This is a genomic window from Psychrobacter pacificensis (assembly GCF_900101915.1).
GTDB classification, from domain to species: domain Bacteria; phylum Pseudomonadota; class Gammaproteobacteria; order Pseudomonadales; family Moraxellaceae; genus Psychrobacter; species Psychrobacter pacificensis.
Genome location: NZ_FNAL01000004.1, coordinates 1 through 185,910 on the forward strand (window position 1 = coordinate 1; position 185,910 = coordinate 185,910).

Consider the following 185,910-nt stretch of genomic DNA (forward strand, 5'->3'; position numbering starts at 1 on the left):
TCACTATCCGAAAATGGTGGGGCTGGAGAGACTCGAACTCTCACACCTTGCGGCGCCAGAACCTAAATCTGGTGCGTCTACCAATTCCGCCACAGCCCCATTTTCGTTACTCTATCATCAAAAGCGATTAAGTTCAAACGCTATCTAGACAGTTAACTGATTCGGTAGTGCGTCTCAGTGGTTGGCTATTATATAGAGTTTGAATTTTTGGTCAACCCCTATTTGCGATTATTTTTAGTTATTTTGCATTTATTTTCACGTATTTTTATAAATAATTGATATTAATGGCTTTTTAATATTGCGTTTTAAGCCTTTATTTACTCTTTGGATGGCACTCTGGGTGCAGAGATGTCTAACTGCTGTAATTTACGGGTCAGGGTATTGCGACCCCAACCAAGTAAACTTGCTGCCTCTATCTTTTTGCCACCACTATGGTTGAGTGCTGCTGTTAGCAAGACCCGCTCAAACTCAGGCGTGGCCGTTTGTAGAATATCAGTTTCGCCAGTATTGAGAGATTGTTCAGCCCAGATAGCGAGCGCTTTTTGCCAACTAAGGCTGGCAGGAGCTTGAGTGACTTGATTATTTTGGCTGTAATTATTTAAGTCATCTTTATTTTGCAGTTGAGGGTTTTCTGTATTTGCTTGTGGTGACGAGTCGTGTTCTTGGTCTAGCTCTGAGTCTAGAGGCGTGTTTTCTAATAGCTCTGGTGGCAAGTCTGTCGCCATCACGGTGTCGCCCGTGGCCATCACTGTCAGCCATAGGCAGACATTCTCAAGTTGACGCACATTGCCGCGCCAGTCAAAGGTCTGCATCATCTGTAAGGCCGCAGGATGCAAATGTTTCGGTGTTGTGTTCATTTGCTCAGCTGCCGACTGCATAAAGTAGGTCGCTAATGCAGGAATGTCTTCGGGGCGTTTACGCAGTGGTGGCAGCGGTAGACGAATGACATTGAGACGATAAAACAAATCTTCACGGAAACGATTTTGTTTGACCAATTCTTCTAAGTTTTGATGAGTGGCGGCGATGATACGGACATCTACTTGGATCGGCTGCTGTCCACCAACGCGATAAAACTCGCCATTGGCCAGTACGCGTAACAGACGTGTTTGGGTACTAAAGGGCATGTCGCCAATTTCGTCCAAAAATAACGTACCGCCATTAGCCTGCTCAAAACGTCCTTGACGAGTTGTCGTTGCACCAGTGAACGCGCCTTTTTCGTGACCAAATAATTCAGACTCAATCAAATCATGTGGTATGGCTGCCATATTAAGGGCGATAAATGGTTGCTGTTTGCGCGGTGAGTGCTGGTGCAAGGCACTGGCAACCAACTCTTTACCTGTTCCTGACTCTCCGGTGATTAAGACTGAGATGGGGGACTGCGCCAATCTACCAATGGCACGAAACACGGTTTGCATGGCTTGTGACTGACCGATGATACCGCTCGGATTGCTATTAGCTTTAGAGGCAGTTGTCACCTCAGCTTTATTTTTGCTGCGTTTAGAGTGTGTACTGGCAGGTGCTTCAGGTGTTATATCACTGTCGGCGCGCGCGTCAGTCGCGATATGGGTATCAGATTCGTTCGAATAATGAGCTATCGCCATATTTGGCTGGTAGTTGATCGCTTTATAGATAGTGGCAACAGCATCATCTAGGTCAAAGGGCTTTGGCAAGTATTCAAACGCACCAGTCTGATAGCTATTAATCGCAGAGGTGAGGTCTGAGTGCGCTGTCATAATGACAATCGGCATGTCCGGAAAGTGCTGGTGTACCCAGTCACTAAATGACAATCCATCCATCATTGGCATACGAATATCAGTCAATATTACATCGGGTAACTGCGCGGCTGATTCTTGCTGTTTTAGCGCATCATTGAGCCGAGTCCATGCTGCCTGCGCTTGGGTAAAACTGATAACGGTCAATCCAGCATCTTCAAACGTATCTGCCAATACCATACGCAGCGCTGCATCATCGTCGATTAACCAGAGCGTTGCAGGCTGATCGCTGGGGGCATTATTGACGGTGACTATTGGAGAGTGTGCATCGCTTTTAGGGTTTTGGTTGTCACTGTATTGGGTCATGTATCGGGCCTAATGAGCAATTGTTATTGTCGGTTTGGGATTGGATGTCTTACAATTTAGCAGTTTTATGCCGCCATGTGTTCTATGATTCAGTGACGGGCTGGGTAAAAGGCAGATATAGTGTAAAGCGTGTTTGCTTGCCGTTCGCCTCCTCTGTAGAGCTCACATCAATCATACCATGATGATGGCTGATAATATCTTGTACGATAGATAAGCCAAGGCCAGTACCTGCTGCACGGCTGGTCACCATCGGAAAAAATATTTGTCCGATAAGTGCCGGATCAATGCCCGAACCATTGTCAGTGATAGTGATTTGCAGCACTTGCTTGTGCTGCTGCCCGACAATCGTATGCTGAAAGGCAACGCGCGTTTGAATGTGCAAGGTTGGCTGATAAGCAGTCTCTCTATCGGTCTGCACATCGGTTAATGGTAACTCCTTAGACGCAGAGAGCTTGTTCTGCTGTAGCGTTTGCTCAAACTCAGTCATAGACTCACACGCATTATTCATAATATTCAAAAATACCTGAATCAATTGGTCTTTGTCAGCACACAACTCAGGCAATGACAAATCATAATCCCTCTGTATCGTCACTTGTGGGTATTGACTGACTACCAAGGTCAAAACATGCTCTAGTGGTTCATGGACATTCAGCGTTTGCCAGTTTGGCAGCTGATTTGAGCCAAGCAGTTGAGCAATCAGATGTGTCAAACGGTCAGTTTCTGAGATGATAATATCGGTATAGTTACGCAGCTTTTGATTCATTTTTTGCAAATCATCGTTTGTGCCAGCGCTAGTGTCCTGTGAGATACTGAACGCGTTAGAGTGACTGTTAGCCGTCGTCGTATTCGCATCACTGAATTTAATAAACTGTCGCTGCAATAACTGCGCTGCACCCCGAATGCCCGCAAGTGGGTTTTTGATTTCATGCGCGACCGACCGTAGCATGTGACGAGCAACCGCATATTGCTGCTGCTGGCGCTGCTCCTCTGATATGCGACTTTGGCGGTCTTTGCCCCACATCTCGATAATAAAATACGACTGCTGCTCGTAGATAACAGGCGTCACGCTATAATCGACCGAAAGTAGTAGATTGCCATTCAAAGGCGTCTGGATGACGTGATCATGGTCAATGAAAGGCTGTTGGTAGTTTTGTGCTTGATTGAACCGCTCTGTCAAAGAATAGAGGGGTTCATCCAGAGGTTTGTTTTCACTATCATCACTGACATTGTCGATAGAAGCATTTTCTTTTAGTTTTAATTCATCGGGTGCCAATAGCGTCAAGATAGACTGGTTGATTAACCTCCCACTACTAATAGCCAGTAATTGCTCCGCTTGAGCATTTAAACGGGTTATCGATAACTGATCATTGACCCACAAAATAGCGGTGAATAGATGCTGTGATACGAATGCTAAATCAGGGGTGGTTTTGGTGGTGATAAAATCAGCAGTCATGGATAGTGCCCAGAAAAATAGGATGTTTGAATCAATATTTAACCATAAATCAAGACTATAGAGAGGCAAAACTGGTGATTTTTGCAAAAAAAACGTACAATGCGCTCAGCCAATTTATCTCTAGCAAGGTCAGCCATGTCCAAAACTTCTACCGAGTCAGTGAACACGACAACGACAGCCCCTACGTCAGCCGTAAAAGACACTGCCACTATCTTTAATCCTGCAAAGCCATCAATACCGCAAGAGCAGAGTCAGACAGATGTCAGTCAAACACATACTGACCAGCCTTATCATCATAAAGCCAACCACAATCAAAACCGCAGCATTACTCAAAGCAGTCACGCTACTTCAGCCTCGACGGCTAATGCAACTGCCACGATGCCAGTAGTGAGTGCAGCGCCAAAAATTGGGTTTGTGTCACTAGGTTGCCCCAAGGCCTTGGTGGATAGTGAGCGTATTATCACTGAGCTGAGCCGTGATGGCTATCAAGTTGCAAGCGACTATGACGGTGCAGATTTGGTCGTGGTCAACACCTGCGGTTTTATTGAGTCAGCGGTGCAAGAGTCGCTTGATGCGATTGGCGAGGCCATTAGCAAAAACGGTAAAGTGATTGTCACCGGTTGCCTAGGCAAAGAAGCGGAAAAAATCCGTGAGATGCATCCCGCTGTACTCGCAGTGACGGGCGCGCATGCCTATGATGAGGTGATTACAGCCGTTGCACAGCACGTGCCAAAGCCAAATCGCAGCTTGGATGCCAATTACGACCCAAAAATAGACTTGATCAATGAAGCGGGGGTCAAACTGACGCCCAGTCATTATGCGTATCTAAAAATCTCAGAAGGCTGTAACCACCGCTGTACGTTCTGTATTATCCCAAGTTTGCGCGGTGATCTCGTGTCACGTCCGATTGATAATGTCATGAACGAAGCCATGGCGCTCAAAAAAGCGGGCGTGAAAGAGTTGCTTATCATCTCGCAAGACACCTCAGCGTATGGGCTGGACCTCAAATATAAGACCAGCTTTTGGAATGGCATGCCGCTCAAGTCTAAGTTTTATGATTTATGCCAAGCCTTGAATGATCTAGGTATTTGGGTGCGTCTGCATTATGTTTATCCATACCCACATGTAGACAAAGTCGTTGAGCTAATGGGCGAAAAGAAACTGCTGCCTTATCTCGATATTCCGTTTCAGCATGCCAGTCATCGTATTCTAAAAGCAATGAAACGCCCTGCGCACAGCGAAAACACCTTGGCTCGTATCAAAGCATGGCGTGATATCTGCCCTGATATTGTGATTCGCTCGACTTTCGTAGTTGGCTTCCCAGGCGAGACTGAAGAAGATTTTCAGTGCTTGCTTGATTGGCTGGTCGAGGCGCGACTTGACCGCGTGGGTGCATTTACGTATTCAGAAGTAGAAGGTGCTGTCGCCAATGATTTGCCAAACCATGTGCCTGAAGACGTCAAGCAATCTCGCTACGAGCGTTTGATGGCGCTGCAACAAGAGATCTCAGCGCAAAAACTACAAGAAAAAGTCGGCAAAACCTTAACCGTACTGGTTGATGAGATTGATAGTGATGAGAATATCGCTATTTGCCGTAGTTATGCTGATGCGCCTGAGATTGACGGGCATGTCTATGTTGATGAGATTACCGCTCAAGTCAAAGTTGGGCAGTTCTTGACCGTGACGATTGATGATGCCAGTGAATACGACCTGTTTGCCAGTTATCAAGGTTAAGTGTTCGACAAGATATACGAGTGAAAATTGCCCAATAGCGGGCAGTTTTTGCTACAATTAGCGCAATTTAGCCTGTTTAATACGCTTGTCTTTAAGTGCAGCGTTACGGGCAAACTTGATTTGTGTTTTACCCATAATTTTCTTTATAATTTCATGATAATAAGGTGACCTCATGTCTGACAAAAACCCGCGTTACGCCCGTATCTTGCTAAAACTCTCTGGTGAAGCCTTGGCTGGTAGCAAAGACATGGGTATTGATACCGAAGTGCTCGATAAAATGAGCCTGTCTATCGCTCATTTGCGTGGACTAGGTGTTCAGGTTGGTATCGTGGTTGGCGGTGGTAACTTATATCGCGGCGCACAATTACAAAAAGAAGGTTTGGTTGGCCGTGTGACGGGTGATCAGATGGGTATGCTAGCCACTGTCATGAATGGTCTGGCGATGCGTGATGCGCTTGAGCGTCGCAACATAAAAACGCGTTTGATGTCTGCATTGCCAATTGGTGAGGTCACCGAAAGCTATAGCAGTCGTAATGCGATTCGCTATCTCAAAAATGGTGAAGTGTGTATTTTTGTTGCTGGAACAGGCAACCCATTCTTCACCACTGATACGGCTGCTTGTTTGCGTGGTATCGAGATTGAAGCCGGCTTGATTTTGAAAGCGACTAAGGTTGATGGCGTTTATGACAAAGACCCAAGCTTACATTCTGATGCCAAAAAATACGACGGGCTCACCTTTGATGAAGTGTTAGAGCAGAAACTTGGCGTGATGGATTTGACGGCTATCGCGCTATGCCGCGAGCATAACGTGCCTTTACAAGTATTTGATATGACCAAACCTAATGCATTGCTAAATGTCATCATGGGTGAAAACGAAGGCACACGCGTTTTTCATTAATTAATTCCCTGAATTGATGTAGCGTTGATCGGTCACTTCAGAGAGTGGCTAATAACAAAAAGTAGCTAATAACAAATATCCCAATAGCAAATAAAAAATTTGTCGATAGCGATAAATAAGGACACACAATGATTAAAGAGATTAAGCAAGACGGCGAAGCACGCATGCAAAAAACGTTGGAAGCGCTTGAAAGCACTTTCAGTAAAGTTCGCACTGGACGTGCACACCCAGGTATGTTGTCAGGCGTGATGGTCAGCTACTACGGTGCACCAACCCCCCTAAACCAAGTCGCCAGCGTCAACGTTGAAGACTCACGTACGTTATTGGTTCAACCGTTTGACCGTACGATGGTACAAGCAGTAGACAAAGCCATTCGCGAAGCAGATTTGGGCCTAAACCCAATGACAGCGGATGTGATTCGTGTGCCCATGCCAGCGTTGACCGAAGACACCCGCCGCGATATGCAAAAACTTGCACGCGGAGAAGCGGAGAGCAGCCGTGTGTCTATCCGTAATATTCGCCGTGATATGATGAATGACATCAAAGATCTAGCAAAAGAGAAAGAAATTTCAGAAGATGATGAGCGCCGTGCTAACGATGACATCCAAAAAATCACTGACAAGTACATTGAAACTATCGATAGCCGCCTCAGCAAAAAAGAAAGCGATTTGATGGAAGTTTAATACTGATCCATTTGGTATTTATAGCAAGAATCAATTCGGTAGATTATCTGTAATTTAGCAGCCAATACCTTGTAGTTATTGGCTGTTTATTATGATATGGATAATATGATTCATTAATGTGAGTGCAGTTTACTGATATTTCTCAAATATATTGTAAGCTATAAAAATTTTGATCGCTAAATTATGATAAATTTGTGAATTATTTACATGGCGCTTTTAATCGCCACTGCACACGTTATTATTATTTTACCTTAACAACAAGCAAGTTTGCCTATGTCCACTTCAGCCGTTACGGCTCCTAACATTCTTCCTCGTCATATCGCTATTATCATGGATGGTAATAACAGATATGGCAAAGCCAATAACCTGGGTAAAGGTCAAGGTCACATAGCTGGTAAAACTGCTTTAGACCCTATCGTAGAATATTGTGTCGAGACCGGTATTGAAGTACTGACTGTTTTTGCTTTCTCTAGCGAAAATTGGCAGCGACCACCTAGTGAAGTTGCACTATTAATGCAGTTGTTGGCATCGACCATTGATGAGCAAATGCCGCGTATGAAAAAATACTGTATTCGCTTACGTTTTATCGGTGATCGCAGTCAGCTTAGTGAAGAATTACAAGCGTTAATGGCGGATGCCGAAGCAGAAACTGCAAGCTTTGATGCCATGACATTAGTCATTGCGATTAGCTATGGTGGACAGTGGGATATTGCTCATGCAGCAAAACAGCTGGCACAACAAGTGCAGGTAGGTGAGTTGAGGGCTGAAGATATTAGTGCAGAAATGCTCGGTGAGCAAGTACAACTGGCAGACGCTCCAGCAGTAGACATGCTGGTTCGTACTGGTGGTGATTATCGAATATCGAATTTTTTATTATGGCAAGCGGCCTATGCAGAGTTGTTTTTCACGCCAACTTTATGGCCAGATTTTGTTCCAGAAGAGCTGGCTTCGATGATGGCTGAGTTTGCACAGCGTCAACGCCGTTTTGGTAAAACCAGCGAGCAGGTAGGGATAGAGCAGCATAGTCGCTGATGCAATAGTAGCCATAAAAATTCAGACAGTATTCTCTAGGTCGCTAATACCGCTTGCTTACGAGATGATAAACCGTTTTAATGAGGGTCAATGCTATTAATGGGCACAGGTCTATCAACTGTTATAATGCATTTTTTTGACTGTACCTTCTTCATTATTATAAGGCTCGATAAGTATGTGGCAACGAATTAGAACGGCAATAGTTCTCGTTATTATCGTTGGTATTGCAATGTTTGCGAGCCAAACCCCTATTTTATTCGCACCGCTTTTAGCCGTTGGCGTCATTATCGCAGCTCATGAGTGGGCGAAGTTGATGCCGAAGTGGCGTCAACCTATTGTCTTTGTGCTATTAGTTTTAGTGATAACTGTCGTATCGCTTATGTTGAAGGTGACTTGGTTATTCTGGTGGACGGCCTCGCTTGTCATATGGATGATGGCACTGTCTTGGGTACGTGCATTCCCAACACAGACAAAATGGTACGGAAAACATCTAGCGTTGTTGGGTGTGGTTATTTTGACAGCCTCTATTACTGCGATTTTTTACCTCTGGCAGCTATCAGCATGGTGGCTACTTTATGTGTTTTTATTGGTCTGGTGTGCTGATAGCGGTGCTTATTTTGTTGGTCGCAAGCTTGGCCGCCGAAAAATGGCACCCAATGTCTCACCCAATAAGAGTATGGAAGGATTGGCCGGTGGTTTGATTACAGGTCTACTGGTAGTCGTTGCGATCAGTGTGTTTAAGCTACAACTGACGGGCGCATCGCTAGTCGCCTTTGTGGCACTATCGGCACTAACGATTCTGGCTTCTGTGCTTGGTGATCTTTTTGAATCAATGCTCAAGCGCCGTGCTGATGTCAAAGACTCTGGTACCATCTTACCAGGGCATGGTGGTGTACTTGATCGTATTGATTCATTGCTATCTGCAACTCCAATATTCGCGCTTGGCTTTTGGGCGATACAGCAGCTAGGTTTGATTGTGGTATAAGACTTTGATTGTGGTATAAGACTTTGATTGTGGTATAAGACAAAGTCACTTAGCTGACTTTATGGTGTGATAGGTAAGCGAAGTGACCGTTTTGGCTAGTCTTTTACAACGGTCTTATTTATTGCTATATAGCCTCATTATCCTTTATATTTTTTAAACCTCATTTACTCTTTTCTCATTTTTTAAATATTAAATATCATAGGCATTAATGGTTATGACGCAACGCATCGCCGTACTAGGCGCGACAGGCTCGATTGGCGATAGCACGTTAGCAATATTAGCGGCGCAACCGCAATATTATGAAGTTTACGCATTGTCAGGCTACCACCGTTTAGATAAGCTGTTTGCGCTTTGTCAGCAGTTTTTGCCTAAGCGCGTCAGCGTGCCAACAGCCGCTGTGGATGATTTTGCCAAAAAGCTTAAAGCAGCAGGAATTGATAGTGAGGTAGTAGGGGGCGAGGAAGGTCTAGTAGATATAGCCACTGACTCACAAACTGATACTATCGTTGCTGCCATCGTAGGCGCGGCAGGACTGCCTTCTACCTTAGCAGCAGCACGCGCAGGTAAGCGTATTTTGCTCGCCAATAAAGAAGCGCTGGTGATGGCAGGGCAGGTCATGATCAATGCGGTCAAAACACATAACGCCACGTTGTTACCCCTCGACTCTGAGCACAATGCTATTTTCCAGTGCTTACCACTCGCTATTCAGCAAGACAACACCCAAATTCATCAGCCAAATCATGGTATACGCAAACTGTGGTTGACGGCTTCAGGTGGCCCATTTTTGCAGCAGTCTTTTGAGCAGATGCAGCAAGCAACTGTCGCAGAGGCAGTCAAGCACCCTAACTGGTCAATGGGCCAGAAGATATCTGTCGACTCAGCCACAATGATGAATAAAGGGCTTGAGTTGATCGAGGCTTGTCATTTGTTTGATTTGCCTGAAAATAAGATAAATGTGGTCATTCATCCACAAAGTATCATTCACTCAATGGTAGAATATAGCGATGGCAGCTTTTTGGCACAGCTTGGCAGTCCAGATATGAAAACCCCAATTGCCCATGCGCTGAGCTACCCTGATCGGATTGATAGCGGTTCGCAGCCATTAGATTTATATGCACTTAGTGGTTTGGAGTTCATTGAGCCTGATCTGCAAAAATTTGCCTGTCTACGCCTTGCTCGTCAAGCAATGCAAGCAGGTACGCAGGCGACTATTGTACTAAATGCAGCCAACGAAATTGCAGTGGCGGCGTTTTTGGATGGACAAATTCGTTTAACTGACATTGCTGATATCAATGAGCGTGCCTTAAACGATATACAGCTGCCGCCATTAACTGAAACGGCTGACATAGAAGATATATTAGCCATTGATAAGATAGCGCGTCACCTTACGGATAAGCTTGTGGCAAAATTGGCATAATCGTAGCCATCATTAGCAATAAACAGCCTCTTGGTTAAAAAATGGTACTAATAAACGATATCAGTGAAGATGTTGATAAAAGATGCTAAGCAACAATACTGAGAAAAGATCATGACGTTTTTATTAACGCTTCTTGCGGCAATATTTGTCTTAGGTCCACTCATTGCCTTACATGAGTGGGGGCACTATATCGTGGCACGAATGTGCGGCGTCAAAGTATTAACATACTCTATTGGCTTCGGTCCTAAATTATTTGGTTGGACCAGCAAAAAAAGTGGCATCGATTATCGTATCTCAGCATTGCCACTGGGCGGCTATGTCAAAATGCTTGATGAGCGTGAAGGCAATGTCGCAAAAGATGAACAGCATCTTGCGTTTAATTATCAGCATCCGCTCAAGAAGATTGCGATTGTCGCCGCTGGGCCTATCATGAATTTCATCATTGCTATTGCGCTCTTTTGGGTGTTGTTTATGACGCCGTCTGAGCAATTGGCTACCAAAATTGGGCAAGTACTGCCAGATACTCCAGCTGCGATGGCGCAGTTACCTGTCGGTGATAAGATTGTTGCGATTGATGGGCACGATGTACAGACGTGGGAAGGTATCAATTATCGCCTTGCAGGACGGATGGGTGAGACAGACAATGTGAGTATTACACTACAGTCAGATGCTCAAACCAATCAGTCGATCAAAACCTATCAAGCACCAGTCACACAATTTATGCAGGGTGATGCACAAGGTAAAGATGCATTGACCAGCTTTGGTATGTTACCGTGGCAGCCACAGATTGCCCCGATTGTCGGTGAATTGGCGCCTGATGGTGCGGCTAGCCGTCAAGGTCTACAGGTGGGCGATCGTATTACTGCCATCAATAATCAAAACATTGACGATTGGATTAGCGCCACGCGTATTATTCGTGATAATCCCGAGGTGTTACTTGATTTTACCGTATTGCGTGATGACAAAACGGTGCAATTGCAAATTATGCCGCAAGGTAAAAAAGACAACTTGGGTAATAATTACGGTCAAATTGGCGCCATGGTTGATCAGACTGAGATTGTTATTCCTGATGCTTACAAAACCACCGTGGTTTATGGCCCTGGCGAGTCATTGGTCAAGTCGTTCGAGAAGACTGAGCAACTCGCCGTGATGACGGTAAGCTCGATGGGAAAAATGCTCTCAGGTATGATTGGTCTGGATAACTTGTCAGGTCCGATTACCATTGCCAAAGTCGCCAAGCAAAGCTTTGATATCAGTTGGCAGATGGTATTATCGACGGCTGCATTGATTAGCCTGAGTCTTGCTGTGTTGAATCTTTTACCGATTCCAGTATTGGATGGTGGTCATATCGTTTATCATTTCATCGAACTGATTCGCGGTAAGCCGCTCTCTGAAGGGGTGCAAATGGTGGGGTTAAATATCGGTTTACTCTTACTGGCAGGTTTCATGGTGTTAGCAATTGGTAATGACATCAGTAGGCTGTTTTGATCGGTTAATGAGTAATATAATCAATAAAGCACGATATACTAATGGTTTAATGGCTCTTACGCTTTAATTGTTGCTATTATACGCAAGATACTTTGTGTCATAGCCTCTGTACTAATCGTAATTTTTAGTTTATTTTGTGATGCTTTTTATATAAAGTGTTCTGAGTTAGCCATGCATGGAGTTGCGACTTTGTGCAAATGGGCTGGACAACATATGCTTTTTACCTTAACTTTAGCAAGTTTTTTATTGACGGATAGTGTTTATGCGTACGCCTTTATTTATGAGCGCGGCTGGGTTGCCGTTAGTTGTAGCGATGATGAGTATGCCGGTACAGGCTGCAGAATTTGTAGTCACTGATATTGGTTTCAATGGCTTGCAACGCCTAACCCCTGATAGCCTCTATCCGGTTCTACCCATCACGGTAGGAGACACGGTCAATGACAGTAGCTTGGCGGCCAGTATCAAGGCACTATACGCCACTGAAAACTTTGCTGATATTCAAAGCCGTGTCGAAGGTGGTAACCTCAGATTTGATGTTATTGAACGTCCAACCATTGCCGAAGTGAATTTTGAAGGTAATAAGCTCATTCCCAAAGAAGGTCTAGAGCAAGGACTTGGGAATGCTGGACTGTCTGTCGGTAATGTACTGAAGCAATCGACCCTGCAAGGCGTTGCTAATGAGCTGCAACAGCAGTATATCAGCCAAGGTTACTACAACAGTAATATTGAAGTAGATCAGACGGTACTTGATGGTAACCGCGTCAAACTTGATGTGCGCTTCATCGAAGGTAAGCCTGCCAAAGTTGTTGATATTAATGTCATTGGTAATAAGCACTTTAGCGATGAAGAGATCAAAGATGTCTTTGCGGTAAAAGAGTCTTCATGGACACGCTTGCTATCAAAATCTGATCGATATGCACAAGAAAAACTGGCCGCCAGTTTAGATAATTTAAAAGCATTGTATCAAAACGATGGTTATGTGCGTTTCGCAGTAGATAACGCGGTACTCAATATTAGTGAAGATAAACGTAGTGTGTTCATCGAAGTCAGTTTGAGTGAAGGTGAGCAGTATCAGTTTGGTGACGTCAATTTCTTAGGTAAGCCTACTTTTGATAACGACGAACTAAAAGAGTTGGTGACTTTTGCGCCTAATGAAAAATATTCACAGGCCAAACTGGATGACACCACAGCTGCGCTCAAAAGACGCTATGGTAACGAAGGGTATTATCTAGCTCAAGTTAGACCCGTACCACGCATTAATGACGACACCAAAATGGTTGACGTGGATTATTATATCGATCCTGCACGTCCTATTTATGTTCGCCGTATCAACTTCACAGGCAATCTCAAAACTCAAGATGAAGTATTGCGCCGTGAGATGCGTCAGTTAGAAGGCTCTCTTGCCTCTAGCGAAAAAATCCAGCTTTCACGTACACGTCTTATGCGTACCGGTTTCTTTAAAGCTGTTAACGTTGATGTAAAACCAGTACCCAATCAGCCAGATCAAGTAGATGTCAACTATACAGTAGAAGAGCAACCTTCTGGTAGTTCAACGATTGCAGCAGGTTACTCGCAGAGCGGCGGTGTTACTTTTCAGTTGGATTTGACCCAAAATAACTTTATGGGCACTGGTAACCGCGTTAAAGCCGCACTATCACGTTCAGAGACACGTGATTCGTATAGCTTAGGATATACCGATCCATACTTTACAGAAAATGGCGTCTCACAAGGGGTGAGTGCTTATTATCGCGAAACCAAATACGACGACAGAAACGTTAGTAAATATGTCACCGACGCTTATGGTGCCACGCTGAACTACAGCTATCCTGTTGATGAAACCAAGCGTGTCAGTGCTGGTCTAAATGTCGACAACACGACAGTACGTGGTGGTCGTTTCCTCGGCATATCAAACGCACAAGAAATCATCGATGATGGCGGTACTGTTGAAGACTTCACTGGAGATTTCGAAGGTCGTACTGGCTTTAAAAATGATTATCAGACCTACAACTTATTACTGGGCTGGGATTATAGCACCTTAGATCGCCCTGTATTTCCAAATAAAGGCATGAGCCATACGGTCGATGCGACCATTGGTCTTGGTGATGCCAGTTATCAGAAACTGGTTTATCGCGGCAATATCTACTATCCGATTTATAAAGATTGGGTGGCGCGTGGTTATACCAAGCTTGGCTATGGTAATGATTTGCCATTCTATGAAAACTTCTATGCTGGTGGTTATGGTTCGGTTCGTGGTTATAAATCATCAAGATTGGGTCCTAAGTCGCAAAGCTATAATGATGCCATCAATGATAGTGTTCGTTATAAGGACGAAAAAGTAGGTGGTAATGCGTTAGTTACTTTTGGTACCGAATTGATTTTACCGATGCCGTTTAAAGGCGATTGGGCAGACCAAGTACGTCCAGTACTATTTGCTGAAGGTGGTCAGGTATTCGATACAAGTGACAAAGAAGACCGTACCTTCGTTAATCCTGGCACTGGTGAGGATACAGGTGTACCACTATTGACCCAAGACAACGAATTCCGCTTTAGTGCAGGTGCAGGTGTGACATGGTATACACCAATTGGTCCAATTTCACTCAGTTATGCCGTACCTTTTGGTGATAAAGAAGGCGACGAAACTGAAAAGGTCCAGTTCCAGATTGGTAATACATTCTAGATCGCTAATATTATCTAAATATATCTAATCGTTCTCAAATATTTGTCTAAGTAAGTTAGAATGTCATTAGTTTCCAGTAGGTCGTCAAAACACATTGTTATTTTGACGACCGTTTTATATATAACAATAGTCTATTAATAGTCATTATGATAACGATTGAGCAACTTATCACTCGGATTGAGCAGCGTCAGCCCATTATCAATAAGGCTGATATTAGTGCTGAGCAGTTACGTCACCCATTCAACAGTGTTGGAAGTTTAACTACTGCTGACCAAAAGCAGCTAAGCTTTTTGGCAGACCCTCACTATATCTCTAGTTTGTCCGGTAGCCAAGCAGGTGCAGTATTGGTCACCCAAGCGTATCGTGACCAAGTACCTGAGTCGGCCTTAGCGTTGGTTGTCTCTGACCCATACCTAGCTTATGCCAGCGCCAGCCAACTATTTGCCCGTCAGTCACTATCTGCTGGAATCCATCCTAGTGCTGTGATCTCTGATAGCGCTGTGATTGGTGATGAGGTTAATATTGGTCCTTTTTGTGTCATTGGCGACTATGTGCAGATAGGAGCGCGTAGCTCACTTGATGCCCATGTAGTGATTGAGGCGCATTCTGAGATCGGTACTGACAGTGTTATCAAGTCGCAAGTGGTTATTGGCCATGATTGTGTCATTGGCAATTATGCAAGATTGCATGTGGGTGCGAGCATTGGTGCCGAAGGGTTTGGCTTTGCTCCTACCAACAACCCTAGTGTTTCAGGCTGGGAGCGGATCGCTCAGCTAGGCCGTGTGATTATTGGTGATCATGTACGCATTGGTAGTCACACCTGTGTCGATCGCGGCGCCATTGATGATACGGTTATTGGCAATCATGTTATCATTGATAATTTGGTTCAAGTTGCTCATAACGTACGTATTGGTGACGGTACTGCCATTGCCTCCCAAACGGGTATTGCCGGTAGTACGACGATAGGTAAACGCTGCATTATTGGCGGTGCTGTTGGTATCACAGGGCATATCGAAATTACAGATGATGTGGTTTTATCAGGTATGACCATGGTTACCAAATCTATAAAAACTGCTGGTTCTTACTCTTCTGGAACTGCTGCTATGCCAACTGCTAATTGGCGCCGTGCAGCGGTACGCTTTCGTCAGCTTGGTCGTGATTAATGCGAACACATACAAACAATAAACATCCAAAACATAGCAAGGAAGCCTCATTATGAGCAATGACCATATAGATATCCCAACTGATGAAGACATCAAAAGCTTGGCTGAGCAAGGTCTTACCCTGCCACTAACGTATCATACGATTAAGCATTATTTACCACATCGTTATCCTTTTATGTTGGTCGATAGAGTGGTCGCTTGTACACCAGGAGAGTGCATTACGGGTATCAAAAATGTGACCATTAATGAAGAGTTTTTTAATGGGCATTTTCCTGACGAGCCAATCATGCCAGGGGTATTGATGGTAGAGGCAATGGCACAGGTTTCAGGCATACTTGGGTTCATTACCGCAGGTCTGACTTCAGAAGATGGCTATCTGTATTTGTTTGCTGGTGTGGATAAAGTGCGTTTTAAGCGCCGAGTCATTCCTGGTGATCAACTCACCATTCGTGCCAAGACAGTGATGCAGCGCCATGGTATTTATAAGTTTGATTGTACGGTGCATGTCGAAGACGAACTTGCTGCGAGTGCTCAAATCATGATTGCGCGTCAAGAGCAGCAAAAAATCAAAGACAGTAAAAGTGCCTAAGTTTGTAATAAGTTAGCATTCATAAAGCGCTATATCGAATCGATCTTCACAATTATAATGAGCTATTATATTGATATTTAACAAAGCAGCGGATATTGGCCTCATTCATGAAGCCAAACTGGCTGTATTTGGCTGACTATTTATTTGCATTAAATGATACAAGGGCCCACATCATGAGTCAGATTCACCCTACAGCACTCATCTCACCATCTGCACAGATTGATGAGACTGCCATCATTGGTCCCTACTGTATCATTGGTGATGAAGTGTCAATTGGACCACATACTGTGTTGCATAGGCATGTCGTTGTCACAAAGTTAACGCGTATCGGTGCACACAATCAATTCTATCAGTTTGCGAGTGTTGGAGAGGATCCTCAGGATCTAAAGTATGCAGGTGAGCGTACTTGGCTTGAGATTGGCGATCACAATACGATTCGCGAAGCTTGTAGCCTACATCGCGGTACTGCACAAGATAGTGAGCTAACCAAGATAGGTAGTCATAACTTGTTGATGGTCAATACTCATGTGGCGCATGATTGCGTGATTGGCGATCATAATGTGCTGGCAAATAATGTTGGTGTTGCAGGTCACGTGACTATCGGCAGCCATACAATCATCGGTGGTAACTCAGGCATTCATCAGTTTTGTACAGTAGATGACTATAGTCTGGTTGGCGGCGCCAGCTTGATTTTAAAAGACGTCGCAGCGTTTACGATGGTGTCTGGTAATCCAGCAAAAGCTCATGGTCTAAATATCGAAGGCATGCGCCGAAAAGATTGGTCGAAAGAAACCATTGATGTCCTACGCCAAGCGTATCGTACTATTTTTAGATCGGGTCTGACGACAGTGCAAGCTTTAGAGGTTCTGCAAGGTGAGCTACTATCTCAAGAGCCAAAAGTTCAATTGTTGATTGATTCACTACAAAAAAGTCGTCGCGGGGTGGTGCGTTAAACGCATATTGAGCTACGATAGAAGCTAGGCTAGATAGTCGTTTTTTACAGTTTTAATCTGCCTAAATTTTATTAATAAAAGATAATATTGCTAAAAGCCATAACCAATTGTTATGGCTTTTTATATTTATGAATGCTTGACTTTTTTGGTCGCTTAGCAGAAACTGAGCGTTTATGATATTGTAAACAATTCTTTCTTAATGTTACGGGGCACTCCATATTGAAGTGTTTACTAAATAGTTTGATAGTAGTAGTGACTATTTATGATGATCAAGGAGGATTGTCAGTAGCGTTATTTGAAGTACGAGGACGCAAAAAATGGCTATCAATAAACAAGAACATGCGCAATGGAGCTCAAGTTTTGGCTTCGTGTTAGCGGCAGTAGGTTCAGCAGTAGGTTTGGGAAATATATGGAAGTTTCCATATATGGTGGGTGAGAGCGGTGGTTCAGCTTTCGTTATCGCTTATTTATTCTGTATCGCGCTAGTCGGTTTTCCAATATTAGTTGCTGAATGGCTCATTGGTCGCCGTGGACAAAAAAACCCAGTCAACACGTTTGCGGATGTGGCTGCTAGCGAAGGTAAATCTCGTAGCTGGACCATCGTTGGTGCTACTGGTATTTTGGGTGGCTTTTTAATTCTATCCTTCTATAGTGTGATCGGTGGTTGGGCACTTAACTATATCACCAAAGTGGCGTCAGGGAGCTTTACAGGTCAAGATAGTGATTCTGTGGCTGCGACCTTTGATGCGATGCTAGCATCAGCCGGTACATTGACGATTTGGCACACTGTATTCATGATTTTAACGGCCGTTATCGTTGGTATTGGTGTAACGAGTGGTATCGAAAAAGCAGCCAAGATTTTGATGCCACTATTGGGTGTGATCCTTTTCGTTATCGTTGGTTATAACATAATGAATGGCGGTTTTGGTGAGGCAGTTGCTTATTTGTTCACGCCAGACATGAGCAAGCTGACGGCTGACGTTATGCTTGCAGCATTAGGTCATGCCTTCTTCACGCTATCGATTGGTATGGGCATCATGGTTGCTTATGGTTCGTATTTGGGCCGCGAAGTGAACTTGCTAAAAACTGCACGTACCGTTGTTATTTTGGATACGGTTATCGCGTTGGCGGCTGGTTTAGCCATTTTCCCAATTATCTTTAGTAACGGTCTAGATCCTGCGTCAGGTCCTGGTCTGATCTTCGTCAGCTTACCGATTGCTTTTGGTAGCATGAGTGCGGGTATTATCATTGGTGCATTGTTCTTTTTGCTTATTACCTTTGCAGCTGTCACCTCATCTATCTCATTACTAGAGCCAACGGTTGAGCTGCTAGAAGAGCGTACGTCGATGAGCCGTACTGTATCGACTATCGTTGCCAGTACTGTGATTTGGCTATTAGGCATTGCCGCATTGCTATCGTTTAACCTATGGTCTGAATTTACTATTATGGGTAACGGTATCTTTGATGCCCTAGATAAGATTACCAGTAAGTTCCTGTTACCTCTAACAGGTCTTGCGGCTATCGTATTTGTTGGTTGGAAAATGGATCAGCGTAGTATTCAGCAAGAGCTTGGTTTATCTAATGCGACATGGCAGCTTTGGCAAATTGTTGCAAAATTCATCGCGCCAATCGCTGTGATCGTGGTATTTGTTACCTCACTGATGGGCTAATAGTTATACCAAACCCAAAATATATAGTATAATCCACTTATGACTATACCAATACATAACCTAGAAGACCATGACTTTGGCAAACACTCAAAGACTGAGAGTAACCCCAGAGCCCGCCTACGCCTGCTCATCTTATACCAATATAGTATAGGCAAAGCCACTAACGATATTGCTAAAGACCTCTGCATACATCCTGAAACTGCCAGACGGACATTGAAGCGATATTATGAACGAGGACTTGAGAGTCTCTACGATCGTCATCGTCGAGGTCGTCACAGCAAATTGGCAGAAGCAGACACAGCCGCTTTTAAAGCCATGATAGTCTCTGAACAAGAAAAGCGCGCTGGCGGTCGTCTAACCGGCAAAGACATTCAGCAATTGGCTAAAGAACACTACAACGCTCACTACACCGTTAACGGTATCTACGAGCTACTCAAGCGTATTGATATGAGTTGGATAAGTGCTCGTAGTCAGCATCCAAAAGCCGACATACAAGCTCAAGACGCTTTTAAAAAAACTTTATAGCACAGGTTAAGGCGTCACTGCCTACTGATGTGAGCTTAGATCAAGTGGACATCTGGTTTCAAGATGAAACTCGAATAGGACAACAAGGCTCATTGACCAGAGTTTGGCATTACCGCGGTGGGCGACCTCGACTGATCAAACAGCAACAGTTTCATTCCGCTTATCTGTTTGGTGCCTTTTGTCCAGCGACAAAGAAGGCTGTCGGCTTAGTACTGCCTTTCGTTAATAAACACACCATGTTATTGCATATGCAAGAGATTAGTAAAGCCGTACCAAAAGGACGTCATGCGGTGGTGGTGATGGACGGCGCATTATGGCATCAACCAAGCTTGAATCAGTGTAATGTCACTATGCTTAAACTACCGCCTTATTCACCTGAGCTGAATCCTTCTGAGAGAGTATGGCAGTACCTTAAGCAAAATGAGCTATCTAATCGTTGTTATGACAGTTATGAGGCTATTGTCGATGCCGCTTGCTTGGCTTGGAATAATTTGCTTAAACAGCCACAAAGAATTCGGTCGTTAACTGCTCGTGCTTGGGCGCAACTTTAATTGTTGGGTTTGGTATTATTTACAATGATTTAGACAAGTAAATCATTGAGTAATAAAAGCAGCACACATAAAAAGGGCTTAAGAATTATCTTAAGCCCTTTTTATGTCTAATAATATCAATAAATACTAAAATGGATTAACGCAAGTTTAACTCAGGAATGGTTTGTCCACGCTTATTATAAAATTCGCTAACGAATTCATCAAACTGATCTTGCTCAATGGCGTCTCTGATACCTTGCATCAAACGTTGGTAATAGCGTAAGTTGTGAATGGTGGCTAGCTGAGCACCCAGCATCTCTTTACATTTATTAAGATGATACAAATAAGCACGGCTAAAGTTTTGGCAAGTGTAGCAGTCACATTCAGGATCTAATGGGCCTTCGTCGTTACGATACTGGCTATTGCGGATACGTACCACACCAGCATTGTCTGCATCGCCCGTCACAAAGTAATGGCCATTACGCGCGTTACGCGTTGGCATCACACAATCGAACATGTCCACACCGCGGCGTACGCCTTCAACTAAATCCTCAGGCTTACCAACGCCCATCAGATAGCGCGGCTTATCTGCTGGCATATCATCAGGCAGGTAGTCTAGGACGTCTATCATCTCTTCTTTTGGCTCACCAACTGAAAGACCGCCGATAGCATAACCATCAAAGCCGATATCAAGCAAACCTTCGAGTGATTGCTGGCGCAAATCGGGATACATACTGCCTTGTACGATACCGAATAATGCGTTGGTGCTACCCAGTCTATTGTGCTCATCAACGCAGCGTTGTCCCCAGCGTAGTGATAGCTCTAGAGATTTCTTTGCTTCATCATGAGTCGCTGGATAAGGGGTGCATTCATCGAACTGCATGACGATGTCTGAGTTCAAGCTGTATTGAATCTGCATCGATTTTTCAGGAGAAAGAAATACTTTGGCACCATCAATAGGCGATTTGAAGTTAACACCTTCTTCAGTGATTTTGCGCATTGCACCCAAGCTAAAGACTTGGAAGCCGCCTGAATCCGTCAAAATAGGCTTGTCCCAATGCATGAACTTATGCAAGCCGCCAAATTTATCAATCACTTCCGTACCTGGGCGTAACCAGAGGTGAAAAGTGTTGCCTAAAATGATATCAGCACCAATGGCTTCGATATCACGTGGCAGCATACCTTTGACCGTACCGTAAGTCCCAACAGGCATAAAGGCAGGCGTTTGTACATCGCCATGATTGAGATGAACGGTGCCGCGGCGTGCACGCGTTGCACCGCTGGCTGTTTTATGTAAGACAAATTGCATATGTTAACCGATATATGAGCTATGAAAATGGCGCTAATTATAGCATTGTTAGGGATTTTTTGGATATTGATATTCATTCTGTCAATATAGTCAGTCAGTATGCAGCAAGATGACGGAAAGTGGCGCGTACAATTCGCGATGCTCAGTAAATATACGATGGAGACGTCACCAGAACCAAATAACCCAGAAGTCGAAATCGTCGAAGTACGAGCTCAAAATTATGACATTATCAAATTCTCAGGATTTACTGGAAGTGATAAAGTAGATAAAAGGACATAAGAACTGCGAAATTGGATGCAAAGCAAACATTTAACGCCTACAGGTTAGCCAGAATTGGCACGTTACGATGAGCCATGGGCATTGCCATTTTTACGTCGTAACGAGGTAATGATTGCGTATGAGCAAAAGTAATACAAGGATACTAGGGCATATAGTCATTGTTCTTAGCCATTTAGGTTCTTGACCGCACAAAAAAGACAGCACTTGCTGTCTTTTTTATCTGATATTTTGGTTATTCGATTTAGTTGTTTTGCTCACGAATGATATTCAGCATACGGCGCAATGGTTCTGCTGCGCCCCACAGTAGCTGATCACCAACGGTAAAGGCACCTAAATACTCAGGGCCCATTTTAAGCTTACGTAAGCGGCCTAATGCAACTGTTAATGTACCAGTCACTGCGACTGGCGTTAAGCGATTCATAGTGGCTTCTTTGTCGTCTTCAACCAAGTCTAACCACTCGTTGCCGCTATTTTTTAGGGCGGCTTCAATCTCTTCTAGAGGGATATCTTTTTTGAGCTTGATGGTTAGACCTTGCGCATGGCAACGCATTGCCCCGACACGTACACACATACCATCGATAGGAATCGTGCTAGCTTCGTCATTACCAAGAATTTTGTTAGTCTCAACGCCGCCTTTCCATTCCTCTTTTGACTGCTTATTTTCTAACTGTACATCGATATAAGGAATCAAGCTACCGGCAAGCGGCACACCAAAGTACTGTGTAGGGAAGTCTGCTGAACGCTGTGTCTGAGCGATTTTCTTATCAATATCAAGAATGGCGCTAGCAGGGTTGGCCAGCTCATCTTGTACAGCGTCATGCAAAACACCCATACCTGAGATAAGCTCACGCATGTTATTGGCACCAGAGCCACTAGCCGCCTGATAGGTCATCGCGCTGACCCATTCGACCCAGCCCTTATTGAACAGCTCGCCGATAGCCATCAGCATCAAAGATACGGTACAGTTACCACCGATAAAGTCTTTTTTGCCACTGGCTAAGGCGTCATCAATGACGCTGCGATTGACTGGATCAAGAATGATGATGCTATCGTCTCGCATGCGTAGCGTACTTGCCGCATCAACCCAATAGCCAGTCCAGCCGCTATCACGTAGTGGTTGGTGAACTTTTGACGTATAATCACCACCTTGGCAAGTAATAATCACATCACAGGCAGCGAGTGCTTCAATATCATGAGCGTCTTTTAGTTGGCCAGTTTTAATACCGTCGAATTTTGGCGCATCACCACCAGCATTACTGGTTGAAAAAAAGACAGGCGTAATACCGTTAAAGTCATTTTCTTCTTGCATACGTTGAATCAATACTGATCCTACCATGCCGCGCCAGCCTACCAAGCCTACTGTTAAATTACTCATGAAATTCAGTCCTATTTACAATTATTTGTTGCATCACCAACCGATAACAATGCCGTGAATGGTACAAAAAAGCAAGGCGTTTTGGCTATTATTTACTCGTTTTCCATACACTATTAACTATGTGTACTATAACTTTACGTTATTATTAGAGTCGCGCTTAGGTATTGGCAAAATATATTTGGTTGCCTATAAAGAATAAGGCTTTCGATAAAATACTTATTATTTTGATTGGGTAGGTATTGTAAATTTTTATGGCAGTTGTTGCAGAATCACGACTCATATATAGGCGAAAATCTTATGAAATGCTAAAGTAAGCTTCTAGCATTCATACTTGACGTCAGTTCAGTTAGAACTCAGTTCATTTAAAACTCAGTTCAGTTAAGATAATGATGTGCGTTGTCATGGAGTGAATGGCACAGCATATGTCATTATTGGCCCCATTATCATCTCAATAAACGGTTATCACATACACGGTTATCACATACTATGGATCTCTCACTATTATATTACAGCTTACAATGGCTCGCAGGATTCATCGCATTTGTAACGATCTGGGGTTGGGTGCCACTGGATAATTGGTGGGTACGTGGCGTCGAATTCCCACGCATTCAGATAATGGTACTGGGCATTATTGCTTGGATTGGCATGATCATGTTTTTCTCAGAGTGGCAACTGGGACAATGGTTGTTATTTATAGTGCTTAGCATCACACTAGCGTTTCAACTCAGAATGGTATTGCCCTATACAAGGTTGTGGAAAAAAGAAGTTCAAAAAGCGAAAAATAAGCCAGAAGGGGAAGCACATCAATTAAAAATCATGGTGTCAAATGTATTAACACCCAATAATGAAACACAAAAATTGGTTGATTTGGTCAAGCATAGACAGCCCGACATTTTAATTACGCTTGAAACTGATAAAAAATGGGAGAAAGCCTTACAGCAAATTGAGTCTGATTATCCATATACAGTGAAGGTTCCGCTGGATAATCTATACGGTATGCACCTGTACTCTAAGCTTGAGCTCATAGATCCTGAAGTGAAGTACCTAATGATTGATGACATACCTTCTATTCATACGCAGTTACGCTTGCAAGGTGGTCGAGTGATTTGGCTATACTGCTTGCATCCTATGCCTCCAAGTCCAACTGAGGCTGATAAATCTACCACGCGTGATGCTGAGCTGTTGATGGTTGGCAAACACATCAAAGAAAATAAGCAAACCGCGATATTGGCTGGTGATCTCAACGATGTGGCATGGTCAAAAACCACGCGCCGCTTTCAGCGTATTTCTGGGCTGCTAGATCCTCGTATTGGTCGACACTTTATCAACACCTTTCATGTCAAATATCCGTTTCTGCGTTGGGCATTGGATCACATTTTCCATAGTGCTTGCTTTACAGTAGTTGATATCAAACGTATGCCGTCTATAGGATCTGATCATTTTCCTGTCATGACGACTTTACAATATGAGCCAGAAGAAACGAGTAAGCAAGAAGGTAACGCGCCTACTGCAGAAGCAGAAGATGTAGCAGAAGCAGATAGCAAGATTGAAGAAGGTAAAAAAGAAGGCAAGAAAATGTCAGATGAACGCAAACAAGCGCAAGGCAGTTTTAGTTGATAAGAAGTGCGACGTATAGGTTAAAGTTTACTCTTATAACGTAAGCATATGCTTACGTCAAATAAGGTCTTTAGCTTCTATTCGTACCAAATTGATTGTCCTATAATACATTCATCAACACAAGGATACGCAAGGATGCAGTGTTGAGACGGTATCAATAAAAGAACAGGTCAGCCCGCTGTCTTATACGTTACTGTTTATGACTTAGGATGAGTCAACATGGAAGAGAGATAATAACAATAACATGAAGCACTGAAGCCCCGAACCAATCGCCCTAGGTTCGGGGCTTTTCTTTGTGCATCCTTTATCGGTTTGTAATATTCTTGCTATAAACAGCTAAATAGATTGGTTTAACCGTCTGTTAAGTTAATTGTACTTAGGCGGTTTGCTATCCATTATTCTAATTAACTGGCAGTCAATTTCTAAATAAAAAAAAGGGTATATGCCAATGCATATACCCTTTTTCTGTGCAAGCTAATTAGTATTATTAGCGTTCAGTGTATTAACTTATGACCAAGCAGTTGAACGTAAGTCTTTAACCGAGTACTTGGATGTAAGCACCTGCACGCAATTCTTGCAACCAGTCTTCTTGTGCTTGAGGCGCTAGGCGTTGATACAAAGCTTGGCGTGCCATATTGCGACGATATTGCTCGCTCACATCCTGCTGACGCTTACCGTCAACCTTTAAAATATGCCAGCCGAATTGAGTTTTGAATGGAGCAGAATAGTCACCAACGGCTGTGTTTTTCATTGTGGCTTCAAATGGAGCCACCATATCTTCTTCACTGACCCAATCAAGATCACCACCGCGTCCAGCCGATCCTGGATCGTCTGAATAGGTTGATGCTAAGGCAGCAAAATCAGCGCCATTACGCAGTTGCTCATACAAATCATTAATTTTCTGTTCAGCCAGTGCATCTGTCTGTAACTCATCGAATTTTACTAAGATATGACGAGTGTGCCACTGCGGAATCAGCATGGTATCACTGGCTTTTTTATCAGCCAGCTTAACGATATCGATACCTTCAGGCGTTAGTAACGGCTCACTAACTGCACCAATATCGAGGTTGGTAATTTTGCTTGATAGCTCTGTCGGTAGGGAGGCCGCTTTGTGAAAGCCCATATCGCCACCTTGAATAGGGATAGGATAGCTACCTTGGCTTGCAGCAACAGCTTCAGAGACATTGACATTTGGTTCAAGTAAACGAGTACGCAAATCCTGTGCAACTTTTAGCGCTTCCTCACGTTGAGCTGCTGATAGACGGCTGTAGTCATCTATATAAGGAACGCGTACATGCACAGTTTGGTATTCACTTTGGTTCAAACGTTTTGCTTCAGGCGACGCCAAAAATGCATCAATATCTTGCTCGCTAATGCGTACTCGGCGACTGATTTGACGCTGCTGCAGCTCTTGAATAGCAGCATCTTCGATCAGTTGAGCACGTAATGCGGCATAACTACCAGGACGCGCGGCATCTAAGCGTTGCTGCAATGCTGAGATGCTATTAAGCCCTTGAGATTGAGCAATTTGAGCAAGGCGTTGATTGATCTCGGTCTCATCAGGAGATAGGCCGACACGTTTTACCATTGATAGTTGCAATTCACGCAAGATAAGCGCGTTTAGTACCTCAGACTGTAGTTGTGCTGAGTTTGCAATTGGCTCGCCTGCTGCTCGTGCGCGGGCTTGGGTTTGTGTAATGGCATCAACCAATTCGCTCTTCAAGATAGCGTTTTCATTGACCAAAGCCACGATGCCATCAGTACTATTGGCAGGTGTCAAACGATCGACGGTGTTTTGTCCAGCCGGATTCGACGTTTGTGCTACTGCAGGTGCCACCGTGGCTGCTTGAGCGCTCAAAGTGAGCGTAAGGCTGGCCCCTATAGACAGTAGTACAGCTCGGCTGGTTTGACGTAAAGAAAAAAATCTCATGATGCTCCTCATCAATGTCATCGCATCGGATGGTAGTTGGTCAACACGATCCAATACTTTTAATCATTAAATACCCGACAGTGTTGTCCATAATTGGATTGTAGATAGTGCTTTATACATTTTTATATAAATAATATTTTACTTCAAAAAATCTCGTTAGTCTTTCCATGCAGTTTGGACAGGTTCAAAGCCTAATATCTTATCAGAGAGCAATCGTGTTAAGCGGCTACTGCCACTACCAAGCCCATTCAACCGTATCTCTGCCATAACCGCTTGTGTTGGCTCGTCTTTGACATTTAAGTCATTATAGTAACGACGACCATAAACTGCAAAACCAAAGCAGCAATCTTCATAATCAACGCCGATAAGTGAATCGAGCATCTTATTACTATTATAGTCATATTGACCTTGAGCCAATATCCGCCAGCTATTATTGATAGGGAAAACAGCAGAGGCGGTAAATGCGGACAATGGCAACTGATCCGTATTTTCATCACGCTGGCGCTTGACATAGCCCACATTGAACAAGCTATTGTCTGATGGCTGATAACGTAGCTCAGTCGTGATATAGTTCAAATCATAGTCGTTAGTCAGCGCACCGCTCACATCAACCCAAAAATTGTTATAAGGTTGGGTGCTGGTATCCCATACCATGCCTGAGGAAGAAGAGTTGAAAACTCGTTGCTCATCATCAAGCGTGACACGTCCATCGTCTATATAGAACTGTTCTGCAATGCTACCATCAAAACGTGTCACACCCGTTGCATCGATGTAACGATAATTGACACCAGGCGTGATAGAGTGCAGATCTTGCAAGCGGTCATGGCCTAAAAACCAACTGTCTGAAAATAGCTGCTCATAGTTAATAGACGCAATACGAGTATTGAAGTTAGGAATATCATTTTGGTTTTTGTACGGTGAATACGTGTATTTCACCCGCGGGCTAAGCAGACGATAGCCACCCATGGTGTCATCAAAAGCGCCAAAGGGTGAGCCTGCTTGGTAGAAATTCAGACCTGCATCAATACTGGCTTGCGGCACAAATACGGATTGGCTACCATCTTCTTCACTGATGTTATTGTCTGCCAAGCTGTCTTCATCATAGGAAGTATAAAGGTGCTGTAGGCTTAGCTTCGGTCTAATATAGCCCCAAGACTTCTCTATCGGATAGACGGCACTGATTTTGTTATAAATACGTGCGCCGCTCTTTTCATCCTCAGAGCCATCATCAATAGACTTCTTAAAATAGGCAGAATCATGTACACCAGTGATGTCAAAATTCTTCGCCCACGGCAGTCGATAGTTGAGCTTTAGTTGTGGTAGGCGTGAATAGGGTTTGTCTTTATCCTCTAGAGCCTCACCATTATCAGTAAACGCATCTAACGTTTGAAAGGTTTCTACTTTTAACTCACCATCGACGTAATCATTATAATAATTAACTCGAGCACGCCTTGGTAGGTTGATGGTGTTATCTGATAAACCTAAGGTATCAAAATCATCAAGATAATCTGCATCTGATACATAGCTATATTTGGCATCACCACTTAACCGCGGAATACTTTTCGATGACCAATAATGATCATAAAAAAAGCTTTTACGATCTTCGTCATTATATTCTTTGTCATTAGGCAAGTATGAACCGTTAAAAATGCCTTCTCCATAGTTTTCGGTCAAATAACGGAACTCACCTGAGAGCATAGGATTACGATCAGTATATACATGCGTATTGAGCGTGGCATCGTAGTTGGGCGCTAGGTTGAAGTAATAAGGAACATCAATCTCAACACCGCTCTTGCTACTCACGCTCGCACTTGGTAACAAAAATCCGCTGCTACGACGACTGTCTATTGGGAAGTTAAAGTAGGGGAGATAAAACACCGGTACGTCAGCAATGCGAAAAGTCGTATTGTAGGCTTCACCGCGCCCTGTATCAGTATTCAAATCGATACTTTTGGCATCAAATTGCCATTTACGGTTGGTGGGTGGACAGGTGCTAAACATCACCTCGTCCAACTCGTACTCACTATCATTGGGCTTATTCAAGCGTTTAGCGTAGCCGTGTGCTTGTAGCCCAACACTAGCAAAGGCCACATCGTTGGCTGTTGATTGTCCAGTTTCAGTATTATAATTTAAGCTGTCTGCAACCCCAATCAAACCACCTTTTTTTGCTCTTTCATTAAAGCTGGCTTGAGCGTTGCTTGGTGCATTGCTACGTTGCAGTGATTGTCCTGTCGCCTGATCGGTAAACATGACTCTACCTTGTGCAGCAGCCACGCCATTGCTTAGATCAATCACAACTTTCTCTGCTTCGATATGCTGGGTGCCCTGATCGACTTTCACATTACCTGATAGCTCAGCATAGTTGATATTATTGTAATAACCGTAGTCTGACTCTGTGAATAAAGGTGCTTGATTGTTGGGAATACTGTCGACATCAGGTACAGGTTGTCCATTTGCACCGCCAGCCTCATTCACAGCACGCTGATAATTAGGGTTGCTCTTTGGATAGACCCATTGACCTTCACAGCGTTGTGCACTATCTATAGCGTTTGGCAATAATCGTAAGTTTTTACCGACTTTTGGAATGGTCTGCGCTGTAGGCGCTAAGGTGCTCTGTGTATCATCAGATTCAATATTTGCTACTGTATCGATATCATTGGCGGTAGTGGGCTGTGTTTCTGGGGTGAGCTCGTAGAATTCTGCCAAACGCACTAGACTGTCTTGAATGCTCTCATCACTGATATCTAGCTGACGGTTATCCGCTACGGTTTCAGGTGTAGCTATAGCATTAGCGCGTGTGTCGCGGCTTACCTGATCGCTATCTGGCATATTTGATGGTTGTGTCGAGGCGATATCAGAAGACTCATTAATCTCTGTGATATTCAAAACATCATCGGAGGCGCTGTCTTCTAACTTAGCATCGCTTGCGAAACGGGTGTCATCAAAATCAGAGGCAGGAGTCGCTCTTTGAGAATTATCGAGCTGTGAGCGCGCGTCTTTATAACGGATATCGTTGTAATCACTGCTTTGAGTGACATTACTGTTATTGGTATCAGGAAGGTAGCTGCTCGTACTACCAGCACTTGATGGCTCAGTTGTCTGTGTGTCAGCATCGTTGATGGCAGCATTAACCGTTAGGCTAGATAAGCCTAAGGCACCAAATAAGATCAAACGAATGCTTTGGTAAAGCGGAGAATATAACAAGGGCACACCTATGATTGCAGAGCCTATTGGATTGCGATACTGAATTGCATAGTCGTATTATTCAACAAGACCAAGTTGTTAATGAACGGCTAAAAAATCACTCATCGATAGCGTCATCTCAAGAACTTGGCTGTTTTACATATAATGACGACTAATCATAGTCAAAAAAAACCAAATCAGCTACACTATTTACCAAAATTTATAATATAGCCAAGCTGCTTTTAAATGAGCTAAAAATTTCAGCTTATCGTTAAATTACTGAATGATATCTTGATATGTCTACTAACGCAGTTGTTGCGGCTTAAGATATGACCATTTTAGCAAGTATTTGCCTGACTTATCACTACTTTAATTATTTATGATTTATATTTAACCTGTGATGCCCATTATGACTGATAAAACCACTATAGAGCCTGACATGACCGATAACAATAACGACAATCGCCAACAACAACTCGAGCATTGGTTGCAGCAAGTATTTGTAGATAAGCCCTTTGATCTAGATAGTTTACCGGGTGACGCGAGTGCGCGCCGCTATCATCGCATTCAACTGCTAGAGGCTGGCGGATCAGGAGATACGCGTTATATCGTCATGGATTCTGCTGATGAGCAAGATGCCATGCGGCAGTTCATCAATGTTGCCAAGCTCATGTCGCCTGCAATCAATGTGCCGACGCTCATCGCAAAAAATTTAGAAAAAGGTTTTTTGGTGCTACAAGACTTTGGTGCAGTAGAGTTTGCTCATTTGCTGAATGATGCAACACCAGAGCAAATCAATGACTATTATCAGCTCGCCATGCAGACGTTAGTAGCGCTGCAAACGGTACCAGTCGAGACTGCAAAATCTCAGTATCAGCTCCCAGATTACGATACGGCGTTATTAGATCGCGAAATGAATCTGTTTAGTGAGTGGTTTATCCCTTATATCGGCGTAGAGCTGAATGAGGAGGTGTGGGAAAACTTAAAATCGGCACTCATCAATGAAATCCTGCTACAGCCACAAGTCATTGTGCATCGCGACTATCATAGTCGTAACCTCATGCAAGACCAAGCGGACACATCGCGCTTAGGTGTGATTGATTTTCAGGATGCCGTCATCGGCTCTTATGCTTATGATTTAGTATCATTGGTACGCGATGCTTATGTTGAATGGCCAGAGCACCAAGTATCTGCATGGATTAACGACTTTTGGCAGCTACAAAAGCAACAATTGCTAACCACAGCCGATAATGTGGTTCAGCTTGAAAACGACGTTAATGTAATGGGCGTGCAGCGTCATTTAAAAGTACTAGGGATTTTTATTCGATTATCTGAACGCGATGGCAAAGATCGCTATTTGGGTGATATTCCCAAAGTCATGCGTGATTTAATTATTGAATTAAACTGGCTGGCTGAACAAGGTAATGATGCGATCAAGCATGCCGTCCTACCTTTTAATCAATGGCTAAAAGATGCTGTTCTACCTGCATACAAAGGTAAGTTTGCTTCAGCCTAGATGATGCTTAATCAAATTGATAAACTAAATAATAAAAATAGGAGTAAGCATGTCTAGCTCGACGATTACACAAGCCATGATTTTGGCTGCTGGCAAGGGCACACGTCTGCGACCATTGACACTAGATACGCCCAAGCCTTTGGTCGAAGTGGGCGGTCAGCCACTTATTGTCTGGCATATTAAAGCACTACAAGCCGCAGGTATTACCGATATCACGATCAATGCGTCATGGCTGGCAGATAAGCTGATGGATACCTTGGGCGACGGTGCGCAATATGGAGTCAAACTACATTGGTCAGTAGAAGGTGATGAGCCGTTAGAGACGGCAGGTGGTATTTTTCAGGCATTACAGTCAGGCAAGCTGCGAGACGAGCCATTTATTCTCGTCAACTCTGATGTTTGGACGACCTATGATTTTGCTCAGTTGCGAGACTATACATTAGGCGCGGATCAGCGCGCGCACCTGTTGTTGATTGACAATCCAGAGCACAATGATGGTGGTGATTTCGCTATTAATAATGGTCTTGCCAGCGAGCAGCCAGTTGGCGATGCGGACAAGTTTACTTTCGCTGGTATTAGCGTGATGTCTCCTACGTTGGTAGAGGGATTGGTATCAGGACAGCCTGCCGCATTGGCGCCACTACTTAAGCAAGCAATGATCAAATTCCAGATTACTGCTGAAGTGATTACTGATAACTGGATCGACGTCGGTACAGCCGAGCGCTTGGCACAAGTGAATGAATTTATTGAAAAAAACGATATCGATAATCATCAAGGTCGAATAAATTCATAAGATAAGCAAAAATACACTGGTAAACACAAAAAAGCAGCGTTGATCGTTCAACGCTGCTTTTTTACACAGATGATTTCTATATCTTGTTCAATCTTTACCAATAGAAATGAAGAGTGAATACAAGGGCTGGTAAATTGAGCGCGTAGCACATAGGTAACGACACTGTCTGATAACCGTATTGTCTGATAACCGTGTTAAACGCCCATTGCCAGCTTAATCAATTGGGCAATCGTAAAGATCGTCAAAAATCCTGCGGCATATAAGCCCAAAAACCAAGCCCATTGTCTTTGCTTTTTACTCAGTCTTTGCTTTTTACTCAAATGTTTTTTACTGAGATTTTTCATAAAGACCTCTTATCTGACAAATTGAGCACAGGTGCCACAAAAATGTGTAGCACCTGCTTATCTCACTACTAGCTGCTTGTCATTTACAATGACTAGTACATATGTTCGTGATCAGTTTTGCCCTTGAACACATAGTACGCATAAGCAGTATAACTTAAGATGATAGGTAACATGATTACCGCACCCACCAGCATAAATGATAGCGATGTATCGGCAGCCGCCGCTTCATGTAGCGTCATCTGATAGGGCACAATATAAGGGAAAATCGCCACACACACCCCAATATAACCCAATAAAAAGAGCAATACCGTCAATAAGAAAGGACGATATTCACGCTCAGTGGTCAAGTCTTTACGCATAATAAAGAACACAATCAGCGCAATAATTGGCATCGGCGCCAGATAAGGCAAGCGTCCGAGTGTAAACCAATCTTCTAGCGCATCGATGTCTGAAAAATACATAAAGATGGTCACAACAATCATCGCAGCAACCAACGCCATCAACAGCCAGCCTGAAACCTTACGCGCCCACACTTGCAAATCGTGCTCGGTCTTTAAAATGAGCCACGTTGAGCCAAGCAGTGAGTAGCCGATAATCAAAGCCACCCCGCTGACCATAGAAAATGGGGTCAACCAATCAAATGGGCCGCCAGTATACAAGCGATTGCTCGCCTCAAGACCATGTACTAAAGAGCCGAGCATCACGCCTTGGAAGAAAGCGGCCAGCAATGAGCCAAAGAAAAAGAAGCCGTCCCAAATGTAGCGATGGGTGCTCGATTTAAAGCGAAACTCAAACGCCACGCCACGCAAGATCAGGCCAAACAGCATAAAGATGACCGGCAGATACAAGCCTGTCATGATAATGCCATAAGCGACTGGGAAAGCTGCGAATAGACCGCCGCCACCCAATACCAGCCACGTCTCGTTACCATCCCAGAATGGGGCGATAGAGTTCATCATGCGACTACGGTTTTTGTCTGAGCCTGCAAACGGAAATAAAATACCACAGCCTAAATCAAAGCCATCAAGCAGGACATAAATGAAGACTGCAAGCGCAATCAATCCACCCCAAATTAAGGGTAAGTCTAATACATCACCGAAATTAAACATTAGCGTAACCCTCCATCATCGATGTCATCTGCTGGTGTGTCGATATCTTGCTTGGTCGTGTGACCAGCAGGATCATTATCTCCGCTCAGCGTACGACCTTGACCTTCGGTTACTGAATGCTCGTAGAAATTGTCTTCGGCAGGATCGGTATAAGGTTTTGGCCCTTGACCAATCAAGCGCAAGATATAAAAGCTACCTGCACCAAAAACAAAGGTATAGACGATAATAAAGCCGATCAATGTAGTGGCAACCTGTTGGGCTGCTAAGGGTGACATACTTTCAGCTGTACGGATTACACCATAGACTGTCCATGGCTGACGCCCTGTTTCGGTGACAAACCAACCGGCAAGTAGCGCGATAAAGCCAAGCGGCGTCATCATCATCCATGCACGGTGGAACAGCTTGCTGTCAGGACTGAACTGCTGTTTTTTGAAGTATTTATAGACACTAAATAGACCCACAAGCACCATTAACATACCAATGGCAACCATAATACGGAAGGCCCAAAATACAATAATAACGTGTGGTTGGTCTTCTGTTGCCCAGTTTTTAAGACCCTTCACTTCACCATCTAAAGAGTGAGTGAGAATCAAACCTGTGACATAAGGGATTTTTACTTCGTATTTATTGGTTTGATTTTCTTGATCAGGAATCGCAAAGAGACGTAATGCTGCCCCGCGCTCATCTTCCCAGATACCTTCCATGGCTGCGACTTTGGCAGGCTGATGCTCAAGCGTATTTAGCCCGTGCTCATCACCGATTAATACCTGCGCAGGTGCCACAAAAATCGCCATAATCATCGCCATGCCCAACATCACGCGGCCATGTTTTCGGTGTTCGATGTGCTTTTTGGATTGTAGATAATAAGCACCAATACCACCAACCACAAAAGCAGTCGTCAAGAAAGCAGCGGTCATCATGTGTGCGTAGCGGTAGGGAAATGAGGGATTAAAAATAATCTCAAGCCAGTTGGTTGGATAAAGCAGACCATCAGCACCGACCATGAATCCTTGCGGCGTCTGCATAAAGCTGTTGGCGGCCAAGATCCAAAACCCTGAGATCAACGTACCGATAGCGACGGTTGCAGTGGCGACAAAGTGCATGCGCTTACTAACGCGGCCCCAACCGAAGAGCATGATACCCAAAAAGGAGGCTTCTAAGAAAAATGCAGTCAGTACTTCATAAGCGAGGAGTGGGCCTAAGACGTTACCCGCCTTATCTGAAAAGACTGCCCAGTTGGTCCCAAACTGGTAAGACATTACTACCCCTGAAACCACACCCATACCAAACACCACGGCAAATATTTTTACCCAGTGTTTGTAGACTTCCGCAAAAACAGGATTGCCTGTTCTTAACCAGCGAAACTCAAGTACGGTCAGCCAGCTGGCAAGTCCAATAGAAAAAGCGGGAAAGACAATATGAAAGGAGACAACAAAAGCAAACTGGATACGCGCGAGTGTCAGCGCATCGAGCTGGTCAATCATAAACGTAGCAAACATAAATGGTTACTCTTATCTGTTAGCTTCATAGCGCTGTCTTCCGTACAACGCTCAAGTAACTGTCCGTAACGGTACATAAATCAAGGTGACAATGATTACGGGCAATGGCTCTTAGTGGCGTAAAACTTTAACGACATCAGGCATAAATTGTGGCTAAGGTTACGATTCACTGTTTAGCTGAATTGAATAATTTATGTCCCTATAAACTCATATACTACAGGTATGTGCTATGCATATATTATGCGCTTCCCTAGATAGTGACGCAACCCGTGCGGTTAGACAGCTGCATACCTAGGAGTCAGAAAAACAAACATAAAACACCCTTGAAAATAAAATTAATTTTATGAATAACAATGACTTGGGAATAGCGAGTATTTTTTTATAAAACATCTGTTTTGTTTATTACTTGCTTTCCCATGCATTAAAATGTTCCCCAATAACAAAAACATACATCATTCTTGTAACTGTTTATGCAAAATCCGTCGCAGTGTCAAAATCGTTTGTGGATTGGTTTGAATACTATGACCGCCATTGATAATGGTCTCAGACGCCGCGCCATCTAAGTGCGCACTGGTATAAGGCACAATACCGTCTGATAAACGTTGGGTTAGGGCTTGACTGATATTTTTATCAACAGTGACGGCAGCGACCAGTGGCTCAGGAGGCAGCTCTGATGTGTCATCTGACACGCGGGCACTTGCGCGTTCGTCTTTAGCGTCTTCTTCTAGCGCTTGCGATAAATCAATTTTGGCACCGTCAGGCTGTGCTTGGGCCAGTCCTTTGGTGATATCAGCATCATTATTGGCAATAATCGAATGATAAGTGACACGACTATTGATCGTCAGATCTTTGGTCAGCTCAATAAAAGAAGAGTCATCGCTTAGCTGGCTGGCACCGTTTTGCAAATACAAAGCGCCCAACGGGTTTTGTGCCAGATCGCCTTGCGTGGCAATCGTTGCCAAGTTGTCAGTCACTGTTTTTACCAAACCGACTGGCAGATAGACAATGCGGCGCAGCGCCCGCGTAAACCAGCGGTCTGCATAGTCAGTGCCGCGAAAAGGTGCAGATAAAAAGACAGCGGTGTCTACTTGTGGCAAGGATTGTAGCTCAAACCGTTTTTTTAATTCCTTTTCACCAAACGATTCTTTTAGTGCATCGCGGATTTGCCGTTTTTCACTACTAGAGAGAATGTCTTGATCATCAAGTCTGTCCAAATCATCGACCAAATTATCATCGGACAGCATCATGCGCGCGATAAGGGCACCCATGCTGTGGCTAATGATCACGCTGTTTTTACTGGCGCGATTTTGTCCTGTTGGGTCCGTCTGCTCGTAAGTCGTGTTGATTAATTGCTGAATCTGATAGCGGTTTTCTAAAATAGGCAAATTGGTTGGATAAAATATTTGCCAAACCTGGTAATTGTCGCGCAGTTTGTCATCATTGAGAATATCGTTGGTGAGATTGACCCACGTGGCTGGGCTAGAGGCCAAACCATGTAGCATAATGATGACACGCTTGTCAGGGTCATAAGGTTCGAGCATAAACAGTTTGGGCAGACGAGCATCTGGCTGGCGTGTGATGAGGTTCAAATAACCCACACTATCCAACTGGTTTTCTGCCAGCCACATTCCATAACCTGCTGAGAAATTGGCTGCTAATGGATAGTTATCGTTAAGAATATTGACGGTTTCAGTTTGATATGGATTGTATAGATGGATATCGAGCTGGCGACTGCTCAGCACATCCAGCACGCTATCACCACTTGGTTTGATCAAACCAGTTAGCAGGAGATGACCAGTAGGATAAATGCGTGAGCTTGGCTCGCTATCTTTTGTATTGTCACTCTCATTGGTTAATCGACCCGATAGTGATGATGATAATAATTGGCGAATCGTGATGGTGTAACGATCATCGAGAGAAGCGACTAAGCTGATACCTAAACCGGGACGTTTGCTAACAGAATTCAGCCCAGAGAGACGTAGCTCGTAAGTAGAAACTAAGTCAGCAAGCGCAGAGTCTTGCTTATGAGCATTTTGCAAATAGTTGTTTTCATTGGGCAAATAGATGCCGAGGTCATAATCATCTACTTGTACTTTCATGACTTTGACTTGGTCGATCGCTTTACCTTTTAGCGGGGCTCGGTTGGCAATCGCTGCTTGATCGCTACTATCGCGCCTAGCAGAAGGGATGGTTAAGTATTCTACTTTTTTGCCATTCATCAATTTATCTGAGTTTTCGGTCGATCGATAAAGCTGCGTGATGACATCATTGCTGGCAGCGTTATAGATATCTTGGGTCTGAATATCGTTGTCAGTTGGGATGCGGGTTTGCGTGTGAGCACTACGATAGCTTTCATCAGCACCCTCAAAATCATGAGTCAGACTGTCATAAAACAAATAGGTATAGCTATATTTAATCGCATCAAACAGTCTGTCCTGATAATTGTTTAAGCAAAGGTCGGTCTCTTCTTGCTGCGTTTTGGCATCGTCGTCGCTCAAAGGCGCATTGGCATAGTATGGGTCAAGTGGTGGACGGGCAAGTGCATTGCGGCAGTTTTGTGAGTCAGCAAGCTGGCGCGCTTTTGCGTAGTGCAGTTCTGCAAAAATTGCCAGTGCAGGTCGATAGTGTTTATTTAAAATACTGTCCGTGAGCTGAGTCAAGCACAAGTCGAATTGCTGCATACAAGCTTGCTCATCAAGACCTGCTGATAGCAAGGCAGATGCCGTATCGCTGCTTAGTTGATTATCAGTGACGATATTACCGCGCTGCGCTGAGATGGTCTTGGCCGATGCTTGTTTTTCCACTGAGACGACACTACAGGCTGGTAACAGCATTGCCGCTGTCAATAATGCGACTGAGGCGAGAGGCCGCATTTTTTTATTGGCTTGCGTTACCATGTTTTTGCTAGGGCTAGCAGAAGTCATAAGTCAGTCCGGTAAAAAAAGTAGTTATGAGAAAATCAGCAATGGAAGTACTTTTGGTTATAGTAGAGTTTAGCGTAACTTTTGATATTAGACTATTTTATTTGAAAGGTTATAACCAAGCGCTATATATCGAATGACTTCTTCAAGTGATGGTTATAGTGAATTCAGTATAAAAACGATACAGTGGGACTGGGATAAATTTTTCGCAGTCTCTGTCTGCGTAGGCACAGCACGCAAGGAAAATTTAGACCAGTTCCACCTTGATATATAATGTATCTGTTTTATTTAGGATTGACTATATTGTTTTGAGATACACTTAAACTTTTGGTTAAAAAGGGCATTTATTTAGACAAAGAAAAAGAGGTAAAGTAGAAAAAGATGAGGCTCTGGGCAGGCAGGTTTCTATTAGGCACAAAAAAGCCAGACACAAAAAAGCGCCTTTGCTTTATATTCATAAAAACAAAGGCGCTAGGTATTCTAAGGCTACAAAATTATTTGTTTATCTTTAGCATAGACAAACAGTGCCAATTTAGGCACCTGGTTTGACATTGATATCTGGTGCAGGGATGTCCCAAATGTAGAATTTGCCATCTTCCACCAGTTTGATTTGTTGAGGAATCACGGTGTTGTTAGGGTATTTTTCTTCAAGACGACGTAGGCGCTCTAGGGCGCTGGCACGGCGATCACTGAGTAGATCTGCCTGTGCCAAGCTTTGTTCTGCTTCGGTGTAGCCAAGAGAGACCGCTCGATCTAGATATTTTTGACCTTCTTTAAACCCACCGCCCTCTGATAGCATCATGCCATACAAAAAGTTGGCTTCACCGCTATCTGGCTGAATTTTGAGCGCACGATCAACATACTGCCCGCCGCGTACTGTATAGTCTGATCCCAAGTCCAGATTACGACCCATACCATTGAGCTTGGCTGCGCGAATCAATACATCGTAAGACGCATTTGGTGATTTGGCATAAGGCTCAATCCAGTCCGCCAATACTTTGATTTTTTCGCGAGTGTAATGGCGCTGAGTGCGGTTAGGGAAGTTTGGTGGATAGTGACGAGCATTCGGTGAGACGTCTGCGATAAAATCATCAAGCAAGCTGACGTCAAGCTTATCAGTACCTAGGCCTTTTTGTTGTGGAATCAAGACGGTTTTGATAAAGCTCACATCTGAGAGCTGTACTTGTGGCGTTGGAATATTTGAGAGCTGACCACTGCGCAGATCAATACCAGTCGCGGTCATCGGACCTGGCTCATAGATGCGAGTAGTACCGCTCATCACAGGGGCGTTAGCTGGATTCATCATTTGCGATGCTGGTGGCTGAGCGGGGCTGATAGGTACACGATTTGGTTGAGCATTGCTTGATTGCATCATCTGTGCTGCCTGTGCCGTGCTCAAAGGGGTACGGTTAGACTGAGTGTTGCTTGACGGCATCATTGGCTGAGTATTAACTGACTGAGCGCTATTAGCAGGCGTAGCATCTGTTGTGCTTTGAGCTGTGCTGGTCGTTGCACCTGGCCTTGCTAGACGAATCACGCGTTTACTGGAATCTACAGCGCTCGGTACAGCAGGTGCTGATGTAGCAGCAGTGTCAGCTTCTGCAGCATTCACAGGCGCAGAAAGCATCATTGCACAGGCGGCCGCGAGCGCAGTCAAGGTTGCAAGCTTTGGCGACTTGGAAGACGCGCTATTAGAGAGAGTTGCTTTCATAAAAATCATTACCTTATTTAATTTATTTAGTCGTTATTCATTTATCGGTTGATAATCAGGATATATGTTTGCTGCAAAATCGTACAAATTTTTAATACCCTAGCAAATTAAGCTTTGCGCTATCTGTGGTAGGATTGTTACTCGCTTGGGCTGAGCAAATCGAGTATTGCTCGTCATCTCAGACATCAAATTGCTATTTGCCTTTATAAATGATAAGCGGTCGCCTTCATACGGTTGGCCATCCAGCGCATTGTCTGACGTACAGGTGGTGACAACGCAGCGCCGCCACTTGCCAGTGCTAGCTCGCGATGATGTTGCTCTTCGATATCCATTTGTGCCAGTATTTCTCTTGAGCGTTGATCATGTTCGGGTAGTTGATTGATATGATCTTGCAGGTGCTCGCTAACTTGTGCTTCTGTCTCCGCGACAAACCCCAAACTAAACTCATTTGAGATGGCGCCTGCGACTGCACCTAGGCCAAAAGACATCCCATACCAAAGCGGGGTAAACACACTCGCATGGCTACCCAGCTCATTTAAGCGCGTCTCGCACCAGACCAGATGATCGACTTCTTCTTCAGCAGAGTTCTGCATAGCTTGCTTGACGCCACTGTCTTTGGCAGCAAATGCTTGTCCATGGTAGAGACCTTGCGCGCACACTTCACCGGTATGATTGATACGCATCAGCCCTGCGACATGGCGTGCCTCTGTGATGGTCAGTTCAGGAATCTCGTCACTACTCACTGGCAATGGGCGCGTACTGGGGTTTGAGTTTGGCACGACAGCTTGTAATGCTTTGTCGACCCCAAGCAATAGCTGATCGATTTTGGATAAAGGACGCAGGGCCATGGTTCACTCCTGATGGCGTTAAATTCTATCAATAAAATAAGACTAGTGACTGCTCTAGGGCAATAATCCTGTGCACAGCTCTTATATACATTACTATAGCAAACAATCCAAATTATCGGCATCAATATTATTGCCTTGATAACCTATCGATTGCTATCGTTATTTAAGCTCAATATGGCTTATTTATATAACCACATCATCATTGGTTTGGATAACCGCCTGTTTGATATGCCTATTTAGCTTAAGGTATAAGAAGATACCAAAAACAATATTGAGCACACCTGTTACCAAAAATAGCTGCGGTAGACTTAGCCCTAATGCATTTAAGATGACAATCGCAAAAATCGCTGATGTGACCATAAATATCGCATTGAATATATTGTTGGCACCCACGATACGCGCGCGATGGCTCTTTGGCGCATAGGCCTGCATTGAGGCATATAAAGGCACAATATATAAACCGCCACTGAATCCCAATAAGAACAAATCAGCAAAAACGCGCCAGCTACCGCTCGTACCAAATAAATCACTGATACCAAGCAATGTGTCATTATTCACATTTATGTTTAGGCTTGAAAGTGAAAAGTACAAATCAATAGCAAAGATACTCAATCCAGCAATACCAAAAGGCAATAGGCGCAGGCTGACTTGGTTTTTGGTCAATGATTTGCATAGGAGCGAACCTATCGATACCCCTACTGAAAATAGCGTCAATAGAAAAATCACCACCGACTCATCACCGTGCAAAATGACTTTGCTGAACTCTGGCACTTGAGTCAAAAACGTCGCCCCATAAAACCAAAACCAGCTGTTGCCAAGAATGACAAAAAACAAGAATGGCAGAGAGTAGAGATAGCGTACCGTAGACAAGCTGATGGTGATAATATTCCAGTTAATCTTAAGATCAGGCTGCATGGCTGGCATGTTAGGGATATAGCGCGCTGCCAGATAACCCAGCACAGCAACGACCAATACGGTAGCGCTAATCCAATATAAGGAGTGTGACAGCTGAGTTAAGATACCAGCGACAATCATACCAACAAGAATGGCTAGAGAAGTGCCCATTTGAAACAGACCGTTGGCACCGACCAGCTCATCTTCTTTCATCGCCTGTGGTAGATAAGCGTACTTAATCGGTCCAAAAAAGGTCGAATGCGTGCCCATCAAAAACAACGCGACAAATAAAAGGGTGTACCATTCAAAAACAAAACCAACCGCAGCGATTGCCATGATGACTAGCTCAAGTACTTTGATAAACTGCGTGAGCTTGGATTTTTCATACTTATCAGCGATTTGTCCTGCCAATGCCGAAAACAAAAAGTAGGGCAGTATGAATAACATCGCGGCCAAATTATTTAAAATACTGACTTCCACACCCAATTGACTGGCAGCGGTATAAGTCAGAACCAGTATAAGTGCTTGTTTAAAGATATTGTCATTAAACGCACCCAAAAACTGAGTGAAAAACATGGCGCTAAAACGGCGGCGCTTAAATAGCTGAAACTGATTGGACATGAATGTTCCTACAGATGAGAAGCGGCTGATAAAGTAAGAAGAGGCGCTGAACGCAGCTTATAATGCGATAGCAATTATCAATATTATCAAAAACTTATCGAAATACAGCATAGGTTTTATCAATATTAAGCCGTATAATAGCAAGGCTTAGGTAAAAATACATGAAACCTGCGCTATGATTTCATAATTAACTAAGTTATGATTTGTAAATTTTATATGGTTGCATTAAAAGGTGCGAGCGACGGTAAAGGTGAAGGCTTGCTATCAATCAAGACTGTTTGTATGGTGTCACCCATCGAGTGCTGAATAATATGCACCAGAGACTTCCATCATGACAAGCAACGTAGTAAACCATTAATTTCAGCCCACTGCTATAAGTTTATTCACCGGTCAGACTTGGCGATAATCAATCGTTAATAATAGTATGCCGCGTGAAGGGATAGGACGTAAACATGACCCAGCCGCCTTCAACTCGAGCACGCAACATATTAATGAGGCAGCGTGACAGCGTGAGTATTCAGAACGATATCAGCATCCAAAGCACTCATGTCGGTACTCCCCGTATTCATTTTAAGCGCTCAGCGCTCTGTACCGCGCTAGCTACTAGTCTAGTTAGTGTCGCACCTGCGGCATTGGCTGAGACAATCAACACAAATATCACCAATGCATCGACCAGTAATCAAGTCGCTAAGACTCAATCAGCTAACAATCAAACAGCCAATAATACATCAGGCGCACTATCAGACGATGATACCCAGCTCGATGCTGCCCTAGATGCACTACGTCTAAAAAAAGCAGTGGAGCAAGGCATTATTGATCAGTCGGTCTTGGACGACTATAGCGAACAAACACTAGGTATCAAAAAATCAGGCGCTAACTCGTCATCTTCTCAGAATGACAGTGCCCGAAATAATAATCACAATAGTGGCCTGCAAGATTCAAATCGTTTCGACGAGGATATGTACGTAGAAGGCATGCAGGCAGATCTATCTAATGATGATTTGTTGCAGCAAGCAACAGCGATACAGCAGCAAGGCTATCAGATGATGACGCCTGAGCAGATTGATCGTGAGCTGGCGGCGCTCGATTTACAAAACACCCAAGATATCGACAGCATTAACAACGACAGTGCCTTTGATGCGCCAATTGCCACATTGAACGACACAGCGCCGCCCATCGGCTTAGATGTTGACTTAGATGCGACCAACTTGCCTATGCCTAGCAATCTTGACACACTGGGTAGAAGTGAGGCCGCAGCAGAACAGGCAGCCACAGCTGAAATTATGTCACGTCCCATTAACGTGAGTGACTCTGTCAGCAGTGGCAATGTCAATGCGGCAAATGGCATTAATGATGAGATAATAGCAGGTAATAGCGATATAACTGATGGCGGTAACATGCCCTCAGATGTGATTGATCCTGAAGACTACCTACCGGATTATCAGAATGATACTCAGGCCGTCAATCAAAGCATCGAGCAAGCTGACCAGTCAAAACCACTTGCACGTAATAAAAGCAACATTGTCAAGCGTCTCTATAATCGCTTTTTCAATGGTGGTGTGATGGCGTTACCAAGTGTGGAGACCACAGTTTATATACAACAAGCTGGCGCCGAAGATACGGCAAATGGTCAACCAAAACTCATCAAAGCTGACGACGATATTCAGCCAATGAAGAATATTAAAGCGGCCCTTGATGATACGACAGTACAGTCGGTCATTGATTTTACCGCAGCGCTACCACGTTTGCGTCAAACGGCATTGGATGCTGCCAAAGCAGTGGGTTACTATGATGTGACTCTCAGCCTGCGTCAGCCTACGCGTGATACGATCAATGTGGTGATCGAAGAGCTGGGCGAGCCTGTTATTGTAGACAGCCGTATCGTTGATATCCGCGGTGAGGGCGGTGAGCAAGCAGAGTTTGTCGCGCTTGAAAAAGAATTACCGCCGCAAGAAGGGGATATTTTTAACCACCGTGTCTACAAGAGTAGTAAAGCGGCGCTTGAGTCTTTGAGTAATACCTATGGGTATTTTGATCAGTATTGGTTAAACAAATCTGTCGATATTATCTTACCAGACAACAAAGCGGACATGTCTTTGGTCTACAACACAGGCGACCGCTACGAGTTTGATGATGTTGTTTTCTTTACCTATGACAAAGAAACCAACACGCTGACACAAGACCCTGACAAACTCCCAGTAGAATTGTCGTTATTGCAGCAGTTGTATGAGTTTGCGCCGGGTGACCCATTCTATCGTCCATCAGTGACAAAGTTTAGTAATGACTTATCAGCGACTCGCTATTTCAACGCTGTCAACGTTGAATCGATATTACCGCCAGATGACCGGAGTGAGGCCAGTACATTGGCATTTGATAATGCACCTACCAATAGCAATGCTATATTGGATGAGGATGTTGATAAGGATGGCATCTCAGATATGACTGGAGATAATGCTACTCTAGCAGCATCCAATAATCGTTTGGCTAGTACAGAAGATACGGGTAGTAGTACTGGCGTAGAGCGTGAAAGTGCGCTTAGCAATGGTAGTGGCGAGACGGTCAATGAAGCTGATATTGCTGCTATCGAGTTTGAGGTTGATGAAGAAACGCTTGATAAGCTACAAGCGGTTAAGCAAAAAGCAGAGCGTCTAAGCCGCCTGCCGGATGACCGCGTGCTGGATGAAAAAGACCAAGAAGCGGATAACTTATTAGGCAAAATCAGTGACTCTATCAGTAATGTGGCCCAAAAAATATTCCCTGATGATGCAGACTTCACCGTTGATGAGGATTTCGTACCGCCAACGCTCGCAGGACGTAAAACACCGCAAGACGTTGCCACAAGCAAAAAAGTACCGTTGTATGTCTTTGTATACGCTGATAAGCCGCGTGATGCTCAGGTTGGTTTGGGTTACGGTACTGACACAGGCGTGCGAGCAACCGCCAAGATCGATTATAATTTGCTTAACCGTCAGGGCTATCAAGCAGGCGCAGAAACCGAAGTGTCCAGAATCAGCAAAAACGTCGCTGTCTATGCGAGCCGCCCTTGGAATCATCCACTCAATGATAAATTAGATGGGCGTCTTACTTATGAAGAAGAAGTCATTGACCAAGGCAAAGGTAACTTTGATTTATCTACCACCACTTTAAAAGCGGCTTTGGCACGTAATATTCGCCGTGATAGTGGTTGGAATCGTAGCTACTCTATGCGTTATCGTTTAGATGAGCTAGAGACTGGCGTTGACGGCGCTGCGCGGGATGATTTACCTATCCGCTTTACCTCGTCAAACCCCAAGCAGCAAGCATTGCTGTTTGGCTATGGTATGAATAAAACCGACACGGATAGTGCGACCAATCCAACGCGTGGTATGCGTCAGTATTATTCGATTGAAGCAGGTGCTGACAAAGCGCTGAGTGATACTGATTTGGCCATCGTGCGTGCTGGTGTTAGCGGTATTTATAGCTTTGGCGATGACAAAAAACATCAAGTGCTTGGTAGTTTGAATGGTGGTTATATTTGGGCAGATGATTTTTATGATGTGCCTTATAAATTGCGCTTTTTCGCAGGTGGTGACCAAAGCATCCGTGGCTATGACTACGAGAGCTTATCGCCACTAAACGATAAAGGCTATCTGACAGGCGGGCAAGTACTAGCGGTTGGTAGTGCAGAGTATAACTATGAGTTCAAACCGGGCTTTCGTGGCGCATTCTTTACCGATGTTGGTAATGCGTACGACAAAGACTTTGATGCTGAAACCAAAGTTGGCGTCGGCGTCGGTGTGCGCTGGGCCTCTCCTGTTGGGATGGTGCGTGTCGATGTCGCCGCAGGGGTGACAGAAGACAATATTCCTGTGCGATTACATTTCTTTATTGGCTCGCCATTGTAAAAGCTTACTTCCTACATATGAACACAGATCGCTTGAACCGTTTTATTCATTACTTATCGTACCGATTGCTGGTCATCACTTTTTAACGTAGTTGAGTGTCATGCAGACAAAAAATACCCCGCCTAACAATGCACCAGATGAAGACCCAGCACAGCGCGATGCTCGTGCCGTTAGGCGCTGGTATCCGCTATCATTTTTACTCAAGCTGCTGGTGCTGGTCATTATCGTACTAGCGATTATGTTTGCGATATTTTTTTATGCTGCAGGCACGGACTCTGGCACCAAGTTTATTTTAGAAAAAATCAGTGCTGAGACGGGTATCGGTTTCAAATATGGGCGCGGTAATTTGCGTGATGGTATTTGGGTGACAGATATCGATATTGAAGCCACTGAAGATCTTGAGATTTTGGTGGACAAAGCCTATGTCAAAATAGGTTGGCGTGCGGTATTTGCAAAAGAAGTACATCTAAGCGATGCTGACATTCAAACCATCGAGATCCTCAATAAAAAACCACCGACTGGTGAACCGTTTGATTATAAGACGCTAAAGCTACCAGTCAATCTACGTTTTGATCACGCAAAAATCAATAAAATTATTTATAAGCAAGTGACCAAAGAGCCTATTGTTATCAACAATACTACGGCTCGCGATCTGACATGGGTTGGCAGCACTGTGACGGTCGGTCGCGGCAGCTTGCAATATGCTGATATTGTAAAAGTCAGTGCCTTACAAGGTGAGGCAGATTTACAAGGCGACTACCCACTGGATCTGAGCGCGATTGTAGAGGTGAGTGCACTTGAAAAAGCTTATATCGATCCATTGAATATTACGGCAACTGGTACGCTAAAACGTACGGTTGGGCAGGTGCGTAGTCGCTATAACGACAGCGACGTTAGCGGCGATTTTGTGGTTCAAGGCCTAGATGCAGGCGCACCGTTTCAGGCAAAACTGAAGTGGGATGATATTTTGGTGCCTTATGCAGATGACCAAAATATTCATCTAAAAAGCGGTATGGCGACTGCATCAGGGGTTATCTCTGAGATACAACTGCGCATCAACACAGAATTGACTGCCAAAGACATTCCATCCGGTCATTATCAAGGGCGCGGCGTCATTGCAGACAGTCAATTGCGTATTGATCGCTTAGAAGCCGACGTTCCCTCTGGACGTTTGCTGCTTCAGGGCATCTTAGGCTGGAAAGAGAGCTTTAATGCGACAGTGCGTGCAGCTGGTAGTAACTTTGACATTCGACGTGCGATTCCTGATGAGTATGCTGATTTTAAAGCGTATGCTCCGCAAACGCTCAATGGTAGATTATCGTTACGCTATCAGCAGCAAAACAGTACAGGTAATACAGAGATTGATGTAGACCTACGTCAGCGTGACGGCGAATATGTCAATGCCAACCTAGTGCGCGGCAAGACGTCTGCTAAATCTCAACACACAGCGCCTTGGTATATTGATGCAAGATGGCAAAACTTGACCCGCCGTGATGTGCCTAACATAGGCAATATTGATAGTCCTCGCGGTCAAGCAGATGTCATCGTTCGTGGTTCAAACCTATCCGTCGATGCCAATGCCATTATCAATGAACTCAATGCTGCACCTAAAGGCAACTATGACGTGCGCTTGCGTAAAGCAGGTGACGTTATTGATATCAATCGACTCAATTATGATGGCATCGTAGGCGACCTATCAGGAACTGGGCAGATTCGGCTAGCAAATAAAAACCGCCCACTGACGTGGAAAATCGATGCAGTGACCAAAGGTTTATTGCCTAAAGAGTACCGTAGTGACTTACCACTTGAGCGTCTAAGAGGGCGTGTGAGTGCTCGTGGTCGCCTGTTAAATATCACCAAAAACGGCGTTAGTGGTCAGCGCCATGTGATTACTGTCAATAATACCGACTTACAGGCACAGCTTGATGCCACGCAAAACGGTCGCGCAATCGGTATAACAGGTAGCGGTGATGCCAGTGTCGATATCGTGGGTGGTGAGTTGTCCGTATTTGATGCACGTTTTGATGGTCAGATCGATACAGCGGATGTACCAAAAGGTCGTCTATCAATCGACGCAGCGGGTACGCCAAAATTAATTAGTATCCGTAAATTGAATTATGATGGTGAAGCTGGTGCGGTGAATGCCAAAGGTGTCATTGACTTGCGTCGTAATATTGGCTGGACGGTCGATGGACGTTTCGATCAGTTTAATTTAGGGTATTTTTTGCCAAATAATTCAGCAATCATCACAGGTGACTTAAAAACCAGTGGCGAGTGGCAGGCTGCGCCTAAAAACAGCCCAAATACCGCAGGTAAATTACAGCGTTTTGCTGTGAATTTCGATGGGGTTTTGGATGCCGAGCAGTTACCAGCAGGTAAGCTGAATATTAACGCGAGCGGCGATAGTCAGCTGATCCGTATCAACCGTCTGCGGCATGTGGGCGCGGCAGGTAGTATTGATGCCAAAGGAGAGGTTGATGTGCGTCAAGGCATTGCATGGGACATTAGTGCCGTGATGGATCGCTTCAATATCGGATATTTCTTAAAGGATACACCAAGCCGTATCACGGGTAACATCGATACGGATGGACGTTGGGGCGATACGCAGCAGACCGTCAATATCAGACAAATCAATCTGAGTGGTATGCTAAAAGGCCAGCCGCTCAGTGCCAAAGGCAGCTTGGCTGCAAAACTGCGCTTGCCAAAAGACTTAGCCAGCTATTTTAAGCGTCTACAAACACAAGATGCCCAAGCACAGTATAAGCAAGTGAATGCCTTGGTAGACAGTTTGAATGCTGACAACTTGATACTACGCTGGGGTGACAACTATGTGACTGCTAATGGCAATGCCAAACAGCTACAGACCAAAATCAATATCACAAGCCTAGATCAACTGTCAGATAAGCTTGCTGGCAAAGTCACTGGTGGAGCGACTTTGTCTCAACCCACTGGTCAGGCTTTACCGACGATCTATATCGACTTGGTCGGTGAACGGATTGCACTACCGGGCTTTATTTTGCGTCAAGGTCGTATACGTGGCAAGCTGGTTAATCTAGCCAATAGTCCAAGCCAGCTTATCGTCAGCGCTGAAGGTCTGGATGCTGCGGGACAAAGCTTCGATAGTGTAAAAGCCTCCTTTAATGGGACTGAGCAATCTCATATCGTTGATCTAAATGTAGCCAATCAGCAGCTTGATGTTGGCGCTAGGCTTAAAGGTGGGTTTGATCGCGACAAGCTTCGTTGGTCAGGAGTCATCGGTAAAGGCCGCGTTAAATCCAGATACGCTACCTTAAATCAATTACAGCCAGCACAGCTGATTGTGAATTTGCCCAATAATCAAAATGGCAATAATACAGATCTCAAAGTACAGTTGGCTGCACATTGTTGGCAAGCCACGGACCAAACGGGCAAGCTATGCTTACGCAAGAACTTAGTGGCTTCTCCAGCCAGTGGTGAAGTCGATGTGGCATTGCAGAATTTAGATACGTCATTATTTTCAGTATTTTTACCAAAGGATATTGATTGGCACGGCAAGATTAATGGTAAAGCCATTGTCGGTTGGCAACGTGGTCGTCCGCCAACTATTAACACGACACTCTATTCAGACAATGGCAAAATCGGCTTGATTCAAGACGGGGATAGCACGCCTGTGACACTGCCTTATAAGCGTGTTTCACTAATCGCCTTGTCGGTGCCAGAAGGTATCAAGCTGCGTACCGACATCAATACGGGTCGCGGTGCTCGCGGTTATGCTGAAGTCGTTGTTGATCCTTACAAAACACCGAAACCCATCTCTGGTGCACTCGTGTTAAATGAGCTTGATTTGGCGATATTTAAGCCTTTCTTCCCAGGTATGAGAGTACTAAAAGGCAACGTTACAATGGCAGGAGGACTGGGCGGTACGCTAGATAAGCCGCAGTTCTATGGTGATGTGAAACTCTCTGATGGTCGCATCGCCATGTTAGACTTGCCAGTGAACCTGACCAATGTCAACACACAGGCCAAAATTCGCGGTACGCAGGCGACCATTGATGGTACGTTCAAAAGCGGTACAGGAACAGGCACACTGACAGGCACGGTCAATTGGCAGCAAAAGCTACAAGCCAAATTGAGTATTGTTGGTGAAAGGCTCGTGATTACGCAGCCGCCACTGCTCGTGGCCGAGATCAATCCTGATATCGACATCATCGTACGCCCAACGGATCGCTATGTGGATATTAAAGGCGCTATCAGCGTGCCAACCGCTACCATTCGTCCACCAGAGGCCAGCGAAGACATTGTGACTCAATCAGAAGATGTGGTAGTGCTGGATCGGCGTTTGATCGGCAACATCGATGAGGTATTGGCAATATCAAAACCTTGGTCTATCAATGCTGATATCGGTGTTGATTTGGGTGATGACATCAATTTCCGTGGTTTTGGTGCCGTTATTCCATTGGCTGGTGCGATTAACATCAACCAAAATGGCACGGGCATCATGCGTGCCAAAGGCGTGGTTCAAGTATCACGTCGTACCAATATCAATGCTTTTGGTCAAAGCCTAGAGCTAAATTATGGTCAAGTACGCTTTAATGGCGATGTCATGAAGCCCAACTTGAGTATTGAAGCGGCAAAAACCATTGATGGTAAAACAGTGGGTCTGCGTGTGAAAGGTACGACTGAAAGTCCAAATATCATCGTCTTTAATAATGCAGGATTGACCCAGCAGCAAGCGATGAATGCGCTGGTGACAGGACGAATCAATAATAAGAGCGCCACTCAAATCAGTGAGCAAGGGTTTAAATCACAAGTGACCAATAACCTAGCCGCTGCTGGATTAAGCTTTGGTCTGAGTGGTACGCGCAGTCTGACCAATCAAATCGGACAGGCCTTTGGTTTACAGAGCTTGACGGTGGATGCCTCAGGTAGTAGTGAAGATACCAATGTCAATGTCACCGGTTACGTGACCCCTGACTTGTATATCCGCTACGGCGTAGGTGTTTTCAATGCGCAAAACAGTCTGTCTGTTCGCTATCAATTGACTCGTCGTATTTACGTAGAAGCCAGCTCGGCTGCTGAAAATGCGGTAGACGTGGTCTATAGTTGGCAATTCTAACGCTCTTACTTGACCGAGTGGGTATCTGATCAGTGGTATGGATTGAGACGGATTCTTATAATTATTGCTTTACAAAAAAAACGCCTCGTAATGAAGGCGTTTTTTTTGTAAAAAATGTAGTCTACTCATACAGTTATTTGGTCAGAATCAACCGATTGTTACGAGTCAAACGTAGTCGATACTCTTCGCCTTGATGCTCGATACGTACTTCTTTGGTCAGGGCAAATAGATGCTGCGACTGTAGCGTTGGCAGACGGTTTTCACGGCAGTTTAGATAACGAGAGATAACCATACTCATGGTAAATTCCTTTTGATAAGAAGTGGCTTAATAAATTAGCTATGTTCTAATGAACCTTAACGATAATCATTATCATTTAGATTGAATGAATTTGCAAGGTAATTGATAAAATAAAATGCAGTTATTGTGTAAATTTATCTAAGGCTACTGTCCCAAAGTGAGAATAGGGGGCTTTCTCCTTGTAGAAACACAGAATTTATAAGATGTATAAAAACGATAGGGACCATAAAGACAGTCGCCACGTTGTTACAGCTGCCAAGTTATATACGCAGAATCAGGCGATTAAAAAGTCATAATGAAGAGAGAAGTGAAAGGTAGAGTTATGCCAAATGAGATGAGTGGCCAATCAAAAACGAAAAACATCACCATCGTCAATGTTGCAGTTGCCGTTATTTATTATAAAACCAAGTTTTTGCTTGGATTCCGAGATGCAGCTCAGCATCAAGGCAATCGCTATGAATTTGTAGGCGGCAAAATAGAGGCTGATGAGTCAGCAGAGCAGGCATTGATTCGGGAGGTTGCTGAAGAAACAGGGATCGATATTCATCAAAATATGATGGTGAAGCTTGGGCGTTTGCATCACGACTATGGTGACAAGCAGGTGAGCTTGCAGGTTTATCAGGTTGAACTGACCGCACAGCAGTATGAACAGCACAAGCATTGTGAGTATGGATTAGAAGGCCAAGCAATGACGTGGGTTGAAAAATCTAAGCTACTAGCAGGAGCGTATCATTTGCCCGCTGCCAATAGCACTATTTTAGAATGGCTAAAGCTTCCTACAAAAATAGCGATTACGTATCCACTTGCGCATTTTTCTGCCCAGCCAAATTCAGCAGCAGCATGGGTGCACTATCATCAAGACAATCTGCCACCAGCCGCTTGGGTGTACATCCGCTTAAAAGAGACGGAGGCGGCATACATTGCTGAGCAGCTACTGGATGTGCGTCTAGATATTCTAGCGATTTTGCCATACGACAATGACTGTCAGCGCTCCAAGACGACAATTACAGAGGCAATGATAGAGGCAAAAACGACTGGTTCGATTGTCGCTAGACACCTGACGCATTCGGTATTAATGGCATGGTTCAATGGTACTCAAGATATTACAGAGTCTGAGCAATTGGCCGACATCTCGAGTGAGCATCCACTAATAGTCAGCTGTCATGATATTGCCAGCATTCGTGCCGCTAATAAACTTGCGAGTATGCGCATACAGCAGCAGTTGTCGCCAGTGATTGGCGCTTTTTTGTCTCCTGTACTTACAACTCAGACGCATCCTGAGACGGTGCCACTTGGCTGGGAGGCGTGGTCGGCTTTGGCACAGTTAGCTGACATGCCAGTCATTGGTCTGGGCGGCTTGGTACCTAGTATGATAGATCAAGCATTGGCGCACGGCGGTGTCAGTGTCGCAGGCATTCGTCAGTTCCACGAATAAAAAACTAGAAAATGAGTGCTCATTAAGCAGTAATATCATTCACTTGACTATGTTTGCTTATTAAGATAGGTAAGTATAAATAACTGATTTTTAAGTTATTTATCTAGTCGGTAACTATGTGATTATGATGTGTGTGTACTAACGCATAAACCCATCGTTACTTACAAACCGTTGCGTTTTCATACATTGCACTACTGTTTTAATAGTCCAGCTGCCCTTAATATATATTCCATATCTACAACGCATTAATTCTAATTTTTATCAGTGAACTAACTATTAACGCATTTACCAAAATTTATAATAAAAAAGAGCGTTTGTAGCAGTAGAGTTTGGGTCGATAATTAACTCTGAAACTCAGGATCATTATAAAATCAACTCAAATAAATGATGCAGATAAAGTATTTTAACAGTCACTATTAATAACGGTATCCCTATGAAAACCAATAAGTTATCTGAGTCAGCATGGACTGACTCACAGGCAGCTGGTTCTCAATCTCAGGAGACTATACAGTCAAACAGCTATAACAATAGTCGTCATGCGCAACAAACAATAAATGCCAGTAATGATGCAAACTATAGCCATAAAAAACTGAGCAATGAAAACCTGAACAGCGAATATTCGCACCATCTGGCAGAAGCTATGCCTTCACAAGACAGCTATTTTGGATACAAAAGCGCCGACAAAAGCCTTACTAAGGTCAAAGAGTCCGCTATGAGTAACAGTCAACATCTGAAAAATAGTGATAAAGAACAATTCAACATTGCTAATGGATATAAGCGATCAGCAACATTGAATAAAGACGAGCCGCTAATCTCTGAGCTTGCAGATGACCAAGCAAGTAATTTGCAAGACAGCACCAAGCAAATCCTTGATACTTCATCAACCGCTATCAACTCGTCATACAAAGACATACCGGAGCGTATATTTATGAATGGACTTATCAAGCATACAGGCATTGCGTTAGCGATCATCATACCGCTAGCGGCATTTTCAGCCTATGCTGCAACGCCGCCCATTAATATGGCTACTACCAGTAATATGCAAGATAATGTGATGAGCGAGAAGATTACGACCGATATGCTATCAGTTAAGCCAAGCGATATTATCTATAAGCCTGCAAGCATACCAACGACAGTGGATAGTGTCGATCTCAATGAATACGCTGGGACATGGTATGAGATTGGACGTCTACCGATGTATTTCCAGCGTAAATGTGCAGGCGATGTCACGGCAAACTATACGCAAAAGACCGATGGGTCAGGCATCATCGTCACTAACAAATGCGTGAGCGAGGATGGTTCAGGTATTACGGCCGAAGGTTTGGCTAAGCCAGTCGATGAAAATGGTAGCAAACTAAAAGTGACGTTTTTACCGAAGTGGATTCGCTGGATCCCAGTCGGCCGTGCTGATTATTGGGTACTAGCACGTGATGCAGATTATAAAACTGCGCTAGTAGGGACACCTGATAAAAAATACTTATGGCTCCTAGCACGGTCGCCGAATATCAGTCAAGAAACGTATACTAAATATCGTCAGGTTGCTCAGCAGCAAGGATATGATTTGAAAGAGTTTACATTGACGTCGCAGAGCAATCAAACAGTGAATCTAGCACCATAATAGATATAATGAAAATTATTGGTTCAATTAATTAAGTGCTATGGCAATTATCATGTAAATGACGTCCTAATAAGGCAGCATATATGGCTGCCTTTATTTTTATCCTTATTTATATATGAGTCTGTATATGACGATAAAACCTATTATGCACACTAGCTAATCGGTTATTACTGGCAAAATGAGGCATTTTAGGCTAAAATCTAGGCGATTTGAATACTCTGACGTCAAGAACTGATATTGATAGTGGTCGATTATCCTATTACAGTCACCACCTAGAGCATACGCGACCTATCTTATTTATATCTCTTCATATTTTATCGATCATACATTACTGACCATAAGGATGTTTCTCGTGAGCAACGCTGATACCTTACGCCAATTACATCAAGACCACTTAAAAAACTACAACAATCAAGAGCAACAAGCCATTGAGCTGATGGGGCTATTGAGCAAGCTCTATAATGAGCAAGACGTACAAGTGACTTTGTTTGGCGAAACGCTAGACGCTACTTCAGTTGGTCAAATAATTGCGCTACATCAAAAAGCAGCATTACGTGATAACGGTGCTAAAGCCATTGATATCGCTGACACGTTGGCAATGGTAAAAGTCATCGCCGAAAACAAAGAGATTCAAGCGACTCGTATCGACGTTGGCCAATTGATTGCTAATGGTACTGATGTACAAGTCGCTCTACAGTCTATCAACAACGCTGGTGCCGTGAATGGCGCAACGGACGTTGTACTGTATGGTTTTGGTCGTATCGGTCGTATTTTGACTCGTCTGTTATTGTCACAAGCATCAAGCGCAAAAGGTTTGCAGCTAAAGGCAATCGTGGTACGTCCAGCCGCTGCTGGTGACTTGGCTAAGCGTATCTCATTGCTTGAGCGCGACTCAATCCATGGTAGATTCTTAGGTGGCATCAGTATCGATGAAGACAATAACGGCATGATCGTTAATGGTCGTTTCGTACAAGTCATCTATGCCAAAGACCCAAGCGAAATCGATTATACTGCTTATGGTATTGACAATGCGCTAGTTATCGATAATACCGGTATTTGGAAAGACGAAGCGGGCCTTGGTAAGCACCTACAGTCTACTGGCGTGAAAAAAGTACTCCTAACAGCACCTGCTAGTGGCGATATCAAAAACGTCGTTTATGGTGTGAATAACGACACCGTTGGTGATGACACAATCGTGAGTGCTGCGAGCTGTACGACCAATGCCATTACCCCGACCTTAAACGTACTAAACGACGAATACGGTATCATAAACGGTCATGTAGAGACTATTCACTCATTTACCAATGATCAGAACTTGGTTGATAACTATCACAAAGCAGACCGCCGTGGTCGTAGTGCGGTGATGAACATGGTTATCACCAGTACTGGTGCGGCAAAAGCAGTGGGCAAAGCATTACCAGAATTGAACGGTAAGCTAACGGGTAATGCTATCCGTGTACCGACACCAAATGTCAGCCTAGCAATCTTGAACTTGAATCTAAAGACCGCACCAGCAAGCGCTGATGCGCTGAATGAGTTCTTGCGTAAGATTGCTAACAGCAGCACGTGGCAGTCGCAAATTGCTTATACCGATTCTACAGAAGCGGTATCTACTGACTTTGTAGGTACCACCCATGTTGGTATCGTTGATGCCCAAGCGACTATTTTGACTGACAACCAAGCTATTGTTTATGTTTGGTATGATAATGAAGTCGGTTATAGTACTCAGGTATTGCGTTTGGCGACGCAGATGGCAGGAATCAGCTACGCTCAGATTCCAGCATAGATTACTAAATACAGTAGCGCAATAACGTTATACTAAGCCTCTCAAAGCATGGTCACTTTAAAGATTATGCTGCAATAGACTCTACTTTGCATAGCTTGGTATCACTTTAACTGTCATACTTAAACACCCGATAGTCCGATTGATTATCGGGTGTTATTGTCATAATGGGCATGACGTAACATAGCTTCTATAGATTGCTCATTTTGTCAGAACGATATAGCAAAACCTCAAAATACAACCGCTGGTTGTCACCAGTTTATCGACTGGATTGTGAATTAAGGAACGTAAGATGCGATTTATTGATGAAGCCGTCGTAACGGTAAAAGCAGGTGACGGTGGTAACGGAATCGCCAGTTTTCGCCGAGAAAAATATGTGCCACGTGGTGGACCGGATGGTGGCGATGGCGGTAAGGGCGGTGACGTCTATGTCATTGCAGAGGACAACACCAACACCCTAGTGGACTATCGCTATACGCGCCGCTATGATGCAAAACGCGGTGAAAATGGACAAAGTAAAAACTGTTCAGGTAAAGGCTCAGAGGATATTTATCTGCCTGTGCCGGTCGGTACGACGGTCGTGGATACCGAGACTGATGAAGTACTCGGTGATTTGATTGAGATTGGCCAGACGCTATTGGTCGCTAAGGGCGGCGATGGTGGTCTGGGCAATACCCATTTCAAAAGCTCGACCAACCAAGCACCGCGTAAAGCCACGTCTGGTTTTGAGGGTGAGTTAAAAGTTCTTAAGTTTGAGCTAAAAGTTGTGGCTGATGTTGGCTTGATTGGTTTGCCTAATGCTGGTAAATCGACCTTTATCCGTCAAGTCTCTGCTGCTAGACCAAAAGTGGCGGATTATCCCTTTACCACGCTAGTACCAAACTTGGGTGTGGTCGATATTGGTCGTCATCGTTCGTTCGTGATGGCAGATATCCCTGGTCTTATTGAAGGCGCATCAGAAGGCGCAGGACTTGGTATTCGCTTTTTAAAGCACGTGGCTCGTACCCGTCGTCTGTTACACTTAGTTGATGTCAAGCCTGTTGATGGTAGCGACCCGGTCGAGAACGCCCGCGTTATCCTAAATGAGCTTGAGCGTTTTTCACCTGAATTGGCCAACTTACCGCAAATTTTGGTATTGAACAAAATCGATCAGGTCAATGATGAAGACTTGAACGCGCTTTGTACACACATCGTGGCAGAGCTTGGTTGGACAGGTATGGTTTTCCGTACAGCAACGCTGACTGGTGAAGGTGTTGATGCAGTAAAATATCATTTAATGAATGATATTGAACTTGAGCGCGAGCGTGAAATAGAAGATCCTATATTCGCTGAAGCACAAAAAGAACGTTTTGAGCGTTTAGAAGCCGAAGTGCGTCTAAACACTGAAGCACAGCGTGAAGCATATCGTGCAGCTCGTAAAGCCGCGCGTGAAGGCTTAGATTTGTCCGATTTGGATGATGACGACGATGGTGTTGAGGTAATGTACGTTCCTTAAGCGGTTATACTTGAATTGTGAATTTAATCCCTACAATCAATTGATATGAAAAAAAGGAGTTTATATGGCAGATGACATAGCAAACACGACCGAAGAAGCAAGATTTGTTAAACAATCTCGCAACTTTGATATTCAGCGCGTTATTGTCAAGATTGGCTCATCATTATTGACAAATAATGGTCGAGGGTTGGATCGTACTGCCATATATGAGTGGGCAAAGCAGATTGCTAAGCTGCACAAAAAAGGTGTTGAAGTGCTGCTGGTATCGTCAGGTGCCGTTGCTGAAGGTGTGGTACGTATGGACCTTGAGGAACGCCCTAAAAAACTGGCAGCATTACAAGCCTGCGCTTCTATTGGCCAAATGGGACTGATTGAAACATGGTGGTCAGCACTGATTCAGCATGGAATTCAAAGCTCACAGCTCTTATTGACTCATGATGACTTGTCCAATCGTAGCCGTTATCTCAATACTACAGGCGCGCTCACGCAACTATTAGAATGGCGCGTGCTACCGGTCATTAACGAAAATGACACCATTACTATTGATGAGATTAAATTTGGCGATAATGACACGTTGGGTGCGATGGCAGCCGCGATGGTTAATGCAGATTTGTACATCATCTTAACCGATCAAGAAGGCGTGTTCACTGATAACCCACGTGACAATCCTGATGCCAAGATGATTCGTCAAGAACGTGCCATGGCTGATTATTTATTTGATATTGCAGGTGACGGAGGCAAGCTTGGGCGCGGTGGTATGTTAACTAAAATTCGTGCTGGTCGTCTTGCAGCAATGGGTGGTTGCCCAACCGTTATTGTGAGCGGTGCTATCGATGATGTGATCACTCGTGTTGTCTCAGGTGAGGCAGTCGGTACATTATTGACCACCAACGAAGAAGATAAAATCATCGCTCGGAAACAATGGCTTGCTGCGCATTTGCGTATGTCAGGTAGCTTGGTCGTTGATGCAGGTGCCGCAAAAGCATTGACTGAACATAACAGAAGCTTACTGCCAGTAGGCGTTGTAGAAGTTCGTGGCGGCTTTGATGAAGGTGATGTGGTAGAAATTGTTCATCAAGACACTGGTGAGCGCATAGCCGTTGGTCAGGTAAACTTCTCATCGCATGAGGCGCACCGTGTTGCCCGTGAGCGTACAGAGAAGTTTGACAAAATCTTTGGTGGTAACGAAGACCGTGTGGTGATGGTGCATCGTGACAATCTTGCGATAACTGTATAACGTATTCATGATATAGCACGGCTGTTTTTTATAGCTTATAAATATTTATTGTTATTTTATTCAACCTATTTTATTCAGCACAGTATCTATTTATAAATATGGATACTATGTTGTTTTGGAGATTTGTACATGAGTGCTTCAGACAAGAGTGACTCGATTCAGCAGCAATTTGCACCACTAAAAAATGACAGGCTGCTACGTGCATTACGCTTTGAGCCCATCGATACCACGCCAGTTTGGATGATGCGCCAAGCTGGTCGTTACTTACCAGAGTACAAAGCCACTCGTGCTGAAGCCGGCGACTTTATGAGCCTGTGCAAAGATACAGAACGTGCTACTGAAGTGACGCTCCAACCGTTACGTCGTTATGACTTAGATGCCGCGATCTTATTTAGTGACATTTTGACCATTCCTGATGCCATGGGATTGGGTTTGTATTTTGAGACTGGCGAAGGTCCTAAGTTTAAGCATCCAATTCGCAAGCAGGCTGATCTTGATAGATTGCCATTACTTGAGCCTAATGATTCTCTTGACTATGTAATGCGCGCCGTGACCAGCATTCGCAAAGCGCTAAATGGTCAAGTGCCTTTATTTGGGTTTTCTGGTAGTCCATGGACGCTCGCGACGTATATGATAGAAGGGGGTAGTTCAAAGGATTATCGTTATACCAAAGGCTTTTTGTATAGCGATCCCAGCTTTTTACATCAGTTATTAGATAAGCTTGTGACTTCGGTCATTGACTATCTCGATGCACAAATTGTGGCCGGAGCTCAGATCGTACAAATATTTGACAGTTGGGGCGGGGCGCTTGGTCATCGTCAATTTATCGAGTTTTCGCACAATTACAACAAGCGTATCGTGGCTGAACTAAAGCAACGCCATCCACAAGTACCAGTGGTATTATTTACCAAAGGTGGCGGATTATGGCTTGATATTCAGGCTGATAGCGAAGCTGACGCTTTAGGTCTAGACTGGACGATGCCGCTTGACCGCGCGCGTCAAGTACTGACTGAGAGTCAGCGCGAGTTAACCAAAAAGCATAAGAAGCTACAAAGCAGTAAAGCCATTCAAGGCAATTTAGATCCGGCAACGTTATACGGATCACCCGCCACTATCCGCTCTGAAGTGAATGCGATGCTTGATCGCGCCTATGCTAATGGCGAAAAAACTGGCTACATTGCAAACTTAGGTCATGGTATTACCCAGTGGGTGAATCCTGACAATGCCAAAGTGTTTGTTGATGCGGTACATGACTACAAGATCTAAAAGCCACGGTATTCAAAGCTATGGTATTCAAAGCCATAATATTCAGAGACGTTAGGATTGACAGACTGGTTTTATGTCTATATGGCTTTGTAAGCTAGATAAAAATATAGAATTTATTAGATATAATGAGTGCTTACTAAGAATAAGGATAATTTATGATTTCAGCAGCGATTGTCGGTGGTACAGGTTACACAGGTATTGAGCTTATTCGCTTACTATCTGCTCACCCTGAAGTGTCTATTGATTTGCTAACCTCGCGTAGCGAAGCTGGCACTCGCGCTGATGAAATCTTCCCAAGCTTACGCGGTATCTCAGATATTGTTTTCAGTGACTTAGGTGACAATACGCTTGGGGCATTGCAAAAATGTGATGTTGTATTTTTTGCGACGCCGCATGGTGTTGCGATGAAGCAAGCAGAAGCGCTGACCCAAGCTGGCGTAAAAGTCATCGATTTGGCAGCTGATTTTCGCCTGCAATCATTGACGGAGTTTGAGCACTGGTACAAACAATCTCATGCTTGCCCTGAGCTGTTGAAGACAGCAGTTTACGGTTTGCCTGAAATCAATCGTGATAAGCTTGCCAGCGCTTTATTGGTCGGTAACCCTGGCTGCTATCCGACTACTGCGATTTTGGGTTTAAAACCTGTTATCGAAGCACAAAATGAGCAAGCAGAAAGACTGGTTGAATCTCGCATTGTCATCGATGCCAAATCTGGTGTATCAGGTGCTGGTCGTCAAGCGTCACTGGCACTTAATTATGCGGAAACAACGGATAATTTTAAAGCCTATAGCGTTGAAGGTCATCGCCACTTGCCAGAGATTGAGCAGGGTGTGGCGCAGTTACTAGACAGTCAGTTTACACATCGCATTCGCTTTTTACCGCACTTAGTGCCTATGATACGCGGTATGCTGAGCTCAATTCACATGGAGCTGACTGACGCAGGTGCGGCTATCGATTGGCAGCAAGTGTTTGAGGACAGCTATGCATCAGAAGGTTTTGTTGATGTCATGCCAAAAGGTGTTTATCCAGACACGCGCAGTGTGCGTGCTAGTAATCGTCTACGTATCGCAGTACATCAAGACAACGAGCGTGCTGAGCTGACGGTCATTGTGGTGCAAGACAATTTGGTAAAAGGTGCCGCAGGGCAAGCTGTCCAGAATATGAATGTGATGTTCGGCTTTGATGAGTCGATGGGACTCAATTTTGCACCTATCGTACCTTAATGCTGGCTTTTTTGTCGCTAAGTCATTCATATTTATGGTACTAGGTATTGATTATAAATTCCGCTATAATAACTTGCCTTTACTCTTAAGAGATACCATCTAAATGCGTGTTAAACTTGAACGACGCTTTTTTTTAAAGTCATCACGTCTATCGTGTCAAGATTCTGTTCTATATGGCTTGGCGTGCAAGACGCATTCCGATAAAAATAGTAATGGCTTTATGAGTGATATCGGTAGCACTCAACGAGGCGCGTCTACATTAGTATTGGCTTTATTTGTAGTAGTGATATTAGTGACTGCCGTGGCTGGATTGCTATTCGGACATAAGCTGGGCTATCAGCGTGGTTTTCATTCGATGGAAACGCAAGCTCAGCAAGCGATTATCGATGGTACAGAAGCGACAAAAGCGCTAGAAGATTTGCGTCTTAGTAATAAAATCGCGACCAATCAAGCCGCGACAGCCAAGCAAGAGCTGGCCATAAGTCTCGCAAATCTAAAAGAGTTGCGTGAAAATCAACAAGCTCTGACGGTAGAAAACAGGCAGGTCTCACAGCTTAATGAGATATATGCTGATGTGATTGCTGAGAAAGGTGGCATGCCGCTACAAATATTGGGCGCTAAGATTGAGCCGTTGCCCGAAAATGCTTTTGAGTATGGTTTTGATATTGGTATGCTCAGTAGCGACGGTCAAGCCAAACGACTCCAGCCAACCTTGACGTTACTCAATAATGATGACCTTGTAGAAGTGCCCTTAGATCCTGCAAGCTATGCGATCGAAGGTATTGTTCGTATACGCGGTCGTTTTATGATGCCCTCAGGTTTTAAACCTTTACAAGCAAAACTAAGCTTGCAAGCAGGTGGCCAAACAGTAGAGCAATTGTACGATTGGAAGCTCGGTGATAAGGTTGATAACATGCTACCATCACTTTTAGACTTGCCAGAAGTTGATGAAAGCCCGATTGTTCCCTAGATACAAGTCTTAATAAATACCAAACAGCGATGATATAGTTGAAAACAAAGCACCATGTCTATATATAGTCATAGTGCTTGATGTTTCATCGCCTGCCTAGCTAACCTCTCTTATTCCAAACTTACCTTATAATTATACTTTGATTATGATGAAAAAAATGATATTACAAGCTACGCCAACGGTTGCTGATTGGCATTTTCCAAATATGCCTGCCCATCGCGCACAGGACGGTGACACAGAAGGTGAAACGTCACCGCAAGCAGATGTGCTGGTTGCTGAGCCAGAAATTGCTAAACCGCCTATGTATGCGGTGGTTATGTATAATGACAATTACACGCCAATGGAGTTTGTCGTCTATATTTTGCAGTCAGAGTTCCGCCATAGTATGGACTCTGCGGTTGAAATTATGCTAACGATTCACAATAGTAGCAAAGGTATTGCGGGCATCTATCCTAAAGACATCGCTGAGACGAAGGCCAAAAAAGTAAATAGTCTGGCACATCGTGAGGGCTATCCACTATTAACCCAAATTGAGCCACATCAAGGCGAGTAAAAGGATAGCAAGACACTATATCTTATTCTTACATCAGCTCTCATTGCCATAACTAATCGTTTTTTGTTCTCATCCAGTTGTTATAGCAGCTCACTTTTAAAGTGAGCTAAGCCATCTATTTTTACAGCCTCGCTTTAGATACCCATATTTGATTAAGCATGTCAGTGATTATATCGCTCTTATAGTCTTGATTTTATTGTAATATATCCTTATATACTAACTAGGCTTCTTAATAATTTTTACAACCTTTCGATCACTCGTTATTAATATCCTCGTTCATCTACTTATTTTTTATCCACATTAGCTCTTTAAGCTTCTCGTCGCTCTCACATTCTTCGTTATGTACTCGTAGTATGCTTTGATACACTTTAGTCTGCGTTAATAGATTGACTCTGTCGAAGTATCGTGTTGATATAAAGAAAAGCGACTATGAATTATCACAATCACTGCTAACTGATAGATAGATTACAGCATTCGTCACACAGTCTATGGTCCAAATGATATATCCATGATTTTTTAATTATACGAATCTTACCCTTGAACAATCGATCTATCGCCCTGATTTACTTACTAACTCATTCATAAAACTATCAATTATAAAGATAGATATAACCGTAGGAAGTTGTTATGTTAAGTCGTCATCTTGAAGTTTCTCTACGTTTAGCAATGACGCTTGCGCGCCAAAAATCGCATGAGTATCTTACTGTTGAACATTTATTATTGGCACTATTAGAAAATACTCACGCTGCCAATACCCTGACTGCCTGTAATGCCAATATATCGGCATTGCGTACTGAGCTTGAAGCTTATATTAATAAGCACACGCCAACTGTTGATGCAGATACAGATCAGTCACCGCAGCCAACGCAAAGCTTTGATCGCATCTTGCAACGCGCTATTTTTCATGTGCAGTCTATAGGCGGTGGTCGATTGGTAGAAGGCTCTGATATTTTGGTTTCTATGTTCTCAGAGCATGATACTTATGCCGTTTATCTGCTCAAAAAACAAGGTATTAGCCGTCTTGAGCTGACCCAATATTTATCACATGGTCAAGACAAAGAAGAGCCATCTGAGCAACGTGCTTCTATGACTGGTGAGCGCCGCAGTGCGTCTGAAAAAACCAGCAAAGATCCACTGGTTGAGTTTGCAACCAATTTAAATCAGCGTGCTGCTGAAGGCGAAACAGACCCATTGATTGGCCGCGCTTCTGAAATTGAACGTGCCGCTCAAGTTTTATGCCGCCGCCGCAAAAATAATCCGTTATTGGTCGGTGAACCAGGCGTTGGTAAAACCTCTATCGCCGAAGGTTTGGCATGGTTGATTATCAACGACAAAGCACCCAAGCCACTTAATGGTTGCGTGATTTATAGCCTTGATATCGGCTCGCTTATTGCTGGGACGAAATATCGTGGTGATTTTGAAAAGCGTATGAAATCGCTTCTTGATGCGCTGAAGAAAAAGCCCAATGCTATTTTATTTATTGATGAGATTCATATGATCATTGGTGCAGGCTCGTCAATGAGCAGCAATATGGACGTATCTAACCTTATCAAACCTGCCTTGGCTAATGGTGAGCTGCGCTGCATTGGTTCAACGACCTTTACTGAGTACCGTCAAGTGTTTGAAAAAGACCATGCACTATCACGTCGCTTCCAAAAAATCGATGTGAAAGAACCAAGTGTAGATGATGCCGTCGATATCTTGCGTGGCCTCAAGCCTCGCTACGAAGAGTTTCATAATGTGGAATACACGGATGAGGCATTAGTGACCGCTGTACAGTTATCAGCCAAGCACATTCATGAGCGTTTTTTACCCGATAAAGCCATTGATGTGATCGATGAGGCAGGTGCGTACAAACGTCTGGGTGTGGTACCTGATGTAGAGGATATTGAAGCTGAAGAGAGCTTTATTGCAGATTTAGAGCAAGACTTTGATGCACAGATTGATGCTGATGTCGAAGGTATCGATAGCGATGCAGACAGCGATAATGAGATGCAAGACGAAGCAGAGACGGCAAAGGCAAACGACCGTGCTCAGTCTGCCGATGGCCTAAAATCTGCTAAAGCGCAAAAGCCACCGATGAAAATCGATGTCGCTGATATCGAAGCCATTATCGCTAAACTGGCACGCATTCCGCCCAAGTCGGTATCGAGTGATGACAAGAGCATTCTTGAGCACTTGGATCGTGATCTTAAGCACTTAGTGTTTGGTCAAGATGAAGCGATTGCCACGCTTGCTGATGCAATTAAGCTGTCTCGTGCAGGACTAAAAGCACCAGATAAACCGATTGGCTCGTTTATGTTTGCAGGGCCGACAGGGGTGGGTAAAACGGAGGTCTCTCGTCAGCTGGCTAATCTATTAGGCGTAGAGCTGGTACGTTTTGATATGTCAGAGTACATGGAAGCCCATACCGCATCACGTCTGATCGGTGCGCCTCCGGGCTACGTTGGTTACGATCAAGGTGGATTGTTGACTGAAAAGATCAATCAACATCCGCATTGCGTACTGCTACTTGATGAGATTGAAAAAGCGCATCCTGATGTCTTCAACTTGCTATTGCAGGTGATGGATCATGGTACATTGACTGATAACAATGGCCGTGTTGCTATCTTTAAGCAAGTCATCATTATTATGACAACCAACGTTGGTGCTGATAGTATCAGTCGCTCTTCTATGGGCTTTACTCAGCAAGATCATAGCCGCGACAACACTGAGGCGCTCAAGCGCGTCTTTACGCCAGAATTCCGAAATCGTCTAGACGCGATTATTCAGTTCAATCCGCTAGATACGTCAGTGGTTGTGTCAGTTGTTGACAAGTTCTTGGTTGAGCTACAAGTACAGCTTGATGATAAGCAAGTGACGTTAGAGATTGATGATGATGTGCGTGATTATCTGGCTGATAAAGGATACGATCGCCTTATGGGTGCACGTCCAATGCAGCGCCTGATTCAGGATGAGATCAAAAAGCCACTGGCAAGTATGATTTTATTCGGTGACTTGGTAAATGGGGGCGTTGTTCATTTGACTTTAGCCCCTAAAGCCGACAATACGCAAGACGATGATACAGTGAAGTTAGATAAATCTTCGCAAAAAGGTTCACCGGATAGTCGGATTGTTTTGACTGTGGTCGAAACTCATGAGCCACGTTCAGACTCTGAGTCAGTGGCTAGCTGAAGCATTTAGTTTGAATATAAGAGTAACGGCTATCGTAACATTACGGTAGCCGTTTTTTTGTTGCTATAATTCATCAACAAAGCTCATAAGGTTTTTTGTTACTATTAGTCTTTAAAATAAGCCAATCACTAAGCATTCATTTCATAATAAATATAAAAGGATATACCATGGAGCTGTTTGACGAGCAGACAACCAAAACACCAGAGCAAAAACAAGCCATTTTAGACAATGTCCGTCTGCCAGAGGACTGGAAGGCGGCATTAGCAGATGAGTTAACATCCGAAAATATGGACAACCTGCGTGCATTTTTAAAAGAAGCCTATCAGTCAGGGGATAGCATTTATCCGCCCGCGCCGTTGATGTTTAATGCGCTTAATCTCACGCCTTTATCGCAAGTTAAAGTGGTGATTTTAGGTCAGGACCCTTATCATGGGCCAGGGCAGGCCATGGGATTGTCATTCTCTGTTCCTAAAGCGATTCCTAAGCCGCCATCATTAAACAACTTGCTTAAGGAGATGGCAGATGACATCGGTATCGCACCTTCAAAACATGGTGACCTAACTTACTGGGCGCAGCAAGGTGTTTTGCTACTAAACAGCTCACTAACTGTGCGAGAAGGCGAGCCAAACAGTCATCAAAATAAAGGCTGGGAGCAGTTTACCGATGCAGTCATTGACGCGGTCAACGAGCAGACAGAACATACCGTATTTATTTTGTGGGGCAGTAAAGCACAAAAAAAAGGTAAGTATATCGATACCGACAAACATCTTATTTTGACCGCCGTGCATCCTTCGCCGTTGGCTGCGAACCGCGGTGGATTTTTTGGGACAAAGCCATTTTCTAAAACCAATGACTACTTGGTGCAGTATGGTCAAACGCCCATTGACTGGCAGCTACCGCAATAAATGCTAAATACTATGAATACAGGTTTAGCATCTTATTTTTTAGCGCTGAGCGAACTTGAGGGTATATCATTTGCATCCCTTATGTTTTGGACACTGCAAGATGGTAAATGGATGCAAAAGGCTCTTAGACTAGCAAGCCAAGGCGCTAAACTGGGTGAAGTGCCGGTAGGCGCTATATTGGTGCACGATCAGCAGATCATTGGTCAAGGGTTCAATCAACCGATTGGCTGCCATGATGCGACGGCACATGCTGAGATAGTTGCGTTAAGAGAGGCCTGTCAGCGTCTACAAAATTATCGTCTGCCACTACAGACAACTTTGTACGTGACACTAGAGCCTTGTACGATGTGTATTGGCGCGCTCATTCATGCACGTGTTGATAGGCTAGTATATGCGGCGAGTGAGCCACGTGCTGGCATGGTAGGCAGCCAGATGGACTTATCAATGCAGCCTTTTTATAATCATAATATCCAAGTTCATAGAGGATTGTGCAGTGAGCATAGTAGTCAATTGCTAAAGACGTTTTTTCGTGAGCGTAGGCGATTAGCGAAACAGAATAAAAACAGCGTTTAATCCAAAATGATTAATAAATAAGATATCAGTTTGGGCGCTAGTGGTAGCGATGATTTTTTGCTATAATATCGCCCTATTTGTTAGCGAATTTTTTAGCCTGCTATCAAACATTTGATATACCAGTAAATATTGCTTCATTGCTATTGCATGACAGCTATAGGGTAACAACTATTATTGAGTAAGTATTATGACCGTCTCCGTATCTGATAACGATCTACTCAATAAAAACGATAGTGTAAACCATTCAGCACGCTATCCGGTTATCTGTATCGATGGGCCTAGTGGCGCTGGTAAAGGTACGGTCACATGGCGTTTAGCTCAAGTGTTGGGCTATCAGCTATTAGACTCTGGGGCGCTATATAGAATCGTAGGACTCAAAGCATTCGAAGCTGGATTGATCACAGCAGATGCCAGCCATCTAATCGATGAGTCGGCAGTGCTAGCGCTCACGAAAAGTTTGGAGATAGCGTTTTTACCAAATAATGATTCTGGACGTGTAGACATCATTGTGAATGGACAAGCGGTAGGTGATCAGGTACGTAACGAGACCGTAGGTGGCTATGCTTCACAAATCGCGGTGTTTCCAACAGTCCGTCAAGCGCTGCTTACGTTGCAACAAGATATGGCGACACGCTCAGGGCTTGTCGCTGATGGTCGTGACATGGGAACCGTTGTATTCCCAGATGCCGATGTGAAAGTATATTTGACGGCGAGCGCGGAAGCGCGTGCTGAGCGCCGCGTGACCCAGCTAGTTAACGCTGGGCAAGCAGCAGATTTTGACTCGATTTTGGCGACGATTAAAGAACGTGATGATCGTGATGAGAACCGTAGCACCGCACCATCGAAACCTGCAGCAGATGCTTTGTTACTTGATAGCTCAATGCTCGATGCTGATGCGGTTTACGAGCAAGTAAAAAGACATTGTCAAGATAAAGGGCTGTTTTTTAATAGTTAATAAAAACAACATATTAAGTACTAAAAAATTTCCTATAGTCCCTGTTTTTAATGTAGAATTGTACAGTTGGAAGTTAGTGTTTTTTAACGATTAATTATTTATTAGGCTAGGTTGATAAAATTTTGTTTGGTAGAATAAAGTAAGACAGTTGTTGTTAGTAAGTTTAAATATGCGCTTATTAACAACAAACGTTTTTATATATGATTGCATAAGATATAAAACCAGTATTCTCGTTTTATGCAATCATAAATTTGATCCGTACTGTGCTGGACAGGATACGGCTATACAAAGGTAGACATAATGGAATCATTTGCTGAACTATTTGAAGCGAGCATCGAAGAAACAGGCCTAGATATCGAGCGTGGCTCGGTGATTAATGGTACTGTTGTGGCCATCGATAGCGATTGGATCACAGTAGATACTGGTCTAAAATCTGAAGGTATCGTCGCTCGTGAAGAGTTTTTAAGCGAAGAAGGCGAACTTGAAGTTGAAGTTGGCGATAGTGTTGATGTCGTAGTTGAAGCGGTTGATAACGGCATGGGTCAAACCTTGCTGTCACGTGAAAAAGCTAAGCGTGTTGAAACTTGGAACTTCCTTGAAAAAATCGCTGACAATGATGAGATCGTAAAAGGTATCATCTCAAGCAAAGTTAAAGGCGGTTTCACTGTAGATATCGGTTCAGTACGCGCGTTCTTACCAGGTTCATTGGTAGATGTACGTCCTATCCGTGATACAACGCATCTTGAAGGCAAAGAGCTAGAATTCAAAGTCATCAAACTTGATCAAAAGCGTAATAACGTTGTCGTTAGTCGCCGTGCAGTTATGGAAGCTGAAAACTCAGCTGAGCGCGAAGAGCTATTGAACAAGCTTGAAGAAGGCATCGAGATCGAAGGTATCGTTAAGAACCTTACTGATTACGGCGCGTTCGTTGATCTAGGTGGTATCGATGGTCTATTGCACATCACTGACATGGCATGGCGCCGTATCAAGCATCCATCTGAAGTTGTTGAAGTTGGTCAAGACCTAAAAGTTAAAGTATTGAAGTTTGACCGTGAACGCAATCGCGTAAGCCTAGGTCTAAAACAACTTGGTACTGATCCTTGGGACAACGTTAGCGGTACTTACCCAGTGGGTAGTGTTGTTAAAGCTCGCGTAACCAACTTGACTGATTATGGTTGTTTCGCTGAGATTTCTGAAGGTATCGAAGGTCTAGTACACGTATCAGAAATGGATCACACCAACAAAAACATCCACCCATCTAAAGTAGTTCAAGTGGGCGATGAAGTTGAAGTAATGATCCTTGATATCGATGAAGAACGTCGTCGTATTAGCCTAGGTATCAAACAGACTCTAGCTAACCCATGGGATGAGTTTGATAAGAAACATGAGCGCGGTGATAAAATCACTGGTACGATCAAATCAATCACTGATTTTGGTATCTTTATTGGTCTAGACGGTGGTATCGATGGTCTGGTTCATTTATCTGATATCTCTTGGAACGAAACTGGCGAAGATGCTATCCGTAATTACAACAAAGGCGACACCGTTGAAGCAATGGTATTGTCTGTAGATGCAGAAGCTAACCGTATCAGCCTAGGCATTAAGCAGTTGAGCTCTGATCCATTTAACGAATACCTAGTCGCTAATGACCGCGGTGCTATCGTTAATGGTAAAGTGAAAGAAGTAGACGCTAAAGGCGCTACTATTGAGCTTGCTGACGAAGTTGAAGCTTATCTACGCGCTTCTGAAATTCAACGTGACCGCGTTGAAGATGCAACTAAGCATCTGTCTGTTGGTGATGACGTTGAAGCAAAAATCATCAGCGTTGATCGTAAAACACGCAACATCAACTTGTCTATCAAAGCGAAAGACGAAGCTGAAGAGCGTCAAGCGATTAAAGATCTTGGTAGCACGAACACAACTGCCGCTGCAGGTTCTGATGCACAGCCAAAAACGATTGGTGATTTGATCAAAGAGCAAATGCAGTAAGTTGTAAGTTATTGATATAAAAGTAATATAAAAAAAGCGACTTCGGTCGCTTTTTTTATGATTAAGTTTTGATATTTGTATTAATAGGTAAGGTTTTTAGCTAAATAAGGAAACTCTTATTCCTATTTTCCTCAATATCCGCTATCATTTGCAACATTGAGTAACGAGATGTGAGCGACAGTGTATTTAGAGTTGCGATATGACTCGTGCAAATAGACTATTCTGATATGAGCTATTAGTGTTTCTGTTGATAATACTGTTTTGACTTATTATCAGTTTATCCATCAATCAACAAGGCAAGCGTAATAATGCAGCAAGCGATTAACAAATCCGAATTTATCAGTAATTTGAGTGCGAATTGTGACAACATGGCAGATACCATCGTTGATGATGCCGTTCGCGAAATATTAAATTTGATGACCCATACTTTAGCCAATGATGGCCGAGTCGAGGTTCGTGGGTTTGGCAGTTTTTGTCTACATCATCGCCGCGCTCGTGTCGGACGCAATCCTAAAACGGGGGAGAGCGTACCAGTTCCTGCTAAAGCGATTCCACACTTTAAGCCAGGTAAAGCATTACGTGAAGCAGTCAATGATAAAGTAGCACACAGCTAATATTCATTAATGATTGACTGACCAAAAACTATCATTCCAACCTGAGGTAACTGTCTCATGCGCTTTTTATTATTCGTATTGCTGTTTTTGAGCTTTGCTTACTCGCTTGGTCTGGTATTGGCAAATAATACCGAGGTCGGGGTCAATTTACTGTTTTCGCAAGCGCCTACAATGAATTTGGGACTACTGCTCATTCTATGTTTAATACTCGGCATCATTATTGGTATTCTATTATCATTGCTTATATTCCGCGTACTACAGAATAAGTGGGAAATCTCACGTTTGCAAAAGGCAAATGCAAATCTACAAGAGCAATTGAATCAAGCCAATGTGGTGATTGACCGTCAGGCCAATGCGCCAACCGTAGATGAGGCTGTCTATGGTGCCAGATCGATTGATATACAAGACAATACAGACACACATCTAAATGAAGGTGGTACGTTGTCTAAGCGCAAGCGAGATTAAATTGCTCGGCCATAGAAATGGTTGTTGATTTTGAAAATACAGTGCTCGAATAATTCTGATATGCGGCAAAACCATGAATAATATGATTAACTCTCCCGTCATTGTTGCTTTAGACAATATGACTCTGCAAGCATCGTTGGCATTAGCTGATCAATTGGATCCAGCGTTATGCCGGCTCAAAGTAGGTAAAGAGCTATTTACACGCTGTGGTCCCGATATTGTAAAGGCACTGCATCAGCGTAACTTTGAGGTATTCTTAGACCTGAAGTTTCACGATATTCCTAACACTACTGCTCAAGCGGTACTAGTTGCTGCCGAGCTTGGTGTATGGATGGTCAATGTTCATGCTAGTGCAGGTCTAGAGGCTATGTCTTTGGCAAAACAGCGTTTAATAGATAATAACCTTGATACATTACTCATCGCGGTGACTGTATTGACCTCTATGGACAGTGACGCATTGATGCAAACGGGTATCACTGATAGCTTAGACGTACAGGTGAGCCGATTGGCACAATTGACCAAGCAAGCTGGGTTAGATGGGGTAGTATGCTCTGCTCAAGAAGCGAAAACGCTTAAAGCGTTATGCGGTCAAGATTTTAAATTGGTCACACCAGGCATTCGACTAGCAGACGACAATGCTGATGATCAAAAGCGTATCTGTACGCCAAGTCAAGCATTGTTAGATGGTTCTGATTATTTGGTGATTGGACGCTCAATCACTCAAGCCAAAAACCCTGCCGAGAAGCTAAATAGAATATTACAAAGCATTTAAGTTTTAATAGCAATACAATAAAAAAGACAGCCTAAATCGCTGTCTTTTTTTACTTTTTTCAGACAGAAAAAAGCTGTTACACTACCTGAGAGGTTTTATAAGTAGGCTGATCTGCAACCAATTATGCAGCCTATTAAAAGGAGTGCTGGCCTATTAAAATACGCTAACGTTACCGATTGGCTGATAATGATACTATTGGACGATATTGAATTATATGAAATTACAAATACTAAGTGACTTACATATTGATAGTTATGCACGCCAGTCACGCCCTATTGGGCATATTCCTAAAACTGACGCAGATATCGTGTTAGTAGCGGGAGACACTGCCAACAGCGATAGAGGGATGCCGTGGTTACAAGAGCAGGCAGCACGCTTACAAGTTCCTCTGATCACGATCTCAGGTAATCACGAATATTTTGACGAAGATGTGCTAAGTTTTGACCAAAAGTTGGCGACTTGGGACAATTATGATGCTGCCTCTAACAAAGGGGTTTGTGTCTTACAGTGCCAGCATATTGATATTGGTGATATACGAATCTTAGGTTGCACACTGTGGACGGATTATCAGTATCATGCCAATGAAGATACTATGGCTGCTGCTAGGCATTTTATGCGTGATTATAAGCAGATATATGCAGGCAAGGAGATGTTCTCACCTGAAGTTTCCATGCAAATTCACTCAGAGCATCGTCAGTGGTTGCAGCAAGCACTAATCACTGCCAAAGCACTGGGCAAAAAAACGGTCGTCATGAGTCATCATAGTATCAGTGCATTATCGGTGTCTGAAAAATATGCTAATTTACCAAGCAATGCTGCCTTTGTTAGTGATTTATCTGGGTGGATGCATGAGGACTGGGCACCGTCTTTGTGGGTGCATGGTCATACCCATGAAGCATTCGATTATCGAATAGGTAATACGCGAGTGATTGTCAATCCTAGGGCTTATCCTAATGAGATTAGCAGTACGGCGTTAGCATTTGCGTGGGATAAAGTTATTGATATCGGTTAGTTGAGGATCTATGTAGATAAGCCATGTTACTTATCTTCGCTTAGTTCTCTTAAAAACAAGCTCACTCCTTGTATGACAAGATATTTACAAGATATTTACAAGATATAGTGCAACTAGACTTGTCAGTTGTTCATTCCTATCAAAAAATCTGCTACGCTTGCTACTATGAGTAAATATCTTAATAGCACCTTATCAAAAGTCTCTGCTGACAAGCTTGCGAGTCACACACCAAGTGCGCCTGCGCCTTCACATCTGCCAGATAGTATGATTTCTTCGGTCAGACTATTACCTGAAAATGAGCGGCTGATTTTATTTACCAGACACTCTTTGCGTGAGCGTTCTGACGGCAATGGTTTTGCCAGCTATCAGTTGCCGCTGACGCCTAAAGGCCGCGTACTAGCTAAGTCTTGGGGTCGTTGGTTAGCAGGTCACCTCTCATACTCACTCGATGTTGATAGCATCTCAAGCCCCATTAAACGCTGTATTGATACGGCGCAGCTCATGCAGGAAGGAGCAGGTCTAAAGCGTGATATTACGCATCAGTCACTGCTGGTTGAGCCTGGTAGCCTCGTTACTGAACCTGAAATAGCGAACCCAATATTTAAAGAGATTGGTGTACTCAATTTTATCAATCGCTTTTTGCAAGGCAATCTTGAAGGCACCAAAAATGCTTATCAAGGTGGCCTTGATATTCTCTCGCTCTTTTATCAAAACCAGCCGCAGCATGGGCATCTGATGCTGGCTGTCAGTCATGATACTTTGTTGTCTGCATTCTTAGCCGTGATGTTCGATGTGGAAGAGATCGATTGGAATGATTGGCCAAAAATGATGGAAGGGGTGTTTTTGTGGTTTGATGATAAACCTTTTGATCAGGCAAATGCGCATTTTATCTGGCGTGGTCAAGTATATACACGTCCGATTAGTTCATTGTTGAATGGATATCGTGCAGCAGGGTATCACCCAAGTAAACTGCTATTACCACCAGGGGTGCAATGGACATAAGATTTCATCAAAAAATGGTAATGACGCTCCACTAGATATATATCGAGTAGGCATAAAAAAACCTTGCCCCAGTATGAGAACCAGTAGCAAGGTTTTAGTCATGACGCTATAAAAGCGTCATGTGGTCTAGACAAGACAAATCTTAAGCTTGTAGGCCTTTGATTGTTTTGTTTAGGCGGCTCTTACGACGAGCAGCTTTATTCTTATGAATAATACCTTTGTCAGCCATACGATCAATAACTGGTACCGCTCTGTTGTAAGCTTCGGTAGCCGCGTCATAATCTTTAGCTTCGATAGCCGCATCAACACGTTTTAAGTAAGTACGAACCATAGAGCGTTGTGACGCAGAGTTCTGACGACGTTTGGTGTTTTGACGGGCGCGTTTACGAGCTTGTGCAGTATTAGCCACGCGTATCTCCTTGATAAAGACAGATAAAAATATGAATGTTGATTGCAATAATGGGTTTAACAATCATCGGTGACGAGCAGCCGTCTCGTCAAACATGATGTCGATGTCTAATATTAAAGTATCTAATACAAATAGATCATCGCAAGCGCCAGAACTGTTTGGAATAATTAAACAGCGTTGACGTGTAAAGCCGGTTATCTTAGCAAATTATTGCGCTAAGGACAATATATTTGATGATTAATGCGTAAAGAAGTACTGTAAACTCATGAATTTTGGTTTATTAAGGTATCTAAATCAATAGCAGACATCAATAGGCGCAACTGATTGATAAAATCTCTTACAATATATCATACATAATAGCGTCAGTTATTCATGAACTTAGGTATGATATCCTAATGGTAGGCCTTGATATAGGTTACTTTTCATCAATATAGAACCTCTAACGTTATATAAGTGGATAGGGTATGCAGCGAAAAGCAATTGTGATTGGCGCAACAGGATTGGTAGGGCAGCATTTGGTAAAACAGCTGAGTGAGCTCTATGATACATTGATTGTGATCGCTCGGCGCCCGCCACGCTATATTAATGCCAGCATGCGTTTTTATCAGGTTAATGACTTTGATAATCTCTCTGAAGTGTTTGCGAGCGTTGGTGCGGATCGAACGACAGATGCCTTTAGTTGTCTTGGCACCACTAAAAAACAAGCGGGCAGTGATGAGGCTTTTCGAAAGATAGACCATGATTACAATGTTAACTTTGCTAAGCTATGCCGTGACAAAGGGGTAGAAAACTTTTTTCTACTTTCATCCATGAATGCCGATATTGACAGCCGCTTTTTGTACAATCGAGTCAAGGCAGAGACGGAGCAATCTATTACGGCATTAGGGTTTGGACAACTGGTGATATTTCGACCGTCGTTATTACTAGGCAAGCATAAAGGGCGTCCACTCGAGAGCATTGGTCAAAAAGCTTTTAAGCTTATCTCGCCTTTAGTCTCAGAGTCACTCTCATTACATCCTATCTCGGCTAAGCGCGTCGCTAGTGCAATGGCGATGAGTGCTCATGACATTTATCATCGTCGTAAATACCGTACAGAACCCCAGATTGAACATACAGAGATCATTGAAAATAAGAAGATGCTTGCAATGACTCGCGTGAAAAAATAAAGTATTATTTTTGAGTCAAGACTACAGCCAAGTATGACCATGTATTACAAGATCAAGCAGCTTAATCACTCATAATAAGGAGTAAAAACGATGGAGATGAATAAAAAGAACTTTGTCACATGTGATTTACTGGACGCCAATCCTGAGTCGCAAGTATGTCTACCAAATATTGAAGGTAAGGCATTTCGTCGTTTTGGTGCAAAAGATAAATTCTGCGGTGAAATCGTGACGGTGAAGTGCTTTGAAGACAATAGCCGCGTCAAATCACTATTGAATAGTGATGGCAAAGACAAAGCTGGCGATGGTAAGGTGTTGGTCGTCGATGGTGGCGGCTCTATGCGCTGTGCTTTGCTCGGCGATATGATTGCACAGTCGGCCATCGACAATGGCTGGGCGGGTGTTATCGTATATGGCTGTGTCCGAGATGTTGATGACATGGCAGCGATGGATCTTGGTGTGATGGCACTTGGTTGCATCCCGCGCAAATCAACTCGCCGTGATGAAGGTCAAACGGATATCGAAATCCGCTTTGGTGATTTGACATTGAACTCGGGAATGTTTGTCTATGCTGACAACAATGGCATTATCGCTAGTGATAAACCGTTAATTTGAACTTGGTTTAACCAGTGTGAATGAGAACCTCAGCCTATCAGTTGGGGTTTTTTATGTAATGATAGTTAAAGCTTAATAACCGTTATCAATTCTCGATCATGAATGAGTGAGCTTTTACGTGACAAACCGTTACGGCATAAGTTTTGGTAATTGCTCAAATATTCGTATAATAGCTTTCTGACTCCTTAACTGTGATCCTATTCTTTATGCCTATCACTGCTTTGACTGACGCGTTTGATCCCATTAACCAGCAGTTGTTCCCTATACAAAATGCCGAGCGGCGTTGGCTTGCGCCTGTCCATGGTGCGGTCAGTAGCTTATGGCTGGCAAGCTTGTTTCAAACGCCTATGTGGAATGTTGCCAAGCGCCTAAAGGTCGTGGTGGCACGCGACCAAAATCAGCTCAATCAGATAGAAACTGAGCTGGCATTTTGCGGCGTCGATGCTTACGTATTCCCTGACTGGGAGACACTGACATATGATGAGCTGTCTCCGCACCAAGACATCGTTAGTGAACGCATCAACCTATTGACGGATATGCCGAGATCAGGCGTGCTACTCATCTCAATACAGACATTGATGCAACGCGTCGCACCGCCCAGTTGGTTGATCGGACAGCATTTTGATTTGAGCGTTGGTGATCGTTTTGATATCAATACGCAACGTGGGCTTTTGGCAAAGGCGGGTTATAGAGCGGTTGATAATGTCTTTGAGCCTGGTGAGTTCGCTGTACGTGGCAGCATTATCGATATCTTTGCTATGGGTCAGCCTTTTCCGCTGCGTTTAGACTTATTTGACGATGAAATTGAGACAATTCGTTTTTTTCATCCGCAAACCCAGCGCACGTTGACCGCTGATGACCTCAAAGCGATGTTGACAGGCAATGATACCAGCATGGGCAAAGAGTCACTGTCGCTGCTGCACAAATTGCCAGATATCTCTAAACCTATCGAACAGTTCCAAATATTACCAGCAAAGGAGTTTCCGCTGGATGAAGGGCGAGAGACATTTCGCACGAATTTTGCGGCGATGTTCCCTAATGCCAGTAGCCGCAAGTCTGAGTTGCATAAAGATGTAATGGCAGGTATCGCGAGTAGCGGACTGGAGTATTATCAGCCACTATTTTTTGACTTAAAAGATTGGCAAGAAGAAAGTACATTGTTTTCTTATTTGCCAAGCGATGCGTTGTTTATCACGGATGAGCTGATCCACGAAAAGCAGGCGGACTATTGGTCACAAATCCAGCGCCGCTATGAAGAGCGTCGCCATGATATTGACAAGCCTATCGTCGAACCTGCGCTCTTATACTTATTATCCAACGCTCTTAACGAGCAGCTCAATCAATATCCACGAGTGATATTAAGCGCACGCGATGAGCTGGCTACGACAAATGACGTAGCAGCGCTAGAAGGTAACGACCCATCTCAGCCGCAACTGCCATTAACGCCTACTAAGCAGCAAGGCTTGGTGACATTAAGCGCCGAAGAACCGCCAGAGCTGGCAGTCAATCATCAGAAATCTGAGCCATTAACTGAATTGCTCGACTTTTTACACGTTCAACAACAAACAGCAACGCCAGTATTAGTTGTGGCAGAGACTGCTGGTCGCCGTGAGATTCTTATTGAGCTGTTTAAGGGAAAAATCGATATCAAAGCATATGATAGCTTTGAAGCATTTTTAGCAGCAGATAAGACGAGCGCTATGAATAATGCTCGACTACCACATGTCGGTCTGACTGTGGCACCGATTGAGCGCGGCGTATACGTGCCTGAACGTTTGGTGTTGATTAGTGAAACGCAGCTGTTTGGTCGTCAAGTCTTACAGACGCGTCGTCGTCGCCAAAGCGGTGTATCAGAGGAGTTCTTGGTTAAGAGCGTCACTGAGATAACAGATGGCAGCCCAGTCGTTCATATCGAGCATGGTATTGGTCGTTATAACGGCCTAATCACGCTAGATGTGGGCGATGGTGAGCAAGAGTTCATTCATTTAAAATATGACGATGATGCCAGTATCTATGTGCCAGTCGCCAATCTACAAATGATCAGTCGCTATAGTGGCGGCGATCCAGCGTTAGCGCCATTACATAAGATCGGCAGTGGCAAATGGGATAGAGCCAAGCAAAAGGCCTTGGAGCAAATTCACGATGTCGCCGCAGAGCTGCTCAATATGCAAGCGCGTCGTGAGGCCAAAGTTGGTATTCATTTTAAAATAGATCCGTCGCAATACGAGCTGTTTGCCAGTCAGTTTGCGTTTGAAGAGACCGCTGACCAAGCCAATGCCATTCATGCGGTTATGGAAGACATGAGACAAAACCAGCCAATGGATCGCCTCATCTGCGGTGATGTTGGCTTTGGTAAAACAGAAGTAGCGATGCGAGCGGCCTTTATTGCCGTCAGTGCTGGCTATCAAGTTGCTGTATTAGTGCCCACCACATTGCTCGCAGGACAGCACGAAGACAATTTCCGCGATCGATTTGCTGATTGGCCAGTGCGTATTGAGAGCCTGTCACGCTTTGGCGGCAAAAAACATCAAGACATGGTCTTGACGGACTTGGCTGATGGCAAAGTCGATATTGTGATCGGTACTCATAAACTATTGCAGCCTGACGTGAAGTTTGCCAATCTTGGGCTAATGATTGTCGATGAGGAGCACCGTTTTGGGGTGCGTCATAAAGAGCGTATCAAGGCGATTCAGACAGATGTAGACAGTATGTCTATGACCGCGACGCCCATCCCTAGAACGCTTAATATGGCGCTCTCAGGCATGCGTGATATGTCAATCATTGCCACACCGCCTGCACGCCGGTTGGCTATTAAAACCTTTGTCATGCAAAAGACAGATGCCTTGATGAAAGAAGCTATCTTGCGCGAGCTGTTACGTGGTGGGCAGGTTTATCTGCTCCACAATGATGTGGCTAGTATTGAGCGTATGGCAGAAACTATTCGTGATCTGGTACCTGAAGCGCGAGTAGGGGTCGCCCATGGGCAGATGCAAGAACGCCAGCTTGAGCAAATCATGCAGCAGTTTTATCATAAAAAATTCAACGTGTTGGTGTGCTCTACTATTATTGAGACAGGTATCGACGTACCAAATGCCAATACTATTATCATTGAGCGTGCGGATAAGTTTGGTCTGGCGCAACTGCATCAGCTACGAGGCCGCGTAGGTCGCAGTCATCATCAGGCATATTGTTACCTATTGGTGCCTTCTCTCAAAGGTCTCAAAGGCGATGCCAAGCGTCGTCTACATGCAATTGAACGCGCCAATACACTCGGCGCAGGTTTTATGCTGGCGAGTGAAGATCTAGAGATTCGCGGGGCAGGTGAGATACTGGGTAAGCAGCAAAGCGGTAATATGCAGGCGATTGGCTTTAGCTTATATATGGATATGCTGGAGCGTGCAACTAAGGCGATCAAGGCTGGTAAAGAGCCTGACTTGAATACGCCACTATCGCTGACCAGTGAGATTAACTTGCATAGCTCTGCTCTTATTCCAGAAGACTATCTACATGACGTACATCAGCGCCTATTGTTTTACAAACGTATAAGCAATACAGATGATAAAGAAGCGTTGACGGATATTCGTACCGAAATGATAGACCGTTTCGGTGCATTGCCAGACCAGACCAAGCAGCTATTTGCCATTCATGGACTGCGCTTGCAAGCAGAACCGCTGAAGATTAACAAAATTGATGCCAATAGTAATAGTATGACGCTGGAGTTTGCACCTGATACCCCTGTTGATGCTTTGGCTATTATCAAACTGATCCAGTCAGATGGACAGCACTACCGCATGAATGGAGCATCTGGTATTCGTTATCAACATAGCGAGAAGTTGGCGACACCGCAACAGCGAGTCTCTGTTATCCAAGATCTTCTACGTTATTTTAGTGAGCATATGGTGACAGAAGCGGCCTAGAGTCGATCAGTGAGAGCCATCATCGGGGTTTCTAAGACAATCAACACAAATGCAATAGTGTATGGTGCTATTTTATCGCAGGGATAACTGATAAAATAACCGGATTGCTTCTTCTTCGATATTTTTTACGTACTTTTATTTGCATTAAACAACAAGAGAACCGTCATTATGTTCCAACTTCATCATAAACTTGCTGCTGATAGTTTCTTAGTGGGTGATTTTCCATTATCTACTTGTCGTTTGATCAATGACTGTCAATTCCCTTGGCTGATATTAGTACCGCGCGTATCGGGTATCAAAGAGCTTTACGAGTTGTCTGAGGCAGACCAAACGCAGTTCTTGCGTGAGTCAAGCTGGTTATCGAGTCAGCTAGCCAAAACCTTTCAAGCAGATAAAATGAATGTGGCCGCGCTTGGTAATCAAGTCCCGCAGCTTCATTTTCATCATATTGTTCGTTATCAAAATGATATGCAATGGCCAAATCCAGTATGGGGAGTTCCTGCGGTTCCTTATACCAAAGAAGTCTTGGCACAAATGCAGCAGACGTTAATGATGGCGCTACGTGGTCATCATCAAATGCCTTTTGATTGGCAGATGTAATCCGTTTTTAACTTTGGATTGCTTTACCTCATCTATAAAGCATTATTTATGAAGCCTCTCTCATAAACTATTGCGACAGAAAAAAGCCAGATATTCGTCATATCTGGCTTTTTTTGTAATAATCAAACATTATCAGTTGTTTATCCAGAAGATTTGTTATCTTGATAAATGATAGATGGTATTTTTTTAGCTACCACTGACCTAGGTTTCATTTAATTTAGAAAGTATAATATATTTTTGTAATTATTTATCATTAAGATAGGTAATTTGCGTGTGTTGTTCTTATATATCTTTATCTCTCTGATAGCTTATCTCATTTAAGTGAAATTCAATATGCCTTTTATAGGGATGTTAAAGCCAAAACTATTGTCAAAAGGTAGTGGAATCTATCAATTCGACTATCCAGAAGTTTTTGTTTTAATTCTTACTGTCATATTACTCGCCCCGCATTACAATTTTCGTCCTACCTCAATGGCATTATTGGTTGTCGTTCTACTACCTAGCCTGATGATTCTGATTTATAACTATCGACGCCAAACCAGTCTTTGGACGTCTAATATGGTCGTTATTTTATTTGCGGTCGTTATTGGGTCAATACAGTTTTGTACGGTGATATCGCTCAGTTTGGTAGCCTTAATCGGCGTACGTATGATCGTCAGTGGTGTCGATAACGGTCTAAGATTATTTACTGTAGCATTGGTGACATCTATTGTATTTTATTATGTCAGTACAATACTAGACAACGAAGGATTGAACTGTAATGAAGGTTGGGTGCCTCCCACCGTATTGCTAGCAAGCATAATGGTTATTTTGTATCAGTTTCGCAGTACGTATCAAGAGTATATTGGTTATAAAGAAAGTGCCTCTAAAGCCGGAGGACGTTTGAGTACCATGGTGTCGGTCATCAATAAGTTGACTCGCTTTGTACCGCCGCAAATCTGGGAGCCAATTGTTAGATCTGATAGCCCTGTTAGTGTGTCGAATAAACGTGTCAAGCTGACTATTATGTTTTCAGATATTGTGGGCTTTACCGATCTGTCTGATAGTCTGAGTGCTGACAACGTGGCTGATATTTTGAACACTTATATGCATTGCATGACGTTAATTGCTGACAGACATGGTGCCGTACTTGATAAATTTATTGGTGATGGCATGGTGTGCTTCTTCGGTGAGCCTAATAGCCGTGGCTCACGTCAAGATGCTCTGGATTGTGTGGCAATGGCGATAGATATGCGCCGCGAGATGCGTACATTGCGTCAAAAATGGCGGCTGATGGGGTTTGAGGGGTTATATATACGTATTGGTATCACAACTGGTTATTGCCACGTGGGCAATTTTGGTAGCAACAATCGTCTTAGTTACACACTGATTGGTAAAGAGGCTAATCTGGCGTCAAGACTCGAATCGAATGCTGGCAAAGATGAGATATTGGTCAGTGAAAGCACTTATGATTATGTTTGCCATAACTATGAGTGTCAACATGTTGGAGCGCTTCAGCTAAAAGGCTTTGATGACAAGGTAAATGCATGGCAAGTACTTGACCCTGATGCTAATAAAGGTCATTTGTCTAAATGGGTAGATCACACCTTGCCAGGGTTTAACTTGCATCTAAATTTTAAAGACATGAAAGACAATGACTATCAAGATATCAGGAGTCGTCTAAACTTTGCGCTTGAGCGTATCGAACAAGAAGAAGAAAAATTGGCACAGAGCATCGCTGAAGAAAGCAAACGTCATAGTGCTAACAAAAAGTCATGATTTGGGAAGTCATATCGTGAAATATTGAGTATAAAAAAAGCCAGCTATTATATTTTAATAGCTGGCTTTTTTGTAACTTATAAGTAGTTTGTACTGATCATATTAATGATTTTCTTTTGCATGATTCAATGTGTATTTTGGAACCTCGATGGTTAGATCTTCATCATCAAGCATGACCTGACAAGACAGACGTGAGTCAGGCTCTAAGCCCCAAGCACGATCAAGTAGATCAGCTTCTACATCATCCATCTCATCTAGACTATTGAACCCTTTGCGTACGACAACGTGACAAGTAGTACAAGCTTTTGACATCTCACAGGCATGCTCGATTTTGATGCCTTTTTCTAATAACGCTTTGCACAAATTCTGACCAGCTTGTAGCTCAACTTCTGCGCCCTCTGGGCAGATTTCGTGATGGGGTAGTACGGTAACTTTTGGCATAAATTATTTGTCCAATGCTAATCAATCTAAAAAATAAGAGAAAGTAGCTTAGTATCATAACTAAGCTATCATTTTGAGTATGGATTTTACCAATCTTGTGCGCTGGTACCTGCCATGCTGGTTTGAACGCTTTGGTTCATAATGCGAGCAGCAAAGGCATCACTATGCGGCTTAAGCTGTGCTTGCTGTGCTTCGATAAGTGCCAAGTCATTAGTGCTAAGAGCAGAACGCAGGGCTTGTATATGCTCCGCTAAAGTGTGCTGCTCATCAGAAGAAAGCAGTGCTGCAAACTCATTGAGTGCAGATTCTAGAGCCAACACTTCACGCTCGGCTTCTACTTTTGTTTCGATTAAAGAGCGTGCGTTTTTATCTTCCTCTGCATGTTTAAATCCGGCAACAAGCAACTGCTCTTTTTGCTCATCAGACAAACCATAAGAAGGCACGATCTCGATCTTGCTTTCTGTTTTGGTCGTGGTTTCTTGTGCACTAACAGTCAGCTGACCATTGGCATCGATGCTAAAGGTGACCTCGATACGAGCAAACCCAGCTTTCATTGGCGGAATACCGTACAGCTCAAAGCGGCCAAGCGAGCGACAGTTTTCTACTGTTTCGCGCTCACCTTGCACGACGTGTATCACCATGCCTGTTTGACCATCTTGATAGGTGGTAAACACTTGACGTTTTTTGACAGGGATAGGCGTGTTGCGTGGGATGAGTACTTCAACCAAACCACCCATGGTCTCAAGACCTAATGATAATGGCGTTACGTCCAATAACAACAAATTGTTGTTACTATCACCATTCACCAGTTGGTGAGCAGTTTGAGCAGCGCCTAAGGCAACAACCTCATCTGGATTCAGACGGCAAAGAGGCTGCTTGGCAAAAAATTCAGTCACGACTTGTTGTATGGCAGGCATACGCGTTGAGCCGCCTACTAAGATCACTTCGTCTAAATCTGTGGCAGTCAGCTTGGCATCACGCAGGACTTGTTCACATACGCTTAACGTGCGACGACTAACAGGCTCTACGATATTAAGGATGTCTTCACGGCGCAATACACCTTGATAGGTTTGTCCGTTGACAGTGACATTGATATCCAATTGCTCAGCATCAGTCAGCGCTTGCTTGTAAGCTTTAGCTTCTTGTGCGAGTACTGATTTGTTATGCAGGCTTACGTCTTTTGGATCTATATTTAACTGTTTAATAATCCAGTTGGTAATCAGACGATCAATATCATCGCCGCCCAGTGCGCTATTACCGCCAGTTGCCAATACTTCAAAGACACCATCATTCAACTTCAGAATAGATACATCAAAAGTACCGCCGCCCAAATCATAAATAAGATAGTAATTTTCTTTATTGTTGTCTTCTGATGATTGGTCAAGACCATAAGCGACCGCCGCCGCCGTTGGTTCATTCAATAGACGAAGTACGTTGATACCAGCCGCTTGCGCAGCATCTTTAGTGGCTTGGCGCTGTGCCTCATCAAAATAAGCTGGCACAGTAATGACGGCACCCTCAATGCTGTCTGCAGGCAGTGCGCTCGCTGCACGTTGCTCAAGCGCGGCTAATATACGCGCTGATACTTCGACAGGTGACACTTCACCTTGAGCCGTGACAAATGCTGGCATATCATCTGTACTACCAGACAACTCATAAGGATGCGAGAATTTGATATCTGCTTGACTGCGACCCATAAAACGCTTAGCCGAGACGATCGTATTTTTGGGATCGTCTGCTAAATGCGCTAGGGCATCATAGCCGACCGATGGATTACCTGTCGCTGGATAATAAACCACAGAAGGCAGCAAGGTATCTGATGCTGCGCCTGCTTCTAAGACTTGCGCCTTGCCTGAACGTACTACAGCGACCAGTGAGCGTGTCGTACCAAGGTCAATACCTAGGCCAAAACGATGTTGATGAGGTTGAGCGCTTTGATTGGGTTCGGCAATTTGCATTAAAGACATAAGAATAACTCAGAGATAAAATGAATAAGTGTAATGAGGCAAATATGGCATGTTCAGTATGACTGCTTAACCGCTATCTATTTATTCTCAAAATAGAGGAATTTGGCAGTTAAGCATGCTCAAAATCAGAGATTATACGGTATAGTTGATACTAATTTAACCAAATATTTAGAATCTAGCTTTCAAGTAAGATACATCATGCACAGCTATCTAGACGTATAGGTCATCGTCATCTGAATGTGCAGCAGTGGCGACGTCATCAAGCCCCGTTGTAACATCAGCATTCAATTTGACCAAAAACTTCAATTTCTGTGTCGCATCAATCGCCGTTGGCCAATCTTGCTCTTGGTAAGCAGTCTCAAAACGCTGAGACTGGTTTGCCAAGCGCGATGTAATCTGAGGATGTAGCTGCTGCAAGGCTAAAAGGTCTTTGCCTACAATAGCGTCATCTAAATCCATACGCATTTCCATCGCATCTTCTAAAAAATCCAAGTCTGCGATGGAGTGTTCTAGATTTTGCGCTTGATCAGCCATACCTAGTAGGTAACCAGCACGGCTATCAGGTGCACTCAATGTTTGGTAGGCTTGATTGATGACGGCAGAATACTGCTCTGATTGCTGCTTGGCTTGCTTAGTATCTGCTAGATTCTTTGCAACATTATCAGGATGATAGCGTTTTTGTAGCAGACGTAGATGCTGATCGAGACTGTCTTGATTGACTTCAAATTGTACAGGTTGCTCAAATAGGGCAAAGAAGTTATCAAATTGTGTTTCTGGAATCGTATCTGTCATATCTTACGCCTTGCTTTTTTATTTGTTTTTAAAGTCTTAATCTGGTGCTTCTACCAAATATATTAGTGCATTTATATCTTTTGTATTGATTCATCACAACGGGTGCATCAATCACTGAATAATCAGTTGATTGAACCATTAAACAGTAAAAGACTCACCGCAGCCACATTCACCTTTTTGGTTAGGGTTAGTGAACTTGAAACCTTCGTTTAGACCTTCTTTTTCATAATCCATCAACAGGCCATCTAAATAGACCAAGCTTTTAGGATCAATAAAAATGCTAACGCCGCGGCTTTCATAGCGCGTGTCATTTTCATCAGGTATATCTACAAACTCTAAAACATAAGCAAGGCCTGAGCAACCCGCTGTACGGATACCCACTCGAATACCTTCACCTTTGCCGCGATTGTCCAAAAAGTCTTGAACATGCTGAGCGGCGCGTTCTGTCATTTCAATCATGCCAACTCCCATTGACTATTAATCGTAAATATCAATAAATAAACTATGTAAACTGGCAAGCGAAGTTACGAGTTTGCCAAAATAATATGCTAATAGTTTTTAGAAAATAAAAGGTGACAATTACATAAGTGTCATTGTCACCTTTTTAGCGTTAGTAACCATCTGATGTATTACTACTTTAGCATTGCTAACAAAACACAGCGCAGACGCTAGTAGGTTTGGCTTAGATAGTGGCTTCTTCTGCCGCTGCTGCTACGCCATGCTTACCTTTATAGTCGCTAATAGCGGCTTTAATGGCATCTTCTGCAAGTACAGAGCAATGCACTTTTACTGGTGGTAACGCTAGTTCTTTAGCGATATCGTTGTTTTTGATTTCGCCAGCTTGATCCAAGCTTTTGCCTTTTAGCCACTCAGTAACGAGCGAGCTTGAAGCAATTGCTGAACCGCAGCCATAAGTTTTAAAGCGTGCATCTTCGATAATACCGTTATCATCGACTTGGATTTGTAGACGCATTACATCGCCACAGGCTGGGGCACCGACCATACCGGTACCAACGTTTTTGGCGTTTTTGTCAAGATTACCAACGTTGCGTGGGTTTTCGTAATGATCAATAACTTGGTCACTATAGGCCATGGGGTTTTCTCCTAGTTAGATGATGAGTAGTCGCATATTAACTTTAAATATCTAACTACTCATCGATAATTGGGGTCAAACATTTAGTTAATAAAAACTGGATTTTTAATTGTCTGATCAATCGTTTAATAAATATATAAAATGTATTACTAGCTAACGGCGCTTAATATTAATGCTCAGCCCATTCGACTGAATTCAAATCAACACCTTCTTGGTACATATCCCAAAGTGGCGATAGGGCACGTAGTTTATCAACAGCTTCATGCAGTTGCTTGATAACAGTGTCGATGTCTTCTTCAGTCGTATAACGACCAAAGCTGAAGCGGATTGAGCTATGCGCCAATTCGTCTGGGCGACCGATAGCACGTAGTACATATGATGGCTCAAGCGTCGCTGATGTACAGGCTGACCCTGATGATACCGCTAAGTCTTTTAGCGACATCATCAATGACTCGCCTTCAACAAAGTTAAAGCTGATGTTCACAATGTTTGGTACGCTGTTCTCAAGATCGCCGTTCAGATAGATCTCTTCGATATCTTGTAGGCCATCCCAGAGTTTTTGACGCAATTTTGCAACATGGGCATGATCTGCTTCAAAGCTCTCATTGGCTAGAGCAAATGCTGCGCCAAGACCAACGATCTGATGCGTAGGTAATGTACCTGAACGCATACCGCGCTCATGACCACCGCCGTGTTGCTCAGCTTTTAGGCGAATACGTGGCTTACGGCGAACAAATAAGGCACCGATACCTTTAGGACCATAGGCTTTATGGCCTGAAAAGCTCATCAAATCGATCTTCATCTCTTCAAGATTGATTTTTACTTTACCAACAGACTGTGCGCCATCAACATGGAAAACCACACCGGCTTCACGAGTGATTTCACCAATCGCTGTAACATCAGTAATCGTACCAAGCTCATTATTTACCATCATCAGTGATACCAAAATTGTATCCTCACGTAGCGCTTCTTTCACTTGCTCTGGCAAGATAAGCCCTGTGCTTGGTTGCGGCTCAAGATACGTAATTTCAAAACCTTCTTGCTCAAGCTCACGGCACGTATCTAGCACGGCTTTGTGCTCAATTTTGCTGGTGATGATGTGTTTACCACGAGACTGATAAAAGTGAGCTGCGCCTTTAATGGCTAGGTTGTCAGATTCAGTTGCACCAGAAGTAAAGACGATTTCGCGTGGATCAGCGTTGATGACTTCAGCCACTTGTCCGCGAGCAGTTTCTACGGCTTCTTCTGCTTGCCAGCCATAGCCGTGAGAGCGCGAGGCTGGATTACCAAAGATGCCATCTACTGTCAGATATTCGCTCATCTTAGCCGCTACTGATTTTGCAACTGGTGTGGTGGCGGCATAATCTAAGTATATAAGGTTGTTATGTTGGCTCATGCTGGGTTTGCCTCGCTGTTCGATAGAGTAATAGTATTGATGTCTTTTATGGAAATATCTTTTGTAGAGGTGTGCTGACGTTCTGATACTGACTGCACATTTTCCATATCTAATAATTGCGCTAATGTTATATTTTTCAAGTACTGTTCAATATGATTTGATAGTGCACACCACAGGTCATGGGTCAGGCACATTGTACCACCTTGACAGTCGCCGCGTCCTTCACACTGCATCGCATTAACGGATTCATCGACAGCAGATATGATGCTCATCACATCTATCTCGTTCAATGGCTTGGCTAGGTTATAACCACCAGCTGCACCGCGAATACTGGTCACAAGGCCACGTTTGCGTAGCTTGGAGAATAACTGTTCAAGGTAGGAGATAGAAATTGACTGCCGTTTAGCGATATCAGATAGAGATACTGCGCTCTCTTGTTGACTGGTCTGTAATGCCAAGTCTAGTAAAGCAGTAACGGCATATCTGCCTCGAGTAGTTAAACGCATGTGTTATCTCCAAACTTTTAGGTCATTTTTATTTAATAACGATCTTGGAAAGGGATAGATACAGTCAATAATAGATCAATATAAAAGCTGTCAATCATATCCGTTCAAGTTGTGTCTTATCGTTATTAAACAACAGATGGTTAACCCGATGTGTGCAACGATTAAGTCAATTATACTTAATCCTGAGTAATTTGGTCAAGATTAAAGTGTGATTAAATGGTTAATCGAGCTTATCGCTATGATTGATAAAAACAATGGTGGTTAAAAAGGGGGGATAAATGGGAAAACAGGTGGGATGTGATATATAAACGACAGATGTAGGGGCGCTGAATACAAATTATAGTTATATGGTGTGACTCATATACTGTGATCCATATGAATAGTCACTAAGCGTGCAACACCTATGGTAAATGTCACACACTTATCTATGACTGGTAGCACCGTTAAATAAAACCAAATCTAGCACCAATTAATTCATTAAGAGGGCTATGATCGAGACTACCGCGACGACCAATGCCACTACGGTCACAATCATAAAGGTCTTTTGCTTACTCTGTAGCTCTTTAACTGTGGTTTCAAGTTCGCGGTTCTTGATGGTTAATGTGTTGATTTGGGCCTGCTGTTCTTTGATACGCTCTTTATAATGGTCTTTCTTTTCCGCCATTTCAGCATCAGATGGCTTGGTTTTACCTTTACCACCTTTGATTTTTCTGATCAGACCCTGAATCAGGCTACCAAGACCAAGCTGCATGATAAATTGTTTGACCAGCTGTACTTGAACAGATTCACCGCGCATCTGTAATTTTTCGGTCGTCTCTCTATCGTGAGTGGTGATGGCATTAATCACTTGAATGCTATAAGCATTGATAACGACATCAGGTTCGCTACGACCAACAGGCAACTCGGCATCCAAGAGTACACCTTTGGTACTAAAGGTGGCAAAAACCTCAACATGAGGCAAATATAAGCGCAACGCTACGACCGTACCTTGCTTGGCAAGTGGATAAGCGGCTTTACGTAGTTCAGGATCCAAACGTAACAATAGTGTCAGCGCCGACTCGATGAACACCAGAATAATATTAAGAAGAGAGTGAGACAACGTAGAACGCTTCATGTAAATAATCCATTTTTTTTATTTAGCAAATCAAAGTTATGTAATAAACTTAAGTTTATTTTTACCCGAAATTTGCAGTGGTATTTTGTTTATAGTAACGCCTTTATAATAAAAAGTAACGCTAGTTTCTGTCAGTGGTAAAATTATTACAGTACAATCTAGCAGTTGATAAAGACATTAAAATTTATGACTGGTAATGCACAGACACCAACTCACAACTGTTTTAAAGAGTAAACAAATAAGCTGATTCATTGTTTGAATGAGGACAGTTTGCCTGTATATAGGTTGCAGATGTTTTGCGTAACATTGGGTGTCAAATAAGTAGTTGATGGCACAAAAAGATGTAAAATCGCTTGCACTCCTTATGCTGCCTTGATATAAAGACGATAACAAAGCGAAACCTGTTAATACGCCAGTCAGGTAGTTTTTATTGCGTAAGTACCACGAGAGCGTTACAATGCTTGGCGTGAGCGTTTATTACCCCCTTAAACTTGAAGGAAATTTTATGAATAAGTCAGAATTAATTGATAGCATCGCAGACAAAAGTGGTCTAAATAAGACTCAAGCTGGTGATGCTTTGAATGCTGTTATGGAAAGTGTTGGCGAAGCTTTAGAAGCTGGCGATAGCATCTCTTTGGTTGGTTTCGGTACTTTTAGCGTAAAAGACCGCAAAGCACGTACTGGCCGTAACCCTAAGACTGGTGAAGAGCTAAGCATCCCTGCAAGCAAAGTACCAAGCTTCAAAGCTGGTAAAAACCTAAAAGAGCGTTTGAACTAACCGCTCTATGGTAGATGGTCGCTTTGGCTGATGTCATAAGCTAAGCACCGAAAAAGCACCTAAATATTAGGTGCTTTTTTTGTCGCTATAGTTTATCTCATACAACGTGAATATTTTGAGTATATACGAAAAATCACGTATCATAGGGCGCGCGATAGATGCGTTGTTTAAATAAGGTATTGTCACTGAACCTTGTTTTCCCTAATAAAATGTACACGTTCTTCCTCTTACCATTGCCGGCTTAAATAGCATTGATATTAGCAGGTCGCACTCGACAGCTCCTAACAGTATTACAATGGTTTTTCATCAATATAGGTTAATAAAGCAGAGATAACTATGGATAAATTGCGCGATTTCTTAAAAAGCTGGCCAGGTCGCATTTTATTGATTTTATGCCTATCGCCACTGGCTCTATTGGGTGTCGAAAGCTATTTTGGCGGCGGGGTTGATCCCAACCAAATCGCTCAGGTGGGTGAGGCAAGCGTAGGGTTGTCCGAGTATCAGAATGCCGTCAATAACCGTCGTAGCGAAATACTAGAGCAAGTTGATGATGCCAGTTTATTGAATGAAGACGTACTGCACGAGCAGGTACTAAAAGGTCTGATTGATCGTACATTACTAGAGCAGCAAGCAGGTAAGCTTGGTATGACAGTCTCTGATGACACGATCAATCGTTTGCTGCGTGAAGAAGAAATATTCAAAGATGCCGATGGAAACTTTTCTAACGATCAGTTTGCAAACTTTTTGCGTCAGCGTGGCATGACCAAAAATCAGTTGTTTGCAGAGTTTCGCAATCAGTTAAGCTTGGATCAGTTGAATGCGAGCATCGTTGGTACAGCCGTCTATCCAATGCAGGCAGTTAGCCAATTGATCGACTTGCAACTAGAATCACGTAACGTCTGGGTACATCGTTTTGATTGGCAGGACTATGCTGATCAGGTCAAACTAAGCAAAAATGATATTCAAGCATATTATGATGCCAATAAAGACACGCTAAAAAGCGCGGCAATGGTCAACTTGGCTTATATTCAGCTTAGCCCGCAGACCATCAAAGTCGATGATGTGACAACAGAAGAGTTGCAGCAGCAGTACGAAGCGTATAAGCAAAGTCTGGCTGCTGATGATGAGCGTAGAGTGAGTCAAATACTGTTAACAGGTGATGATGCTAAGGCAAGAGCAGATAAAGTTAAAGCTCGCTTGGCTAAAGGCGAGTCTTTTGCTGCTGTGGCCAAAGCAGAATCGGATGATCCTTCAGGAGAAGCAGGCGGTGACATTGGTCGCTTTAATCCGTCAGTATTTGGTGGTGACGCCGATGCTGTTGAAAAAGCACTAGAAGGCTTGAGCGTTGGAGATGTGACAGCCCCTATCAAGACCAGCTTTGGCTATCAGATATTCACAGTCACCGAAGATAATGGCAAAAAGATTCCAAGTCTCGAGAGTATGCGTGCAGAGCTGACTGCTAAGGCAAAAGAGTACAAGCGTCAAGAAGTCTACGCGGATAAAGTAACCTCGATTAATGATTTGGCAGCAGATGGCTTTAGTATCGAAGATATTGCGCAGCAAGAGAATGTCACGCTAAAACGTATCAAAGATTATCGTAAAGAAAATAACAAATCAGTATTATCGCAACCAGCAGTGATCAAACAGGCCTTTGACGAATTTACGATTCAAGATCAGGCCGTGACGGCAGGTATAGAAGTTGGTAACGGTACGGTATGGGTACAACCAAGCAACTATCGTCCTACGACCACACTGAGCTTATCTAGAGCAACGCCAAGAATCACTCAGATATTGCGTCAGCAAAAAGCCACAGCCTTGGCGCTAAAAGAAGCGAAAGCTGTCGCTGCTGGTATCAAAACGCCAGCTGATATTGCTAAGCAGTCAGTAAGTTTGCAATCTTTGGGTGAGATTAATCGTCAAACAACGTTGCTAACTGATAAAGAGCGTGGATTGGCCTTTAGCAAGCAAGCTGCCAATGATGGCGTAGTCGCGCTCGCTAGTGAGACTGAAGCAGGTGCAACGCTATTGGTTGGTGATCGCATCAAGACTGAGCAGCAGTCACCACTATCTGATATGCAAAGAGCGCAAACGGCCAGCATCATTCGTGACAATTTAGGTCAAGATCAGCTGCAAGACTACTTAGATTATCTACGTATGGTCTATCAAGTTGAGATTAACGAAGCCAACATGGCAAATGCACAAGGGCGCTAAGCGTTCGCTGTATGGTTACTCTTAATTATTAAACGCAAAAAAGCCACTGTAGCGATGCAGTGGCTTTTTTTATTTGGTAATACTTTAACTGTAGTGACCACGAATATTATAAGAGACTGGAAATTAGGAGCAGTAACAAATACAATTGCTGCGACTAGGGCGTGTTGAACATTCGCAAATAGGCACTGCTGATCGCTAAAATGGTTCCAGACAAGGCACAAAGCGACGATAATGCAGATGCCTTAGCGAGATTTGTAACGCAGTATGGGGCAATTTTAGCATCAGCCCCAACGATAAAAGCAGGGGACAGGACTCTTTTTTGCCGCTTCATCGTTAAAAATAAGCGCTTAGAATGACTAAACTTATTATTTTTAACATCGAATCGCCTAAAAAATAGTCGCTGTCAGTGCCATGGTCGAATGTTCAACACGCCCTAATTCCAGTCTTAAACTAATAGATGATTGTTTAGTGGCGGAAATGACGCATGCCAGTGAATACCATCGCAATACCGTGCTCATTAGCGGCTGCAATGGTCTCATCATCACGCATAGAGCCACCTGGCTGAATGATGGCTGAGATACCTACTTCAGCAGCATTATCGATGCCATCACGGAATGGGAAGAAGGCATCTGAGGCCATAACGGCACCTTCAGTGGCCAGTCCAGCATGCTCGGCTTTGATAGCAGCGATACGTGCTGAGTTAACGCGGCTCATTTGACCTGCACCAACACCGATAGTACGTTGACCTTTCGCATAAACAATGGCATTCGATTTGACATATTTTGCCACGTTCCAGCTGAACAACAGATCTGCCACTTGCGCTTCAGTTGGTTGTACGTCAGTGACGATTTTTAGATCGTTTGCCGTAATCAAACCAAGGTCTTGCTCTTGTACGAGTAGGCCGCCATTGACGCGTTTGTAATCAAGCTGACTATCACGCTGATCTGGTGCTGGTAGTTCACCACATACTAATACGCGTACGTTTTTCTTAGTAGCAGTCGCTTCAAGTACACCGTCTTCAATGCTGGGTGCAATGATGACTTCTACAAATTGATTATCGATAATGGCTTTTGCAGCAGCAAGCGTCAGTGGACGGTTGAAGGCGATAATGCCGCCAAAAGATGACTCAGGATCGGTGCTAAAAGCAGTGCGATAAGCAGCTACTTGGTCATTATCTACCGCGACACCGCAAGGATTGGCGTGCTTAACGATAACGCAAGCTGGTGCACTAAAGGCTTTAACACACTCAAGGGCTGCGTCAGTATCAGCGATATTATTGTATGATAGCGCCTTACCTTGCAGTTGCTTAGCCGTTGCAATAGAAGCTTGCTGGCTTTTTAAAGGATGATTTTCAGTGTAGAAAGCAGCGTTTTGATGTGGGTTTTCGCCATAGCGCAGATCTTGCGCTTTTTCTAGTTGTACATTAAATGTGCGTGGGAAGTTTTCTGGTTCCTGCGTCTCATTGACACGGCTGCCTAAGAAGTTGGCAATCATACCATCGTACTGCGCAGTATGCTCAAAGGCTTTAACCGCTAAATCATAACGTAGAGCCGTTGTCAATTCAGTGCCACCATTTAAAGCAGTCAGTACGCGATCATAATCAGCAGGATCGGTCACGATGCCTACATGGGCATGATTTTTTGCTGCTGATCGTACCATGGTAGGGCCACCAATATCGATATTTTCGATAGCATCGTTCATCGTCACGTCAGCACGTGCAATCGTTTCAGCAAATGGATATAAATTCACAACAACCAAGTCAATACGTTCGATTGCGTGCTCATTCATGACAGCATCGTCTGTACCACGACGTCCCAAGATACCACCATGAATTTTAGGATGCAGGGTCTTAACACGGCCATCCATCATCTCAGGAAAGCCCGTATAGTCAGACACTTCCGTCACAGCGACATTATTTTCTGTAAGTAATCGATAGGTACCGCCAGTAGAGAGTAAGCCAAAACCTGCTTTAATAAGGCCTTGAGCAAACTCAACGATATTGGATTTATCAGAGACCGAGAGTAGGGCAAGTGGGGTTGTACTCATAAAAAATCTTCCATAAAAAAAGCCTGACGTAAACGTCTGGCAAGGTGATGATGGCAACAACGGTAGACTATATCGCGATAGATAAAGCCATGCACATTGAATTGCCATGCATGATGATTAGCAATAATGGGTGAGCACATATAGCAGTGCTACATTAAGTCGTAAGTTTTGAGTTTTTTGCGTAAAGTGCCACGATTGAGGCCTAAGATTTGTGCACACTTGGTTTGATTGCCGCGAGTTTTCTCTAGAACCACTGACAATAGAGGCTCTTCGACTTGCTTTAAGATAAGCTCGTACAAGTCGGTAGGCATCTCATCACCTAGCATAGCGAAATACTGGCGAACGACGCGCTCAACATGTACACGCAAAGGCTGCTGTGCGCTACTCGCAGCACTTTCTAACGGGAACTCAATATCGTGAGCGACAAGGTGATGATCTTCTTTATTATAGTCGGCAGGATGCTCAGAGCTCTTAGCAAAATGATGGGCATGATGCTGTGCATGAGGTGCCATAAGATAATATCCTTGAAATGAAAAAAGAGTCAAACCATAAGATGTCAGAATAATAGTATATCAAATTAATATCGTCTAGCGCTGACAGATTGACGGCTATCTTAAAGTCAGCGATATGTCAGGCTCATTCTATTACTAAAAATAACATTCAATAAAGTGGTGTCATCGTAATTTCGCGAATTTGTGCATTGTCAACGGGTATGGTAAATAGTAGTTGTCTGTTATTACTAGCAGCTAGCTGGCTTGGCTTACCCAATAAATAGTCGTTAGGCGCTGCTATAAACTCTCCAATGAGATTGTCTGTCCCATAAACGCTGACTTTTATATTTGGATAGAGCTGTGCTTTTGTGCTTTGGTTGTTCAATATCGCGCTGATATCGCTAAATGTACCTGTGGTTTTAATTTGACTTGATCGATGACTTGGATTGGTAATAGTCAAAGCTGTCAGATCAGCGCTTGGTAAGCTACATGCCGCAATAGAGCATACCGTTTGGAGGCGCTGCGCATTGGCAGGGTTTTTGACTAACGTCTCTAGGTTAAACATAACATACTGCGCGGCAAGTAATAGTGCTAATACTAAGCATCCCAGTATCCAGAGGATAGATGCAATTGAATGGGTTGTGGCTGTTGGCGCAAACTGTGCTTGCGCCTTGTTTGCACGTTCTGTAACAGAATTTTCTTCTTCCCTAAGAGGTACACCCATATCTATCAGTAGTTGTGATAAATCTGTGCTATCTACTGATTTGGCTTCGCGTTTATTTTGTTCCTCAAGAAGTGTTTCTAGCCATGAGTCATCAGCTGTGTCGTTGATACTCGCATGAATATCATTGGCAGCAGTTGAGCTCAGTACTTCTTGAGTCATTGAGGAATGTTCTGTTGCAATACGATCGGTATTGGTTTTAGAAAGTGTGTTTGTCGCGTTGTCAGTTGTCGTCGCAGCATTGGTATCGCTCACTTGCGTCAACCAAGCATCCATGCTGTCTAGTGAGTCGTATTCTACAATGCTGTCTTCTGGCTCATCGATATCCATATCATCATAGATTAAGTCATCATGAATCAATATATCAGCTGAACGTTTTTTATGGAGTGAGGACTTTGCAGTATTTGATATATTAGATGCTTGATTACGACTATTGGTGGAGCTTTCAGGTCTATTACTCAGCTTGGATTGAGTCTCGTGATGTGCTGTAGCAGTATTATGTTGAGAGGAGAAGCTGTTGGAGGTATCAGGGGTTACAATAAGGTGTTGATTGACCGAAAAACTTTTTTGGCACTGAGTACAGTTAATAGTAGCATTGGCTTTATTTAGTTGATTCTGTTGCACTTTAAAGCAAGCTTGGCAATGAGGGCACTGGGTTTTCATTGGGGTGGTCATAGGGTCGAATCCAAAAAAGTATGGTTATCTATACCGCTTAGCCACTCACCAACAGCTACCATGCTTTTTGAAATTCTATAAATCATGAGCAACGACAGAGTGGCGCCAAACCTGTGACGTTTGACTGCCCTCTATCGTAACAGATGTAATTAAATGTTGCTAGCTAGTAAATGTACCAGATAAACGCTGCCAATGCTGGTCCTCTTGCGCGGTAAAGGCATGCTTTGGATCGAGTGCAAAATAGGGTTGATAAGCTTCCATGACTTGTTCAGTCTGTGACTCGATTAAACCTGCCAATACGATGCGACCTTTCGATGCAATCAATGTCGAAAAGTAAGGTGCTAAGCCAATTAAGGGTTTGGCCAAAATATTGGCGACAATCACTTCTACAGGCAAAACATCATGTTGTGAGCAGTAATCTGTGAACTCTTCGGGCAAGAACGCTTGCAGACGGTCACCGACATGATTACGCACTGCATTTTGATTGGTTGCGAGTACAGCTTGTGGATCGATATCGACTGCATACACTTGGCGTGCACCTAATAATAGAGCGGCGATACCCAAGATGCCTGAGCCGCAGCCATAGTCGATGACCACTTTATCTGTCAGGTCTTGCTCTGTTAACCAGTCAAGACAAAGACGAGTCGTGGCATGATAGCCAGTACCGAAAGCTAAGCCTGGATCCATAATGATATTGGTCGCCTCTGGGTTGGGCGGTGTGAGCCAGTCTGGCACAATCCACAAGTCATTAGCGCATTCGATAGGATGGTAGTTACTCATCCATTCGCGCTCCCAATCCTTGTCATCAACAGCCGTTAGCCAGATACGAGTAGCCTGTACTTGTGCGGCAATTTCATGACTCAGCTGCTCAACTGCTTGACGGCTACCATCATCAGTGGTGGCATCAAATAGCCCTGTCAGTATGACTTCATCCCATAGCGGTGACTCACCGGGAAGTGGTTCAAACAAAGGCTGATCACCTGCATCATCTAAGGCAATAGCTAGTGCGCCAGCTTCTAATAAAAGCGCTTCAGCCAAATCGACGTTTGATTTTTCACATTGTAAATGCAGTTGTTGCCATGCCATAACGATAACCCTAAGCTAAAAAAAATAAATGTATGTTTTGGATAAATGATAACTGTAGTGAGCGGTTATTAGCGTAAAGCTCGTCTTGCTTCACTAACGACGCGTGAGTTACCTTGAGCTTGCCCTGATTGTAAAATGATTTGCCACAGCGCTCGTCTGCGACTGGCATTTTTAGAAACACTAAGGCCACGACGTGCCATCGCTTCTGCCTTACGAGGTTGGTTCTTTTTCAATGCCACTTGCGCCAGATAAAAATATACGGCAGACGACTTGGGGGCCAAGCGCTGTGCACGGGTAAAGCTGTTTTCAGCATTCGTTAATTGTCCTGATTTCAGTTGATTAACGCCTACCTGCATCAAGTTACGAAATGCAGGCAAGTTACTGTTATTACTTGCTGATTGTTGAGAGCGTTGCTGTGAGTTTTTTCTTGCCTGCTCTAGTAGATCATTGTGTGACGGTGCTGAGGGCTCAGAGATGATATAGTCATTGCGCGATGGTATGGCAATACCCAGATTAGGCTCTGTCACCACTGGAGTAGGCGGCTCAAATACAGGCGTTTCTTGGGTCAATGGGTTCGGCGACTCGAGCTTTTCGGGTGGAGTATAAGGCTCAATAGGGTATTCGTTCTCATCATCTGCTTCAACGATGGGTGCCTGAGTCACAGTGGTGGTCGATGTCACTGGCGGCTGTGATGATGGGGTTGTTTGAATAGGTGTTGTTTTCATCGCAGCTGAGCTATCTGGCGCAGTCTGGCATGCGCTGAGGCTTAGCATGCTACAAACAATGCCACCTACAACTAGAGTATTCACTGACGCAAATTTTTTCTGCCACCAAGACATTGTTTGTGTCACAGAGGCAGACTGCTGTAGAAATGAGACCATATTGAGACCTTTTTTAAATATCAGACGCTACATTTTAAAAATAATGTTAAAACCATTCAATAGCACGGTCATACCATGTGTCAGCGCGGTCTTGACCTTCATTATTTTGTCCATTACTGTCCTCTGAATCACCAGCATCAACCGCTTCACCGTTTGGGATATCTAAACCTTCGCGACGACGTTGCTCATTGATCGCGCTCTGCTGATTTTGGAATTGAGATTGCTCGCGAGCACGGTCTTGTTGATACAAGCTAAGCGCGCAGCTACTGGCTTCCTCTGGTAAATGTGCTGACATGACAGGTAAGTAGCGAGCATTGGCACAACGTTCGTTAGACAGCTTGCCTGAGTTGTTCTCGAGCCACAACCATTCGATACCTTCTGGCTCTGGTAGCGCCACTGGAGTGAGTTTGAGGCGTTTCATATAATCGACCCAAACCGGTAGAGCACCAGTACCACCGCTCAAGCCAATGGGCTTGTTGTCATCACGACCAATCCAAACAACACTGACGTAGTTGCCACTGTAGCCTGCAAACCAAGCATCACGGTAGTCGTTTGTCGTGCCCGTTTTGCCGGCGAGATTCAGATTGCTGCCAAGTGATTGAGCCCGTCTGGCGCTACCGTTTGACACCACTTGTTGTAGCGCATAGTTGGTCAAAAAGTTGGTCTCAGGTGGAATACTGCGCTGAGTATTGAGTCCGGTACGCTGCAAAATACGACCGCGATCATCAATAACCGTGCGAATACTATGAATAGGTGTGCGGAAACCGCCAGTCGCAAAGACTTGGTAAATACCTAACATGTCCATCGGGCTCAGATTGACAGACCCTAATAGCGCCGATGGGTATGCTGGTATTTCTTCTTTAACCCCCATGCGTTTTAGCTGTTTGGCAAAAGTATCAACCCCAAATTCCATACCTAAGCGTACCGCCGCTTGGTTATAAGATTGCGAAAGTCCTGTGGTCAGTGGTACATAGCCATGATCACGGTTGTCATAATTCTTAGGACTCCAATCGGTACCATCATTCAGATTGACTGTGATAGGTGAGTCATCCACCGAGCTTGCTAAGTTATAACGACCACTCTCAAGCGCGGTCATATAAATGATTGGCTTCAATAAAGAGCCGACTTGACGCTTGGCATCGACGGCGCGGTTAAAGCCCGTGAACTCACTGCCACTACCAACGACAGAGACCAATTCGCCAGTCTCAGGATTGGCACTGACGAGCGCGCCTTGTAAGTCTTTAGTCTTGCTACCTCTACGGCGCAGCTCGCCCAGTTTTCTATCAACTGCCTTATCTGCTGCCAACTGAGCAATAGGGTCTAGGGTACTAATGATGATTAGACCTTCATTTTTGAGATCATCAGAGTAATAGACATCATTGAGCTCACGTTTGACGATGTCCAAGAAATCAGGGAACTGGCTCTTGCCCTCAGCAGGCTTGTCCACGATACCGAGCGGCTGTTTTAAGGCTTTGTCATAGTCCTCTTGACTTAGCGTGCCCATTGCGAACATGTTACCAAGCACCACGTCACGACGAGCTTTTGAATCATTTGGATTACGACGTGGGTTGTAAATACTTGGGCCTTTTGCCATACCAACTAGCATGGCTTGCTGATCTATACGCAGCTCGTTAAGTGGTTTATCAAAATAGAACTGTGAGGCCAAACCAAAACCATTGATAGAGCGATTGCCGTTTTGACCCAGATAAATTTCGTTCAAATAAGTCTGTAAAATTTCATCTTTACTATAATGCAGCTCAAGCAGTACCGCCATCAACGCCTCATTGGCTTTGCGTTTTAGGGTGCGATCAGAGTTGAGGTAAAAGTTTTTGATCAGCTGCTGGGTGATGGTCGAGCCACCTTGCCTAGCACCACCAGTAAAGTTATTGATTACGGCACGGGCGATACCGCGTATCGAGACGCCTTTATGCTCATAAAACGCGCGATCCTCGGTGGCAATCAATGCATCAATCAGTGGCTGAGGCACGTCATCTAAAGAGACAACCATTCGATCTTCGTTACTGTCTGGATAGATACCACCGATACTCACTGGCTCTAGACGAATGATGCCACTTTTGGCAGGTAAGGTGCTTTGAATAGAGTCAACTTTATTGCCAGCAAGGGTCATTTTGATGACTTGCTCAGCATCTATATCGCTTGAGCTATAGGTAAAGCCGCGCGTATGGATAAAATAAGTATTACCCGATCTATGATAAGTGCCAGTACGATCATAAGACTTGTTGCTTTGATAATTAAGCAACTCTAGCCACGTTTTCATCGTATCTCTATCGATATTGGCACCCTGATATAGCTCAAGTGGCTGTGAGTACACTTTAGCTGGAATGTCCCAGCGCTTGCCTTCAAACTTATGGGTAATGGTGCGATCAAGCTTGACCAAATACAGTGCAAATAGCACCATGCCAGCGATGATAGTAATTAAGAGAAGACTACTAAATACCAAGCCGCGCTGCTGTGAAGGTAAGGTATTCATAGCAGGCTTAGATGATGGTGATAGCTTGGTATTTGGTAACTTAAAATTGGATTTTTGCACGGATGTCGCACCATTTTTGGATAAAAAACTGCCTCATAATGACGCAAATTGACAAATTTTTCAATCTATCATCGTCAACACAGACATTCATTAGTATTAGACCATAAGCATTGGTACTGCCTAGGGTGATTGCTTGTAGTATAATCTCTACTAAAATACTGATACTTGTAATCAAGTATCAGCATCTTTCAATTGGGCTAATAAACGCCATGTAAGATAACAATCTATGATAAGTACCATGATGTATTTTGTATGAATCCGCCGTTGCTAGTTATTTGCTATTAGTCATTTGTTATTAATATTGTGCTACTAACAATAGTGATATTCATGTGATGAAAAGTGGCTCTGTTGCACGACGTACAGTACAGTCAATCAGAGCAAGTTTGCCTTAAATGAATGCATTTTGAGCAAGCCTGTCAAAGGAAGTAAGCGCGACTATGTCTAGTATCCCATCATCAGTATCATCTGCTACCAATCATCCTTATAAAGACAACTCCATCACTGATGGCTTGGTGCTACCCCTTGCTGATCACTGCTTCCATTGCGGTGATCCAGTGCCCAAGCCGCCGTTTCATACTGAGATTCTAGGCAAGTCGCGTGAGATGTGTTGTATGGGCTGTCAGTTAGCAGCTCAGAGCATCGTAGAGGCTGGTCTTGAGCAATATTATCTTGACCGTTCGGAGATTAACCGTACAGCAAGCTTACCGACCCAGCTGACGCGTCTTGAGATATATGATCATGACGAGATAAAGTCGCAGTTCGTATATGCGCAAGATGGGCTGTCGGTGGCGGAGCTGTCTGTTAATAATTTGCGCTGTGCGGCCTGTACATGGTTGATTGAGTCGCGTCTCGATGAGCTAGAAGGCATTAGTAAGTGTCAGGTGAATTTGACCAACCAGCGTATGCGGGTCATTTGGAATGAAGACAAGTTACCGATTAGCCGCATTTTAGCGGTCATCAATGAGATTGGCTATGATGCCAAGCCTTATCGGCAAGATACCCATGAAGCCATGCTGGCGCGTCATAACAACCAAATGCTATTGCGTCTTGGTATCGCGGCACTCGGTTCAATGCAGGCAATGATGTATGCCGTTGCGCTTTATTTTGGTGAATATAGCGACATGTTGATATTTCAGCGTGACTTTTTGCGTTGGGTGTCTTTATTTGTTAGTACGCCTGTTTTCTTTTATGCCGGTATTCCTTTCTTTACCTCCGCATGGTCAGCGATTCGTGCGCGCCAGGTCAATATGGATGTGCCTGTTAGCCTTGCTTTGATTATCACCTTCTTTGCCAGTTTATATGCCACCATTACTGGGCAAGGGGAGACATACTATGACTCCGTCAGTATGTTTATTTTCTTTTTGCTGGCAGGACGCTATATCGAACATAATGCCCGTCTAAAAGCTGCGACCATGGCCAATGATCTGGTCGTAGTAGAGCCAGTATTGGTACAAAAAGTGGCTGAAGACAAATCAGCAGCAGAGCGTATTTTACAACTGCTGAAAGAAAGTGACTCTCAACAAGGTGACGCCATCGAAAATGAGGCAAAAAAGGCATCAGATGCGACGACAGAAATGATGCCTAACTTTATGAAGGGTGTTGATGCCAATGTTCATCAGCTCACATCGGGTATTGCTCAAGATTGGCAGCAGTCACGTAATCAACAAAATGCGTTATCACAGGTAGAGGAAAATATAGCATCAAAGCAGATGGTGACGGCTCATAGCTTGCAAGTGGGTGACATTATTTTGGTTGAAGCGGGTTCTGAGATTATCAGTGACGGTATTTTGTTAAGTCCTACTGCAACAGTCTCGCAAAGCCTACTGACAGGCGAAGGTGATTTAATCATTAAGTCCCAAGGCGATTATATTGTTGGCGGTGCGCAAAACGATAGCCAGCCGTTTGAGATGTTAGTGACGGCATTACCAAAAGACAGTCAAATAGGGCTGATTGATAGACTGATGAACCGCGCCATGAGCGAAAAGCCTAAACTTGCACAGCAAGCAGATAAACTGGCACGTTGGTTTGTGGCGCGTATCTTAGTGCTATCAGTTTTAGTGTTTGTTGGCTGGTACATTGTCGATCCAAGCCAAGCTATTTGGGCAACGGTGGCAGTATTGGTTGCCACTTGTCCTTGCGCCTTGTCATTGGCGACGCCAATTGCCTTGACTGTTTCAACCAATCGTTTAGCCAGCTATGGTTTTTTGACGACGCGCGGGCATACGCTGCAAACATTGGCTGAAATTACACATGTTGCTTTTGATAAAACAGGTACGCTTACTTATGGGAAGCCAAATTTATTAAATATTGAGGTAATCGAGCCAGTAAACCAGACTGATTCTGATAACACAGCATCAACAGCACAAAAAGATAAACTATTGGCAATCGCAGCTGCCCTAGAAGTAGGGAGTCGTCATCCGATTGCACACGCGCTACTTACCGCTGCCTATCAGTTACATCTGCCACCGACGAGGGCCATGCAGCATTATCCCGCAGGCGGGGTAGAAGCTATGATTGATGACATGGTATATCGCATTGGTCATGTGAGTTTTGCGTTAGATAAAACCAGTGGCAGTGCCAATGAGGTCAATACGAACAATGATTTGAACATTGACTTGGCGGCGCAGCGTGCCAGCTCCGCCGTTGTCTTGTCGAGCCAGAAACCTGATACAAAGGAATGGCAAGCGCTGGCGTGCTTTTATTTTAATGACAAGGTACGTGATAGTACCCAATCGATGCTCGATACGCTCAAAGGTCTAGGGATTGAGTCTGTGATGTTGACGGGTGATCCAAGCCCGCAAGCGCTCGTGATGGCTGAGAGTTTAGGCATGCAGACCGCTTATAATGGCTTATCACCGACTGACAAGGTCAACCATATCCAGCAGTTGCAATCTAAAGGCGCTGTCGTACTGATGGTGGGTGATGGCATCAATGATGCGCCAGTATTGGCAGCGGCAGATGTATCCACCTCAATTGCCGGTGCTGCAGATTTGGCACAAGTATCTAGCGACAGTATTATCTTAAATGGGAAAATTGAGGCCATCACTGCGGCCAAACGTATCTCTGATAAAACCGAACGTATTATTAAGCAAAACTTCCGCTGGGCCTTGGCTTATAATAGTATCGTGCTGATACCAGCGGCTTTAGGGTATGTACCACCATGGCTTGCTGCTATCGGCATGTCACTTAGCTCATTGTTTGTGGTGTTAAACGCGCTACGCCTAAAGCGGGCTTAGTTGAACTATAGCTCTCAAAGTTTGCCCATAAAAAAACCGCCTGCAACTATCAATAGCTAAGGCGATTTTTTTTATACAGATTTACTATCGAATTATTTGATTAGTCTTGTAGATAGCTGAGCAGACGCATAAATTCGATATACATCCAAACTAGCGTGGCAAGAATACCAATGCTGAACAACCATTCGTAGTCTTCTGAGATACCCATAGCAACACCGCGATCGATATTGTCAAAATCTAATAATAGCGTAAAAGAGGCAATAACAATCACAAACAAGCTAAAGCCGATAGCGATAGCACCACCTTCAAACAAGAATGGCAAGGTTGAGCCAAATACTAGAGACAGTACCCACTGTGCTACATAAACTAGCATGATAGCGATAACGGCTGAGGTCACGATAGAACGGAACTTTTCAGTAACTTTTACCAAACCTGAGCGATACAGTCCTAGCATGACTGCTGCTGTGACGAAGGTCGCACACATTGCCGTGACTGGGACGGTTGGATACATTCTCATGAAAAATAATGAGATACCGCCCAAAAAGATACCTTCTAGCAAGGCATAAGGCACCGCCAACGTCTTTGCTTTTTGTGGTTTAAAGGTAATAAAAAGAGCAAGAACAAACGCAGCAATCATGCTACCAAAGGCTGCCATGGTAATAAAACCTTGCGATAAACCTGCCATAAGCGCATAAAAGAAAAAGCCCACACCAGTAATAGCTGATAACCCAAGTAACAGGCTGGTCTTTTGAATAACGCCTTTGACCGTCATTGGATTACCGCCGATCGCAAGTTCTGCGCGACTGACAATAGGATTGGCCATACATAAGTCCTTAATAATAAAATATAAAAATAGAGATGCTGCTACTTTAGCAAAACCGCCGTTATTGTCAACTGTGTTTGCGTGACAGCCGTTACAGCTCAACCTAGTAGTCTCAAAACCCAAGCAGACAAGCAAGCATGAGTAAGGCATCTGATATATTTTATATGGGGCCAGTTACGACAGTTAACAACGATAATTCATAAACATGCTAGTCTAAGCGCGCATTTATCGCTATTATTACCCTGTACTTCACCGTTATACCGAGTCGTTTTATGGAAAACTCAGCGCAGTCAGCAAGATTGCCACACTTACACGAGTCAGAGCTGTTCCACGCTATCAAAAATCCTGCTTTTAGGCGTATTGGCTTGATGGGCCGTGCTGGTAAACGCAGCGTCACGCGAAGTCTGGTACAGATTGCGCAAACCATCAATGAGATGAACTTGACGTTGATCATGGATGTACAAACAGCCAACTTACCAACGCTTAACCTCACAGAAGTAGAAAGAGTCAAAATCGTTAAGCGTGGCTTGATTGGTGAGATTTGCGATTTGGTCATCGTTGTTGGTGGTGATGGGTCGATATTGCATGCTGCTGAAGCATTGGCACGCTACCGTGTCCCAGTATTAGGGGTTAACCGTGGTCGTTTGGGGTTTTTGGCAGATGTAAAGCCCAACGAAGCGGCTTTTAAATTACGCCAAGTATTGATGGGCGATTATCAGCTGGATCATCGGTTTTTATTGACGATGGAGATACGAGAAGGGCGTAAAATCATTCATGAAGACATGGCGCTGAACGACATCGTACTGCATGCTGGTAAATCGGTACATATGATCGATTTTCAGATGAAGATTGATGGACATGATGTTTATAGGCAGCATAGTGATGGCCTGATAGCAGCGACACCGACTGGTTCAACCGCTTATGCTCTATCTGGTGGTGGCCCCATCATTCATCCAAGTATGGATGCCATCTGTCTGGTGCCCATGCATCCGCATACGTTATCTAGTCGCCCGATTGTTGTCAGTGGTAATAGTGAGGTCTGTATTCGTATTCATGAAGACAATCGTACGCAGCCGATGGTCAGCGCAGATGGCAAACCAAGCGTACCGCTTGAGCAAGAACAGCGCTTATATATTCGTAAGCATCCTGATAAGCTCACTTTACTGCATCCGCCTGGATTTGACTTTTATGAAGCCTGTCGTACCAAGCTGCACTGGAACGTACATGCCGAAGAATTCAGTCTGGATGTCGATGATGATATTATAGATGATGAATGAGCGTATCTATTAGAGCATGTTTTCAAATCGTCCAATAGCCATCAAAAAATATGATGAAAAAATAGTAGTGGAGAGTAGGCAAGATGGATAAACAAACAATATTAGCCAGTCTAACACCGGAAGTGGTTGATAAATTCCGCATGGCGATTGAGTTAGGTAAGTGGCCTGATGGTCGTAAAATTACCGCTGAGCAGCGAGAAACTTGCATGCAAGCGGTGATGATATGGGAGCACGAGCACCTACCACTTGCCGAGCGTACGGGTTATATCCACAAACCAGTAAAAGAGGACGGTTCTATCGTGGGCGCTGAGTGTGATGTCGAGCATGAGCATCACTATCCTAATATGCCGAACCCGAAAGGGGCGGTACAACCTGTGAAGTTTCGTAATAAATAGGACTATAAACAGTCAATAAAAAAGCCACGCTCATGAGCGTGGCTTTTTTTACTTTATTAATTATTCAATCACGACACATATTTAAATTGCAGTTGTGTCGACACTAGGACGAATGGTTAATGGATTTTTTTGCATTAAAAATCCTTGCCAGCCCCAATGCAAAAAGTTGCGAATATTAGCATGGTCAGTACCGTTAGGCGTTGCTTGCACTTTGGCATAATGTTCGCCGAATAGTTTTAGCGTGTCCAGTTGATTCAAACCGTGATGCTTAGCGAATCCAAAAATCTTTGCACTGCCTTCGTTTTCGCCCGCTGCATTATGGACCATACCGTTGACAAACGGGGCAGGCGAATAGCGATAAAAATCATCGATAAAGCTGATAACATCATTGAATCCAATGGCTTTTTTATTCAAACCATTAAGTAGAGCCGATACATCTGATTGGCGGATACTCATAAATAAATGACCTCAGAGCAGTTTAAAAAATAAAAAATATAATGCTTATGTATGCTCATTAGTCGTTGAGCATTAAGTATTATAAATTAGCGATTGAAGTAGTCTTCGTCATCGAACGACGGCGAAAAATTGCCTTGCTCAAGATGTTGCATGTGCGACTGTACAGAGCGCTCATGCTGGATACGTTGATAAATCTCTTCGCGATGTACGGCAATATCTTTAGGTGCATTCACACCGATACGTACTTGATTGCCCTTGACGCCCAATACCGTCACACTGACTTCATCGCCGATCATTAGCGTTTCGCCCACACGGCGTGTCAAAATTAACATGCGTCACACTCCTTATGTCGCATCAACAGATTATTACTCATCAGATTACTTCTCAATTGCAGAACATCACCGCAGCACTCAGTAAGTAATATATCAATAATTACCATACTCGACATTGTGCAAACCACGGCAATGATAGGTAGATTCATTTAGCCCAAATGAAAGCCCATTATAGGTGGCATAACAGATACTGTCACGGTTTTTCACAAAACTATTAGGTAAATGCTCATTTCAACTATGCTAAAAAATAAAATAGGATCTAAAAAGATCCTATTTTATTTAAGTACTGTTTTTATTTGGAGGCTATTTGTTTAAACGAAACGCTATTTATTTACATACGATGCGAAGTTTTCAATAGCGGTTAATAGATAACCATCAATGCTAAAGCTGTATTTTAACAGTTTTTTGGCATTATAGCCCAGCGATTTTGCTCTCGCCGTCTTCACGGTCAAGACCAAAGGCAGTGTGCAGTGATTTGACCGCTTTTTCTAAGTGTTGGTCTTGAATCAAAACAGATACTTTGATCTCGCTGGTCGATATCATTTGGATATTGATATTGTTCTCAGCCAATGTTTGGAACATGAGGCTGGCAACTCCTGCGTGTGAGCGCATACCAACACCAACTAGTGAGACTTTGACCACTTCGCTGTTGCCTGATATTTCTTTGGCACCAATCTCGTCTTTGACTTCTTCATTAAGCACTTTTAGCGTCTTGTCCAAGTCAGTACGATTGACCGTGAATGTAAAGTCAGTGGTACCATTATCCGAGAGGTTTTGGACAATCATATCGATTTCGATATTGGCACGACCAATTGGGCTTAAGATAGCAGAGGCGATACCAGGATGATCGGGTACACCGCGTACTAAGATTTTTGCTTCGTCTCGGTTGAATGCGATACCTGAGATGATTGCCTGTTCCATATTGTCTCCTTCGTCTATCGTAATTAGGGTGCCCACGTTGTTTTGAAACTCTTGGTCAAAGCTACCGTCAGTGTTTTCATCAAAGCTAGATAGGACGCGCAGTGGTACGCCGTATTTGCCAGCGAATTCTACTGAGCGAATCTGTAGGATTTTGGAGCCAAGACTTGCCATCTCAAGCATTTCTTCAAAGGTGATTTTTTCAAGCTTTTTGGCTTTTGAGGTTACGCGAGGGTCAGTGGTATAAACGCCATCGACATCAGTATAAATTTGACATTCATCAGCACCCAAAGCCGCTGCAATCGCAACGCCTGTCGTATCAGAACCGCCGCGACCCAATGTGGTTGCATTGCCTTCTTCATCAATACCTTGAAAGCCTGCCACAATGACGATATTGCCGGCATCTAGCTGCTCGCGTATGTTTTTATCATCGATGCTTTCGATACGGGCTTTATTATGGGCGTTATCGGTTTTGATCGCGACTTGACGACCAGTCATTGAACGCGCACCAATACCAAGCTCTTTTATCGCCATCGCGAGTAGCGAGATAGAAACCTGCTCACCGGTTGAGACCATCTGGTCGTATTCACGTGGGTCAGGGTTGTTACTGATTTGGCGTGCTAGATCAATCAAACGGTTGGTTTCGCCGCTCATGGCTGAGACCACGACCACGACTTGATGACCATTGTCATGCCAGCGTTTGACGCGTTTGGCGACGTTTTTGATGCGGTCGATACTGCCCATCGAGGTGCCGCCGTATTTCTGTACTATTAACGCCATAAAAATCTACCTATTATTCATTAATGACCTTTTATTCTCATGGATCAGTCTCAATGCGACACGTGTCCATGCGTGTATAGATAAAGCCAGATTGTAAGAGTTATGCCCTATATGTGTCATTCGTTTATTGGTACTGCATCAACTGTCATGAATGAGCAATATTGTCAAACGTTGACCTTTATACCATATCTACTGCATAACTTTAAGTATCAGTACCGCTTAGATGTATGGCGATTGGTTATAGTTGCTATAACCAATCACGTATCTTATACCCAGTAAACCAGAGTAAGGCGCTGAGTTACTGGGCTTTTTATGATTAGCTAAGCTGGGTTTCAATCCAAGCAGGTAGGGCATTGATGACCGCAGTACTGTTGTCGGACTTCGGCGCGCCGCCCTGTGCGTAGTCAGGCTTGCCGCCACCTTTACCACCAAGCTCACTGGCTAAATGACGAATGATATCACCCGCTTTGATTGTAGCAGTAACAGATTTTGCGACACTCGCGGCTAGTGCTAATTGGTCATCTTTATCACCAATCAATACAATCACACTATCAGGCAGTTTTGATTTGATATCATCCATCAGCGTACGGATGGATTTACCATCGATACCGCTTAAGGTGCTGAGAAGTACGGGCGTATCTGCAATAGTCTGCACATTATCGAGTAAGTTGGCAGCTTGAGCGCTGGCGATTTTTTGCTCTAAGCGCTCTAGTTGTTTTTCAAGCTCGCGTTGCTTATCTGCCATGGTACGCACACGCTGGGCAACTTCAGGACGTTTGACCTTTAGCTGGCTTGCCAACTCGCTTAGTTGCTGCTCGCTTTGCTGAATGTTTTTGACCGCGTTCATGCCCGTGACGGCTTCAATACGGCGAATCCCCGCAGCGATACCTGACTCGCTGGTGATTTTTAGCATACCGATATCACCAGTGCGCTGTACATGTAAACCGCCGCAAAGCTCGATAGAAAATGGCTTGCGCTGACCATCGACGATACGATCTGTACCCATGGTTAGTACGCGAACGTCAGTGCCGTACTTTTCGCCAAATAATGCCATCGCGCCTTGATTCATGGCTTCATCAATCGACATGTGTTCAATACGAGCAGGAGTGTTGGCTTGGATTTGCTCATTGACGAGACGCTCTACTCGCATGATTTCAGCAGCACTGACAGGCTTATCATAAGCAAAGTCAAAACGTAAGACGTCGCTTGAGACTAATGAGCCTTTCTGCGTGACTTCATCACCCAAGACTTCTCTTAGTGCTGCATGTAATAGATGAGTAGCAGAGTGGTTTTTGGCACTGGCTGCACGAATGCTTGAAAGCACGTGGGCATCCGCCGTTTGCTTGGGTTTGATATCACCCATGGTCACCACACCATAATGAATGATGGCTTGACCAGATTTTTTGGTATCTTGTACTTCAAAGACACCTGATTCGGTACGGATTTCACCAAGCTCACCCACTTGACCACCGCCTTCGGCGTAAAATGGCGTACGATCAAGTACCACAACGCCTTCTGTGCCTTCCGTTAAGCTATCTGCTGGGTTGCCATCTTGATAAAGCGCGTCGATGGTCACGCCTTCTTCTTCAAGTTGCTCATAACCAACAAAGACGGTTGGCGTCTCGACTTGGATGACGCTGCTGTAATCGACATCGAACTTACCTGCATCACGAGCACGTTCGCGCTGTGCTTGCATGTGCTCATCGAACTCCGCTTCATCAATAGCAATACCGCGCTCACGCGTGATATCCGCGGTCAAATCGATCGGGAAGCCATAGGTGTCGTAGAGTTTAAAGGCCGCTTCGCCAGATAGCGTATCGCCATCTTTTAGACCTTCAAGCTCGCTGGCAAGCAAACGCAGACCTTGTGCCAATGTTTTGGCAAACTGCGCTTCTTCTTTTTGAATCGCATTTTCGATCACGTTTTGTTTTTCTACTAGCTCTGGATAAGCACTGCCCATTTCAGCCACGAGCGGTGCGACCATTTTATAGAAAAACTCACTATCAGCGCCAAGCTTGTTGCCATGACGTACCGCACGGCGAATGATACGGCGCAATACATAGCCACGACCTTCGTTGCTCGGTGTGACGCCATCAGCAATCAAAAAGGCCACAGCACGGATATGGTCAGCAATGACTTTTAGTGAAGACTGCTGTTCATTGTCAATCTCTAAGATCTCAGCTGCCGCATCCATCAAATGGGTAAACAGATCGATCTCATAGTTACCATGGACGCCTTGCATGATAGCACTAATACGCTCAAGCCCCATGCCAGTATCGACACTGGGCGCAGGTAGCGGCAATAGCGTGCCGTCTTTTTGGCGATTGAACTGCATAAAGACGCAGTTCCAAATCTCGATGTAGCGATCGCCATCTTCTTCTGGCGTACCGGGCAAGCCGCCTTCTATCTCAGCGCCATGGTCATAAAACACTTCGGTGCAAGGGCCACAAGGACCGGTGTCGCCCATGGTCCAAAAATTGTCTGAGGCGTACGGTGCCCCTTTGTTATCACCGATACGAATGATGCGCTCACTTGGCAGACCAATGGTTTTGTGCCAAATATCAAAGGCTTCGTCATCAGTCTCATAAATGGTGACATACAGACGATCTTTATCAATCGCGAGCCACTGATCTGAGGTCAAAAACTCCCAGATATACTCGATACCTGCTTGCTTGAAGTAATCGCCAAACGAGAAGTTACCAAGCATCTCAAAAAACGTATGATGGCGGGCAGTGTAGCCAACATTGTCCAAGTCATTGTGCTTACCGCCAGCACGGACACATTTCTGCGAGGTCACAGCACGTGTGTAGTCGCGCGGCTCCATGCCCAAAAAGGTTTCTTTAAACTGATTCATGCCGGCATTGGTGAATAACAATGTCGGATCATTATGCGGAATCAAGCTAGACGATGAAACTTGGGTGTGCTGCTTGCTTATAAAAAAATCGATAAAGGCTTGGCGAATATCGGCTGAGCGAAATGGCTGGCTCACAGCGGCTCCTTACTGACGGATAGAATTGAGTAAATGACATAAAATAATTTTGCAAGCGATTTTAGCACAAACGCCTAAGCTCTTGGTACAAGAGTTACAACTGCTCGTTATAGTCCATTCATGATTTGCCGCTCATATAGGGTGCATCATGGTGAATTGGTCAAAATTACCGCATCAGTCTCATCAAGCTTGTCTTTGATTAATGGATCAGACTCAATGACCTGCACTGGCAAGTAGCGCAATTGCAATTTAATAGGCAAGTATTTGGGGAAGTTTTCTGCCATGTCTTTGGTAATCACATCCTCTATCTGCTGCACATCTTGTGAATTTGGACTGGTCTCACCGCGTACCACGGCACGAATGATTTGAAACGCATTATTCTTATCAAATTGTATGTTGGTCAGTACGTTACCTTGATCGATAAAATGTTCATTAATTGCTTCTTTGACATTGTTTTCAAAGGTCTGCTGCTTGGCATTGCTATTGAGGTTTAGAGTAAGATAAATGCCCAAGCCGACCAGTAACAATAGGGTGACGGCATTTCGACGGAAAAATATCAAATAGGTGCCCGATTCATAATCATCATCGACCAAGCGCCTGAAGCCTAAAAACCACAGTACCATGGCATTAGTAAACTGAATGGCAATGATGTTGGTCAGGGCCAATAAGGCAGCACCTAGCCCCATCTGTATCTCGCCATTGGCAAATAAAATGCCACTGGCCGCGAGTGGTGGCACCAAGGCGGTGGCTACAGCAACCCCAACAACGGCGACGGACAGGTGCGGAGACACCATCGCATATGCACCAGCCGTACCGCCAGCCAGTGCAATCATCAAGTCCATAGACGTGGGCTGGGTACGAGACAAAATCTCATTGGTCAGCGGTTGACCTTGATGCAATAGACCCACCACAAAGCCGACCAATATCACCAAAAACACCCCCGCTAACACGGTGAGCAACGACTTACGCAACAGTGGCATACGGTAGTCAATAATCGCTAGGGCGACACCTGTAATCGGACCGAGCATCATGGCGACCAACATCGCGCCAATAACCACTGCGGCTGAATTGGTCACCAAGCCATAACTGGCAATAATGGCTGATAGCGTGTTCATTACAAAGTACATTTTACTTGGTAGGGCGTTGGCCTCGATCGTGACACGGACTTCAGGATAGTCTATCTTTTGATCGCTAAACTGCTCGGCCACGAATTGCTTGTAGGATTCTAGCTTGGCCTCTCTTTCATCTTTGATCTTTTCTTCTGACTGTTGCTCGTCGTCATCACTCTCCACATTTTCACCACTAGTGTTTGTCGTTGCAGACTCTGTGGTTAGATGATCATCGACGTCAGCAACGGCAGGATCATTTTCATGGATACTATGATCGATCGAAATGGGTTCGACAGGTTGGCTAACATGATTGTTGGGCGCTTCGGAAGTGTCTGAATCTTCTTGTGTTTGAAGAAAAGCCTCAGACGCTGTCTCTGATGCGTGAGCGGCTGTGTCTGCGTTTGGGCTGGATAATTCAGATTGATCTGAGTCATCATCAGGCGCGTCTAGCGTGGCAATGACGACATCAGGCTCTGGTGAGGTCATGACGATTTTTGTTTCAGAGAGCGACTCCTCTTCACTGTTTTCGGTTGCATACTCCTGTTCAGTGGTCTGTTCTGGTTCATGAGCATCATCGATCTTTCTCTTAGATGTCTCTTTTGTCATATCAGATGAAATCTGAGAAGCGGTGTCTGGTTTTTTCTGTTGTGACGTATTATCAGAAGCGGTCATAGCGATTGGGCTTTATTAGTCAGATGAAATAAAACCATTATTGTAATGAAAAATAAGGGATAAGCTGTCTTTTTTTTGTGCAAAAGCAAAGTGCTAGACATGACATTGGGCAAAATAGAAAGAGGTATCGTAGTAAGGGTATGAACGAGGGGCTGAATGTAAAGTGGAATCGGAGTAAAAATTTATAGGAAATGAGTATTAATGAAGATAGCGAAATATAAGTGAGAAATACCCTTATATTAACATGGGTTTTAGAATAAGTCAGCCAAAATGTATGAGGCTGGCGTCTATATTAAATACTTACCTTTAGTAGGGATATGGCGTATAAAGTAACTATACCCACACATAAAGTAAGGATTAAGTCATGAACTGGCCATTATTTGCTGTCATTTACATCATAGCAGGCACTGTCACCACAGGGATTGTCATCATCGGTACGCTCATTATGGGTTTCGATGAGATCGCGCATATGCAAATAGCGGTCGCAGTGGGTGCAGCGGCGTCTATTCCCATCACCATGTTCTTTGCCAAAAAAATCGGTAGCATCACTGGTAACGAAGATGGTCATAAAGCATGACGGATGATCAGATTTTGGCTTGATGCTCAGATGATGTTGGTTCTAGTAGTAAAAACGCTAAAGCGTCGCCAAACGTAAAAAAGACCTCAATAGTGAGGTCTTTTTTGGTAGTAAGTGCTGATAGCGATTTAGGTTAAAGCGTTATTTAAGCTCAACGGTTGCGCCATTTTCGATATTGGCATAAACCTCAAGCACATCCCAGTTGGTCAAGCGGATACAGCCATGTGAGGCTTGGCGACTGATACCTTCAGGTTTTGGTGAGCCATGTAGGCCATATGACGGTTTAGATAAGCCCATCCATACCACACCGACTGGATTGTTTGGTCCTGGTGGCAACATATGCACTTTTTTCTGAGCGCCTTCACCGACTGTGGCTTTATACCACGGCATTTTGACTTTATTGACAATCTTATAAGTACCATGTGGTGACGGCGTGTCATCACTACCAACGGTCGTTGGGTAAGTCGCTACCAGTTGGTTGCCATCATAAGCATATAACGTTTTATCAGCTTTGTTAGCGACCACGCGGTTGATTCGCTTGTTTAACGCACCACGGGTATTCAGTACAGTGATGGTCTCACCAGCTTTGTATTCTTTGTTCTTATTGAGTTTATCCAAGTAGCGTACGTCCATATGGAAGCGTTCACCAAGCATCTCTTTGATATCTTGATAATACAGCCCTTTCATTTTTGACTTGGCTTCTGCACTAGCAGGCGTGGTGGCAAAGTTGGTATTAATATCATCATCAGTCAAGGTATAAGTCACAAGCACAGGTTTGGTTGCAGGAATGTTCTTAACCAAGGCATCCCACGTTTTTTGATCCATTCTACCTGTGGTTGGCAAGCCTTTCATCGCTTGGAAGTTAGTAAGGGCTTTTTTGCTGTTCATACCCCAGCCACCGTCGATAGGACCAGGAGAGGCATGGTTCCAATCGAGCAACGCTTGCATTTTGATCGTCATGGCTGAGTTGACTTTCATGTTAGGCGACCAGACAGCGTTATTGACTTGTTGTGCGTAATTTGACAAGTTTAATGTGGTATATCTCTTACCATCTTTGTCTTCGATATTTTTGATGGTTGGATCATCACTGAAGTCTTGACGCTTTTCACTCTCCGGTAACTCAAAGGCGAGTGGATCAGATGAGTCGATAGAGGAGACATCGCTGGGTGCAGCGACCGCTTGGCCTTCGCTGATATCATCAGTGCTATCTGACTGCTCATCTTTACGCGTCAACTCAGCAGCGCTCATATTGTCAGCAGCGGGTGCTGGCGTGCTATTTTGAGCATCTTGCTTAGTGTTGATCAGCTGGTTCATGCTATCAACGGGTTTTGCGTTCTCTGTATTTAACTGTACAGTAGCAGCACCATCTGAGCGACTACGATTTTCTTGCACATTGAGGCTCACCTTTTGAGCAAGGCCTGGCATGGCGTTTGCTGTTCGTACTGGCAATGTGCGAGTATTATCGGCAGTGGCGGCAAGTGCGCCAACGCTGGCACTCATGGCAGCGATAGATATAGCAGTAATAATAGGCTTTATTTTCATCATATTGAATCACTTGTGGTTGCTACTAATGCGGCTATTATGCGCATAATTTGGTTGCTTCGCAAACTTTTGGTCTATCTTTTTGCATTTAGAGTGGGTTAAACGTCAACTGCTGACGTATTCGCTACAGTTGAGTAATATTTTAGCCAAAATGTGTACGGCGACAGGCAGGCTGCTTACGCAAACTCCTCATTATTTTCACTATTTTTTGTTTTAGTAAAAATGACAGTGATTGGCGCTATTTGGCGTTTACGTCTATAATGTATGATTAATTTTTTTATTAATAGATCGATTTTTAGCAACAAGCCATTTAACCTGCTAATAGTTAATCCATAAGGTGCGATATGTCAGAAGACCAAACAATGAGTGCAGAAGAGTTTCAAAACCAATACTTCAGTGATGATGAGTCTAAGGGCTTAGAAGGTGAGATGGAGTATGATCTAGAAACTGGACTTCTTGGTGAGGATGGCGAACTTGCTAACTTACATGCCGAGTTAGAAGAAGCACGCGAGCAGCTAGTGAGTATTCGCGACTTTATTCGTTTTTCCGTCACACAATTGCGTAACTATGATGTGGTTGTCGCGCAAGGCACGACCGATGAGTTTGCAGAAGCCTCAGCCATTGTGCTTCATTCGTTGTCTTTAGATTGGTCAGCCAATGAGCAGATTTTAGACTGTCGTTTGACCACGTCAGAGAAGCAGGCAGTGCTAGGACTATTAGAAGAGCGCATCGCTGAACGTAAGCCGCTGAGCTATCTGATTAACTTGTCGTATTTCTGTGATTTGCCTTTTTATGTGGATGAGCGCGTGCTTATCCCGCGCTCGCCAATCGCAGAGTTGATTCGTCAGCAGTTCCATCCGTATTTTGAAGTTACTGAACTCGCCAAACCACTGGGTGTTAGCCCGAATGAAAAGTCAGCAGTATTTTATGATCATGGCTTGGATGTGAAGCAGTTGTCGCAGCCTGAGCGTATCTTAGACTTGTGTACTGGCTCTGGTTGTATCGCAATCGCGCTTGCTACCCGTTTCGTTGATGCGTTGGTTGATGCTATCGATATCGATAAAGGCGCGCTGGACGTGGCAATGGTCAATGTCGATCATCATGACCTTGGCCATCAAGTGAACGTAATCGAGTCTGATTTGTTTGCCAAGATACCTGCTGAGAACCAGTATGAGCTTATCGTCACCAATCCACCGTATGTCGATGCGGCTATCATGGCAGATTTGCCGCCTGAGTTTTTATATGAGCCTGAGCATGCATTAGCCGCGGGTCAAGACGGCTTGGATTTGGTACATCGTATTTTATTTGAAGCGTCAGATTACCTTAGCCCAGATGGTTTGCTGGTCTGTGAAGTGGGTGACAGCGAATGGGCATTAAAGCAAGCCTATCCTGAGATTCAGTTTGATTGGTTGAAGTTTGCACATGGCGGACATGGGGTTTTTGCGATTACTTATGATGAATTGGTAGCCAATCGTCAACTGTTTGCCGCTTATGTGCAACTATTAGATAGCATGCAATAGTTGAGTGTGGGTCACAAAATCGAGCATATAAAAACTGATCAGCGATAATCATAAAAGGTTGGTCGAACAACCATCAGTCGCGTTTACTTGTTTAAGGACAATTATGGCAGGCAATAGTATTGGGCAGGTTTTTACGGTCACCACGTGCGGTGAGTCACATGGCGCAGGACTGATGGCCATCGTTGATGGCGTACCACCAGGTTTAGCATTATCTGCAGACGATTTACAAGTAGATCTGGATCGTCGCAAACCGGGTACGTCTAAGTATTCAACCCAGCGCCGTGAGTCTGATGAAGTTGAGATTATCTCTGGCGTATTTGAAGGCAAAACCACAGGGACATCCATCGGTCTATTGATTCGCAATACCAATCAAAAATCAAAAGACTATAGCGATATCAAAGATACCTTCCGTCCTGGACATGCCGATTATACTTACAGTATGAAATACGGCTTTCGTGATTATCGCGGTGGTGGTCGCTCGTCAGCGCGTGAGACGGCTATGCGAGTGGCTGCTGGTGCTATTGCTAAGAAGTACTTACAAGAACGGCTGGGCGTACAGATTCGTGGTCATGTGACCCAAATCGGCAATGAGCATAGCAATGTACTAGACCCGAGTCAGATCGATTGGGAATTTGTCAATAGCAATCCGTTCTTCTGCGCAGACAAAGAAGCGATTGGCCGTTTTGAGACCTTGATTGACAACTTGCGCCGCGAAGGCACCAGTTGCGGTGCACGCCTTGATATTATCGCGAGCGGTGTACCCGTAGGTCTGGGCGAGCCAGTATTTGATCGTTTAGATGCCGATATCGCTCATGCGATGATGAGTATCAATGCGGTCAAAGGGGTTGAGATTGGCGATGGTATGGCAGTGGCAGGTCAATTTGGACATAGCGCTCGTGATGAGCTGACGCCAGATGGGTTTGCAGCCAATCATGCGGGCGGTGTCTTGGGCGGTATCTCATCAGGCCAAGATATCCGTGTCAGTATCGCGCTAAAACCAACATCTAGCATCACAACTGCAGGCAAGAGCATCAACACCCAAGGTGAAGCAGTCGATATGCTCACCAAAGGCCGTCATGATCCTTGCGTCGGTGTGCGTGCCACGCCTATTGCCGAAGCGATGCTAGCGATTGTAGTGCTCGATCACTATCTGCGTCACCGTGGTCAGAACGCGGATGTGAAGCCGCCAGTACAATCGATTACTTAGTATTTTTGCCTTAGAGAAGTCAGCCCTTTATTGTTTCCAGTAGTTTAATACTAGAAATGATAAAGGGCTTTTTTATGTCCCAATAAAATACAGGGGTTACCTAAAAACAATCAACGTGCTGAGCGAGCAAGATATCAGGCTGCCAATCGATATTCATCAATAGCTATACATTGCTGATGCCGAAAGACCAGTAATAATTGCTGACTAGGAATCGCTAGCCAATGTCCAAACTCAATACTACCGACACCTTGGCTGGATAGTATCTGCGCGCAGTGATGACGGCTGAGGCCGATTAGGTGCTTGATGATAGGGTTATCAGTTAATTGACGTGACATAAATGTTCTCCTTCTAATCTGCTTTACGGATTTGATGGTTCAATAGATCTTAGTGCTATCGTAAAATAAAGAAGTAGAAATCCTGTGCAGTCATGATGGAAAATTGATGAACTGTTATCAATGCCTATTCTTAAGCCAGGGGCAGGGTAATACTAACCATCACACCAGAACGCTGATTTTTACCAGTATCAGTTTTATCAGTGCCAATTTCATTATCATTAGCATGGATATTATCAATAGTTACCTGACCGCCATGATGCTCAATGACTTGCTTCACTAAAGTGAGTCCAAGACCGGTGCCTTTTTTGAGAATACTATCGGACTGTTTTGAGCCAGCTTTGTGATGTGCTGAACCTGTATCTAGCGTATAGGTTGTATTCTGATTTTTCACTTGCTGAACAGAATGGCTTTGATGAGATAGGCTAAAATAACGCTCAAAAGCTTTTTCAATAGCATAATCAGGCAATAGCTTTCCATCATTAAATATATCGATGATTACCGTTCGCGCTGTGCTGTGCAACGAGATATCAACCGTGTTATCAGCAAAATGAATGGCATTATCCAGCACATTTTGTAAGACTTGTACCAACCAAAATTGGTCAGCAAACACACTGGTAGAGGCCAATAATTCTGCTGGTAAGTTTGTAGTGTTTGTCATGTGCTGATCATCGATGTATATATCGATAGGTTGTAGATTCTGCTGTTGCTGCTTAGCGGTATTGTCTTTTATTAGAGTCTGTAATAATGGCAGTAGCGGCGTTAGCTGACGACTGAGCTTAAAAGTAGGCTGTTCAACTTTTGCAAGCAACAGTAGTCGGTCGATGAGCTGCTGCATTTTTACGCTTTGCTCACCAACCGTCTCAATGAGCATCTGCCGATCATCCTGATCAAGCATATGACCATCTAGTCCATCATCTTCTAACAGCTCACTACTGGCGCGAATGGCGGTTAAAGGGCTTTTTAACTCGTGAGTGAGTGTATGCACATAATCAGTGACATAAGCACGATTCTCTAGTCGATGCTTCATAGTCTCAATGGTATCTGTCAGGCTGTTTAGCTCATGACCCAGATAAAAATAGGGTTTTTTGGTGTCTTCTGCCAGCGAACTGGTATATTGAGTCACCAAGGTAATACTTTGCTTGAGCCACCATGCGATGAGACCTGCTAAAATGAGGGCAGCCGTGCTGATAAATAGCACTGTGATCAGCATGCGGTTACGTGTGTCGTCCAAATAAGGTAGCACGCTGGCGACAGGTTTGCCGACGCTGACCACGCCGATAATCTCGCCAGACATATTCTTTATTGGCTGTGCGACATACATGACCGAGCCATCACGCTGCTGGTTATCCCGCAGCGTACTTCTTGCACCGTACTGACCTCTTAATGTGAGATAGACATCATTCCAGCGCCCATAGTTTTGTCCCTCATTATTATCAGGTTGGGGTAGCGAATCATAAATGACCCTGCCGCTGCTGTCTGTTACATATACCCGAAAGCTACTATAGCTTTTGGTTTGATTGACAGCGCCTAAGTGCTCGTTAGTCGCCGGTATGCCCACAAATGCAGTATCGAGCTGTGCTTGATACGCTTCATCGTATAGCTCGCCCGTAGCCAATGGCACTTGCAGGCTAGCGGCTAGTAATTTACTGGTGTCTAATAGCGTGTCTTCGATGACCTGCTGGGCGGTTGGCTTAACGTAGCCAAATAATTGAGTAAAAACAACAATGCCACAAATGATGAGTACCAAAGCGACCGCCAGCCAAATCCTAAAAAATATACTTAAATTGAGCAGTCGTTTACGCTTAGGAGTTTGCTGCACAGTACCAATGGGATGCAATTTGGCATACCAATTGTTTTGGTCGTTATGAGTATCGCTCTCAGCATTATTGGCATTATGATTCATAAATTAGCAGCTATTATTAAGCTGGACATAATGCGTAACCCAGTCCACGATGTGTATGAATGACTTCAATACTCGTATCAATAGTCGCAAGTTGCTTACGAATCGACTTGATATGGCTGTCTATCGTGCGTGCTAGGCGATGATCAGGATAATCACTAACTGCGTTAAGCAGCTGCTCACGGCTAAAGACTTGATTCGGTGCTTGTAATAAGGTGAGTAAAACTTTGCGCTCGGTGTTACTAAGTTCCAGCTTTTGCTCTTGCCACGTTAATGAATAATTAAGCGGCTGATAGTGCCAAACGCCGGATTGGTTTTCAAACGTTAATGCTTGTCCTGATAGATTATTCGAGGAGGTGCTGTCAGTGCTGTCATTTGAGCTTACGGTATGAGAGCCTGACTGTTGAATCAGCTGTTCACGTCGCCAAATGGCTTTTAGGCGTGCGACCAATTCACGTGGACTAAAGGGTTTGGCACAGTAATCATCGCCACCCATCTCCAACCCTAAAATACGATCGACCTCATCGCTACGTGCAGTCAAAAATACAATAGGCAAGTCTTTTAAGGCGTCGATATCAGGTGTATGACGTATTTGTTGGCACAGACTCAGACCATCGCCATCTGGCAGACCGACATCCATAATGATCGCCGATAGATCTTGTGCTTCATGACTATGCAGCATGGGTAACACACTACTGGCATTATCCAGCCAAGTCATCTGCCAGCCTTCGCGCTTGCAGGTAACCTTAAGCGACATCGCGATCGCAGGATCATCTTCTACCAGTAAAATATGGGTCATAGTCTCTACATCATCTTATAATCTTAGTAAATTATCGTAGCACAAAACAGCAGGATGCTCCTGCTACTAGGAACCGAATGGTGTGAAAAGTTAATGGAAAAGTAGGGTGCTCAGTAGATGGTTTTCGGTGTAATCATTTTAATGCATTTAACAAAAAGGCCAGCTCAATGGATAAGCTAGCCTCGGTAATACAAACTAAGCGTGATTATCTATTAATAGACTAAATCTATTTAAGACCTTTGCAATTGGCGTAATAGCTTACCGTAGCGGGCCAGTCTGAAAAAATGCCTTGGACACCGACATCCTGCGCTAGTACGTCAATATAATTCATCATATCACCATCATTGTTGATAGCATCTCCAAGACCGCTATAGTACCAATCGCCACCGTCGGTTAATGGTCCTGAACGCTCTATCGACCACGTAATGATTTTTAGACCATTGGCTTTGGCTTGTTTTGCGTATTCTGATGGTTGCATATTGCCTTTACCGTCAGTAGTGACTAATAACCAAAGCGCCGGTGCAATGGTATTGATGCCGCGTGCTTTGATATCAGCCAATGAATGTCTCCAAGTGCTTGCGTCGTTTTTATTAAAAGTTTTATCGTCAGCGGTCTCATTGCTGTCATCAATCAGATAGACGGCATTAGCCCCATAAGCTGGCTCGTTTTTGATCCAGTAATCCAGATCTTCTATATTGAATGACTGGGCAAATACATCACTTGCAGGCACGCCCGCTGCCTTATAAGTATCTATCAGCTGTTGGCGATAATCGTCTAAACGATAGCCATTAAACGGCATGGTCACGGCTGGTGCTTTTAGCTCAGGCGTGTGCTTCATGCCTAGCTGGCGTGCCAATGCGATATGCTCTTTTAACGTCAATACCTGACCATTTTGTGAATACAAGTCCGTTCGCCACGGTGCGGTTGCATTCATATACTCGCTAATACTGGTTGCTTTTTTATTGGCAGCATCCATCTTACCCGTCAAGGTTTTAAATTGAGCGGCACTGATATCTGAGGTGCGACATTCGATACTATCGGCATTGGTAAGTTTACCCTGAGCATCCAATACAGGCGGTACGGTACATTGCTTGGCCAGCGGCGTGGTCAAAATATTAGTCGTGGTGTGCAAATCGTTTTGGGCATGACGACAGACAAGCTCACCGTCATTGGTAAATGCAACATCACATTCTAAGATGCCAGCACCCATTTGTGCTGACGCCACGTAACTATCATAAGTATGTTCAGGTAGCTGTAATGGCGCACCTCGATGCGCAATAGAGAAGTCCGTCTTACTTGGTAGTTGCCCCCTGCACGCCTGTAGCTCTTGTTTTAGTGGTCCCTCATCCATATCATTTATCAGATAAAACGGACGCACGCCATAGGTATATGCGACAGGTGAGGACGGTTGCGGCTGTGATTGCAGTTGCGCTATTGATGAAGAGGCTTTTGATGTGAGTGTTGAGCGGCTATCAGTAGTGCAGCCTACTATTAGTAATGAGGTGACAAGCGTTAAAGGTAAGGCGAGATGAATCTTATTGACTTTAGCCAGCGTGTGCTTACTCAGCTCAAGCGCTGATTTATTAGAAATTGTCATGTAAAATGTTCCTGCAAAATTATAAAAAATCCCATCGGACGTAGGGATAGGAATTAAAAGATTAGCGTTTGACTATTGGTTGCTACTTGCTGTTTGCTAAAAGAAACTAAAGGCCTTGCATTCTTGTATGAGCTTAGTTTTGTAAGAACTTAACATTAATGCAGATACAATTGTAGGAAAATGTACTAAAGAGTAGACAGTTGACAGTATATAAGCTTGATAGTACTGGGCTTATCGGTCATAAAATCATACGTGTCTTCTTATACTGTTCTCATTTTCGCTATTGTCCATTTAGTACCTCACTATTGACATATTCTCAAACTAACAGATGATATTGACCATATAATGACACATACATTATTTTGACAAAAAACATAGAAATGCTTAGGGCATATCTCACTACATTATTAAGGATAACTATGAGTAACTATTTAGACGCCGTCGTCGTTGAGCACAATCCCTCTCAAAAAAAGATAGATCGCGCGGTGATTTGGCTACACGGCTTAGGTGCTAGCGGTCATGATTTTGAGCCAGTTGTGCCGCAGCTTGGCTTGGCTGATGATATGGCAGTACGTTTTATCTTTCCACATGCACCAAAACGCCCAGTAACCGTAAATGGCGGCATGGTGATGCCAGCATGGTACGACATCATAGAGATGAGTCTGGAGCGCAAAGTAGATGTGGCTCAGATTGAAGAGTCTGCTCAGCAGATACAAGATTTGATTAGCCGTGAGATTGAGCGCGGCGTATCACCAGAGCACATCGTTATTGCCGGATTTTCGCAGGGCGGGGCGGTGGCGTATCACGTGGCACTTGGCTACCCAGAGCGCTTAGCTGGCTTGATGACGCTCTCCACCTACTTAGCGACCAATGACAATATTGAGTATAGTGCTGCCAATAAAGACATGCCGATTCTGATTGAGCATGGTACGCATGATCCAGTCGTGCCTGTCATCCTAGGCGAGCATGCGCAGCAGTTATTGACGAGCAAAGGCTACAACGTTGAATACCATACTTACTCGATGGCACATCAAGTCTGTATGCCGCAGATTCAAAATATCGGCAAATGGCTAAACACCGTCTTGGCTTAAGATGATTCGCTGTAACGTAATGTAATAAGGGTTATGTATAGGTTGAAAAACCATCAATAAATCCTATATAATAGTCAGTCTTATTGGGGATGTTCTGGCTTCGACGCTGGTGATGAAACTCAATGATGCATGTCGAGAGTGTATGTCCTCTCGTTAATCAAACATATATTGTTATAGTCGCAAACGACGAAACTTACGCTCTAGCAGCTTAAACCCTGCTTACTGCGCTGCCGATTACCTATAGTTGGTTAGCCCAGTTGAAGCGTCCGCATATAGGTTCGCCACAAGGGATTGTCTCAATCGCTTGGGTTCAAAAGTAGAGAATCGTCCAATCCATCCTGACTGTCGGATCGGTGCGGATTAAATTTAAAGACAGAAACTAAACATGTAGATTCATGAGCGTAATGCTGGCGGACGCGGGTTCAACTCCCGCCATCTCCACCAAATATTGATAAAGGGCTGACAGTCGCAGATTGTCAGCCCTTTATTTTGCGTGTTTTTTGACTTTCTCTTACCTTATAAAAGGTTGGCTACCATATAGGATGTTGGGGTTATTGTTGGTATTGAAGCTTTTCCAGCTGTTCAATATTAACAAAAAATACTCTGATATCCTTGACCTATATCACGTTACGTAGCATAGATTTCACCATGAAATATCTCGTGCTTATCATCGTCGTAATTAGCTAAAACACTACTCAAGGCAAGCTAGAATTGCTTTTCAGTATGTCTATTTGTAACCTTCAAGTCGAAAAAATATATTGTAGAAAGTGAATTTATCTGTAAAGTATAAAAATAACAGACTAAAAATGAGGGATTAGACATGCTTATCGAACTACAGGGTAGTAGATTGACTCAGGCAATATTAGAGCGGGATGATAATCAGGTATGGTGTGCTGTGAGCAATGTCAGTGACGATCATGCTATGACAGCCATCGATAATGGTTATTACGAATTATTAGTGTCTATCGTGTCTTTGGGTGATGATGGCTTTGTTTGTGATAAAGGCCATCTATGGCAGTACGCTGTACCCGTTAAAAAGGTCGAGCTTACTCAAGATGACGTAGGCTTATAGTTGAATGAACACGGATGTAACCTGATTGTTTGCCTAAATAATCATCTTCATTGTAGGAGTCAGTGGTATGGATAGTGGAATGGTGGGGAGTCAATTAACTCGCTTAATGCTTGAAAATGGCCATCAAGAAATATGGTGTGCCGTGAGTGATGTGAGCGATGAAGACGCTATGGAAGATCAAGTAGGGAACGACTTTACAGCGTGTATCGTAGATTTTAGGGACGGGCAGTTTTATTGCACCGCAGATAATGGTTGGTTTCATGCAGTACCGATTGAGGTACGTGCACTAACGCAAAATGAAGTTGGTTTTTAAAAAAACTTATCAAAGTATTTAGGGCGTGTCCCTAGTTCTTGCTATCCCACCACGAACAAAAAACCGATCATTTAATTTGATCGGTTTTTTTGCATTATGTGGTATTGCGCAAAGTACCTAAGAAATTTAGGGCGTGTTGAACATTCGCAAATAGGCACTGCTGATCGCTAAAATTGTTCCAGACAAGGCACAAAGCGACGATAATGCAGATGCCTTAGCGAGATTTGTAACGCAGTATGGGGCAATTTTAGCATCAGCCCCAACGATAAAAGCAGGGGACAGGACTCTTTTTTGCCGCTTCATCGTTAAAAATAAGCGCTTAGAGTGACTAAGCTTATTATTTTTAACATCGAATCGCCTAAAAAATAGTCGCTGTCAGTGCCATGGTCGAATGTTCAACACGCCCTAATGAGTTTAGAGCAATTCAACGATTTTTTATTGATGATTAATGTAGTTAGCTGTTTGGTAAATTAGTAGGAAAAGGAAAATAGAGTATTAGCAGCAATATATAAATAATGAACAGCCGTTTATTTTAATGGAGGGCGATCATAATATTATCTTGTCTTGACACACAATTCTGATTATTCTTAATTGTGGTTTATTTTTAGTATTAGAGGATACATGAATAAAAATAAGCGAACTTTTAACAACGACAGGGAATGTACTATGTTAGGAAAAATGATGTATCAGCCATTGCTGATCAGTGGTCTAATCGAACACGCTGCCCGCTATCATGGCGATACAGCAGTTTTGTCCAAAGAAGTCGATGGACAAATGACTCATACTAATTGGCTTACGATTTCGAATAATTCAAAACGGTTGGCCAATGCCTTAGCTGCCCTCGGACTTAAATCATCAGAGCGCTTAGCCACATTGGCTTGGAACAATCGCCGTCACTTAGAAGCTTGGTATGCGATTTCAGGCAGTGGCATGGTTTGCCACACTATCAATCCACGTCTATTTCCTGAGCAGCTTAGTTACATTATCAATGATGCTGATGACCGCGTGCTATTTTTTGATGTCACATTCCTACCGCTTATCATGGCGATTAAAGAAGATATTAAAGGGATTGAGCACTTTATCTGCTTGAGCGCTCGAGAGGACAGTGTCGTCGCAAAACTGCCTGAGGTGTTATTCTTTGATGAGTTATTAGCTGAGTACTCTGCTGACTTTGATTGGCCTCAGTTTGATGAAGCCATTGCCAGCTCGCTTTGCTATACCTCAGGAACGACAGGCAATCCTAAAGGGATTTTATATACGCACCGCTCTTCTGTGCTTCATGCGATGGCACTCTGTATGCCGGACGTATCGGGTTTATCTGCGCAAGACGTCCTACTCCCTGTAGTACCGATGTTCCATGTCAACGCGTGGGGAACCCCTTATGCGGCTGCATTAACTGGCTGCTCTCTGATGCTCCCAGGTCCCAATCTGGATGGTGATAGCCTAGTATCTCTCATTGATGATTATAAGGTGACGGTTGCGTTAGGCGTTCCCACGATTTGGCAAAGCCTATTGACCGCCGCTAAAGCCAGAGGCAGTAAGCTTGATAGTATGACGCGGACCATTGTCGGTGGCGCCGCTTGTCCACCATCAGTGATTAAAACGTTTAGAGAAGACTTTAATTGCGATGCGGTACACGGCTGGGGTATGACGGAGACCAGTCCACTTGGAACGATGAATCAAATAAAAGCTAAGCATAAATCACTGAGTAAAGATGAGATTGACGAGCTACGTAACTCTCAAGGACGTCCACCGTATGGTGTTCAGTTACGTCTCATAGACACTGATGAGCCACTTAAGCCAGTCAAAGAGGATGGAGTGTCTCAGGGTCGCTTGCAGATCAAAGGTCACTGGATTATCAACGATTATTATACAGAGAATCCTGATGCCATTACAGAAGATGGCTGGTTTGACACGGGTGATATTGCAACTATTGATGCTGATGGTTATATGAATATTCGTGACCGATCAAAAGATTTAATTAAGTCTGGTGGAGAATGGATCTCCTCAGTAGAGCTTGAAAATATCGCTGCCGGCCATCCACAGATAAAAATGGCAGCTGCTATCGCCGCAAAACATAAAAAATGGGGAGAACGTCCGGTACTGATTGTGGTAAAAGAAGAGAATGCAGAACTCGATGAGTCACAAGTGCTAAGTTTTTATGAAGATAAAATTGCTAGCTGGCAGATACCTGACAAAGTTATTTTTGTAGAGAACATCTTACTAAACGGTGCCGGAAAAATGGTGAAAAAAGACTTGCGTGATGAGTATGGTGATGCGCTATTAGAGGCGTAGCTTTCTGCTTTTAAGATACCATTCATGATATCCCTGATTGGTGTTAAAAAATCTTAGCCATCAGATACTATGATGGTAATCACGATCAAAAGGTTGTTTACGCTCATAGCGTAGACAACCTTTTTTAGTGTTTTTTTCTGAGTTACCAAAATAAGCCTTATCGCGCGATGCTCAGTGACTTGGCGACTTGAGATGAAGAGATACCTTTTCGGTCTGTTCTCTCTTTAATAATATCAATTTTGATATCCAGATTATAAACTATAGGTCTTTCAGTTGTGATATTTTCCTCACATGCTACTACTCTATTTTAGAAATAGCATTTGCGAAAGCGAGTACGTACTGAGCGTGGTGGTTGCTCAACATGGAGTGTGACAGTGAAAAAGTTCGAAGAAATTTGTCTCATTGTGATTGACGATATCAAGTCTGGACGAAAAAAAGTAGGAGACAAGATACCCTCCATTCGAGCGATGGCCGAAAAACATAAGGTGTCCAAAAACACCGTAATCACGGCTTATAACAAGCTGCTTGAGCAGCACTGGATCAAAGCGCTGCCCAAATCGGGTTTTTATGTGGGAGAGGATTTGTCCAACACACCCATGCTAAACGCGACCCCGTTTTATACAGGTATTGACTTGTTGGAGCAACAAATGGTCAACCAGTCGCATCATAAGCCTGGGGCCGGCCGCTATCCCAAAGAGTACATGGATAAGCTCAACCTTGAGCGCTATTTGGGGCCGGCTAGTGACCGTTTTGGGAGTGAAAGCGCTGAGGTGGCACATTTTGATCGTGGTAATGGCGATCCTGCTGGCAATGTATTACTGCGAGGGCTGCTGGTCGACATCCTAAGCAAGCGCGCTATGACGGTTGAATCGCAAAATGTTCTATTGACCTATGGCACCAATCACAGTTTGGACTTGATCATTCGGCACTTTTTGACCAGCGGCGATCCAGTCATCGTTGAGTCTCCCGGATATTATCCGCTATTTAGTAAGCTTGAATTACATCAAGTCGCTATTAATACCATTAAGCGAACCAAATTGGGCATAGACGCTAATCATTTAGAAGCCCTTATTATTAAATCTCAGCCCAAGATTTTATTTTTGCAGCCTTTTGCACAAAACCCGATGGGTACAGATTTGACGTCTCAGAATATGGCAGAGATTCAGGCATTATGCACCCAATATAATGTGATTATTGTGGAAAACGACCCGTTTTTATTGGCAAGAGACGACGCTGCCAGTTACTTTTTTAATCAAACCTGTCCTGTGATTTATGTCAGTAGTTTTTCAAAAACCGTCTCTGCGTCGATCAGATGTGGTTTTGTCGTCGCCTCCAAATCGGTGATCAAATCACTCACACGGCTTAAGATGATTACGGTGATCAATACCTCATCCATCATGGAAAATATCCTCAACCATCTGATCACCAGTGGCGCTTTGACCAATCATTTGCAAGCGCTCAAGCATCTGTCTGCGGAGAAGTCAGCCACTGCCATCACTCAGCTAAACAAAATCGACGGCCTGACGCTTTATCCGCATAATCCCAGTGGTAATTTTTTGTGGTTTCGTATTCCGATGGACGATAAAAAGGCGGTAGAAGCCGCAAAGAGTCATAATATTTTCATCGCGCCTGGTAGTTTGTTTTTCCCCTCCGATCCGACGTATTTTGCCTTAAGAGTCAATAAATTCTATATAGACAAAACCACGGTTAAGTTTATTAAAACTGCTATTTTTAACCATCATTAACGCTTATGTTTATGCGTTATATCAAAGCATACTTTTTGCTTTTGACAGTGTGGGAGATAGTTTTTGTTTAATAACATGATACAAAACCTGCCAGTATTTCTTAAAAATGCATCGATAATGACCGATATTTTTGTCATTTTGTTTGATGAATCGCACCGCCCATTTTCCTAGTAACTGCCTGCCATAGCACAGAAATGTGTGCCCAAAACGGGTACAGTTTCCTGTCAAAACGTTCATCTGTACCCTTGGAAGCCTCCTGCACCCGTGATATTTCTAATAAAGCTGATGCCAGTGAGTCACCGATGGAGAGGTGAGCTGGTCATGATATCACATGGAAGAGATTAACGTTCACAAGGAGAAGGACTGTGTTGGCACTATTGGGATTTTTGACGATTTTCGTGTTTTTGGCGTTGATACTTACTAAAAAAGTATCCGTCATTGTGGCGCTTATTCTTGTGCCTGTCGTTTTTGCTTTAATCGGCGGCTTTGGCGCAGAGCTTGGGGGCTTTATGCTAGACGGCATCGTAGGTGTGGCACCAACGGGTATCATGCTGGGGTTTGCCATTTTGTTTTTTGGCGTGATGAACAATGCAGGTTTGTTTGATCCGCTTATCTCGCGGGTATTAACACTGGTCAAAGGCGATCCTGTCAAAATCTGTATCGGCACCGTGGTGATCGCCATGGTGGCGCATTTGGATGGCTCGGGCGCCTCGACGTTTTTAATCACCATTCCAGCCCTACTACCGCTATATGACAAGCTGGGTATGAAGCGAATCATACTGGCGGGTTTGGTGGCGCTTGGCGCAGGTACGATGAACATGACGCCTTGGGGCGGCCCAACTGCACGTGCGGCGGCGGCTTTAGAGGTGAGTACCGCGCAGTTATTTAATCCGCTTATTCCTGCGTTTGTGGTAGGTGTAGTTTGGATTGTATTTGTGGCCTATCTTGTGGGCAAAAAAGAGCGCAAACGCTTGGGCGTTCAAGACATGGAGCACAGCTTGCATGATGAGCTGACGGAAGAAGCGCGCGATATGCGTCGCCCCAAGCTATTTTGGTTCAATTTGATATTGACCATAGTTACTATTGTGGCGTTGGTGCAAGTTTGGCTACCGCTGCCAATCGTCTTTATGCTGGCATTCGCCATCGCTGTGCTTATCAATTATCCCAAGCCTAATGATCAAATGGATCAGATCAAGTCGCAATCGGTTGGCATGATTACCGTGGTGTCCATCATTTTTGCGGCAGGCATCTTTACGGGCATTTTATCAGGGACAGAGATGATTTCTGCGATGGCGACGGCGCTGGTGCAGATCATTCCAGACGCGGTGGGCGGTTCAATGGGCGTCATCGTTGCCGTCTTGAGCATGCCTTTAAGCCTCGTCTTTACGCCTGATGCCTATTATTTTGGGGTGATGCCGATTTTGGCACAGACCGCGAGTGCATACGGGCTGGATCCTGTCCAAATTGGTCAAGCGTCTATGCTGGGACAAATGACCACAGGATTCCCGCTCAGTCCGCTGACCGCATCGACGTTCTTGTTGATTGGCCTTGCGGGTGTGGAGTTGGGCGATCATCAAAAGTTTGTCTTTAAATGGGCGTTTGGTACCACGCTGGTCATGACCATTGTGGCGATAGTCACAGGCGTGATCATTTAAATAAAATAATCAGGAGTAAGGAATGAAAACCATCAAAATTGGGTCTGGCGCAGGTTATGCTGATGACAGATTGACGCCTGCGCTTGATGTTATGACCTACGGCGACGTGGACTATATCGTGTTTGAATGCTTGGCTGAGCGTACCATTGCCATTGCCCAGCAGCGCAAAATGCAGCAGCCAAACGAGGGTTATGACCGTTTACTTAAGTATCGTATGGCGCAAGTACTGCCGCTGTGTGTCGAAAAAAAGGTCAAAGTCATCAGCAATATGGGGGCTGCCAACCCCAAAGCTGCTGCCGAAACAATCAAACAGATCGCCGAGCAGCAAGGGTTTCATGGTTTAAAAATCGCTGCTGTCACAGGTGATGATGTGTTTACAGACATTGTGCGTTATCAGAATGAGACACTGCTGGAAAACGATCGCACCATTGCAGATCTTGGCGATTCTATCGTCTCGGCCAATGCATATATTGGTGCCAAAGGTATCGTGCAAGCATTGAGCGCTGGCGCAGATATCGTCATCACGGGCCGCGCCGCCGATCCGTCGCTCTTTTTGGCGCCGATGGTGTATGAGTTTGGCTGGTCTTTTGACGATACCGATTTGATGGGCAAAGGCACAATTGGCGGTCATTTGATGGAGTGCGGCGCTCAGATCACAGGTGGTTATTTTGCAGATCCTGATTATAAGGAGGTACCTGAGCTTTGGAATGTTGGCTTTCCTATCTTGGCGGTGACAGAGGACGGAGAGTATACCGTGTCCAAGCTGCCCAATGCTGGCGGGTTGGTCTCTGAGGCGACGGTAAAAGAGCAGTTGCTGTACGAAATTCATGATCCTGCCCGCTATCTTACCCCAGATGTGATTGCTGATTTTTCTAACGTGTCTGTGAAAGCCATTGATAACGATGTGGTTCAAGTGTCTGGCGGATCAGGCAGGCCCAAAACAGGTCTATTGAAAACCAGTATCGGCTATAAAGATGGCTATATCGCAGAAGCGGAGATCAGCTACGGCGGTTCAGGGGCAGTCAAAAGGGCCGCGCTTGCCAAGCGGGTCATTGAAAACAGGCTAGCCGCTGAGCATATTAAACCGATCGAGATACGCTATGACTTTATCGGTCTCAATTCGTTATATAGCAATGAGTTTGCCAGCACGGCGGAGGCGGCCGAGGTGCGACTACGGGTGGCGGCGCGTACCCCGGATAAAACCATGGCACAAGCCATCACCCGAGAGGTCGAGACGCTGTATACCAATGGCCCCGCAGGTGGCGGCGGTATTCGTTCACACATTCAGGCTATCGTGTCCATCGGTTCTATCTTGATTCCAGAAACCGATACGGACATTACTGTCTCATATTGGGAGTCAAATAAATGAAACTACGTGAAATTGCCCATTCTCGCACTGGTGACAAAGGCAATATCTCCAATATTTCTCTGATCGCGTTTGAGGAGACTGATTACGAATTGCTCAAAGATAAAGTAACCGCAGCCGTGGTCAAAGACTGGTTCCAAGATATTGTAGCAGGAGAGGTGATTCGTTATGAGTTGCCAAACTTAAAAGCTTTTAACTTTGTTTTGTATGGGGCATTAGGCGGCGGGGTGACCAAGTCGCTGGCGCAAGATATGCATGGCAAGAGCTTAAGCTCAAAGCTGCTGGACTTGGACATATAGATAAGAGTTGCGAATCATAGATACAGCAAAGCCCTGATATCAGGGGCTTTGGCTACTCTATAAGATAGTATAGAACTATGTAATGGTACCCGGAGCCGGAACGGGAGTTAATATATAAGTATTTGATTTATATAATTATTTTATTATTGTAATATTCTGGTATACTTGAGAGTATACTTAATATTATAGTTTGAATTTTACACTGTTTATAAGTAACACATTATGTGTAAGACACACAGCTGAACCTGAGCATTGGGGTAGACGGTGTTAATAGCATCAGGAAAGCCCGTTGAACCATCGACATAGGCGATCAGGATATCTTGTATTCTGCGGTTTTGTAGTTCCGTGAGAACGCTCAGTCAGAACTTAACATCCACATTCCCTGAGAGCCACATACCAAACAGCTCTTTTTTACCGTTAAGAGCGACACCTAGCGCTAAATAGACAGTGTCACTGCGGACGGACTTTTTAGTGTGACCGTTGCGCTTATTGGGCCTGTCCGCTTTCTAATGTTTGGGATAGCCGAGATGGTCTTCCATCTCAGCTGCTAGGGCAGTATCGATAAATGATTGCTTGAGCTACTTCTTGAAGTCTTCAGTGTCATCAAAGCTATTCATGTTACCAGCCATCTGTTCGGCTAGTTTCTTGATGTCAGTTTGCTTGGTCGTTGCTTATTTTCCTGTTGGGGAGTTATAAGCAGTTACACAGTTTTTAGGAAATTCCCGACTCACAAGCAATATTAACTTTAGTCTCTACTTTTTTCTTTGTATTTTAGTGACTCTGAATGTAACCTATCACTTTGATTAGTCACTCGGGCAGTAGGTGTTGCTCTAGATTTGAGTGGTATTCGTCTCTTACTTTGGTTAATTGCTGAAGTTGGCTCCGTTTGAGTAGGGTCTGCACTAGAAGTAGATCCTGAGGTTTTATCTTTGCCTTTTACATTATTATCTTCATTAGAAGTATGTTGGTCTAACTCTTGAGCACCTTCTAAGCAATTAGCTGTATAATTTTCATAAGCATCTTCAATAAACTTGTTCACTAATTTATTTGTTGCGACCTTGTTGTACTTAACAAGCTCTTTTAATTTAGACTGGTTTTTCTTATAGATTTTGATATTGCCGTTATTTGCTTGAACTTTAGATTCATGGTTTTTTCGACCATCCCAAGCTTTTTTCATTTTGTATAGTGTATAGCTTCTTAAAGAGAAACCTTTATTTTCTTTCGTTCCTATTTCAGGACTTTCTATGTTCGAAAGTGAATCTAGATGAGCAAGTATTAGATCATGTTTGTCTTCAATATTTTCGGGGAAAAATATTCCCTGAAGAATTATGGGCCCATCTTTATCATTAAGATAATCGTATGCCCATTCAATTTGGTTATGATTAGAAGGATCAAGCCATCTTAGTTCTTTATCCTTGGTGCGCCCTTTTAAATATGTTGACTTTATTGAAAGTAAATTTGTAGTCATGGGTCGATCATATACTTGTATAGGATCAAAATAACCGAATTTATTATTTGTAGAACTATTAAAAAAAGCGATATTGTACGGTAGATAATTAGTTATTGCGTTTAATAGCTCGTCTCTACCTTTAAAAGCTGCGTACTCAAATATGCCATGAATAAGATTCATAATAAAAATCGAGCTTCGTAAATCGTCTCTAAACCAGTCAAGATAGCTATCTGGTACAACAAACATTGCTTTTGCATCTAATATTTCATTGAATTTAACTATAGGATATTCCCACGTTTGAAGCTCTTTAACAAGAATGTTTTTATAGTCATCATCATCAAAATTCACGTTTTCCCAACTTCTGCCCATCATAATATTATATGTATATAGTAGAGCTTTAGAATCTATAACACTCATTTTTTTCAATTCATCATAAAAATCTTCAATATACTTAGCTCCTTTCTTTATGCTTTTCATGTACAAATCAGACATAGTTCTAAAATATTGTGAGCTATGATATTGCATTGACGCTTGATCGAATGAACTATTTTGATCATTAGATAGCGTGTTTACTTGACTGTTTTCCATGTTATTCCCTCAAAAAATTTATAGATAAAAGCTATCAAATAACTATAATAAGCAAGATTTTATAATAATAAATATCTAGTTTTTTTCTAGCAAATAATATACACAAGGCATGATATTACGCGTTACAGGCTGTCTATAGGTAATATATACACTATAGTGAAAAAAGTCCATAGCGCTTAGTTCGATTTTTTGATTAGATTATTACCTATAATCGGCATTACTACTGGCACATTTCGGATGAGCTCAGATAAACCTGATTAATTCTTGAGGTTAGACTTACTGCGTACAATAACGATTAGCTTTGTTTGAAATTGCTAGTTGAATAGTAAAACTATGGTCATCAGGCATGATTTTAAGTCATAAAGGGCAAGTTTGTATACTAGTTATCTAGGCTTGTTCCTAAACCTAATAGCAGAACATTGTTCAGGTTGATTGATAGTACCATCTAGCTAACTCCATCATGACCATCCGCCTATAGTACAAAGCGATTTCTAGCTGCTCAATTAGTCATCCTTCAATGCCAGCTTAAGAATAGCTGCACTACGGCAGCTCATCCTTAGTAGGTTATTTATATTATTACTTAAACACAGCAGCTACTTGTTCTACTGCTGAGGGTATAACTCTCAGCGATCATCATTATAAAAATACGGACTGTTCCCACCCTATGAATTCAAATCCATAGGAATACCATAATGTCTTACGCACACCTTAACCAACCATTAGTCGTTGCAAAAGTACACAGTTTAGTTATAAGCGTATTAGCGAACGCTATTACATTTAATGAGACTATGAGCAAATTGAACGAGATTTATCTCTCTTTCATGACTCACCTTAATTCTGAGCTATTTTATTCACAACCGATTGTCGCATTTATTTATAGCACCAATGCTATTGTTGGTGATGATTATCCAGAAAACGTTATTTGGAATCATGATAAAACCCAACGATTTATCACTACGTTGTCTTGCTATAAGAATGATATTGACAATGAGCGTCTAGCATTCATTTATCAGGAGACACAAAACCAAGAAAACTTAGGTCACTATGCCAATAATCTTATTAGCCATTATTCAAGGCTTTTATTTGTACGTATAGATTTAAAGTACGCGCAAGCGACTAGCCATCTTGTGAATATTGAGGACTTCAATTGTCACATGAGGAATCTTCGGGATCTTATCGGCAATAAGAAAACGTGCTTTAAGCATTTGCAAGGCAATGCTTGGGCTATTGAACAAGGAGAGAGCAATGGTGGACTACACTGTCATCTACTGCTTATGTACGATGGAGCGAAACGACAGAACGACTGGCATCTTGCTAAAGAGGTCGGTAAGAAGTGGAAGATGATTACTGGTGGACTAGGAGAGTACTATAGCTATCACGATACAGAGCGTAAGCAGAATTATGCACGAAACGGCAAATTAGGTATTGGCATGATTCATCAAAATAATGCTCAGGAGGTTGAAAACGCAGTACGATCAGCTCTTTATTTAACAGAGCCAAATAAATATGAGCAGCGATTAAAATTATGGCTACCAAATATGCGTACTTTCGGTCATGGTGTTTATCGTACGAAAAAACGTAGAGGCTTACCGCCCATATCAAAATGATTTCAAATATATAGTATTCCAATGAAATAAGGCAAGGAGCCACTTCTAATTTGTCTATTAACCTTAATCCACCTTAATTAAAGGCCTGCTTAATCGCAGGCCTTTTTTTATGCGCAAAATAATAGGAGTCATCATGCAAACAATTTGTCCTCACTGCCATTCATCGCGAGTAACGAAAAACATTAATGTTGATAGCACCTTTAGTATTATCGAGCAGCTATGCTCGTCAACGACTTTATCGGGACTTGGCGCTAGCGTCTGTAGGTACTACAAGGTAAATCCTGCTATCGGAATAATCGCAGGTAGTGCTATTGCTTCAACGATTAGCTTAGCTAGAGATAAGCTACAGCCACCTCTTTTAGTTGTCGCTACTAAACCTAGCTATTTATGCAATACCTGTCTAAAAATATTCACTATCTAACTCTCTTATTGAACTACCAACTCAATCAATTTAAAAGGAATACTCTTATGGCACATTTAATCGAAAACATGGCGTACGTTGGCGACACCCCTTGGCATGGCCTTGGTAATCAGCTTCCTAAGAATCAGCCTATCGAGGTCTGGGCACGTGAGGCTGGTATGGACTGGCGTATTGAATCGTCCGATGTCAGCTATATGGCAAACAACGATAAAGGGCAAAGCTTGATCATGCCCTTTGATAGCAATAAGGTCTTATACCGCTCAGATACGCTTGAGCCACTTAGCGTAGTCAGTCAACGCTACCAAGAAGTACAGCCGCGTGAGATCTTAGAGTTCTACCGCGACTTAACCGAGCACTCACATTTTGAGCTTGAAACTGCAGGCATCTTAAAGGGTGGCCGTAAGATGTGGGCATTAGCTCGTACCGGGCAGTCTATGACTTTAAAAGGCGGCGACGTGAGTAATGGCTACCTGCTCTTAGCAACGGCTTGTGACGGAACGCTAGCAACCACAGCGCAGTTCACCAATATACGTGTGGTGTGTAATAACACTCTAGCGGTAAGCCTTGCTGATGGTAGTGGCGGTATGGTGAAAGTACCGCATTCTACATCCTTTGATGCCGATCGCGTCAAGCAGCAACTAGGTGTCTCAGTCAAGCAGTGGAACGAGCACATGTATGAGATGAAGCAGCTGACCCAGCGCCGCGTTACTCAAGCAGAAGCGGCGAACTATCTCAACCGTGTGTTTAATGATCAGGACAATGACATCATTCTGTTTAACAGTGCTAAGAAAGAAAAGGATGCGGTTCCTAATGCTCGCGCCATGAATCAGGTGATGAGTATGTTCAACGGTCAAGGTCGCGGGGCCGATCTCGACTCAGCGCGTGATACCGCTTATGGCCTTTTGTCTGCTATGACCGAGTATGTGGATCATGAGCGTAGAGCGATGTCTACCGATCACAGACTAGACTCTGCTTGGTTTGGCGCAGGCGCTAAGCTTAAAGACAAAAGCTTAGAGGAAGCCTTTAGTCTTATTGCCTAAAGTCTATTGGTACACTTAATAATTAGACCACGCCTAAGCGCGTGGTTTTTTTATGCCTGTTATTTCATTTCAATCAATTTATCGAAGGAGTTCACTATGAACATGATCGCACTAAACACCAGCACACCAGTAAGACGCACTAAGCGTTTAAGCGCTAAAGTCAAAGCGCCTGTAGATGACAAAGCTAAGAGTAAAAATAAGCGGATCGATCCCTCTGCTATTGAGTCTAATACGCCGCTAACCCCTAAGCGTCTGATCAGCACTAAAGACTTAAGCCGTGACGATTGGCTTGCGGTACGCCGTCAAGGAGTAGGCAGTAGTGATGCCGCTGCTGCTTGCGGCATTCATCCTTACTTGTCGATGCTAGAGCTATGGCTGATTAAGACGGGACGCATGACCTCAGACTTAGATGAGAGTATCGACGGCTATGCGCCACTGTATTGGGGTAACACCTTAGAGCCTATGGTGGCTAAATACTACCAAGAAAAGACAGGCAATAAGGTAAGGCGCGTTAATGCCATACTGCAACACCCTGAGCCTGACAAAGCCTTTATGCTTGCCAATCTTGACTACGCGGTAACAGGTAGCGAGGAAGTACAAATACTTGAATGCAAAACCGCTGGGGAGCATGGCGCGAAACTATGGCGTGATGGCGTACCGCTATACGTCACGTGCCAAGTACAGCATCAACTGGCAGTCACTGGCAAACAAGCTGCGCATATCTGTGTGCTGCTATGCGGACACGAAGCGAAGATCTACAAGGTTGAGCGTGATGAGCGCTTGATTAAATCGATCATCGAGCAAGAGCGTCTGTTCTGGCAGTATGTAGAAACGGACACCCCGCCAAGCCCTGATCATAGCGAGTCGGCAGCCAAAGCGCTTAAGCTGCTTTATCCAACGCCTAAGCCCTCAAGCAAGGTTGATCTACGGGAAGATGACGGAGCCAACAAGCTGTTCGATAAATTGCTTAGCTATCGCGCGTCAATGGAAGATCTAGAGCAGCGTCACGATCAAGTCAAGCATCAGCTACAAACGCTGATCAAAGACAATGAAGTGGCCCTCTTTAATCAAGGCGCGATCTCGTGGAAGCGCTCGAAAGACAGTGTTGGCCTTGACAGCAAAGCGGTTATCAAAGCGCATCCTGAGCTACTCAAACGATTTAGTAAAACTAAGCAAGGCAGTCGTCGCTTCGTCGTGCTAAGTGATTAAGTATGTATCCCATCAACCGATACATTAACAACCCAAAAACGAATCAAATAAAGCGCATAAAAGCCCACCTTCATAGGTGGGCTTTTTATTTGCTTTACCCATTCTATTAAACACAAGGAATACCACTATGATTAAAGGTCTAACCATAACTCCGCCCGTACTCGGTCGTATCAGTATCGGACGTGTCATCGTTAAAGACGGCAAACGTCTGCCTGCGAAAGACGATCAATTCACTATTACCAGCCAAGTGCAAAACAAAGACGGCTGGATCAATCATCCCCTAGACGAGAAGCTTCGTAAAAGTGAAACCGATAAGCTTCGTCAAATACCTGTACGTATGCTGTTTAATGATCCTGAGCTAAACCTACGAGCAGAATATACCCTGTTCGATAGGCAAACTAGCAGGCCGCTATGCGTCGGTGATGGTGAGAGCTGCCAGCGTCGAACCAATAACGGTGTGGAGCAGTTGCCGTGTCCGTCCCCTGATCGCTGTTCACTCGCACAAGGCGGGGCTTGTAAACCATACGGTCGTCTCTACGTCAATCTAAGTGAAGACGATGAGCTTGGCACCTTTGTTTTTCGCACAACTGGCTTTAATAGTATTAGAACGCTTGCTGCGCGCTTGCGCTACTTTGCTGCGGTATCTGGTAATAAGCTGTCTTGCTTGCCGCTGCAACTCACCCTACGTGGTAAAAGCACGACGCAAAGCTATCGTACGCCGATCTACTTTGTGGATTTAACGCTACGTGATGGAGTAACGCTCAAGGAGGCGGTATCAGATGCGCAAGCAATTGACAATGAGCTGATTGAACACGGCTTTAATCAAGCAGCATTAGAGGAAGCGGCAAAGCAAGGCTACGTCGATTCATGCTTTGAGATCGATAGCGATGGCTTACTAGATGCTGCTGAAGAGTTTTATCCAATGAATACCGACCAAAGTGATAGTCAAATACAGAGTACTAATGATCACCTATCTACTCATGATGTGACCAGCATTGAGAGAGGGCTACGACAAAGTGTGACAGTGGTGAGCTAGCTGAAAGCCACGGCATAAAAAAGGAGCTGATCCGTCAGCTCCTTTTAATGTGTCAGCCAGATACTGGACAGCATAGGACGCCGTAAAAAAATATAGGACTCGCTAAGTATATGAGAGGAGATGCTCTCATTCACTTATAAGGAGAAAATCATGGACAATTTAAATTCAACACTACCAGTAATCGAGCCATGCAATCATATTCCCCAGCTTTTAAGCATTAAAGATGTCAGTAACTACACTGGTCTTAGTCGTTCTACGATTTATGAGCTGGTCAACGAAGAATCCAATCGCTATGATCCAAGCTTTCCTAAAAAGGTAAAGCTTACTGAGGTGAGGGTAGTGTGGGTAGCAAGTGAGATTGCAGAGTGGATTAATGAAAAAATTAGTGAAAGAGTTTCTTGATATTTTAGTTTAAGTAGGTGAGTCAAGATCACCTACTTTTTTTATAGATTGTAAGAATATTTATACCAGACCTTGGTGACGAGCTATAACCGAAGAATTTTTTACCATTTTGGATATTTTTGATTGCTATCAACAAATGCACTATCTGGTATATCTTCTTCTGAATCGCTATCAAAACGTCCCTGTTTAGCTTTTTCTTGAGCTATATCGTTTCTCTTTTGTTGTTCATGATCATCAAGCTCTTCATTATCGATGTCATCAATAGAATTTTTAAAATTACTCATACCGTTCTACTTTTAAATGTTAATGAAAGTATAGTATCGATTGATCTCATTATTATTTCAAGAATTTTATTTCTAGATGTAATTGAATAGCTTTTGTAGAGTAGGTTAGGTACTGTTAGTGATAGTCTGCTCTATTTAAAAGCTCTTTTTGCTCATCACACACCCTAAGACCTATCTGTATCGCTTCGCTCAGATCAGCGCCTTCTTTAATTGAGTAAGGTACATTGGGCTCAAGTCCGGCTTGCTTTAACGAATCTGATGCTGCCTTATTAAGCGGCGTACCTATATAAGACTCATCCGTGAGATTTTCAGGCAAAAAGAATACCTGACGCCCAATACCTGCGTGAGGTTGACCACAAACAATTTCACCGTACTCAACGGTAAATGGATAAGGCTTATCGTTATCTACTGGCCAAGAAGAGTCTCTCACCGAAATGAATCCTGCACCATAGAGCTCGCCATTTGGTTCTGGTGCAGGAGTACAACCAACTTGCCCCATTAAAGACAAAGCAAACGCAAAAAGTGTTATCTTATAATGCATGCTATACCATCTTTATTTTATTGAATGAGCTGTTACTATACCTAAATTCAACCGAATAATATCGGCTTTTAAGTTAAAGCTTTAAAAGGTATCACTAAAATGTGCGCCAACTTCCAACCTATAAGCCTCAATCAAGCCAAGCTATTCACCAGCTATCAGCTCGATTTCGACTTTAAAGAAGACGTCTATCCAAACTATGACACGCCTTTGCTATTTGCTAACGCTGATGACGAGCAGATGCAATGGCGACAAGCACGCTTTGGCATGGTGCCAAAGTGGGCAGATAGTCTTAACATCACGCGCTACACTTATAACGCGAGAAGTGAGACGGTACATACCAAGCCAAGCTTCCGTGATGCTTGGCTTGGTAGTCAGTTTGCTCTTATACCGGTTCAGACGATCTTTGAGCCGAAATACGTGGATGGCAAAGCTCAGCGCTGGGGTATTCAGCGTACTGATCAAGCGCCTTTTACGATAGCTGCTATCTATCAAGCAGCTAGAATAGGAGGTGAGATTATCCGCTCAATGTCACTACTGACTATTAATGCAGATAATCATCCGTTCATGTCACAATTTCATAAGCCTGATGATGAGAAGCGATCTATTGTCGTTATTGCGCCTGACAAGCACATGGACTGGCTACGCTGTCATCATAGTCAAGCTCACAAGTTCTTGCAGCCCATGAGTGACCAGTTCAACGCAAAGTTTATGCCGAGTAAACCTGCTCAACCTAAGACACTGTAAAATACAGTTTTATGAATGAGTTACTGAGGTTACTTAAATATTACGGAGAGAAAATACTTACCCGGCCTGAAAGTTAAATTTATATAACGTGCAAACTTCAGATAATTTTTATTTAACGTTTTGGGGTATTGATAGTTGCTCATTTGCAGGTTTTTCTAGTAGCTCAACATGTATTTGATTGGTTATGAGATCTAATGCTGGCTGTTTAATTTTAGTAAAATACGATACTTCGCTAGCTTTTAACTCAAAGGATTTAATTCGGTTATTCATAAGATTTAGATAGCCTCTATAATTATTCAATAATATAGAATATTTTTGATGACTGTCCTCAACAAGCGTTTGAGAAAGTTGGTACTGATTAAGCCTATGCGAAAGAATATGCTCTAAATGCATACCTAATGGTAAAATCTCTAACATCTGTTGCACAAAATTTAGTATTAAGCCAATATGCTCTTTGTCTTTAATCTGCTCAGACTCTATTAGGTTGATTAAGTTCAACATAAAAAAATTCATATGGTTCTTAAGATGCATAGAATCCGCAAGCGTTGTATTGGCTAAGGACTCAATAGTTTTCGTATCTTCATCAGATTGTAAAATCAATTTGAGGTTCTGAACCACTGATAAGTACTGACTAACTTTATCAGTATAAAATAATATATTTTGCTCATTTATTGTTTGTGAAACTTCTAAAACTGCGCTTCTTACGACTTCTATTTTTTTACTAAGTATTTGTGTTTGTATTACAGTAGCAACCATAAGTGAGGCAGTAGAAATAGCTTGAGCAGCAACGATCGTGCCTTGGATGCTTGACTGCATTGAACCAAGGTTTTTGACAAAAGTTTCAGTAGTAAGTGCCTGAACTTTTTTGAGAGGAACATGCTGAATAATCCCTTTTGACTCTAGTCCTTTTTTCCAATAGGCAACGCCATCCCTGAAAATAACTTGGTTATTTTTTATGGCCTTGATCAAATCTGCACTAAAACGTTCTTGATCAAATGTAAATATATCAGTTTCCATAATTATTCCTAAAATTCGTCGTAGTCTGAGCTATTTTTAGTATACTTTGTACGCATCATTGCGACGATACAAACGGCAGGTATGGTCACTCGATAAGCAGTTGACGAAAAGTCTTTGATAGTAAGTGGTAATGTAGCTGCAGTTACGATAGGGTTTACTTTGGCCAGCTTAGGAATCATTTTAATACCAGCAAAAATAGCACCTGCACCTGCTACTGCTCCTGCATTACCATTTAACCCAACAGCGTTTTTAACGGTATTCCAAGGTTTAGATTTTAGAGACGTCAGACCGAGTAAACCTTTATCTTCTAAAGTTCGATACATATAACCAATATCGTCCATAGTTAAAACACGTTGGAATAATAACCTAAGTATTTTTTCTTCAACATCGGATATATTGGCTGTATCTTTATGAACATCTACACCTACTTTTTTAGCAACATCGAATACAATTTCTTGATATGTTACACCTTTCCCTCGAGTAAGATTCGCGAATGTATCACCACCGTATAATTGAAGCTCTGCTGCAATAGATTTCCAACTATTCTTATATGCTTGCTCTTTGCTCTCTGGGTACATGGCAATACTCTTATCCAGTGACTTTTTAAGTCCACCTGTCCATTGCTCTTTCCCACTATGGTCTTTTATCAAGGAGTTGGCTAATACCTTTAAATCCTGCCAATCGGCATATTGTAAAAAAGCTAGATCTTTATCTTCACGAAATTTTGATTCTACCGCCATGATTGAGTCGCCATTATTAATTAGTAGAAAAGAGTAGGGTATTGTTGGATATTGATTCTATTCAATGTTAAGTATAATTACTAGTAAGAAGTCTATTATTTTGCAATTTTTATTCAAAACCTTCACGACAACCATCGTCGTCTACCCTTTATTCGCTCTTGAATTTTTAAGCTCGCTATCTCTACAATCAAAGACATCTCTGATCACGTAAATACTCGTGATTGGTTATGCCTTTTTTTATACCATCCACCTACTGAGACAGTCATGTATGCGCTTGTTGATTGCAATAGCTTTTATGCCAACTGTGAGAAGCTCTTTCGCCCTGACCTAAGAGGTAAGGCGGTAGTAGTGCTCTCCAATAACGATGGCTGCGTGGTGGCGCGATCACCTGAGGCAAAGCAGCTCGGTATCAAGATGGGTGTGCCGTACTTTCAGGTTAAAGAGTTCTGCGAGAAGAACGACGTTACCGTCTTTAGTTCTAACTACACCCTGTATGCTGATATGTCTCATAGAGTCATGAGTACCCTTGAGAAACTATGCCCTACCGTTGAAGTGTATTCTATCGATGAAGCCTTTTTATACTTAGCCGATTATCCTACTGCAATGACTGATCTTAATGCGTATGGCACTAAGCTGAAAGCTATCGTCGAGCAGTACACCGGCATTCCAGTATGTGTGGGTATGGGCAGTACTAAGACCATGGCAAAGCTTGCCAATTACGCTGCTAAGAAGCACCCCGCCACTAAAGGCGTCTGCGTGCTAGATAATCTTCGATGGATCAGACGTATCATGCAGATCACCGATGTTGGTGAAGTATGGGGCGTCGGTCGTCGCTATAAAGTCAGACTCAATCAGATGGGTATTCATACGGTTTATCAGCTCGCCATCTGCGAACCTGCCAAAATAAGACAGCACTTCGGGGTGGTACTCGAGCGCACCTGCTTAGAGCTTAATGGTCAAAGCTGTCTTGGTATTGAGGCGGTAGAGGCTAAGAAGCAGATTATCTCTTCTCGCTCTTTCTCCACTCGCATTAGCTGCCCCGATGAGCTGAGTCAAGCAGTCTGTAGTCATGCGGCAAAAGCGGCAAACAAACTACGCAAACAAGACAGCGTCTGTCATTACTTAAGCGTCTTTGCTAAGAATAGCCCGTTTAGTCAAACAGAGAGTTATACCTCTATATCCGGACAATGTCAGTTTATAACCCCAACCGCTGATACTAGAGTGATGGTAGCCGCTGCTCGGCAGATACTGACTCAGATCTTTAAAAAAGATGTTCGCTACGCCAAAGCTGGCGTCATGCTGTTTGATATCTGCCAGCACCATGAAGTACAGCCTGACTTGTTTGCAGACGATAGTAGCGACAATCAAACCAACCAACAAAGTACCTCAAAGAGCGCAGAGGTTATTGCCGTTATGGATCAGCTTAATAAAAGATATGGTCAAAACAGTAATCAGCAGTCTGCTGTGTTTATCGCAAGCGAAGGCATTAAAGATAAGCAGTCATGGCAAATGAGCCGGGACATGCTATCGCCTTGCTATACCACAAATATTAACCAATTACCCAAAGTAGATTAAACCAGAGGTGGACTCAATGACGGTTAAGATAATAGGAAGGCTCACCGATGAAGGTGAGACGGTATTGCTCTCGCTTTATAGTGATAGAGTCAAAGCAGGCTTTCCAAGCCCAGCAACAGACTACGTGCAAAACCGCATTGATCTAAACACGCTGCTTATTCACAGTCCAACGACAACCTACTTGGTAGAGGTGGAAGGCGATAGCATGATCGATATTGGTATCTACCCCAATGATATCTTGATTGTGGATCGCTCATTAAGCGCTAGAAATAAAGACATTGTTATTGCACTAGTCGATGACGGCTTTACCGCCAAGCAGCTGATACTCGGTGAGCATATTATCTTACGAGCTCATAATGAGAACTATGCAGATATCGTGGTGAAAGGGTCACTGGAATTGTTTGGGGTGGTGGTGAGTAGTGTTAGGCGGTTTAAGAGGTGAGGTCTATGCAAACAATAATACGACTAATGAAGTCCCTTTAATATCTTGTAATAGGAAACTTTAATAGATCTGAGATCTGATCTTTATGTTTTTTAATAGAGCACAATTTAAACAAATGATAGTGTGGATAGCTAGCGAAATAGCATCATGGATTAATGAAAAAATTGAAGCAAGATCTGCTCAGTCAGTGGATAGCCGTATTACCTAAAAGTGAGACGGATAGTAATTTAATGTATTTATTCATTATATCAATAGCGCTAACTTACTTTTTGTCAGTGATATTTGTAACAATTTTTTAAAGTTGATAGATAAGACTTAAGACACTCAGTTAGCTTAGCAGTCTAACTAAAGGATTAAGCTACAATGGACTACGTTACTAACTCCTTAGAACTATTCATCCATTCTGTTGGCGTCATACCGAACCAAGTTTTAAATTGTCGGCTAAATATAGAGAGCTCAGCGTAACCCAACTGATAAGCGACATCCGTTAAGCTAATACTGTCAGTACTCATGATTCTTAAGGCTTCTTTTTTTCTTACCTCTTCTAACAACTCTCTATAAGTTGTCCCTTCGCTTTTCAGCTGGCGTTGGACTTTTTTTGGGTGCTGTCCTACGCATAATGCAACATTTGCCATACTACAATCAGCAGTAGCCAGTAGCATCTTCATAGAGCTTTCTATTAAAAACATGCCGCCGCGCGCAGTGGTATTACTTTCATTCTCTAACTGCTGCACAATAAGCTGATTTACCAAATCGTCTTCAGAGTAGTAGGGTTTATAGCTTAAATAAACAGTAGAAAAATATATCGCATTCTTTTCGCTATTGAATTCGACCGGGCACCGTAATATGTCGATCAATAACTGTTTTGATTGAGGCGATGGATTTTGTTTTAATTTTATTTTTTCTGGACGCCATGTTGGGCTAATTAAATCTGTTAGAACATTGCAAATCAAACATATAGACAGCTGTGATTTCTGCGCTCTATCTATATTCTGTGTGTTTTGACGTACGACATCAAGCTCGCACAATTTATCAGAGACCTCATTTACTTGAAAGATAAAACTTTCAGCATGAATATAAATATATTTTTGTGCCACAAGTAAAGCTTGCGCTATGTCTCGTTGTTTGGACATATAGACACCAATTAATCCTATCGTCTGGATACTCTGCTTAGCCCCAAGCTTTAAACCGAAGCACTCCTCATTACAGACAATACCTGCTAGCTCTAATAAATTAGTATATCTATCATGATCAATCAGAGAGTTTGGTTCGCGTATCATAGACGGTTTTAAGCCTACTTTATCTAAAATATTTATAGGATCCTGTCCATAGCTACGGACCAATTCTTCAAAACCATTTAGACTTGCCACTCTGATGTAACTACCCATACTATTCTCAATTTTGTCTCAAATTATTAAATCAATGTCCTACATAATCAATTTTTTGTCCTAAAATGTCAAGAAGTTATGAGAAAACCTTGTTAAAGTAAAATGTATAAAGATTCAATTTAGCTATTAAAGCCTTGTGAATCATCATGATAGCAGTGGAAAAGGGATTTTTTATGAAAACCAACTTTGATTTTATAGACTTAGAGGATCAACTACACGGCTGCCTACAACAGCAGAAAAACTATGCAGAAGCACAAGGTATCGAAAGTATTGCGGTTAGAAAAGAATATTTGTTGAGTTTAAAAGCTATCATTAACGATCACCGTGAAGCTTTGATTGAGGCTATCAATCAAGACTATGGTAATCGTTCAAGACATGAGACCTTGTTAGCCGAAATTATTACCGCAACAGATGATATAAATAGCAGTATCAAAAATCTAAAAAAATGGACGAAGGTACAAAAGCGTAAAGTAGATATGAGTATGTACTTTGGCGCAAAAAACCGTCTGATTCCGCAGCCTTTAGGGGTGGTAGGTTTAATCGTGCCATGGAACTTTCCTATCAATTTACTATTTTCTCAGCTGTCAGCCGTTTTTGCCGCAGGTAATAAAGCAATGGTGAAACTGTCTGAGAACTCACGTCACCTAGCCGCTTTATTGATTCAATTGATTCCACAGTATTTTGAACCTGAAAAATTACAGATCTTTGATGAAACGGGCGGGGTAGGTGTTGCTTTTTCTAAGCTGCCTTTCGATCATCTGATGTTTACAGGCTCTGGCGCGACTGGTAAAAAAGTCATGGCAGCAGCGGCAGAGAATTTAACAGCAGTTACTTTAGAGCTAGGTGGCAAATCACCTGCAGTTATTGATCCCAATTATTCTTTGGCAAAAGCAGTCGAGCGCATCATGTTCGTCAAGCAGTTCAATGCGGGACAAATCTGTACCAATATTGATTATTTATTTGTACATGAGTCACAAAAAAATCGCTTTATCCAAGCGACTAGCGAATGGGTGGCACAGCATGTCCCTGATATTCATCATAAAGACTATACCTCAATCATTGATGATTGCGCGTTTCAGCGTTTGGTTCATTGCGTAGAGGAAGCGCAAAATAAGGGCGCCACAGTAATCAATTTAAATAATCAACAAGCGGATGCCGCAGCCCGTAAATTTCCGCTGACTTTGATTTTTGATAGTACTGATGCGATGGAAATAGACACTCGAGAAACCTTTGGACCGATTTTGATGATTAAGACTTATGACCAACCTGAAGAAGTCGTTCGTTACATCGCTCAGCGCGATCGTCCATTGGCGTTCTATCCATTTAGTAAAGATAAAGCTTTAGTGAATTACTATATCAATCATGTGATGTCTGGCGGCGTGTCGGTAAATGATGCTTTATTTCATGTAGGACAGCACGATTTGCCGTTTGGCGGGGTTGGCGCTAGCGGTATGGGGCATTATCACGGTTATGAAGGGTTTTTGAACTTCTCAAAGATGCGGCCTGTGTTTTATCAAGCTAATTTCTCAAGCTTAAAATTTTTGGCGCCGCCCTACGGCAATTTCGCTGATCGAGTACTGAACTTTTTGGCTCGTGTTAAATCCTAATTTTTAACCGCAGCGCTCGACTATAGTCCTATATTTTAAACTTCAAATCGTTAAAAAAGTATCTGTATGAGCTGAATGATAAAACGCAAACTATTAAAGGAGTTAATAGCATGTTAAATAAGGATATTCAATCACAGTCAGAACCACATTTTGACTTTGATCAAATTATTATTGGTTCAGGTTTTGGTGGTTCGGTTAGTGCACTGCGCCTAAGTGAGAAAGGTAATAGTGTACTAATCCTTGAAAAAGGAATACGTCGTGAAGATAAGGACTTTCCAAAAACCAATCTCGATACCAAAAACTATCTGTGGGTACCTGAATTAGGTATGCAAGGGACGCTGCAGATGAGTTTTACTAACAAAGTCACTGTCGTACATGGCGTCGGCGTTGGCGGCGGATCACAGATTTATGCCAATGTACATTTTATTCCTGATGATGAAGTTTTTAACTCGAAAGCTTGGACGCGGCTGCGTAGCGATTGGAAAGAGACACTATTGCCGTATTATGGATTGGCACAGCGGATGCTTGGCACGGCCAAAAACACGTATACCAACATTGCTGATGACACCTTACAAGAAGTCGCCCAAGAGATGGGCTACGGTGATAGCTACAAGACAGTCAATACTGGGGTGTTTTTTCCGCTACCAGACGGTGAGAGAGGCAAGATTGTAAAAGACCCTTACTTCAACGGCGATGGTCCAGATCGCCGGACCTGTCAATATTGTGGCAACTGTATCATTGGCTGTCGATATAATTCTAAAAATACTTTGATGAAGAACTATTTGTATTTTGCTGAGCGTAACGGGGTTGAGATACGCCCTAGCTCTGAAGTTGTCAAAATCACCCCGTTAAGCTCTGATGGTAGTGATGGCTATGAGCTTATCGTAAAAGAAACACTGGGTAAAAAAGTACGCCAGTATAAATTACGCAGCCGAGGTGTCGTGGTATCTGGCGGAGTCATGGGGACGGTGCCGCTATTACTCAAAATGCGCGATAAGTATAAAACGCTGCCCAATATTTCATCTGAATTAGGGCAGGAGATTCGTACCAATTCTGAGACCTTAACCACTGCCAATGATACCCGTGAAAAAGTGGACGATGGGGTCGCTATTAGCTCATTTATATCCGTCGATGACAACACCAATATGGAGGTCAATCGTTTTCGAGAAGGCTCAGATGGTACTTGGTTATATGCGCCTTATGTGCCGATGGTCACAGGACCCAGATTCATAAGAATTTTGAAGTTCTTTATAAATACTTTAATCCATCCATTAAAGACGGGCAGAATGCTGCGCCCCAAAGGTAAAGCTCGTAGTTCTATTTTGTTTTTAGTGATGCAAAAGTCTGAGGCTTTTATTCATTTAGAATGGCGGCGCAAATGGTATCGCTTTTTTAAAAATGGCATTACGGCAGTGCAAAAAGCCGATGACGAGCCGTTGACTGTCTCTTTTCCATCAGCTGAAAAAGCCACCCGACTATACGCCAAAAAGCTAGGCGGGGAGCCGGGCTCTGCACTAAGCGAGGTGTTACTAGGGACGCCTATGACAGCGCACGTCATGAGTGGCGTCGCTATGGGTACCGATGCATCTAATGGCGTGGTAGATTTCTCCGGGGAAGTGTTCGGATATAAGAACTTGCGAGTGCTCGATGGATCGATCATTCCAGGGAATTTAGGGGTTAACCCCTCTTTGACCATTACTGCCTTGACGGAGTTTGCTATGAGTCAGATTCCTGTATTTTCGGCAGAAAAAGCCTCTAAAATTAAGCCTATCGATTTCAATGAACCGCTTGCAGGACAAGTCTCTCATATCAAAGGAATAGGAGATTTAGCAAGTGATTTAAATCAGATAAAAGAAAAGGAGTTCGTATAATGATTAAGAAAATTTTGGTAGCCGCAGTTTCGGGTACATTACTAGTAGGTGCAGCGCAAGCAGATGATCGTTTAAGCAGTAAGCCTGCGAGTAAATTTACCACGCAGCAGAACTATGCCGTATTGTCACAACTGCCTTTTAATGATAAACAGGATTTTGAGTTTGCTGCTAAAGGCTTGATTGCAAAGCCTAAGTCGAAACAAATAAAAAATGCTAAAGGCGAGGTTGTCTGGGATTTAGCAAAGTTTGATTTTTTGAATCAAGATAAGTTTATAGCTTCAATTAATCCAAGCTTACAACGCCAAGCTCAGCTCAATATGAATTATGGCCTATTCAAAGTTACAGATCGGATTTATCAAGTTCGTGGTTTCGATCTGACCAATATTACCTATATTAAAGGTGATACAGGCTGGATTATCTTCGATCCACTAACCGTACCAGAGTCTGCAAAAGCCGCTCATGCTTTGGTGACTAAGCATTTGGGAGAGCGTCCTGTCAAAGCCGTGGTATATAGCCATGCTCATGTTGATCATTTTGGCGGCGTAAAAGGCGTCATCAGTCAAGAGCAAGTCGATAATGGTGAAGTACAAGTCATTGCCCCGCGTGATTTTATGGAGCACGTGGTAAAAGAGACGGTACTTGCAGGTAATGCGATGGCGCGGCGTAGCTCGTATCAATATGGCATTATGATGCCTAAGAATAAGTATGGCGTGGTAGATGGTGCATTAGGTAAAGGAGTACCTACGGGTTTAGTTGGTTTGATTACGCCAACTTATATCGTAGAAAAAGATCAGGAGACTTTAAACATTGATGGGGTGGAAATGGTATTTGAAAACGCCCCAAATACCGAGTCACCATCAGAGATGATCACTTGGTTTCCGCAGCTCAAAACCTTATGGATGGCTGAGAACACGGTCGCTGGTATGCACAACTTATATACCATTCGCGGAGCGCAGTCTCGTGATGCTGCGACGTGGAGTAAGAGCATCAATCAAGCGCTACAAACCTATGGGGTCAAAGCAGATGTACTGATGGCTTCTCATCATTGGCCGCGGTGGGGCAAAAACAATATTGTAAAGTATCTAGAAAAGCAGCGTGATATGTATGGCTACCTACATGATCAAAGCCTACATCTGGCTAATAAGGGCGTAACGATTAATGAGATTCATGATCAGTTTAAAATGCCTGAAGCCTTAGATCAAGAATGGTATAACCGTGGTTATCATGGCTCAGTCAGTCACAATGTACGCGGAGTAGTGAACAAGTATATTGGTTACTACGATGGCAATCCAGCTACCCTGAATAAACTTAGCCCAGATGAAGCAGGTAAAAATTATGTTGCGTTAGCAGGCGGTAGTGAAGCTTTATTAAAACAAGCAAAAGCCGCTTTTGATCGTGGTGAGTACCGGTGGGTGGCAGAGCTGATGAATCATTTAGTATTTGCAGAGCCTGACAACATAAAAGCTAAGGCACTGCAGGCAGATACTTTGGAACAACTCGGCTATCAAGCTGAAAACGCAGGCTGGAGAAATGCCTACTTAGCTGCTGCTTATGAATTACGTAATGGCGTTCCTACAAACGTAAAAACCACTACTGCTGGTCCCGATCTAATCACCGCTATGGATACTGAGCTAGTATTTGATTACATGGGTGTGCGCCTAAATGCGGAGCGCGCGCTCGGCAAAGATTTTAAGATTAATGTGGTACTGCCAGATCGCAATGAAAAGATTGCTCTTGAATTAAAAAACTCGCACTTAAATGTGATGGCCGATACGCAAGCTTCCGATGCTGGTTTGACACTCACCTTAAACCGTGAAGATTTGAATACCTTACTGACCAAAACTGGCACGTTCGAATCGTTAATGAAGCGAGGAAAAGTGCAGCATCAAGGCGATTTGAGGTTGATTCAGCAGTTCTTTGGGATGGTAGATGATTTTGAGTATGGGTTTAATCTTGCTACACCTTGATATTAAGGAAATATGCATCAGAGTATCAAAAGCTTTATTAATTAGATGATAAAAAGCCATCAGATGGTAAGGTGTTTTTTAACACAAATTATCTGATGGTTTTATGTATTGTTAATAAAGTATTGCTGTAGAGAAGTGCCTCATACTCGTGTATATAGCTTCGATCGAATGAGGATGAAGGGTTGCTTTTTGGGAGTGCCAGATTATTTAAAAGATAATGAATTGGATAATTGAGACAGTTATACCCTCACTAAACCTGACCGCCCACGCCCTTAAACTTCTCAACTAAGTCTACAATCCTCTGAAACACGCTTTGTTTCTTGGTTAAATACTGTGGATTCAGTGGGCTAAGTTTTGGCAAAATAGCATTCAGCTCTGTCCCGTTTTCGCTAGGATACTCCCGCTTTAGGGAAACACTGATATAACGTTTAGCGGCAGCTAGATTGAGATTTTCATCAACGATTAGCTCTTCAACTTCGCGTTGCTGCTCAGTTTGCGCAAAGGTAAAGAAAGACTCAATGATGCTAGATTTGTCTGGAATCTTATCTAAATTAGTTTGATTAATAAAGTCAACTACTAAGCTTTCTTTAGCACGGTTGCCAATACTAGCTCGAATAAGACGCCGTACTTCCTCCACAAGGGCAGCTTTGTCCTTAGTTTTTTTGTTATGCTCAAAGATTAGCTCTAAAATATAATCAAGATTAATTTCTTGCGACTTGAGCAAATCGACTTCGAAAACTACCTCATCCCAATCAATGTTAGACTCTTGCTGCTCATTACCAGATTTCTCACGGCGTATCCAATCGCGAATATCATTGTAGGTTGAGCGATAGTCCTGCACCGTGCGCTCAGTTGGCACTGTAATGGCTTGCATAGCGGCTAAGTCATCATCCTCAAGATAGTGATCCGCTTTGAATGCGTCTACAGCACTAACGTCGCTCATGTCTAGATCCTGTAATGCCTTTAGACTCTCGAACTCGTCATAGTTTTGTAGTATATTCTCAACACGCAGATATTCACCAAATAACTTCGCAAATTCCTTTTTATCTTTTTCTTTGACGATTTCATCAGGGTTAGGAAAGCGCTGCTCTAGCTCTTTGACCACTTCTAGATAGCCACGTCTTGCCTTACCAGTGACTAAGTCGGTAAAGCCTGCCATGTATTCTTTATAGCTTTTCTCTAATACTACGTTTTTGGTATCGTTATTACCGAATAGAGTAATAGCGTCAATAGTGGCTTTCTCTAAATCGCGAAAGGTGACGATATTGCCAAAGGTTTTCGTGGCATCATAAATTCGATTAGTGCGCGAAAAGGCTTGCATCAAGCCATGATAGCGCAAGTTTTTATCGACGAATAAGGTGTTTAGCGTTGGCGCATCAAAGCCTGTCAAAAACATACCGACGACAATAAGTAAGTCTACTTCTCCGCTTTTGACTCGCTGCGCCAGATCGCGGTAGTAGTTCTGAAAGGACTTACTGTCGACGCCATAGTTAGTCTTAAACAGCGCGTTATAGTCGTTAATGGCAGCACTCAAAAACTCTTTAGCGCTACTATCCATAGCCGATAGCTCAAAGCTTTCATCGACTATCTCACCGATAGCTTGCTGCTCTTCATTAGCGGCAAAAGAGAAGATCGTAGCGATCTTAAGCGGTTTGGCGCTGTCCTGTTGCAATTTACTTAGCATCTCATAATAGGACTTTGCAGCATCGACACTACTGACAGCAAACATGGCATTGAAGCCTTTGCCATTGCCTTGTAGACGATGAGTCTTTTGCCTAAATTTCTTTAGTAGATACTCAGAAACCTCTCTGATACGTTCAGGATGTAGCAGTAGCTGTTTGTTCTCAGCGGCGGTTAGCTTTTGTTCATCGGTCTCGCTCTCGATAGCTGTGAACTGTGGGCGCACGTCGTTATAGTCGACTTTGAATTTGAGCACCTTTTCATCACGGATAGCATCGGTTATCACATAAGAATGTAATTCACGTCCGAAGACGCTAGCAGTAGTCTCGGAGCCCAAAGCGTTCTGCGTAAAAATAGGCGTGCCCGTAAAGCCAAATTGATAGAATTTTTTGAACTTTTTCTTAAGGTTCTTTTGTGCTTCACCAAACTGGCTACGGTGCGCTTCATCAAAGATAAACACCACTTGCTTATTATAGATAGGCAAGTCACTTTCACTCTTAATAAGATTATTAAGCTTTTGGATGGTGGTGACGATGATTTTATTATCGTCCTTGTCCAGATTGCGCTTGAGCCCTGCGGTGCTATCCGATCCGTTGACGCTATCAGGGGAGAAGCGCTGATACTCCTTCATGGTCTGATAATCAAGGTCTTTACGATCTACCACAAAGAAGACTTTTTCGATAAAATCAAGCTCAGTCGCTAGCCGCGCCGCTTTGAAGCTGGTCAAGGTCTTGCCGGAGCCTGTGGTATGCCAGATATAGCCGCCGCTCTCAAGCGTGCTCCATTTTTTGGCTTGATAGCTGCTATTAATCTTCCAGAGGATGCGCTCGGTGGCGGCGATCTGATAAGGGCGCATCACCAATAAGGTGTTACTGATATCGAATACCGAATACTTAAGCAGCACGTTTAGTAGCGTGGTCTTTTGAAAAAAGGTCGCGGTAAAGTCCTTGATGTCTTTGATCAAGGCGTTATCAGACTTCGCCCAATTCATGGTGAAATCAAAGCTGTTTTTATCGCGTTTGGTGGTATTGGCAAAGTAGCGCGTGTCGGTGCCGTTTGAGATCACAAACAGTTGCAAGTATTTAAATAAGGAGTTATCGCTATTGAAGCTCTCTTTGCTATAGCGGTGTACTTGGTTAAATGCTTCACGAATGGCAACACCGCGTTTTTTTAGCTCGACTTGTACCAGTGGCAAACCGTTGACTAAAATGGTGACGTCATAGCGATTAGCATGTGTGCCCGTCTGTGCGAACTGCTTAATCACTTGTACCTTATTATTAGAAATGTGCTTTTTATCAAACAAGTAGATATTCTGAATATGACCATCATCAAAAACAAAATCATGAATATAATCATCATGAATCTTACGAGTTTTGTCCGTGCTATTATCGCTAGGGTTATCTAGGTACTCTCTGACAAAGCGCTGCCACTCCTCATCGGTGAACTGCATGCTATTTAAGCTTTGCAGTTGCACACGGACATTGATGAGCATCTGAGCTTGTGAGGTTAGCTCTGGCAGATACTCATAGCCTTGGCGCTGCAAGTCTTTAATGAGCTCGCGCTCTAGTTCATTTTCGCTTTGATAGGCTTCGCTGACTTGCTGGGCTTTGCTGTACTTATCGAGGACAATGTAATTATTCGATTCGGCGATAGTATTATTATAATTAACCATTTTGCTCTTCCTGTTGCCAGTAGCCGTATTGATTTAAATTGTCAAGCAGCAATTTCACCATAGCTTTTTCTGGTGTGGTTGGCTCTGCCATTTCTTCATTTGATAATGTATTATGTGGATAGAAATTCATAATTCTATTAGCATAAGCTTTTTTATCACCGGGCAATAGATCAGACCATCTATTATAGCCAAGAAAATTAGCCGTTTTTTCGTACAAGTTACGCAGCAGTGCGAAATGATAGCGTTGTACACTATTATCTTTCGTTGCCTGATCTATTAAATTCTTAATATGAAGATGGTATGAAAAACTTTGATTAGAATCACCATATTTTGTTTCGAGTTCGAATTTTCCATCATCTAATCGACTAAGGATGTAGCCAGATTTTGCTTTAATTTCGTTATACAAAACGTTATAGAAAAGAGGGTTGTGAGTGGAGATTATAAATTTAATATTAGACTCGCTGGATTTAATCAGGCATCCTAAATTGACAGCCAGTTGTATCAAATGATTTTCATCTAACGAACTAACTGGGTCATCTATAAATATATATTCTAATTGATTAAACTCATCTGTCACACGATCAGTTAATTCTGCTACGTTTAATACGCTGATTACTTGATCTAGTAAGGTATAAAAAACACTCCAAATGAAATTGCTTTCTTCCCCTTTGGATATTTTGAGATTACCTAAATGATCATTGTTACCACGCTCAAGAGAGAAAGTCACCTCTGAAAATGCTTTAACAGTGATGTCTCGACCATCTTTTTTAGTAATGTACTCCTCATTAAAACGTGGCGTTAATTTATCATTTGTATAGCGTTGAAAGTGCTTGATTATATTACCGTCTTCGCCTAAGTCACTAAGCAACGCTATTAACCAATGAGTATAAGTGTTAGGCTGAATTTTTAGCTTGGGTTCGGTGTCACCTTCCAAATCGTTATCCCAATAAAAAAGGTCTTCAGTAAAAGCATTGTAATAAAGAATTTTTTTACGAGCCAATTCTACTTGTTCTTCATTATTTACCTCAATAATTTTAGGTACGATCAGCTCTTTAAACTCTTTTGAAAGGCGTGTTTTACCAGTGCCATTAAACGCATAAATCAGCTGTACTTTTTTATCAGAGTCTTTAAGTATCTGGGCGATTTCTGTTAATGATTGACTCATATTAGACGTCCTCAGGCTTTGGGAAGCTTAATAAAAGCTCGCGATAATATTCATACTGCTGCTGACGCAGCTCAATCTCACGCGGCAAGCCTTCGGTCAATGAAGTGGTTAAAGCGTCAAATTTGTCTAGAATGTCGACGATGCGTTGTTGTTCGAGTAGGGCAGGAACGGGTATTTTAAAGTTTTTTATAATACTAGAATTAAGGTCACCTCTTGCTCCTTGACCAAGCGCCTTGATGTTCTCATAGTTAAAGCTAATCCAATGAAATACATAACGATATAGAGCTTTTGTGTCATCTATTTCTAAACAACCACAGTGCTGATTTGTCGTTAAGGGTATTTTGTTAATTGCCGACCGACCCGCTGTTGCTCCAGAAATCGCGATTATCACGCAATTTTCTGGAATCCACTTAGCTGATGAGTTTTCTAGTGCAGAAGGTGTTACTTTTATATTTGTCTCTTCAATGTCATTAAATTTGACTTCTTGAGTTCTAAGCCAAGGAATTTCGCCGCCTTCATAGTATTCGGGATTACCAGCTCTTGGAGTTCCACCTGAATACCATTTTTTAGTAACCTCTCCTAAAGTTTTCCATTCGACTTTAATGTTCTTAAACGTGAATAATTGTTCACGATAATAGACATATTGCTGTTGGCGTGCTAATAATTCTGCGGTAAGCTCTGCGGTAAGTGTGGTAAATGTATCTAAAATTTGCACTACTTTATTTTGGACGGCGAGCGGGGGGATAGGAATTAGAAACTTATCTGTATCAGGTGTTGATATTTGAGGCATCTGCATCCTACTACCGAGTTTTTGAAAATATAACTCTTTAGTTTTTAGGTAGTAATAAACATATTTGATGTTTATATTTTCGTTTTTAGAATGATATGACCACATCTCATTCTTATGCGAGAATGGATTAGTATAATATTCAAACCCAATAACGCCACGTGATTTAACAATAATAGACGGTTCTCGATTTACGTTTTTTTCAGGAATATCAGTAAAATTAACCAATGCAAAAGTTTTACCACCAGCGAAAATTTTAAGTGGCGCATTTTCTTTATGCAATTCTTTCATTCTACCAGCTGTAATATTTGTTCCTTTGGTACGAACTAAAGCTTTTCCCAAAGCTTTCCACTCAAACTCAACGCCATCAAGCAATTTTTCTAAATAATTTAAATCACTCATGCTTGAGACTCCGTGCCTTCGATGTCTGCGACGATCACCTCTATATCTTTGCGTAATTGATCAATTCTCGCCACCGTAGTTGCCAGCTCAGCATTGAGGGTATCGATGTCGATAACTTCGCGGGTATCCTCGGCTTCGACATAAACGCTGACGGACAGATTGTAATCTTTAGCAGCGATAGCGCTATTGTCCACGCTGGCGGCGAGATAGTCGGCGTCCTCTTTACTATCAAATAATTCCATAATTTGCGCGATATGCGCGTCAGTTAAGACGTTGGTATTGGTCTCAGATTTAAAGAGCGAGCTAGCATCGATGAACTGGGTCTTGCTCTCAGTTTTATGCTTGGACAGTACCAAGATATTGACTGCGATGGAGGTGCCAAAAAACAGATTGGACGCTAATGATATCACTGTCTCGACATAGTTATTATCGACTAAATACTCCCTAATCTTCTTCTCTGCGCCGCCACGATAAAATATACCGGGAAAGCAGACAATCGCCGCGCGACCTTTGCTCGATAGATAGCTGAGCGCATGTAGCACAAAAGCAAAGTCGGCCTTGGACTTGGGCGCAAGTACCCCCGCTGGCGCAAAACGTTCGTCATTGATCAGCGTCGGATCATCACTACCGATCCACTTGACCGAGTAAGGTGGGTTAGAGACGATAGCATCAAAAGGCTTATCATCCATAAACTGGGGGTTTAATAGCGTATTGCCCAGTTGAATATTGAACTTGTCATAATTGATGTTATGCAAAAACATATTCATCCGCGCGAGGTTATAGGTAGTGTGGTTAATCTCTTGCCCAAAAAAGCCATCTTCGATGATATGCGCGTCAAAGTGTTTTTTGGCTTGAAGCAATAACGAGCCTGAGCCAGCTGCAGGATCATAGATCTTATTGACGGTTTCTTGCTTATGCATCGCTAATTGTGCGATAAGCTTAGAGACGTTTTGTGGCGTAAAAAACTCACCGCCAGACTTGCCTGCGTTGGCTGCATAATTAGAGATCAAAAACTCATAGGCATCACCGAATAGATCGATTTGATTATCTGCGAATTTATTGAAGCTGAGCTTTTCTACCCCTTGTAGCACCTTTGCAAGTCGCGTATTCTTATCCGCTACTGTATTGCCTAGTCTATTGCTAGTGGTATCAAAGTCAGCAAACAAACCCTTGATATCAGACTCAGAAGGATAACCATTGGCTGAGTTTTCAATATCAGCGAAGATAGCTGCTAGATCGGTATTGAGGTTATCATTTTTATGGGCATTGGCAGCGATAGTTGTAAACAGTTGGCTTGGGTAAATAAAATAGCCTTTGGTCTTAATCGCATCATCTTTGATCAGCTCAATGCGTTCATCATCATCAGCGAATGACGCGTAATCAATACTGTCATCATCGCCTTCGATATAGTTGATAAAGTTTTCACTAATAAAACGATAGAACAGTGTGCCCAACACGTACTGCTTAAAATCCCAGCCATCGACTGAGCCACGTACGTCATTAGCGATTTGCCATATCTGGCGTTGAAGTTCGGCACGTTGTTGAGTACTGGTCATCGAAAGTCCTATAATTAACAAATTAATAAGGCAGATAGCATACTATCCGGCTACTCGTTTTGACACCACTTTTTGCTTTTGACAATTAATCTATAAGTAATGACATTATGCAACTGCATTTACATAGAAGATTTAGGTTCTAAAACTTCGTTCGTATTACTGTTAAGTTTATTAGATTTAAATAATCAATTAATAGTACAGGTCAAAAAAGGTTTTTAGTAAATAGTATATTATTGAATAAATTTAAATACCTAGTCTGGTTTACTAGCTTTAAGCAAGTCCAAAACCTTGTCCTCTCCAAGCTGATCAATCAATGCTTGCAACTGGGAGCTAGAATCAGCGTCGTCTTTTGCATCGGCTCTAAACTTAGCGGTATCTCTGCCTTCTCGCAATGCATCTAGATAGTTCGCCCAGTTTTGCATCATCTCACTACGATCATCGATATACTCAAATCGACCATATGCCGTGCCATTAGGATCTTTAGTCGTATGACCCAATGCCATCTCTACAAGCACAAGCGGGTACTTTAGCTGCTCTTGTAAGATGGTTTTCGCTGTCGCTCTAAAGCCATGAGCACAGTGTATGTCTTGATAGCCCAAATCTTTTAGTCGCTTATTAGCCGTCGCATCAGAAATAATCTGATGCTTTTTTGCCGTCTGGCTAAAAAACACATATGGAGTATGACCATTGATCTTTTGCTGTTCACGCAAGATTGCTACTGCCTGACGAGGTAGGGGAACCACCATGTCTTTGACCATATTTACCTTACCTTGGCCTTTCAAGGGCTTTAATGTCCACCTGCCAACATCCAAATCCAAATCAGCCCAACGCATACGCCTGAGATCCCCATTACGTACGAACAGTAATGCTAATAGCCTAAGGGAATTTATGGTGTTTGGATCACCTTCTATAGTCTCTATGTCACGCATTAGCTTAGCAAGCTGTTTAGGCTTAGTGATCGCAGGACGATGACCGTAGTTTGACTTAGCAAGTTGACTTTTAATAAGAGCCGCAGGATTGCTCGTACAGAAGCCGCGAGCGCCAGCATAGATAAACACATCACTTGCGATACCTGCGCAGCGTTCAGCCTTATCTGTAGGCTTACCATCCTTGTTCAAGGAGTTGGCTTGAATGTCTAACAGCACTTCAAGCATTCTAGGCGAGGTGATCTCGCTGATAGGCTCATCACCAATGTAGGAGCATATTAGCTCTAATCGTCCTTTCTTACGAATGAGGGTATTGCTCTTTTGAGTCTGGTCTAAGCTATCGAAGTACTCCCAAGCAAAATGATTAAAAGAGTTTTTAGTTTTACTAATGATACTTTTCTTTTTATCTTCACGATATATTTTAGGATCGATGCCCTTACTTAAAAGGTCTTCATACTCACGCCATACTTCACACGCACGTGCATACGAGATACTTGGATATATACCGATGGATATAATACTTTGCTTAGGATTTGAAGGAGGGTAGTAACGGTACATCCATGACTTAGTTTCAGTAGGACGCACCATTAAGAATAGCTTAGGATGGTTTTTGACAGCAACGAAGTACTTCTTGTCTTCAGGCTTATGACTGCTGATACTCCGATCTGAACTGATCGCTTTTCTTTCCATAACCTAATCCTCCATAAGTACACTGAAAACTCAGTATACTTGACAGTATACTCAAAGTGCATGGATTAGGAAAGATTCATAAGACAGTATGGGACGTCAGATACAGCAAAGCCCCTGATATCAGGGGCTTTGGCTACTCTATAAGATAGTATAGAACTATGTAATGGTACCCGGAGCCGGACTTGAACCGGCACGCTATTGCTAGCGAGGGATTTTAAATCCCTTGTGTCTACCAATTTCACCACCCGGGCAAAACTTGTGTTATCTAACATGTAAACTAGCTGATAGACTGTCTAGTTACTAGATAAGTGGTCGCTATTATAATCGGTTGGGATAATAATGCAAGCCAAAATTAACGTAAAGTTAATAAATAATTGGAGGCTGGAGTCGGAATCGAACCGGCGTTAACGGAGTTGCAGTCCGCTGCATGACCACTCTGCCATCCAGCCAATCAAGGTGGACTATATTAGCAAAAATAATTTAAATTACAAGTCATTTTTTGGCTAAAAATAGCTTATTTGCTCACTTGTGCTGATTTTAGTGCTTTTTTATTAGTTTTTTGCGTATTCAGGCTCATCAGCGAGCCGGACTCACTGATGAGAGTACTGATCATTGAGAGTGTACTTTTATAATATCTCTTCGTTATTACGTTTGGCTCGTTTGATATCGCGATAAGTCGCGGTACAAATCAATACCAGCACGCCGAGCGTAATGGCTGGCCAAATTAAAATATATAAGCCGTAGATAAAGACGTTGTCCATGATATCTCCTTATAGTATTTATGAAGGGTTGCCTGTGCAGCGGGTCATATATTGACCAACTGCCAAACCCGCAAGCGGTGCTCGCTACCTGTGTTCATGAAAGCTCAGAGGTCGATGCCTTGGCTTTTTTATCATAATCGCCGACACGTTGATTGATTAAAGCAAAATCAAAGTGTTCATCACCCATGAGGCTAACGATGATACAAGCGATGGTGCTAGCACCATAGGCCGTTAGTGAGGCCAGTAGTACCATGTACTGACGTAAGAAGCCTGTGGCAAAAATGAGCATCAGTACCAGCGTGATCGCTGCCGCTACCATGCCGATTTTACGACCCAAAAAGCCAAAGACCATCAGCCCAATCACGACTGCGGCGCCCACACTGGCCAGTATTTCAAAGAAAAGCGCAGTAAAGCCTGTCATCGGTAGCAGCTCAAAGCGTACCACACAGAATAGCAGTAGGCCGATGATGACTGCCGAGGTAAAGGCGGCATTGGTCACGCGGTTCCAAAACACACTGGCGATGACCGGAAAAACAATCGCGCCCCATAATGCACCGACGAATACGAGCATCACCAAGATATCTAGCTTAAAGCTGGCAAAGATCAGTCCGGCAGCGGTGGCGATAATCATCGTGCTACGACCAACGAGCATCATGGTTTTAGGTTTGACGCGGCCTTTGGCAATGTTTTTGCCATACACATCCGCCATCATAATGGTCGATAATGCCGACAAATCTGAGTCGGCTGTCGATGACAATGAGCCAATGACCAAGATAAAGAACAAGGCGATAAATACAGGGTGCAAGTAAGTGCTGACCATCTGCGGGATGAGGTTGTTCATATTGCCATCTAGTGGCTCGATACCGATGGTCAAAGCCATCAATCCGATCATACCAAGACCGATGACGATACCAGCATAGCCGACCGTGGCGGTAATAAAGGTCTGTTTAATCTTAGTCTTATCGATCGCAAACAAGCGCTGCGTGATGGTTTGGTTACCAATCGCATAAGCAAGTACAGCGACAAAATAGGGCGCTCCTTGCTGAAAAAACGCTTCGGATGAAAAGAAATCCTGCTGTTCAAGCGTGAGGTTAGCGAGGCCATCGACCATGACTTGTGGCCCACCCATCGCAAACAGTACCGCTGGAATAATGACAATACCGATGGCCATCAAAGCGACCAATTGCGCAAAGTCTGTAAAGACGGAAGCACGAAACCCTGAGGTTAGGGTGTAGCTTAGCACCCCGATACCTGCAATCATGACCCCCGTCTGAAACGATAATGGCGATAATACCGATACCAACGCCCCAGCTGCAGTAAAGTTGACCATCAAGCTAATTAAGCTGCCCATAAGGTTGGATATGGCTAAAATTAATTGGCTTGATGAGCCATGGCGGGCGTGGATAAGCTCACCTAAGGTATGACCATCGGGTGCAAGCTCACGAAAGCGCATACCAAAAGGATAAATGAATAAGATCATCAGCGCGCCCCAAAAGCCGTAATGTATCGGCCCTGATACGCCATACTTGTAGCCAGAGGTCGCCGCCGCATAAAACGATGCCGCCCAAATCCAAGTAGCGGTCATACTAGCAGCACCCATGCCAAAGCCGACGCCATGGCCTGCCACCATAAATCCTGAAGTGGTTTCTTTGTCTTTTTTGATCAGCAATGACAACAAATACGTGCCGCCATAAAACGCTAACAACAATAAAATAATGGTTAACGATGAAAATTGGAACAGTGACTCAGTTTTCAAATTCATACCTCGCGATTATTTTACATAAATAAAAGTTTAATAGTATAACTTTATCCAAAACTGTTAAGAATACAATAAAGCCCATAAAAGTTTTATGTAGAGGCATCACACAGTGCTAACAGTTAGCCGTCATAAAAAGCAGTCAGCGCCGACCCAAATGCCGCGCGCTGGCGCACTTGGTGTTTTAAGGGTAGATCCTGCAACCTGTAAATGACAACTGCCCATTGACATCATGCCGGTTACTCACTGTTGTACGTCATTTGAAAAAATCACATGCAACAGTGAGCCACATTTCACAAAAATCGCAGGGAGTCATCAGCATGCGTCTGTTGATGGATAGTCCATCACGCTGTCAAGTGGTCATACTTGATAATAGCTGGCTGCTATAGAGCGCTGACAAGGCAGGTATCTACAGCAAAATTATGAATAAGCACTCAGCCATCTGCTGATGACGGTGCTAAGTGTAGACAGCTTTATCGGCTAATATTATGTATAGCCGGCTGAAATACACCCAAGCATGAGCGAATTTTTGCCCATGATTAGGTAATTGACGCATTACCTGTAGTTAAGTATCAAACACGCTACAGCCCTGATGCGTTGCACCATAGGCTAAGTATTTATAAATAAAACTACAGCTATGTTAACTATGTGTAACATACTCGTGCGCTAAGAGTACCCTATTCTGCCGTGAAGCTCAAATCTATCGGTCAGTTATCTGTCATAAATGACCAAAAGTCAGAGGCAGACCTCAAGAAAAATAGCATTGACAAATGGGGTTTATGGAAAGGTGTTTGTGAGGGTATCAATAAGGCTAACATATTGAATGGTGGCAGTATTAAATGATCAATGTGAGGGTATCAAAGTAAACGAATCGATGATAACGACAGGATTTAGAAAATGTGGTTAGGCAATACTCATCAAATGCCAGTGTAGTAGGTGACTCTATTGTCACGCAAAAACCCAGCCAGTCCCAAACCATAGCGCTGGGCGACCCGTACGGCCGTACTGGTGGGCGCAGACATGCCAACGAGCCAAGGGATACGCCCCCGAATCGATTTTTGTACCAACTCAATCGATAATCGTGAGGTCATGAGTACGCAATCAACCTCTACTTTTTGTCGCAGTTGCCAACCGATTAATTTGTCGAGTGCATTGTGACGGCCTACGTCCTCAAACAAGTACAACTGCTGATTGTATATCGTCGCTGCTGCATGCACAGCTCCTGTCAGTTGGTGTGTATGCTGTGTGGCATCTACTTGCTGACGTAGTACTAATAGATACTCAAGGCTTGGCACGGTTGCCTTAGAACCATGTATGTTTGCTTGTGAGTAGTGGCTCAAGTCGGGCAATGCCTGTGTCAGCCCCGTGATGCCGCACATACCGCAGCCTGTACGCCCTGCCAGTTGGCGCTTTTGGGCTTGGATGCGCTGATGGCAGCGTTGGTTTAGCACCAGCTCTACGATATAGATATCATAATCTTGAAATTGCTCTAAGCGTTGCTCAATGGAGGCGAATTCAAGATCCCCATCGTTTAAGGATTGAGCAAACTTTTGGTAGCTGGCAATATCTGTAAGATGTGTCACTTCCCAATCAAGTAACTCATGACTGTGCTGAATCAAGCCCTCGCTAAATAAGAACCCAACAGCCAAATACTCTAGTTGGTAAGGGCTGGCCATCAGTACCGCATAATGAATCCCATTAATAACGATTGATACCGCTGCCTCTACTGCCAAACTGGTGGTTTGAGACTCAATACAGCTTTGAGGTATATCGGCTCCATGAGCCTTGTCCGATGGATAATGATGCTTCTGCGCTAAATGTTTGCGAGCGAGCATTGTCTCGGCTGCGCTATTATCATTATCCTCAGATATCTCAGTCATAATCACTCTAGTTTCAGTTGTCTCTGCCATCATAGCCATTTTGCTAGAGGACTCACTTTGCTCAAAATTACTTTCAGTGATCATTACCACTTATACAGGTTCGGCTGTCTGAACACTTGTATTCACACGCTCTAAGATCACGGTCGTCGATTTGTATGCTGGGATATGAGAGTCTGGCGCATGGGTATCCAAATCAAACAGGTCGTTACATTCAGGATAATAGGCGGCGACGGCATTGGCGGCGATATCCATCTCAGTCAATATGAGAGGCCCTAGTACGCGCGGCTTGTTTTTATGCGCTGTGTGGCTTGAGCTGCTGGCGTGCCGCGATACCATCACCTGATCTCCTTTTTGCCAGCCTAGGCGGCTGATTTCATCTGGATGCATGAATAGCACATCTCGGCGGTTGGTCTGGCGATAGCGGTCTTTGAATCCAAATATCATCGTATTGAACTGGTCATGACTACGAACGCTGGTCAGTTGCCAAACCTTTTGCGTTGTGTCCTCATGATCAATGTCATGTGTGTCCGCCATTTGGGCTGCAACGTACGTAATGGAGTAATGCGGTACTTCAAACTGAGCTTTGCCACTCTCGGTATTCCATACACGATGGCGCGCTGCATGATACAAATGAAACCCGCGCTCATTGGTACGAATGCGCTGATTGAAGTTTTCAAAACCGTTAATAGCTTGGGCGATATAGTCTCGAATGAGATCAAAATCTTCGCTCATTGCAAGCCAAGGAATAGAGGAGTCAGCACCAAGTACATGTGTCGCAAGCTCCGCTATAATCTTTGCCTCAGACTTTAAGTTATCACTCACAGGTTTAAGCTTACCTTGGGTTGGAACTATCTGACACATTGAATCTTCAATCGTTGCAAACTGCTCACCTTTTGTTGTCAGGATACGCTCAGTACGACCCAGACAAGGCAGAATGACGTTGTTTGCTCCTGGGTATAGCATGGTTTCATTGAGCTTGGTACCGACAAATACATTGAGCTGAGTGGTGGTTAATGCTTGTTGAATAGCGCTCGTATCAGGGGCTGCCACAGCATAATTACCGCCCATACCCATAAACACTTTTAAGTCACCTTCGATAAGCGCTTTGGCGCCTGTGACGACATCATAGCCATGCTCTTTTGGCATAGGACGCTCAAAGACGCGCTCTAGACTGTCCAGTAAGGTTTTACTCGGGCGTTCATGGATACCCATGGTACGATCGCCCTGAACATTGGAGTGACCACGAACAGGGGAGGCGCCCGCACCATCAATACCAATCATACCCATCAATAATAATAGATTGGTAATCATCGCAACATTGTCATCGCCTTGCACATGCTGGGTGATACCCATGCCCCAAGTACAAATGGTCGCTGAACTATCAGCAACTAGCTTAGCGAGATTGACAATATCTATTTGAGGAATACCGCAGCCAAGCGTGATGTCTTCCCAAGTTTGCGCTGTTAGCCATTGTTTTAGCGGTTCAAAACCTGCGGTATGAGTAGTGATAAAGTCATGGTTGATTCTATCATTTTCAATCAGCCATTTAGCAATGCCCGTCAATAGCGCGGTATCACCGCCGATTTGAATTTGAATGACATCATCGACCATATCATCACTTTGACCTGCGGCCATATGCATTGGTTTTTGCGGATTTCTAAATCTACTCAAGCCTTGCTCGCGCATCGGATTAATCGAGATGATTCGGCATCCTTGCTCATGTGCATGGGCAAGCATCTCCAGCATTCGTGGATGGTTAGTCGCTGGGTTTTGCCCAAACATCAATATCAGTTTGGCTTGCTCAAAATCCTCTAGCATGACTGTCGCTTTGCCGACGCCTAGCTGTTTACCGAGCATCACTGAGGTCGGCTCATGGCACATGTTCGAGCAGTCAGGCAGGTTGTTGGTGCCAAAGCTGCGAACAAACAGCTGATACATAAAGGCCGGCTCGTTGGTCACGCGCCCTGAGGTATAAAATAGTGCTTCATTGGGTGAATCAAGCTTTCCAAGCTGCTCAGTGATTAAGCCATAAGCCGCTTCCCAAGGAATAGGGACGTAGCGATCTTGCGCGGCATCATAGTACATCGGTTCTGACAAACGCCCGCTATGCTCAAGTTCGTAGCCAGACCATCTTTGTAACTCGGTCACGGTATGCCTTGCAAAAAATTGTGCATCTGCCTTTTTCGTCATGGTTTCGCTGGCGATGACTTTGATGCCGTTTTCGCAGACGTCGATGCGCTTATGTGACTTATGGTCTGGCCACGCGCAGCCTGGGCAGTCAAATCCGCCTTGAGGTTGATTGCTTTTTAGGACGCTGACACTACCGCGTAAAAAGGTTTGATAATCCATCAGTTTGCGTGTCGAGGAGATCAGCGCAGGCCAACCTGCAGCAGGGTGGGAGTAAACAGGAATTTTGCGCATGACAGACCTCATCGATAAATGGCGGCATAATGGTGGTATCTCATCACTATATAATGCCCGCTGTACCGTGTGTAGCAGTAGTAACCATAGATAACAAAAAACCTTCAAGAAACATCAATTTTCTTGAAGGTTTTAGAAGCAATTAGAAACAGTAATGTCTGCTTTTTGAGAGTCAATAAGTTGAGACAGTCTAGCTCAAAATTAAGCTATCGTCTTCAACCTTTTCGCCGCGTGTTTGCTCGAACATATCTAACAAATCGTGTACGGTCATGCCGCGACGAATGTCTCCAGACACGTCCAAGACCACTTGCCCTTGGTGTAGCATCACGGTGCGCGTACCATGTGCCAATGCTTGTTGCATAGAGTGGGTCACCATCATGGTGGTGAGCTTATTGTCTGTGACAATTTTATCTGTCAATTCTAAAACAAAGGCGGCAGTTTTTGGATCAAGGGCAGCAGTATGCTCATCGAGCAATAAAATCTTAGAGGGCTGTAGCGATGCCATCAGCAGGCTCACCGCTTGACGTTGACCACCAGAGAGTAGACCCATACGGTCTGTCAGGCGATTTTCTAGTCCCAGTTTTAACACAGACAGTTTTTCACGGAACAAGTCACGGTTGTTTTGATTTAGTGCAAACTTCAAACCGCGCTTGCCGCCACGTTTATAGGCCAAGGCCATGTTTTCTTCAATGGTCAGCGCTTCACAAGTACCTGCCATCGGATCCTGAAAAACACGCGCGACCCAGTGTGCACGTTGATGGGCGGATTTTTTGGTGACATCAATGCCATTTAGCAGGATTGAACCACTATCGACGCGCGTGGTACCGCTGACTGCGTTCAAAAAAGTCGATTTACCTGCACCATTGGTACCAATAACAGTGACGAACTCACCATCAGCGATATTCAAACTAATACCACGTAGGGCAGGGTTTTCGATAGGTGTGCCTGGATTAAAGGTCAACTGTAAATCGGTGGCTTGCATCATAATCGTTATTCCTTATTATCTCTTCGGGCAAAGCAAGTGCTGTTGGTACTTGCTTAAACTGTCATTAGGCGCGAACTTTGCGTGATAAAAACTTCGTTTTCGCTTTTGGTAAGACCAACGCCAATACCACGAGTAATGCTGTGATTAAGTTCAAATCTTGCGGGCCAAAGCCGATACTACGCAGCGTATCGCTCGATAGTGCGACCTGAATAAACAGCTTGTACAATACTGCACCGACCACAACCGCAAAGGTAATTAACCAAATACGCTTGGCAGGAATGATGGTCTCACCAATGATGACTGCTGCTAGACCGATGACGATGGTGCCGATACCAATAGAAATATCAGCGCCGCCTTGGGTCTGGACAAATAGCGCACCTGCCAAGGCAATCAAGCCGTTAGAGATCGCCATACCGATGATGGTCATCCATGAGGTATTAATACCTTGCGCTTGTGCCATTCTCAAGTTTGAGCCAGTAGCACGCATTGATAAACCAGTTTCGGTACTATAAAACCAGTTTAAAAATAACATGGCAATCGCCACGACCACACCGATAATCAGACAGCGCATCCAATAACCATTGCCATTAGTCACTAAGGTACTAAATACCGTCGTTTCACCAAGTAGCGGTAGGTTTGGGGCGCCCATGATGCGTAGGTTGACAGAATATAGGGCAACCATCACTAAGATACTGGCAAGCAATTGTAGGATGCCAAGTTTGACATGCAGCCATGCAGTAACGATACCAGCGATTGAGCCTGCTAGCATACCAAAAGCACAGGCGAGCCACGGATTGACACCCGCAACGATAGAGATGCCAGCGACCGCGCCGCCCAGCGGAAAGCTACCGTCAGCCGTCAAGTCAGGAAAGTCAAGCGTACGAAATGAGATCAGCACACCAAGTGCGACGAGGCCATAGATCAGACCACTTTCAAGCGCACCAAAAAAAGCAATTAAAGACATAAGAGATCAGTAAGTCATAACTCAGTGTCTAGCGTATGGAACCAAGATAAGTGAGTGGCAAGCGCCAAAACCCTCTAAATGCTAAACAGCTAAGCGGTGAATTTAACAGATTAAGCAATCTGCGGTTAGGGTAAACCAAAACAGGTCACGATTAACAACGTTCATAAGTTACCTTGGTTTAAAGCGCTGATTCAAGCAACGGCAATATCCAATACAGCAAAAATGTATTTTACTTAACAAGTATCAGATAAGCCATAAGCTAACTACAGCAATATATGAAACAAGCTATTTAAACAGGTTCTGCTGAAACAAGAAGCCCAGCCTACTGACTCATAGCTGGGTTTCTTGTCAAACATTTAGCATGACAGCACAAAAGCGCAATCACTGATTCATATTATGATTTTGCTCATGGCTGCTATGGTAAGCCAAATACAAAGGTGCGTTATTCTACCACTTCTTTTGCTTTATCGATAACTGCTTGTGACAAAGTAATGCCTTCTTCTTCAGCATGTTTTGGGCTGACATACAGGTTAAGCGCTTGTGGGGTGTAAACAGGGATAGCGCCTGCTTTTTCACCATTCAAGATACGAACAACGATCTTACCCGTTTCACGGCCAAGCTCATAATAATCTACGCCTAATGCTGCAACCGCACCGCGCTCAACTGAGCTGGTATCTGAGGCGATCAGTGGAATCTTGCTTTCTTTGGCGATTTGATAGAGTGACTCGTAAGCGGATACCACGTTATTGTCTGTTGAGGTGTAGATCATATCGACCTTACCTTCTAGGCTACGTGCTGCCATTGCGATGTCATTACTACGCTGTGCTGGTGCTTCAAGCACGTTAATGCCTTGAGGGGTCAATTTCTCTTTTAGATTTTGTAAGATAATCGTTGAGTTGACTTCACCTGGACTATAGACATAACCGACATTTTTTAGTTCAGGAATGACTTGGCGCATCAATTCAATTTGCGGCTCATATGGTAGGGCATCTGAGGCTCCTGTCACGTTGGTGCCAGAGCCGTCCAAACTTGGCACCAGCTTGGCAGCGACTGGATCAGTCACCGCAGAGAATACCAGTGGAATGCTGCTCGTTGAGGCGGCCACAGACTGTGCAGATGGGGTAGCAATCGCTACGATCACATCTGGATCATCAGCGACGAACTGTTTGGCAATCTGACCGGCTGTCGCAGTGTTACCTTGTGCGCTTTGGAAGTTGACCGTTAGGTTTTCACCATCTTTGAATCCTGCTTCGTTTAACTCATCGATCACGCCTTTGCGTACATCATCAAGTGCTGGATGCTCAACGATAGCAGTGATAGCAACAGTTTTCATTTCGGTGGCAGTATCGCCAGTAGCCGCAGTATCAGTCGTGCTAGTATCTTGGGCTGATTGATTACAACCCGTTAAGATAGCAGTGCATACACCGCCTAGTAGTAACGCTTTGCCAAAATTAAAACGATTTTGATACAACATGGTTCTGACTCCTAAAAGTAATAATGTGTCCGTACATTATTTAATAGATGGGTAAAAGGGTAAAGCGAGCCACTTATGATGGCTACAGGGTATTTTTCAGTATTACTATTCAGCACTATTTATTTTATTCGTGCTATTTGTTATCAGTGCTTTGCGCTTGTTCATCAACATTGATGCCATTTTTTAGCAACTCTGCTGGCAAACTAACGCCTTGCGTTTTGGCATGCTTAGGGCTGATATATAAGGTTAGATCGTTCATGACGGCAGGTTCAATGTTATTGATCGCCTCGCCATTTAATACGCGATATACCATTTTGCCAGTGGTACGACCAAAGTCATAATCATTAACGCCAAGAGCAGCTGCCGCGCCGCGCTTCACGCTAAACTCATCAGACGCGACAATAGGGAGTTTCAACTCGTTTGCTGCTTGAGTCATGGCCTCAAAAGCAGAGGCGACGTTGTTGTCAAATGAGGTATAGATGATATCTGCGCGTCCTTGCAAGCTACGGGTTGCCATGCCGATATCGGTTGGACGATTGGCAGGGATATCTAACAATGTCAGATCTCGTGCTGGTAGCGCTTGTTTTAGGCTATCACGCAATGACACTGAGTTTGCTTCGCCTGGGCTGTAAACGTAGCCGATCGTTTTCATCTCAGGCTTTATTTGTTGTAGTAAATCTAACTGCGGCTCTAGAGGTAGCTGACTCGATAATCCTGTCAAATTGCTTTGAAAAGGCTTGCCATCTTCATTGATAAGCTTAGCGCCTAGTGGGTCTGATACGGCCGTATAAATGATAGGAATAGTAGTGGTAGCCGCGACAATCGACTGGGCCGATGGCGTCGAGATAGCGACGATGGCGTCCGGATTGTCTCCTGCAAACTGCTTAGCAATCTGTCCTGCTGTCGCTGTATTGCCCTGTGCACTTTGGAAGTTGACCGTTAGGTTTTGGCCTTCGACATAACCATTGTCTGCCAGCTCATCAATAATACCGCGGCGCATGTCATCCAATGATGGATGCTCAACGATTTGGGTAATCGCAATAGATTTGGCAGGTTTTTCTGCATCTGCAGCAGAGCTATTTTCAGTAGTGGCGGCTGTGTCAGTAGAGGAGTTCGAGCAGCCTATCAGGCCAAGTGTGCTAATGGCACTAAGAGCAACGCCATATAGGCTTAAGCGTAGAGTAGAAGCAATAGTCATTATTAGGATAACTCATAGGTTATATCAATCATAAAAACCAAGCGAGGACTGTCAGATTGATCAAGCCTACTAATAGCAATGCTCAAAGAATCTGTTTGGTTCTCTTTGGTTCTAAAAAAGATATTGGAGAATGCAGATTAGCCGAGTCAATACTACGTCTACGTCAACATAGCAGGCTAACCATTAATTAAAGTAATCGTTCCGTCGATTATTATGTTCATATTATGACAGCAATGTAAGTTATCGCAATAAAAAATTAAAGCGCATTCGTCATAGGCGTACTTAGTAAGACTATTAGGCATTGTCGTAACCACTGTCATAAGTGTGGTTTTGAGTATTTAACCATAAGAATTAGCCTCTTAAGGCATTGTCTTATCCAATAAACTGATAGTCAAAAAGCATACAAGCTAGCAACGCATCTATTACCAATCCACTTCATAATTAACGTAAGCTAATGTTTATATAAAAATTTTTTATATGAGAAGTAGGGTGCGTCCAAAATCCATATCATTATTATGTTGACGTGTTGAATATATAGTAAAGCCCAAATAAAACTGATATATCATCATAAACACACTCGATTAAATACTATTTTCCTTGCTTGCTGTGACTTCGTCTCCAGAGGCTGCGAAAAATAGCCTTTAATCTCGTTGTGTCATTTTTAAATTGACTTGACTATACAACGCATTCAAATATCTCATTACTATTATTCAAACGCATATTTTAAGGATAACATTATGAATACAGCTAATTTAAAGTTATTGACCATCGCTGGCATTACGGCAAGCTCATTGATTTGCCTGCCTGCTATGGCAAAAGACAATCATGGTAATGGGCACGGTCATGGAAATGGCAAGGGTAACTCTGCTCACATTAGTAAAGATTACAACCATAACAATTATCAAAATAATGGCAATGCCCACCCTAATATTAATGCGTATCGCAATGCTAGCCCTAACGCGTCATTCAAGCGTGACCTTGATAAATACGGTTATAGAGTAGTCGGCAAGATTGATAGAAGGGATTATGATCGTTCTGTTATTTTAGATCGTTATGATGACCGTTACGTACGTATCCGTACGCCAGACAATAAGATTGTGACAGTAATTAATAACACGTTGGAAATTATTGATGTTTTGAGTAGATAACAGCGCACTTTAATCTTTTAAGTCAGCCATAAAAAAACGGTCTATTTAGACCGTTTTTTTCGTTCTTTCTTTAATTATCACTTACACCACTACTTAAGTTAATATTTTTATGCGAGTACATCACCAATGACACAGTTATCAGGTAGCGTAACGACCGTTAGCTGAGTTTTTGGATCGCCTGATGACAAAATCATGCCCTCAGAGATACCAAATTTCATCTTTCGCGGGGCAAGGTTGGTCACGCAAATGACTTTCTTACCCGTCAGTTGCTCAGGCTCATAGAACTTACGAATGCCGCTAAACACGTTACGTGGCTTTTCTTCACCAACATCTAGTGTGAACTGTAGCAGCTTGTCCGCGCCTTCTACGTGATTGCACTCAAGCACTTTAGCGACTTTCATCTCAACCTTAGCAAAGTCTTCAATACCAATATAATCCGTTTGCTCGGCAACAGTATTAGCGTCTATTGCAGGTGATTTGTCTTTTGCGGCAGGCTTGTTATTTTCGGTCACAGCAGGCGCATCAGCTTGAGCTAATGATGCTTTAGAATCTTCTACCATGGCTTCAATATCTTTTTCTTCGATACGTTGCATCAGTGGCTTGAATTTATTGATTTTATGGCCTAATAACCACTCATTACGACTGGCAAAGCTTAAATCGTCAATATTCAAAAACTCTTTCGCATTTGCTGTCAGCTCAGGCAATACTGGTGCCAGATAGACCATCAACTGACGGAAAATGTTGATAGCGACCGAGCAGACGTCTTGAACTTCTTGCTCAGTGCCTTCCAATTTCGCGAGCGACCATGGTTTTTTGGCATCGATATATTCGTTGGCTTTATCCGCACACTGCATGATGAGGCGCATAGCACGTGAGAATTCACGATTCTCGTAAGCAGCAGCAATCTCATCGCCCGTTTTGGTAATGTCTTCTAATAGGCGCGGTTCAGCGCAAGTCTCAGACAGTATACCGTCGTACTTTTTAACCAAGAATCCTGCACTACGACTAGCGATATTGACCACTTTACCCACCAAGTCAGAGTTGACCTTTTGCATAAAGTCTTCTAAATCAAGGTTGATATCTTCGACTTTGTCAGACAGTTTGCTGGCGAAGTAATAACGTAAGTATTCAGGGTGTAAATGCTCAGCATACGTCTCGGCCTTGATGAAAGTGCCGCGTGACTTACTCATTTTTTCGCCATTGACCATCAAGAAGCCATGGGCAAAGACGCCCGTTGGCGTGCGCAATTCGCTACCGGCTAGCATGGCTGGCCAAAACAGTGCATGGAAATACACGATGTCTTTACCGATGAAGTGATAAACTTCGGTTTTGTGCTCGTTTTCTTGTGCCCAGTAGCGGTCAAAATCAAGCGCTTGCTCTGTTCCCGCACGCTTATCACATAGGTTTTTAAAGCTTGCCATGTAGCCAACTGGCGCATCAAGCCAGACATAAAAATATTTGTCTGGCTCATCGCTTGGGGTGTCTGGAATTTGAAAACCGAAGTAGGGCGCATCGCGCGAGATATCCCAGCTAGTAAGTCCTGCCTCAAACCATTCTTGCAATTTATTAGCCACTGAGGTTTGCAAGCGATTGTCACTGCGCGTCCAGTCCTGTAAGAACTGCTCAAACTCTGGCAAGTCAAAGAAATAATGCTTAGAAGTTTTAAGCACAGGCGTGGCATCCGATAACGTTGAGCGCGGGTTTTTCAGCTCAGTGGCATCATAAGTGGTGCCGCATACTTCGCAGTTATCACCATATTGATCTGGTGAATCGCACTCAGGGCAAGTGCCTTTGACAAAACGATCGGCTAAAAACAATTGCTTTTCAGGATCAAATAGCTGCTCGACATCTTTTGTGCTGATATGACCAGCCTCATTGAGACGACGATAAATCAGCTCAGAGAACTGTTTGTTTTCTTCTGAATGAGTGCTGTGGTAGTTATCAAAATTGATCAGGAACTTTGAAAAATCTGCTTCGTGTGAGGCTTTGACTGAGGCAATTTGCTCCTCTGGCGTGACGCCATTGGCTTCTGCTTTGAGCATGATGGCTGTACCGTGCGCGTCATCGGCACAGACATAAGTGACCTGATGGCCTTGCGCCTTCATCGCACGTACCCAGATGTCTGTCTGAATATATTCTACAAGATGCCCCAAATGGATGTCGCCATTGGCGTAGGGCAGCGCACTGGTTACTAAAATCTCACGCACTTTTATCACCTATATTTTTGTATAAATGGGTTAGTTATCGAACATCTTAAGCGGCTCATCGCTCATCGATGCGACATCGTTAATGCTAAAAACTTCTAAAAATAATAAAAAATCAAAAAGTGTGCCTATGATACCGTAATTCAGATAATTTTGTGATATTCCTTGGTAATTACTTCTCATTTGGCAAGCATTTATTAGCCATGAACGATAGGTTCACACCGCATGTTGATGGTCATAAACCAGCCATAAAAAACCCACCAAGCAGTGTGCTAAGTGGGTTTTTTATTTATCCATTATTCACTTAGATACCAGTAGTCAATAATAAATGGCTAAGTGACTAAATGATTAAATGACTAAGCTAGCTTAGAATGAACCAAACATCGTCCCTAAGATAATCACAGCAACCACAGCGACCAATGGAATGACCATCGTCACCATCGCCAAGTTCAAATAAGACTGTTTATGGGTCAAACCACAAATCGCTAGCAAGGTAATGACAGCGCCACTGTGTGGAAGCGTATCAAGACCACCTGCCGCCATAACGGCTACGCGGTGCATTAACTCAGGGTCGATACCCGCATTGACGGCCATTCTTAGATAGTCTTCACCCAAGGTCGACAGCGCAATACTCAAACCACCAGACGATGAGCCTGTGATACCAGCAAGCGTGGTCATCGCGACGGCTTCTGAGATCAGAGGGTTGTCAGGGGTAAGGTTTAAAATGCTATCACGAATGATAAGGAAGCCTGCTAATGATGCGATAACTGCGCCATAACCCACTTCTGATGCAGTATTAAAAATCGGCAGCATCGAGTCATAAGTACCACGGTTGATGGTTTTTTGTAGGTTATTCCAATGTCCGATGCGGAGCAGAATTAACACCACACAAGCGACGACCAACGAGATAATAATTGACCATAACCCGAGCGATCCATCTATATTTAAATCGGGAAACTGAGTTTTTAGGCTACTGAAATCTATCGATGGGAAAACCACATAGGTCAATATAGCGTTCAAGCCAATGACCAATATCAGCGGAATCATGGCAACGGTGAATGAAGTGTGATGAGTGTTTAATATATCAGCTTTTTTTGCAGCCGCTCCAACGCCGCCTACATCCTCTTCATCATGCTGACCATAACCTTCCCCCGCTGCATTTGCTTTGTTGGCACGTGACTGAAGCCACAACCAACCACCAATAAACATGATCGTACCGCCAATGATACCCAAAATAGGCGCGGCAAATACGTTGGTGTTGTAGTAAGGAATTGGAATAGCGTTTTGGATGGCTGGCGTGCCTGGCAGTGCAGTCATTGTAAAGGTAAATGACCCTAGGGCAATGGCAGCAGGAATCAAACGTTTTGGGATATCGGCTGCTCTGAACAAGTCCTTGGCAATAGGATAAATGGCAAACGCCACCACAAACAGTGATACCCCGCCATAGGTCAAAATAGCACAGACCAAAATCACCGCAAGAATGGCCTTGCTGGCACCGAGCTTTTCGACGACGGTATTGGCAATCGCGGTTGCCGCACCAGAGTCGGCCATCAAACGCCCAAACAATGCCCCTAGCAAGAATATAGGGAAGAATTTGAGTAAGAACCCACTTAACGCGCCCATAAAGACATCGGTATAAGCGGGGATGGTGTTTAAAAAATCACCTGATAGTAAGACTGCTAGCGTCGCCATAATCGGTGCTAAGATCAGCACAGAATAACCACGATAAGCAAAAAACATGAGTAATAATAGGGTGATGACAATCGCAAATGTACTAAACATGATAGCCCTCCTTGGCAAAATTAAGACAGCGTGTATGTCGCGATTATCGATGTAGGTCAATAAAATTAATCAAAATATGTAATTTTTGATTTTTTATCAAATATTAATCTTGGAATAATATGATATTGACTTGCCTCATACCTCGCTACTGTACTGTCTCATTCGTTCTTAGTGTTATTGTCTTCTCGCTGCGAGAATTATATGTTAAGTTAGCATAAGTATTTGATATATGATATATCGATATAAAATGTATTGATTTAAATTTAAAACAGTCAATGCGCTATTGATTGGCACAATAAATAAATCATGATAGATAATGGACGTTAATAACAAAAACAGACTTGCAAGGAGATAAGTATGAGTCGCTCAAAAGTATATAACAGTGCCGAAGAGGCGCTAAAAGGCATCGTCAGCGATGGGCAAACACTCGCTATCGGTGGTTTTGGTCTATGCGGCATTCCAGAAGCATTGATCGAAGCACTACGTGATAGTGGCGTTAAAGAGTTGACCTGTATCAGCAACAACGCTGGCGTCGATGATTTTGGACTTGGTCTGCTACTACAGACCCGCCAAATCAAGAAAATGATTTCATCATATGTTGGTGAAAACAAAGAGTTCGAACGCCAGTACTTGGCAGGCGAGTTAGAAGTTGAGCTAACCCCGCAAGGTACATTGGCAGAAAAGCTACGCTCAGGTGGTGCGGGTATTCCTGCATTCTATACAGCGACTGGTGTGGGCACATTAGTTGCCGAAGGTAAAGAAACGCGTGATTTTGATGGTCGTACTTATGTGTTAGAGCATTCATTACGTGCGGATGTGGCACTCATCAAAGCACAAAAAGCTGATAAAGCCGGTAACTTGATATTTAATAAGACCGCTCGCAACTTCAACCCAGACTGCGCAATGGCGGGAAAAATCACCATCGTCGAAGTCGAAGAAATCGTCGAGACAGGTTCGTTTGATCCAGATGAAGTGCATCTACCAGGTATTTTTGTGCAACGTATTGTATTGAATGCTAGCCCTGAAAAACGTATCGAAAAAACCACGACTAAAGCGGTAGAAGGCGCTTAGATAAAATCATGGTTGAGACTTATCGTCAGTTTTTAGATTGATAATAACTTAGATAGCTAATTGTTTAGATAGCTAACGATTTAGATGAATAGCAATAGAATATCGTAAAAAATAAGGAAATCAGCATGGCATGGACAAGAGAACAAATGGCGCAGCGCGCGGCAAAAGAGCTACAAGACGGCTATTATGTCAACTTAGGCATTGGTCTACCAACGCTAGTCGCTAACTATATTCCTGAAGGCGTAGACGTATGGCTACAATCAGAGAACGGCTTGCTGGGTATTGGTGAGTTTCCAACCGAAGACGCCGTTGATGCCGATCTGATCAATGCAGGCAAGCAAACCGTGACCGCAGAAGCAGGGGCCAGTTATTTTAGTAGTTCAGAGTCCTTTTCGATGATTCGCGGTGGTCATGTCAACTTAGCGATATTAGGCGCCATGGAAGTCTCAGAACAAGGTGACCTTGCTAACTGGATGATTCCTAAAAAAATGGTCAAAGGCATGGGCGGTGCGATGGATTTGGTCGCAGGCGTACAGCGTGTGATTGTATTGATGGAACAGGTCAACAAGCATGGCGAGCCAAAAATCTTAGCCAACTGTGAGCTACCATTGACGGGTAAGGGCGTGGTTGATCGTATCATCACTGAGCTTGCCGTATTAGACGTTACTGACAGTGGCCTAAAATTGGTTGAATTAGCAGATGGTGTTAGCTTTGACGAGCTACAAGAAAAAACGCCAGTTAGCATTGCTCAATAGGATTTATCTCCTAATATTTATAGATCATAATAAGGAACCTATATGTCCACCCAATTACAGCAGGATTTGACAGGTAAAGTGGCATTAATCACTGGCTCTGCAAGTGGTATCGGTCGTGATATCGCTGAGACTTATGCAAAAGCAGGCGCTTCGGTTGGTATTGCCGATATCAATCTTGAAGCAGCACAGCAAACGGTTGATGCCATTGAAGCAGGTGGCGGGCGTGCTCTTGCGATTGCGATGGATGTGACCTCTGAAGATGCGGTAAACGAAGGTGTACAGAAATTGGTTGATACCTTTGGCGCTATTGATATTTTGGTGTCTAATGCTGGTATCCAAATTATCGATCCTATCCATAAAATGACGTTTGATGACTGGAAAAAAATGCTCGCTATTCACTTAGATGGCGCTTTTTTGACCACTAAAGCCGCGATTAAGCACATGTATAAAGGCAATAAGGGCGGCACGGTCATCTACATGGGCTCAGTACACTCGCATGAAGCGTCACTTTATAAAGCACCTTACGTCACTGCCAAGCACGGCCTGCTAGGACTGTGCCGCGTACTGGCAAAAGAAGGTGCTGAGCATAATGTGCGCTCGCATGTGATCTGTCCCGGGTTTGTCAAAACGCCTTTGGTCGAAAAACAAATACCGCAGCAAGCAAGCGAGAAAGGTATTAGTGAAGAATCTGTCGTTAATGACATTATGCTAGTAAATACTGTCGATAAAGAATTTACAACGGTAGAGGATATTGCTCAGTTGGCACTATTCTTAGCGGCGTTTCCCAGTAATGTGTTTACAGGACAATCTATCGTTGCCAGTCATGGCTGGTTTATGAATTAATAGACAAATATTGCGCCTATTATAATAGAACAAACCACAATGTCAGACCTACTGGCGTTGTGGTTTTTTTATGCGTCCAATTCAGCTACACTGTCACGATAGAAGGTTTGGCTAAAATGGTCACTGGTTTTATCGTTTGCTCAATAGGAGACGATATGAATTAAGCCATGTACCAAACTCATCCACTTGTATAGGCAATAATAATAGCTATGTTCAACTTTATGAAGAAAAAAACCACCAAAACCGAAACACCGCAGCAGCAGGCAGAACGTGATAGTGCCGTTGATAAAGTATTGCTTGGGTATGAGATAGGAACAGTCAGTATTGCGACGATGGTCACAGGACTTGAGCGTGACGGCGAGGCGCTGACGCTAGACTTGCGCCTGCCACAAGACAGCAACCCTGAAGCTATCCAACAAGAGCTTGGTCAGCTGCTGCATCCGCATGGCATTACCACGATTCATATGAATGTGCGCCTGCCTGCTCCAGAAAAAGGGTCAGGTTCAAGCTTACCAAAGCAGATGCCAAAGACAACCAATGCGATGGAGTCCCAGCCTTCATCTGGCGTTAATAACAACGTGAGTAATGCCAATAACGCTAACGCTGAGCCGCCAATTACCAAAGCAGCACCTACGCAAGCTTCATTAGCTGCGCATCCTCGTATCCGCCATATTATTGTTGTGGCATCAGGTAAGGGCGGCGTTGGCAAATCAACGACGACTGTGAACATCGCACTGGCATTACAAAAGCGGGGTAATCGCGTGGGCGTGCTTGATGCGGATATATATGGGCCTAGTATGCCGACAATGCTAGGTGTTGCCGATGTGAAGCCGCAATTAGAAAACGAGCAGTTCGTTCCGGTTGATGCGCATGGAATAGCGATGCTCTCTATCGGCAGCTTGCTCGATGGGGAGAACACACCAGTTGCGTGGCGTGGACCAAAGGCGACAGGTGCGCTGATGCAGCTTTATAATCAAACCAACTGGCCACAGCTAGATTACTTGGTGATTGACATGCCGCCAGGTACGGGCGATATACAGCTGACCTTAGCACAGCGTATCCCAGTGACAGGCGCTGTCATCGTCACGACGCCGCAGCACGTTGCACTACTTGATGCGCAGAAAGGTATTGAGATGTTTAACAAAACCAGTATTCCTGTGCTTGGTGTTGTTGAAAACATGGCGCTGCACACTTGTAGTAACTGCAACCATACCGAAGCGATTTTTGGTAAAGGTGGCGGCGAGATGATCGCTGAGCATTACCACGTGCCTTTATTAGGGCAGCTACCACTTGCCAGTGGTATCCGCGCCCAAGTCGATAAAGGGGAGCCAAGTGTATTGGCTGATGATGAGTTTGCGAATTACTATATCAATATAGCCAAAAACATCGAGACTAATATTGATAAATTTGCTAAGCCTGTCGATGATAAGCGGATCTTTTAATCGTTTATGATGATTGTTTATCAATAACAAATTAGCCTAAGCAAATATAAAGTTAAAAGCATTTTTATTCTAACAAAGAAGCAAGGAAGCTTTGTGAGTGTATCTATTTATCAAAGTCATTTAGAGGCTGCGCCCAAGCAGTACACGTTACTAAAAATGCTGCGTCCGCCCGTGTATGAAATTGAGCTATCAAATAACCAACTGATTGGCGTTTGCTACTATAAAGATGGTAGTAGCAAGCGCTATCAAGTCAATGCAACCTTTAGTAATAGGCGAATGGTGATTGCCGATTTTTTGTCAGCAGTAGAGGCGATGGCGGCTTTATTGTTAAAGTTTCCTAAGCATCCTTTTGGGACAAATGGTTTTGCCGTAGCAAATGTGACGCAGGAGCTGGCCGATGGACTCACTGCAATAGAGGTCAAAGCCATTACAGAAGCCATTTGGGCCGCATCAAGGCAAGCAAAAAGAACAGTGATAAGTACCGAAGTAAGCTATCAAGGACAAGTGATTAGTCAGTAATAAATGCAAGACAAGGATGTCATAGCAATGCATGGACCTATTAAAAGCGACAAGGTAGATAATGTAGCTTACGCAAATATCATTTCTACCGATATAAAGCCACAAGCTATCGAACAGCTCATCCAAAATGGTCAGCCACAATTTGGGGTGTTCTCGCAAGTTAAACAAATCAATTATCTCGATTATTACAGTCCGTTAATCTCGCAAAAACCATTATCAAACTGGCGTAAAGACTTCAAGGCCAATCAATTCTGTTTTGTCCAAATCATCGAGCCGCCTTTTAGAGTATGTCTCGCACTGGCAACGATTAAGATTGCCACTAGTGCTTTTGTTTATGTTTACAATGAAGAGACTGCACAATTAGAGATTGGGGAAGCCTTGCAGCCAGTTACGCGCCGCAGTGAATTTATCGGCGATCACTATCAAGGGCAGATGTCTTTTACCCATAGCAAGCTTAGCCTAACGCTAGGTTTTACCCCAGAGCAGGTGAGTATAGAGCTTGATAGCCAATATCTAGCAGTCCATGCAAAATTAGAGCGTCAGCAGCAGCCGCTTGCGATATGTACGCCAACAGGCAGACGCGGTTGGACGTTTACCCAAAAAGAGCCGTTGAGCGCTGCTAGCGGCGAGATAATTATCAAAGCGGGTGCACAGATAACCGCTGATAGTCAGCAGCAAAAACTTGAATTGAGCAAGACAACAAAAGCCAATCTAGATTGGACACTGGGTTATATGCGTCATGAGACCAATTGGTTTTGGACTTGTATCAACAGCTACCTAGCAGATGGTCGGCATTTTTTATTGAATCTCTCTATGGGTGTCAATGAGACAGGTCTAAGTGAGAATGCTTGTTGGCTCGATGGCGAGATTTTTTATCTGCCACCTGTATTATTTGAGCGTAAAGATACGAATGACTCCTCTGCCAATACTTGGCACATTTATCATCGAAGCTTAGGCTGGAGCAGTGTCGATATCGATTTAACTTTCACGCCGATTAGAGTCTACAAAAAAACAGACAATTTCGGCGTTGTCGCCAGCATCTTTGAGCAGTGGCTAGGGGAGTACAGCGGCGAGATACGCTTAGCTGGGCAAGTGCTACGCTTGGATAAGGTAATGGGACTAGCGGAAGATCACTTTGCAAAATGGTAATATCTGACTCAAGCTGAATAGCGAGTGGATACTTTTATCTCGCGTAAAACCTATAAATTGAGCCATCAATTCCGTATAATCATCGCTATTAAAAATTTGCTAAGGAATAACAATGTCTATTAAGTCTGACCGCTGGATTCGTAAAATGGCCGAAGAGCACGGCATGATCGAGCCATACGAGCCAGGTCAAGTGCGCTTCAATGATGCAGGCGAGCGTTTGGTGAGCTACGGTACCTCAAGCTACGGTTACGATGTACGCTGTGCGCCTGAATTCAAAGTCTTTACCAACGTCCATTCAGTCGTTGTTGATCCTAAAAACTTCGATGATAAAAGCTTTATCGATATCGTCGGTGATGAGTGTATCATTCCGCCAAACTCGTTTGCCTTAGCACGTACGATGGAATATTTCCGTATTCCACGCGACGTACTGACTATTTGCCTAGGCAAGTCGACTTACGCACGTTGCGGTATTATCGTCAATGTCACGCCGCTAGAGCCTGAGTGGGAAGGGCATGTAACGCTAGAGTTCAGTAATACCACCAATCTACCAGCTCGTATTTATGCCGGAGAAGGCGTCGCGCAAATGCTGTTTTTCCAAAGCGATGCCGATGACGTGTGCGAGACCAGTTACAAAGATCGCGGCGGTAAATACCAAGGTCAGCGCGGCGTGACCTTGCCGAGAACCTAGTTAAAGATAAAGTCTCAAGTCTTTGAGCAGCCAATAAAAAAGCCAGTTATATCAAATATGACTGGCTTTTTATTATGCTTAGATTAACACATGAAGTGCAATACCAAATGCAAGGTGAAAAAAAGACCTAGATGCGCTAGCATCAAAGTTTTTATCCACCGACCAAAGTGAGATTGCAACCATGAGCTATACACATCTAAGCCTAGGTGAACGATACCAGATTTATGCCCTTAAAGGGGCAAAACATAGTATTAATTTTATAGCGAGGGTGTTAAACAGAAGTCCCAGTACCATATCAAGAGAGCTTAGGCGTAATAAAAGCCTACGAGGTTACCGAGCAAAGCATGCTAATAACAAGGCTTGTGACAGACGGGCTAACAACGCCACAACTATTGTGACTGACCTCTGGG

General features: G+C 43.6%; 140 protein-coding genes, 3 tRNA genes, 1 other RNA gene and 2 pseudogenes. 81 read left to right on the top strand and 65 right to left on the bottom strand.

Annotated elements, in window-relative coordinates; translation table 11 throughout:
• Window positions 1-14 precede the first annotated feature (14 nt).
• The 3 genes from BLR43_RS03385 to BLR43_RS03395 form a co-directional block, all read right to left on the bottom strand.
• Window positions 15-99 (bottom strand) — tRNA-Leu (locus BLR43_RS03385).
• 218 nt (window positions 100-317) lie between these two features.
• A complete protein-coding gene (locus BLR43_RS03390) occupies window positions 318-2,078 on the bottom strand; it encodes a sigma 54-interacting transcriptional regulator (protein WP_093068822.1) in 1,761 nt (586 codons plus the stop codon).
• 82 nt (window positions 2,079-2,160) lie between these two features.
• Entirely contained in the window at window positions 2,161-3,531 is a 1,371-nt protein-coding gene (locus BLR43_RS03395; RefSeq protein WP_093068824.1) for a two-component system sensor histidine kinase NtrB, read from the bottom strand.
• A 135-nt stretch (window positions 3,532-3,666) separates the two neighbouring features.
• Here BLR43_RS03395 and rimO point away from each other — a divergent pair, with 135 nt between their 5' ends.
• From rimO to BLR43_RS03465, 14 genes are all read left to right on the top strand, one after another.
• Complete coding sequence (gene rimO / locus BLR43_RS03400) at window positions 3,667-5,265, top strand: 30S ribosomal protein S12 methylthiotransferase RimO (RefSeq protein WP_093068826.1); 1,599 nt, start codon at window positions 3,667-3,669, stop codon at window positions 5,263-5,265.
• A gap of 172 nt (window positions 5,266-5,437) precedes the next feature.
• Window positions 5,438-6,163: a UMP kinase gene (pyrH, locus tag BLR43_RS03405; protein WP_093068829.1), complete on the top strand. Its 726-nt coding sequence runs from the start codon at window positions 5,438-5,440 to the stop codon at window positions 6,161-6,163.
• 128 nt (window positions 6,164-6,291) lie between these two features.
• Entirely contained in the window at window positions 6,292-6,846 is a 555-nt protein-coding gene (gene frr / locus BLR43_RS03410) for a ribosome recycling factor (protein ID WP_075106244.1), read from the top strand.
• Window positions 6,847-7,119: 273 nt separating this feature from the next.
• On the top strand, window positions 7,120-7,878 hold the full coding sequence (gene uppS, locus BLR43_RS03415) for a polyprenyl diphosphate synthase (protein WP_093068832.1): 759 nt from the start codon (window positions 7,120-7,122) through the stop codon (window positions 7,876-7,878).
• Window positions 7,879-8,053: 175 nt separating this feature from the next.
• Window positions 8,054-8,863, top strand: a complete 810-nt coding sequence (locus BLR43_RS03420; protein WP_093068834.1) for a phosphatidate cytidylyltransferase — start codon at window positions 8,054-8,056, stop codon at window positions 8,861-8,863.
• 208 nt (window positions 8,864-9,071) lie between these two features.
• The gene (gene ispC / locus BLR43_RS03425; RefSeq protein ID WP_093068837.1) at window positions 9,072-10,280 is read left to right on the top strand and encodes a 1-deoxy-D-xylulose-5-phosphate reductoisomerase; all 1,209 of its coding nucleotides are present in this window, start codon (window positions 9,072-9,074) and stop codon (window positions 10,278-10,280) included.
• Between the two features lie 111 nt (window positions 10,281-10,391).
• Complete coding sequence (gene rseP / locus BLR43_RS03430; protein ID WP_093068839.1) at window positions 10,392-11,768, top strand: RIP metalloprotease RseP; 1,377 nt, start codon at window positions 10,392-10,394, stop codon at window positions 11,766-11,768.
• Window positions 11,769-12,030: 262 nt separating this feature from the next.
• Window positions 12,031-14,445, top strand: coding sequence for an outer membrane protein assembly factor BamA (gene bamA, locus BLR43_RS03435; protein WP_093068841.1), 2,415 nt, complete (start codon window positions 12,031-12,033; stop codon window positions 14,443-14,445).
• Window positions 14,446-14,591: 146 nt separating this feature from the next.
• Window positions 14,592-15,608 (top strand): UDP-3-O-(3-hydroxymyristoyl)glucosamine N-acyltransferase, encoded by a 1,017-nt coding sequence (gene lpxD / locus BLR43_RS03440; protein ID WP_058023666.1) that lies wholly within the window; start codon window positions 14,592-14,594, stop codon window positions 15,606-15,608.
• Window positions 15,609-15,660: 52 nt separating this feature from the next.
• Window positions 15,661-16,197: a 3-hydroxyacyl-ACP dehydratase FabZ gene (gene fabZ / locus BLR43_RS03445; RefSeq protein ID WP_058023665.1), complete on the top strand. Its 537-nt coding sequence runs from the start codon at window positions 15,661-15,663 to the stop codon at window positions 16,195-16,197.
• 173 nt (window positions 16,198-16,370) lie between these two features.
• Window positions 16,371-17,150: an acyl-ACP--UDP-N-acetylglucosamine O-acyltransferase gene (gene lpxA / locus BLR43_RS03450; RefSeq protein WP_093068993.1), complete on the top strand. Its 780-nt coding sequence runs from the start codon at window positions 16,371-16,373 to the stop codon at window positions 17,148-17,150.
• A 317-nt stretch (window positions 17,151-17,467) separates the two neighbouring features.
• A complete protein-coding gene (locus BLR43_RS03455) occupies window positions 17,468-18,820 on the top strand; it encodes a sodium-dependent transporter (RefSeq protein WP_071003465.1) in 1,353 nt (450 codons plus the stop codon).
• A 39-nt stretch (window positions 18,821-18,859) separates the two neighbouring features.
• Window positions 18,860-19,345: a winged helix-turn-helix domain-containing protein gene (locus BLR43_RS03460; RefSeq protein ID WP_093068844.1), complete on the top strand. Its 486-nt coding sequence runs from the start codon at window positions 18,860-18,862 to the stop codon at window positions 19,343-19,345.
• Between the two features lie 29 nt (window positions 19,346-19,374).
• Window positions 19,375-19,896, top strand: coding sequence for an IS630 family transposase (locus BLR43_RS03465; protein ID WP_167669378.1), 522 nt, complete (start codon window positions 19,375-19,377; stop codon window positions 19,894-19,896).
• Window positions 19,897-20,032: 136 nt separating this feature from the next.
• On the opposite strand, the gene tgt is transcribed toward BLR43_RS03465, so the two are convergent.
• Window positions 20,033-21,184 carry a tRNA guanosine(34) transglycosylase Tgt gene (gene tgt / locus BLR43_RS03470; protein WP_058023663.1) on the bottom strand — a complete coding sequence of 384 codons (1,152 nt, stop codon included), beginning with the start codon at window positions 21,182-21,184 and terminating at the stop codon, window positions 20,033-20,035.
• A gap of 99 nt (window positions 21,185-21,283) precedes the next feature.
• Between tgt and BLR43_RS13965 the strand changes: the two genes are divergently transcribed.
• Window positions 21,284-21,463 (top strand): heme-binding protein, encoded by a 180-nt coding sequence (locus BLR43_RS13965; RefSeq protein WP_320157873.1) that lies wholly within the window; start codon window positions 21,284-21,286, stop codon window positions 21,461-21,463.
• A gap of 241 nt (window positions 21,464-21,704) precedes the next feature.
• Here BLR43_RS13965 and asd read toward each other — a convergent pair whose 3' ends face one another.
• The gene (gene asd, locus BLR43_RS03480) at window positions 21,705-22,838 is read right to left on the bottom strand and encodes an aspartate-semialdehyde dehydrogenase (protein WP_093068850.1); all 1,134 of its coding nucleotides are present in this window, start codon (window positions 22,836-22,838) and stop codon (window positions 21,705-21,707) included.
• 486 nt (window positions 22,839-23,324) lie between these two features.
• Here asd and BLR43_RS03485 point away from each other — a divergent pair, with 486 nt between their 5' ends.
• Window positions 23,325-24,455, top strand: coding sequence for an endonuclease/exonuclease/phosphatase family protein (locus tag BLR43_RS03485; RefSeq protein WP_093068853.1), 1,131 nt, complete (start codon window positions 23,325-23,327; stop codon window positions 24,453-24,455).
• 535 nt (window positions 24,456-24,990) lie between these two features.
• Here the strand turns inward: BLR43_RS03485 and BLR43_RS03490 are convergent.
• The gene (locus BLR43_RS03490) at window positions 24,991-26,385 is read right to left on the bottom strand and encodes a peptidylprolyl isomerase (protein WP_093068856.1); all 1,395 of its coding nucleotides are present in this window, start codon (window positions 26,383-26,385) and stop codon (window positions 24,991-24,993) included.
• 156 nt (window positions 26,386-26,541) lie between these two features.
• The gene (locus BLR43_RS03495; RefSeq protein WP_093068859.1) at window positions 26,542-29,589 is read right to left on the bottom strand and encodes an LPS-assembly protein LptD; all 3,048 of its coding nucleotides are present in this window, start codon (window positions 29,587-29,589) and stop codon (window positions 26,542-26,544) included.
• 379 nt (window positions 29,590-29,968) lie between these two features.
• On the opposite strand from BLR43_RS03495, the gene BLR43_RS03500 reads away from it, so the two are divergent.
• Complete coding sequence (locus BLR43_RS03500; RefSeq protein ID WP_379542874.1) at window positions 29,969-31,084, top strand: aminoglycoside phosphotransferase family protein; 1,116 nt, start codon at window positions 29,969-29,971, stop codon at window positions 31,082-31,084.
• Window positions 31,085-31,133: 49 nt separating this feature from the next.
• Window positions 31,134-31,877: an N-acetylmuramate alpha-1-phosphate uridylyltransferase MurU gene (gene murU / locus BLR43_RS03505; protein ID WP_093068865.1), complete on the top strand. Its 744-nt coding sequence runs from the start codon at window positions 31,134-31,136 to the stop codon at window positions 31,875-31,877.
• Window positions 31,878-32,071: 194 nt separating this feature from the next.
• On the opposite strand, the gene BLR43_RS13570 is transcribed toward murU, so the two are convergent.
• The 7 genes from BLR43_RS13570 to BLR43_RS03535 form a co-directional block, all read right to left on the bottom strand.
• Window positions 32,072-32,221, bottom strand: coding sequence for a hypothetical protein (locus BLR43_RS13570; protein WP_156770998.1), 150 nt, complete (start codon window positions 32,219-32,221; stop codon window positions 32,072-32,074).
• 92 nt (window positions 32,222-32,313) lie between these two features.
• Window positions 32,314-33,330, bottom strand: coding sequence for a cytochrome d ubiquinol oxidase subunit II (gene cydB / locus BLR43_RS03510; protein ID WP_093068867.1), 1,017 nt, complete (start codon window positions 33,328-33,330; stop codon window positions 32,314-32,316).
• Window positions 33,330-34,829 (bottom strand): cytochrome ubiquinol oxidase subunit I, encoded by a 1,500-nt coding sequence (locus tag BLR43_RS03515; RefSeq protein WP_071003485.1) that lies wholly within the window; start codon window positions 34,827-34,829, stop codon window positions 33,330-33,332. Before BLR43_RS03515 ends, cydB begins: the two co-directional genes overlap by 1 nt.
• A gap of 452 nt (window positions 34,830-35,281) precedes the next feature.
• A complete protein-coding gene (locus tag BLR43_RS03520) occupies window positions 35,282-37,753 on the bottom strand; it encodes an esterase/lipase family protein (RefSeq protein WP_093068870.1) in 2,472 nt (823 codons plus the stop codon).
• A 529-nt stretch (window positions 37,754-38,282) separates the two neighbouring features.
• Window positions 38,283-39,461 carry a tetratricopeptide repeat protein gene (locus BLR43_RS03525; protein ID WP_093068873.1) on the bottom strand — a complete coding sequence of 393 codons (1,179 nt, stop codon included), beginning with the start codon at window positions 39,459-39,461 and terminating at the stop codon, window positions 38,283-38,285.
• 203 nt (window positions 39,462-39,664) lie between these two features.
• Complete coding sequence (gene coq7, locus BLR43_RS03530) at window positions 39,665-40,303, bottom strand: 2-polyprenyl-3-methyl-6-methoxy-1,4-benzoquinone monooxygenase (protein ID WP_201587688.1); 639 nt, start codon at window positions 40,301-40,303, stop codon at window positions 39,665-39,667.
• Between the two features lie 189 nt (window positions 40,304-40,492).
• Window positions 40,493-41,824, bottom strand: coding sequence for an MFS transporter (locus BLR43_RS03535; RefSeq protein WP_071003492.1), 1,332 nt, complete (start codon window positions 41,822-41,824; stop codon window positions 40,493-40,495).
• 452 nt (window positions 41,825-42,276) lie between these two features.
• Here BLR43_RS03535 and BLR43_RS03540 point away from each other — a divergent pair, with 452 nt between their 5' ends.
• Window positions 42,277-45,708, top strand: a complete 3,432-nt coding sequence (locus BLR43_RS03540) for an autotransporter assembly complex protein TamA (protein WP_071003494.1) — start codon at window positions 42,277-42,279, stop codon at window positions 45,706-45,708.
• Between the two features lie 100 nt (window positions 45,709-45,808).
• On the top strand, window positions 45,809-50,803 hold the full coding sequence (locus BLR43_RS03545) for a translocation/assembly module TamB domain-containing protein (protein ID WP_093068878.1): 4,995 nt from the start codon (window positions 45,809-45,811) through the stop codon (window positions 50,801-50,803).
• 133 nt (window positions 50,804-50,936) lie between these two features.
• Here BLR43_RS03545 and hemP read toward each other — a convergent pair whose 3' ends face one another.
• Window positions 50,937-51,095: a hemin uptake protein HemP gene (gene hemP / locus BLR43_RS03550; RefSeq protein WP_379542873.1), complete on the bottom strand. Its 159-nt coding sequence runs from the start codon at window positions 51,093-51,095 to the stop codon at window positions 50,937-50,939.
• Between the two features lie 328 nt (window positions 51,096-51,423).
• Between hemP and BLR43_RS03555 the strand changes: the two genes are divergently transcribed.
• The 19 genes from BLR43_RS03555 (at window position 51,424) to BLR43_RS03645 (ending at window position 74,142) form a co-directional block, all read left to right on the top strand.
• Window positions 51,424-52,536, top strand: coding sequence for an NUDIX domain-containing protein (locus tag BLR43_RS03555; protein WP_071003496.1), 1,113 nt, complete (start codon window positions 51,424-51,426; stop codon window positions 52,534-52,536).
• A gap of 433 nt (window positions 52,537-52,969) precedes the next feature.
• Complete coding sequence (locus BLR43_RS03560) at window positions 52,970-54,154, top strand: lipocalin family protein (RefSeq protein WP_071003497.1); 1,185 nt, start codon at window positions 52,970-52,972, stop codon at window positions 54,152-54,154.
• 343 nt (window positions 54,155-54,497) lie between these two features.
• Entirely contained in the window at window positions 54,498-55,940 is a 1,443-nt protein-coding gene (locus tag BLR43_RS03565; protein WP_093068881.1) for a glyceraldehyde-3-phosphate dehydrogenase, read from the top strand.
• 289 nt (window positions 55,941-56,229) lie between these two features.
• Entirely contained in the window at window positions 56,230-57,432 is a 1,203-nt protein-coding gene (gene cgtA / locus BLR43_RS03570; RefSeq protein WP_071003499.1) for an Obg family GTPase CgtA, read from the top strand.
• Window positions 57,433-57,496: 64 nt separating this feature from the next.
• On the top strand, window positions 57,497-58,669 hold the full coding sequence (gene proB / locus BLR43_RS03575) for a glutamate 5-kinase (RefSeq protein ID WP_071003500.1): 1,173 nt from the start codon (window positions 57,497-57,499) through the stop codon (window positions 58,667-58,669).
• A gap of 129 nt (window positions 58,670-58,798) precedes the next feature.
• Window positions 58,799-59,935: a uroporphyrinogen decarboxylase gene (gene hemE / locus BLR43_RS03580; protein WP_071003501.1), complete on the top strand. Its 1,137-nt coding sequence runs from the start codon at window positions 58,799-58,801 to the stop codon at window positions 59,933-59,935.
• A gap of 155 nt (window positions 59,936-60,090) precedes the next feature.
• Window positions 60,091-61,158 (top strand): N-acetyl-gamma-glutamyl-phosphate reductase, encoded by a 1,068-nt coding sequence (gene argC, locus BLR43_RS03585; RefSeq protein WP_071003502.1) that lies wholly within the window; start codon window positions 60,091-60,093, stop codon window positions 61,156-61,158.
• 103 nt (window positions 61,159-61,261) lie between these two features.
• Window positions 61,262-62,128: a hypothetical protein gene (locus tag BLR43_RS03590; RefSeq protein ID WP_071003503.1), complete on the top strand. Its 867-nt coding sequence runs from the start codon at window positions 61,262-61,264 to the stop codon at window positions 62,126-62,128.
• Between the two features lie 157 nt (window positions 62,129-62,285).
• Window positions 62,286-62,681: an ATP-dependent Clp protease adaptor ClpS gene (locus BLR43_RS03595; protein WP_083328960.1), complete on the top strand. Its 396-nt coding sequence runs from the start codon at window positions 62,286-62,288 to the stop codon at window positions 62,679-62,681.
• A gap of 627 nt (window positions 62,682-63,308) precedes the next feature.
• Window positions 63,309-65,855, top strand: coding sequence for an ATP-dependent Clp protease ATP-binding subunit ClpA (gene clpA, locus BLR43_RS03600; protein WP_093068884.1), 2,547 nt, complete (start codon window positions 63,309-63,311; stop codon window positions 65,853-65,855).
• A 167-nt stretch (window positions 65,856-66,022) separates the two neighbouring features.
• Window positions 66,023-66,760 (top strand): uracil-DNA glycosylase, encoded by a 738-nt coding sequence (locus BLR43_RS03605; protein ID WP_093068887.1) that lies wholly within the window; start codon window positions 66,023-66,025, stop codon window positions 66,758-66,760.
• A gap of 12 nt (window positions 66,761-66,772) precedes the next feature.
• Entirely contained in the window at window positions 66,773-67,333 is a 561-nt protein-coding gene (gene tadA, locus BLR43_RS03610) for a tRNA adenosine(34) deaminase TadA (protein ID WP_093068889.1), read from the top strand.
• A 187-nt stretch (window positions 67,334-67,520) separates the two neighbouring features.
• Entirely contained in the window at window positions 67,521-68,288 is a 768-nt protein-coding gene (gene cmk / locus BLR43_RS03615) for a (d)CMP kinase (RefSeq protein WP_093068892.1), read from the top strand.
• A 300-nt stretch (window positions 68,289-68,588) separates the two neighbouring features.
• Window positions 68,589-70,277: a 30S ribosomal protein S1 gene (rpsA, locus tag BLR43_RS03620; protein ID WP_071003507.1), complete on the top strand. Its 1,689-nt coding sequence runs from the start codon at window positions 68,589-68,591 to the stop codon at window positions 70,275-70,277.
• A 308-nt stretch (window positions 70,278-70,585) separates the two neighbouring features.
• The gene (locus BLR43_RS03625; protein WP_058024195.1) at window positions 70,586-70,891 is read left to right on the top strand and encodes an integration host factor subunit beta; all 306 of its coding nucleotides are present in this window, start codon (window positions 70,586-70,588) and stop codon (window positions 70,889-70,891) included.
• A gap of 57 nt (window positions 70,892-70,948) precedes the next feature.
• On the top strand, window positions 70,949-71,356 hold the full coding sequence (locus BLR43_RS03630) for a lipopolysaccharide assembly protein LapA domain-containing protein (protein WP_093068896.1): 408 nt from the start codon (window positions 70,949-70,951) through the stop codon (window positions 71,354-71,356).
• 73 nt (window positions 71,357-71,429) lie between these two features.
• On the top strand, window positions 71,430-72,128 hold the full coding sequence (gene pyrF, locus BLR43_RS03635) for an orotidine-5'-phosphate decarboxylase (RefSeq protein WP_093068898.1): 699 nt from the start codon (window positions 71,430-71,432) through the stop codon (window positions 72,126-72,128).
• Window positions 72,129-72,342: 214 nt separating this feature from the next.
• The gene (locus tag BLR43_RS03640; protein WP_093068901.1) at window positions 72,343-73,140 is read left to right on the top strand and encodes a metallophosphoesterase; all 798 of its coding nucleotides are present in this window, start codon (window positions 72,343-72,345) and stop codon (window positions 73,138-73,140) included.
• Between the two features lie 165 nt (window positions 73,141-73,305).
• Window positions 73,306-74,142 (top strand): histidine phosphatase family protein, encoded by an 837-nt coding sequence (locus BLR43_RS03645; RefSeq protein ID WP_093068904.1) that lies wholly within the window; start codon window positions 73,306-73,308, stop codon window positions 74,140-74,142.
• A gap of 142 nt (window positions 74,143-74,284) precedes the next feature.
• On the opposite strand, the gene rpsT is transcribed toward BLR43_RS03645, so the two are convergent.
• Entirely contained in the window at window positions 74,285-74,551 is a 267-nt protein-coding gene (gene rpsT, locus BLR43_RS03650; RefSeq protein ID WP_071003512.1) for a 30S ribosomal protein S20, read from the bottom strand.
• A gap of 464 nt (window positions 74,552-75,015) precedes the next feature.
• On the opposite strand from rpsT, the gene BLR43_RS03655 reads away from it, so the two are divergent.
• The 5 genes from BLR43_RS03655 to BLR43_RS03675 all read left to right on the top strand — a co-directional run bounded on the left by BLR43_RS03655 (window position 75,016) and on the right by BLR43_RS03675 (window position 82,604).
• Complete coding sequence (locus BLR43_RS03655; protein WP_071003513.1) at window positions 75,016-75,717, top strand: NAD-dependent epimerase/dehydratase family protein; 702 nt, start codon at window positions 75,016-75,018, stop codon at window positions 75,715-75,717.
• A 96-nt stretch (window positions 75,718-75,813) separates the two neighbouring features.
• Window positions 75,814-76,329 (top strand): ribonuclease E activity regulator RraA, encoded by a 516-nt coding sequence (gene rraA / locus BLR43_RS03660; RefSeq protein WP_093068995.1) that lies wholly within the window; start codon window positions 75,814-75,816, stop codon window positions 76,327-76,329.
• A gap of 206 nt (window positions 76,330-76,535) precedes the next feature.
• Window positions 76,536-80,246: a transcription-repair coupling factor gene (mfd, locus tag BLR43_RS03665; protein ID WP_093068907.1), complete on the top strand. Its 3,711-nt coding sequence runs from the start codon at window positions 76,536-76,538 to the stop codon at window positions 80,244-80,246.
• Window positions 80,247-80,414: 168 nt separating this feature from the next.
• Window positions 80,415-80,846 (top strand): HIT domain-containing protein, encoded by a 432-nt coding sequence (locus BLR43_RS03670; RefSeq protein WP_057759208.1) that lies wholly within the window; start codon window positions 80,415-80,417, stop codon window positions 80,844-80,846.
• Between the two features lie 348 nt (window positions 80,847-81,194).
• A complete protein-coding gene (locus BLR43_RS03675; protein WP_227674237.1) occupies window positions 81,195-82,604 on the top strand; it encodes an adenylate/guanylate cyclase domain-containing protein in 1,410 nt (469 codons plus the stop codon).
• Between the two features lie 102 nt (window positions 82,605-82,706).
• Here the strand turns inward: BLR43_RS03675 and fdx are convergent, their stop codons facing one another.
• The 8 genes from fdx to BLR43_RS03715 all read right to left on the bottom strand — a co-directional run bounded on the left by fdx (window position 82,707) and on the right by BLR43_RS03715 (window position 89,913).
• Window positions 82,707-83,045 (bottom strand): ISC system 2Fe-2S type ferredoxin, encoded by a 339-nt coding sequence (gene fdx, locus BLR43_RS03680; RefSeq protein ID WP_058024187.1) that lies wholly within the window; start codon window positions 83,043-83,045, stop codon window positions 82,707-82,709.
• Window positions 83,046-83,131: 86 nt separating this feature from the next.
• Window positions 83,132-85,012 (bottom strand): Fe-S protein assembly chaperone HscA, encoded by a 1,881-nt coding sequence (gene hscA / locus BLR43_RS03685; RefSeq protein ID WP_071003517.1) that lies wholly within the window; start codon window positions 85,010-85,012, stop codon window positions 83,132-83,134.
• A 210-nt stretch (window positions 85,013-85,222) separates the two neighbouring features.
• Entirely contained in the window at window positions 85,223-85,804 is a 582-nt protein-coding gene (gene hscB, locus BLR43_RS03690) for a Fe-S protein assembly co-chaperone HscB (protein ID WP_071003518.1), read from the bottom strand.
• A 138-nt stretch (window positions 85,805-85,942) separates the two neighbouring features.
• The gene (iscA, locus tag BLR43_RS03695) at window positions 85,943-86,263 is read right to left on the bottom strand and encodes an iron-sulfur cluster assembly protein IscA (protein ID WP_071003519.1); all 321 of its coding nucleotides are present in this window, start codon (window positions 86,261-86,263) and stop codon (window positions 85,943-85,945) included.
• A 223-nt stretch (window positions 86,264-86,486) separates the two neighbouring features.
• Window positions 86,487-86,897: a Fe-S cluster assembly scaffold IscU gene (gene iscU, locus BLR43_RS03700; protein ID WP_058024183.1), complete on the bottom strand. Its 411-nt coding sequence runs from the start codon at window positions 86,895-86,897 to the stop codon at window positions 86,487-86,489.
• Window positions 86,898-87,066: 169 nt separating this feature from the next.
• Complete coding sequence (locus BLR43_RS03705; RefSeq protein WP_071003520.1) at window positions 87,067-88,293, bottom strand: IscS subfamily cysteine desulfurase; 1,227 nt, start codon at window positions 88,291-88,293, stop codon at window positions 87,067-87,069.
• Window positions 88,290-88,799, bottom strand: coding sequence for an Rrf2 family transcriptional regulator (locus tag BLR43_RS03710; protein ID WP_071003521.1), 510 nt, complete (start codon window positions 88,797-88,799; stop codon window positions 88,290-88,292). Before BLR43_RS03710 ends, BLR43_RS03705 begins: the two co-directional genes overlap by 4 nt.
• 469 nt (window positions 88,800-89,268) lie before the next feature.
• Window positions 89,269-89,913: a hypothetical protein gene (locus BLR43_RS03715; RefSeq protein WP_071003522.1), complete on the bottom strand. Its 645-nt coding sequence runs from the start codon at window positions 89,911-89,913 to the stop codon at window positions 89,269-89,271.
• 457 nt (window positions 89,914-90,370) lie between these two features.
• On the opposite strand from BLR43_RS03715, the gene BLR43_RS03720 reads away from it, so the two are divergent.
• Both BLR43_RS03720 and BLR43_RS03725 read left to right on the top strand, forming a co-directional pair.
• Window positions 90,371-90,691 (top strand): HU family DNA-binding protein, encoded by a 321-nt coding sequence (locus BLR43_RS03720; RefSeq protein WP_161808411.1) that lies wholly within the window; start codon window positions 90,371-90,373, stop codon window positions 90,689-90,691.
• Window positions 90,692-91,027: 336 nt separating this feature from the next.
• Complete coding sequence (locus BLR43_RS03725) at window positions 91,028-92,902, top strand: SurA N-terminal domain-containing protein (protein WP_093068913.1); 1,875 nt, start codon at window positions 91,028-91,030, stop codon at window positions 92,900-92,902.
• 465 nt (window positions 92,903-93,367) lie between these two features.
• Here BLR43_RS03725 and purH read toward each other — a convergent pair whose 3' ends face one another.
• The 6 genes from purH to mrcB form a co-directional block, all read right to left on the bottom strand.
• A complete protein-coding gene (gene purH, locus BLR43_RS03730) occupies window positions 93,368-94,948 on the bottom strand; it encodes a bifunctional phosphoribosylaminoimidazolecarboxamide formyltransferase/IMP cyclohydrolase (protein ID WP_093068915.1) in 1,581 nt (526 codons plus the stop codon).
• Between the two features lie 149 nt (window positions 94,949-95,097).
• Entirely contained in the window at window positions 95,098-95,361 is a 264-nt protein-coding gene (gene fis / locus BLR43_RS03735; protein ID WP_227674247.1) for a DNA-binding transcriptional regulator Fis, read from the bottom strand.
• A gap of 247 nt (window positions 95,362-95,608) precedes the next feature.
• On the bottom strand, window positions 95,609-96,835 hold the full coding sequence (locus tag BLR43_RS03740) for a DUF3426 domain-containing protein (RefSeq protein ID WP_093068918.1): 1,227 nt from the start codon (window positions 96,833-96,835) through the stop codon (window positions 95,609-95,611).
• A gap of 159 nt (window positions 96,836-96,994) precedes the next feature.
• Window positions 96,995-97,921 (bottom strand): 50S ribosomal protein L11 methyltransferase, encoded by a 927-nt coding sequence (gene prmA / locus BLR43_RS03745; protein WP_071003526.1) that lies wholly within the window; start codon window positions 97,919-97,921, stop codon window positions 96,995-96,997.
• Window positions 97,922-97,989: 68 nt separating this feature from the next.
• Window positions 97,990-98,802, bottom strand: coding sequence for a tetratricopeptide repeat protein (locus BLR43_RS03750; protein ID WP_071003527.1), 813 nt, complete (start codon window positions 98,800-98,802; stop codon window positions 97,990-97,992).
• Window positions 98,803-98,848: 46 nt separating this feature from the next.
• Window positions 98,849-101,353 (bottom strand): penicillin-binding protein 1B, encoded by a 2,505-nt coding sequence (gene mrcB / locus BLR43_RS03755; RefSeq protein WP_379542866.1) that lies wholly within the window; start codon window positions 101,351-101,353, stop codon window positions 98,849-98,851.
• A gap of 437 nt (window positions 101,354-101,790) precedes the next feature.
• On the opposite strand from mrcB, the gene BLR43_RS03760 reads away from it, so the two are divergent.
• The gene (locus BLR43_RS03760) at window positions 101,791-104,589 is read left to right on the top strand and encodes a heavy metal translocating P-type ATPase (RefSeq protein ID WP_071003530.1); all 2,799 of its coding nucleotides are present in this window, start codon (window positions 101,791-101,793) and stop codon (window positions 104,587-104,589) included.
• A gap of 100 nt (window positions 104,590-104,689) precedes the next feature.
• On the opposite strand, the gene BLR43_RS03765 is transcribed toward BLR43_RS03760, so the two are convergent.
• Window positions 104,690-105,412, bottom strand: coding sequence for a Bax inhibitor-1/YccA family protein (locus tag BLR43_RS03765; RefSeq protein ID WP_071003531.1), 723 nt, complete (start codon window positions 105,410-105,412; stop codon window positions 104,690-104,692).
• A 272-nt stretch (window positions 105,413-105,684) separates the two neighbouring features.
• On the opposite strand from BLR43_RS03765, the gene BLR43_RS03770 reads away from it, so the two are divergent.
• Complete coding sequence (locus tag BLR43_RS03770; RefSeq protein WP_071003532.1) at window positions 105,685-106,689, top strand: NAD(+) kinase; 1,005 nt, start codon at window positions 105,685-105,687, stop codon at window positions 106,687-106,689.
• Between the two features lie 83 nt (window positions 106,690-106,772).
• The gene (locus tag BLR43_RS03775; RefSeq protein ID WP_071003533.1) at window positions 106,773-107,084 is read left to right on the top strand and encodes a YeaC family protein; all 312 of its coding nucleotides are present in this window, start codon (window positions 106,773-106,775) and stop codon (window positions 107,082-107,084) included.
• 81 nt (window positions 107,085-107,165) lie between these two features.
• On the opposite strand, the gene BLR43_RS03780 is transcribed toward BLR43_RS03775, so the two are convergent.
• From BLR43_RS03780 to BLR43_RS03800, 5 genes and pseudogenes are all read right to left on the bottom strand, one after another.
• Window positions 107,166-107,540, bottom strand: coding sequence for a HopJ type III effector protein (locus tag BLR43_RS03780; RefSeq protein WP_071003534.1), 375 nt, complete (start codon window positions 107,538-107,540; stop codon window positions 107,166-107,168).
• A gap of 164 nt (window positions 107,541-107,704) precedes the next feature.
• Window positions 107,705-107,872 (bottom strand): annotated as a pseudogene (gene csrA, locus BLR43_RS03785) (carbon storage regulator CsrA); the annotation flags it as partial.
• Window positions 107,873-108,283: 411 nt separating this feature from the next.
• The gene (locus BLR43_RS03790; RefSeq protein WP_058024167.1) at window positions 108,284-109,570 is read right to left on the bottom strand and encodes an aspartate kinase; all 1,287 of its coding nucleotides are present in this window, start codon (window positions 109,568-109,570) and stop codon (window positions 108,284-108,286) included.
• A gap of 316 nt (window positions 109,571-109,886) precedes the next feature.
• On the bottom strand, window positions 109,887-112,559 hold the full coding sequence (gene alaS, locus BLR43_RS03795) for an alanine--tRNA ligase (RefSeq protein ID WP_071003536.1): 2,673 nt from the start codon (window positions 112,557-112,559) through the stop codon (window positions 109,887-109,889).
• 146 nt (window positions 112,560-112,705) lie between these two features.
• Window positions 112,706-114,340 carry a DUF389 domain-containing protein gene (locus BLR43_RS03800; protein WP_093068919.1) on the bottom strand — a complete coding sequence of 545 codons (1,635 nt, stop codon included), beginning with the start codon at window positions 114,338-114,340 and terminating at the stop codon, window positions 112,706-112,708.
• A gap of 364 nt (window positions 114,341-114,704) precedes the next feature.
• On the opposite strand from BLR43_RS03800, the gene BLR43_RS03805 reads away from it, so the two are divergent.
• The gene (locus BLR43_RS03805) at window positions 114,705-114,917 is read left to right on the top strand and encodes a hypothetical protein (RefSeq protein ID WP_071003537.1); all 213 of its coding nucleotides are present in this window, start codon (window positions 114,705-114,707) and stop codon (window positions 114,915-114,917) included.
• A gap of 141 nt (window positions 114,918-115,058) precedes the next feature.
• Here the strand turns inward: BLR43_RS03805 and BLR43_RS03810 are convergent, their stop codons facing one another.
• The gene (locus tag BLR43_RS03810; RefSeq protein ID WP_201587636.1) at window positions 115,059-116,462 is read right to left on the bottom strand and encodes a L,D-transpeptidase family protein; all 1,404 of its coding nucleotides are present in this window, start codon (window positions 116,460-116,462) and stop codon (window positions 115,059-115,061) included.
• A 341-nt stretch (window positions 116,463-116,803) separates the two neighbouring features.
• On the opposite strand from BLR43_RS03810, the gene prmB reads away from it, so the two are divergent.
• Both prmB and aroC read left to right on the top strand, forming a co-directional pair.
• A complete protein-coding gene (gene prmB, locus BLR43_RS03815; RefSeq protein WP_093068920.1) occupies window positions 116,804-117,979 on the top strand; it encodes a 50S ribosomal protein L3 N(5)-glutamine methyltransferase in 1,176 nt (391 codons plus the stop codon).
• A gap of 103 nt (window positions 117,980-118,082) precedes the next feature.
• Complete coding sequence (gene aroC / locus BLR43_RS03820; protein ID WP_093068921.1) at window positions 118,083-119,186, top strand: chorismate synthase; 1,104 nt, start codon at window positions 118,083-118,085, stop codon at window positions 119,184-119,186.
• Between the two features lie 134 nt (window positions 119,187-119,320).
• Here the strand turns inward: aroC and BLR43_RS03825 are convergent, their stop codons facing one another.
• The 4 genes from BLR43_RS03825 to BLR43_RS03840 form a co-directional block, all read right to left on the bottom strand.
• Window positions 119,321-119,521, bottom strand: a complete 201-nt coding sequence (locus tag BLR43_RS03825; RefSeq protein WP_093068922.1) for a hypothetical protein — start codon at window positions 119,519-119,521, stop codon at window positions 119,321-119,323.
• Between the two features lie 130 nt (window positions 119,522-119,651).
• Complete coding sequence (creC, locus tag BLR43_RS03830; RefSeq protein ID WP_093068923.1) at window positions 119,652-121,424, bottom strand: two-component system sensor histidine kinase CreC; 1,773 nt, start codon at window positions 121,422-121,424, stop codon at window positions 119,652-119,654.
• A gap of 16 nt (window positions 121,425-121,440) precedes the next feature.
• Window positions 121,441-122,220: a response regulator gene (locus tag BLR43_RS03835; RefSeq protein ID WP_071003542.1), complete on the bottom strand. Its 780-nt coding sequence runs from the start codon at window positions 122,218-122,220 to the stop codon at window positions 121,441-121,443.
• A gap of 226 nt (window positions 122,221-122,446) precedes the next feature.
• Entirely contained in the window at window positions 122,447-123,817 is a 1,371-nt protein-coding gene (locus BLR43_RS03840) for a glycerophosphodiester phosphodiesterase family protein (protein ID WP_071003543.1), read from the bottom strand.
• 419 nt (window positions 123,818-124,236) lie between these two features.
• Here BLR43_RS03840 and BLR43_RS03845 point away from each other — a divergent pair, with 419 nt between their 5' ends.
• The 9 genes from BLR43_RS03845 to BLR43_RS03885 all read left to right on the top strand — a co-directional run bounded on the left by BLR43_RS03845 (window position 124,237) and on the right by BLR43_RS03885 (window position 133,653).
• Window positions 124,237-124,908 (top strand): alpha/beta hydrolase, encoded by a 672-nt coding sequence (locus tag BLR43_RS03845; RefSeq protein WP_071003544.1) that lies wholly within the window; start codon window positions 124,237-124,239, stop codon window positions 124,906-124,908.
• 85 nt (window positions 124,909-124,993) lie between these two features.
• Window positions 124,994-125,352: a transfer-messenger RNA gene (ssrA, locus tag BLR43_RS03850) on the top strand.
• Between the two features lie 376 nt (window positions 125,353-125,728).
• Complete coding sequence (locus BLR43_RS03855; protein WP_058024156.1) at window positions 125,729-125,980, top strand: hypothetical protein; 252 nt, start codon at window positions 125,729-125,731, stop codon at window positions 125,978-125,980.
• A 67-nt stretch (window positions 125,981-126,047) separates the two neighbouring features.
• A complete protein-coding gene (locus BLR43_RS03860; protein ID WP_093068926.1) occupies window positions 126,048-126,293 on the top strand; it encodes a hypothetical protein in 246 nt (81 codons plus the stop codon).
• Between the two features lie 666 nt (window positions 126,294-126,959).
• Window positions 126,960-128,588, top strand: coding sequence for a long-chain fatty acid--CoA ligase (locus tag BLR43_RS03865; protein WP_093068928.1), 1,629 nt, complete (start codon window positions 126,960-126,962; stop codon window positions 128,586-128,588).
• Between the two features lie 320 nt (window positions 128,589-128,908).
• A complete protein-coding gene (locus BLR43_RS03870) occupies window positions 128,909-130,333 on the top strand; it encodes an aminotransferase-like domain-containing protein (RefSeq protein WP_093068931.1) in 1,425 nt (474 codons plus the stop codon).
• 365 nt (window positions 130,334-130,698) lie between these two features.
• Window positions 130,699-131,988, top strand: coding sequence for a CitMHS family transporter (locus tag BLR43_RS03875; protein ID WP_093068934.1), 1,290 nt, complete (start codon window positions 130,699-130,701; stop codon window positions 131,986-131,988).
• Window positions 131,989-132,010: 22 nt separating this feature from the next.
• A complete protein-coding gene (locus BLR43_RS03880) occupies window positions 132,011-133,357 on the top strand; it encodes an acyclic terpene utilization AtuA family protein (RefSeq protein ID WP_071003549.1) in 1,347 nt (448 codons plus the stop codon).
• Window positions 133,354-133,653 (top strand): AtuA-related protein, encoded by a 300-nt coding sequence (locus BLR43_RS03885; protein ID WP_071003550.1) that lies wholly within the window; start codon window positions 133,354-133,356, stop codon window positions 133,651-133,653. The genes BLR43_RS03880 and BLR43_RS03885 overlap by 4 nt, the downstream gene beginning before the upstream one ends.
• 218 nt (window positions 133,654-133,871) lie before the next feature.
• Here BLR43_RS03885 and BLR43_RS14000 read toward each other — a convergent pair.
• Window positions 133,872-134,282: pseudogene (locus tag BLR43_RS14000) on the bottom strand (transposase); the annotation flags it as partial.
• A 116-nt stretch (window positions 134,283-134,398) separates the two neighbouring features.
• On the bottom strand, window positions 134,399-135,691 hold the full coding sequence (locus BLR43_RS03895) for a hypothetical protein (RefSeq protein ID WP_093068936.1): 1,293 nt from the start codon (window positions 135,689-135,691) through the stop codon (window positions 134,399-134,401).
• Window positions 135,692-136,383: 692 nt separating this feature from the next.
• Between BLR43_RS03895 and BLR43_RS03900 the strand changes: the two genes are divergently transcribed.
• The 5 genes from BLR43_RS03900 (at window position 136,384) to BLR43_RS03925 (ending at window position 141,406) form a co-directional block, all read left to right on the top strand.
• On the top strand, window positions 136,384-137,298 hold the full coding sequence (locus tag BLR43_RS03900) for a YagK/YfjJ domain-containing protein (protein WP_093068937.1): 915 nt from the start codon (window positions 136,384-136,386) through the stop codon (window positions 137,296-137,298).
• A 468-nt stretch (window positions 137,299-137,766) separates the two neighbouring features.
• Window positions 137,767-138,759 carry a DUF932 domain-containing protein gene (locus BLR43_RS03910; RefSeq protein ID WP_093068940.1) on the top strand — a complete coding sequence of 331 codons (993 nt, stop codon included), beginning with the start codon at window positions 137,767-137,769 and terminating at the stop codon, window positions 138,757-138,759.
• Window positions 138,760-138,855: 96 nt separating this feature from the next.
• Window positions 138,856-139,968 carry a YqaJ viral recombinase family nuclease gene (locus BLR43_RS03915; RefSeq protein ID WP_093068947.1) on the top strand — a complete coding sequence of 371 codons (1,113 nt, stop codon included), beginning with the start codon at window positions 138,856-138,858 and terminating at the stop codon, window positions 139,966-139,968.
• A gap of 127 nt (window positions 139,969-140,095) precedes the next feature.
• Entirely contained in the window at window positions 140,096-141,004 is a 909-nt protein-coding gene (locus BLR43_RS03920) for a recombination directionality factor (protein ID WP_093068950.1), read from the top strand.
• A gap of 150 nt (window positions 141,005-141,154) precedes the next feature.
• The gene (locus BLR43_RS03925) at window positions 141,155-141,406 is read left to right on the top strand and encodes a helix-turn-helix transcriptional regulator (protein ID WP_227674238.1); all 252 of its coding nucleotides are present in this window, start codon (window positions 141,155-141,157) and stop codon (window positions 141,404-141,406) included.
• 101 nt (window positions 141,407-141,507) lie between these two features.
• On the opposite strand, the gene BLR43_RS03930 is transcribed toward BLR43_RS03925, so the two are convergent.
• A complete protein-coding gene (locus BLR43_RS03930; RefSeq protein WP_093068959.1) occupies window positions 141,508-141,690 on the bottom strand; it encodes a hypothetical protein in 183 nt (60 codons plus the stop codon).
• Window positions 141,691-141,805: 115 nt separating this feature from the next.
• Complete coding sequence (locus BLR43_RS03935) at window positions 141,806-142,231, bottom strand: hypothetical protein (RefSeq protein WP_227674239.1); 426 nt, start codon at window positions 142,229-142,231, stop codon at window positions 141,806-141,808.
• A 99-nt stretch (window positions 142,232-142,330) separates the two neighbouring features.
• Between BLR43_RS03935 and BLR43_RS03940 the strand changes: the two genes are divergently transcribed.
• Entirely contained in the window at window positions 142,331-142,975 is a 645-nt protein-coding gene (locus tag BLR43_RS03940) for an SOS response-associated peptidase (RefSeq protein ID WP_093068961.1), read from the top strand.
• Between the two features lie 108 nt (window positions 142,976-143,083).
• Here BLR43_RS03940 and BLR43_RS03945 read toward each other — a convergent pair whose 3' ends face one another.
• A complete protein-coding gene (locus BLR43_RS03945) occupies window positions 143,084-143,992 on the bottom strand; it encodes a hypothetical protein (RefSeq protein ID WP_093068964.1) in 909 nt (302 codons plus the stop codon).
• Between the two features lie 8 nt (window positions 143,993-144,000).
• Window positions 144,001-144,732: a YaaW family protein gene (locus BLR43_RS03950; protein ID WP_093068967.1), complete on the bottom strand. Its 732-nt coding sequence runs from the start codon at window positions 144,730-144,732 to the stop codon at window positions 144,001-144,003.
• Window positions 144,733-144,996: 264 nt separating this feature from the next.
• On the opposite strand from BLR43_RS03950, the gene BLR43_RS03955 reads away from it, so the two are divergent.
• Together BLR43_RS03955 and BLR43_RS03960 are read left to right on the top strand one after the other, a co-directional pair.
• Window positions 144,997-146,307, top strand: coding sequence for a Y-family DNA polymerase (locus BLR43_RS03955; protein ID WP_093068969.1), 1,311 nt, complete (start codon window positions 144,997-144,999; stop codon window positions 146,305-146,307).
• A gap of 16 nt (window positions 146,308-146,323) precedes the next feature.
• Window positions 146,324-146,749, top strand: a complete 426-nt coding sequence (locus BLR43_RS03960) for a LexA family protein (protein ID WP_093068970.1) — start codon at window positions 146,324-146,326, stop codon at window positions 146,747-146,749.
• Between the two features lie 368 nt (window positions 146,750-147,117).
• Here BLR43_RS03960 and BLR43_RS03965 read toward each other — a convergent pair whose 3' ends face one another.
• Entirely contained in the window at window positions 147,118-148,137 is a 1,020-nt protein-coding gene (locus tag BLR43_RS03965) for an AraC family transcriptional regulator (RefSeq protein ID WP_093068971.1), read from the bottom strand.
• A gap of 173 nt (window positions 148,138-148,310) precedes the next feature.
• On the opposite strand from BLR43_RS03965, the gene BLR43_RS03970 reads away from it, so the two are divergent.
• The 3 genes from BLR43_RS03970 to BLR43_RS03980 all read left to right on the top strand — a co-directional run bounded on the left by BLR43_RS03970 (window position 148,311) and on the right by BLR43_RS03980 (window position 153,582).
• On the top strand, window positions 148,311-149,744 hold the full coding sequence (locus BLR43_RS03970) for a coniferyl aldehyde dehydrogenase (RefSeq protein ID WP_093068974.1): 1,434 nt from the start codon (window positions 148,311-148,313) through the stop codon (window positions 149,742-149,744).
• 110 nt (window positions 149,745-149,854) lie between these two features.
• Window positions 149,855-151,615, top strand: a complete 1,761-nt coding sequence (locus tag BLR43_RS03975) for a GMC oxidoreductase (RefSeq protein WP_093068975.1) — start codon at window positions 149,855-149,857, stop codon at window positions 151,613-151,615.
• A complete protein-coding gene (locus BLR43_RS03980; protein ID WP_093068976.1) occupies window positions 151,615-153,582 on the top strand; it encodes an alkyl/aryl-sulfatase in 1,968 nt (655 codons plus the stop codon). The genes BLR43_RS03975 and BLR43_RS03980 overlap by 1 nt, the downstream gene beginning before the upstream one ends.
• Before the next feature lie 250 nt (window positions 153,583-153,832).
• Here BLR43_RS03980 and BLR43_RS03985 read toward each other — a convergent pair whose 3' ends face one another.
• The 15 genes from BLR43_RS03985 to BLR43_RS04050 all read right to left on the bottom strand — a co-directional run bounded on the left by BLR43_RS03985 (window position 153,833) and on the right by BLR43_RS04050 (window position 173,899).
• Complete coding sequence (locus BLR43_RS03985) at window positions 153,833-156,934, bottom strand: HsdR family type I site-specific deoxyribonuclease (protein ID WP_093068977.1); 3,102 nt, start codon at window positions 156,932-156,934, stop codon at window positions 153,833-153,835.
• Entirely contained in the window at window positions 156,927-158,099 is a 1,173-nt protein-coding gene (locus BLR43_RS03990) for an AAA family ATPase (protein WP_093068978.1), read from the bottom strand. Before BLR43_RS03990 ends, BLR43_RS03985 begins: the two co-directional genes overlap by 8 nt.
• Window position 158,100: 1 nt before the next feature.
• The gene (locus BLR43_RS03995; RefSeq protein WP_093068979.1) at window positions 158,101-159,288 is read right to left on the bottom strand and encodes a restriction endonuclease subunit S; all 1,188 of its coding nucleotides are present in this window, start codon (window positions 159,286-159,288) and stop codon (window positions 158,101-158,103) included.
• Window positions 159,285-160,844 (bottom strand): type I restriction-modification system subunit M, encoded by a 1,560-nt coding sequence (locus BLR43_RS04000; RefSeq protein ID WP_093068985.1) that lies wholly within the window; start codon window positions 160,842-160,844, stop codon window positions 159,285-159,287. Before BLR43_RS04000 ends, BLR43_RS03995 begins: the two co-directional genes overlap by 4 nt.
• Window positions 160,845-161,095: 251 nt before the next feature.
• Complete coding sequence (locus tag BLR43_RS04005; RefSeq protein ID WP_093068987.1) at window positions 161,096-162,460, bottom strand: tyrosine-type recombinase/integrase; 1,365 nt, start codon at window positions 162,458-162,460, stop codon at window positions 161,096-161,098.
• A 164-nt stretch (window positions 162,461-162,624) separates the two neighbouring features.
• Window positions 162,625-162,711: transfer RNA gene (locus BLR43_RS04010), tRNA-Leu, on the bottom strand.
• Between the two features lie 124 nt (window positions 162,712-162,835).
• Window positions 162,836-162,909: transfer RNA gene (locus BLR43_RS04015), tRNA-Cys, on the bottom strand.
• A gap of 177 nt (window positions 162,910-163,086) precedes the next feature.
• Window positions 163,087-163,221 (bottom strand): putative transporter small subunit, encoded by a 135-nt coding sequence (locus BLR43_RS13725; RefSeq protein WP_208855952.1) that lies wholly within the window; start codon window positions 163,219-163,221, stop codon window positions 163,087-163,089.
• Between the two features lie 94 nt (window positions 163,222-163,315).
• The gene (locus BLR43_RS04020) at window positions 163,316-164,983 is read right to left on the bottom strand and encodes a sodium:solute symporter family protein (protein ID WP_093068989.1); all 1,668 of its coding nucleotides are present in this window, start codon (window positions 164,981-164,983) and stop codon (window positions 163,316-163,318) included.
• Window positions 164,984-165,894: 911 nt separating this feature from the next.
• A complete protein-coding gene (locus tag BLR43_RS04025; protein WP_071003567.1) occupies window positions 165,895-166,857 on the bottom strand; it encodes a formate dehydrogenase accessory sulfurtransferase FdhD in 963 nt (320 codons plus the stop codon).
• 90 nt (window positions 166,858-166,947) lie between these two features.
• A complete protein-coding gene (locus tag BLR43_RS04030) occupies window positions 166,948-169,278 on the bottom strand; it encodes an FdhF/YdeP family oxidoreductase (RefSeq protein WP_071001261.1) in 2,331 nt (776 codons plus the stop codon).
• A gap of 190 nt (window positions 169,279-169,468) precedes the next feature.
• Window positions 169,469-170,263, bottom strand: coding sequence for an ABC transporter ATP-binding protein (locus BLR43_RS04035; RefSeq protein WP_071001262.1), 795 nt, complete (start codon window positions 170,261-170,263; stop codon window positions 169,469-169,471).
• A gap of 64 nt (window positions 170,264-170,327) precedes the next feature.
• On the bottom strand, window positions 170,328-171,227 hold the full coding sequence (locus tag BLR43_RS04040; protein WP_071001263.1) for an ABC transporter permease: 900 nt from the start codon (window positions 171,225-171,227) through the stop codon (window positions 170,328-170,330).
• 442 nt (window positions 171,228-171,669) lie between these two features.
• A complete protein-coding gene (locus tag BLR43_RS04045) occupies window positions 171,670-172,701 on the bottom strand; it encodes an ABC transporter substrate-binding protein (protein ID WP_071001264.1) in 1,032 nt (343 codons plus the stop codon).
• Window positions 172,702-172,834: 133 nt separating this feature from the next.
• A complete protein-coding gene (locus BLR43_RS04050; protein WP_071001265.1) occupies window positions 172,835-173,899 on the bottom strand; it encodes an ABC transporter substrate-binding protein in 1,065 nt (354 codons plus the stop codon).
• Window positions 173,900-174,636: 737 nt separating this feature from the next.
• Between BLR43_RS04050 and BLR43_RS04055 the strand changes: the two genes are divergently transcribed.
• Window positions 174,637-175,047 carry a hypothetical protein gene (locus BLR43_RS04055; RefSeq protein WP_071001267.1) on the top strand — a complete coding sequence of 137 codons (411 nt, stop codon included), beginning with the start codon at window positions 174,637-174,639 and terminating at the stop codon, window positions 175,045-175,047.
• A gap of 107 nt (window positions 175,048-175,154) precedes the next feature.
• On the opposite strand, the gene metG is transcribed toward BLR43_RS04055, so the two are convergent.
• Both metG and BLR43_RS04065 read right to left on the bottom strand, forming a co-directional pair.
• A complete protein-coding gene (gene metG, locus BLR43_RS04060) occupies window positions 175,155-177,254 on the bottom strand; it encodes a methionine--tRNA ligase (protein WP_167669380.1) in 2,100 nt (699 codons plus the stop codon).
• A 363-nt stretch (window positions 177,255-177,617) separates the two neighbouring features.
• Window positions 177,618-179,033, bottom strand: coding sequence for a GntP family permease (locus BLR43_RS04065; protein WP_071001268.1), 1,416 nt, complete (start codon window positions 179,031-179,033; stop codon window positions 177,618-177,620).
• 357 nt (window positions 179,034-179,390) lie between these two features.
• Here BLR43_RS04065 and BLR43_RS04070 point away from each other — a divergent pair, with 357 nt between their 5' ends.
• The 8 genes from BLR43_RS04070 to BLR43_RS14005 all read left to right on the top strand — a co-directional run.
• On the top strand, window positions 179,391-180,104 hold the full coding sequence (locus tag BLR43_RS04070) for a CoA transferase subunit A (protein WP_071001269.1): 714 nt from the start codon (window positions 179,391-179,393) through the stop codon (window positions 180,102-180,104).
• Between the two features lie 125 nt (window positions 180,105-180,229).
• Complete coding sequence (locus BLR43_RS04075) at window positions 180,230-180,859, top strand: 3-oxoacid CoA-transferase subunit B (protein WP_093068991.1); 630 nt, start codon at window positions 180,230-180,232, stop codon at window positions 180,857-180,859.
• A 42-nt stretch (window positions 180,860-180,901) separates the two neighbouring features.
• A complete protein-coding gene (locus BLR43_RS04080) occupies window positions 180,902-181,702 on the top strand; it encodes a 3-hydroxybutyrate dehydrogenase (RefSeq protein ID WP_071001271.1) in 801 nt (266 codons plus the stop codon).
• A gap of 209 nt (window positions 181,703-181,911) precedes the next feature.
• Window positions 181,912-183,144: an iron-sulfur cluster carrier protein ApbC gene (gene apbC, locus BLR43_RS04085; RefSeq protein WP_071001272.1), complete on the top strand. Its 1,233-nt coding sequence runs from the start codon at window positions 181,912-181,914 to the stop codon at window positions 183,142-183,144.
• Window positions 183,145-183,237: 93 nt separating this feature from the next.
• Complete coding sequence (locus BLR43_RS04090; RefSeq protein ID WP_058024140.1) at window positions 183,238-183,663, top strand: hypothetical protein; 426 nt, start codon at window positions 183,238-183,240, stop codon at window positions 183,661-183,663.
• Between the two features lie 27 nt (window positions 183,664-183,690).
• Window positions 183,691-184,812, top strand: a complete 1,122-nt coding sequence (locus BLR43_RS04095) for a DUF2804 domain-containing protein (RefSeq protein ID WP_071001273.1) — start codon at window positions 183,691-183,693, stop codon at window positions 184,810-184,812.
• 112 nt (window positions 184,813-184,924) lie between these two features.
• Window positions 184,925-185,500, top strand: a complete 576-nt coding sequence (gene dcd, locus BLR43_RS04100; protein ID WP_058024138.1) for a dCTP deaminase — start codon at window positions 184,925-184,927, stop codon at window positions 185,498-185,500.
• A 181-nt stretch (window positions 185,501-185,681) separates the two neighbouring features.
• Window positions 185,682-185,910 (top strand): helix-turn-helix domain-containing protein (locus BLR43_RS14005; RefSeq protein WP_143007409.1); only part of this gene is annotated, 229 nt, incomplete at its 3' end.

Coding starts and splice junctions, on each gene's coding strand:
- BLR43_RS03395 (WP_093068824.1), bottom strand. CDS start 3,531: ATGACTGCTGATTTTATCACCACCAAAACCACCCCTGATTTAGCATTC.
- cmk (WP_093068892.1), top strand. CDS start 67,521: ATGACCGTCTCCGTATCTGATAACGATCTACTCAATAAAAACGATAGT.
- BLR43_RS03840 (WP_071003543.1), bottom strand. CDS start 123,817: ATGACAATTTCTAATAAATCAGCGCTTGAGCTGAGTAAGCACACGCTG.
- dcd (WP_058024138.1), top strand. CDS start 184,925: ATGTCTATTAAGTCTGACCGCTGGATTCGTAAAATGGCCGAAGAGCAC.
- apbC (WP_071001272.1), top strand. CDS start 181,912: ATGTTCAACTTTATGAAGAAAAAAACCACCAAAACCGAAACACCGCAG.
- BLR43_RS03720 (WP_161808411.1), top strand. CDS start 90,371: ATGCTTGGCGTGAGCGTTTATTACCCCCTTAAACTTGAAGGAAATTTT.
- bamA (WP_093068841.1), top strand. CDS start 12,031: ATGCGTACGCCTTTATTTATGAGCGCGGCTGGGTTGCCGTTAGTTGTA.
- BLR43_RS03705 (WP_071003520.1), bottom strand. CDS start 88,293: ATGAGCCAACATAACAACCTTATATACTTAGATTATGCCGCCACCACA.
- BLR43_RS04025 (WP_071003567.1), bottom strand. CDS start 166,857: ATGACTGAGATATCTGAGGATAATGATAATAGCGCAGCCGAGACAATG.
- BLR43_RS03980 (WP_093068976.1), top strand. CDS start 151,615: ATGATTAAGAAAATTTTGGTAGCCGCAGTTTCGGGTACATTACTAGTA.
- rseP (WP_093068839.1), top strand. CDS start 10,392: ATGACGTTTTTATTAACGCTTCTTGCGGCAATATTTGTCTTAGGTCCA.
- BLR43_RS03740 (WP_093068918.1), bottom strand. CDS start 96,835: ATGACCACCCCAATGAAAACCCAGTGCCCTCATTGCCAAGCTTGCTTT.
- BLR43_RS03915 (WP_093068947.1), top strand. CDS start 138,856: ATGAACATGATCGCACTAAACACCAGCACACCAGTAAGACGCACTAAG.
- BLR43_RS03885 (WP_071003550.1), top strand. CDS start 133,354: ATGAAACTACGTGAAATTGCCCATTCTCGCACTGGTGACAAAGGCAAT.
- mfd (WP_093068907.1), top strand. CDS start 76,536: ATGCCTATCACTGCTTTGACTGACGCGTTTGATCCCATTAACCAGCAG.
- cgtA (WP_071003499.1), top strand. CDS start 56,230: ATGCGATTTATTGATGAAGCCGTCGTAACGGTAAAAGCAGGTGACGGT.
- BLR43_RS03670 (WP_057759208.1), top strand. CDS start 80,415: ATGTTCCAACTTCATCATAAACTTGCTGCTGATAGTTTCTTAGTGGGT.
- BLR43_RS04040 (WP_071001263.1), bottom strand. CDS start 171,227: ATGTCTTTAATTGCTTTTTTTGGTGCGCTTGAAAGTGGTCTGATCTAT.
- BLR43_RS03925 (WP_227674238.1), top strand. CDS start 141,155: ATGGACAATTTAAATTCAACACTACCAGTAATCGAGCCATGCAATCAT.
- BLR43_RS13725 (WP_208855952.1), bottom strand. CDS start 163,221: ATGGACAACGTCTTTATCTACGGCTTATATATTTTAATTTGGCCAGCC.
- rimO (WP_093068826.1), top strand. CDS start 3,667: ATGTCCAAAACTTCTACCGAGTCAGTGAACACGACAACGACAGCCCCT.
- cydB (WP_093068867.1), bottom strand. CDS start 33,330: ATGTTTAATTTCGGTGATGTATTAGACTTACCCTTAATTTGGGGTGGA.
- BLR43_RS03725 (WP_093068913.1), top strand. CDS start 91,028: ATGGATAAATTGCGCGATTTCTTAAAAAGCTGGCCAGGTCGCATTTTA.
- creC (WP_093068923.1), bottom strand. CDS start 121,424: ATGAATCATAATGCCAATAATGCTGAGAGCGATACTCATAACGACCAA.
- tgt (WP_058023663.1), bottom strand. CDS start 21,184: ATGCAATTTGTCTTACATAAAACAGCCAGCGGTGCAACGCGTGCACGC.
- hemP (WP_379542873.1), bottom strand. CDS start 51,095: ATGGTTATCTCTCGTTATCTAAACTGCCGTGAAAACCGTCTGCCAACG.
- BLR43_RS13570 (WP_156770998.1), bottom strand. CDS start 32,221: ATGAAAAATCTCAGTAAAAAACATTTGAGTAAAAAGCAAAGACTGAGT.
- BLR43_RS03750 (WP_071003527.1), bottom strand. CDS start 98,802: ATGGTCTCATTTCTACAGCAGTCTGCCTCTGTGACACAAACAATGTCT.
- argC (WP_071003502.1), top strand. CDS start 60,091: ATGATTTCAGCAGCGATTGTCGGTGGTACAGGTTACACAGGTATTGAG.
- uppS (WP_093068832.1), top strand. CDS start 7,120: ATGTCCACTTCAGCCGTTACGGCTCCTAACATTCTTCCTCGTCATATC.
- BLR43_RS03540 (WP_071003494.1), top strand. CDS start 42,277: ATGACCCAGCCGCCTTCAACTCGAGCACGCAACATATTAATGAGGCAG.
- BLR43_RS03535 (WP_071003492.1), bottom strand. CDS start 41,824: ATGTCCAATCAGTTTCAGCTATTTAAGCGCCGCCGTTTTAGCGCCATG.
- BLR43_RS03590 (WP_071003503.1), top strand. CDS start 61,262: ATGCGTGTTAAACTTGAACGACGCTTTTTTTTAAAGTCATCACGTCTA.
- BLR43_RS04065 (WP_071001268.1), bottom strand. CDS start 179,033: ATGTTTAGTACATTTGCGATTGTCATCACCCTATTATTACTCATGTTT.
- rraA (WP_093068995.1), top strand. CDS start 75,814: ATGAATAAAAAGAACTTTGTCACATGTGATTTACTGGACGCCAATCCT.
- iscU (WP_058024183.1), bottom strand. CDS start 86,897: ATGGCCTATAGTGACCAAGTTATTGATCATTACGAAAACCCACGCAAC.
- BLR43_RS03965 (WP_093068971.1), bottom strand. CDS start 148,137: ATGGGTAGTTACATCAGAGTGGCAAGTCTAAATGGTTTTGAAGAATTG.
- pyrH (WP_093068829.1), top strand. CDS start 5,438: ATGTCTGACAAAAACCCGCGTTACGCCCGTATCTTGCTAAAACTCTCT.
- BLR43_RS03500 (WP_379542874.1), top strand. CDS start 29,969: ATGCCCATTATGACTGATAAAACCACTATAGAGCCTGACATGACCGAT.
- BLR43_RS03810 (WP_201587636.1), bottom strand. CDS start 116,462: ATGATGAAAATAAAGCCTATTATTACTGCTATATCTATCGCTGCCATG.
- BLR43_RS03880 (WP_071003549.1), top strand. CDS start 132,011: ATGAAAACCATCAAAATTGGGTCTGGCGCAGGTTATGCTGATGACAGA.
- BLR43_RS03800 (WP_093068919.1), bottom strand. CDS start 114,340: ATGACCGCTTCTGATAATACGTCACAACAGAAAAAACCAGACACCGCT.
- proB (WP_071003500.1), top strand. CDS start 57,497: ATGGCAGATGACATAGCAAACACGACCGAAGAAGCAAGATTTGTTAAA.
- BLR43_RS03605 (WP_093068887.1), top strand. CDS start 66,023: ATGGAGCTGTTTGACGAGCAGACAACCAAAACACCAGAGCAAAAACAA.
- asd (WP_093068850.1), bottom strand. CDS start 22,838: ATGAGTAATTTAACAGTAGGCTTGGTAGGCTGGCGCGGCATGGTAGGA.
- BLR43_RS03985 (WP_093068977.1), bottom strand. CDS start 156,934: ATGGTTAATTATAATAATACTATCGCCGAATCGAATAATTACATTGTC.
- BLR43_RS03640 (WP_093068901.1), top strand. CDS start 72,343: ATGAAATTACAAATACTAAGTGACTTACATATTGATAGTTATGCACGC.
- BLR43_RS03930 (WP_093068959.1), bottom strand. CDS start 141,690: ATGAGTAATTTTAAAAATTCTATTGATGACATCGATAATGAAGAGCTT.
- BLR43_RS03945 (WP_093068964.1), bottom strand. CDS start 143,992: ATGGAAACTGATATATTTACATTTGATCAAGAACGTTTTAGTGCAGAT.
- BLR43_RS03780 (WP_071003534.1), bottom strand. CDS start 107,540: ATGAGTATCCGCCAATCAGATGTATCGGCTCTACTTAATGGTTTGAAT.
- iscA (WP_071003519.1), bottom strand. CDS start 86,263: ATGATTGAAATGACAGAACGCGCCGCTCAGCATGTTCAAGACTTTTTG.
- BLR43_RS03920 (WP_093068950.1), top strand. CDS start 140,096: ATGATTAAAGGTCTAACCATAACTCCGCCCGTACTCGGTCGTATCAGT.
- BLR43_RS04020 (WP_093068989.1), bottom strand. CDS start 164,983: ATGAATTTGAAAACTGAGTCACTGTTCCAATTTTCATCGTTAACCATT.
- BLR43_RS03765 (WP_071003531.1), bottom strand. CDS start 105,412: ATGGCCAATCCTATTGTCAGTCGCGCAGAACTTGCGATCGGCGGTAAT.
- rpsA (WP_071003507.1), top strand. CDS start 68,589: ATGGAATCATTTGCTGAACTATTTGAAGCGAGCATCGAAGAAACAGGC.
- murU (WP_093068865.1), top strand. CDS start 31,134: ATGTCTAGCTCGACGATTACACAAGCCATGATTTTGGCTGCTGGCAAG.
- hemE (WP_071003501.1), top strand. CDS start 58,799: ATGAGTGCTTCAGACAAGAGTGACTCGATTCAGCAGCAATTTGCACCA.
- BLR43_RS03995 (WP_093068979.1), bottom strand. CDS start 159,288: ATGAGTGATTTAAATTATTTAGAAAAATTGCTTGATGGCGTTGAGTTT.
- frr (WP_075106244.1), top strand. CDS start 6,292: ATGATTAAAGAGATTAAGCAAGACGGCGAAGCACGCATGCAAAAAACG.
- BLR43_RS03845 (WP_071003544.1), top strand. CDS start 124,237: ATGAGTAACTATTTAGACGCCGTCGTCGTTGAGCACAATCCCTCTCAA.
- BLR43_RS03715 (WP_071003522.1), bottom strand. CDS start 89,913: ATGAAGCGTTCTACGTTGTCTCACTCTCTTCTTAATATTATTCTGGTG.
- BLR43_RS03420 (WP_093068834.1), top strand. CDS start 8,054: ATGTGGCAACGAATTAGAACGGCAATAGTTCTCGTTATTATCGTTGGT.
- BLR43_RS03865 (WP_093068928.1), top strand. CDS start 126,960: ATGTTAGGAAAAATGATGTATCAGCCATTGCTGATCAGTGGTCTAATC.
- BLR43_RS03940 (WP_093068961.1), top strand. CDS start 142,331: ATGTGCGCCAACTTCCAACCTATAAGCCTCAATCAAGCCAAGCTATTC.
- ispC (WP_093068837.1), top strand. CDS start 9,072: ATGGTTATGACGCAACGCATCGCCGTACTAGGCGCGACAGGCTCGATT.
- BLR43_RS03935 (WP_227674239.1), bottom strand. CDS start 142,231: ATGCATTATAAGATAACACTTTTTGCGTTTGCTTTGTCTTTAATGGGG.
- BLR43_RS03825 (WP_093068922.1), bottom strand. CDS start 119,521: ATGTCACGTCAATTAACTGATAACCCTATCATCAAGCACCTAATCGGC.
- BLR43_RS03950 (WP_093068967.1), bottom strand. CDS start 144,732: ATGGCGGTAGAATCAAAATTTCGTGAAGATAAAGATCTAGCTTTTTTA.
- BLR43_RS04075 (WP_093068991.1), top strand. CDS start 180,230: ATGGCATGGACAAGAGAACAAATGGCGCAGCGCGCGGCAAAAGAGCTA.
- BLR43_RS03960 (WP_093068970.1), top strand. CDS start 146,324: ATGACGGTTAAGATAATAGGAAGGCTCACCGATGAAGGTGAGACGGTA.
- prmB (WP_093068920.1), top strand. CDS start 116,804: ATGTCAGAAGACCAAACAATGAGTGCAGAAGAGTTTCAAAACCAATAC.
- clpA (WP_093068884.1), top strand. CDS start 63,309: ATGTTAAGTCGTCATCTTGAAGTTTCTCTACGTTTAGCAATGACGCTT.
- BLR43_RS03460 (WP_093068844.1), top strand. CDS start 18,860: ATGACTATACCAATACATAACCTAGAAGACCATGACTTTGGCAAACAC.
- BLR43_RS03970 (WP_093068974.1), top strand. CDS start 148,311: ATGAAAACCAACTTTGATTTTATAGACTTAGAGGATCAACTACACGGC.
- fabZ (WP_058023665.1), top strand. CDS start 15,661: ATGAGCAATGACCATATAGATATCCCAACTGATGAAGACATCAAAAGC.
- BLR43_RS03990 (WP_093068978.1), bottom strand. CDS start 158,099: ATGAGTCAATCATTAACAGAAATCGCCCAGATACTTAAAGACTCTGAT.
- BLR43_RS03710 (WP_071003521.1), bottom strand. CDS start 88,799: ATGCGTTTAACTACTCGAGGCAGATATGCCGTTACTGCTTTACTAGAC.
- BLR43_RS03645 (WP_093068904.1), top strand. CDS start 73,306: ATGAGTAAATATCTTAATAGCACCTTATCAAAAGTCTCTGCTGACAAG.
- BLR43_RS04050 (WP_071001265.1), bottom strand. CDS start 173,899: ATGACTATTGCTTCTACTCTACGCTTAAGCCTATATGGCGTTGCTCTT.
- BLR43_RS03790 (WP_058024167.1), bottom strand. CDS start 109,570: ATGGCGTTAATAGTACAGAAATACGGCGGCACCTCGATGGGCAGTATC.
- BLR43_RS03805 (WP_071003537.1), top strand. CDS start 114,705: ATGAACTGGCCATTATTTGCTGTCATTTACATCATAGCAGGCACTGTC.
- BLR43_RS04080 (WP_071001271.1), top strand. CDS start 180,902: ATGTCCACCCAATTACAGCAGGATTTGACAGGTAAAGTGGCATTAATC.
- BLR43_RS03625 (WP_058024195.1), top strand. CDS start 70,586: ATGCAGCAAGCGATTAACAAATCCGAATTTATCAGTAATTTGAGTGCG.
- BLR43_RS03910 (WP_093068940.1), top strand. CDS start 137,767: ATGGCACATTTAATCGAAAACATGGCGTACGTTGGCGACACCCCTTGG.
- BLR43_RS03390 (WP_093068822.1), bottom strand. CDS start 2,078: ATGACCCAATACAGTGACAACCAAAACCCTAAAAGCGATGCACACTCT.
- BLR43_RS03525 (WP_093068873.1), bottom strand. CDS start 39,461: ATGAAAGCAACTCTCTCTAATAGCGCGTCTTCCAAGTCGCCAAAGCTT.
- BLR43_RS03895 (WP_093068936.1), bottom strand. CDS start 135,691: ATGGAAAACAGTCAAGTAAACACGCTATCTAATGATCAAAATAGTTCA.
- BLR43_RS03975 (WP_093068975.1), top strand. CDS start 149,855: ATGTTAAATAAGGATATTCAATCACAGTCAGAACCACATTTTGACTTT.
- BLR43_RS04095 (WP_071001273.1), top strand. CDS start 183,691: ATGCATGGACCTATTAAAAGCGACAAGGTAGATAATGTAGCTTACGCA.
- BLR43_RS03565 (WP_093068881.1), top strand. CDS start 54,498: ATGTTTCTCGTGAGCAACGCTGATACCTTACGCCAATTACATCAAGAC.
- BLR43_RS03760 (WP_071003530.1), top strand. CDS start 101,791: ATGTCTAGTATCCCATCATCAGTATCATCTGCTACCAATCATCCTTAT.
- BLR43_RS03555 (WP_071003496.1), top strand. CDS start 51,424: ATGCCAAATGAGATGAGTGGCCAATCAAAAACGAAAAACATCACCATC.
- hscA (WP_071003517.1), bottom strand. CDS start 85,012: ATGTCTTTAATGCAAATTGCCGAACCCAATCAAAGCGCTCAACCTCAT.
- hscB (WP_071003518.1), bottom strand. CDS start 85,804: ATGACAGATACGATTCCAGAAACACAATTTGATAACTTCTTTGCCCTA.
- prmA (WP_071003526.1), bottom strand. CDS start 97,921: ATGGCATGGCAACAACTGCATTTACAATGTGAAAAATCAAACGTCGAT.
- BLR43_RS03515 (WP_071003485.1), bottom strand. CDS start 34,829: ATGTTTGCTACGTTTATGATTGACCAGCTCGATGCGCTGACACTCGCG.
- BLR43_RS03855 (WP_058024156.1), top strand. CDS start 125,729: ATGCTTATCGAACTACAGGGTAGTAGATTGACTCAGGCAATATTAGAG.
- BLR43_RS04070 (WP_071001269.1), top strand. CDS start 179,391: ATGAGTCGCTCAAAAGTATATAACAGTGCCGAAGAGGCGCTAAAAGGC.
- BLR43_RS03490 (WP_093068856.1), bottom strand. CDS start 26,385: ATGAGATTTTTTTCTTTACGTCAAACCAGCCGAGCTGTACTACTGTCT.
- pyrF (WP_093068898.1), top strand. CDS start 71,430: ATGAATAATATGATTAACTCTCCCGTCATTGTTGCTTTAGACAATATG.
- fdx (WP_058024187.1), bottom strand. CDS start 83,045: ATGCCAAAAGTTACCGTACTACCCCATCACGAAATCTGCCCAGAGGGC.
- BLR43_RS03775 (WP_071003533.1), top strand. CDS start 106,773: ATGGATAAACAAACAATATTAGCCAGTCTAACACCGGAAGTGGTTGAT.
- tadA (WP_093068889.1), top strand. CDS start 66,773: ATGAATACAGGTTTAGCATCTTATTTTTTAGCGCTGAGCGAACTTGAG.
- BLR43_RS03630 (WP_093068896.1), top strand. CDS start 70,949: ATGCGCTTTTTATTATTCGTATTGCTGTTTTTGAGCTTTGCTTACTCG.
- BLR43_RS03545 (WP_093068878.1), top strand. CDS start 45,809: ATGCAGACAAAAAATACCCCGCCTAACAATGCACCAGATGAAGACCCA.
- BLR43_RS03900 (WP_093068937.1), top strand. CDS start 136,384: ATGTCTTACGCACACCTTAACCAACCATTAGTCGTTGCAAAAGTACAC.
- BLR43_RS03675 (WP_227674237.1), top strand. CDS start 81,195: ATGTTAAAGCCAAAACTATTGTCAAAAGGTAGTGGAATCTATCAATTC.
- BLR43_RS04005 (WP_093068987.1), bottom strand. CDS start 162,460: ATGGAAAGAAAAGCGATCAGTTCAGATCGGAGTATCAGCAGTCATAAG.
- BLR43_RS03520 (WP_093068870.1), bottom strand. CDS start 37,753: ATGACTTCTGCTAGCCCTAGCAAAAACATGGTAACGCAAGCCAATAAA.
- BLR43_RS04055 (WP_071001267.1), top strand. CDS start 174,637: ATGAATACAGCTAATTTAAAGTTATTGACCATCGCTGGCATTACGGCA.
- lpxA (WP_093068993.1), top strand. CDS start 16,371: ATGAGTCAGATTCACCCTACAGCACTCATCTCACCATCTGCACAGATT.
- BLR43_RS03485 (WP_093068853.1), top strand. CDS start 23,325: ATGGATCTCTCACTATTATATTACAGCTTACAATGGCTCGCAGGATTC.
- BLR43_RS03560 (WP_071003497.1), top strand. CDS start 52,970: ATGAAAACCAATAAGTTATCTGAGTCAGCATGGACTGACTCACAGGCA.
- BLR43_RS04045 (WP_071001264.1), bottom strand. CDS start 172,701: ATGTTGTATCAAAATCGTTTTAATTTTGGCAAAGCGTTACTACTAGGC.
- BLR43_RS03595 (WP_083328960.1), top strand. CDS start 62,286: ATGATATTACAAGCTACGCCAACGGTTGCTGATTGGCATTTTCCAAAT.
- BLR43_RS04035 (WP_071001262.1), bottom strand. CDS start 170,263: ATGATGCAAGCCACCGATTTACAGTTGACCTTTAATCCAGGCACACCT.
- BLR43_RS13965 (WP_320157873.1), top strand. CDS start 21,284: ATGCAGCAAGATGACGGAAAGTGGCGCGTACAATTCGCGATGCTCAGT.
- BLR43_RS03455 (WP_071003465.1), top strand. CDS start 17,468: ATGGCTATCAATAAACAAGAACATGCGCAATGGAGCTCAAGTTTTGGC.
- BLR43_RS03955 (WP_093068969.1), top strand. CDS start 144,997: ATGTATGCGCTTGTTGATTGCAATAGCTTTTATGCCAACTGTGAGAAG.
- BLR43_RS04000 (WP_093068985.1), bottom strand. CDS start 160,844: ATGACCAGTACTCAACAACGTGCCGAACTTCAACGCCAGATATGGCAA.
- purH (WP_093068915.1), bottom strand. CDS start 94,948: ATGAGTACAACCCCACTTGCCCTACTCTCGGTCTCTGATAAATCCAAT.
- BLR43_RS03655 (WP_071003513.1), top strand. CDS start 75,016: ATGCAGCGAAAAGCAATTGTGATTGGCGCAACAGGATTGGTAGGGCAG.
- lpxD (WP_058023666.1), top strand. CDS start 14,592: ATGATAACGATTGAGCAACTTATCACTCGGATTGAGCAGCGTCAGCCC.
- BLR43_RS03860 (WP_093068926.1), top strand. CDS start 126,048: ATGGATAGTGGAATGGTGGGGAGTCAATTAACTCGCTTAATGCTTGAA.
- aroC (WP_093068921.1), top strand. CDS start 118,083: ATGGCAGGCAATAGTATTGGGCAGGTTTTTACGGTCACCACGTGCGGT.
- BLR43_RS03835 (WP_071003542.1), bottom strand. CDS start 122,220: ATGACCCATATTTTACTGGTAGAAGATGATCCTGCGATCGCGATGTCG.
- BLR43_RS03770 (WP_071003532.1), top strand. CDS start 105,685: ATGGAAAACTCAGCGCAGTCAGCAAGATTGCCACACTTACACGAGTCA.
- BLR43_RS04030 (WP_071001261.1), bottom strand. CDS start 169,278: ATGCGCAAAATTCCTGTTTACTCCCACCCTGCTGCAGGTTGGCCTGCG.